This is a genomic window from Kushneria phyllosphaerae (genome assembly GCF_900312995.1).
GTDB classification, from domain to species: domain Bacteria; phylum Pseudomonadota; class Gammaproteobacteria; order Pseudomonadales; family Halomonadaceae; genus Kushneria; species Kushneria phyllosphaerae.
This window is the reverse complement of sequence record NZ_ONZI01000001.1, coordinates 283,498-514,183: the sequence shown is the minus strand read 5'-3', so window position 1 is coordinate 514,183 and position 230,686 is coordinate 283,498. Positions and strand designations below refer to the sequence as shown.

At 61.1% G+C, this 230,686-nt stretch carries 198 protein-coding genes (2 of these 198 running past the window's edge); 86 read left to right on the top strand and 112 right to left on the bottom strand.

The features are described 5' to 3' along the window. A protein-coding gene (locus KSP9073_RS02225; RefSeq protein ID WP_133240969.1) for a polysaccharide biosynthesis/export family protein crosses the window boundary here: on the bottom strand, positions 1-955 show its 5' portion. 254 nt of this gene lie to the left of the window's left edge; the window shows 955 of its 1,209 coding nt (coding positions 1-955); it begins with the start codon at positions 953-955; its stop codon lies beyond the left edge, outside the window. Positions 956-1,330: 375 nt separating this feature from the next. On the opposite strand from KSP9073_RS02225, the gene KSP9073_RS02220 reads away from it, so the two are divergent. From KSP9073_RS02220 to KSP9073_RS02200, 5 genes are all read left to right on the top strand, one after another. Next, positions 1,331-1,882, top strand: a complete 552-nt coding sequence (locus KSP9073_RS02220) for a heme NO-binding domain-containing protein (RefSeq protein WP_165814124.1) — start codon at positions 1,331-1,333, stop codon at positions 1,880-1,882. Then, positions 1,879-3,321 (top strand): sigma-54-dependent transcriptional regulator, encoded by a 1,443-nt coding sequence (locus tag KSP9073_RS02215; protein ID WP_108841318.1) that lies wholly within the window; start codon positions 1,879-1,881, stop codon positions 3,319-3,321. Before KSP9073_RS02220 ends, KSP9073_RS02215 begins: the two co-directional genes overlap by 4 nt. A gap of 159 nt (positions 3,322-3,480) precedes the next feature. After that, complete coding sequence (locus KSP9073_RS02210; protein ID WP_108841317.1) at positions 3,481-4,620, top strand: ornithine cyclodeaminase family protein; 1,140 nt, start codon at positions 3,481-3,483, stop codon at positions 4,618-4,620. 83 nt (positions 4,621-4,703) lie between these two features. Then, complete coding sequence (locus KSP9073_RS02205; protein ID WP_108841316.1) at positions 4,704-5,129, top strand: Rid family hydrolase; 426 nt, start codon at positions 4,704-4,706, stop codon at positions 5,127-5,129. Between the two features lie 92 nt (positions 5,130-5,221). After that, entirely contained in the window at positions 5,222-6,511 is a 1,290-nt protein-coding gene (locus tag KSP9073_RS02200; RefSeq protein ID WP_108841315.1) for an NAD(P)/FAD-dependent oxidoreductase, read from the top strand. 16 nt (positions 6,512-6,527) lie between these two features. Here KSP9073_RS02200 and KSP9073_RS02195 read toward each other — a convergent pair whose 3' ends face one another. After that, positions 6,528-7,457, bottom strand: a complete 930-nt coding sequence (locus KSP9073_RS02195; RefSeq protein ID WP_108841314.1) for a helix-turn-helix domain-containing protein — start codon at positions 7,455-7,457, stop codon at positions 6,528-6,530. A gap of 168 nt (positions 7,458-7,625) precedes the next feature. Between KSP9073_RS02195 and feaR the strand changes: the two genes are divergently transcribed. Beyond that, positions 7,626-8,564 (top strand): transcriptional regulator FeaR, encoded by a 939-nt coding sequence (gene feaR / locus KSP9073_RS02190; protein ID WP_108841313.1) that lies wholly within the window; start codon positions 7,626-7,628, stop codon positions 8,562-8,564. A gap of 72 nt (positions 8,565-8,636) precedes the next feature. Here the strand turns inward: feaR and KSP9073_RS02185 are convergent, their stop codons facing one another. The 4 genes from KSP9073_RS02185 to KSP9073_RS02170 form a co-directional block, all read right to left on the bottom strand. Beyond that, the gene (locus KSP9073_RS02185; protein ID WP_108841312.1) at positions 8,637-10,121 is read right to left on the bottom strand and encodes an aldehyde dehydrogenase family protein; all 1,485 of its coding nucleotides are present in this window, start codon (positions 10,119-10,121) and stop codon (positions 8,637-8,639) included. Between the two features lie 139 nt (positions 10,122-10,260). Next, complete coding sequence (locus KSP9073_RS02180; protein ID WP_108841311.1) at positions 10,261-11,604, bottom strand: alginate export family protein; 1,344 nt, start codon at positions 11,602-11,604, stop codon at positions 10,261-10,263. Positions 11,605-11,852: 248 nt separating this feature from the next. Then, positions 11,853-14,885, bottom strand: a complete 3,033-nt coding sequence (locus KSP9073_RS02175; RefSeq protein WP_108841994.1) for a cytochrome P450 — start codon at positions 14,883-14,885, stop codon at positions 11,853-11,855. A 288-nt stretch (positions 14,886-15,173) separates the two neighbouring features. After that, positions 15,174-17,051, bottom strand: a complete 1,878-nt coding sequence (locus KSP9073_RS02170; protein WP_108841310.1) for an FAD-binding monooxygenase — start codon at positions 17,049-17,051, stop codon at positions 15,174-15,176. Between the two features lie 418 nt (positions 17,052-17,469). On the opposite strand from KSP9073_RS02170, the gene KSP9073_RS02165 reads away from it, so the two are divergent. The 5 genes from KSP9073_RS02165 to KSP9073_RS02145 are packed head-to-tail and all read left to right on the top strand — an operon-like array spanning position 17,470 to position 22,168. Beyond that, positions 17,470-17,856, top strand: a complete 387-nt coding sequence (locus tag KSP9073_RS02165) for a 5-carboxymethyl-2-hydroxymuconate Delta-isomerase (RefSeq protein ID WP_108841309.1) — start codon at positions 17,470-17,472, stop codon at positions 17,854-17,856. Positions 17,857-17,883: 27 nt separating this feature from the next. Next, positions 17,884-19,392 carry a 5-carboxymethyl-2-hydroxymuconate semialdehyde dehydrogenase gene (gene hpaE, locus KSP9073_RS02160; RefSeq protein WP_108841308.1) on the top strand — a complete coding sequence of 503 codons (1,509 nt, stop codon included), beginning with the start codon at positions 17,884-17,886 and terminating at the stop codon, positions 19,390-19,392. A gap of 60 nt (positions 19,393-19,452) precedes the next feature. Then, positions 19,453-20,433, top strand: a complete 981-nt coding sequence (gene hpaD / locus KSP9073_RS02155; RefSeq protein ID WP_108841307.1) for a 3,4-dihydroxyphenylacetate 2,3-dioxygenase — start codon at positions 19,453-19,455, stop codon at positions 20,431-20,433. A 57-nt stretch (positions 20,434-20,490) separates the two neighbouring features. Next, entirely contained in the window at positions 20,491-21,381 is an 891-nt protein-coding gene (locus tag KSP9073_RS02150; RefSeq protein ID WP_108841306.1) for a fumarylacetoacetate hydrolase family protein, read from the top strand. Beyond that, positions 21,368-22,168 (top strand): FAA hydrolase family protein, encoded by an 801-nt coding sequence (locus KSP9073_RS02145; protein WP_108841305.1) that lies wholly within the window; start codon positions 21,368-21,370, stop codon positions 22,166-22,168. Before KSP9073_RS02150 ends, KSP9073_RS02145 begins: the two co-directional genes overlap by 14 nt. Positions 22,169-22,212: 44 nt before the next feature. On the opposite strand, the gene hpaA is transcribed toward KSP9073_RS02145, so the two are convergent. Next, positions 22,213-23,109 (bottom strand): 4-hydroxyphenylacetate catabolism regulatory protein HpaA, encoded by an 897-nt coding sequence (gene hpaA / locus KSP9073_RS02140; RefSeq protein ID WP_108841993.1) that lies wholly within the window; start codon positions 23,107-23,109, stop codon positions 22,213-22,215. A 145-nt stretch (positions 23,110-23,254) separates the two neighbouring features. Here hpaA and hpaI point away from each other — a divergent pair, with 145 nt between their 5' ends. Both hpaI and gabD read left to right on the top strand, forming a co-directional pair. Further along, positions 23,255-24,058 carry a 4-hydroxy-2-oxoheptanedioate aldolase gene (hpaI, locus tag KSP9073_RS02135; RefSeq protein WP_108841304.1) on the top strand — a complete coding sequence of 268 codons (804 nt, stop codon included), beginning with the start codon at positions 23,255-23,257 and terminating at the stop codon, positions 24,056-24,058. 64 nt (positions 24,059-24,122) lie between these two features. Then, positions 24,123-25,574, top strand: coding sequence for an NADP-dependent succinate-semialdehyde dehydrogenase (gene gabD, locus KSP9073_RS02130; protein WP_108841303.1), 1,452 nt, complete (start codon positions 24,123-24,125; stop codon positions 25,572-25,574). Between the two features lie 86 nt (positions 25,575-25,660). Here gabD and KSP9073_RS02125 read toward each other — a convergent pair whose 3' ends face one another. The 5 genes from KSP9073_RS02125 to KSP9073_RS02105 form a co-directional block, all read right to left on the bottom strand. Further along, positions 25,661-27,352, bottom strand: a complete 1,692-nt coding sequence (locus KSP9073_RS02125; RefSeq protein ID WP_165814123.1) for an amidohydrolase — start codon at positions 27,350-27,352, stop codon at positions 25,661-25,663. 316 nt (positions 27,353-27,668) lie between these two features. Further along, the gene (locus KSP9073_RS02120; protein WP_108841301.1) at positions 27,669-29,114 is read right to left on the bottom strand and encodes an amidase; all 1,446 of its coding nucleotides are present in this window, start codon (positions 29,112-29,114) and stop codon (positions 27,669-27,671) included. A 16-nt stretch (positions 29,115-29,130) separates the two neighbouring features. Next, a complete protein-coding gene (locus tag KSP9073_RS02115) occupies positions 29,131-30,357 on the bottom strand; it encodes an MFS transporter (protein ID WP_108841300.1) in 1,227 nt (408 codons plus the stop codon). Positions 30,358-30,365: 8 nt separating this feature from the next. After that, positions 30,366-31,289 (bottom strand): SphA family protein, encoded by a 924-nt coding sequence (locus tag KSP9073_RS02110; protein WP_108841299.1) that lies wholly within the window; start codon positions 31,287-31,289, stop codon positions 30,366-30,368. A gap of 58 nt (positions 31,290-31,347) precedes the next feature. Continuing rightward, entirely contained in the window at positions 31,348-32,328 is a 981-nt protein-coding gene (locus tag KSP9073_RS02105; RefSeq protein ID WP_108841298.1) for a helix-turn-helix domain-containing protein, read from the bottom strand. Positions 32,329-32,677: 349 nt separating this feature from the next. Between KSP9073_RS02105 and hpaR the strand changes: the two genes are divergently transcribed. Together hpaR and KSP9073_RS02095 are read left to right on the top strand one after the other, a co-directional pair. Beyond that, positions 32,678-33,118: a homoprotocatechuate degradation operon regulator HpaR gene (gene hpaR / locus KSP9073_RS02100; RefSeq protein ID WP_108841297.1), complete on the top strand. Its 441-nt coding sequence runs from the start codon at positions 32,678-32,680 to the stop codon at positions 33,116-33,118. A 200-nt stretch (positions 33,119-33,318) separates the two neighbouring features. Beyond that, positions 33,319-34,941 (top strand): GMC family oxidoreductase, encoded by a 1,623-nt coding sequence (locus KSP9073_RS02095; protein WP_108841296.1) that lies wholly within the window; start codon positions 33,319-33,321, stop codon positions 34,939-34,941. A gap of 125 nt (positions 34,942-35,066) precedes the next feature. Here the strand turns inward: KSP9073_RS02095 and KSP9073_RS02090 are convergent, their stop codons facing one another. Together KSP9073_RS02090 and KSP9073_RS02085 are read right to left on the bottom strand one after the other, a co-directional pair. After that, positions 35,067-36,434, bottom strand: a complete 1,368-nt coding sequence (locus KSP9073_RS02090) for an APC family permease (protein WP_243409077.1) — start codon at positions 36,432-36,434, stop codon at positions 35,067-35,069. A 246-nt stretch (positions 36,435-36,680) separates the two neighbouring features. Then, the gene (locus KSP9073_RS02085; RefSeq protein ID WP_108841294.1) at positions 36,681-38,075 is read right to left on the bottom strand and encodes an APC family permease; all 1,395 of its coding nucleotides are present in this window, start codon (positions 38,073-38,075) and stop codon (positions 36,681-36,683) included. Between the two features lie 261 nt (positions 38,076-38,336). On the opposite strand from KSP9073_RS02085, the gene KSP9073_RS02080 reads away from it, so the two are divergent. The 5 genes from KSP9073_RS02080 to KSP9073_RS02060 all read left to right on the top strand — a co-directional run bounded on the left by KSP9073_RS02080 (position 38,337) and on the right by KSP9073_RS02060 (position 44,291). Continuing rightward, positions 38,337-39,155 (top strand): MoaF C-terminal domain-containing protein, encoded by an 819-nt coding sequence (locus KSP9073_RS02080; protein WP_108841293.1) that lies wholly within the window; start codon positions 38,337-38,339, stop codon positions 39,153-39,155. Next, on the top strand, positions 39,145-39,936 hold the full coding sequence (locus KSP9073_RS02075) for an SDR family NAD(P)-dependent oxidoreductase (protein WP_108841292.1): 792 nt from the start codon (positions 39,145-39,147) through the stop codon (positions 39,934-39,936). Before KSP9073_RS02080 ends, KSP9073_RS02075 begins: the two co-directional genes overlap by 11 nt. A gap of 67 nt (positions 39,937-40,003) precedes the next feature. After that, the gene (locus KSP9073_RS02070) at positions 40,004-40,774 is read left to right on the top strand and encodes an SDR family oxidoreductase (RefSeq protein WP_108841291.1); all 771 of its coding nucleotides are present in this window, start codon (positions 40,004-40,006) and stop codon (positions 40,772-40,774) included. Between the two features lie 93 nt (positions 40,775-40,867). Then, positions 40,868-41,542 (top strand): helix-turn-helix transcriptional regulator, encoded by a 675-nt coding sequence (locus KSP9073_RS02065; protein ID WP_108841290.1) that lies wholly within the window; start codon positions 40,868-40,870, stop codon positions 41,540-41,542. Between the two features lie 226 nt (positions 41,543-41,768). Further along, positions 41,769-44,291 carry a membrane-bound PQQ-dependent dehydrogenase, glucose/quinate/shikimate family gene (locus tag KSP9073_RS02060; RefSeq protein WP_108841289.1) on the top strand — a complete coding sequence of 841 codons (2,523 nt, stop codon included), beginning with the start codon at positions 41,769-41,771 and terminating at the stop codon, positions 44,289-44,291. Between the two features lie 187 nt (positions 44,292-44,478). Here the strand turns inward: KSP9073_RS02060 and KSP9073_RS02055 are convergent, their stop codons facing one another. The 12 genes from KSP9073_RS02055 to KSP9073_RS02000 all read right to left on the bottom strand — a co-directional run bounded on the left by KSP9073_RS02055 (position 44,479) and on the right by KSP9073_RS02000 (position 61,537). After that, on the bottom strand, positions 44,479-45,213 hold the full coding sequence (locus KSP9073_RS02055) for an anti-sigma factor (protein ID WP_108841288.1): 735 nt from the start codon (positions 45,211-45,213) through the stop codon (positions 44,479-44,481). Continuing rightward, positions 45,210-45,767, bottom strand: coding sequence for a sigma-70 family RNA polymerase sigma factor (locus KSP9073_RS02050; RefSeq protein ID WP_243409076.1), 558 nt, complete (start codon positions 45,765-45,767; stop codon positions 45,210-45,212). The genes KSP9073_RS02055 and KSP9073_RS02050 overlap by 4 nt, the downstream gene beginning before the upstream one ends. 107 nt (positions 45,768-45,874) lie before the next feature. Further along, positions 45,875-46,396 (bottom strand): DUF3455 domain-containing protein, encoded by a 522-nt coding sequence (locus tag KSP9073_RS02045; protein WP_108841286.1) that lies wholly within the window; start codon positions 46,394-46,396, stop codon positions 45,875-45,877. 394 nt (positions 46,397-46,790) lie between these two features. Next, entirely contained in the window at positions 46,791-50,021 is a 3,231-nt protein-coding gene (locus KSP9073_RS02040) for an AAA domain-containing protein (protein WP_108841285.1), read from the bottom strand. Continuing rightward, complete coding sequence (locus KSP9073_RS02035; protein WP_108841284.1) at positions 50,018-51,358, bottom strand: restriction endonuclease subunit S; 1,341 nt, start codon at positions 51,356-51,358, stop codon at positions 50,018-50,020. The genes KSP9073_RS02040 and KSP9073_RS02035 overlap by 4 nt, the downstream gene beginning before the upstream one ends. Beyond that, positions 51,358-52,986 (bottom strand): class I SAM-dependent DNA methyltransferase, encoded by a 1,629-nt coding sequence (locus KSP9073_RS02030; protein ID WP_108841283.1) that lies wholly within the window; start codon positions 52,984-52,986, stop codon positions 51,358-51,360. The genes KSP9073_RS02035 and KSP9073_RS02030 overlap by 1 nt, the downstream gene beginning before the upstream one ends. 39 nt (positions 52,987-53,025) lie before the next feature. Then, positions 53,026-53,562, bottom strand: a complete 537-nt coding sequence (locus KSP9073_RS02025) for an RloB domain-containing protein (protein ID WP_108841282.1) — start codon at positions 53,560-53,562, stop codon at positions 53,026-53,028. 5 nt (positions 53,563-53,567) lie between these two features. Beyond that, positions 53,568-54,752: an AAA family ATPase gene (locus KSP9073_RS02020; protein WP_108841281.1), complete on the bottom strand. Its 1,185-nt coding sequence runs from the start codon at positions 54,750-54,752 to the stop codon at positions 53,568-53,570. 310 nt (positions 54,753-55,062) lie between these two features. Continuing rightward, positions 55,063-58,581: a type I restriction-modification system endonuclease gene (gene hsdR / locus KSP9073_RS02015; RefSeq protein WP_108841280.1), complete on the bottom strand. Its 3,519-nt coding sequence runs from the start codon at positions 58,579-58,581 to the stop codon at positions 55,063-55,065. A gap of 202 nt (positions 58,582-58,783) precedes the next feature. Further along, positions 58,784-60,220 carry a DNA (cytosine-5-)-methyltransferase gene (gene dcm, locus KSP9073_RS02010; RefSeq protein ID WP_108841279.1) on the bottom strand — a complete coding sequence of 479 codons (1,437 nt, stop codon included), beginning with the start codon at positions 60,218-60,220 and terminating at the stop codon, positions 58,784-58,786. A 100-nt stretch (positions 60,221-60,320) separates the two neighbouring features. Next, complete coding sequence (locus KSP9073_RS02005) at positions 60,321-61,061, bottom strand: siderophore-interacting protein (RefSeq protein WP_108841278.1); 741 nt, start codon at positions 61,059-61,061, stop codon at positions 60,321-60,323. Then, the gene (locus KSP9073_RS02000) at positions 61,058-61,537 is read right to left on the bottom strand and encodes a MarR family winged helix-turn-helix transcriptional regulator (protein WP_165814122.1); all 480 of its coding nucleotides are present in this window, start codon (positions 61,535-61,537) and stop codon (positions 61,058-61,060) included. The genes KSP9073_RS02005 and KSP9073_RS02000 overlap by 4 nt, the downstream gene beginning before the upstream one ends. A gap of 383 nt (positions 61,538-61,920) precedes the next feature. Here KSP9073_RS02000 and KSP9073_RS01995 point away from each other — a divergent pair, with 383 nt between their 5' ends. Then, complete coding sequence (locus tag KSP9073_RS01995) at positions 61,921-62,226, top strand: helix-turn-helix transcriptional regulator (RefSeq protein ID WP_108841276.1); 306 nt, start codon at positions 61,921-61,923, stop codon at positions 62,224-62,226. 30 nt (positions 62,227-62,256) lie between these two features. Here the strand turns inward: KSP9073_RS01995 and KSP9073_RS01990 are convergent, their stop codons facing one another. Both KSP9073_RS01990 and KSP9073_RS01985 read right to left on the bottom strand, forming a co-directional pair. Then, on the bottom strand, positions 62,257-62,577 hold the full coding sequence (locus KSP9073_RS01990) for an ArsR/SmtB family transcription factor (protein WP_243409075.1): 321 nt from the start codon (positions 62,575-62,577) through the stop codon (positions 62,257-62,259). A 66-nt stretch (positions 62,578-62,643) separates the two neighbouring features. Continuing rightward, positions 62,644-63,777: an NADH:flavin oxidoreductase gene (locus tag KSP9073_RS01985; RefSeq protein ID WP_108841275.1), complete on the bottom strand. Its 1,134-nt coding sequence runs from the start codon at positions 63,775-63,777 to the stop codon at positions 62,644-62,646. A gap of 245 nt (positions 63,778-64,022) precedes the next feature. Here KSP9073_RS01985 and KSP9073_RS01980 point away from each other — a divergent pair, with 245 nt between their 5' ends. From KSP9073_RS01980 to KSP9073_RS01970, 3 genes are all read left to right on the top strand, one after another. Beyond that, positions 64,023-64,856, top strand: a complete 834-nt coding sequence (locus tag KSP9073_RS01980; RefSeq protein ID WP_108841274.1) for an inositol monophosphatase family protein — start codon at positions 64,023-64,025, stop codon at positions 64,854-64,856. Between the two features lie 205 nt (positions 64,857-65,061). Continuing rightward, complete coding sequence (locus KSP9073_RS01975) at positions 65,062-65,523, top strand: MarR family winged helix-turn-helix transcriptional regulator (RefSeq protein ID WP_108841991.1); 462 nt, start codon at positions 65,062-65,064, stop codon at positions 65,521-65,523. Positions 65,524-65,587: 64 nt separating this feature from the next. After that, positions 65,588-66,016, top strand: coding sequence for an organic hydroperoxide resistance protein (locus tag KSP9073_RS01970; RefSeq protein ID WP_108841990.1), 429 nt, complete (start codon positions 65,588-65,590; stop codon positions 66,014-66,016). A gap of 65 nt (positions 66,017-66,081) precedes the next feature. On the opposite strand, the gene KSP9073_RS01965 is transcribed toward KSP9073_RS01970, so the two are convergent. Beyond that, positions 66,082-66,927: an SDR family NAD(P)-dependent oxidoreductase gene (locus tag KSP9073_RS01965; protein ID WP_243409074.1), complete on the bottom strand. Its 846-nt coding sequence runs from the start codon at positions 66,925-66,927 to the stop codon at positions 66,082-66,084. A 157-nt stretch (positions 66,928-67,084) separates the two neighbouring features. Here KSP9073_RS01965 and KSP9073_RS01960 point away from each other — a divergent pair, with 157 nt between their 5' ends. Beyond that, a complete protein-coding gene (locus KSP9073_RS01960) occupies positions 67,085-67,978 on the top strand; it encodes a LysR family transcriptional regulator (protein WP_207771386.1) in 894 nt (297 codons plus the stop codon). Between the two features lie 93 nt (positions 67,979-68,071). Here the strand turns inward: KSP9073_RS01960 and norR are convergent, their stop codons facing one another. Beyond that, positions 68,072-69,634 carry a nitric oxide reductase transcriptional regulator NorR gene (gene norR, locus KSP9073_RS01955; protein WP_108841271.1) on the bottom strand — a complete coding sequence of 521 codons (1,563 nt, stop codon included), beginning with the start codon at positions 69,632-69,634 and terminating at the stop codon, positions 68,072-68,074. Positions 69,635-69,878: 244 nt separating this feature from the next. On the opposite strand from norR, the gene hmpA reads away from it, so the two are divergent. Further along, entirely contained in the window at positions 69,879-71,057 is a 1,179-nt protein-coding gene (hmpA, locus tag KSP9073_RS01950) for an NO-inducible flavohemoprotein (RefSeq protein WP_108841270.1), read from the top strand. A 36-nt stretch (positions 71,058-71,093) separates the two neighbouring features. On the opposite strand, the gene KSP9073_RS01945 is transcribed toward hmpA, so the two are convergent. The 4 genes from KSP9073_RS01945 to KSP9073_RS01930 form a co-directional block, all read right to left on the bottom strand. Continuing rightward, positions 71,094-71,861 carry an SDR family oxidoreductase gene (locus KSP9073_RS01945; RefSeq protein ID WP_108841269.1) on the bottom strand — a complete coding sequence of 256 codons (768 nt, stop codon included), beginning with the start codon at positions 71,859-71,861 and terminating at the stop codon, positions 71,094-71,096. 133 nt (positions 71,862-71,994) lie between these two features. Then, positions 71,995-72,561: a peptidylprolyl isomerase gene (locus tag KSP9073_RS01940; protein WP_108841268.1), complete on the bottom strand. Its 567-nt coding sequence runs from the start codon at positions 72,559-72,561 to the stop codon at positions 71,995-71,997. A 72-nt stretch (positions 72,562-72,633) separates the two neighbouring features. Continuing rightward, positions 72,634-73,302, bottom strand: coding sequence for a two-component system response regulator NarL (narL, locus tag KSP9073_RS01935; protein ID WP_243409073.1), 669 nt, complete (start codon positions 73,300-73,302; stop codon positions 72,634-72,636). Then, complete coding sequence (locus tag KSP9073_RS01930; RefSeq protein WP_108841266.1) at positions 73,299-74,918, bottom strand: histidine kinase; 1,620 nt, start codon at positions 74,916-74,918, stop codon at positions 73,299-73,301. The genes narL and KSP9073_RS01930 overlap by 4 nt, the downstream gene beginning before the upstream one ends. 319 nt (positions 74,919-75,237) lie before the next feature. Here KSP9073_RS01930 and KSP9073_RS01925 point away from each other — a divergent pair, with 319 nt between their 5' ends. Both KSP9073_RS01925 and KSP9073_RS01920 read left to right on the top strand, forming a co-directional pair. Continuing rightward, positions 75,238-77,913: a nitrate/nitrite transporter gene (locus tag KSP9073_RS01925; protein ID WP_108841265.1), complete on the top strand. Its 2,676-nt coding sequence runs from the start codon at positions 75,238-75,240 to the stop codon at positions 77,911-77,913. Positions 77,914-77,935: 22 nt separating this feature from the next. Then, positions 77,936-81,718, top strand: coding sequence for a nitrate reductase subunit alpha (locus KSP9073_RS01920; RefSeq protein WP_108841264.1), 3,783 nt, complete (start codon positions 77,936-77,938; stop codon positions 81,716-81,718). Between the two features lie 99 nt (positions 81,719-81,817). Here the strand turns inward: KSP9073_RS01920 and KSP9073_RS01915 are convergent, their stop codons facing one another. The 6 genes from KSP9073_RS01915 to KSP9073_RS01890 form a co-directional block, all read right to left on the bottom strand. Beyond that, complete coding sequence (locus KSP9073_RS01915) at positions 81,818-83,578, bottom strand: ABC transporter permease subunit (RefSeq protein WP_108841263.1); 1,761 nt, start codon at positions 83,576-83,578, stop codon at positions 81,818-81,820. A gap of 10 nt (positions 83,579-83,588) precedes the next feature. Next, entirely contained in the window at positions 83,589-85,103 is a 1,515-nt protein-coding gene (locus KSP9073_RS01910) for an ABC transporter substrate-binding protein (RefSeq protein ID WP_108841262.1), read from the bottom strand. Positions 85,104-85,127: 24 nt separating this feature from the next. After that, entirely contained in the window at positions 85,128-85,985 is an 858-nt protein-coding gene (locus KSP9073_RS01905) for an ABC transporter ATP-binding protein (protein ID WP_108841261.1), read from the bottom strand. Beyond that, on the bottom strand, positions 85,973-86,809 hold the full coding sequence (locus KSP9073_RS01900; protein WP_108841260.1) for an ATP-binding cassette domain-containing protein: 837 nt from the start codon (positions 86,807-86,809) through the stop codon (positions 85,973-85,975). Before KSP9073_RS01900 ends, KSP9073_RS01905 begins: the two co-directional genes overlap by 13 nt. A 145-nt stretch (positions 86,810-86,954) precedes the next feature. Continuing rightward, entirely contained in the window at positions 86,955-88,091 is a 1,137-nt protein-coding gene (locus KSP9073_RS01895; protein ID WP_108841259.1) for an MFS transporter, read from the bottom strand. Next, on the bottom strand, positions 88,088-88,591 hold the full coding sequence (locus KSP9073_RS01890; RefSeq protein ID WP_243409072.1) for a TetR/AcrR family transcriptional regulator: 504 nt from the start codon (positions 88,589-88,591) through the stop codon (positions 88,088-88,090). The genes KSP9073_RS01895 and KSP9073_RS01890 overlap by 4 nt, the downstream gene beginning before the upstream one ends. 274 nt (positions 88,592-88,865) lie before the next feature. Here KSP9073_RS01890 and KSP9073_RS01885 point away from each other — a divergent pair, with 274 nt between their 5' ends. From KSP9073_RS01885 to KSP9073_RS01865, 5 genes are all read left to right on the top strand, one after another. Then, on the top strand, positions 88,866-90,935 hold the full coding sequence (locus tag KSP9073_RS01885) for a TonB-dependent receptor family protein (protein ID WP_439330925.1): 2,070 nt from the start codon (positions 88,866-88,868) through the stop codon (positions 90,933-90,935). 92 nt (positions 90,936-91,027) lie between these two features. Then, the gene (locus KSP9073_RS01880) at positions 91,028-91,861 is read left to right on the top strand and encodes an alpha/beta hydrolase (protein ID WP_243409071.1); all 834 of its coding nucleotides are present in this window, start codon (positions 91,028-91,030) and stop codon (positions 91,859-91,861) included. Between the two features lie 99 nt (positions 91,862-91,960). Beyond that, positions 91,961-92,350, top strand: coding sequence for a hypothetical protein (locus KSP9073_RS01875; RefSeq protein ID WP_133240968.1), 390 nt, complete (start codon positions 91,961-91,963; stop codon positions 92,348-92,350). Between the two features lie 110 nt (positions 92,351-92,460). Beyond that, a complete protein-coding gene (locus KSP9073_RS01870; RefSeq protein WP_108841988.1) occupies positions 92,461-92,862 on the top strand; it encodes an MbcA/ParS/Xre antitoxin family protein in 402 nt (133 codons plus the stop codon). Next, the gene (locus tag KSP9073_RS01865; protein WP_108841255.1) at positions 92,859-93,536 is read left to right on the top strand and encodes an RES family NAD+ phosphorylase; all 678 of its coding nucleotides are present in this window, start codon (positions 92,859-92,861) and stop codon (positions 93,534-93,536) included. The genes KSP9073_RS01870 and KSP9073_RS01865 overlap by 4 nt, the downstream gene beginning before the upstream one ends. Before the next feature lie 60 nt (positions 93,537-93,596). On the opposite strand, the gene KSP9073_RS17455 is transcribed toward KSP9073_RS01865, so the two are convergent. Then, on the bottom strand, positions 93,597-94,496 hold the full coding sequence (locus KSP9073_RS17455) for a hypothetical protein (protein WP_133240967.1): 900 nt from the start codon (positions 94,494-94,496) through the stop codon (positions 93,597-93,599). Between the two features lie 367 nt (positions 94,497-94,863). On the opposite strand from KSP9073_RS17455, the gene narH reads away from it, so the two are divergent. From narH to KSP9073_RS01840, 4 genes are read left to right on the top strand one after another with little or no spacing between them, the layout of a single operon-like run. Then, positions 94,864-96,441, top strand: a complete 1,578-nt coding sequence (narH, locus tag KSP9073_RS01855) for a nitrate reductase subunit beta (RefSeq protein ID WP_108841987.1) — start codon at positions 94,864-94,866, stop codon at positions 96,439-96,441. Further along, on the top strand, positions 96,434-97,168 hold the full coding sequence (gene narJ, locus KSP9073_RS01850) for a nitrate reductase molybdenum cofactor assembly chaperone (RefSeq protein WP_108841253.1): 735 nt from the start codon (positions 96,434-96,436) through the stop codon (positions 97,166-97,168). Before narH ends, narJ begins: the two co-directional genes overlap by 8 nt. After that, positions 97,168-97,845: a respiratory nitrate reductase subunit gamma gene (gene narI, locus KSP9073_RS01845; RefSeq protein WP_108841986.1), complete on the top strand. Its 678-nt coding sequence runs from the start codon at positions 97,168-97,170 to the stop codon at positions 97,843-97,845. The genes narJ and narI overlap by 1 nt, the downstream gene beginning before the upstream one ends. Positions 97,846-97,857: 12 nt before the next feature. Next, positions 97,858-98,673, top strand: a complete 816-nt coding sequence (locus KSP9073_RS01840; RefSeq protein ID WP_108841252.1) for a peptidylprolyl isomerase — start codon at positions 97,858-97,860, stop codon at positions 98,671-98,673. A 99-nt stretch (positions 98,674-98,772) separates the two neighbouring features. Here KSP9073_RS01840 and KSP9073_RS01835 read toward each other — a convergent pair whose 3' ends face one another. Both KSP9073_RS01835 and KSP9073_RS01830 read right to left on the bottom strand, forming a co-directional pair. Beyond that, a complete protein-coding gene (locus tag KSP9073_RS01835) occupies positions 98,773-99,357 on the bottom strand; it encodes a GNAT family N-acetyltransferase (protein ID WP_108841251.1) in 585 nt (194 codons plus the stop codon). Positions 99,358-99,393: 36 nt separating this feature from the next. After that, positions 99,394-99,993 (bottom strand): LysE family translocator, encoded by a 600-nt coding sequence (locus KSP9073_RS01830; RefSeq protein ID WP_439330939.1) that lies wholly within the window; start codon positions 99,991-99,993, stop codon positions 99,394-99,396. 113 nt (positions 99,994-100,106) lie between these two features. On the opposite strand from KSP9073_RS01830, the gene KSP9073_RS01825 reads away from it, so the two are divergent. From KSP9073_RS01825 to KSP9073_RS01795, 7 genes are all read left to right on the top strand, one after another. After that, complete coding sequence (locus KSP9073_RS01825) at positions 100,107-101,498, top strand: aminotransferase-like domain-containing protein (RefSeq protein WP_108841249.1); 1,392 nt, start codon at positions 100,107-100,109, stop codon at positions 101,496-101,498. Positions 101,499-101,620: 122 nt separating this feature from the next. Then, positions 101,621-102,346 carry a glutathione S-transferase gene (locus KSP9073_RS01820; RefSeq protein WP_108841248.1) on the top strand — a complete coding sequence of 242 codons (726 nt, stop codon included), beginning with the start codon at positions 101,621-101,623 and terminating at the stop codon, positions 102,344-102,346. An 81-nt stretch (positions 102,347-102,427) separates the two neighbouring features. Continuing rightward, positions 102,428-103,084 (top strand): glutaredoxin 2, encoded by a 657-nt coding sequence (gene grxB, locus KSP9073_RS01815; protein ID WP_108841247.1) that lies wholly within the window; start codon positions 102,428-102,430, stop codon positions 103,082-103,084. A 94-nt stretch (positions 103,085-103,178) separates the two neighbouring features. Then, positions 103,179-103,811, top strand: a complete 633-nt coding sequence (gene gmk, locus KSP9073_RS01810) for a guanylate kinase (RefSeq protein WP_108841246.1) — start codon at positions 103,179-103,181, stop codon at positions 103,809-103,811. A gap of 91 nt (positions 103,812-103,902) precedes the next feature. Next, positions 103,903-104,154: a DNA-directed RNA polymerase subunit omega gene (gene rpoZ / locus KSP9073_RS01805; protein ID WP_108841245.1), complete on the top strand. Its 252-nt coding sequence runs from the start codon at positions 103,903-103,905 to the stop codon at positions 104,152-104,154. Between the two features lie 24 nt (positions 104,155-104,178). Then, entirely contained in the window at positions 104,179-106,305 is a 2,127-nt protein-coding gene (locus tag KSP9073_RS01800) for a RelA/SpoT family protein (protein WP_108841244.1), read from the top strand. A gap of 82 nt (positions 106,306-106,387) precedes the next feature. After that, positions 106,388-106,777 (top strand): RidA family protein, encoded by a 390-nt coding sequence (locus KSP9073_RS01795; RefSeq protein ID WP_108841243.1) that lies wholly within the window; start codon positions 106,388-106,390, stop codon positions 106,775-106,777. Between the two features lie 116 nt (positions 106,778-106,893). Here the strand turns inward: KSP9073_RS01795 and KSP9073_RS01790 are convergent, their stop codons facing one another. Then, positions 106,894-107,769 carry an SDR family oxidoreductase gene (locus tag KSP9073_RS01790; protein ID WP_108841242.1) on the bottom strand — a complete coding sequence of 292 codons (876 nt, stop codon included), beginning with the start codon at positions 107,767-107,769 and terminating at the stop codon, positions 106,894-106,896. Between the two features lie 111 nt (positions 107,770-107,880). On the opposite strand from KSP9073_RS01790, the gene KSP9073_RS01785 reads away from it, so the two are divergent. Both KSP9073_RS01785 and recG read left to right on the top strand, forming a co-directional pair. Further along, positions 107,881-108,798: a hydrogen peroxide-inducible genes activator gene (locus KSP9073_RS01785; RefSeq protein WP_108841241.1), complete on the top strand. Its 918-nt coding sequence runs from the start codon at positions 107,881-107,883 to the stop codon at positions 108,796-108,798. Further along, positions 108,795-110,921, top strand: coding sequence for an ATP-dependent DNA helicase RecG (gene recG, locus KSP9073_RS01780; protein WP_108841240.1), 2,127 nt, complete (start codon positions 108,795-108,797; stop codon positions 110,919-110,921). Before KSP9073_RS01785 ends, recG begins: the two co-directional genes overlap by 4 nt. A 32-nt stretch (positions 110,922-110,953) precedes the next feature. On the opposite strand, the gene KSP9073_RS01775 is transcribed toward recG, so the two are convergent. Next, a complete protein-coding gene (locus KSP9073_RS01775) occupies positions 110,954-112,558 on the bottom strand; it encodes an inorganic phosphate transporter (RefSeq protein WP_108841239.1) in 1,605 nt (534 codons plus the stop codon). A gap of 210 nt (positions 112,559-112,768) precedes the next feature. Between KSP9073_RS01775 and KSP9073_RS01770 the strand changes: the two genes are divergently transcribed. Continuing rightward, the gene (locus KSP9073_RS01770) at positions 112,769-113,611 is read left to right on the top strand and encodes an oxygenase MpaB family protein (protein ID WP_108841238.1); all 843 of its coding nucleotides are present in this window, start codon (positions 112,769-112,771) and stop codon (positions 113,609-113,611) included. 145 nt (positions 113,612-113,756) lie between these two features. On the opposite strand, the gene KSP9073_RS01765 is transcribed toward KSP9073_RS01770, so the two are convergent. The 5 genes from KSP9073_RS01765 to KSP9073_RS01745 all read right to left on the bottom strand — a co-directional run bounded on the left by KSP9073_RS01765 (position 113,757) and on the right by KSP9073_RS01745 (position 118,841). After that, on the bottom strand, positions 113,757-114,629 hold the full coding sequence (locus tag KSP9073_RS01765; RefSeq protein ID WP_108841237.1) for a phosphogluconate dehydrogenase C-terminal domain-containing protein: 873 nt from the start codon (positions 114,627-114,629) through the stop codon (positions 113,757-113,759). Beyond that, a complete protein-coding gene (locus tag KSP9073_RS01760; RefSeq protein WP_108841985.1) occupies positions 114,622-115,422 on the bottom strand; it encodes a sugar phosphate isomerase/epimerase family protein in 801 nt (266 codons plus the stop codon). The genes KSP9073_RS01765 and KSP9073_RS01760 overlap by 8 nt, the downstream gene beginning before the upstream one ends. 16 nt (positions 115,423-115,438) lie before the next feature. Continuing rightward, complete coding sequence (locus KSP9073_RS01755) at positions 115,439-116,794, bottom strand: MFS transporter (protein ID WP_108841236.1); 1,356 nt, start codon at positions 116,792-116,794, stop codon at positions 115,439-115,441. 171 nt (positions 116,795-116,965) lie between these two features. Further along, positions 116,966-118,141 (bottom strand): D-apionate lactonase family protein, encoded by a 1,176-nt coding sequence (locus KSP9073_RS01750; protein ID WP_108841235.1) that lies wholly within the window; start codon positions 118,139-118,141, stop codon positions 116,966-116,968. Next, positions 118,128-118,841, bottom strand: coding sequence for a D-apionate lactonase family protein (locus KSP9073_RS01745; RefSeq protein ID WP_108841234.1), 714 nt, complete (start codon positions 118,839-118,841; stop codon positions 118,128-118,130). Before KSP9073_RS01745 ends, KSP9073_RS01750 begins: the two co-directional genes overlap by 14 nt. A gap of 177 nt (positions 118,842-119,018) precedes the next feature. On the opposite strand from KSP9073_RS01745, the gene KSP9073_RS01740 reads away from it, so the two are divergent. Beyond that, a complete protein-coding gene (locus KSP9073_RS01740; RefSeq protein ID WP_108841233.1) occupies positions 119,019-120,041 on the top strand; it encodes a Gfo/Idh/MocA family protein in 1,023 nt (340 codons plus the stop codon). A 30-nt stretch (positions 120,042-120,071) separates the two neighbouring features. Then, positions 120,072-120,785 carry a transcriptional regulator NanR gene (gene nanR, locus KSP9073_RS01735; RefSeq protein WP_108841232.1) on the top strand — a complete coding sequence of 238 codons (714 nt, stop codon included), beginning with the start codon at positions 120,072-120,074 and terminating at the stop codon, positions 120,783-120,785. Positions 120,786-120,810: 25 nt separating this feature from the next. Here nanR and KSP9073_RS01730 read toward each other — a convergent pair whose 3' ends face one another. From KSP9073_RS01730 to KSP9073_RS01720, 3 genes are all read right to left on the bottom strand, one after another. After that, complete coding sequence (locus KSP9073_RS01730; RefSeq protein WP_108841231.1) at positions 120,811-121,431, bottom strand: LysE family translocator; 621 nt, start codon at positions 121,429-121,431, stop codon at positions 120,811-120,813. A 16-nt stretch (positions 121,432-121,447) separates the two neighbouring features. After that, positions 121,448-122,281 carry an AraC family transcriptional regulator gene (locus tag KSP9073_RS01725; protein ID WP_108841230.1) on the bottom strand — a complete coding sequence of 278 codons (834 nt, stop codon included), beginning with the start codon at positions 122,279-122,281 and terminating at the stop codon, positions 121,448-121,450. Positions 122,282-122,410: 129 nt separating this feature from the next. Then, positions 122,411-123,310 (bottom strand): LysR family transcriptional regulator, encoded by a 900-nt coding sequence (locus KSP9073_RS01720; protein WP_108841229.1) that lies wholly within the window; start codon positions 123,308-123,310, stop codon positions 122,411-122,413. Positions 123,311-123,467: 157 nt separating this feature from the next. On the opposite strand from KSP9073_RS01720, the gene trpB reads away from it, so the two are divergent. Together trpB and trpA are read left to right on the top strand one after the other, a co-directional pair. Continuing rightward, entirely contained in the window at positions 123,468-124,796 is a 1,329-nt protein-coding gene (gene trpB, locus KSP9073_RS01715; RefSeq protein ID WP_108841228.1) for a tryptophan synthase subunit beta, read from the top strand. Further along, positions 124,796-125,617 (top strand): tryptophan synthase subunit alpha, encoded by an 822-nt coding sequence (gene trpA, locus KSP9073_RS01710; RefSeq protein WP_207771385.1) that lies wholly within the window; start codon positions 124,796-124,798, stop codon positions 125,615-125,617. Before trpB ends, trpA begins: the two co-directional genes overlap by 1 nt. Positions 125,618-125,680: 63 nt before the next feature. Here trpA and KSP9073_RS01705 read toward each other — a convergent pair whose 3' ends face one another. Beyond that, on the bottom strand, positions 125,681-126,007 hold the full coding sequence (locus KSP9073_RS01705; protein ID WP_165814170.1) for an HU family DNA-binding protein: 327 nt from the start codon (positions 126,005-126,007) through the stop codon (positions 125,681-125,683). A gap of 250 nt (positions 126,008-126,257) precedes the next feature. On the opposite strand from KSP9073_RS01705, the gene KSP9073_RS01700 reads away from it, so the two are divergent. The 4 genes from KSP9073_RS01700 to phoR all read left to right on the top strand — a co-directional run bounded on the left by KSP9073_RS01700 (position 126,258) and on the right by phoR (position 129,910). After that, positions 126,258-126,854, top strand: a complete 597-nt coding sequence (locus KSP9073_RS01700) for a chorismate--pyruvate lyase family protein (RefSeq protein WP_165814121.1) — start codon at positions 126,258-126,260, stop codon at positions 126,852-126,854. 52 nt (positions 126,855-126,906) lie between these two features. After that, positions 126,907-127,773 (top strand): 4-hydroxybenzoate octaprenyltransferase, encoded by an 867-nt coding sequence (ubiA, locus tag KSP9073_RS01695; RefSeq protein WP_108841224.1) that lies wholly within the window; start codon positions 126,907-126,909, stop codon positions 127,771-127,773. Between the two features lie 149 nt (positions 127,774-127,922). Then, complete coding sequence (gene phoB / locus KSP9073_RS01690; RefSeq protein ID WP_108841223.1) at positions 127,923-128,606, top strand: phosphate regulon transcriptional regulator PhoB; 684 nt, start codon at positions 127,923-127,925, stop codon at positions 128,604-128,606. A gap of 5 nt (positions 128,607-128,611) precedes the next feature. Further along, a complete protein-coding gene (gene phoR, locus KSP9073_RS01685; protein ID WP_108841222.1) occupies positions 128,612-129,910 on the top strand; it encodes a phosphate regulon sensor histidine kinase PhoR in 1,299 nt (432 codons plus the stop codon). Between the two features lie 41 nt (positions 129,911-129,951). Here phoR and KSP9073_RS01680 read toward each other — a convergent pair whose 3' ends face one another. The 5 genes from KSP9073_RS01680 to KSP9073_RS01660 all read right to left on the bottom strand — a co-directional run bounded on the left by KSP9073_RS01680 (position 129,952) and on the right by KSP9073_RS01660 (position 136,066). Next, positions 129,952-130,923 carry an N-acetylmuramoyl-L-alanine amidase gene (locus KSP9073_RS01680; RefSeq protein WP_108841221.1) on the bottom strand — a complete coding sequence of 324 codons (972 nt, stop codon included), beginning with the start codon at positions 130,921-130,923 and terminating at the stop codon, positions 129,952-129,954. A 175-nt stretch (positions 130,924-131,098) separates the two neighbouring features. Further along, positions 131,099-131,827: a sulfate transporter CysZ gene (gene cysZ / locus KSP9073_RS01675; RefSeq protein WP_108841220.1), complete on the bottom strand. Its 729-nt coding sequence runs from the start codon at positions 131,825-131,827 to the stop codon at positions 131,099-131,101. A gap of 115 nt (positions 131,828-131,942) precedes the next feature. Continuing rightward, complete coding sequence (phoU, locus tag KSP9073_RS01670) at positions 131,943-132,668, bottom strand: phosphate signaling complex protein PhoU (protein ID WP_108841219.1); 726 nt, start codon at positions 132,666-132,668, stop codon at positions 131,943-131,945. 163 nt (positions 132,669-132,831) lie between these two features. Then, complete coding sequence (gene uvrD, locus KSP9073_RS01665; protein WP_108841218.1) at positions 132,832-135,030, bottom strand: DNA helicase II; 2,199 nt, start codon at positions 135,028-135,030, stop codon at positions 132,832-132,834. A 124-nt stretch (positions 135,031-135,154) separates the two neighbouring features. Next, on the bottom strand, positions 135,155-136,066 hold the full coding sequence (locus KSP9073_RS01660) for an SIS domain-containing protein (RefSeq protein WP_108841217.1): 912 nt from the start codon (positions 136,064-136,066) through the stop codon (positions 135,155-135,157). Between the two features lie 176 nt (positions 136,067-136,242). Here KSP9073_RS01660 and KSP9073_RS01655 point away from each other — a divergent pair, with 176 nt between their 5' ends. Next, positions 136,243-136,461, top strand: coding sequence for a PA3496 family putative envelope integrity protein (locus tag KSP9073_RS01655; protein WP_108841216.1), 219 nt, complete (start codon positions 136,243-136,245; stop codon positions 136,459-136,461). A gap of 76 nt (positions 136,462-136,537) precedes the next feature. Here the strand turns inward: KSP9073_RS01655 and KSP9073_RS01650 are convergent, their stop codons facing one another. The 5 genes from KSP9073_RS01650 to pdxY all read right to left on the bottom strand — a co-directional run bounded on the left by KSP9073_RS01650 (position 136,538) and on the right by pdxY (position 141,947). Next, positions 136,538-137,458 (bottom strand): OmpA/MotB family protein, encoded by a 921-nt coding sequence (locus KSP9073_RS01650; RefSeq protein ID WP_108841215.1) that lies wholly within the window; start codon positions 137,456-137,458, stop codon positions 136,538-136,540. Next, entirely contained in the window at positions 137,458-138,225 is a 768-nt protein-coding gene (locus KSP9073_RS01645) for a motility protein A (RefSeq protein ID WP_243409126.1), read from the bottom strand. The genes KSP9073_RS01650 and KSP9073_RS01645 overlap by 1 nt, the downstream gene beginning before the upstream one ends. A 439-nt stretch (positions 138,226-138,664) precedes the next feature. Next, positions 138,665-140,017 carry a sodium-dependent transporter gene (locus tag KSP9073_RS01640; protein ID WP_108841213.1) on the bottom strand — a complete coding sequence of 451 codons (1,353 nt, stop codon included), beginning with the start codon at positions 140,015-140,017 and terminating at the stop codon, positions 138,665-138,667. A 188-nt stretch (positions 140,018-140,205) separates the two neighbouring features. After that, a complete protein-coding gene (locus KSP9073_RS01635; protein ID WP_108841212.1) occupies positions 140,206-141,066 on the bottom strand; it encodes a DUF72 domain-containing protein in 861 nt (286 codons plus the stop codon). 2 nt (positions 141,067-141,068) lie between these two features. Continuing rightward, positions 141,069-141,947 carry a pyridoxal kinase PdxY gene (gene pdxY, locus KSP9073_RS01630; RefSeq protein WP_108841211.1) on the bottom strand — a complete coding sequence of 293 codons (879 nt, stop codon included), beginning with the start codon at positions 141,945-141,947 and terminating at the stop codon, positions 141,069-141,071. Between the two features lie 90 nt (positions 141,948-142,037). Between pdxY and KSP9073_RS01625 the strand changes: the two genes are divergently transcribed. After that, a complete protein-coding gene (locus tag KSP9073_RS01625; RefSeq protein WP_108841210.1) occupies positions 142,038-144,137 on the top strand; it encodes an AsmA family protein in 2,100 nt (699 codons plus the stop codon). Between the two features lie 205 nt (positions 144,138-144,342). On the opposite strand, the gene KSP9073_RS01620 is transcribed toward KSP9073_RS01625, so the two are convergent. The 19 genes from KSP9073_RS01620 to erpA form a co-directional block, all read right to left on the bottom strand. Then, on the bottom strand, positions 144,343-146,388 hold the full coding sequence (locus KSP9073_RS01620; RefSeq protein ID WP_108841209.1) for a pyrroloquinoline quinone-dependent dehydrogenase: 2,046 nt from the start codon (positions 146,386-146,388) through the stop codon (positions 144,343-144,345). Positions 146,389-146,399: 11 nt separating this feature from the next. Beyond that, positions 146,400-146,762: a hypothetical protein gene (locus tag KSP9073_RS01615; RefSeq protein ID WP_243409070.1), complete on the bottom strand. Its 363-nt coding sequence runs from the start codon at positions 146,760-146,762 to the stop codon at positions 146,400-146,402. 391 nt (positions 146,763-147,153) lie between these two features. Beyond that, positions 147,154-148,989 (bottom strand): glutamine--fructose-6-phosphate transaminase (isomerizing), encoded by a 1,836-nt coding sequence (gene glmS, locus KSP9073_RS01610; RefSeq protein ID WP_108841208.1) that lies wholly within the window; start codon positions 148,987-148,989, stop codon positions 147,154-147,156. Positions 148,990-149,061: 72 nt separating this feature from the next. After that, complete coding sequence (locus tag KSP9073_RS01605; RefSeq protein ID WP_108841207.1) at positions 149,062-149,832, bottom strand: DeoR family transcriptional regulator; 771 nt, start codon at positions 149,830-149,832, stop codon at positions 149,062-149,064. A 228-nt stretch (positions 149,833-150,060) separates the two neighbouring features. Then, positions 150,061-151,422, bottom strand: coding sequence for a bifunctional UDP-N-acetylglucosamine diphosphorylase/glucosamine-1-phosphate N-acetyltransferase GlmU (gene glmU / locus KSP9073_RS01600; protein ID WP_108841983.1), 1,362 nt, complete (start codon positions 151,420-151,422; stop codon positions 150,061-150,063). Between the two features lie 226 nt (positions 151,423-151,648). Beyond that, a complete protein-coding gene (locus KSP9073_RS01595; RefSeq protein ID WP_108841206.1) occupies positions 151,649-152,074 on the bottom strand; it encodes a F0F1 ATP synthase subunit epsilon in 426 nt (141 codons plus the stop codon). Between the two features lie 12 nt (positions 152,075-152,086). Beyond that, positions 152,087-153,460, bottom strand: a complete 1,374-nt coding sequence (atpD, locus tag KSP9073_RS01590; protein WP_108841205.1) for a F0F1 ATP synthase subunit beta — start codon at positions 153,458-153,460, stop codon at positions 152,087-152,089. Between the two features lie 44 nt (positions 153,461-153,504). Further along, the gene (gene atpG, locus KSP9073_RS01585) at positions 153,505-154,392 is read right to left on the bottom strand and encodes a F0F1 ATP synthase subunit gamma (protein ID WP_108841204.1); all 888 of its coding nucleotides are present in this window, start codon (positions 154,390-154,392) and stop codon (positions 153,505-153,507) included. A 58-nt stretch (positions 154,393-154,450) separates the two neighbouring features. Continuing rightward, positions 154,451-155,995 carry a F0F1 ATP synthase subunit alpha gene (gene atpA, locus KSP9073_RS01580; RefSeq protein WP_108841203.1) on the bottom strand — a complete coding sequence of 515 codons (1,545 nt, stop codon included), beginning with the start codon at positions 155,993-155,995 and terminating at the stop codon, positions 154,451-154,453. Between the two features lie 16 nt (positions 155,996-156,011). Then, positions 156,012-156,548, bottom strand: a complete 537-nt coding sequence (locus tag KSP9073_RS01575) for a F0F1 ATP synthase subunit delta (RefSeq protein ID WP_108841202.1) — start codon at positions 156,546-156,548, stop codon at positions 156,012-156,014. Between the two features lie 11 nt (positions 156,549-156,559). Beyond that, positions 156,560-157,030, bottom strand: a complete 471-nt coding sequence (locus KSP9073_RS01570) for a F0F1 ATP synthase subunit B (RefSeq protein ID WP_108841201.1) — start codon at positions 157,028-157,030, stop codon at positions 156,560-156,562. Positions 157,031-157,108: 78 nt separating this feature from the next. Continuing rightward, a complete protein-coding gene (gene atpE / locus KSP9073_RS01565) occupies positions 157,109-157,336 on the bottom strand; it encodes a F0F1 ATP synthase subunit C (protein ID WP_108841200.1) in 228 nt (75 codons plus the stop codon). A gap of 71 nt (positions 157,337-157,407) precedes the next feature. Further along, the gene (gene atpB, locus KSP9073_RS01560; protein WP_108841199.1) at positions 157,408-158,232 is read right to left on the bottom strand and encodes a F0F1 ATP synthase subunit A; all 825 of its coding nucleotides are present in this window, start codon (positions 158,230-158,232) and stop codon (positions 157,408-157,410) included. A gap of 20 nt (positions 158,233-158,252) precedes the next feature. Further along, complete coding sequence (locus KSP9073_RS01555; RefSeq protein WP_243409125.1) at positions 158,253-158,597, bottom strand: ATP synthase subunit I; 345 nt, start codon at positions 158,595-158,597, stop codon at positions 158,253-158,255. 267 nt (positions 158,598-158,864) lie between these two features. Beyond that, entirely contained in the window at positions 158,865-159,788 is a 924-nt protein-coding gene (locus KSP9073_RS01550) for a ParB/RepB/Spo0J family partition protein (RefSeq protein ID WP_108841982.1), read from the bottom strand. A 102-nt stretch (positions 159,789-159,890) separates the two neighbouring features. Then, positions 159,891-160,661, bottom strand: coding sequence for a ParA family protein (locus KSP9073_RS01545; protein ID WP_108841197.1), 771 nt, complete (start codon positions 160,659-160,661; stop codon positions 159,891-159,893). A gap of 35 nt (positions 160,662-160,696) precedes the next feature. Next, positions 160,697-161,314, bottom strand: a complete 618-nt coding sequence (gene rsmG / locus KSP9073_RS01540) for a 16S rRNA (guanine(527)-N(7))-methyltransferase RsmG (protein ID WP_108841196.1) — start codon at positions 161,312-161,314, stop codon at positions 160,697-160,699. Continuing rightward, entirely contained in the window at positions 161,311-163,203 is a 1,893-nt protein-coding gene (gene mnmG / locus KSP9073_RS01535; RefSeq protein ID WP_108841195.1) for a tRNA uridine-5-carboxymethylaminomethyl(34) synthesis enzyme MnmG, read from the bottom strand. The genes rsmG and mnmG overlap by 4 nt, the downstream gene beginning before the upstream one ends. 620 nt (positions 163,204-163,823) lie before the next feature. After that, positions 163,824-164,177, bottom strand: coding sequence for an iron-sulfur cluster insertion protein ErpA (gene erpA / locus KSP9073_RS01530; protein WP_108841194.1), 354 nt, complete (start codon positions 164,175-164,177; stop codon positions 163,824-163,826). Positions 164,178-164,313: 136 nt separating this feature from the next. Between erpA and KSP9073_RS01525 the strand changes: the two genes are divergently transcribed. The 6 genes from KSP9073_RS01525 to KSP9073_RS01500 all read left to right on the top strand — a co-directional run bounded on the left by KSP9073_RS01525 (position 164,314) and on the right by KSP9073_RS01500 (position 171,174). Continuing rightward, positions 164,314-166,170: a chloride channel protein gene (locus KSP9073_RS01525; RefSeq protein WP_108841193.1), complete on the top strand. Its 1,857-nt coding sequence runs from the start codon at positions 164,314-164,316 to the stop codon at positions 166,168-166,170. A gap of 53 nt (positions 166,171-166,223) precedes the next feature. After that, positions 166,224-166,658, top strand: coding sequence for a protoporphyrinogen oxidase HemJ (gene hemJ / locus KSP9073_RS01520; protein ID WP_108841981.1), 435 nt, complete (start codon positions 166,224-166,226; stop codon positions 166,656-166,658). Continuing rightward, the gene (thiD, locus tag KSP9073_RS01515) at positions 166,658-167,497 is read left to right on the top strand and encodes a bifunctional hydroxymethylpyrimidine kinase/phosphomethylpyrimidine kinase (RefSeq protein WP_108841192.1); all 840 of its coding nucleotides are present in this window, start codon (positions 166,658-166,660) and stop codon (positions 167,495-167,497) included. Before hemJ ends, thiD begins: the two co-directional genes overlap by 1 nt. Beyond that, a complete protein-coding gene (gene thiE / locus KSP9073_RS01510; RefSeq protein WP_108841191.1) occupies positions 167,494-168,117 on the top strand; it encodes a thiamine phosphate synthase in 624 nt (207 codons plus the stop codon). The genes thiD and thiE overlap by 4 nt, the downstream gene beginning before the upstream one ends. Before the next feature lie 117 nt (positions 168,118-168,234). Continuing rightward, entirely contained in the window at positions 168,235-169,524 is a 1,290-nt protein-coding gene (gene hemL, locus KSP9073_RS01505; RefSeq protein WP_108841190.1) for a glutamate-1-semialdehyde 2,1-aminomutase, read from the top strand. A 72-nt stretch (positions 169,525-169,596) separates the two neighbouring features. After that, a complete protein-coding gene (locus tag KSP9073_RS01500; RefSeq protein ID WP_243409069.1) occupies positions 169,597-171,174 on the top strand; it encodes a bifunctional aminoglycoside phosphotransferase/ATP-binding protein in 1,578 nt (525 codons plus the stop codon). A 21-nt stretch (positions 171,175-171,195) separates the two neighbouring features. Here KSP9073_RS01500 and KSP9073_RS01495 read toward each other — a convergent pair whose 3' ends face one another. Further along, positions 171,196-171,879 (bottom strand): response regulator transcription factor, encoded by a 684-nt coding sequence (locus tag KSP9073_RS01495; RefSeq protein WP_108841188.1) that lies wholly within the window; start codon positions 171,877-171,879, stop codon positions 171,196-171,198. A gap of 294 nt (positions 171,880-172,173) precedes the next feature. Between KSP9073_RS01495 and KSP9073_RS01490 the strand changes: the two genes are divergently transcribed. Then, positions 172,174-172,929, top strand: coding sequence for a carbonic anhydrase (locus tag KSP9073_RS01490; protein WP_133240965.1), 756 nt, complete (start codon positions 172,174-172,176; stop codon positions 172,927-172,929). Positions 172,930-172,970: 41 nt separating this feature from the next. After that, positions 172,971-174,524 (top strand): SulP family inorganic anion transporter, encoded by a 1,554-nt coding sequence (locus tag KSP9073_RS01485; RefSeq protein WP_108841186.1) that lies wholly within the window; start codon positions 172,971-172,973, stop codon positions 174,522-174,524. Positions 174,525-174,627: 103 nt separating this feature from the next. On the opposite strand, the gene KSP9073_RS01480 is transcribed toward KSP9073_RS01485, so the two are convergent. Then, positions 174,628-175,314 carry a LuxR C-terminal-related transcriptional regulator gene (locus KSP9073_RS01480; protein WP_243409068.1) on the bottom strand — a complete coding sequence of 229 codons (687 nt, stop codon included), beginning with the start codon at positions 175,312-175,314 and terminating at the stop codon, positions 174,628-174,630. 267 nt (positions 175,315-175,581) lie between these two features. Here KSP9073_RS01480 and rdgB point away from each other — a divergent pair, with 267 nt between their 5' ends. From rdgB to KSP9073_RS01460, 4 genes are all read left to right on the top strand, one after another. Beyond that, on the top strand, positions 175,582-176,181 hold the full coding sequence (gene rdgB, locus KSP9073_RS01475; RefSeq protein WP_108841184.1) for an RdgB/HAM1 family non-canonical purine NTP pyrophosphatase: 600 nt from the start codon (positions 175,582-175,584) through the stop codon (positions 176,179-176,181). Then, the gene (gene hemW / locus KSP9073_RS01470; protein ID WP_207771418.1) at positions 176,178-177,356 is read left to right on the top strand and encodes a radical SAM family heme chaperone HemW; all 1,179 of its coding nucleotides are present in this window, start codon (positions 176,178-176,180) and stop codon (positions 177,354-177,356) included. Before rdgB ends, hemW begins: the two co-directional genes overlap by 4 nt. 116 nt (positions 177,357-177,472) lie before the next feature. Beyond that, entirely contained in the window at positions 177,473-178,120 is a 648-nt protein-coding gene (locus tag KSP9073_RS01465) for a YiaD family glycine zipper/OmpA-like lipoprotein (RefSeq protein WP_108841980.1), read from the top strand. A gap of 79 nt (positions 178,121-178,199) precedes the next feature. Next, positions 178,200-179,048 (top strand): 23S rRNA (adenine(2030)-N(6))-methyltransferase RlmJ, encoded by an 849-nt coding sequence (locus KSP9073_RS01460; protein WP_108841182.1) that lies wholly within the window; start codon positions 178,200-178,202, stop codon positions 179,046-179,048. Positions 179,049-179,153: 105 nt separating this feature from the next. Here the strand turns inward: KSP9073_RS01460 and KSP9073_RS01455 are convergent, their stop codons facing one another. The 5 genes from KSP9073_RS01455 to KSP9073_RS01435 all read right to left on the bottom strand — a co-directional run bounded on the left by KSP9073_RS01455 (position 179,154) and on the right by KSP9073_RS01435 (position 186,543). Beyond that, positions 179,154-179,822: a PqiC family protein gene (locus KSP9073_RS01455; RefSeq protein WP_108841181.1), complete on the bottom strand. Its 669-nt coding sequence runs from the start codon at positions 179,820-179,822 to the stop codon at positions 179,154-179,156. Continuing rightward, positions 179,819-181,465 carry an intermembrane transport protein PqiB gene (gene pqiB, locus KSP9073_RS01450; protein ID WP_108841180.1) on the bottom strand — a complete coding sequence of 549 codons (1,647 nt, stop codon included), beginning with the start codon at positions 181,463-181,465 and terminating at the stop codon, positions 179,819-179,821. Before pqiB ends, KSP9073_RS01455 begins: the two co-directional genes overlap by 4 nt. After that, the gene (locus tag KSP9073_RS01445) at positions 181,462-182,793 is read right to left on the bottom strand and encodes a PqiA/YebS family transporter subunit (protein WP_279310046.1); all 1,332 of its coding nucleotides are present in this window, start codon (positions 182,791-182,793) and stop codon (positions 181,462-181,464) included. The genes pqiB and KSP9073_RS01445 overlap by 4 nt, the downstream gene beginning before the upstream one ends. 259 nt (positions 182,794-183,052) lie before the next feature. Next, positions 183,053-184,792: an ABC transporter transmembrane domain-containing protein gene (locus KSP9073_RS01440; RefSeq protein ID WP_108841178.1), complete on the bottom strand. Its 1,740-nt coding sequence runs from the start codon at positions 184,790-184,792 to the stop codon at positions 183,053-183,055. Then, positions 184,789-186,543: an ABC transporter ATP-binding protein gene (locus KSP9073_RS01435; protein WP_108841177.1), complete on the bottom strand. Its 1,755-nt coding sequence runs from the start codon at positions 186,541-186,543 to the stop codon at positions 184,789-184,791. The genes KSP9073_RS01440 and KSP9073_RS01435 overlap by 4 nt, the downstream gene beginning before the upstream one ends. Before the next feature lie 160 nt (positions 186,544-186,703). Between KSP9073_RS01435 and KSP9073_RS01430 the strand changes: the two genes are divergently transcribed. Continuing rightward, complete coding sequence (locus KSP9073_RS01430; RefSeq protein WP_108841979.1) at positions 186,704-187,597, top strand: cation diffusion facilitator family transporter; 894 nt, start codon at positions 186,704-186,706, stop codon at positions 187,595-187,597. 64 nt (positions 187,598-187,661) lie between these two features. Here the strand turns inward: KSP9073_RS01430 and lplAB are convergent, their stop codons facing one another. Then, a complete protein-coding gene (gene lplAB, locus KSP9073_RS01425) occupies positions 187,662-188,723 on the bottom strand; it encodes a lipoate-protein ligase LplAB (protein WP_108841176.1) in 1,062 nt (353 codons plus the stop codon). Positions 188,724-188,890: 167 nt separating this feature from the next. On the opposite strand from lplAB, the gene KSP9073_RS01420 reads away from it, so the two are divergent. After that, complete coding sequence (locus tag KSP9073_RS01420; protein WP_108841978.1) at positions 188,891-190,060, top strand: MFS transporter; 1,170 nt, start codon at positions 188,891-188,893, stop codon at positions 190,058-190,060. 25 nt (positions 190,061-190,085) lie between these two features. Here KSP9073_RS01420 and KSP9073_RS01415 read toward each other — a convergent pair whose 3' ends face one another. Further along, positions 190,086-190,982: a PhzF family phenazine biosynthesis protein gene (locus tag KSP9073_RS01415; RefSeq protein WP_108841175.1), complete on the bottom strand. Its 897-nt coding sequence runs from the start codon at positions 190,980-190,982 to the stop codon at positions 190,086-190,088. A 119-nt stretch (positions 190,983-191,101) separates the two neighbouring features. Continuing rightward, positions 191,102-192,463, bottom strand: coding sequence for a tRNA uridine-5-carboxymethylaminomethyl(34) synthesis GTPase MnmE (gene mnmE / locus KSP9073_RS01410; protein ID WP_108841977.1), 1,362 nt, complete (start codon positions 192,461-192,463; stop codon positions 191,102-191,104). 173 nt (positions 192,464-192,636) lie between these two features. On the opposite strand from mnmE, the gene KSP9073_RS01405 reads away from it, so the two are divergent. Next, complete coding sequence (locus tag KSP9073_RS01405; RefSeq protein ID WP_108841174.1) at positions 192,637-193,269, top strand: flavin reductase family protein; 633 nt, start codon at positions 192,637-192,639, stop codon at positions 193,267-193,269. 117 nt (positions 193,270-193,386) lie between these two features. On the opposite strand, the gene pgm is transcribed toward KSP9073_RS01405, so the two are convergent. After that, positions 193,387-195,051, bottom strand: a complete 1,665-nt coding sequence (gene pgm, locus KSP9073_RS01400) for a phosphoglucomutase (alpha-D-glucose-1,6-bisphosphate-dependent) (protein ID WP_108841173.1) — start codon at positions 195,049-195,051, stop codon at positions 193,387-193,389. 287 nt (positions 195,052-195,338) lie between these two features. Here pgm and KSP9073_RS01395 point away from each other — a divergent pair, with 287 nt between their 5' ends. Continuing rightward, positions 195,339-196,226 carry a LysR family transcriptional regulator gene (locus tag KSP9073_RS01395; protein ID WP_165814119.1) on the top strand — a complete coding sequence of 296 codons (888 nt, stop codon included), beginning with the start codon at positions 195,339-195,341 and terminating at the stop codon, positions 196,224-196,226. Between the two features lie 141 nt (positions 196,227-196,367). Further along, positions 196,368-197,525, top strand: coding sequence for an NAD-dependent formate dehydrogenase (locus KSP9073_RS01390; protein WP_108841171.1), 1,158 nt, complete (start codon positions 196,368-196,370; stop codon positions 197,523-197,525). A gap of 70 nt (positions 197,526-197,595) precedes the next feature. Here the strand turns inward: KSP9073_RS01390 and KSP9073_RS01385 are convergent, their stop codons facing one another. From KSP9073_RS01385 to nadA, 4 genes are all read right to left on the bottom strand, one after another. Beyond that, positions 197,596-198,567, bottom strand: coding sequence for a GlxA family transcriptional regulator (locus KSP9073_RS01385; protein ID WP_243409065.1), 972 nt, complete (start codon positions 198,565-198,567; stop codon positions 197,596-197,598). Continuing rightward, positions 198,564-199,127, bottom strand: a complete 564-nt coding sequence (locus tag KSP9073_RS01380; protein WP_108841169.1) for an isochorismatase family protein — start codon at positions 199,125-199,127, stop codon at positions 198,564-198,566. Before KSP9073_RS01380 ends, KSP9073_RS01385 begins: the two co-directional genes overlap by 4 nt. 239 nt (positions 199,128-199,366) lie before the next feature. Further along, positions 199,367-200,233 carry a carboxylating nicotinate-nucleotide diphosphorylase gene (gene nadC, locus KSP9073_RS01375; RefSeq protein WP_108841168.1) on the bottom strand — a complete coding sequence of 289 codons (867 nt, stop codon included), beginning with the start codon at positions 200,231-200,233 and terminating at the stop codon, positions 199,367-199,369. After that, the gene (gene nadA, locus KSP9073_RS01370; RefSeq protein WP_108841167.1) at positions 200,230-201,351 is read right to left on the bottom strand and encodes a quinolinate synthase NadA; all 1,122 of its coding nucleotides are present in this window, start codon (positions 201,349-201,351) and stop codon (positions 200,230-200,232) included. Before nadA ends, nadC begins: the two co-directional genes overlap by 4 nt. Before the next feature lie 199 nt (positions 201,352-201,550). Here nadA and KSP9073_RS01365 point away from each other — a divergent pair, with 199 nt between their 5' ends. Continuing rightward, positions 201,551-202,951 (top strand): M20 family metallopeptidase, encoded by a 1,401-nt coding sequence (locus tag KSP9073_RS01365; protein ID WP_108841166.1) that lies wholly within the window; start codon positions 201,551-201,553, stop codon positions 202,949-202,951. Positions 202,952-202,974: 23 nt separating this feature from the next. Here the strand turns inward: KSP9073_RS01365 and KSP9073_RS01360 are convergent, their stop codons facing one another. From KSP9073_RS01360 to rpmH, 4 genes are all read right to left on the bottom strand, one after another. Further along, the gene (locus tag KSP9073_RS01360) at positions 202,975-203,940 is read right to left on the bottom strand and encodes an NUDIX hydrolase (RefSeq protein WP_108841976.1); all 966 of its coding nucleotides are present in this window, start codon (positions 203,938-203,940) and stop codon (positions 202,975-202,977) included. Positions 203,941-204,076: 136 nt separating this feature from the next. Then, positions 204,077-205,762: a membrane protein insertase YidC gene (gene yidC, locus KSP9073_RS01355; RefSeq protein WP_108841165.1), complete on the bottom strand. Its 1,686-nt coding sequence runs from the start codon at positions 205,760-205,762 to the stop codon at positions 204,077-204,079. Positions 205,763-205,840: 78 nt separating this feature from the next. Further along, complete coding sequence (gene rnpA, locus KSP9073_RS01350) at positions 205,841-206,218, bottom strand: ribonuclease P protein component (RefSeq protein WP_108841164.1); 378 nt, start codon at positions 206,216-206,218, stop codon at positions 205,841-205,843. A gap of 25 nt (positions 206,219-206,243) precedes the next feature. Next, positions 206,244-206,378 carry a 50S ribosomal protein L34 gene (rpmH, locus tag KSP9073_RS01345; RefSeq protein WP_086623304.1) on the bottom strand — a complete coding sequence of 45 codons (135 nt, stop codon included), beginning with the start codon at positions 206,376-206,378 and terminating at the stop codon, positions 206,244-206,246. 332 nt (positions 206,379-206,710) lie between these two features. On the opposite strand from rpmH, the gene dnaA reads away from it, so the two are divergent. The 4 genes from dnaA to gyrB all read left to right on the top strand — a co-directional run bounded on the left by dnaA (position 206,711) and on the right by gyrB (position 213,072). Continuing rightward, complete coding sequence (gene dnaA, locus KSP9073_RS01340) at positions 206,711-208,261, top strand: chromosomal replication initiator protein DnaA (RefSeq protein WP_108841163.1); 1,551 nt, start codon at positions 206,711-206,713, stop codon at positions 208,259-208,261. 97 nt (positions 208,262-208,358) lie between these two features. Continuing rightward, complete coding sequence (gene dnaN / locus KSP9073_RS01335) at positions 208,359-209,462, top strand: DNA polymerase III subunit beta (protein WP_108841162.1); 1,104 nt, start codon at positions 208,359-208,361, stop codon at positions 209,460-209,462. An 81-nt stretch (positions 209,463-209,543) separates the two neighbouring features. Beyond that, positions 209,544-210,641, top strand: a complete 1,098-nt coding sequence (recF, locus tag KSP9073_RS01330) for a DNA replication/repair protein RecF (protein WP_108841161.1) — start codon at positions 209,544-209,546, stop codon at positions 210,639-210,641. Between the two features lie 13 nt (positions 210,642-210,654). After that, positions 210,655-213,072, top strand: coding sequence for a DNA topoisomerase (ATP-hydrolyzing) subunit B (gene gyrB / locus KSP9073_RS01325; protein ID WP_108841160.1), 2,418 nt, complete (start codon positions 210,655-210,657; stop codon positions 213,070-213,072). Between the two features lie 47 nt (positions 213,073-213,119). Here gyrB and KSP9073_RS01320 read toward each other — a convergent pair whose 3' ends face one another. From KSP9073_RS01320 to KSP9073_RS01295, 6 genes are all read right to left on the bottom strand, one after another. Next, complete coding sequence (locus KSP9073_RS01320) at positions 213,120-213,533, bottom strand: hypothetical protein (protein ID WP_108841159.1); 414 nt, start codon at positions 213,531-213,533, stop codon at positions 213,120-213,122. 484 nt (positions 213,534-214,017) lie between these two features. Further along, positions 214,018-214,539: a hypothetical protein gene (locus KSP9073_RS17450; protein WP_133240964.1), complete on the bottom strand. Its 522-nt coding sequence runs from the start codon at positions 214,537-214,539 to the stop codon at positions 214,018-214,020. Further along, complete coding sequence (locus KSP9073_RS17445) at positions 214,539-215,141, bottom strand: hypothetical protein (RefSeq protein WP_133240963.1); 603 nt, start codon at positions 215,139-215,141, stop codon at positions 214,539-214,541. Before KSP9073_RS17445 ends, KSP9073_RS17450 begins: the two co-directional genes overlap by 1 nt. Positions 215,142-215,198: 57 nt before the next feature. Next, positions 215,199-215,888: a hypothetical protein gene (locus KSP9073_RS01305; RefSeq protein ID WP_133240962.1), complete on the bottom strand. Its 690-nt coding sequence runs from the start codon at positions 215,886-215,888 to the stop codon at positions 215,199-215,201. A gap of 149 nt (positions 215,889-216,037) precedes the next feature. After that, entirely contained in the window at positions 216,038-216,793 is a 756-nt protein-coding gene (locus KSP9073_RS01300) for a 3'-5' exonuclease (protein WP_108841155.1), read from the bottom strand. Continuing rightward, the gene (locus KSP9073_RS01295; RefSeq protein ID WP_108841154.1) at positions 216,781-217,644 is read right to left on the bottom strand and encodes an arginase family protein; all 864 of its coding nucleotides are present in this window, start codon (positions 217,642-217,644) and stop codon (positions 216,781-216,783) included. Before KSP9073_RS01295 ends, KSP9073_RS01300 begins: the two co-directional genes overlap by 13 nt. Positions 217,645-217,930: 286 nt before the next feature. On the opposite strand from KSP9073_RS01295, the gene KSP9073_RS01290 reads away from it, so the two are divergent. From KSP9073_RS01290 to KSP9073_RS01275, 4 genes are all read left to right on the top strand, one after another. Further along, positions 217,931-219,211 carry an ABC transporter substrate-binding protein gene (locus KSP9073_RS01290; protein ID WP_207771384.1) on the top strand — a complete coding sequence of 427 codons (1,281 nt, stop codon included), beginning with the start codon at positions 217,931-217,933 and terminating at the stop codon, positions 219,209-219,211. Positions 219,212-219,295: 84 nt separating this feature from the next. Then, positions 219,296-220,195, top strand: coding sequence for a carbohydrate ABC transporter permease (locus KSP9073_RS01285; protein ID WP_108841152.1), 900 nt, complete (start codon positions 219,296-219,298; stop codon positions 220,193-220,195). Beyond that, a complete protein-coding gene (locus KSP9073_RS01280) occupies positions 220,192-221,067 on the top strand; it encodes a carbohydrate ABC transporter permease (RefSeq protein WP_108841151.1) in 876 nt (291 codons plus the stop codon). Before KSP9073_RS01285 ends, KSP9073_RS01280 begins: the two co-directional genes overlap by 4 nt. A gap of 7 nt (positions 221,068-221,074) precedes the next feature. Then, on the top strand, positions 221,075-222,247 hold the full coding sequence (locus tag KSP9073_RS01275; RefSeq protein ID WP_108841150.1) for an ABC transporter ATP-binding protein: 1,173 nt from the start codon (positions 221,075-221,077) through the stop codon (positions 222,245-222,247). A gap of 60 nt (positions 222,248-222,307) precedes the next feature. On the opposite strand, the gene KSP9073_RS01270 is transcribed toward KSP9073_RS01275, so the two are convergent. Continuing rightward, positions 222,308-223,747, bottom strand: coding sequence for an aminotransferase-like domain-containing protein (locus KSP9073_RS01270; RefSeq protein ID WP_108841149.1), 1,440 nt, complete (start codon positions 223,745-223,747; stop codon positions 222,308-222,310). A gap of 198 nt (positions 223,748-223,945) precedes the next feature. Between KSP9073_RS01270 and KSP9073_RS01265 the strand changes: the two genes are divergently transcribed. Genes KSP9073_RS01265 through gabT form a run of 3 tightly spaced genes read left to right on the top strand, consistent with a single transcriptional unit; the run spans position 223,946 to position 228,147 of the window. Then, on the top strand, positions 223,946-225,367 hold the full coding sequence (locus tag KSP9073_RS01265) for an APC family permease (protein WP_108841148.1): 1,422 nt from the start codon (positions 223,946-223,948) through the stop codon (positions 225,365-225,367). Positions 225,368-225,394: 27 nt separating this feature from the next. Then, complete coding sequence (locus tag KSP9073_RS01260) at positions 225,395-226,843, top strand: NAD-dependent succinate-semialdehyde dehydrogenase (protein WP_108841975.1); 1,449 nt, start codon at positions 225,395-225,397, stop codon at positions 226,841-226,843. A 26-nt stretch (positions 226,844-226,869) separates the two neighbouring features. Then, positions 226,870-228,147 carry a 4-aminobutyrate--2-oxoglutarate transaminase gene (gene gabT, locus KSP9073_RS01255; protein ID WP_108841147.1) on the top strand — a complete coding sequence of 426 codons (1,278 nt, stop codon included), beginning with the start codon at positions 226,870-226,872 and terminating at the stop codon, positions 228,145-228,147. 113 nt (positions 228,148-228,260) lie between these two features. Here the strand turns inward: gabT and KSP9073_RS01250 are convergent, their stop codons facing one another. From KSP9073_RS01250 to KSP9073_RS01240, 3 genes are all read right to left on the bottom strand, one after another. Next, entirely contained in the window at positions 228,261-229,211 is a 951-nt protein-coding gene (locus KSP9073_RS01250; protein WP_108841146.1) for a ribokinase, read from the bottom strand. An 81-nt stretch (positions 229,212-229,292) separates the two neighbouring features. Continuing rightward, entirely contained in the window at positions 229,293-229,991 is a 699-nt protein-coding gene (locus KSP9073_RS01245) for a pirin family protein (protein ID WP_108841145.1), read from the bottom strand. Positions 229,992-230,140: 149 nt separating this feature from the next. After that, on the bottom strand, positions 230,141-230,686 hold the 3' portion of the coding sequence (locus tag KSP9073_RS01240) for an acyltransferase family protein (protein ID WP_108841144.1). Its footprint extends 531 nt past the window's final position; only the last 546 of its 1,077 coding nucleotides appear in the window; its start codon lies off the right edge, out of view; the stop codon is at positions 230,141-230,143.

The window sequence follows — 230,686 nt, the reverse complement described above, 5'->3', positions numbered from 1 at the left end:
CCGAGCCACCCACACAGTTGGCAGAGACCAGCCCCTGCAGCAGCCGGGTGCCATAGGGCAGGCTGGTTGCCTCCTTGCCGATGGCAGAGCTTGCATTGCTGGCCGCCGGCCTGGAGAGATTGGACATATAAACCCTGACACCGGGCGGTGTCAGCGGCCCGGGGCGCACCAGCTGCTCGTTGAAACAGCCGGTACTGGGCACCTGAATACGATCGCCGGGAGAGACCTGTAAATCGACAAAGCGACGGCCTTCAATCAGCCCGGTCAGATCAAGCTCCGTCCACTGATCGCCGCGCAGCACTCGAACATGACCGGGATCAGCATCCGGGCGCAGACCACCTGCGTTACGAATGGCCGCGCTGACGCTGCGCTCGGGATTGGCATCTCCGCTGAGGATGCCTTCACCGGCGACAAGACGCTCCTCTGCCGAACGGGCCCCGACCTCGACGGTACCGGGAGAAAATACCGCGCCGCTGACCGGAATCGGCAAACCGGCCTGTTCGACCAGGCTGATCTCGACCACTCGCGCCAGCGGCTGGATCAGGCCCTCGCTCACAAGACGCTCACCCAGTCGGGTCTCGATGTCCTCAAGCGACAGGCCGGCACTTTCCAGCGGTGGCAGGCCCGGCAGGGAGAGTCTTCCCCGGTCGTCGAGTCGATAGAGACCTGACAGCCGATCCTCATCGCCCACCACACGGATACGGACACGATCACCCGCCGCCAGCTTTTGAGAAGCCTTCATCCAGCGCTCGGAGGGCACATGGTCGGCCGCCGCCAACGGCGGCAGGCCTGTCGGCACGCAGGATGATGTCGTAGAAGTGTCTCTTTCCTGATGCGGCATCCAGAAGGCGTCAGGTGCATTGTCAGGTGAGGGCGCCGAGCTGCAGGCACTCAGCAGCCCGGCCCCGATCATCAGGCCCCCCATCATGCGAACCATTTTGCCCATGGCAATCATGCTGCCTACCCCCGGTGAACGCGCCCAGGTCTTATTAGAAAATCCAAAAGACCTCCGAGAGTGCCGGAAAAGAGCCCTTTTCCATCCTCAAAACAGGCTTTTGAACGGCCGATAACGTGTGTTGAAGGGACAGGAACCTAAAGACGTCGCGTTTTGCGACAATCGTTGCAAAACGCGATATTTATCATTGCATTTCGCAATCATTTGTCGTGAACATTACATTATTCTTGATGCATGTGTTTCAGGAAAACGGGCTTAACGGCGCTGATGACAGGGGTCTGTGCAGACCTGGCATTCATGTTGCTTGAACAGGACAACGACCTTCGTTCACTGGTCCATTTGAACCGGTTTTCACTTGCCTCGGGAGAGCGCCTCATGAAAGGCATCATTTTTGTCGAGCTGCTTCATTTCATGGACGAACAACTCGGGGAAGCCGGCACCGAGCAGGTCATTGACCGCGCCGCCCTGTCTCATGACGCCGCGTTTACCGGGGTCGGCAACTACCCCAGTCAGGATGCTGAAGCCCTGGTGACCGCAGGCAGCGAATTGACCGGTATCGAGACCGGCGCGCTATGCGAAGCCTTTGGGCGTTTTCTGTTGCTGCAGTTTGAAAAAAAATATCCCCATCTGCTCAGGCACTACCACTGCGCGCGTGATCTGCTTGATCATGTCGGCAGCCATATCCACGAGGAGGTCAAGGCCATCCATCCAGGCGCGACACCGCCGGATGTCACTACCGAGGAGTGTGAGGATGGCTATCGGGTGGTCTATCGTTCCCATCGCCATTTCGCGCATATTGCCTGTGGACTAATACAGCAATGTCTTGCCTTCTATGGTGAAGACAGTCAGGTTGAATGGGAACCGGGCAGCACGCCGCAGCACGCCAGCTTCGTGATACGCTCATCCATCTTCGAGGAAAATGCATGACCGAAAGCCCCCGCGTTTTGATTGTCGAAGATACCGTCTCGCTGGCACTGACCTATGCCGGCCAGCTGGAGGCCGCCGGCTGTCAGGTGGACATGGCCGCCAGTGGCGCCGAAGCGGGTCAGCAGCTGATCCGCAGCCCGCAGCCCTTTGATGTCATTTTGCTGGATCTGGGGCTTCCGGACGGCGACGGCCTTGAGCTTCTCAAGGCCAGACCCGAGATGGTGCGCGACTCAAGCGTGGTCGTGATCACGGCCGATGGCTCCATCAACCGTGCCATTGAGGCCATGCGCTGCGGCGCCCACGATTTCCTCGTCAAGCCAACCGCGCCGGAACGCCTGACCACCACGGTGGTGCGCGCCGGTCAGCACCGCATGCTGGAACGCGAAGTGCAACAGGTGCGCCGGATCAGCCGACGCGACCGTTTTCAGGGCTTTGTCGGCGCCTCCGACGCCATGCAGGCGGTCTATCGTGCGGTGGAAAACGTGGCCGCCTCAAAGGCCACCGTCTTTATTACCGGCGAAAGCGGCACCGGCAAGGAGGTCACGGCCGAAGCCATTCACGCCCTGAGCCCTCGCAGCTCGGGCAGGCTGGTGGCCATCAACTGCGGTGCCATCCCTGAAAATCTGCTCGAGTCGGAGCTGTTCGGTCATGTGAAGGGCGCCTTTACCGGAGCACTGGAACACCGTGACGGCGCCGCTCGCGAGGCCAACGGCGGCACCCTGTTTCTCGATGAGATTTGTGAAATGGATCTCAAGCTGCAGGTCAAGCTGCTGCGTTTTCTGCAGACCGGCACCATTCAGAAGGTCGGCAGCAGTCGGCCTGAAGCGGTCGATGTTCGTGTTATCTGCGCCACCAATCGCGACCCGGCCCTTGAGGTCAGAGAAGGGCGCTTTCGCGAGGATCTGTTCTATCGCCTCTCGGTTTTGCCCATCGAACTGCCGCCCCTGCGTGAGCGCGGTGACGATGTCGTAGTGCTGGCACAGCATTTTCTGGAACGTTTTGCCGAGGAGGAAGGGAGAACCTTTGACCCCCTGGACGGTGAGGCCAGCGAACAGATCAAGCAGCACCCCTGGCCGGGCAACGTCCGCGAACTGCAAAACGTGATTCGCCGCGCCGTGGTCATGAGCAGTGGGACGACGCTCTCGCTCGGAGCGCTGCTGGCGACTCCCGTGACCACCGCCGACATCTCGCGCGAGCCATCTATCGAGACGCCTTTGATGCTCTTTGGGCCCTCTTCACCGCCTTCTGCCGACAGCCTCGCTGATCCGCTGGCTGCCCTGGATGGCCTGACGCTGGCCGAGATCGAGCGTCGCATCATCGACAGGGCGCTGGCGCGTCACGACCACAGCGTACCGGGCGCCGCACGAGCGCTGGGCCTGAGTCCCTCGACGCTGTATCGCAAGCTGGAGCGCTGGGCACAGGCTTCCACGCAGGTCTGACACCACACCAGCGCGCCATGTGATCCGTTTCATGCATCATCGCACGCTTCTACCTTGGTCCTGGCCCCTCATTGGTTGCCGATCTGAGCTAACGCCCGCGCCTGATCAGACGCACCATGCGAGACATCACATTCGAAAGCACTCGCCGAGGGCCGCACAATGGACAACAACACCAGAATCGATTTCATCTATCTCTCCGAGCAGGACATGATCCGCGCCGGCGTCACCGACATGGCCGCCTGCGTCGACACCATGGAGGAGGTCTTTCATCTGCTTCACATCGGTGACTATCGCATGGCCGGGCCCAACAACGACTCCCACGGCGCGATGATCGTGTTTCCGGAATCGTCGCCTTTTCCCACCATGCCCAAACCGAGCGCCGACCGTCGCATGATGGCGATGCCGGCCTATCTGGGCGGCAGCTTTTGTACCTCGGGTGTGAAGTGGTATGGCTCCAACATCGCCAACCGGGAAAAGGGCCTGCCGCGCTCGATCCTGATGTTCACGCTCACCGACCCGGACACCGCCGCACCGCTGGCCTACATGTCGGCCAACCTGCTGTCGGCCTACCGTACCGGCGCCGTGCCGGGTGTGGGCGCCCGCCATCTGGCGCGCAAGGACTCCCGCGTCATCGGCCTGCTGGGCCCGGGCGTGATGGGGCGCACCAGCGTGGCGGCATTCATGGCCGTCTGTCCGCAGATCGATACCGTCAAGGTGAAAGGCCGCGGCGACAAAAACATCAACGCCTTCGTGGACTGGCTCAAGGAACACTATCCGCAGGTCACCCACATTGAGGTCGTCGATTCCGAGGAAGCCGTGGTGCGCGATTCAGACATCGTGACCTACTGCGCCTCCGGCGAAGTCGGCAACCCCGAGACCTACCCGATGGTCAGGCGCGAGTGGGTCAAGCCCGGCGCCTTTCTGGCGATGCCCGCGCCGTGTGACTTCGATGCCGGCATGGAAGCGCCCGAGATTCGCAAGGTGCTGGATGACACCGGCCTTTATGAGGCCTGGTACGAAGAGGTGCCCAAACCCGCCCATAACGTTATCCCGCTGATCGGCGTGAAGTTCATGGACATGATTCACGCCGGCACCCTCAGGGCCGAAGCGCTCGAGGACCTGGGCGCCATCGTCTCCGGCGACAGCCCGGGGCGTCAGAATGACGACGAGATCATCATGATGTCGGTCGGCGGCATGCCGGTCGAGGACGTCGCCTGGGCCACGGTCGTCTACCGCAGGGCGGTAGAAGAAGGCATCGGCGTCAAGCTCAACCTGTGGGAGCAACCCGCGCTGAAATAATGCCTTGCCTCCTGCACTTTGCGGTGGGCGCCCTGCCTTAGGGTGCGCCCGCCTATCACCGACATCAATGCGAGCGTTCAACCATGAGCACGATTACCAGGGTCAAGACCGGTTCCCGATTCGAGGAACACGCCAGCTACTCCCGCGTGGTAGCTGTTGATAACTGGATCCTTGTCTCCAACACCGCCGGGCGTAACCCGGACACCGGGGAGATCCCGGAAGATGTCAGCGAACAGCTCAAGCAGGTGTTTGCCAACATCGAACGCGGACTGTCCGCCGTCGACAGCGACCTTGCCGACGTGGTGTCTGCAAAAATCTTCATCCAGAACCCGGCCGATACGGAAACCGTCATGACGCTCTTCGGCCAGACAATGCGCGGCATCGACCCGGTCATCACCGTGACCTGCCCGCCGCTGGGCTCGGAGGTCTACAAGGTCGAGCTGGAAGTCACCGCCTACCGTGGCGCCGGCCGCGCCGAGGTTCACCGGATCGACACCTCCGCTCAGTGAGAAAGCCTTCGGCGCCCCACCCGAATGCCCGACATGCGACCGCCAATAACCGGTCGTCCCTGGTTTGCTGATTCACCGATCAGGACACTTTCATGGCACCGACCATCGCATCCGTTAACACCTCCAGAGACTTTCCCGCCGAGACCACTGTCGTCATCATCGGCGGCGGCATTATTGGCCTGACCGCCGCGCTGACGCTTGCCGAACGCGGCGTACCGGTCGTTGTGCTGGACAAGGGCCGGCTGGCCGGTGAGCAGTCCTCCCGCAATCTGGGCTGGATTCGCAAGACCAGCCGCCACGGCGAGGACGTGCCGCTGGCGCTGGCCGCCGACCGGCTCTGGGCCGGCATGGCCAGCCGGACCGGCAGCGATGTCGGCTATCGCCCGTCGGGCATCATGTTTTTATCGCGCACCCCCGAGCAGCTTGCAGTGCACGAAGGCTGGCTCAATTCGGTGTCCAGCCTGTCGCTGGACTCGAAACTGTTAAGCGCCCGCGAGATCGATGCCCAGGTGCCGGGAGGGCGCGGTCAGTGGGCTGGCGGTATCTTTACGCCGTCGGATGGCTACGCCGAACCGACGCTGGCCTCCAGTGCCATCGCCAAAGCGGCCATGGCGCACGGTGCGGTGATCATCGAGCACTGCGCGGTACGCAATCTTGTCCGCACTGGCGGACGGGTCAGCGGGGTCGTGACCGAACGCGGCGAGATCTCCTGCGATCAGGTGCTGCTGGCCGGCGGCATGTGGTCGCGCCGTTTTCTGGGCAATATCGGCATCGCCCTGCCGACGCTGCCGCTGATCCTGTCAGTGCTTCGCACCGGACCCATGAAAGGCCCTACCGACAGCGCCGTCGGTGGACCGGACTTCTCGTTTCGAAAGCACCGGGATGGCGGCTTTATCGTGACCCAGCGCGGCGCGCTTGATGCACCGCTGACGCTAGATCATCTGCTGGTGGGCTCCAAATACCTGAGCGCGCTGCGCTCCCAATGGGGGCTGATGAGAATATCGCTGGGCAAGCACTTCTGGCGCGACCTGGCGTTGTCCCGGCGCTGGAAGCATGGCCGCTCGCCATTCGAGCGCGTGCGTACCATGGACCCGCCGATCAACGAGCAGCTCAACAACGATGCCCTGCGCAACCTGTCCGCGGCCTGGCCGGTATTTGAAAATGCCACCGTCGAACAGTCCTGGGCGGGCATGATCGACATCACCCCGGACTCCAACCCGGTCATTGATGCCGTGCCGGGCGTGCCGGGGCTGACGCTGGCGACCGGCTTCTCCGGCCACGGATTTGGCACCTCACCGGCGGCGGGACAGCTGGCCGCCGATCTGGTCATGAACGAGACGCCGATTATCGACCCGAGCCCCTATCGATTTGGCCGATTCTAGATCAGGTATGGCGAGGCTACGCCATGTCCTGGCATCCGGGATCGAGAATGCGCGCCCGGGTCATTGAGGGCGGTTCATGAAACAGACGACGGTATTCGCGGCAGAAATAGCTCTGATGGAAAAACCCCTGGGCGGCGGCGGCATCGGCCAGCAGCTGGTTCGGATTATGCAACAGGCTGCGTCGTACGGCATTGAGGCGCAGCGCGCGCAGGTAGGTGACTGGCGACTGACCGACCTCACTCTGAAAGCTGTATTGCAGGGTGCGTCGAGAGATTTTGAGCTGATGACACAGCGCCATCAGCGAAGGCGGATCGTCCGGGCAGCTGCGGGTCAACGCGTGGCATCGATCAACGATGTAGCGCCGGGTCCGGTAGTTGCTGGCATCCGGCGCGCCCAACAGCGCACCGCTGCCGAGCAGCAGTTCAATGCTGTCTTCGAGCTGGCGCATCAGGGACTGCTGCAGTACACCGGACATCGGTTCATGGGCAGGGCGCGTTCGCAGGTAATCGGTCATTAGCTGCCACTGCCCGCGCACCTGGTGTAAAAGCGTCGGGGACACCTCAAGACGTCGCAGCCGATGGTCATTGCGGCCCAGCCACTCATGGCGGCTTCGATCGATGGAGACCACCAGCAGGTCATAATTTGAAGGCGCCACGCTCCAGAACTGCTCGCAGCGCGGCAGTACGGTCACGGTGTCGGCCCCGTAGAGGGTGGCGCTGGACCAGCGAATGGGCGTGACCAGATGCCACTGGGACTCGGGAAAGTGCATCCGCTGGGACAGCCCCAGATTGGCACTTTCCCGAAAAAGGCGCACCTCCCGGCTTGAGACATCCACGATCTCGCCGGAGAAAACACCCGCCTCGATCTGGCTGGATTCCTGCTGCCAGCCTTCCAGCCGCTGGGCGTGATCGGCGGCATCAAGACAGTGATGCAGGGTGATGGTCATCAATGACTCCTTCGAGCGCCTCGCTCGCCGTCATGGCATGTTGATTGCATTGTTATCACAGCGACATCGTGCAACCCGTACATACTTGACCAATGGATGGTGGTGACAAAGCGGTTTTTTCTTTAGAGTCCTTCTAACCATTAAAATGTTAATGATTATGGTGACCCAATGCTGACCACGAATGCAACCTCGCTGTCGTTCGATGCCTGGCTTGGCGCCGTAAGGCAAACATGCGGGCCCTTTGACTCGATTCCCCGGGATCGCCGCACCTTTCAGGGCAGCGTTTCAAGACGCGCCAATGGCGGCATCGATATTGCCAATATCGTCACGAACGCCGAAAGGATTAGCAGCAGCCACACCCAGCGCCGCGACGAAGACCGCTTCTGTTTTCTGATCGTTCAGAAGCAGGGCCACGCCACGCTGGTGCAAAACGACATATCCATCACGCTACGTCCCGGAGAGATGGCGCTGATGGATTCCGCCATGGCCTGCGACATCATTCCTCACGGCCTGATCGAGCACGACTCGCTGCATCTATTGCGCTGTGACGTAGCCGGTCGTTTCGGTAATACGGCGATTCCCTTCATGAAGATTACGGCTGACTGCGCCAGCAGCCAGATCCTGCAGCTGATCGTCAGTCGGATGGTGGCCGAGCCACTGGCGGCAGCAGAGGAAAAGGAGCGAGGGGTTCTGGAGTCACTGGTGGCACTGCTGCCTGCCATCTACCAGCATCAGGCGCTGTCACCGGCCTTCATGGAACAGGCCGATGGCACGCTGTTCATCTGCGTTCAGCAGTTCATCGATCAGCACCTGCAGGAAGACGGCATCAGTCCCGAGCGCCTGGCGTCCGCCTTTCACATGTCGGTTCGACAGCTGTATCGCCTGTTTGAACAGCACGGTGAGACGGTGTGTCGCTACGTACAGCGCCGCCGGCTGGCCCGCTGTGCCGAAGAACTGGGCAGCCCGATTCTGAGTCGGCGCTCGATCACCCAGATTGCCTACAAGTGGGGCTTTACCGACTCGGCGCATTTCAGCCGCTCCTTCAAGCGCGAGTTTGCAAGTTCGCCGCGCGAGTATCGCCGTACACGGCTTGAGCACGCCGCATAGGCGCACCCGCCACGCAAACCGATCCCTCTTAACGTACCGGCCTCTCGATGATCGAGAGGCCGGCCGCCTGCCCTAGTAGGCGATACAGACCGACTTGAGTTCGGTGTAGGCGTTGACCGCTTCCGGGCCGAACTCCTTGCCAAGACCGGACATCTTGAAGCCGCCAAACGGCATGGCCGGGTCGAGGGTCACGTGGGTATTGACCCAGACCGTGCCGGCTTCGATGCGTGGCGTCAGGGCCATGGCCTTGGACAGGTTGTTGGTCCAGAGACTTGCTGCCAGCCCCAGCTCGCTGTCGTTGACCATGCGCAGGGCGTCTTCCTCGTCATCAAACGGAATCACCGTCAGCACGGGGCCAAAGACCTCTTCGCGGGCAATCTCCATGTCGTGACTGGCACCGCTGATGATGGCCGGCGAAACATAAAAGCCTTCGGTGGGCACTTCGTTACCGACGTGAATACGGGCACCCTGCTCGCGCGCCCGGTCGAGATAGCCGCGCACGCTCTCCTGCTGACGTCTGGAGACCAGCGGATTGACCTGCGCCTGCGGGTCCATGCCGGGCCCGGCCTGCAGGGTATCGATGGCCTGGGCCAGTCGTTCACAGAAGGTATCGTGAATGCTGCGGTGGACATAGAAACGCGAGGCCGCGGCGCAGACCTGGCCCTGGTTAAACAGCCCGCCCATCAGCGCCCCGTTGACGGCGCGGTCGATGTCGGCATCTTCCAGCACCAGCATCGGGTTCTTGCCGCCCAGCTCCAGCGATGAGTGTGCCATGTGCTCAACGGCCGCGTGGCCGACCTGCTTGCCGACCGCGGTGCTGCCGGTGAAGGTGACCTTTTTGACGTCCGGATGCTCGGCCAGACGTGTCCCGACCACCGAACCCGAACCCAGCACCACATTGAATACGCCGTTTGGCACGCCGGCCTCGATGGCAAGCTCCGCCAGACGCAGCACGCTCAGCGGCGTCTCCGTGGCGGGCTTGAGCACCACCGTGCAGCCGGCCGCCAGCGCCGGGACGACCTTCCACAGCGCAATCATCATCGGAAAATTCCACGGCACGATCGCCGACACCACGCCCAGCGGCTGGCGCAGCGTGTAGGCGTTGAACTTCGCGCCCTCCGGCATGCCGATGGACACGGCCCGCGTGCTGCCCTCGAGCTTGGTGGCCCAGCCCGCCATGTAGCGGATGAAATCGATTGAAAAGCCCACATCGATACCACGGGAGAGATTGATTGACTTGCCCTGGTTGAGCGTCTCGATCTGGGCAAGCTCTTCTGTATGCGCCTCGACCAGGTCGGCAAAGCGCAGCAGTATCCGTTCACGCGCAGCCGGCGTCAGGCCGGACCAGCGACCATCCTCAAAGCTCTCCTTTGCCAGTGCTATCGCCCGGTCGGCCAGGGCGCGGTCGCCTTCACACAGCGTGGTCAGCGCCTGACCGGTCGCGGGGTCGATGACCTCAAAGGATTTGCCCTCATCGAGAAAGGCGCCGTCGATCAACGAGCCGGTGGCCCGCTTGAAGAAGTCCTGCACACCCTGTGCGGTAGTGGTCTGACTCATGACAATCTCCTGCGCATACGCAGCTTCAATGGAGGCGGCCCCTCAGGGGCCGCGCGACATGACATGGGCTCAGACTATGTGTCCTGCAGGTGACGCGCTTGCCCTGCGCTGCCGGACACATGACGCTGGCTGCCGAGTACTAGAAATTGAAGCCGACCATCAGCTGGGTATAGTAATTCGTACCGCTGCCACCAAGCTGCGAACCGCCGCTGTCCACCGACTCATCCGGCTTGTAGCGACCCAGCAGCGGCATCAGCCACCATTGATCGGTGATGTCCCAGTGGGCATAGAGATCAATCTCGTTGCCATCCAGTCTCGGGCCCTGACTGGCATCAATGGTGTCAAAGCGATAGGCCATCACTCCGAGGCTCAATTGTTCAGCGGGCGTGAGCGTCAGCGTGACCTGATGAACGCGCGCGTTGGACGCAAAGGGGCCGGCGTAGTTGGCCGCCACCTCGCCCTGGAACCATGTCCCCAGTGCTCTCCCGTTGCCGTAGAACAGCGGGTCATAGCCCTCGGAGAAGCGACTGAAGCGATAGCTGACGTAGGGCGACCAGGCCAGCTCATCAAACGTCCAGCCGGCCTCCAGATACCAGGCGTTTTCACTGTCGTCGTTGCCCTTGTCCTGAAAGGCGTACTGACCGGCCAGAAACAGGTTTTTAACGCCGGCGTTGCCGTGGCCGTAGACGCTATAGACTTTTGTATCGTCCCGGTCCGGATACAGAAACGCGTAGTCGCTGTCGGTATCCAGAACCTTGATGTACGTCGCCCCAAGCGTATTGTCGCCATCAACATGTTCCAGAGTGCCTACCGCCATCTCCGGTCGGGCCTGTGCCCGGTTGTCGGACTTCAGCCACATCAGATCACCGCGCCAGCCCTGATCGCCGCCCAGTCGTACCACGGCGGTATTGTCAAAGGACTGCCGCGCGGCCAGATAGTAGGCACCACCTCGGTCGAGATCGCCGCCCAGCACCCCATCGCCGAAGTTGAGCGAGTCACCGGAGATCAAAAAGCCGTCGCCGACCTGGATGTACTGACGACCAAAGGAGATATCGATACCGTCATGACCCAGCGCCGGCACCAGATCGCCGGATTTCCAGCCGGCAAACAGATTCTCGATGTGCGTGCGACGCTCATCACCGGTGGTAAAGCCCCCTGCATCGCCCTGCCCCCAGGTCGCGCTGGACGTCCAGGCCACGTTGCCATAGAGCGTCCCCTGCGTTGGTGACAGCGTATGACTTGCTTCCAGTCCGTACTTGATAAACCCTTCCTGCCAGTCCCGCCCGCCGGCCTCGGCCGTCTCCGACTGGGCATAGCCCTTCTGGCTGTGAAACGCCCCACCAATGCCGTTAATGTTCAGGTTGACGGTGGTGTCCGCCGTCTTGTAAAGCTCAAGTGCCGAGACGCTGCCGCACATGGACAGCGTCATGACAGTACCGGCGGCCAGCCGCGGCAGCAGGGGGCTATAGCGTGGAGTGATCATGGGCAGTCGTCCCTTGTTGTTGTGACGCGCCTGGTGGAGACGCGCTTTATGGTGAAAATCAGGGCCGAGGCGCAACGCCTCTGATGACAAACTATCGAGCACGACAGTGCAGCGCTTGTCTGGCGCTGACGAAAACCGGCCCCGCGCTGCCGAGCCAACGCGACGACATCAAAAAACCGGCACGGGGCCGGTTGGTTGTCATGACATGACACTGCTTTTGAGGACAATGCTTTTGAGAACACTGGTTTTCAGGCCGGTGTCCGGGCCTCATCGACCAGAACGCCCAGCACGCCCTCCATCCACTCCAGCGCCACCTCGCCTGCTGCAAGCGCGCCGCTGGCATCGTGACGCCCGAACTCACCGATTCGTGTAGCCCCGCAGGCCATGAGCGCTTCGGTGAGCAGCTCGCCGCCGCGAGAGTAGGTTTTGGCGTAGCTGCTGTCGCCCAGCCCAAGACATGCAAAGCGAATGCCGGCCAGATTCGGAGCGTCATCACGCAGCGTCTGATAAAAATCCATGGCGCCGCCGGGCACCTCGCCGTCACCGTAGGTCGAGCAGACGACAAGATAAAACCGCTCAGGGTCGAGCGACCCGGGCTCGATATCGCCCAGATCGGCCACGGTGACCTCACAGCGCCCGTTGAGCGCCTGCTCGAGCTCCTCGGCCACCAGCTCCGCATTGCCAGACTCGGTACCAAACAAAATGCTGACCGACAGATTGCCCAGGCTGTCGCCGTCGCCGCCCGCCGCCTGAACGTCGCGCGGGATCACCAGTGACGCGTTGCGCGCCGATTCAAGCAGGGCCTCGAGCGTGTCCAGCTTGGTACGCACCCGGCCAGCGGCCGGCCGGGCACATTCGACGTGATCAATCCGACGCCAGCCGTCGATATCGGTGGCATCAATATGCGGCGCAAGTCCACTGCGCGAACAGGTCACCTCTCCCGTGGCGATGTCAGCGCCGATCACACCGGCCAGTGCCCGCGCATCACTGCGCTGATCGGGAATCGTGCCGCGGGCACCACGCCGCAGCCAGCCGGCCAGATACAGCCCCGCCTCGATGCGTCCGCTCTCGGAAGCAGCCGGCTGCTCGGCAAGCACCCCTGACACCGCATTCCCCGAGTCGGGCACAAAGCCGATAGCCGTAATCACCGAGTCTGCTGCCAGCGACACGGTTTCACCCTCAAACCGCATCGTCAGCGCCTCGACCCGCGCCTGCCCCTTGATGCATTCGGGCACTGCCTCGAACCACCATTCGACCGTCATGCGTGGCTCACCTTCAAGCTCGCTGCCACTTGCCCCGGGAAGGGCACGCAGGGCGTCCAGCCGCGCATCCTTGCCCTCCGGCACGCGCTGCAGGTCAACGCCGTGCAGGCGATGGCGAATGCCTGTAAAACGACCCAGCTCGCGAATCATCACCGGATCGAAGCGGGCCTTCTCGGCGATCGAACGCCCGATGACATGAAGCGTGTCGATCTCGCAGGTCAGGGCGTCATGCACGGCCTCATCAATGTCGCTGCCCTCGAGATCGGATGACTGGATCGAGAGCAGGCGCAGCACGTCGATGGCCACATTGCCCTGTCCGACAATCGCCACACGCCGGCCGAGGATTGGCGTGTCGGTTTCATCCGGATGGCCGTTGAGCCGGCGGGTAACACAGCCTGCCCCGAAGACGCCGGTCAGGGCCTCGCCCGGAATGTCCAGACGACGATCCGCGCACGCACCGGAGGCGAGCACCACCACGTCATAGCCGGTGCGCAAGGCTTCGAAGGAAACCTCCCTGCCGATGGTGGTGTTGCCGATAAAGCGCACGTTCGGCGACTCGAACAGGCGATCAAACTGACGCGACACCGCCTTGGTGCCCTGATGATCGCCGGCCACGCCATAGCGCAGCAGCCCATAGGGCACCGGCAGGCGATCGATGAGATCGATATGAACACCGGGCATGCGACGCTGAATTTCCTTCGCCGTAAAACAGCCTGCCGGTCCCGAGCCGACGATGGCGACATGCGGCGTGGCCGCCTGCTCGGCCGCCGCAGCGGCGGCACCGACGGCTACCCGGGTCGCATTACCGAGCGGTTTGACGTCACGCCAGGTCACCGGCAGCGACAGCATGCCGCGAAAGACCCAACCACCGATGGTGGGCGCGTGGTCAGGGTCCAGCGCGAGCCCTTTCAGATGATCAAACAACAGCGGCAGCGCCACCTCGGCGACTTCCGCCCGCGCGGCCCGAGCGCCGAGACACACGTGGGTACCCTTGCTGAAGGCAAGATGCGGTTTCACCTCGCGGTGAATGTCGAATTCGTCCGCGCGCGCCCAGACCGACTCATCGCGATTGGCCGAGAGAATACAGATGCCAAGGCGCGCGCCGGCGGGCAGTTCAACCCCGGCCAGCACGGTCCTTTTGGTAGTCTGGCGTGAATAGAGTCCGATCGGGGCCACCCAGCGAATGGTTTCATCAAACACGGTCGACCAGAGGCCCGGATCACGCTCTACCGCCCGGCGCTGGTCGGGATGAGTCAGCAGCGCCCAGGCCGCCACACCCAGCGCGTCGCGCGGCTCGTTAAGCCCGCCGCCGATGCTCATCTTGAGGTTGGCGCGAATCTTTTCGATTGGCATCTGATCCTCGGGCGAGGAGAGCAGCAATGAGATCAGGGAGTGGTCGCGGTGATGGAGATGCCACTCGAGCATCTCGTCCAGCGCAACATCGACCTCATCAAACGAGCGTTTTCCCGCCACCCAGACCGCCGGGTCCTCGGCGTAGTTGCCGGTGGCATCAATCAGCGTCTGCGACCAGCGCTGCAGATCCTCGGCCGAGGCGTTGTAGAGCCCCAGCATCGATCTAAGGCATTCCGCCGCGAAGGGCGCCGAAAAGTCCCATATCAGATCGGCACCCGGCCCCTTGTCGATGAACCGCGCCAGCTGCTCGCGCCCCTTGTCGTGAAAGGTCTGCGTCCAGACGTTTTTCACCGCATTGGGTTTGAACACATCCTGCCACTGCCGCCGTTCGCGATAGTGCTCCGGATCATCACGGCGCAGCATCGAATGACCCATGGCCCGAATCTGCAGCGAGTCACGTTCGTTGGCAGAAAAGGTCTGCTGGTCATGCTCGGTGGCGATCACCGCATCATAGCTTGTGATCAGGTAGCGATTGACGCTGGGCACCCAGTGCACGCCACCGTCGCGACGAAGGCGCTGATAGATTGGGTACGGGTCTTCATAGAGGGTTTTGATATCGATCCAGTCCGCTATGGGAGCAGGGCGAGCATTCAGTGACGGGTTCATGCAGCCTCCACGAAAAAGGGGTGACTGAAGCGACATCAGACCATGGCCATTGAGGGGTCATGGAGGCTTCAGCACACCAGGTCACGCTGGATCACGGGCGATCGTTGGCGCTGATACATGACCAGGCTACTCAATCATTAACAAGTTAACAATTCGACTTTCTGTATACGTGCGCTTTTGGCATGGCCTCTGCCATTGCATTTTTCATGGCCATTGCCCATAGACATCGCGGCGGTACGCCCCTGGTGTACCGCCGTCGTGTGATGTCGATGATTCAGGCAGGGGAGGTCAGATCAGAAGACGCTGGAAGAACGCGGCCAGCCGCCCGGTATCCTCAAGCGACAGGACATCGGCCACGTATTGATCGGGACGCACCACCACCACCGCCCCGGCTCGATCAATGCCGCGCAGATCGAAGATGTCCTCGTCGGGCGCCACGCCAAACACGTTTTCAAGGTCCATCAGTTCAAAGGGCCCCACCGTCGGCTTGAACACCTGCGGCACCTGCATGATTGCCACGTCTTCATGGCGCTGCTGATAGATCACCCTGATATCGAACCAGTCGATCCACGCCCCGCCTGGGAGGGCCGCATTGAGCGGGGACTGGGGCGACGACTCAAGCCACTCGGCCAGCTGTCGTATCGGCGATGACGCGTCGGCGGGAGCAGCGTCGGCAAACACATAAAGGCGCCACCGACCGTCGGCCCGGGCCTGATGGCCGAGCTGAAGCGGGTTGCCATCACATACCCTTGACACCATCGCCGACTTGAAGCGCTTGCCGACCGGGAAGCCGGTGGCATGCGACTGCTGCTCGGTATCGTTGGTGATCATCGACGGCGCATATTCGGTCATGAAGCCGGCCGGAAACTCGATGGTGCGGGTGTAAAACGCTTCAAGTTCGCCCGGGTCCTCGAACTCTTCCGGGCGTTTGGCCATCATCGTCGACCACTGCCTGTCGAACGCGATCAGATTGGCCGCCACGACCTGACGCTCGGCAGAGTAGGTCGACAGCAGGCTGGCCGGACTGCGGTTTGAGAGCACGTAACCGAGCTTCCAGCCCAGATTGAAACCATCCTGCATCGACACGTTCATGCCCTGACCCGCCTTGGCACTGTGGGTGTGGCAGGCATCACCGGTGATAAACACCCGCGGCAGGCGCCCGGACTCGGGGTCCTCGATATCGTCAAAGCGGTTGGTCAGACGGTGTCCTACTTCGTAGACGCTGTGCCAGGCCACATTTCGAACGTCGAGGGTGTAGGGCGTAAGGATCTCGTTGGCCCTTTTGATGATCTGCTCGATGGGTGTATTGCGCGCCGTACTGCTGCCATCGGCAGGCACTTCGCCCAGGTCGACATACATGCGAAACAGGTGCCCGCCCTCGCGCGGAATCAGCAAAATGCTGCCGCCGGAGCGGGATTGAATGGCACATTTGGTGCGGATGTCGGGGAAATCGGTGACCGCCAGCACGTCCATTACGCCCCAGGCGTGATTGGCCTGATCGCCGGTCAACGTACAGCCAATGGCACTGCGCACCTGACTGCGAGCACCATCGCAGCCCACCACGTAGCGAGCACGCACGACTCGCTCGCGGCCTTCGTCAGGACCGGCCACCGCGTAAAGCGACACGCCAAGCGGGTATGACTGCGTGTCATCCCTTTCAAGGCCCCTGAATTCGTAACCGAAATCGGGCGTGATTCGCCCCGGCGCATTGAGGGCCGCCTCGGCCAGATAGTCGAGCACCCGGGCCTGGTTGACGATCAGGTGGGGAAATTCACTGATGCCTTTCGGGTCATCCGGCGTGCGCGCAGTGCGGATAATGTGATCGGGCTGATTCGGATCCGGTTTCCAGAACGCCATTTCGGTGATGCGGTAGGCCTCGGCGGTGATGCGATCGGCAAAGCCGAAAGCCTGAAAGGTTTCAACGCTGCGCGCCTGAATGCCGTCGGCATGGCCGATCTCAAGCCGGCCCGCGCGGCGCTCGATGATGCGGGTACGGATGTGAGGAAACCGTGACAGCTGGGCGGCCATGATCATGCCGGCAGGGCCGGTGCCGATAATCAGAACATCCACCTCGTCGGGCAGCGCCTCGGGTCGGTCAATACCCTCGCCCAGAGCCGGTAGCCTGCGCGGGTCGCCTGACACATAGCCGTAGTGATGAAACTGCATGATGCTGTCCTCGTAATGGTGGCGGTGCCGACGCGATGGGCGCTCGGTCGCCGCAGGGCCGCGCATCACCTTGATCGGGTTGAAGGCGCGCTACGGCTCGTGTGCCTTTTATGCTGGGCAACGTCCGCCCCCTTGAGGATGTGTTTTACGCCTCCTCGATTGCACTTTTCATGAATTCACCCCCTACCTTGGTCGCCTCTCCCGCCGATCACGATGTCCAATCGTTAATCTATAAACGATACCCATCAATGACGGTTTGATAATGCGCGTTAACGACCAAGATAGGGCTTGACACCCAACGCCCCATCATGTCGTTAATATATTAACGAACGTTAGACGTCAGCGAATCGACGAGAATCGTCCAGGGCAGCTGCCCAGCGTCTCATTACCGTGCTTGGGCCTTTTCAGGGAGAGTGACATGCCTCATCTGCATATCGAATATTCGCCCACCCTTGAGCGGCATGTGGATGTCCGCGAGGTCTGTCGGGCGGCCTGGGAGATCATGGCCACCGATAAGATCTTCCCGCGGGCCGGCATTCGCGTGCGGGCCTTTGCCGCTGACCACTGGATCGTGGCCGATGATCATCCCGACAACGATTTTCTGGCCATGACGCTGAGTGTCGGCAGCGGACGCGCGCAGAGTGATCTCAAGGCCGCCGGTGATCGCCTCTTTGGCGCCGTACAACAGGTGTTGTCCGAGGTACTGGCCACGCCGCACTTCGCCCTGTCGCTGGAAATTCGAGAAATCAATGCCGAGCTGAGCTGGAAGGACACCCCGATCCATGCCCGGCTGTCCCGACAGTAAGCCCATGCCATTTCTGGAGGATGTCTGATGAGCCAGTTGAACGACAACATTGCCCGCGCGCAGGACTACATGAAGCGCTTTCGCGAGCAGGGCGTTTTAAACCACATCAACGGTGAGTCGGTGCCCGCCGACTCCGGCAAGACGTTTGAGACCATCTCGCCGGTGGATCTCTCGACGCTGGCCCACGTCGCCCACGGCGGGGCCAGCGACATCGACCGCGCCGTACAGGCCGCGGAGAAGGCGTTCAAAACCTGGAGCAAAACGCCGGGCAAGGAGCGTCGAGCGATCCTGATCAAGGTGGCCGAGGCGATCGAAGCCCGCGCCGAGGAAATCGCCTTTATCGAATGCATGGACACCGGGCAGTCGCTGCGTTTCATGTCAAAGGCCGCCATTCGTGGTGCGGCCAACTTCCGCTTTTTTGCCGACCGGGCCCCCCAGGCCGAGGACGGTCAGGCGCTGCGCAACGAGACCCAGATGAACGTGACCTCCAAGCGTCCGCTGGGACCGGTCGGCGTCATCACGCCGTGGAACACGCCGTTCATGCTCTCGACCTGGAAGATTGCCCCGGCCCTGGCCTCGGGCTGCACCGTGGTCCACAAGCCGGCCGAATTCTCGCCGATGACCGCCAGGCTGCTGGTCGAAATCGCCGAGGAAGCCGGCCTGCCGGAGGGCGTGTTGAACCTGGTCAACGGCATGGGCGAAGACGCCGGCAAGGCCCTGACCGAACACCCCGGCATCAAGGCCATCGCCTTTGTCGGTGAAAGCCGCACCGGTCAGATGATCATGGCTCAGGCAGCGCCGACGCTGAAGCGCTTTCATTTTGAGCTCGGCGGCAAGAACCCGGTGATCGTGTTCGAGGACGCCGACATCGAGCGCGCCGTCAACGCCGCCAGCTTCATGATCTATTCGCTCAACGGCGAGCGCTGCACCTCGTCCTCACGCCTGCTGGTGCACGAAAGCATCTATGAAGAGGTCACCCGTCGCGTGGCGGACATCGCCAACGGCGTGAAGGTCGGCCATCCGCTCGACCCGGACACCGTGGTGGGCCCGCTGATCCATCCGGAACATGAAGAAAAGGTGCTGTCGTATTTTGACAAGGCGCGTGAAGAGGGTGCCACCATCGCTGCCGGCGGTGAAAAGGTCGGCACCGAGGGCTGCTTCATTCGCCCGACGCTGTTCACCAACGCCCGCAACGACATGACGATCGCCCAGGAAGAGATCTTTGGCCCGGTGCTGACCGCCATCCCCTTCAAGGATGAGGAAGAAGCGCTGCGACTGGCCAACGATACCCAGTACGGCCTGGCCGCTTATCTATGGACCAATGATCTCGACCGCGCCATGCGTCTGACCGATGAACTGGAAGCGGGCATGATCTGGGTCAACTCCGAAAACGTGCGTCACCTGCCCTCGCCGTTTGGCGGCGTCAAGTCGTCCGGCATTGGCCGCGATGGCGGTGACTGGTCGTTCGACTTCTATATGGAGACCGTCAACGTCTCCTTCCCGCGCAAGGCCCATCAGGTGCCAAGGCTCGGCTGATATTGCTACCCGCAAGGGGCCACGCGCGCCCCTTGCTCCGGAATCTCAAGGAGACACGTCATGCCCATTCCAGCTCCCAATCTGTACCCGGCGTTCAACATCATTCGTTTGAGCCACGTGGTGTTCGGCGTCACCGATCTGGCCAAAAGTCGGCATTTTTATGTCGACACGCTCGGTCTGCAGGTCACCGATGAAGACGATAGCCGCATTTATCTGCGCGCCATGGAAGAGCGCGGCCATCACTGCATCGTGCTGGAGAAAAGCGACAGCGCGACCGTGAAATCGCTGTCGCTCAAGGTGTTCGACGAGGGCGAACTCGACAAGGCGCACGACTGGTTCAAGGAACACGGCCATCCGGTCGAGTGGGTCGAGCGTCCCTATCAGGGCCGCACCCTGCGCACCACCGACTGCTTTGACGTGCCCATCGAGCTGTACTTCAAGATGGACCGGCTCTCCCCGATCCATCAGCAGTACGCGCTCTACAAGGGCGTCAAGCCGCTGCGCATCGACCACTTCAACCTGTTCTCGCCCGACGTGGACAAGTCCGTCGACTTTTATAACCAGCTCGGCTTTCGCGTCACCGAATACACCGAAGACGAGGAGAGCGGCAAGCTGTGGGCGGCCTGGACCCACCGCAAGGGCGGTGTGCACGACATGGCCTTCACCAACGGCCAGGGTCCGCGCCTGCACCACACGGCGTTCTGGGTGCCCACGCCGCTGAATATCATCGACCTGTGTGACCTGATGGCCACCACCGGCTATGTCAGCAACATCGAGCGCGGGCCGGGCCGTCACGGCATTTCCAATGCGTTCTTTTTGTACATCCTCGACCCGGACGGTCACCGCATCGAGATCTACTGCTCGGACTACCAGACCGTCGACCCGGATCTGGAAGCGATCAAGTGGGACCTGAAGGATCCGCAGCGCCAGACCCTGTGGGGCGCCCCGGCGCCGCGCTCCTGGTTCGAGCACGGCTCGCTGTTTGAAGGTCTCGAGCCCGTCGAATCCCAGCTCAAGGCCACGCCCATCGTGGCGCCCTGAGCCACACTGTCTGAACATCCGGCCCGGCCGATGCCGGGCCTCTGCAGGAGAGACGTCATGACCACTGCACTGCCTGCCCGACTGGCCGCCTTTCACGCCGATGGCGCTGACCGCTACGGCGTCGTGACCGATGAGGGCATCATCGATCTGAGTCAGGAATTTGGCGAACGCTTCAAGGGGCTCAAGGAAGTGATCGAGCAGGGCGCCATCGATGAGCTGATGCGCGCCGCCGAAGGCCGCCGTCCGGATTACCAGCCAGACGCGGTCACCTTTCTGATTCCGGTGGCCAACCCTGAAAAGCTGATCTGCGTGGGCGTCAACTTCCCCTCGCGCAACGAGGAGTACAAGGACGGCCAGGCCGCACCGGACAAACCGTCACTGTTTATCCGCTTTCCCAGAAGCTTCGTTGGCCACAATGTGAATCTGGTCCGCCCACCGGAGAGCGAGCAGCTCGACTATGAAGGCGAAGTCACCATCGTGATCGGCAAGGGCGGTCGCCGCATTGCGCGCGAGAAGGCCTACGAGCACATCGCCGCGCTCACGCTGTGCAACGAAGGCACGATCCGCGACTGGGTCCGTCACGCCAAGTTCAACGTCACCCAGGGCAAGAACTTTGACGCCACCGGTTCAATCGGTCCCTGGCTGGTGCCGTTTCGTGACGCCGCCCAGCTCGATGACATCGAACTGACCACGCGCGTCAACGGCGAGGTCCGCCAGAATGATCGCACCTCACGCATGATGTTCGATTTCCGCTACATCGTGAATTACGTCTCGACCTTCACCACCCTGGTGCCGGGTGACGTCATCGTGTGTGGCACGCCAACCGGCGCCGGCGCCCGCTTTGATCCGCCGGTCTGGCTCAAGCCCGGCGATGTCATCGAGGTCGAGGCCGACGGTATCGGCACCCTGATCAACGGCGTGGAGGACGAGCACCATGGCACTGACTGACCAGCAGGTCACCGAGGCAGCCGAGGCGCTGCTTGAGGCCGAGAAAAGCCACCAGCAGATCGGCCTGCTCTCGAAGACCTATCCGGACATGACGCTGAACGATGCCTACGCGATCCAGACCGCCCAGATGGCGCGCAAGACGCGCGAGCACGACATCATCGGCTGGAAGATCGGTCTGACCTCGAAAGTGATGCAGGACGCGCTCGGCATCGATACGCCCGACAGCGGCGTGCTCTATGACCACATGCGCTTTGAGACCGGTGCGGTGATCCCGAAAGGACACTTTATTCAGCCACGTATCGAGGCCGAGATCGCGTTCGTGATGAAGGCGCCGCTGGAAGGCGAGGTCACCCGTGAAGACGTGCTGGCGGCGACCGATTTCGTGGCGCCATCGCTTGAGATCCTCGATACCCGCATCGTGCGCAAGGACCCGGAAACCGGTCAGACGCGCGTGATCGTCGATACCGTCTCCGATAACGCCGCCAATGCCGGCATTGTGCTGGGCCGCGAGCGTCACGACCCTCGGGAACTTGATCTGCGCTGGGTCGGCGCGATCGTCAAACGCGACGGTGAGGTGATGGCCACCGGGCTCGGCGCCGGCGTGCTGGATGACCCGATCACCGGACTTGTGTGGCTGGCCCGGCGCATGGCGACCTACGGCCAGCGCATCGAGGCGGGTCAGGTGGTGCTGTCGGGCTCGTTCATCGGCCCGATCGAGTGCCCGTCCGGCAGCCATATCGAGGCCGATTTCGGGGCATTCGGGCAGGTCACACTGACATTTGAATAGCGCGGCGTTTGAATAGAGCGACGTTTGAATAACGCCCGAGCGACTCAGGTCGCCGTGTGCTGATGGCGATAGCGTGATGGGGTGGATCCCACATGACGGGCAAAGAAGCGGCAAAAATAGGCAGGGTCCTGGAAACCGAGCTGGTAGCCGATTTCGTTGACCGACATGCGGGTAAACACCAAAAGGCGCCTGGCCTCCTGCATCAGCCGGTCATGCACCAGCCGCTTGCTGGGCGCACCGGCGATGCGCCGACACACGCTATTGAGCCGGGCCTCGGTCACGTTGAGCGCCCTTGCGTAGTGCGCAAGCGTCCAGTGCTCGCGAAAATGCGCTTCGATCTCCAGATTGAAACGGCGAAAAAGGCTCAGCGCATCGTGGCGCACATGGTTGGCCCGCAGCGAGCTGGCACTCAGTCGAAAGAGACTGACCAGAATCAACCGGGTCAGGGTGACCAGCGCCACATCGCGCCCGGGGCGCTGCGTCGTGAACTCGGCCCCCAGCTCATCGAGCAGGCGCTCCACGCGCCGGACGTCACCGCGGGCCTGTTCGCTGACATGACCGGTGGCCACGCACACCGGTGCCACGCTCGAGGCATCCCCCAGTTCGGGGCTCTCCTCGAGCAGCGCCCAGACCAGCTCCTGGCGCACGGTCAGGACATGGCCATCGCAGTCTTCTTCGGTAATGAAAGCGTGAGGCACCGTCGGCGGTGTCAGAAAAAAGAGCGGCCCGTGCTGGTGAAAAGGCCGTTCGTCCAGATAGACCCGCACCATGCCGCTTTTGACGTAGTGCACCTGAAAGAACCGGTCATGGTGATGGACCGGCATGTTGCGCCCGTAAAAGTTCGCCATGTGGGCCAGCGAGTCATGATGTACCGGCGCATCGGCGTAGCGCTGGTCGTACTCGCGCCCGATGGTGATGTTGGGAATAAAATCCAGTGCCATGGTGTCCTGCCTCCCTTGTGGCGCATGACGCCCGCCGATCATTTCGATATTAACAGGGTGACAGGCACCCCCTCCATGTACGTCATGGCGTCCTGCATGCGTCACGGCGTCCGTGGCCTCTTTCGACCTGTCAGGGAGAATCTTCATGGATATGCCCCGTAATACCTTCAAGCAGGCCCTTGCCCATCATCAGGCACAGATCGGCCTGTGGGTGGGTCTGGCCGATGGCTACTGCGCCGAACTGGCCGCCAATGCCGGGTTTGACTGGCTTTTGATCGACGGCGAGCACGCCCCGAACGATCTGCGCACCATTCTCCAGCAGCTGCAGGCCGTCACGCCCTACGATGCCCAGCCGGTCGTGCGCCCGCCCGTGGGCGATGCCGCGCTGATCAAGCAGTATCTCGATATCGGCGTGCAGACCCTGCTGGTGCCGATGGTCGATACCGCCGAGCAGGCCCGCGAGCTGGTGCGCGCCACCCGCTACCCGCCCGAGGGCATTCGCGGCGTGGGCAGCGCGCTGGCCCGCGCCTCGCGCTGGAACAGCATTCCCGGCTATCTCGATCAGGCCGACGGTGAAATCTGCCTGCTGGTGCAGATCGAGACCCGACAGGGGCTTGAAAACCTCGACGAGATCGCCGCCGTCGAAGGCGTTGACGGTGTTTTCATCGGGCCGGCGGATCTCAGTGCCTCGCTGGGCCACCGCGGTGACCCGGGTCATGACGAGGTCCAGACCGCCATCGAGGACGGCATCGCGCGTATTCAAAAGGCCGGCAAGGCTGCCGGTATTCTCTCGGCCAACAGGACGCTCGCCCGGCGCTATCTCGAGCTGGGCGCCACCTTCGTGGCCGTGGGCGTCGATACCAGTCTTTTGATGAACGCCATGAAAGCGCTGGCCGGCGAGTTCAAGGGCGGCGACGCCCCCGAATCCCCCTCGTCATCGGTGTACTGATGTTGCCTGTTTTCGATCACCCGGGCCCGGCCAGTGCCGTCGACCCCTTATGTGGAAATGGATCATGAACCTCAAAGACACCAGTCTTTTGCGTCAAAAGGCCTATATCAACGGCCAGTGGGTGGATGCCGACAGCGGCGATACGTTTGATGTGACCAACCCGGCCAACGGCGACACCGTCGCGACCGTGGCCCGCGTGGGCAAAGCGGAAACCCGGCGCGCCATTGACGCCGCCGGCGCGGCCCTGCCGGCCTGGCGCGACCTGACCGCGAAGGCCCGGTCGCTGATTCTCAAGCGCTGGTTTGCGCTGATGCAGGAACACCGGGAAGACCTGGCCCGCATCCTGAGCATGGAACAGGGCAAGCCGCTGGCGGAAAGCCGCGGGGAAGTCGATTACGGCGCCAGCTTCATCGAGTGGTTTGCCGAGGAGGGCAAGCGCGTTTACGGCGACGTGATCCCCAACGACAAGCCCGACCGTCGCCTGATCGTGATCAAGCAGCCGGTCGGCGTGGTCGCGGCGATCACCCCGTGGAATTTTCCGATTGCCATGATCACCCGCAAGGCCGGCCCGGCGCTCGCTGCCGGCTGCACCATGGTGTTAAAGCCCGCCTCGGAAACTCCGCTGTCAGCGCTGGCACTGGCGGAACTGGCCGAGCGTGCAGGCGTCCCGGCCGGCGTGTTCAACGTGGTGGCCGGTCGTGCCAGCGAAATCGGCACCGAACTCACCCACAGCGAGACCATTCGCAAGCTCTCCTTTACCGGCTCGACCGAGATCGGTCGCCAGCTGATGGAGGAGTGCGCCGGCACCATCAAGAAGGTCAGCATGGAGCTCGGCGGCAACGCGCCGTTCATCGTGTTCGATGACGCCGATCTGGACGCCGCAGTGGAAGGCGCGATCGCCTCGAAGTTTCGCAACAGCGGTCAGACCTGCGTGTGCACCAACCGTTTTCTGGTCCATGACGCCGTCTATGACGCCTTCAGCGAGAAGCTGATCGCGGCGGTGAAGGCGCTCAAGGTGGCGCCCGCCGAAGAAGAGGGCGCCCAGCAGGGGCCGCTGATCAATCAAAAGGCCGTCGACAAGGTGCGCGCCCACATCGACAACGCCGTCGAACACGGCGCGACCATTCTCTGTGGCGGCAAGACCCACGCACTCGGCGGCAGCTTCTTCGAGCCTACGGTACTTGGCGATGTGATCCAGGCAATGGACGTGGCAGGTGAAGAGACCTTCGGCCCGCTGGCGCCGCTGTTTCGCTTTGGCACCGAGCAGGAGGCCATCGCCATGGCCAACGACACGCCGTTTGGTCTGGCCGCCTACGTCTATACACAGAACCTGGGCCGCAGCTGGCGCATGGGCGAGGCGCTCGAATACGGCATGGTCGGCATCAACGAAGGCATCATCTCGACGGAAGTCGCCCCGTTTGGCGGCATCAAGGCCTCGGGCGTCGGCCGCGAAGGTTCGCACTACGGCATCGAGGACTACCTCGAGGTCAAATATCTTTGCATGGGGATCAAATAACCCACGCCTGACCGACATTGCCCCGTCCCTCTCGCGAGGGGCGGGGCATTTTTCCAGGCGGCCATCGTCATGACAGGACTGGTCGGTCATTCATCTCGTTGATAAACCGTCCTGCCGCGAAACACCGTTGTCAGCACCTGAGTCTTTGCAATGTCCTCGACCGGGATGGCCAGCGGGTCGCGATCAATAACGATCATGTCGGCCGATTTTCCCGGCTCGATCGAGCCGATCTCGGCAGACTGGTTGACCGACCAAGCGCCGCCGCGGGTCATCGTATCGATTGCGTCCTGCAGCGGGATGCTCTGCTCGGGGCCGATATCGCGGTGCACCATTGAGGCCAGAGACGGCCAGGGGTTGATCGAGGCGGCAATGGAGGGCCAGTCGGAGCCATAGGCGATGGTGGCGCCGGCCTTTAGAAGCTCGGCCGTCGGCGGCGTTCGCGCGTAGCGCGCCTTGCCGATCACCTCGGTCATGGTGTCGCTGTAGGGCCCCTCTATCCAGATCGGCGGGGCGATGTCGGCTGTCACATCAAGCGGCTTGAAGCGGGCCAGATCCTGCGGGCTCGCCATGCCGACATGGGCGATGGAGTGGTGCAGATGGCCGTTCGGGTTGGCCTGACGCACGGCCTCCAGGGCATCCAGCGCCTCGCGCACCGCCGCATCGCCTGCGGCATGAAACTTCAGGGTGATGCCCTGTCTATCGAGCTCGATCGCATCCTTTCGCAACGCCTCCGGCGTCATCCGAAGATGGCCGCGAAAATCATCCGGCAGATGGTGCTCGTGCAGCGCCTCTGTCTGATAGGGATTCAACAGGGCGGCGGTAAACGCCGGCGGCACGCCGTCGAGGTAGAACTTGGCGTTGTTGGCGTCCACGTTTTTGGACAGGTAACTCTGGCGTTGAGCGACGGTCTCGCGCTGTGTCTCTCTGGACTCATTGAAGTCGGTGTCGTATTGAAGAAAGGCCACTACCCGCGCGGTCAGACCCGTCTGCTCATCCACGTCGTGATAGGCCTTGATCGTGGGTCGGTCGGTGCGTGCCTCGACAAAAGTGGTAATGCCGTAGCGGTTGGCCATCTCGACGGCGTGTTTGACCACCGCCTGATATTTTTCATCGCTCATCGGCGGAATGATCCGGGTCAGCGCGCCGGCGGCGTCCTCCTGCAGGATGCCGGTAGGCTCGCCCTGATCATCGGTGACGATCGCCGGCATCTCGCGGGCTTTCTCGCGGGTGAAGCCGGCCGCCGCCAGCGCTTTTGAATTGACGTAGCCATTGTGGCCGGTGTCATCGAGCAGATAGACCGGATTATCGGGCGAGACCGCATCCAGCACCGCTTTGTTGACGCCGCCGGTGTTGGCATGGCTCGACGCCCAGGCCCCGCCCACGACCCACTCGCCGGGCTTTGCCCGTTTCACGCAGGCCTCGACTTTCTCGGCAATGGCCGGCGCCGGGGTGCTGCTCGGGAAATCGCAGTTGAACAGCGCACGCTGAAACCCGCGCACATAGTGGCCGTGGGCATCGATGAGCCCGGGCATGACCGTTTTGCCCTGTAAATCCACCACCTCGGTGGAAGGGCCGATGTAGCCGCTGATGGCCTGATCACTGCCGACGGCCAGAAACACGCCATCCTTGATGGCGAGTGCCTCGGCGCGGGTGCGACGGTCATCCTGGGTTTCGATGTTGCCGTGCTGGTAGACCCGGTCGGCCACGTCACTGGCGGCCTGCGCACTGCCCGTTTGACACGCCACGGCGCAAAGCGCCAGCGTCAGCCATGTTTTCATGTTTCCCATCCCCCTTTCGTATACACCGTATGGTTGTGTCAGCGCCTCGACGTCGCAGAATGGGTCAACGGAGCACCGCGCGAGGAGGACATCTTTAAGGGGGATCGATGGGACACATGACAACACGGTGGCCGGGCCCCCTTCAGCATGCTTGATCGAACGGGAAGGGACGTCCTGGACGAGCCTGCCAGGCTTTTGATGCTGCCTGCCTGATGCCGGTCATTGCGAGCCCGGCTTGACGGATAAGAAAGGAAGAATCACCCCCCGAGCGTGGCCCGGGGAGTAATAACGCAGGATTCGGGCAGCAAGGGCGCTGTCAGCTCAGGCAGGCATTGATCCCAGGCACGCGTGCGGCCCAGGGCTGGGCGCGCTCCAGCTGCGCGGCCAGCGAGAACAAAAGATTCTCTTCTCCAAAACGACCCGCGAAATGGCTGCCCAGCGGCAGACCGTCATCGGTCCAGTAAAGCGGTACCGACATGGCGGGCTGACCGGTGGCATTGTAAAGCGCCGTGAACGGGCAGTAGCTGTGAAAGGCGTGGATGATTTCATCCAGCGAGAGTGTGTCATCGAAGGCGTCGAGCGTGCCGATGACCGGCGGCTTGCGTGCCAGCGTTGGCGAGAGCAGCACATCAAATTCCAGCTGGGTGGTCGCGATTTTGCGGCCCAGTGCATGGATATAGTTGATCGCCGAGACGTATTGCGTGGCATCGATATGGCCGCGCTCACGCAGCATGACCCGCGTGCGAGGCTCGATCTCCTCCTCCGTGACCGGCTGGCCACGCATGCGCCCGATCGTATCGAGCAGCTCCTGGGTGCTGGGGCCGATCACATCAAAACAGCGCTGATACAGCTCGTCCCATTCCAGCGGCAGGGTCACCCGCTCGACCCGATGCCCGAGCGACTCGCACAGCGCTGCCGTCTGCCGGGCCACTTTGGCCGCCTCCGGCGACAGCTCGGGCCCCTCAATCACGCCAATGCGCAGCGCGCCGGGATCACGCCGGGTGGCCTCCAGAGCGGAAAAGGTACTGACGGGTGCCGCGTAGGGCGCGCCCAGATCGATGCCGGCGGTAGCGTCCAGCAGGGCGGCACTATCGCGCACCGAGCGCGTAATGGCGTGAGAGGTGCCCATGCCGCCCCAGCCTTCGCCGGCCATCGGCCCCGAGGGCATCAGCCCACGACTCGGCTTGAAGCCAAACACCCCACAGCACGACGCCGGCACCCGCAGCGAGCCCCCGCCGTCGTTGCCATGGGCAAAAGGCACCACCCGCGCCGCCACCAGCGCTGCAGCCCCACCGCTGGACCCGCCCGTACTGCGCTCGAGATCCCAGGGGTTGCGCGTGGCGCCGTGGCGGGTGGATTCGGTGGTGTAGGAAGTGCCAAATTCCGGCGAGGTGCTGGTGCCCATCAACAGACAGCCTGCACGGCGCAACCGCGCCACGGCCTCGGCATCAAATTCGGCCCTGACGTCACCGCCGACGATCGAGCCCTGCGTCATCCGCGCACCCTTGAGCGGCGAGAAGAGATCCTTGACCAGCGTGGGCACGCCGGCAAACAACCGGCCGGAGGGCTGTGGCTGACGACTCTCCTCACGAGCTGACTCATAAAGGCGATCCACTACAGCATTGAGGCTTGGCTCGACCCGCTCCAGCCGCTCGATGGCAGCCTCAAGAAGTGCTTCACGGGAGATGTCGCCGGCATTGACGCGCTCGCCCAGCGCAATGCCGTCATGGGAATCCAGCAGATGATGAAGTTCATGGCTCATGATGATGCTCCTGAAACTACAGGGGAGAAGCGTTCGCCAGGGGCTGGCGCCTGAAAAAGGCGCCCAGTCCCCAGATGGCGGCATAAAGCGCCACCAGCCCGGCAAGGGCGAGAATACCGTTGGTCAGGCCACCGGCCAGCGAGGCGGCAAGGCCGATCACCAGCGGGCTGATGAACTGACCCAGATAGAGAAAGGCGGTAAAAAAGCCCATGCCCCGCCCGCGATGGGTCGGGGTCAATGCGTTCATGACCGGCGCCATGGCGTTGGGCACCAGCATGCCCATGCCAATACCGTGGATCACGATCGACACCAGCACCGTGGCATAGCTCTGTGCCAGCGCCAGACCGATCAGCCCGGCCGACCCCAAAAGCAGCAGCAGTGCATTGCAGCCCCGCACGCCCAGGGTGCGCCGGACCAGCGGCCACATCAGCGCACCGACCAGCGAGGCCAGAAGCCCGGTGCCGGTGGCCAGCCCGATCAGGGTGGTGGAGGTCACGCCCAGCTGGACCAGCAAGACGGGCGCCTGTACCGGCACCACAAAGCTCATCACCATGCCGATGCCGACCAGCAGATAGCCGGCCAGAAGAGCGGTCATGTTCACTCGGTCCGGCAAGGCCGGTGTCGCCTGTGGCGAGGTCTGTACCGGTGGCGTGCGTGATATGGCCGGCTCCCACAGAATGCGCGCCATGAACGGCAGCAGCAGCAGGGGCAGCAGATAGAGATAAAACGGCAGGCGCCAGGAGTGCTCGCCAAGCATGCCGCCAATGACGAAGAAGACAGCGCCGACCACGGCGATGGTCACGACCTGGCGATTAACGTATTTCAGGCGCTGCTCGCCCTGCCAGTAATCGGCAATCATCGTGGCGCACACGGTCATGACCATGGCCTCGGCCAGTCCGAAGAGCAGCCGCACGCCCACGATGGCCGTCAGCCCGTCCAGCAACGCCGGCAGGGCGCCCAGCAGGGCGTAACACAGCGTGGCCACCATCAGCATGCGCTTGCGGCCGAAACGATCGGCCAGCCATCCGGCCAGCGGTGCAAACAGGGCGATCGCCAGCGCCGGGCCGGTAATCGCCAGCGGCACCCACAGCGGGGCCTGCGGGTTTGTCGGCGCAAAGGCCTCGATCATGCGCGGCAGTACCGGCGCCACCATGACCGACCCCACAATGGTCAGACTGCTGCCCAAAAGCAGGATGGCGCCCTCACGCGCGCCGGCCTGACGATGTACAGGTGTCGTTGTCATGATGCCTCCTAGAAGCTGTAGGCGACGCGCACGGCCGCGTTATAGCCTTCGGTGCGGTTCTCGGCGTCAAATTCCTTGTAGACGTGAAACCAGACGGCCGGCAGACCGGGCGACAGGAAGCTGATGGCCGGACCGGCCGCCCAGACACGGGCCTGATTGCCATCCTCCGACACCAGGTTGGGGCTCTTGTCGTCACTGATCTGGTCGTAGTAATACCCGCCCAGCCCGAGCGTCCAGGCATCGACGTGCTGACCGATGGCGAACTCGTTGCGATACTCCACGCCGCTGCGATAGTCAGTGTCGGTATTGCGGGTATTGAAATCGAGCTGGGACAGGGTCGAGAACTCCAGACCGCCGTCGGTGACGTAGGTAAAGCCCACGATGGGCGAGAAGGTCCAGTGGTTGAGCCCCGGGTTGATCAGCCGATCCTGTTCGTACTCCCCGGTGGGGGCCTGTATCTGGAACTGGGCGCTGACCCCCATGTTCGGCGCGGGCTGCCATGCCAGCATGATCGGCATGACCTGAACATCGGCCTGTGCCAGCACGTGGGCGTCGTCCTGAAACACGGTACGGCCGCCGGCCTTGACGTCCAGCGAGGCCCTCATGTCGAAAAAGGGCAACACGCCGCCGAAGCCATAGCGCGCGCCGAACAGCATCTGGTCCGTCATGCGGATATAGGCGACACCGACCGAAAGCACGTCGAGAGAGAAGTCATTGGGCGATTTCCTGCCGCCGCTGGTGCGCAGGTCGTCGGTCGTGTAATAGGCCGTGCGCAGGCCGAACGTTCCGTTCGGGGTCGTGGGTGGTAGAAAGCCGGAACCGAACTCGTAGGTCCCCATCGGCGTGGTGGGGGCACCGCCTTCGGTGGCAGAGGATGAAGCAGCGCAGGCCATACCGGCCAGCGCGAGACAGACAGGGACTATTTTTTTCATTGTGCACCTTGTCATCACAGTGTGGTGCACCAGCTTATGTCGCCCCGGGACGAGGCCGTTATCCGGATTCGGCAGGATTTTGTCGGCCACGCTGCAGGGTCTGCGATGGCCGCTCGCCAAACAGGCGTCGATACTCCAGCGCAAAATGGCCGAGATGGAAAAAGCCCCACCGTACGGCTTCATCCTGCACGTGCAGGGCGTCACCGCGGGCCAGCGTGCGGTGAATGGCGTTGAGCCGGACCAGGCGTACATAGCTGGCCGGGCTGATGCCCAGATACTCCTGAAAGCAGTACTGCAGCTTGCGCCGGCTGACACCGATGCGATGACAGACGGAAGGGATGGCAATGGGCTCACCATCCTGGGCATCGATCACCTCCCGGGCACGGTCCACCACGCGCTTTCGCACCGACGGGGTCATCCGCTCCACCGGACCGCGCTCCACGATATCAAGGACATGGCCCAGAAAGGCATCACGCAATGCCGAACGGCACACCAGCTCGGGGCGCAGCGTCAGCCACTGACAGGCCAGATCAAACAACAGCGTCAGTGCCTGATAGCCCGAGGCCGCCGGTAGATAGCCCGGCCCGGCGCGCAGGCTGTCCATGACCTCCCGGGCCTCGCCGGACAGAATTGCCAGTTTCTGATAGTCCAGGCTCAGGGAGAGCAGATCCAGATTGGCCGCGACGCGCACCTCCGGCAGATTATCGCCCATGACGGCCAGCACGCCGGCATGGGCGTAGCGCCGCCCCTGGCAGATCAGCGGATCATCGGGCCTGGAAAGCGGAAAGCTGAAGCCAACGGTCGTGCTGTCGAGCCCGCCGCGCTTGAGCAGCGCCTGACTGGCGTGATCACGCACCAGGTGCAACCCTTCCAGCTCAAAGTGTGTCACCCGGCCTTCAAAACGCCCCTGTGAGAGCTGCATGAGCTGCAGGTCCCAGCCCTGGTAGTTCTCGACATGCTGCTGGATGCTGCAGGTGTGATGACAGGACAGCCCGGACAGCACTACCGGCGAGAGTCGATCTTTCTTTTGAACGCCCATGAACCCATCCTCGTTCCACGATCGGTATCGATTTCCGTGATAGTCAGGCGCTCCCTCGCCACCGCCAATCTAGCGCGAAACCCCTTGCCTGCCGATGCAACGTTAGGCCATGCCTCCGAATCGGCACACCGCACTGTCTGCCGCCAGAACGCCTCAGCGGCGGGCATATGGCCCGGGCCGGCGAGTATGATATGGTCAACTTCCCACGACAGACCGCTTTTACACGCCTCTCGCGGCAGGTCACCTGGAGGTCGCACTCTTCTGTCCATCCTGTCCTGTCGCACGAGCGGCACATACCCTTGATCACCACAACCGGATCATTTCCGGCGACCCTTTGAAAAGGCAGAACATGGCGCGCCCAACCCCCTCCCTGACTCTGGCACTGCTTCAGGCCCGTGAATCCGCCATGGATTTTTTCCGGCCTCACCTCAATCGCAATAACATCACCGAGCAGCAGTGGCGCGTCATTCGCATTCTTTGCCAGGCCGAGGCGCAAACGCTGGAAAGCTATCAGCTGGCCGAGCGGGCCTGCATCCTGCGCCCCAGCCTGACCGGCGTGCTGGTGCGTCTCGAGCAGAGCGGCCTGGTGCGTCGCTGGAAGCCCGAAACCGACCAGCGGCGCCTGTGCGTGACCCTGACCCCGAAAGGCAACGAGCTTTTTGAAGGCATGAAGGATGAAATGATGCGCCAGTATCAAAACATTCAGCAGCGCCTCGGCCCGGAGAAATACCGCACCCTGATGAGCCTGCTCGAGGAAGTTCAAAAGCTGGACACCGACGATCAGCCCTGACGCCTCGGAGACCCTCTGACGCGCCCCGATGGCGGCGTCTTATACCAAAGAAGCTCCTGTATACCCCGGATAGCGCGGCGCTTTCAGGCTCGTGGCAGTGACGGTCAAATAACTGTCATGGCCGGTCAATTGAGCCACTCGCCCGATTCTTAATCTGATCCTGTCGCGCCACGCGCATCGTCATGTGTCAGGGAGATCACATGCAGGATCACTACGATTACATCATCATCGGTGCCGGCTCGGCCGGCTGCGTGCTTGCCCACCGCCTGATCCAGACCCTTGAGGCCTCGGTCCTTCTGGTCGAGGCCGGCGGGTCGGATGCCGGGCTTCTGATTCGAATGCCCGCTGCGGTCGGCAAGGTCATTCCGACCCGTACCTGGCCCTACATGACCACTCCGCACGCCGCGACCCACCATCGCGCCATGTCGATCGCCCAGGGACGGCTGATCGGCGGCAGCAGCTCGGTCAACGGCATGATCTATATCCGCGGCCATTGCAGCGACTATGACGGCTGGGAAACCGACCACGGCTGCCTTGGCTGGAGCTACAGATCACTTTTGCCGTATTTCATCAAAAGCGAGGGCAATGAATCGCTGGCCGGCCCCCTGCATGGCAATAACGGCCCGCTGAAGGTCAGCGAAAACCGCTACCGCCATCCGCTGACCCAAACGTTCGTGCGCGCCGGTCAGGAGGGTGGGCTGCCCTACGTCAACGATTTCAACGACAACGCCCCCGAAGGGGTCGGCTACTACCAGACCACTACCTTTAACGGCGAACGCTACAGCACCTCGAAGGCCTATCTGAGCGAGGTACGCCAGAATCCGCGTCTGACGATTCTGTCCGATACCGACGTCGAGCGGGTCATCATTGAAGGCGGTCGGGCCAGAGGCATCCAGGCCCGCCATGCCAAAAAAGGGGAGATGACCCTGCATGCCCGCCGCGAGGTCATCGTCAGCGCTGGCGCGATCGGCAGCCCGAAGATTTTGATGAACTCCGGCATCGGCCACCGCGACCACCTTGGTGAACAGGGCATCACGTGCCTGCATGACCTGCCGGTCGGGGACAACCTGCAGGACCACCTGCACCTGTCGATCAATGCCACCCTCAAGGATCCGACCTCCCTGTACGGTGAAGATGCCGGTTTTCGAGCCCTGCGCCACGGCGCCGAGTGGCTCCTGCATCGCCGCGGCCTCATGACCTCCAACGTACTGGAAGGCGGCGCCTTTCTGGATACCGCCAAAGAAGGACGCGCCGACACCCAGATTCACTTCATGCCGGTGCTGGATACCTGGGACGACCCCAACGGTATCGGCCTGGGGCGCACCCACGGCCTGACGCTGAAGGTCGGCCATCTGCGTCCCGTCTCGCGGGGCAACGTTCGCCTCACAGGCCCGAGTGGTTCAAAAACGGCGGCCATCGACGCCCGCTTTCTCGAGGCCCCCGAGGATGTTGAGCATCAGGTGCGCTCGCTGCGCGCGGGGCTTGCGCTGCTTGATACGCCGGCGCTCTCGGGCGCGATCGACGACGTCTTTTCTCCCCCCGAGGCGCGCTATTTGATGTCGCAGAACATGGCTGACAATCAGCAGGCGCTTGAAACCTTCATCCGCCAGTACTGCAAGACCACCTATCACCCGGTGGGCACCTGCCGCATGGGCGCGGATGCCAGACACTCGGTGGTCGATACCGAGCTGAAGGTCCATGGCGTTGACGGGCTGCGCGTCATTGACTGCTCGGTCTTCCCGACCCTGCCCGGCGGCAACACCAACGCCCCGACCATTGCCGTGGCAGAAAAGGCCGCCGACATGGTGATCAGCGCCGCCTGAAACACGTCCTGGAATCCTGCAACCCCTTCAGCACCGTCAACCCCTGCAAAACCTGTAACACCTGCAAAAAGGGGCGCTGTATAACAAGCGCCCCGTTTTCTACTGCAGGCGATACGGCCCTGCACCTATTCGTCCATGTCCGGCTCGAACAGGCCTCTTTTCATTTTGAATTTGACCCACACGAAGGCGATCAGGCTGACCATCCCCAGCACCACGCCCAGCAGCGTATACACCATGGGGGTCATGTCGGGCGAGGGCGAGGCGTTGGCCGCCACATAGGCCATGCCAAGGATGCCCAGCACCTGGGGCACCGGATAAAACGGCGTGCGGTAGGGGCGGCGATGCTCGGGACGTCGCCGGCGCAGCACGATGACATCAATGTGCGCCACGATGTAGGCGAGCAGCCAGCTCGTTGAGGCGCCCACCAGCAGGATGACGATGTGGTCCGGCTTGACCAGCAAAAAGGGGATCGCAACGATCAGGGCCAGAAACAGGATGCCGACCCAGGGGGTATTAAAGCGCGAATGCATCCTGCCCATGATTTTGAAGGCCTGGCCGTTATCGGCCATGCCCGACAGCATGCGCGGCACCGAGGCCAGCACCGTGTTGACCGTGCTGCAGGTCGCGGTCAGTCCCATCACGGTGGCAAGGATCAGCCCGGCCTTGCCGAACACGCCATCGACCAGATCGAGATAGGGCAGGGGCGAGGTGGTCAGCGTCTCGCTGGAGAGATAGCGGCCCGCCCCGAGGCAAAACAGCGTAAACAGGACCAGGATGACACCCAGCGACAGGAACATGGCCCGCGGGATGCGCTTTTCCGGCTGACGGATGTCATTGATCATCGGACAGATGAACTCGCAGCCGACAAACATCCACATGGCCAGCGCCACCAGACCGATAAAACTGCCATCGACGATGCCCCCGACACCCCAATTGATGCCGGCGGCCGTTCGGACCACCTCCGGCGAGGGCGACTGCATCAGCGCCGTGGCACCGACCAGCAAAATCGCGGCAATCATGGCAAAGGTGAATACGTTCTGAAGCCGTGCAAACACATCCGTGCCCAGCATATTGAGCATGGCCAGTGCTGCCAGCAACAGCAGCGGCACCAGATGTGGCGGCAACATTGAAGGAAACAGCGTCTGCAACAGGGCATCCACCAGCAAAAGCTCGGCGGACAATCCGAACATCGCCACCACGACATAGCCTGAAAAGACCGAGACGATCGCCGGGAAATGACCGATCGCCTTCTGGGTATAAGTGGCCAGCGTCCCGGCCTGTGGATACATCAACGAGAGTTCCGAAAAACTCATGGCGTTGCACAGGGCAAAAAAGGCCGCCACCAGCATGGCCGCCAGAAAGCTCACGCCCCCGAGACCAAAGCCCATCAGCGCCGACGCCATGGCCCCCTGAACGACCACGCAGCCCACACAGATCGCGATCATGGTTTTAAAGCCAATGGCCTGTCGAACCGGGGCGACGGCCACTGACATTGATCTTGCCTTCATGATGTCGAGCATAATCAGAGGACCTCTGCGAAATACATCCGGCACGGTTGTTGGCGGATACCAACGGCTGGCGGATACCCACGCGGGCATCCCCTCCTGATACGCCAATCTGCGCCCGATGAGCACGCCGTTCTTGTTTGCTCTTGCCAGAAATTTTTCTTTCCCTGCCCCGGCCTGCTTCGGCACAGCCGGGTACCAAAAGGGAGGGCACCCGGTGGATCCAGGTGGTCCCTAGTGGCTTGAATCCGGCTCAAACAGGCCCTTTTTCATTTTGAATTTGACCCAGACGATGGCGATCAGGCTGACGATGCCCAGCACCACGCCCAGAAGCGTATAGATCGTGGTTGTCATTTCAGGTGAGGGGGCGGCATTGGCGGCCACGTAGGCCATGCCGGCAATGCCCACGACCTGAGGTACCGGGTAGAAGGGAGTGCGGTACGGGCGACGATGCTCGGGACGCCGCCGGCGCAACACGATCACGTCGATATGCGCAACGATATAGGCCAGCAGCCAGCTGGTGGCCGCAGCGATCACCAGCGAGATGATCTGATCGGGCCTGATCAGCAAAAAGGGAATGATGACCCCCACTGCCAGAAAGATAATGCCGACCCAGGGCGTGTTATAGCGCGGATGCATTTTGCCCATGATTTTGAAGGCCTGGCCGTTATCGGCCATGCCCGACAGCATGCGCGGTACGGCGGCCAGCACCGTGTTGACCGTACTGCAGGTCGCGGTAATCCCCATCACGGTGGCGATGATCAGCCCGACCTTGCCGAAGACGCCATTGACCAGATCGAGATACGGCAGCGGCGAGGTGGTCAGGGTCTCGGTCGAGAGATAATGGCCCGCACCGAGACAGAAGACCGTGAACAGTACAAACACGATACCCAGCGACAGAAACATGGCGCGGGGAATGCGCTTTTCGGGCTGGCGGACATCATTGATCATTGGGCAGACAAACTCGCAGCCCACAAACATCCACATGGCCAGCGCCACCAGACCGATAAAGCTGCCATCGGCAATGCCTCCCAGCCCCCAGACCATACCGGCGGCGGTCTGCGACACCTCCGGCGACGGCGACTGAATCAGCGCCGTGGCGCCCACCAGCAAAATGGCGGCAATCATGGCAAAGGTGAACACGTTCTGGAGTTTTGCAAAAACATCCGTGCCCAGGATGTTGAGGACCGTAAGGATCACCAGCAGCAGAATCGGCACCAGATGCGAGGGCAGCATTGCGGGAAACAGTGTCTGCAGCAGGGCATCCACCAGCAGGAATTCGGCAGGAATCGCGAAGATGGCCACCACCACGTAGCCGGCAAACACCGACACGATGGCCGGGAAATGGCCGATGGCCTTCTGGGTATAGGTGGCCAGCGTCCCGGCCTGCGGATACATCAGTGAGAGTTCCGAGAAGGTCATGGCGTTACACAGCGCCAGCAGGGCCGCCACCAGCATCGCGGCCAGAAAGCTCAGGCCCCCGAGCCCGAACCCCACCAGTGCCGACACCATGGCACCCTGCACCACCACGGTCCCTACACAGATCGCAATCATGGTCTTGAAGCCAATGCCCTGCCGGAGCGACTTGCCGGCAGACGGCATGGTCACCGTTTTCGTGGTCTCGAGCATGATTCATCACCTCCGCGGCGCGCATTCGACATTATTGTTGGCTGACCCTGAGGCCTGACATTCGCGATGGCATTCAGGCCCCATCATCCAATCTGCGCCTGCCGGGCACGGCATTCTTGTTTTCTCCTGCCAGAAATTTTCCTTTCCCTGCCTTGCCCACCAACGTTGCGCCGACCTCCCCCATTCGGTGGATGGCGCCGATAGTCACCGACGAGCAAGGATGAAAGCGTTCCCCCTTTCACGATGATCAGGAGTTGTTCCATGACAACCGCCAATTCCCCCACGGACTGGATCTCGGTGACCGGCCTTGAAAAGGGCTTCGAGACCGATTCCTATGCACTGGACCACTCGGTCGATCTCGGCGGCAGAACGCTCGAGCTGCACGACGCCAGCGGCAATGTCCGCCGCCTCGACATCGAGCATGACCGGCTGCGCGTCGACGACGGCGAAGCGGTCAAGGCGCGCGTCACCTCACTGCGCCAAGGGGTCTATCTGCTCGACTGGCTGGACGAACGCACCCGGCCGACCACGTCCTGCACCGTGGTACTGGATACGCTGAGCGACAGCTATACCCAGGTCACCGGCACCCTGCCCACCTTCGATGTCATCAAAACGGGTCTCTACGAGCGCGCCCTTGGCGGTCGAGCGCTGACCGACGTCAAAGCCGAAATCAGCCACGGCACCCTGAACCGGCCCTTTAGCGACGGCGCCTGCCCGCATGCGCTGACCGATGAACTGATCGGCGTGCGCAATCTCTATCGCTACAGCCCGACCGAGATGTATGAGCACGTCTATCTCAACGAGCATTTCTACACCTGGCACTGCCTCAAGGGAGTGGAAAAAAACCTCTGTGACACCGACGCGTGTCACTACTACAAGATCACCGACGATCTTTATCTGTTCATCTGGCGTGAAAAGATTGTGCCTACCCTTGGCATCGTCATGATCGATGAGCAGAACCACCGCAGCGACGGCAAGATCTTCGGCGTGGGCGATACCGAAGAGGCGCCACTGGCCAATTTCCCGGTCGCCTCCTTTTGCAACCGCCTGAACAAAACGGAGTATCCCGATGAGCGCTGAGACCAGAACCATCGTCATTACCGGTGCTGGCACCGGCGTGGGGGAAGCCTGTGCGCGCCAGCAGGCCGCTCTGGGTCACAACGTGGTCCTGATCGGCCGTCGACGTGAACCGCTTGAGGCACTGGCCGAGGAGATCGGCGGGCTGGTGCTGGCCGGCGATGCCGCCAGCGCCAGCGAGTGGGCAGGATTTTGCGCGCGCATCATCGAGACCTTCGGGCGTATCGACAGTTTGATCTGCAGCGCCGGCGGTCACGATCTGGGCGCGGCCACCGACATGTCCGAGCAGGACTGGCAGCAGGCGATGCGGCTGAATCTGGACACGGCCTTTTACAGCGCCCGCGCCTGCCTGCCGCATCTGATCGAACAACGGGGCACTCTGGTACTGCTGGGGTCTCTGGCCTCGTTTCAGGCCGGTGGTGACATCTGCGGCTACACCACGGCCAAGCATGCGCTGGTCGGTCTGACCCGCTCGCTGGCCCGCGATTACGGCCCACACGGGGTTCGGGTCAACTGCGTCTGCCCGGGCTGGATTCGAACGCCGATGGCCGATGAAGAGATGCAGCCGCTGATGGCGCACTATCAGGAGTCACTTGATGATGCCTACGCCCGCGTAACGCGTCACGTGCCGCTGCGCCGGGCGGCCAGTGCCCACGAGATCGCCGAGGTCTGCGCCTTTTTGATCGGCCCGGCTTCCGCCATCATTACCGGCGCCATGATCATGGCAGACGGCGGCTCGCATATCGTCGACATGCCCACGCTGGCCTTCGAGGCGCTGTCGTAACCCCCTTGTCCCCTCGGCCGGGCGGCGGATGGCCCGACCGTTTCTCCTTTATGACAGGAGCTCACTCATGAGTATCAGCATCGATTACAGCGGTCAGCACGTGCTGGTCACCGGCGGCGCCCAGGGCATCGGGGAAGCCATCGTGACTCGCTTTGCCCAGGCCGGTGCCCGCGTGACGCTGGCCGATATCAACGAAGACCAGGCCCGCGCCGTGGCCGAGAAGCTCACGGCCGCCGGGCATCAGGTTCAGGCCCACGCCGTGGATCTGTCCGACGCGGCCGCCACCCGTGCCATGATAGAGGGCAGCGACCCGATCGACGTTTTAGTGCACAACGCCGGCTACTTCCCGCTGACACCGTTCGAGGAACTCACCCGCGAACGGGTCGAGCGCACCTTTGCCGTCAACGTGCAGTCGCTGTTCTGGATGACCCAGGCGCTGCTGCCGTATTTCAAGCAAAAGGGCAGCGGTGTGATCCTGTGTACCTCCTCGGTCACCGGTAACCGGGTCGCCTATCCGGGTCTGACCCACTACGCCGCCTCCAAGGCCGCCGTGAATGGTTTTATCCGTAATACGGCGCTTGAAATGGGCGGATCCAACATCCGCATCAACGGCGTCGAGCCGGGCATGATCCGCACACCGGCGATGGACAATCTCGGTGATGACGAGCACAGCCAGAGTCTGGAACGCGGCATCCCGCTGGGGCGTCTGGGCGCGCCGGAAGACATTGCCAACGCCATGCTGTTTCTGGGCTCCGATCTGGCGCGATACATCACCGGCCAGACCATCATTGTCGATGGCGGCGCACTGCTGCCGGAGAGCGTGACCGCCCTCGGCTAGGCCGCATTGGACCATTGGTCCACAGATTCTCGTTGCCCGCCCATGGCCGGCTCGTTATGTTGTCGACATTGCTCGACACGGAGTCGGCCCCTCATGTCTCACGTCCAGACCCTTGGCACACCCTGTCTGCGCGCCTTTACCCGCGCCGTTCCGGCATCGCTGGCCGCGTTCTATACCATCGACGACACCCTGAGCGCCCGCGACTTTCAGCTCGCCGGGGATGCCCGCTCGACCCATGATCTCTATCTTGAGCGCTATCGCCATCTTGACCCCCTGCAACCCGGACACTGTCTGCAGACCGGCCGTCAGGTGCTGTTGCTCGATGAGGGGCTGGCCTTTCAATCGGAAGCCCGCAATCGGCGATATCAGGGCTTTTTACGCCAGCATGACGTGGTCGATATCGCCGAGGTGCTCTTTCACGCCCGCGGTCGCCCCGTGCTCGGTCTCTCCCTGCTGCGCCGCTCCGAACACGGGCGTTTCACCCGCGCCGAGATGGCAACGCTTCAGTCCCTGCAGGAGATGATGCAGCTGGCCGTCGATCAGCGCCCGCCCGCCCTGCAGCACGCCGAGGAGACGCTATCGCCGTCGCCGGCCCTGACCGCCAGAGAAGCCCAGCTGGCCGAGTTGATCCGTCACGGCCTGAGCAACAAGGCCATGGCCCGCGAGCTCGGCATTGCGCCCTCCACGGTCAAGACCCACCTGGATCACCTCTACCGCAAACTGGGCGTCGCCAATCGCACCGAACTGGTCAGCCGGCTCTATCTGTAAGACGACATCCTCTGTACGACGCTCCCCTGACGGCTCTCGATGGCACGCCCTCATTCGCTGCAAGGATATGAGCGAGGCAGTGAACGCTTTGACGATCGCCATGCCGAAGCTCTCCACCTTGATCCAGTTTCTTTTTATTAGAAACAGGGCCAGGCTGACATGACGGGTGAGCCGTTAAGCCATAAACAAGCACGCCCGAATAATGACAAGTGCAAGGGAGAGCGACATGGGAACATCTTCAGGGAACGAACGACGGCGCGATATCGCGCTGTTACTGGTCGGGGCGCTGGTGGCGCTGGTGGGCCTTGCCATGACGGTGGGGGGTGCCTGGCTGGCACTTGTCGGCGGCTCCTGGTACTACCTGCTGGCCGGCATCGGCATGCTTCTGGCCGGTGGGCTGCTGGCCACAAGGCGCCGCGCCGGGGTGCTGGTCTATATCGCGGTTTTTATCGGCTCACTGGCCTGGGCGGCCTGGGAGTCGGGGCTCAACTACTGGCGCTGGATCCCGCGCATGGACGTGGTGCTGATCCTCGCCATTCTGGTCGCACTGGTGGCGTACCGGACCACTGACTTCGCCTCGCGACGCGCCTCCTTTTTGACCGCCGGCGTGCTGACGCTGGCCCTGGCCGGTGCCGGGGCGCTGGCCTTTCTACCCCACGATTTTTCCCACTCCGGCGAGGTGCCCGGCCCGCAGTCGGCGTCGCTGGCCACGGATACCGGCAATACCCAGCCGGCAGATCAGCCCGCACGCGGCGACTGGGCCGCCTATGGTGGTGACAACGCCGCCACCCGCTATACCTCGCTGAACCAGATCACACCCGACAACGTCGGCCAGCTCGAGCCTGCCTGGACCTATCGCACCGGGGATCTGCTCGATCATCGCTGGGGCGCCGAAACCACGCCACTGAAGATCGGCAACAGCGTCTATCTGTGCACCTCGCGCAATATCCTGATCTCGCTGAACGCCGCCACCGGTGAAGAGCGCTGGCGCCATGATCCTCAGGTCTCGGAAGATGCCATCCCCTATACCGCGGCCTGCCGCGGCGTCACCTACTATCAGGTGCCGGAAAACGCCCCGGCACAGGATAACAGCGCAGACACGAACCGCACGGCGGCCCTGAGCGATGACAGCGCCGCAACCCCTGATGACGGTGCCGAAAGCGTCGCTGCCGCATCATCCAATAGCGGTGCGCAGCAGTGCCGCACGCGCATTTTCTCGGGCACGCTGGATGGTCGCATCATTGCCGTGGATGCCGAAACCGGCAAGCCCTGTACCGATTTCGGTGACAACGGCCAGGTCGATATCAAGCAGAACATGGGCGAGACCCCGCCGGGCTATGTCTCCATCAACTCGGCGCCGGTGATTGTCGATGGCGTGCTGGTCACCGGCCATCAGGTGCTGGATGGCCAGCGTCGCTATCCGCCCTCCGGCGTGATCAAGGGCTATAACGCCGTGACCGGTGAACTCGAGTGGGCCTGGGATGCCGGCCGGCCGGACCAAAGCGAGCCGCTCAGCGGTGATGACACCTACGTGCGCGGCTCCCCCAACATGTGGACCACGGCGGTGGGCGACAACAAGCTGGGGCTGGTCTATCTGCCGATGGCCAACTCGGCGGCGGACTACTGGAGCGGCTCGCGCACGCCCGCCGAGAATGAATGGGCAAGCTCAATGGTGGCGCTGGATGTGACCACCGGACTGCCGAAGTGGAAATTCCAGACCGCACACAAGGATGTCTGGGATTACGACCCCGGCTCCCAGCCCACGCTGATCGACTTTCCTACCGACAACGGCCGCGTGCCGGCCGTGGTCATGCCCACCAAACAGGGCGGCATCTACGTGTTTGATCGGCGAAGCGGTGAACTGCTCGGCGGTGGCGCAGAAGAACGTCAGGTGCCGCAGGGCGGCGTCGAGCCCGAGCAGCGCTCGAAAACCCAGCCGTACTCGCTCTATCACACCCTGGAGCAGCCCGAGCTGACCGAGCGCGACATGTGGGGCATGTCACCCTTTGATCAGATGTTCTGTCGCATCCAGTTCCAGAACGCCAGCTACGAGGGCATGTACACCCCGCCGACCGCCGATCGCCACTGGGTCGAATACACCGGCTACAACGGCGGATCGGACTGGGGCAGCATCGCCATCGACCCCAACCGCGGCGTGCTGATTGCCAACTACAACGACATGCCCAACTACAACATCCTGGTGCCGCGCGAGAAGGCCAACGAGTACGGCTGGAAGCCGCGTGAGGAAATGCAAAAGGACGACGGCGGCGCCGAAGGGGCAGGGGACCCGCAGGCCAATACGCCCTACGCCGTCAACGTCAACGCCGGCTGGCGCGTGCCCTACACCGGCCTGCTCTGCAAGCAGCCGCCCTACGGTCATATTCGCGCCGTCGATGTGGCCTCCGGCAACACGCTGTGGGACCGCCCGCTGGGCACTGCCCGTGCCAACGGCCCCTGGGGCATCCGCTCCGGACTGCCGATCAACATCGGCACGCCCAACAACGGGGGCTCGGCCGTCACCGCCGGCGGCCTGATCTTCATTGCCGCGGCGACCGATGACCTGATTCGGGCCATCGACATTGAAAGCGGTGAAACGCTGTGGAGCGCGCCGCTGCCGGCAGGCGGCCAGGCCAATCCGCTGGTGTATGAGGCCAACGGTCGTGAGTATCTGATGATCGTGGCCACCGGCCACCACTTCATGGAAACGCCGTCAGGGGACTACGTGCTGACGTACGCGCTGCCGGAGTAAATCGTCGAAGGGACAGCGCCCTTCGGGGCGCTGGTTTTCCTTTTATCCACCGATGGACCAGGCGATGTCATCGCAATCAAAAAGCTCGGCAGATGCCGAGCTTTTTTTATCTCACCCGTTTTTGTCAGAAGACCCTGTGGTCGACATAGCCTCGATTTGAAATGACCGTGCAGGTGATTCAGCCCGCCTAAAGCGAGACGGCGCGTCCAATGAACTGGATGGGGCCGGTCGGGCGGTTCAGCGGCGAGCCCCCGCTCTCTTCAAGGGTAAGTTCGAAAAGCTGATTCTTCTCAAGCGGCGGGAGGTTTTTAAGCCTGAGACGACGAGGCCCGTTGGCGTCCACCAGCCCGAGTGACACCGGGCCGCTCCAGTCATCGGCTTTGGTCCAGAACTCCAGCGTCTTTCCGGCGGGTACCCTGAACTCTTCGAGGGGAATCAGCTCAATGTCACGCTGTGAGGCCGCCTGGATCACCCACCCGGCCTGAGTGTGCTGCGGGGTCGCCAGCACGACCAGATAGCGCGTGTCGGCCACCCCGGAGAAAAGCCATAGTGCCAGCCCCAGCACGACGGCAAGGCTTGCCATGCTGACGCCACGCCACAGGGCAAGGCTCTGCCAGAGCCCCTGCCACAGCCCGGACCCTCGGGAAGGGCACGGCGCGGCCTCTGCACTCATCGGATGCTCGGAAACGGTGTGCTCGATACGTGCCCAGAGCTCCGGGGGCGGGGGAAGCGGCTCGACCATGCTGGCATACGGCGTCAGCCGCGATTCCCATCGCGTGATGGCCTCCTGCAGGGCAGGCTCGTGGGGCAGGCGCCGCTCGAGTGAACGGCGTGCCTCATCATCGAGCGTGCCGAGCACGTACTCACCGGCAAGATCGTCAAGGGCTTCAGCAGTATGGGGGTTTAGCGAATCATCGCTCATGAAAGACACTCGCGCAGCGTGTGAAGGCTGCGTTTTATCCAGGCCTTGACGGTGCCCAGCGGCCGATCCAGCCGCTCGGCGATCTCCGAGTGGCTGTAGCCGTCAACGTAGGCGTGAAACAGACAGTTGCGTCGTTCGGGTTCAAGCGCGCTCAGGCAGCGGTCGAGATCGCCACGGCCCTGCCAGTCGAAGGTATCTTCCATCGCCGTGCCGGCGTCCAGCGAGCGCTCTGCCTCGAGCCGTTCAGCGTGATCGTCGTTTACCGTCACTTCCCGACCCTGCCGACGAACGTGATTCAACGCCAGATGGCGGGCGACGCTGAACATCCAGGTCCTGCCGGAGCCTCGCCCGGCATCAAAGGTATGCGACCGGGTCCAGATATTGACGAAGGCATCGTGGATGATGTCTTCAGCGACGGCGCGGTCGTGAACAATACGCTGCACCACGCCCAGCAGGCAGGCGCCTTCCAGCTGATAAAGCGTCTGCAGGGCGCCTTGATCCCCCTCGGCGCAGGCGACAAGCAGTCGGCCGTGATCGTGATGATGGTCAGTCACTCGAGCGTTCCTTGCATCGAGCCCACTCACGGGGCCCTCGAGCGACAGTCTACGAAAAGCGGGCCCGCCGTGGCGAGCCCGCATTAAGACGACCCTTTCTCAAGCGATCAGCTTGCCTTAAAGAAGTTGTAGTCCGCCTGATATTCGACGATTTCGGTATCGCCCTGATTGTCAGCGCTGCAGGCCATATCGGGCGCCACGCCGCCCTGGGTATTCAGGCGCTGCACGTAGGTCACGTCGGTCATGTGGCCTTCACCTTCGGCTGGGTTGGCCTTGACCAGCTGCAGCGGAATATTGCCGTCACCGCCGGAGGCCTTGCCGACTTCGGACCCGGTGATTTTTGAGCCATCACTGGATTCCCAGGTGGCCGGTGGGCCGTAGTAGGTGCCCACCTGCTTGCCGTCGGCATCATTGAGCACCGCGTCCGGGCCCTTGAACACCCACGCCAGGGCGCCGTCCTTCATTTCACAGGCATAGGTGATATTACCGACGCCGACCGTTTCCATGGCGATCCTGTTGCCTTCCGGAACCTGAACTTCCTCGGGTGCCTTGTCGGCAAGCGCGCTCAGACTCAGTCCGCCAAACAGGGCGGCGGTGAACGTGATGCTGACCAATTTCCGGGTTGTCATGGGTACTCTCCTGGCATGTCATCATTGACTGCAATAGGGCAAGGCAAGTCGCCTTGCCCATGGATTACCATCAACAACCGCTAATGGATGCAGAGAAGAGCAACTTTTTTTCAGGGTCGGGCGGTGGGCCACTGGGCGGGGTTTTGATATCGGCGGGCGTAAAATATCGAGACAGATTTCAGGGGTAGGGCGTAAAAATGGGGGGTGGGAGGAGTGTGGTGGCGTTCAGGATGGTGCGACCAGAAGCTGGTTGAGCAAAAGCGTCTATTCAGGAAATCTGGCCACAGATCAGGGCGTTTCTGACGCAGGATCTTTTGGATAGTGCCTGTTAAAAATTCGGGAACATGGATCGATCATTCTATCGATCCATGTTCCCAGGCGGCTATCAGAGATTTCAACCGTGGTCAGCAACCGCCTGAATCGGCAGCTTCTCACAGGCTTCTGAGAAGTACTGTTTACTGCCCCATATCTCCGTACTGCCCACCACATAGACGCGCTTTTTGGCGCGCGTAAGGGCCACATTAAGCAGGTTCGGTTTACCGGAGGCCCATTCGGCAGCACCCGGCGACTCGCTGGAAAGCCCCAGCACCAGAATGACGCTGTCCTCCTCCTTGCCCTGGAAGGTATGTACTGTCCCGACGCGCGCCTTGAGCCATTTGCGAAGTTCACTCGCGCCGCCAAAGGCGTTGGCATCCAGCAGTTTTGCCAGATCGGTCTGAAGGCCCTGGGCCACCGCCTTGAAGGGGGAAATGATGTAGACGTTGGGTATCTCGCTTTTATTTCTGATATGCGGATTGAGCATATCGGCAACCTTTAACGCCTGGTCCGGTACATAGTGCTTGCCCCGGGTCTGGCCTTCTACATCAAACCAGCGACTGTCCCCCGGCCCGGCTGCCAAATCGTCGTTACCGTGAAGCATCTTGTCGTTGTAGGCGATGCGATTGGCGATACTGAACATCGGCTCATCGCAGCGACGATGCACCCGTAGCGGACTACCGACCCAGAACTCATCGGATATTTCCTTCGTGCCGTAGGGATTGGCGCGGTCGGCCACAACCTGCACCGATGACACTGTCGGCGACCACTTGTACCAATCGCGATCGAACGCATCCTTGGCCATCGCCTCGACCAGACCGGCGGGCACGGTAAATACCGGCTCAATCTGCAGCGGGTCGCCCACCACCACGGCCCGCCTGGCTCGCCAGAGCGCTCCTACGGCCTGCTGCGGTGAGGCCTGCCCGGCCTCGTCCACGAACAGCCAGCCGATCTCGCCCTCAGTAAGCGCCCGAAACTGACTGGCCACCGAGGCAAACGTCGATGACACCACCGGGACAATCATGAACAGCATCTGCCAGAGCGCCCGCGCTGCCTCGCGATCCCTGACGCCGCCATTGATCATGGTCATCAGCAGATTCAGCGTCTCCATTAGCCTGTTGTTGCCGGCATACGCCGCTACCAGCCAAGCCTGATGCAATTCAAAGGCTCGCGCCGTCAGCTGGCCCCGTGCCTGATTGAGTGCTTCGCAGTGCCCAAATGAGGTGCGCTGTATCTCGGCCGCTTCCAGATCCAGCGTGTCATCCGGCAACAGGGCGTCGGCATAGGTCTCCAACAAGGAAGCGCATTCATCGCGCTCGGCGTTCCTCCGACGCTGAAGGTCATCCAGTCGCTGCTGACCGAGTTCGACGCTCTGCTCGGCATGCCGGAGCTTTTGTCTGACGCGCTTAAGTGTTGCCCGGTGCCTGAAAAACGGCCCCGGCGGCCAGAGTCGAACGCTTCTGGTCTCGATCCCGCTTTCCCATAGCGCCAGCCGTGACGTCATGCGGCGCTGATAATCCAGGCGACGCCTGCTCGTATTGATATTCCGCTCAAGCTGCTGCAGGCCCTGCAGCCGTTTCAGATCCTGCTGTATTTGCGCCACATTCTCGCTGGCAGTATTGAACGCCTGCTGCGCAATGTGAAAATCACGCTCGGCGTCTCGGCCCTCTGCCAGCTGCTTGAGCGCAGGAATCAGCGTTGAATAGCCTTCGGCGCCCTCGTGCACCTCACACTTGTTGATAGGCTTGAAAAAGACCCGTTCCCCGAAGCAGTCCCGATTGGCCTTTTTGCCCAGCGAGGTCGCAATTAGCCCCCAGCACACCTGTTGAGGCGCCAGCGGTTTTACATGCAGTCCATCGCTTTGCTTGTCATGCGCAGCCGCCAGCTTCTGTGCCACCGGTTTGAGATACATCAGGTCCTGGTAGGCGCTCCCCAGCGCCTTTGACTGCGGCAGTTCGCGGGTGACGTTTTCGACCGCGGCGTTGTTGCTGGACACCACCACCATCTCGAAGCCGGCAAGCTCCGGCACCAGAGTTCTGATGCTCTTGAGCTGATCATTAATGTTGACCTTGACGTCCTCTCCGAACGCAGCACCGGAAGCGGAGAGCGAGACCAGTACCTCGGCACGCTTGACCACGTTACGGGCCACCAGATCACGCAGCATGGTGGTCTTGCCGGTACCGGGCGGGCCGTTGACGGAGTAAAGACCGGTCTCTTCCAGCTCCTGGTCGATGGTATTGATGGCAAACTGCTGCATCAGGCTCATCGAGTGCTTGTCTTCACCAGGCCAGCGGCCGGCCGGCATGCACGCTGGCGCCAGATGCTCCATCAGCACTTTCTTGCCTTCCGGACGCAAAAGATCAGGGTACTGATCACAACCACCCTGGAGATAGCGTGTCAGGGGCGAGCCCGGCGCCAGCGTCCCGTACTTCAGCTGTCGAAGGATTCTCTCCAGATCGCGAATAAAGAAGCTGTTGAGAATGGCGATCTCATTGATGATATCGGCCGGCTCGTCGGTTGCCGCCGGCTCGGAGGGCGTGTTTGAGACGTCATCCGAGGGCGCCTCAAGGCGCTCGGCCAATTGATCCATCGCGACCCACGCCAGAGCCTCCTTCACATCGCTGGCAGTGCTGTTTTTCCAGCTGCCCGGTAGAAGCTGCACCACCAGCGCCGGGGCATCGCTCTCGGGCGCGAAGGCCGTCCAGCCCTGCATCGCCTTGAGCATCTCGATAATCTCGAAGGTGCTCAGCACCGGAGGCAAATCATGCTCGCGCTTGAGGTTGTCTGCGACGTTCAAAATAGTGGTCAGGCGCTCGCGGAACATCCCGGTGGCTGTCTCGAACGCCGCCATGGTGATGTCATCAAGCGTGCCTTGCTGCAGCGCGCCCAACACCCAGGGCGCGGTGGAGATTTCAAAACTGTCCCGATCCAGAGTGCCGTCTTCTCGCACCATGACCGTCAGCGAACAGGTTTTCCCACTCTCTCGACTGCGCTCCTCCCAGTCCTCGTTGTCATCCGAATACGCCTCGCGCGCCACGCGAAAAATTTCACTGCGCTCGAACACGCCCAGATAAAGCTTGAAGCGATAGGCATTCTTCACGCGGTATTTGTCGCCGGCACGACGTATGACCTGTCGATCAAGCCACGGCAGGCAGCCCGGGGCGTTCAACAGCCCATCGCTGCGATAGTGGATCGCACCCTTGCCGTGCTCGACGTCCTTCAACTCGGCGGATTCGAAAAACTCGACCTTGTGCCAGAACGACAGGATGCGCTCGGCGTATTCGGATGAGGACGGGGAGGAAGTAGTCATGCCGAGGCCTTCTTCCGGGTACGTTTGGTCGGCGCCTGCGCGGCGCGCTCCGCCTTGATTCTTTCCAGCAGCGCCTCGGCGCTGTTGTCGCCGCTGATCAGCTCGGGATTATCCGCCCGCCACTGGGCGGTTAGCTCGCCGCGAAAGGCCTTGGCGAGGATCGACTGGGTGAGCTGGTTGACGCGTTCCAGGGCGCTGTTGACCTGACGCTCGACGGTATCGGCGTAGGCGAAGAGCTGATCGACCCGGCGGACGATTTCGGTCTGTTCTTCGAGATTAAAAATAGGAACTTTAATCGCTGATACCTTGGAAATACTTAATGTATAAAGTCCTGCACCTGATGTTGCTTTTTCAACGATTCTCTCTTTTCCTACTGGAGACATCAAAAAGAACAAGGCGAATCGAGGATGAAGAATTTGCTTATTTAATCGCACCTTTATTAAATGATTTTGGTGCATGCATTCTTTAATTTCTCCTTGCCATAAAGCAACTCGCCCTATTTGATCGATGCTGCCATTTCCTTCAACAATTAAAAGATCGCCAGTTTGGAGAAGCCCTTTTGAAAGTTCGCTCTCTTTAATACCTATTTTTTGAATGTCATCTAACCGTAATTCGTTCTCATAAACGTTTGCTACACGAAGGTATGGCTTTTTAATCGAAAGTTCTGCTCTTTTTGCATTCTTGGTTAATCCCCCAATAACGGTAGATAAATCGTTTATTGGTTTTTCTGACATAGCAACACTTTTCGTCAATCGCCCACTCACCGCCGCCGCCAGCACGGATTGGTGAAAGCGTTTGAGTATCTCGGGAATGCGTTCGAGGCGGGCTTTGGTGTTGTCCACCTGCGCCAGCAGGGTGTCGAGCTTTTCGGCGATGACCTTTTGTTCGGCGAGGGGGGGAAGAAAAAAATCGAACTCTTCTAGATCGCCTTTATTGAATCCATTTTGAGCGGACCTTGAAAGAAGCCGTAACCCATTTTGGAAAAAACCAGACTCCAAATAACTTTTCAAAAAAAACTTGTTGATCGACAGTGGAACAACAACCTTGGCGAGGGCTACGTTATAGGCCCCATCCATTCCTGTACAGATTCGACCTAATGACGCCCCATATCTTCCAATCAAAAGATCGTCTTTATTACACTTTTTAAGCTTCGACGTATCTGGAACGTAAGTTGGAACCGGCTTTTTTCCAAAGTCGCGAATTTGGAGCAAGCGCACATACCCATTTTTGGAATCTGAAATAAATTCAGCTTTAGGCGGTTGTGTACCTCCTTGAATATCGAGGACGTCAGTAAACTTTACACGTAGCCATCCGACTGGCATTTCATAATGGGCCATTAATTGTTCTCTCCACCCATCATTTCCTTCAATAACACCCTCTGCCCGTCAGCCTCTTCCTCGGCCCCCAACTCACGCATCAGCCCATCCAGCTCGCCCAGCGCCTGCACCAGCTCGCTCATCGCTTCTCCGGCCAGCACCTCGGGCGCGGGCAGCTCACTAGCGTCGACGCTGTCCTTATCCTTGAGCCAGCTGATATCCAGCGAATCCCCCTTGGTGTCGCGAATCCACTCGCGAGAGAAGCAGCGCCAGCGGGATTTGGCGAGGCGGTCATCGCTCACGCCTTGGTTTTCGTCAGTGGCCTCGGTGTCGACAGCGATCTCTTCAGCGTTGAACGACCATTCGCCTTCCTGGCGGGGGCTTCGGCCGTTGGAGTCCTCGCCATACACCGCCTCGAACGGCGTCAGGTGTTGTTTGCCAAAGGGCGTTCGCTTGCCGAAGCTCGGCATGTTGGTGCGCAGGTCATACACCCAGACGTTGTCGGTGCAACCGGTGTCCTGGTGCTTGTCCGCCGCGCTGCCTTTGGTAAAGAACAGCACATTGGTCTTCACGCCCTGGGCGTAGAAGATGCCGGTGGGCAGGCGAAGGATGGTGTGCAGGTGGCACTTGTCCATCAGGTCGCGGCGCACGTCCGCGCCGACGCCGGCTTCAAACAGCACGTTATCCGGCAGCACCACCGCAGCGCGGCCGCCGGGTTTCAGGTTGCGGTAGATGTGCTGCAAAAAGGCGAGCTGCTTGTTGCTGGTTTTAAACGTCAGGTCGTCGCGGGTGATGCTGGCATCACCGCCCTTGCTGGTGCCAAAGGGCGGGTTGGCGAGGATCACGTCGGCCTTGGAAAGGCTCGCACCGGCCTGGCCCAGGGCGTTGCCCAGGTGCACCACGCCCTCGTTATCGCCTTCCATGCCGTGCAGCAGGCAGTTCATCAGCGCCAGCCGTCGGGTACCGGGTACCAGCTCGATGCCGATAAACGCCTTGTTTTTCTGAAACGCCTGCTCACGGGCTTCCAGTTCGAACAAATCGTCAGTCTGATCCTTGATGTAGCGATCCGCTGCGATCAGAAAGCCGGCGGTGCCCGCGGCCGGGTCCTGAATCCTTTCGCCGGCCTGTGGCCGAATACAGCGCACCATCGAGTCGATCAACGCACGCGGGGTGAAGTACTGTCCGGCGCCGGATTTGGTCTCGTTGGCGTTTTTCTCCAGCAGGCCTTCATAGAGATCACCCAAGCCATCTTCCTGGGCGCTGAACCAGTCGATGCCGTCGAGTGCCTTGATCATCTGCGCCAGGTGGCGCGGCTCGCGCAAGCGGGTCTGGGCGTCGGCGTAGATGGCGCTGATCAACGGGTCGTCATGCACGGCGTTGCCGTGTGCGTCCTTGCCGCTGGAGAGGCTCAGCAGAATGCGCTTGTAGTCGTCCAGCAGGTTAAGACCGGATTTGCCGTTCAGATCCGTCCAGCGACAGCCTTCGGGCAGCGGGTGGCGCTGCAACGTGCCGGCCTCGGTGTTTTCGTGAACCATCTTGATGAACAGGAGCAGCACCAGCTCAGTGACGTAGTCCGAGTAGTTGATGCCGTCGTCGCGCAGCACGTCGCAGAGGTTCCAGAGCTTCTGAACGATGTCGTTATGGGTCATGATTCAGCCTTGCGGCCCTTGCCTGACTGGCAAGGGGGATTAAGTGAGTTGCCCGGCGAGTGCACTGCGCACCTCGACAACAGATGGCTGGGTGGTTTCTTCCAGTACCGGGCGAGGAAATAGGCCGGCATAGGCGGTTTTCTCGGTGTGCTGACCCGCCAGCCGCGGATGCAGTCGAGCTTTCAACTGCTGAGCCGTTTCATGGTCGTTGACCCGCTCCCCCAGCACCTCGAGCAGCGCGCCTTCGAGGCAGGTCGGTGACCAGAAGATGAGGTGAAAACCGTGCTTTTGCGCTTTATCACGCTGTTGCTGAGAAGGCAGCACATCGGTATCCAGAACGATAAAGCGCTGGTCAAAGTCCTGGTGCGCGTACTTTCGAGCGGCGTTGTCGATGATATTTCCCGGCGACCCCCCGGACTGCTTTTCGATCTTCGGTTTGATACTGCTCTGTGGCGAGCGAAGCTGCTTCTGCATGTGTTTGATAAATGCCTGATCGTCGGCGCCTTCACCCACGATCAGAAGCGTGGTTTGGCTCGCCTGATATTGGCGTTGTCGGGCAGGGCGTTTTCTGGCCATGAGGGTTACAGCTCCGGGGTGGCGCCAAGGCCTCCGGCCATGTATTTGGCATATAGATTATCGTCGGCACGTAGCCCCGCCATATCGTCCAGCCGCCAGGCATCGCTTTGCTGGTTGCGCTTCTCGACCAGGTAGATCTGATGCTTTTGCAGCAGATTCAGCACTTCCGGCGTGTGGCAGGTAAAGATCAGCTGCGCCTGATGGGGGTTGGTGTGCTCGAACTCGAACCACTCCAGCAGATGGGGTACCAGGTGTGGGTGCAGGTCGTTGTCGATCTCGTCGATTACGGCAAGGCCACCGTTTTGAAGCGTGTTCAGGATCGGATCGAGCAGCACGAACGCGGACTGGGTGCCACTGGATTCCTCGAAGAAGGGCAGTTCAAACGACACGCCATCATCAGTGGTATGCAAGCCGAAAGGAACAAACACAGGCTCTTCCTTTCCGGTCTTGTCGCGTGCGGTAAGTTCGCGTATCTCGACACTTTTTAACCCGAGATCAAATTCACACATGGCTACCGACATGCGTTTGAGCAGGTCAGGTGCCTTGTGAAACTTCTCTGCAGCGCCCAGAAGATTGCCGTGTTGAAAATGCTGACGGCCGGTACTCACCACATTGGTTTCAATACGATCAAAGAACTCGATGAAGGGCTTCGCCGCCTCAATGTCGTAACTATGGGCAGCGCTGATCAATGAGGTGTTGCCGCGCAGCTTTTCTGCCTGCGCTTTCGGAAAAGGAAAGCCCTTCTGTTTGAAACTGTACGCCTGCCCAGTCTTTTCTCTCTTGAAGAGATAGCTGTATTGGGTGCTGGTCTTCTCAAAGAGGGCTTCAAACATTACTTCCTGTGGCGTCAGTTCAAGCTGATAGCGGTAGTCGATGCCCGCGACGATAAATTCAAGCTCAAAGCGACTGGGCGTATCCGTATGGAGCAGGTGAGAGGCGAAGGGAATATCCTGCTCGGGATCGCTTCCTAAAAAAGAGTCAGAGACAAACCAGCGTAGAAAGGCCAGCGGTTTCAGGAGTTGGGTTTTACCCGAGCCGTTGGCACCGACTACCGCGATAGCCTTGTTGTAGCGCTCACCCTCGATGTCGATGTCGTACCCCGAAGGCGTCGGCTTCTTGCCCAGCGCGAAGTCGATAACGGTGTCATCGGCAAAGCTATAAAAGTTTTTGAAGCTCAGGTTTTTGATCATATTATCCAATAACCAACGAAATTTTGTTGATTCTGGCCTTGCGTCAACAAATCAGCAAGACTAAAACGCATCGTTTTTCTGTTTGTAGCGCTTTGACATTGACGTAAATCCGGAGGTTATGTCGCTCGACTCTACTTCACACCGGCCAATGCCTTTAGGCAGCGCTCCATGAATACATGTATAGAAAATCCAAAAATCTATACATATCGCTTGGATATACCAAAAAATGACCCTTTTCTTGGTATGTCGTGCAACGATAAAGACAGCACGAGAAACGCCCTGCGACGCCGAAACGAAACTCCCTGTTCGGTCACGCCTGCCGCTCGGACCACACCGCCTCATTCATCGCCTCCAGCACCGTATCCAGCTGGTCCTGCAGGATTTTATCCAGCTGCCTGGCGCCGCCATTGAAGGCCGGCATTCGATTGATGGTGTCGCGATCGAGGATGACTTCATGGGTCAGCTGTTTGGCCAGGCGCTCCAGCCACTTTCTTTGCACGGGGGTCCATGCCTGCTGAGCATAAATGTGCGCCATGGCACTGTTGACGCGCTGCTCGAACGGCACCAGCGCCTCGCCCAGTGCGGCGCGGCGGATGTGCCCAATGATGCTGGCAGCGATGTCCTGATTGGTCTGATCACGCACGGCAGTACGCAGATTCACTTCGGAATAGCCGTGCTGATCCAGCAGCAGTCGCACCTCCTTGAGCTGCTCTCGGGTAAGATCACGCGGCCGATTGACCACGACCGCCAGTGCCGCTGATTCGTTGAGCTGATCACGAATGAAGGCCTCGAAGCTTTCCAGATAGTCTTCCGGGCGCGGGTGAACGCCATAGCTCTGGGTGCGCTCGCGAATCTCGTCGTCATGCTCGGAAATCACGGGCATTCGCTCGCTGCCCATCAGTGACTTCACGTCTGCCAGCTGCTGGATCAGGCCCGAATGCTGCTGGACGAATGTGGCCGCCTGGGTAGGGCCAAGCTCAAGCAGATGCTTGTGAAGTGTTTTGGGCGGGACCTCCCACAGCGCTTCCAGCTCGTCGAGCTTCTGGCGCACCGCGGGTTTATGCTCGGCGGCACTCTCCGCCTTGCGCAGCACCCGCATTACCTTCTGGCTGAGCTGGCTGAGCACCACATGGGCCTGACTCTCGTCCGGTGTATCCCCCGGCGTATTTAACGCATGCTCACGCTGATCCGGGTCTGTCAGCTCATGGGCCAACTGCTCAAGCGTCACGCTGGGGTCCTTGACCAATGGCTTCATGGTGCTGACTTCCGCCAGCGCGGCATAAATGTCGACGGGATCAAAAATGCGAAAGACCGTCTTGCCGATCTCGTCACAGCGTCGCGTGGCGCGGCCGATCATCTGCTCATAGAGAATGCGGGACTTCACCCGGCGCATGAACACCAGATGACAGATCGCGGGCACGTCGATGCCGGTGGTCAGCAGATCAACGGTAATCGCGATATTGGGGTAGCGCTCGTTCTTGTATTGGCGGATCAGCTGACCGACCCGGTCGCTCTGGCCAGTAATCTTGGCCACGGCAGCCTGGTTGTAATCTTCGTCATAAAGATCCTTGAAGGCATCATCCAGAAGGCGTTTGACCATATCGGCGTGGTGGTCGGTGGCACAAAAGATCAGGGTCTTTTCATCGCCGGCAGGATCAAGCTCCTGCACCAGTTGCTCACAGATAACCCGGTTGAAGTTCTCGTTAATGACCTGGCGGTTAAAGGCATCGACGTCAAAGTTCAGCTCATCGTCCAGTTCGGCGCTTTCTACTTCACCAGTGGCCGTGTTGATGGCGTGAACGGTGTCGCCCTTGTCGAATTTGATGCCCTGTTGCGTGAGCAGGGTCTGATAGCGCACCGGCGGCTCATGATCGATCAGCCAGTCCTCGGCCACCGCTTCCCGGTAGGAGTAGGTGTAGACAGGCCTGCCAAAGATTTCACTGGTATGGCGGGCCGGTGTGGCCGTCAGGGCAATCTTCACGGCATCGAAATATTCAAGTACCCGTCGATAGCTGGAGAGATACTGGCGTACGTCACGTGTGGCGAGCTCACCTTCGGTCATTTCCTGATCCAGCGTGTAGCCGCGGTGGGCTTCATCAATGATGATGCAGTCAAACTGATCGACCGTCGGCGGTGTGTCGCTGGCAAAAATGCGTTTGACCATTGCCTGAACAGTGGCCACCTGTACGCGCGTTTCGGCCTCAGCGGTCATGTCGCCCAGCTCGGCGACGTTATAGATTTTTGACAGCGTATGGTTTTGCTCAAGCGTTGCCTCATTAAAGGCATCCTGCGCCTGTTCACCCAGCGCGGTACGATCCACCAGAAACAGGATGCGCCTGAAGCGCTCGGCTTTTAGAAAGCGATACATCAGGCCAATGATGGTGCGCGTTTTACCCGTTCCGGTCGCCATCGCCAGCAGGGCGGTTCTTTGCCCTTCGGCCAGCACCTGCTCTGTCGCGATGATGGCCTTTTCCTGATAGTTGCGAAGTTTGAGGTAGCCAAAAGGCTCCTGTTGCAGCTGCTGCTCGGCTTCCGCCTTGCTGCGCTTGAGCAGATCGATCAACCCCTCGGGCGTATGAAATGCCTGAAGGGCACGCTTGAGATGGCTGGGATCACGGACATCCCGAAACCAGGTACCGGACTGCTCGAGCTGCTGAGGAATGTAAGGACGCCCGTTGCAGGAATAGACGAAGGGCACCTTGTAATGGCCGTCATGGGCATCCGGCCAGGCGATGGTGCGCCCGGCCATTTCCCAGGCGCCTACCAGTGGCGAGACGACCTGAAGCCCCCGACTATAGCGTTCGGCCTGACCGATCTTGCCGGCAACGTTGACGTTTTCCTTCTTGGCTTCCACCACCGCCAGCGGGGTCAGTCCATCGAACAGCACGTAGTCTGCCCGTTCCTGCCCGCGGGTAGGCCACTCGGCAATGGCACGCTGCTTGCCCTTTTCCGGTCTGGCGCCCTTTTGATAGGTCAGCGCTTCGGAATCGGCTTCCCAGCCGGCCTCGACGAGCTGTTGATCAATCAGGATGCGTGTCAGCGACTCATCCAATACGATTTGCTGGCTGGCCGCCCGGGTCTTTTTCGTCACGTCCTGACGCTGTGAAGACACCATCTGCTCATTTTGCGTGGCCAGCTGCGCCTGGAGCGCCCGGATCTTCTGCTCGTACTCTTTTTGCTGCTGTGCCAGCGCCTGCTCATGCGACTGTGCTTCCTGCATCATGGTCCGTGACTCTTCATCCATCGCCACGGCCAGGGCTTCGTATTCTTCCTTCTCGCGTGCAATCAGCGCATTGAGCTGCTGGCTGGATTCAAGCTGTACGTTGGCCTGCTGCAATTCATGTCTGAGCTGCTCAATATCCGTCTGCAGATTTTGAAGCTGACCACTGGGATCGACCGGCGCGATGAAGGGGCCAGGCTTGAAGGCCATGCCGGTTGTGCCAAACGAACGGTGAAACCAGATGGCCAGCTCGCGGGCGAGCTTTAGTCCATCCATGGCTTGCCGGTGCCGGGTCTGAAACTGGTGTGCTGCCTTGTTGCCTTCGACGCGCAGGGTATGGAAAAGCTCACGCGTGACAGCTTCAAACTGCAGCGTCTTGTTGAGACGATACAGAAGGTCTGACTGGGAGGTCTGATCGTCGAACTCGATGCCGGAGAGTGCCGCGATGTGCTGAGCGATCGCCTCACCCAGCTGGCGCAGCTTGATCAGAGTGGTATTGGGGTCGCTGGAAAAGGCGCGTTCAGCGGCAGCGGCAAGCTGTACAAACAGCGGGTCATGCTCTGCAAGAAAACCAAAATTGGGCGATTCAGGGGAACTGGCCGTCTGCACTGTCTGCTCTCCGATCCTGTGGCTCGTTGCCGCCCGCTGGGCCGCGTTTCTGCTTTTGCTTATTGAAACACAGCGAAAGCAGCGATCGGATGGTTTTTCTAATACATGACGTCTGTTCTCTGGCGCTCCTATTAAGGCTTACCGCGCGGCCGGCTCACCCTCTGATTCAAATACTGCCTCACCTTTTCCTGGGCTCATCCTTTTATGGGCTCATCTTCTTCGCTGCCATCACCCTGGGCTTCATCATCTCCGCCACGGCCTGAAACACCGGCACAACCACCGAGTTGCCGAACTGGCGATAGGCCTGTGTATCCGACACCGGGATCACGAAGCGCCGCTCGCCCGGAGCGTCAAAGCCCATCAGCCGCGCGCATTCATGCGGCGTCAGGCGCCGCGGGCGGTTTTGCAGGTTTTCAGAGGCGTCAAAGGGCAAAGCGTCATTAAAGCCGCGGTCGACGAGAATCTCCGAGCCGTCCTTGTGATAGCGCGCCGACAGCGTACGGGCGACGTCTTCGGCGCGAGTCAGGCCAAAGCCGAAGCCGTTGCCTTTCTCCCGGTGCTTGCGGGCATACTGGTAAAGATAGTTCCAGAGCTTGGGAGTAAGTACGTACTTCGCATCGACCTCCCTATCCAGCAGCTCGCCGAAGGTGGGTTTGTGCGCGGGAAAGTGTTCACTGATATCGCGCAGGGTGAAGCCGTCATGCACGTTTAAATCGCGGCGAAAGCCGACCAGCACGATGCGCTCGCGGTGCTGGGGCACGAAGTGGCGGGCATCAATCACCTTGGGGTCGCGGCCTTTTGGCGCGTCCACATCGGCGACGTCATAACCGAGTTCATCGAGCGCCTCGCAGATCACGCGAAAGGTCTTGCCCTTGTCGTGGCTCTTGAGATTCTTGACGTTCTCCAGCACGAACGCCTTTGGCTGGCGTGCGGCGATGATGCGGGCGACGTCAAAAAAGAGCGTGCCCTGGGCGTCGCACTCAAAGCCGTGCTTGCGCCCCAGCGCGTTTTTCTTGGACACGCCGGCGAGTGAGAAGGGCTGACAGGGAAAGCCCGCCAGCAGCACATCGTGCCCGGGGATCTGCTCGCGAATGTGGGCGTAGGCGCTTGCTTCATCGACATCGTCGCGGGCGGAGAGGGTCACATCGCGGATGTCTTCGTTGAAGCGGTGGGTCTGCGGGTCGCAGTAGTGGTTCGCCTTGTAGGTGCGCACCGCGTACTTGTTCCACTCGGACGTGAACACACACTCACCGCCCACGGCCTCAAACCCCTGACGAATGCCGCCGATGCCGGCGAACAGATCGATAAAGGTGAACTCGGCCTCACCATGACGATGAGGCGGCGCGGGCAGCAGGGTGATCAGCACTCGCCGCTCGGCATCGCTCAACGGCGACGGATCAGACGCCTTGAGATAACGGGCCAGGGCGTCACGACTCCAGTGAGCGCTCACTTCAGAGAGCTTTCCGGCGACAGCGCCGCGATCAAAGATTTCCATCACCCGCGCCAGCAGTGCCTCGTCGTCCAGCGCGTCATAGGGACAGGCCCCGGACGACAGGGCGCGCTCGGTCTCAAGTTCCGGGGACAGCAGTTCCGGTGAAAACGGTTCTGATGAAGACAGTTCCGATGAAGACAGAGTCATGGGCGCTCGCGAATAGGCAGGATACGGGTACGGCGGCCATTGTAGGGTGAAGGGCCCCCTGCCCACCAGGGCGGCCGCCCCGGGTTTTGCGCTTGGCCGCTTAACCGCTCTGTGCGGCGTCTTCCTGCTTGGCGCTTTTGTGGCGCTCCTCGTTCATGCCCAGCTTCCAGTAGCTCGACACATAGAGATCACTTTTGGCCACCTCGCGCTCGGCCTTGAAGTAGTGGCGCAGCTTGCGCATGGAAGAGAACTCACACGCCGCCCACACCGCCGGACGACCGTCTTCCCAGTCAATCGCGCGGACGGCCTCAGGCAGTGCGTCGCTCTCCTCGCCCGGATGCTCGTTGACCACCCAGTGCAGTGTGATGCCGTCAGGCTTATCAAGCGGCTGAATCTCGGCCTCGCTGATCACCTCGATGACCGCATGACCGCGGGCACTGGCGGGCAGGTTTTCCAGGTTGTCGCTGATCGCCGGCAGGGCGGTCATGTCACCGGCCAGCAGAAACCAGTCGGCTGTCGCATCGACGCGCTTGCGCGGACCGGGGCCACCAATCTCGATGGTATCCCCGGGGGCGGCGCGGTCGGCCCACTGCGCCGCCGGGCCGCCGTCCTCGTGCAGTACAAAGTCTACATCGATGGCGTCCTCTCGCTGGGCGCGCACGGTATAGGTGCGCAGGAAGGACGTGCCGTCATCGCGGGTGAACACCAGCTTGATGTAGGTGCCGGCCTGGTCCTCGGGAAAGGTCACCATGCCTTCACCGCCGAGGGTCACGCGCAGCATGTGCGGGGTAATCAGGGTCTTGTCGAGTACGGTAAAACGGCGGGGGGCGGGGCGGCTCATGGACTCTCCTGTTCGCGATCGAGCTGATCGGTCATGGCGTTGACGGTGTCGATGAAGGCATCAGCCTGCTGCGGGTCCAGCCCGGCCACCATCTGCGCGTCACACGCCTGCTCGATGGCACTGATGTGCGCATGCAGGGCGCGGCCGTCGGTGCTGAGACGCAGATGCGCGGCGCGGCTGTCGGTGGGGTGCGGATGACGCTCGACGAGCCCTTCACGCTCCAGCTCGCGGGTCACCCGGGTGATCAGGCCCTTGTCCTGCAACAGTGCTTCGGCCAGTTCGCGGGCCATCACGCCCTGATGGCGGCCGATCTCGCGCAGAACGCGCAGGTGTGACAGCGGCAGGCTGATCCCGTCCTCGATATAGCGCTCGCGCAGGGCGCGCTTGTAGACGTGCAAAAGCCCGAAAAGGGCGTTGCCGGCAGAAGGCATAACGTCAGGACCGAAATGAAAGTGATTCTCGATAAGATCAGGCAAATGATTGACATTGTCAACCATTTAGGCAAAGCGATGCATAACGCCCCACTCTCAATGAAGACGAACGCTTTTGCGCAAAATAATGCTCATTTTCAGACCTTAGATGATTTTTTGAGCGCAATATTGCTCATAAGCTGGCCGAGCTTCCAAAAATGAGCGATATTTTGCTCATTAATGACGTTGACACCCTGCTTGCACCCGTACCGATCAAGGCCTGCCATGACGCTTACCCTGCAGATCTTTCATCACCAGCAGTGGCACGATGCTGCCACCCTGAGCCTGCCTGAACCTGACAAGGGACGCGGTGGCCCTTCCGTGCTGGGGTATAAACAGCGCTAGGCCGTGGAATGGATGGACGAGCGACTGAGGCAGTGGGGGCTGACATGAGCACATCCTTATCGCCGGCACAGCGCGAAGCGCTGCTGCTGGAGATGGTCGAGCAGCTCTTTGCCGAGAAAACCACTCCGGGTGCGGTGCTCAAGATCCTGCGGCGTCAGGTACTGGCCATGAACCAGACCGAGTACGCAAGCCTTGCCGGCATCAGCCGACGCACGCTCTCGGATATCGAGACCGGCAAGGGCAGTCCATCAATGGCCGTACTCAATCGCGCCTTTCGCCCCTTCGGGCTGACCGTGGGGCTGATGCCCCGAAGTCCGGCGCTGCGTGAGCGCCTGTTGAATCGCCCATGAAGCCGGGGCGCCTTTCGTGCGCACACTGACTCAGCGGCGTGACAGCCGCTCACCGAGACCGCTCAAAAACGCCTCGGCGACGTCATGCTCGTAGCGATAATAGGTCCACTGACCCACGCGTTGTGACGAGACAAGCCCCGCGCGAGACAGCGTTGACAGATACAGCGAGATGGTCGGCTGGGAAAGCCCGGTTTTCTCGCGAATATGGCTGACGCAGATGCCCCCGGGCGGGGCCATCTCTTTCTGAGGCTGAAAATGGCGCTCCGGCTCCTTGAGCCAGCACACAATGTCCAGACGCACCGGATTGGCCAGTGCGCTTAAAACCGTATTGATATCCATGATCAGGGCCATGCGTTGGAGGCCGGTTCAGTATACGCACTCACGGCCGGGCTGCCGAGACAGCCCGGCCGATGCGCTCTAACGAACCAGTTCGTCCAGGGCGCTGGTATCGAAGTCACTCAGCTCGTCAAGGCGACCATCACGCACCTTGCGGGCCCACTGAGGATCGGAGAGCAGGGCACGGCCGATGGCGATCAGATCGAAATCACCGCGGGCGCGCCACATGGCCAGCTCCTCGACATTGACCCGACTTTTGGAGCTCGGGTCTTCGGTGCGGGTGAAGTGGCCGGTGCGAAAGGTCTTGTCCAGACCCACGCTGCCCACGGCAATCACCGGGCAGCCGGTCAGCTCGCGCGTCCAGGTGGCCAGTGACTTGCTGCTGCCTTCAAAGCCCGGCTCCCATACGCGGCGCGTGCTGGCATGAAAGATGTCCACACCGTCCTCGGCCAACGGATTGAGCAACTCGCCCAGGGCTTCAGGCGTCTCGGCGATAATCGCCTCATAGTCGGAGAGCTTCCACTGCGAAAAGCGGAAGATGATCGGGAAGTCCGGGCCGACCGCTTCACGCACTGCCTGCACGATCAGGCGCGGAAAGCGCAGTCGGTTTTCAACACTGCCGCCGTACTCATCGCTGCGCTGGTTGCTCTCGGGCCACAAAAACTGATCGATCAGATAGCCGTGAGCGCCGTGCAGCTCGATGCCGTCAAAACCGATCGCTTTCGCATCGCGCGCGGCGCGGGCAAAGGAGGCCGCCACGTCCTGAATGTCCTGCTCGGTCATCGCCTTGACGACCTCGATGCCATCCTCGACGATCGACATCGGCCCGAAGCCCGGCACGCTCATGTCCGGCTCGACACCCGGGCGACGCTCGCGACCCACGTGCCACAGCTGCGGTACGATCTTGCCACCGGCAGCGTGGACGCCTTCAACGACCTTCTTCCAGCCGGCCAGCGCAGCCTCGCCATGAAAGGCCGGCACGGCCGGATAGCCATTGGCGCCGGGATGGTCAATGTAGGTGCCTTCGGTAATGATCAGCCCCACGCCCCCTTCGGCACGGCTTTTGTAGTAGGCCGCCACGTTATCACCCGGTACGCCGCCCGGTGACTGGTTGCGTGTCATGGGGGCCATGACGATACGGTTGGGAATCGTGACCGGACCCAATGAGAGGGGTTCAAACAGCGGTGCCGCCAGCGTCTGTGCAGAAGTTTTCATGCTACTTACCTACTTATATAGAAATATATCAATATATTTAAACAGAGTGGCCGGGGCGTGACAATCCCTTGTTCGCCTGCAGGGAGCGACACAGGGTCGCGGGGCATGTGATTGGCACGCTGCCCGCCATTGGTGCTGGTGATCGCCCCGGATGAACGCCATGCTATAGGCAAACCCGTGTTACCAACGCGTCTGTCACTGCAGCGGTTGAACACCTCACTGTCCCTTTACCAAGGAGCCCCGTCATGACCCTGGATCAGGCTGCCACCAAGACGCTTATCGACATTGTTCGCCACGCTGCCAGAACCGAAATCCTGCCGCGCTTTCGCATGCTCGATCCCGACACCATCGACACCAAAAGCGGTCCGGATGATCTGGTCACCATTGCCGACAAGGGCGCCGAGAAGGTGATCACCCAGGGGGTCGCCAAAGCCTTTCCCGAGGCCACCATCGTGGGTGAGGAGGCCGTGGCCGAAGACGCCTCGCTTCTGGACACCATCAAGGATGCCGAGATGGCGGTGATCATTGACCCGATCGATGGCACCTGGAATTTTGCTCGCAATCTCAATCAGTTCGGCGTGATTTTAGCCGTGGTCAGCCGCGGCGAGACCGTATTCGGGCTTTTGTATGACCCGCTGGTCGATGACTGGGTCATGGCCCGCAAGGGGGAGGGCGCCTGGTATGGCCGCCCGGACGGCACCGAGCGGCGCCTGCACATGTCCAGCACCTCGAAGCTCTCCAGCATGACCGGCTCCACCTCCATTCGCCGCTTCCCGAAGGAGACCCAGTACGATCTGGCCGGACTTTTCCCTGACTTTGACCGCATGATGTCCTTTGGCTGCGCCTGTCACGAATACCGCACCATGGCCTTCGGCTTTGTGGATTTCATGCTGACCGCCAAGCTGATGCCCTGGGATCACGCCGCCGGCATCATGATCGTTCAGGAAGCCGGCGGTTACGCCGCGCTGCTGGACGGCACGCCGTATAACCCGACGATCCATCAGGGCCGCATGATCGCGGCCAACTCAAGAGACAGCTGGGAAGCCCTGCGCGAAAAGTTCGACTTTCTGATCGACTGACGGTTCCTCTTCTGACCGACGCGGCAGCTGCCGCGTCGGTTCTCTGATACTGGCCCACGTTATTGTTTGCCATGGGCCTTCGCCGTCATGATGACGATCACGAGGACATTTCCCTTGATCGTCATTACCTTTTCAGGATCGGCGCTATGATGCTCATAGGTTTAAATAGCTGGCCATTAAATCGCACGCTATATAGATTATGCTCATGACGGATAATAAAGATAATTTCGAGCAGGACGAGAACATGATGGCGCTGGAATCGCAGCTCTGCTTTGCGCTCTATGCAACGCAGCTTTCCATGAGCAAGCTCTACCGGCGCCTACTCAAGCAGCTGGAACTGACCTATCCCCAGTATCTGGTCATGCAGGTGCTGTGGCAGGAAGACCATCTGACCGTTTCCGGCATCGGCGAGCGGTTGTCACTGGATTCCGCCACGCTCACACCGCTGCTCAAGCGGCTGGAGGTCGCGGAACTGGTCAGGCGCCAGCGCAGCCGCGAAGATGAACGTCAGGTCGAGGTATCGTTGACCGACCACGGTAGCGCACTGCGGGAAAGGGCCCGCACTCTGCCTGCAGAAGTCGAACGCGCATCCGGCTGCTCGACATCGGAAATGAAGGCGCTACGCGATCAGCTCAACGCCCTGAGACACCAGCTGGACAGTATTTAACGTTTTTTATTCATTTATATCGTGCACGACCTAATCGTGCACACTTGAAACAGGAAACATGATCATGTCGATCGAAAAGGTACTTTACCGCGCCAGCGCCCAGGCCACCGGTGGCCGCGAAGGCCGCGCCGTCTCCTCCGACGAAAAGCTCGATGTCGTTTTGAGCACCCCAAAGGAGTTGGGCGGCAACGGCGGCGATGGTACCAATCCGGAACAGCTCTTTGCCGCCGGCTATTCAGCCTGTTTTATGGGCGCGCTCAAGCATGTGGCCACTCAGGAGAAGGTAAAACTGCCCAATAACACCTGGGTGGGCGCAGAAGTGGGCATTGGCCCGATCGCCACCGGCTTTGGCATTGAGGTGGCGCTGAATATCCGCCTGCCGGGCATGGACGAGGCCCAGGCGAATGCACTGGCCGAAAAGGCTCATGTCGTATGCCCATATTCCAACGCTACCCGCGGCAATATAGACGTGACGCTCAACGTCGAAGTCTAAACAGCGCCTGTAAAAAACCTGAATCAAAAAAACGCCCGCCTGTGTCACAGTCGGGCGTTTTCATATCAGGCGCTGCGTGGCTCTACCGCAGGCAGGGCAATTCGCGACCAGTTGGCCGCGATATCATCTATCGACGTTGCGCAGACACCTCTCAAGTCACGCGGATAATCCACCTCTTCGGCTTCTGTTGCCCGGGTGGCATGGAACTGGCCATTCGCTGCTCGCAGGACCCAACCGCCTTCAATACAGGCCTCGGAAACCAGAAAGGCCACACCAGGCGCTACCTCATCCGGTCGCAGCTCTTCAGGCTCATCTTTCACGCCCCACATGCGTGTTTTGGCCACCGGCGACACGGCATTGACCACGATATTATGAGGAGCGCCTTCTCGGGCAAGCACGTTCACGATACCCAGCGCCGCCATTTTGGCTGCGGCATAGGAAGCCAGTCCCTTCTGTACATACTGCGGATAGATCGCACGACAGGACGTCGTCAATACAATTCGACCGCCACCGGCCGCCTTCATGGCCGGCCAAGCCGCCTGGGCCAGCCATAGCGGGGCTTTGGCAGCGATGGTCATCATGGCATCAAACGAGGCCGGTTCGATCCCTTCAATTTCCTGGTGTGCAACCCAGCCGGCATTGTGAATCAAACCATCCAGCCGCCCATGCCTTTCAAGCACCTTTTCGATCAGATGATGACAGTGCTCATGCGAATCCAGTGCGCCTGCCACGGCATGCACTCGAGCTCCTTCATCACGAAGTCGCTCTGCGGCCGTCTCCGCCACGGCAGCATCTTCTCCGTAACCGCTTTGATCAGCGCCCGTATCCTGCAAAACAACTGTGGCCCCCAGAGCCGTCAGGTAGCGCGCATAGGCCAGGCCCAGGCCTCGCCCGGCACCCGTCAACAGCATTACTTGCCCCTTGAATGCCATCATATCGTCTCCCTTCCAATACATGATAAGACGACGATAGGGAGCGCTCGCTGATATCTCCAATACTGTTAAAGTGCTTTTTTGATACAAAGGAAGTATCAAAACACTATCTGTATTCAAAGGTATGGAGAGGTCTGTGACCGACGGTCCTATTCGTCTCAATCTACGCATGCTGGAGCAATATGTTGCCGTGGCCGAGGAGCGCCACTTTCATCGTGCGGCGCGGAGCCTGAACATGTCACAGCCGCCGCTGACACATGCCATTCGAAAGCTTGAGCAAACGCTTGATGTTGTCCTGATTGAACGTGGGCAGCGGGTGCTTGGCCTGACGACAGCAGGGCAGACTTTCCTCGAAGAGGCAAAACGCACGCTCGAGCAGGCAACGCACGCCGTCTCCATTACTCGTGATATGGCCGCCGGGCGTACCGGTACGGTGAGGCTGGGTTATGTTGGCAGTGCGCTTTACGGCCGACTGCCGGATATTCTGAGCAATTTTCGACACTCATTTGCGGATATCCGTCTGGAGCTTCATGAAGCCACAACGGCCGCACAGCTGGCTGCCCTTCGGGAGGAAAGACTGGATGTGGGCATTCTCATTCCGCCTCTGACCGATGCCAACGACCTCGATCTTTCTGATTTTGACCAGGACCGACTTTGCATGGCACTACCAGCCCATCATCCGCTGACCAAAGGTGGCGGACCGGCACTCGAGGCACTGGCTGATGAACCCTTCATTCTATGGCCGATGCGGGAAGGGCGAGGCTTTCATCTTCAGGTCTTTCGACTTTGTGCCCATGCAGGGTTTGTACCGACAGTGGTTCAGGAGGCATACGGCATGCATGCCGTACTGTCGCTGGTTGCAGCAGGTGCAGGCGTCTCTATTGTGCCTGAGAGCATGCAGGGTTTTAGAAGCGATCGTATCCGTTATTATCCAATTCCAGGCCCGCAGAGTGTCTTTGCGCTGATGTTGGCTATACGTAAAACGACACCGGCGATAGCGACCTTCCTCGAGGCTGTCCGATCCGATTAAGGAATCACGAGCCAGCCAACCATGACCTGACATGGCCGTGCTGAACATCATGTTTCACGTGAAACATTGTCGTTTCACATCTTCTAATACCGTCTATTTAAGCCCCAGTCGCCGCCCGAGCCGATGCAGATTGGCGCTGTCCATATCGAGTGCCCGAGCGCTGGCCGCCCAGTTGTGGTCGTGGGCGGCCAGCACCTGTTCAATGTGGTAACGCTGGAAGGTGTCAGTGGCCTCGCGCAGGGACAGCGTGTTATCCACAGTTGGTTGTGTGAAAGCGGTTGTGGATAAGTGATTCGCCTCAGGCTCGACATCGCTTGAGGCCGTCTCGGCCGGCAGATCCAGGTGCTGGATCCCGATACAGACCACGGCCGAGCGACGGGAGACCAAATGCGTCGCGCCCATGGCCCGCAGTGCAGCGCGGCTCAGGGTATGCTCGAGTTCGCGCACATTGCCGGGCCAGTGCCAGGCCAGCAGCGCCTGTTCGGCGCGAATGTCCAGCCGAAGGTTGGCCAGGCCCAGGCGCACCCGATTGTCTTCCAGAAAATGTCCGGCCAGCAGCAAAATGTCCTCACGGCGCTCGCGCAGCGGCGGAATGCGCAGGGGGAAAACGCTCAAACGGTGATAGAGATCTTCGCGAAAGCGACCGGCGGCCACTTCTTCGGCCAGATCGCGATTGGTGACGGCCACCAGTCTCACATCCACCTTCACCGACTGATCGCTGCCCAGCGGCTGAATCTCGCCTTCCTGTAGCACACGCAGCAGTCGCGGCTGCTGGCACAGCGGCAGTTCGCCGATTTCATCGAGCATCAGGGTGCCCCCATCGGCCATGACAAAATGGCCCTGATGGTCACGATTGGCACCGGAAAAGGCCCCGCGTCGATGACCAAAGAGCGCGCTTTCGATCAGCGACTCCGGCAGCGTGGCGCAATTTACCCGAACCAGCGGCCCGTTGCTGCGCCGCGAGCGCTCATGCAGATGGCGCGTCAGGTGCTCCTTGCCCACGCCGGTTTCGCCGTGCAGCAACACGCTCAGATCGGTGGGCGCCACCAATGCCATGCTCTCGAAAAGCCGCGCCATGGCCGGACTGTGCCAGCCCGGCGACCCCAGCGGCGTGCCCCGCTCCGAGGACAGTACCTGATTGAGCCGCGAGCGGGTGTCCTCAAGCTGCCCGGTCAGGCGCAGACAGGTGGCCAGAAGCTCAGCAGCAGCCATCAATTCCTCATCATCAATGCCGGCCATCTGCTCGGGGATCAGAGCGTCCAGCGTCAACATCCCCAACAGCCGATCACCATCGCGCAGGGCTATCCCCATGCAGTCATGGACATGGGTCAGATCAGCATCGAGCAGGCCGTCAAAGGGATCCGGCAGGGCGCAGTCACGCGGAAAACGACAGACATGAGGATGGGCGGCAATGGCGGCAAGCCTTGGGTGGGCCTCCAGCTGGAAGCGCCGGCCACACACTTCGCTGCCCATGCCCAGCACCGCCACAGGCTGCAAGCCGCCTTCGACGCTGACCATCAGCGTGCTGGCATCGGCCGGATAGTTGCCGACCAGCGCCGCCAGCAGCCGCGACCACTGCGGATGCAGGGCATCGAAGGGCTTGCCGTCACTCAGCGCGGCCAGCAGATCCCGCAGCGCCCTTGAGAAAATGGTCATATCGACACGCCGTCTTTTTACACTGTCATTTTGACATCGTTTTTCATGGTCATTATGACCATGAGCCCCACGTAAATACCAGTACCCGGGTCTTTCAAACTTCGAGTGCGCCGCCTCGTACGGGCCTCGTACGGGCCTCGGCGGCGGCTCAGTGTGGCAGGGTGTCGCGGCCTGGGCCACCTGGCACGGCGCTTGCGATATCAGAGGTGTTCCGTTCTGCCCACCTTGCCGCCAGGAGCGCGCCATGCTTAACGAAAAGCAGCTTGATGTCATCAATGCCACAGCCCCGGTCGTCGCCGACAACGCTGAAACCATCGCCAAAACCTTTTATCCGCTGATGTTTGAGCGCTATCCGCACGTGCGCTCGATGTTCAACATGCGCCATCAGGAGACCGGCGAACAGCCCCGCGCTCTGGCCCGCTCGGTGGTCGCCTACGCCCTCAACCGCAACGATCCCAAAGCGCTTGAACGGCTCATGACCCCGATCGTCAACAAGCATGTGGCGATCAATCTGCAGCCCGATCAGTACGCCATCGTCGCCGAGTGTCTGATGGCCGCGATCGGGGAAGTGCTGGGTGATGCCGTCACCCCCGAGGTTGCCAATGCCTGGAGCGGACTCTACTGGGAGTTTGCCGATCGACTGATCGCCGCCGAAGAGGACACCTATCAGGCACTCGAGGAGGCGCCCGGCGGCTGGCGCGGTGAGCGCGACTTCTATCTCGCCGATCGCGTGGCGGAAAGCGAGGAGATCATATCGTTTTACTTCAAGCCGCTGGATGAGCACCCGGTGCGCGCCTTCCAGCCGGGGCAGTATCTGGGCGTGGCGCTCTACATCAACGGTGAGCAGGCCCTGCGCCAGTACAGCCTGACCTCGCGGCCGGGAGACAATTTCTATCGCATTTCGGTCAAGCGTGAAGGTCAGGGACGGGCCAGCCGCCACCTGCATGATCATGTGAAGGTCGGCGATCATGTCCGCCTGCTGGCGCCGGTCGGTGACATGCTGCTCGATGATCGCGACGCGCCGGTGATGCTGATCAGTGCCGGTGTCGGCCAGACCCCGATGCTCTCGCTGATGGCTCAGGCGCTGGATGCCGGGCGTCAGGTGATCTATCTGCATGGCGCGCGCAACGCCCGCGTCCACGCCTTTCACGAGCATCTAAAGGCCATGGCCGAGCAGTACGGCAGCAAGCTCACCTACCGTTACGTCTACAGCAACCCGACCACCCCCGATGAGCTACCCCATCGCGGCACGATTGATCGCGCTCTGCTGGCCGACTATCTGCCGCGCGAGACCACGCCGAGCTGCTATTTCACCGGCCCCACCGGCTTCATGCGCGATGTGGACAACGCCCTGGCGGCACTGGGCATCGACACGCCCTATCGCCATTTCGAATACTTCGGCCCCTCAGGCCAGTTGCACTGATCGTTCCAGGGAGAATCGATTAACGTCAGGCGCGGCCTACAGGTGATAGACCTGACTGCGCCCGCCGTCGATGAGGATGTCGGTGGCATTGATAAAGCGCGCCTCGTCACCAGCCAGAAACAGCGCCGTCGCGGCCACTTCGCTTGCCTCACCAAAGCGTTTACAGGGCAGCAGTTCCATCTGTTGCTGACGCTCTGCCTCGCTCAATCCATCAAGCCAGGCCTGCGCCGATGGCGTTCTGATCAGCCCCGGCGAGATCGAATTGATCCGAATGCCCCGGGCCGCATATTCAATCCCCAGCGAACGGGTCAGCCCGATCAGGCCATGCTTGGCCACCGGGTAGGGAAAGGCGCCCGGAATGATCCGATGCCCATGAACCGAGGCAATATTGACCACATGCCCCCGCGACTGCGAAAGCATCGACGGCAGGAGCGCCTGAATGCAGTGCCAGGCGCCTTCCAGATTGATCGACATGCAGCGCTGCCAGAGCTCGGCATTGACCACTAGTGGGTCGGCAAAGACGTTGACCCCGGCGGCGTTGATCAAAATATCGACCCCACCCAGCGCGTCGAGTACACCGGCCATGGCCGTCCTGACAGCATCATTATCGGCCACATCAACCATCTCGACGTGTACCCTGCCGGGATACGTTCGCGCCAGCCGATCGCCTGTCCGGGTCAGCGCCGCATCGTCCTGATCCAGCAGCGCTACGCTTGCCCCTTCGGTGAGAAAACACTCCGCCGTGGCCAGCCCAATGCCGCTGGCGGCACCGGTCACCACGGCCCGCTGTCCCTGAAGTCTCATATCTCGCCCTCGTGATGGTCCGAAGGATCATCATCGCAGCTTCGGGGCGCACGGCGTACACGCCCTTGTGGCAAGCCACAAAAAAGCCCCGAAGGCCGGTGCAGGCGTTCGGGGCCATCATGTCAGGGAAGAATCAATCCACCCGTTCGACCGACAGGATGGTGATCGGCTTGCTGGGCACATCGGCGTAAGGGCCGCGACGGCCGGTCGGCGCGCCGGCAATGGCGTCGACCACGTCCATGCCGGACACCACGTGACCAAAGACGGTGTAGCCGGGCTCGTAAAGGTTGCGGTAGTCGAGCGCCTGGTTGTCGACCAGATTGATGAAAAACTGGCTGGTGGCCGAATCCGGCTGGCCGGTGCGCGCCATGGCAATGGTGCCGCGGGTATTCTTGAGCCCGCTTTCTTCCAGCGCGATGGGGTCATGGGTCTTTTTGGTCGTCATGTCGGCCGTCATCCCGCCGCCCTGAATCATGAACCCGTCAATGACACGGTGGAACACGGTCCCCTGATAGAAATTTTCCCTGGTATAGCTCAGGAAGTTGTCCACCGTATGGGGCGCCGCCGTGGCGTCGAGTTCCAGCTCGATACTGCCCTGGGTGGTCCGGATTTCGACATGCGGGTGGTCGGCATCGGCCAGTGCCAGAGGCGAGCAAAGCGGTAGCGCCAGCAGGCACCCGCGCAATAACGGTTTCAGCATGAAAAGCGCTCCAGTCATACGATAGGGCCAGAAAGCCTAGCCGGGTGTGCCAAGGCTGACCAGCCCCCCTGCTTATTTCCATCCTTCCCGGGCGGCCCAGACTGCCGCTTCGGTACGGGTGCGCATGCCCATCTTTTTTAAAAGATGCCGTACGTGGACCTTGACCGTCCCTTCGCTGATGTCGAGGCGCCGGCCGACCTCCTTGTTCGACTGACTCTGGGCGATCAGACGCAGAATGTCGCGTTCACGTCGGGTCAGCCGGGCCACCAGCGCCTCGGGACCGGGCGCGGGTTCACGCAGTGCCCGGGTCAAAAGGCCCATGAGGCGCGGATCAAAGGCATCGCCCTGCTCATCGAGTGCCTCAATGGCCGTTAACAGCGCCTCGGGATCGGTGTCCTTGAGCAGATAGCCGCTGGCCCCGGCGCGAATCGCGGCGAGCACGTCGTCCTGCTCTTCAGAGACGGTGAGCATCACAATCGGCACGGCCACGCCTGCTTCACGCAGCCGGGTCAGCGTCTCGATGCCGTCCATGCCCGCCATCTTCATGTCCAGAAGGATCAAATCCGGCGTCAGCCGGGTACAGGCCTCAAGAGCCCGGGCGCCGCTGTCGGCTTCACCTGCCAGCGTCAGCGAGGTGCTCATGGCCAGCAGCTGCTGCACGCCGCGTCGAAAGAGCGGGTGATCATCCACAACCAGTACGCCGCGTGGCGGCGCCTGGTGGTTCATGTCGTGAGGGCTCATGCCGTGATATCTCCCGGAATGTGGGGATCGTTGATGAAGTTCAGCGCGACCCGCGTGCCGCCCGCCTGTCGCCGTACAAGCGTCAGGACCGTACCCAGGCTGCGGGCGCGCTCTTCCATGATGATGGTGCCGTAGTGATGCAGACGCTCAACCTGATCGGGCAGGCCCACGCCGTCATCCTCAACGATCAGTTCAATGCTACCGGCCTGGTCGGTCAGGGTCACCGCGACCCTTTCCGCTCGGGCATGCTGGACCACGTTGGCCAGCGCCTCCCGCAGAATCTGGACCAGATGCAGCTCCTGATCCGGGGAGAGGACGTCATCGGCAAGGGAGAGCCTCATATCGATGTCGAGCCCACCCCGCTCGGCAAACTCGGCCACCGTGGCCTGTACCGCCGCGTTGATGCCGTCCTCGGTCAGGCGCAGACGAAAGGTGACCAGCAGCTCGCGCAGCTGGCGATAGGCGTGATTGATGCCGTCACGCAGCTCGCCGACAACAGTAAAGGCCTCACGGTCGGTCGTCTCCGGCAGCGCACGGGCCAGCCGCAGGGCCTGAATATTGAGATAGCTCAGCGACTGTGCCAGCGAATCATGCAGTTCACGGGCGATCACGGCGCGCTCGTCCATCAGCGCCAGTCGCCGCTTTTGCCGCCCCTGAGCGCGCAGGGCCAGCGCCGCCCCCAGCTGGTCGGCCAGCGTCTCGCAGAGTCGACACTTCCAGACCGGCAACGGCGCCCCGCCAGGCAGGCGAGCCGTCAATATCAGAGGCGTCTGTGCATCGCCCTTGAGGAGAATGCAGTAGGCGTTATCGTCACTGTGATCCCCGGGAGAGACCAGCCTCAGTTCGGCCGGGGCCATCAGCGTCCCGAAGGGGCGCAGCGCCTGTTCGGGGTCGATCGCCTCGGGTGGCGTCGTGGCCAGATAGCGCGCGTTGTCGTATAGAAGCGTCAGCGCCAGATGACTCTGCTCCAGTCGATGACCGCGCTCTTCGACCTGATCGTTGAGATGCTGACAAAACGCGTCGAGCTGACCGGCCATGTCATCGATAGTGGCCGCCAGCAGCCCGATTTCGTCGTTGCGCCAGTAGCCACTGCGCGCCTTGAGTTCACCGGCGCGCAGGGCCTCGATCACGTTCAAAAGCCGCCCCAGCGGGCGACGCACGTGACAATGAAGCTGATATGCGCCCCAGGCGATCAGCGGCAGGGTGAGCAACAGCAATACCACCTGCAGGGTGCGAAGCCGGCTGATGCGCGCCTCGGCCAGTGTCTGAAGTGCCTCGGTCAGGTTATCCAGCGCACGGACATGATCAACGATGCGCCGGGGCTCCACGCTCACCGCCTGCGCAGGGGTACGCATGTCCGGGCGCAGCGCCTCACGCCACTCAAGACGTACGTCCGCCAGCTGCGCCACAACGTCTGGCTCATACTCAAGGGCCACCGCTGTCGCCAGACGTTGCCAGGTGTCATCCACCCCCTTCAGCAACCCCTGCCAACGCTCGGCATCCGCAGTGGGCGCCTGCGCTGCCAGCCGCCAGGTCTGCATGCGCAGCGAGCCGGCCTGATTGATCACCCGGGCATCCAGCCGGGCAGTATCGGCCAGCCAGCCGCTGGCCAACATGCCCCCCCAGCGCCAGCAGGGACACTCCCGAAAGAATCAGGGCAAGCGTCAGGGAGAGCGCGTAGTGCGAGGGCACAAAGCGTTTGACTACCCCCATGGTGTCCTCCTGCGTGGGCCAGCTACCTCCAAGGAGGTAATCAACCCCATAAAGGGCTTTGCTTTCAGCGATCTACGGGCGCGACGCTCGCTATCGCCAATGAGATAACACGCTGATTTAACGCTATTTTTAGCCAGTCTATTTTGACGACGGTCAAAAGCGCTCACGCCATCTCGCGCACAGTAGTCCTGACGCCATCATCCCGGCTACGAGGGCACCATCATGAGCGCAGACACCGCATCCCCACCACAATCACAGCAGCGGCGTGCGCTGGGTCTCTCGACGCTGGCCTTCACGCTGTGCTTTGCGGTCTGGACGATCTTTTCGATCATCGGGGTCCGCCTCAAGCAGGAATTTGGCCTGTCCGATACCCAGCTCGGGCTCTTGATGGCAACGCCCGTACTCACGGGCTCCGTCAGCCGGCTGTTGCTGGGTCTCTGGACCGACCGCTTCGGCGGACGTCGGGTCTTTAGCCTGTTGATGCTGGTCAGCGCGGCCTGCGTTTATCTGCTCACCTTCGCGACAAGCTACGCCATGCTGCTGCTGGCCGCCCTCGGCGTGGGGCTGGCCGGGGGCGGATTCATCGTCGGGGTGGCCTACACCTCGACCTGGTATGGCGCCGGCCAACAGGGCACGGCACTGGGCATTTTTGGTGCCGGCAACGTGGGCGCCGCCATCACCAACTTCGCTGCCCCCTTCCTGCTGCTGGCGATGGGGTGGCAGGGCACGGCGCTGGTCTATGCCACCGTGCTGGCGCTGGCCGGTATCGCGTTCTGGGTGCTGGCGAAAGAGGATCCGGCCCATGCCGAGCGTCGGGCGCCGGTGCCTCTAAAGGTGCAGCTGGCGCCGCTTTCCGAGCTGCGGGTCTGGCGCTTCTCGCTGTATTACTTCTTTGTCTTTGGCGGCTTCGTGGCACTCGCCCTGTGGCTGCCCCACTATCTGATGGAGGTCTACGGGCTGGGCATTGCTGCCGCCGGCATGGTGGCGGCGCTCTATTCGGTGCCGGCCTCGCTGTTTCGCATTCTGGGCGGCGTACTTTCAGACCGCATCGGTGCCCGACGGGTCATGTACTGGACACTGGGCATCTCGGCGCTGTGTCTGCTGGTGCTGAGCTATCCGCCAAGCCGATTCATGATCGAGGGCGTGCGCGGTGAGGTCAGCTTCTCGCTGGTCATCACACTGCCGCTTTTTATCGTGCTGATCTTTGTGCTGGGCTTTTTCATGTCGCTGGGCAAGGCGGCGGTGTTCAAGCACATCCCGGTCTACTACCCCGACCATGTGGGTGCGGTCGGCGGCGTGGTCGGCGGGCTGGGCGGCTTTTTGCTGCCACTGACGTTTGGCATGCTCAACGATGTGGCGGGCATCTGGCAGAGCTGCTTCATGCTGCTGTTTGTGGTGGTGATTGCCGCCCTTGCGTGGATGCATTACGCCATTACCCGCGCCGACAACCAAAGCTGGGGCAAGGCCCCGCGCAGCACGGACCTGCCGGAGCTTGCCGCCCCCCGTTCGCTGGTGCTGACCGAGTGGCACCCCGAAGACGCCACATTCTGGCAGACCACCGGAGCGCGCATTGCCCGGCGCAACCTGTGGATCTCGATTCCCAACCTGCTGCTGGCCTTTGCGGTGTGGTCGATCTGGAGCATCCTGGTGGTGCGCCTGCCACAGCTCGGTTTTGGCTACAGCCCCAATCAGCTCTTCTGGCTGGCCGCGCTGCCGTCCCTGTCCGGTGCCACGCTTCGCATCTTCTACAGCTTCATGGTGCCGATTTTTGGCGGCCGGCGCTGGACGGCGATTTCAACCGCCTCGCTGTTGCTGCCGTGTCTGTGGATCGGCGTGGCGGTACAGCACCCCGACACGCCCTACAGCGTGATGCTGATTCTGGCCCTGCTGTGCGGCTTTGGCGGCGGCAACTTCGCCTCCAGCATGGCCAACATCAGCTTTTTCTATCCACAGGCACAAAAGGGCACCGCCATGGGCCTCAACGCGGGCCTTGGCAATCTGGGCGTCTCGGCGCTGCAGCTGATCGGCCCGCTGGTCATTGCCGGCAGCGTGCTGAGCCCCATGGCCGGTGGCCCGCTGACCGTCACTCAGGGCGTGCATGCCGGCGAGTCGGTCTGGCTGCAAAACCTTGCCTTCATCTGGGTACCACTGATTGTCATTGCCGCCCTGGCCGCCTGGTTTGGCATGAATGACATCGCCTCGGCCAAATCCTCCTTCCGCGATCAGGCGGTGATCTTCAAGCGCCAACACAACTGGCTGATGAGCTGGCTGTATCTGGGCACCTTTGGCAGCTTCATCGGCTTTGCCGCCGGCTTTCCGCTGCTCTCCGGCATGCAGTTCCCCAACGTTGATCCGACCCGCTACGCCTTTCTGGGGCCGCTGGTCGGCGCACTCGCCCGACCGCTGGGCGGCTGGCTGGCCGACCGACTGGGCGGGGCACGAGTCACGCTCTGGAACTTCGCTCTGATGGTGGCAGGTGTTTTGGGGGTACTGCTCTTTCTCCCCAGCGGTTCCCTGTCTCAAGACCCGGGCCAGAGCGGCAGCTTCGTGGGCTTTTTCCTGATGTTTCTGATCCTGTTCATCGCCACTGGCATCGGCAACGGCTCTACCTATCGCATGGTGCCGGTCATCTTCTTCAACCAGCGTCGCCAGGCACTGGGTGATGACCACCTGGAGCAGGTGCGCACCGAGGCCAATCGCGAATCTGCCGCCGTTCTGGGGTTCATCTCGGCGATGGCTGCTTACGGCGGTTTCTTCATTCCCAAATCCTATGGCACCGCGATGGCGCTGTCCGGCAGCGTGGCGCCGGCCCTTTACGGTTTTATTTTCTTCTATCTCAGCTGCATGGCGCTGACCTGGTGGTACTACGCCCGTCGTAACGCCCCGGCCCCCTGCTAGGCACGCCCAAGGAGACTGACCCATGAGCTATTTTCTCGATCGACTGCAGTACATGAAAAAGATCCGCACCTCATTTGCGGGCGGCCACGGCGAAGTGCGCGAAGAGAGCCGCGAGTGGGAGAACGGCTATCGCGCCCGCTGGCAGCATGACAAGGTGGTGCGCTCCACCCATGGGGTGAACTGCACCGGCTCGTGCAGCTGGAAGATCTACGTCAAAAACGGGCTGGTCACCTGGGAGACCCAGCAGACCGACTATCCGCGTACCCGCCCGGACCTGCCCAACCATGAACCCCGGGGCTGCCCGCGCGGGGCGAGCTACTCCTGGTATCTCTACAGCGCCAACCGGCTCAAGTATCCGCTGGTACGCAAGGCGCTGATCCGGCTGTGGCGCGAGGCGCTCGAACAGCACCCGGACCCGGTCGATGCCTGGGCCTCGATCGTGGAGGATCCGCAAAAGACCGCGCAGTACAAGACCCTCCGCGGCATGGGCGGCTTCGTGCGCGCCGACTGGCAGGAGATGGAAACCCTGGTGGCGGCCTCCAACGTCTACACCGCCAAACAGTACGGGCCGGACCGTATCATCGGATTCTCCCCGATCCCGGCCATGTCGATGGTCTCCTACGCCGCCGGCGCCCGGTATCTGTCGCTGATCGGCGGGGTGTGCCTGTCGTTTTACGACTGGTACTGCGACCTGCCGCCGGCCAGCCCCCAGACCTGGGGCGAGCAGACCGACGTGCCGGAATCCGCCGACTGGTACAACTCGAACTACATCATCGCCTGGGGCTCCAACGTGCCGCAGACGCGCACGCCGGATGCGCACTTTTTCACCGAAGTGCGCTACAAGGGCACCAAAACGGTCGCGATCACGCCGGACTACGCCGAAGTCGCCAAGCTCTGCGATGAGTGGATCAGCCCCACCCAGGGCACCGACTCGGCACTGGGCATGGCGATGGGCCACGTCATCCTCAAGGAGTTTTACCTCGACCGGCAAAGCGAGTACTTCACCGACTACGTGCGCCGCTATACAGATATGCCGATGCTGGTCGAACTGGAAACGCGCGAGGATGGCAGCTTCGTGCCCGGCCGCCAGCTGCGCGCCGCCGACTTTGATGCCGCACTCGGTCAGGACAACAATCCCGAATGGAAGACGGTCGCCTGGGACGAGACGCGCGACCAGCTGGTGGTGCCGCGTGGCTCGATCGGCTTTCGCTGGGGTGAGGCAGAGGCGGGCCAGGGCCGCTGGAATCTGGAGCAGCGTGACGCGGACGGCGATGACATTCACCTGCGCCTGTCGCTGGTCCCCGCCCATGATCGCGTCGTGCGGGTCGGCTTCCCCTACTTTGGCCACATCCGCCATGACTACTTCAACCACGTCGATGGCAACGACGTGCTTTACCACCATCTGCCGGCCAAACAGCTGACCCTGGCGGACGGGCGCCAGGTGCTGGCGGTCACGGTATTTGATCTGATGGTGGCCAACTACGGCATTGACCAGGGCCTTAGCCTCAGCGATGGCGAGACCGGCGAAGACGACGGCGCCACTTCACTGGATCAGATGCGCCCCTATACTCCGGTCTGGCAGGAGGCGATCACCGGCGTGCCGGCAGCACAGATCACCCGACTGGCGCGCGAGTTTGCCGACAACGCGGATAAAACCCGCGGTCGCTCAATGATCATCGTCGGTGCCGGGCTCAACCACTGGTACCACATGGACATGCAGTACCGGGGTCTGATCAACATGCTGATCCTGTGCGGCTGTATCGGTCAGACCGGCGGCGGCTGGGCGCACTACGTGGGCCAAGAGAAGCTGCGCCCGCAGACCGGCTGGACACCGCTGGCGTTCGGTCTGGACTGGAACCGCCCGCCGCGCCACATGAACGGCACCTCGTTTTTCTACAACCACTCAAGCCAGTGGCGCTTTGAGAAGGTCGAGATCAGGGACCTGCTCTCGCCGCTGGCCCGGCGCGAGGAGTACTCCGGCAGCCTGATTGATTTCAACGTGCGCGCCGAGCGCATGGGCTGGCTGCCGTCTGCGCCACAGCTGGACACCAATCCGCTGCACCTGGCCGGTGCTGCAGAGGCCGCCGGGCAACCGCTCAACGACTACGTGATCAGCCAGCTCAAAAGCGGCGATCTGCGCTTTGCCGCCGAGGACCCGGACAACCCGCAGAACTTCCCGCGTAATCTGTTCGTGTGGCGCTCGAACCTTCTGGGCAGCTCCGGCAAGGGGCACGAGTACATGCTCAAGTACCTGCTGGGCACCACCCACGGGCTGCAGGGCAAGGACCTCGGCGAGATGGGCGGCGTCCTGCCGGAAGAAGTCGAGTGGCGCGATGAGGCACCCGAGGGCAAGCTCGATCTGCTGGTGACGCTCGATTTTCGCATGTCGACCACCTGTCTCTACTCCGACGTGGTGCTGCCCACCGCCACCTGGTACGAGAAGGACGATCTCAACACCTCGGATATGCACCCCTTCATCCACCCGCTCACCGCGGCCACCGACCCCGCTTGGGAGTCGCGCAGCGACTGGGAGATCTACAAGGGCATTGCGAAGGCCTTCTCGAAGGTTTGCGTGGGACATCTGGGCGAGGAAACCGATCTGGTCACCCAGCCCATGCAACATGACTCCCCTGGCGAGCTGGCCCAGGTCGAGGTGCGCGACTGGAAGCGCGGCGAGTGCGAGCCCATTCCCGGCCACACCATGCCGCATCTGATCGCGGTCAAGCGCGATTATCCGGCCACTTATGAACGTTTTACCTCGGTCGGACCACTGCTGGACACGCTGGGCAACGGCGGCAAGGGCATCAGCTGGCCCACCGGCCCCGAGATCGAGCTTTTGGGTCAGCTCAACCGCTGCAAGGCCGAAGGCCCGGCAAAGGGGCGCCCGATCATCGACAGCGCCATTGATGCCGCCGAAATGATTCTAACCCTGGCCCCGGAAACCAACGGCAAGGTGGCGGTGCGGGCCTGGGAGGCACTGTCGAAAATCACCGGGCGTGAGCACGCCCACCTGGCGCTGCCCAAGCATGAGGAGAAAATCCGCTTTCGTGATGTGGTGGCCCAACCGCGCAAGATCATCTCGAGTCCCACCTGGTCGGGCCTTGAAGATGAGCACGTCTCCTATAACGCCTGCTACACCAACGTCCACGAACTGATCCCGTGGCGCACGTTAAGCGGTCGACAGCAGTTCTATCAGGACCACGCCTGGATGCGTGCCTTTGGCGAGAGCCTTCTGACCTATCGCCCGCCGATCGATACCCGCGCCGCGATGGCCGGTATCAAGCGTCCCGATGGCAACCAGAACCCCGAGCGGGTGCTCAACTGGATCACCCCGCACCAGAAGTGGGGCATCCACTCTACCTACTCGGACAACCTGTTGATGCTCACGCTGTCGCGCGGCGGGCCGATCGTGTGGCTCTCCGAGGACGATGCCAAATCGCTGGGCGTGGCCGACAACGACTGGATCGAGCTCTACAACGCCAACGGCTCGATTGCCGCGCGCGCCGTGGTCAGCCAACGGGTCAAGACCGGCATGGCGATGATGTATCACGCCCAGGAGCGGATCGTGAACGTGCCGGGCTCGGAGATCAGCGGCACCCGCGGCGGCATCCACAACTCGGTCACCCGCGTGTGCCCCAAGCCCACGCACATGATCGGCGGCTACGCGCAGCTCTCCTATAGCTTCAACTACTACGGCACCGTTGGCTCCAACCGCGACGAGTTCGTGGTGGTGCGGCGCATGCACCACATCAACTGGCTGGATGGAGAGGGCACCGACAGCGTGCAGGCACCGGTAAAGGGGTAGTCGGGCAGGGTCATAAACCGACAGCTTCCATTCCCCCAGAAAAAAGGCGCCCCTCGCAGGAGGGGCGCCTTTCTTTTCGGCCTGTCTCAACCCGGGCGCTCAGCCGCGTCGCCACAGACTCGACAGCGACACCGCCAGAATCGACATCAATACCAGTGCCAGCGCCGGGACCAGCACCGCCCAGGGGGCGCGCTCCAGATAGGGAATGCCTTCGGCGAGTAGCAACCCCCACTCTGGTGCCGGCGGACGGGGGCCGAGGCCCAGAAACCCCAGCGCGGCCAGCGCCAGCGCGATGCCAGGCAGGCGCAGCATGGCGTGACGAAAGACCGGGCCGATCACCGCGGGCAGCACATAGCGGGTGAGCAGCCGCAGACGCCCCACCCCCAGCATGGGCGTGATGCGCACGTGCGCCTGGCCCTGCACTTCGCTGACCAGCGCTGCCGTATGCGCCGCCAGCGGCGCCCAGCTCACCAGCGTGACCGCAATGATGGCGCCGCTGGTGCTGGGACCCATCACACCGGCCACAATCAGACCGGCAATCACCGGCGGGGCGGCGTTGGTCACCTCGATGGGTCCGGCCGCCAGCCGCGGCGCCAGCCCGATCAACAGGCCCAGCACAAAGGTGATGGTGACCACGACCAGCGCCATGCCCATGGTCGACAGCGCCCCGTGGCTGACGCGGGCAAGAATATCGCGCCCGGTGCCATCGGCGCCCAGGGGCAGGGCCAGACTCGGCGTCTGCAGACGCAGGTAGCTGGAGGTGAGCGGGTCGCGCCCCATGCCAGCGACAATAATGATCACCAGCGCGAGCGCCACCACCGCCGGCACCAACCACTGCCAGCGCCCGCGGTGAGACTCATGGCGGGTCACGGGTATGGCACCGGCGCGCAGGGTCCGCCCAAGCATCAGCGTGCGGACAAGCCCCGCCGCGCCGCCGAGCACCACGGCAATCGCCAGCAGCAGCAAAATGCCGGTCTGCAGTGCCGGCAGGTCCTGCGCCGAGGCCGCGCCCAGGGTGGCGCGCCCCAGCCCGGGAATCGAGAACACCTGCTCGACGGCAATGGCGCCGCCGGTCAGCCCGACGACCACCAGCCCCACCTGCGGCATGAGACTGGGCATAGTGCGCTTGAGCACGGCCAGCGCAATGCGCCGCCGGCCAAAACCCGCCACATGCCAGGTCGCGACCCAGCGCTCGGAAAAACTCGCCGTCAGACCGTCACTGAACAGTCGCCCCAAAAGCCCGCCGGCCGGCAGCCCGAGCGCCAGCGAAGGCAGCACCATATGGCGCCACTCGCCCCAGCCATAGGGCGGCAGCCAGTTGAGCCCGGCGGCAAAGACCACCAACAGGACCGCGGCGAGCAGAAACTCCGGCAGCGCGGTGAGCGTAGCGCCCACGGCACCGGAGGTGGGCACCGGCTCGCCGATCAGCCCGCGGCGAACGACGCTCACGCACAGCGCCACGGTGGTCAGCAGCGCCACCAGCAGAGCACCGAGCATCAGCATCAGCGAGACCCCTGTGGCCGACAGCATGCCGGGCAGCACCGGCCCGCCCGAAATCCACGAGATCCCGGCGTCACCGTGCACAAGGCCCCAGAGCCAGTGGCCGAGCTTCTCCCACGGCCCCATGTCGAGCCCAAGCTGGGTGCGGATGGCGGCCAGCGCCTCGGGAGTCGGGTTCTGATCCCCGGCGCGGGCACGCAGGATGCTCAACGCCGGATCACGCCCGGAAAGCCAGGGCAGCAGCCCCACCAGTACCACCACGGCAGACAGCGTCACCAGCCGGGACAGCGTGGGCACCAGAAGGCGCAGGCGCGCGGCCAGCACGGGCGGACGGGCGATAACGACCCCGGAAGTGTGCATCACCGGCGCCTTACTGTGCCGCGCCGTCAAGGCGCGTGTGCTCGGTGATCAGTTCGCGCTCGCGTGGGTCGCGCACGGTATTTGCCACTCGCGCGGCTTCGCCCTGAATCACGCGCTCATGCAGCATCGGCACGGCGGCGTCCGTTTTCAAAATGGCGGCCTCGGCGTTGATGATCGCCTGGCGACGCTCGGGGCCGGTGGGCAGGTCAGCAGCGCGGGCAAGCGCTTCATCCACCGCCGGGTCGCAAAGCTGGGCGATGTTGAAGGAGCCCTCACAGGCAAAGTCGCTGTACATGTAGGCGACCGGATCACCGGAATCGAGCATGGTGGCGCGCGACAGGATAAAGGCGTCGAACTGACCGGAGAGCATGTCGGATTCGATATGAGCGTACTGGCGCACCTCCTGATGCACGTCAAAACCGGCGGCTTCGAGCTGCTGCTCCAGCAACACCGCCACTTCCGGCAGCTCCGCCCGGTCGGTGAAGGTACCCAGCGTGATACTGGCGCCGTTCGGGTCAGCGGCATCCGGTCGCCCCTCGACCGGCGAGCGCAGACCATCAGCCCAGGCCAGTGCCGGCCCCAGCAGGCCCTTTGCTTCATCGGCACGCCCTTCATAGACCGTTCTGACAATCGCCTCACGATCGAGCGCTTCACGGGCAGCGGCGCGCATCGCCGGGTCGTTGAACACGCCGCGCTCGGTATTGAGATAGAGCGTGTTGGTGCGCGGCATCGGCACTTCATGGACCAGCTCCGGATCGATCAGCGCCACCTGGGAGACCGGCACGGCCTCGACCACCTCGGCGGTGCCGGTACGCAGGGCCGCGGCGCGGGCAGTGCCATCGGGCACGTAGTCGGCGTCGATGCCGGCCAGTTCGGCACGTTCGCCCCAGTAGTCGTCATAACGATCGAGCCGGGCACTCTGGGTGCCGTTGATTTCCTTGAGTACGAATGGCCCGGTACCGGCCTCGATCGGGTTGACCCGGCCATCCTCGCCGTAGGCCTTCGCCGCCATGATCGCCAGCTGCGGGCTGGAGAGGCGATTAGGCACCAACGGGTCAGGCGTTTCGGTACGTACCTGCACTGCATGGTCACCGTCGGCCTCGATGGTCATTTTCACGCCATCGAGAATGCGCGGTCGGGGCGTGGCGTGGGTGGCAGCCGTCAGTGCCGTCACCACCTGCTCGACGGTCAACGGCGTGCCGTCATGAAAGGTGACGTTGTCGCGAATCTCGAAGCGCCAGGTGCGCTCATCCACCTGCGCCCAGTCGGTGGCGAGAAACGGCTGCGGATCATTGTCGTCATCCAGCCGCACCAGCGTCTCGGCGGTGCGCCAGCGCGAGAGCTTGAAGGCGTCATCGGTGAGCGGGTTCAACCCCGAGCGCGGCGGCTGCAGCATGGCAACCCGCAGGCGCTTGCTGTCGGCGCTGGCCGAATCTTCCCGGGTGGGTTCTTCCTGCTGGCAGCCGGCCAGCAGGGCCAGTGACAGGGCGCCGAAGGATAGATAAAACGCGCGACGAAGGGTCAAAACGGATCTCCTGGACAATCGGTATCAGAGCACGGGGTAAAGGGACGGGGCAGCCGGCGCGGGTACCATCGCGGTGATGGCGTGATCCTGATATGCCGCCCGCACCAGCGCCCGGGTATGGTCATGCTTGGGGGTTTCAAACAGGGCTGTCGTGGGCCGGTCCTCGATGATGGCGCCGTCATGCAGGATGAGGGTGCGCTCGCAGAGCCGCGGCATGACCGAGAGATCATGAGAGATGATCAAAAAGGCCGTGCCATCCAGGCAGCTCATGTCGTCAAACAGCTGCATGACCCGGGCGCGCACCGGCAGGTCCAGCCCGCTGAGCGGCTCATCGGCGAGCAACAGCCGCGGGCGCAGGGCCACGGCGCGGGCAATGGCCACGCGCTGCGCCTGCCCGCCGGAGAGCGCAGCAGGGCGGGCGCGCAGCAACGTCTGATCCAGCCCCACCCGGTCCAGCGCCTCATCAATGCGCCGGGTGTGGTTATCGACCACGTTCAGGCGGACCAGCGGCTCGCGGATCAGGTCACGCACGCTCATGCGCGGATCGAGTGAAGAGGCCGGGTCCTGGGGAATGTACTGCACCTGCCGGCGATACCAGCGCAGCGCGCGCACGGAAGCCGGGCGCACCGCTCGACCCTGGCAGGTGATGGTGCCGGCATCGGCGCCCTTGAGCGCCAGCAGCAGGTTCAAAAGCGTCGTTTTGCCCGCGCCTGACACGCCGGCAAGCCCGATGCGCTCGCCGGGCTGAATCGAGAGATTGATATCTCGCAAAATCGTACGGGCAGTCCGCGCCCGCCAGAACGCCAGGCTCGGCGAATGCAGGTGCTTGTAGAGACCGGTGGCACACAGCAGTGGGGCCTCACCTGACGCTAAGCCGTGCACAGCAGCCCCTCGCGAGCATCAAAGTCGGCGGCATAAGGCGGCATGCCGGGGGCGCTTTCCCGCAGCGCCCGCACCAGCTGGCGCGAGAAGTGATGCTGCGGATTGGCGATGATGTGGGTCAGCGTGTTGCTTTCGACCAGGCGGCCGTCATCGATGATGACGGCACGCTCACACAGGCGGCAGGCCGCGCCGATATCGTGGGAGATGAACAGCAGCGCCGGGGTATCGTGCGTGCCGGTACACTCGCGCAGAAGCTTTAACACCTCCTGCTGAGTAAGCACATCCAGTGCCGTGGTGGGCTCATCGGCCACGATCAGCGCCGGCTTGCAGGCCAGCGCCAGTGCCATACAGATACGCTGGCGCTGACCGCCGGAAAGCTCGGCCGGCGAGCGCTGCATGACCTCATCGGCCCTTTCGATGTTCATGCCGCGCAGCATCGCCATGGCCGCTTCCATGGCGCTTTTGCGCGAGAGACCGTGAAAGCGCATGAAGGGTTCACGCAGCTGCGCCCCGACGCTGACCAGCGGGTTGAGCGCCGAATGGGTGTCCTGAAAGACCATGCCCGAGCGTGACTGCATCGGGCGACGGGTGGCGCGAATGTCGGCCACCTCCACGCCGTTGATGCACACGCTGCCATCGACCTGCACCGAGCGCGGCGACAGCCCAAGAATGGCGCCGGCAGTCAGCGACTTGCCCGACCCCGACGGCCCGAGCAGACAGACCCGCTCACCGGCGGCCACATGAAAGCAGAGATCACTCACGACCGGCTGGCCATCCACATGGATACACAGCTCATCGACTCTTAATACCGCATTCGCCGTCATGATGACCGCACGCCCCCGACTGTTCTGATGGCCCTTTATCGCAAAGTTATATCATAACAATAAGAAACCTGTATTGTGTTTTCCTCAAGTGTTTGGAAGGGCTTGCGGGGCAATGAAAGGTGCCGAAGATACCGACTTGCCAGGCTCAGGCGGTAGCGGATAGCCTGCCCGCCCGGGCAAGCCCGGCCGTGAGCGCCAGCGCTGCAAAGATGAGCACGGCGTAATGAGGGGAGAGGGCGTCCATCAGCGTCCCAAAGATCGGTGCCCCCACAGTCTGGCCGATGGCAATGGTCAGAAAACCGATCATCAGCCCGGTGGCGGGTCGCTCGGGAAGGGCCGAGACACCCCAGACCAGATAGACCCCGGTGATCATGATGTAGGCCAGGCCGAACAACAGGCCGCCGCCCAGCGTCAGGGCCGGCGTGGTGCCCTCCATACCCACCATCACGATGCCTCCGGCGAGGGCGATGAGAAAGACCCGATGGACGCGATCAATCCCAAGCCGGGTGACCAGCGTGCCGGCGGCGGCGCCCACTATCCCGGCCGCGCCGATGGTGATCCAGAGCAGGGCGGCCCCGGTGCTTCCCCAGTCAAGGCGCAGCGACACCAGCTGCCCGCCGAAGGACCACAGTGCGGTGCTGGCCGCGCCCATCAAAAAGGCCGCCACCATCAGCCGGCGAAGCGGGCCGTTGAGAACGGGCAGACCACCGGAGATATTGCGGTCACGGCCGGCCTCTGCCGGCACGCAAAAGGCCGCAGCAACGGCCAGCACGATGGCAACGACGGTAAAGGCGGCAAACGCCAGGCGCCACTGATCGCCCAGCATCAGTGCCACGGGGCCGGACATCACCACGCCGGCGCCAGTGCCGGCATTGATGACCGTGTTGATGGCGCCCTGTCGCTCGGGACGTACCGCCGCGGCGACAGCCGCCGCCATGGGTGGAGAGGCCAGCCCCGTACTGGAACCGGCCAGCATGACCGCCGCGGCCAGCCAGGGTGCCGATGGCGCCATCGCCATGCCGGCCATGCCCACCGCTGCCACCAACGCCGCGCCGACGGCCACAATGCGAGCGCTGAGCCGCTCGGTCAGCCAGGCCGACAGGATAATCGCGACACAGTAGCCCAGAAAGGCACCGCCGGAGATCAGCCCGCTCAGGCTTGAAGACAGCGAGAGCTCGGCATCGATCTGCGGTAGAAAGAGCCCGAAGGCGAATCGGGCAAAGCCGTAGCATACGGCGATCAACCCGAACCCGACGCCTCCCAGATAGATGGCCGGACTCATGAGTGCGCTCCGGCCAACAGCGTGGCCGCCGCCTGCCGGGCAGCAGCGACCGCCTGCTCGCCACGATAGATTGCGGCTGCGGTGGCCCCCTCAAAGAGTACGATGATCTGCTCGACCAGCATCGCATCGTCGCGGCCGGTTTCATGCTCGACCAGCGCGGCGATACGCTCTGCGACCCGCACCTTGTGCGCCAGCACCGCGTCCACGATCTCTGGCGTATCGCCGCCGGTCTCGCCCAGCGCCCGCAAAAAGAGGCAGCCGCGCGCGCCCTCCACACGCACCCAGTCCTCCAGCGCCTTGAACAGCGCATCGATGCTCTCCACCTCAAGGCGCCGAGCAAAGCGCTTGTCGCGTTCGTTGAGTACCCGGGCGATCAGGGCGTTCTTGCTGCCGGCATGTTTGTAGAGCGTGCGACTCGAGATGCCCGCACCCTGAGTGAGCTTGTCCATGCCGGTTGCGGTGAAGCCGTGGCGGTCGAAGAGGGCTTCCGAGGCTGTCACGAGCTTGTCCATGATGGTCATGATGACGTCTCCCTGGAGTGAAACCACACTATTGTGTAAAACGATCTGTTTACACAACCAATGTAAAACGTTCATTTTACATCGTCAACTTAATTGTCCGGTTTATTGAAATACCTTGCTCTATCACAGGGAGCCCCGGCAGTGGCGAATGCTAGACTCGGTGCCATAGCCAATAACATAACGACAACACCACCATTCTCGGTTTCGAGACTGCTCTCGGTTTCAAGACCACCATCGGTTTCAAGGGAACAACATGACATCACGCAGAACGCTGCTGCTCACGCTGGCGGGCGCCATGGCGGCAGGGACCGCCCATGGCGAGGAGCCCCGGGCCGCGGAGACAGCGCCCAATGAGGCCGTAGAGACCATGGTGATCAGCGCCCCGCGTCTGGCCCGCGAGCTCTACGACACCCCGGCGGCCGTCTCGACCGTCGAGCGCGAGAGCATTCAGCGCGGCCAGCAGCGGGTGCGACTGGATGAGTCGCTCGGTCAGGTGCCGGGCGTGTTCATTCAGAACCGCGACAACTTCGCCCAGGGTCAGCGCATCGCGATCCGCGGCTTTGGCGCCCGTGCGCCCTTTGGCGTGCGCGGCATTACCATTTTGATGGATGGCATCCCCTATACGCTGCCCGACGGCCAGGCCCAGATCGATGCCATTGATCTCGACAGCGCCGAGAACATCGAGGTGATTCGTGGGCCGTCGTCGGTGCTCTACGGCAACGCCGCAGGCGGGGTGATCTCGGTGACCACCGCCGACGGCCGCGATGACCCGGGCACCCGCCTGCGTGTGGAAGGCGGCAGCGACGGCTACAAAAAGGCTTCCATACAGACCGGCGGCAGCAACGGCGACTGGTCGCACCATGTCAGCCTTTCGGCACTGAATCAGGACGGCTATCGCGACCACAGCTCGGTCGAAAAGTACCTGCTTAATGCCAAACTGCGTCGCGAGCTGAGTGAGGACCGCGCGCTGACTGCCATCGTCAATCTGCTCGACAACCCGCGCTCGGAGGACCCGGGTGGGCTGACCCGTGAGCAGGTCTCCCAAAAGCGTCATCAGGCCGGACGTTTCACCCGTGAATATGACACTGGTCAGAGCGTCGATCAGCAGGTGGTCGGGCTGCAGTACGAGGACCTCTCCGCCGGCCCCGGCGAGCTTTACGTAAAGGGATTCTACACCTGGCGCAATTTCGAGCAGCAGCTGCCCTATCCGGGCGACAGCCTGCTGGGCTATGACCGTGACGTCTTTGGCGGCAGCGCCGAGTACCATCAGACGCTGAGCCTGAATGATATGCCGCTGCGCTACGTGGTGGGTATCGATGCGGCGCACCAGAAGGATGACCGCTGGCGACGCAATGTGGCTTTCAGTGGCGAAGTCACCGATACGGCTGCCAACGAGACCCAGACCGCCACCTCAACCGGCGTTTTTGTGCAGGGGGATCTCGATTTAACCGATCAGTGGACCGCCTCGCTGGGCGCGCGCTACGACCGCGTCAGGCTCAAGGTGGATGACGATTTCACCACAAACGGCGATGACAGCGGCGACCGCGAGTTCAACGAGTGGAGCGGCTCGGCGGGTCTGAGCTATCGCTATCTGCCCGATCATCAGGCCTATGTGAACACCGGCACCTCGTTCGAGACGCCGAGCTTCTCCGAATTTGCCAACCCCACCGGAGGCGGCGGCTTCAACGCCAGCGTTGAACCGCAAAAGGCTTGGAACCGTGAGATCGGTCTGCGCGGCCACTTCAATAACGGCCTGAACTACGACGTGGCGCTGTTCTCGGTACGCGTGCGCGACGAGCTGGTGCCGTACTACCTGGACGGTGACAACGACCGGACCTTCTACCAGAACGCCGGCGACACCGACCGGGACGGTCTGGAAGTCGCACTCGGCTGGCAGTTCGACGAGACCTGGCGGCTCGACAGCGCGTTGACGCTGGCCCACTACCGTTTCGACAGCTTCGAAGCCGAAGGCGAGCGCTATGACAGCAACCGCATTCCCGGCCTGCCGGAGCAGACCTGGGTCAACTGGCTCACGTGGGAAGGCACTGATCAGCGCTTTGCCACGCTGGAAACCCAGTACATCGGCGACATGGTGGCCGACAATGCCAACGATGTGGACGTCGACAGCTACTGGCTGATCAACCTGCGCGCGGGTGAAGGCTGGCAGCTTGGCAATGATACAAGCCTCAATCTCTACGCCGGCATTCGCAACCTGTTCGACCGCGAGCATTTTGCCAACACCCGCATCAACGCCAGCAACGACCGCTATTTTGAGCCGGCGCCCGGGCGGACCTTCTATGCCGGGGTCGAGGTCGGGTTTTAGAAAGGGGCGATGGAGGAGAAAAGAGACTCATGCATATTGTCCCTGCATTTCGAGAACGAATGCGGATCGCTTTAACGAGCACGATTCTGATCATGCTTTGGCTGATGACGCCTGTCCCGGGCCACGTGGCCCGAGCAGATACCGCAACCGGCGACGCTGGACCGATGACGCTGGACCATACCCAACAGTGGGAGATGCATAACGCGCAAGGCCAGGCGTATCGCATCATGATCAGCCTGCCCGACGGCGAACCTCCGCAAGGAGGTTACCCGGTGCTCTATGTGCTCGATGGCAACGCCTACTTTCCAGCCTTTCATGCGGCTCGCGACACCGTCGCGCGCTATCACGACACGATCATTGTCGGGGTCGGCTATCCGCAGGCGCAGGCGCTCAATTTCCAGCGGCGTTCCTACGACTTTACGCCGCCGGCGCCCGCCGGACACAACGAGCCCCCTCAGGGTGGGCAGGATGAACTGCTGGCCTTTCTCGAGCAGCGCCTGCTGCCGCGCGTCACTTCTGAACTACCGGTCGATTCGCGGCGGCAGAGCCTGTTCGGTCACTCGTTTGGCGGCATGTTCGCGATCTACACCATGTTCAGGCGGCCCGCTCTTTTTACTCACATCGTCGCGGCAAGTCCGTCGCTGTGGTGGCGTGATCAGTACCTGCTGCCGCTGGAACCCGAGTTTCGAAAGGCAATGCAAAAGACACCAGAACATCCGCCCAGCCTGGTGCTGATTCTGGCCGAGGGCGACATGCCCCAGCAGATTCGTGACGCGCGCAGCCTTGACGAGCGATTGCAGCCGCTATCGGCCCATGGCATGCGATCAAGTTTTACCCTTGTTGCCGGGGTCGATCACGTCACCGTACCTTTCAAAATTGTTTCTCGCGTCATGAAAGAGGTTTTTGAGTCGCCCTACATGCCGTAGGCCTCCGGGTATTGATGATCCCGTCACTCCTGTCGATGCTTTTCAAGGCTACAGTGTGAAGTACAACCCTCGTTTCACCTGCCAAAAGAGTGCCTCCACATGAAAGCCGGTTTTTGTATGTTCGCCATGGTCATTGCGCTGTCAGGCTGTACCAGCGAAGCGCCCGACCGCTCCGATGACGGGCTGGTTCTCAAATCCGGCAGCTATACGCTCCCCATCCAAAAGGAATGTGTGAGCAACCTCACTCTGGATCATGACGATGCGTCAAAGCCCATGGTCATGGTGGAGCTGGTTCAGTCTTCCGAGTGTAGCGGTGCCCTCAAGGAATTTACCGACACTCACGTCGGTGATCCGATGTCGATTCAATTTGGCGATGAAGATCAGGGCATGACGCTGGATAGCAATATGCTCGGTGCCACCGATGCCCCCTTTATTGTGCAGGTGGAAAGCGACGATCAGGGCCAGACGATCGTTGATTATTATCGGTAACGGTTGAAGCGGGAGCGACATGCCGGTTTTGGTCGAGCCCTGTTAAAAGTGACAAGGCGATCAAATGGCGTAAAATGAATAAAAACCGCCATATGAACGAAGGAGGCCGCATGGCCATCACCACGATGTCCCAAGAGGAGCGCCAGAACATGAGCGCCGCGGCCATGCGCACCTATCCCAATATTGTCAGGGATTGGGCACTCAAGGAGCAGGAAGCCGCACTGCTGCTGGGCGTACCTGATGGCACCTATCGCCGCTGGAAACAGTCGCCTGAAAAGGCACGGCTGGATCAGAGCCAGATGGAGCGGATGTCGCTGATTCTGGGCATCTACAAGGCCCTGCAGATTCTGTTGCCGCGCACCGATGCCGCCGACAGCTGGCTGCGGCGCGCCAACCGCAACCCGCTGTTCTCCGGTCAGGCCCCGCTGGATCGATTGCGCAGTGGTCTGGTCTCCGATCTTTACGTTGTTCGACAGCACTTGGACGGCGCGCGCGGTGGCGGTCACGCATGAGTTTTCCCTGTACCGCAGTGCACTGGCAACCCAGCTACCGGGTAGTGCCCTCGAGATTTCCGCCCATTAATCTGTTTGAACGCGTGGCCGAGCCCGATGACTGGGCGCTGCTCAATCAGCTTGAAGGCGAAACGTCCGCGCGCCTGAGAGAAGAAGCCGGCGCCATTCATATGGTGCAGGAAGCAGATCGACGTTATGGTCCGGGCTGGACACCCGTGATGGCGGCCTTTTGTCACTTCAACGGTCAGGGTTCCCGCTTCAGCGATGGCAGCTTCGGCGTCTATTATTGCGCGCTCTCCGAGGCCACGGCGATTGCCGAGACGCGCTATCACATGGAGCGATTTCTGAGGGAGTCCGATGAGCCGCCAATGCAACTCCAGCAGCGCGTGTATCTGTCTGATCTACAGGGCGAGCTTGACGATCTGCGCAACGACCCAAACGCAGCGCCGCTGTTGAGCCCCGAAAGCTGGCAGGCGGGGCAGGTCTTGGGTCTGCGCCTTCGAGAAGAAGGGGCCGATAGCATCATCTACCCCAGCGTGAGAGACCCGCAAGGCGAGTGCGCGGCCGTACTACGCCCACCCGTCATGTCCGCGACCCGGCAGGGGAGGCATCTTGGCTACGACTGGGACGGCGAGCGGATTCGTCATGTTTTGGAGTTGAGTTGGGTGGGGTAAAGAGGCCAGACCTTTCCGACCTCTTTTGACAAAAAAGCGTTTATCAGCATCTAAATCAATTCAAATAATTTTTTGAATTGATCCTGTTGCCAAAAAAAACCAATTTTTTCCAGCTTCACTCTCAAGACAAAATTCTTTAAAAACAATTCCCAAGGGGAAAACTATATGGCCATTCTCCACTTGCATAGCATCACACTGACAAAAATAAATTGTCTTATTGCCCTGTAAAGCATATGGATCAAGCTTTTTAAACTTACTATCGCTCGAATAAAAGTTTTTATATGTTACTTGTGCTGATATTATCTCCCCAGAGTCGGCAGCCCCTAAAATATCTATATCCTTCATTGTTCTTCCAACCGGCATTAATGTATTCACCAGGTTGGGTAGACCATGCTGTCGTGCCTTTGGTGTTCTTAAATACTCCATACACATAACTTCCTGAAGATCGGGCGTCAAAGCACCCATTTCCATGGAAGACATACCTTCTGTCATGGCGACTACACGACTACCAACCTTTCTCCACTGGCAAAAAGTACCTTGCCTAGGCTGTACAGACGTCAATGATATGGCCTCTTCAGCTACCAAATTACGAACTTTTTTTAAAGTCAAAGATTTGAGAACTGCTTTCCTGCCAGATAAGTTATTTTTGTTCCCCCATGTACCCTGAAAGATATCAACCTCTGAGCCGGGTGGCACATAACCGATTTTACCCCCATTTTTCCCTCTATAGGTAGCAAACACATATCCACCAGTCTTTGCCAGCGAATGTAAGCGTCGTAAGGCATATTTGCCATGCGCTTCATAGTCATCAGGATCAAGGCTACTCGAATCCTCTTTTTCGAAGGTGTTACTCAAATCGTGTGGATAATGGATGGCAATCTTATCGCTGTTCCAAAGATCTTCAAGAGTCTGAACATCAACATCCAAATTTGAGCTATGACGAATAAAATAAGTATCCAAGACCAAAACCCTTTAGGAGTCAGCTCGTGCCTTCAAAAAATGCGACAAGCATGTTATTTAAATGCGCTATATCGACTCACCATCTCATATCTTTAATAACTTATATATTTGTGCTTTACCTCCAAAGAATCTCTACACCTCAAGCGCCTTTCAAAGCAGTTCTCACAACACTCCCAAGTAACTGAATTTTCTGATTTTATAGCCATATTAACCAGCTACCTCTAAAGAGGTAGCCACCTCTTCTTACCCCGCCCACCTTGACCTGCATCAAAACCACCACCGCCTGCCACGCGCACGCTTGGCCCCATAACTGCGCATCCTGCCGGTGGCGGGCAGTCCATGCGCGATCGTCGTGGAGGCCGTGATTATGAGAATTCGCTCACAGGTGGGCATGGTGTTGAATCTCGATAAATGTATCGGGTGCCACACCTGTTCGGTGACCTGCAAAAACGTCTGGACCAGTCGCGAAGGCATGGAATATGCCTGGTTCAACAACGTCGAAACCAAGCCCGGCATCGGGTATCCGAAGGAGTGGGAAAACCAGGACAAGTGGAAGGGCGGCTGGCTGCGCCGCCAGGATGGTGCCATTGAACCCCGCATCGGCGGGCGCTTTCGCGTGCTGGCCAAGCTCTTTGCCAACCCGGAGCTGCCGGAAATCGATGACTACTACGAGCCGTTCGATTTTGACTACCAGCACCTGCACCGCGCGGGAGAAGGCAAGCATCAGCCGGTGGCGCGGCCGCGCTCGCTGATCAGCGGCAAGCGCATGCAAAAGATCGAGTGGGGCCCGAACTGGGAGGAGATTCTGGGCACCGAGTTTGAAAAGCGCCGCCGCGACAAGAACTTCGATCGCATTCAGGCCGACATCTACGGCGAGTTTGAAAACACCTTCATGATGTATCTGCCCAGGCTCTGCGAGCACTGCCTGAACCCGGCGTGCGTGGCGTCCTGCCCGAGTGGGGCGATCTACAAGCGCGAGGAAGACGGCATCGTGCTGATCGATCAGGACAAATGCCGCGGCTGGCGCATGTGCGTGTCCGGCTGCCCCTACAAGAAGATCTACTACAACTGGAAAAGCGGTAAATCCGAGAAGTGCATCTTCTGCTATCCGCGCATTGAGTCCGGTCAGCCGACCATCTGCTCGGAGACCTGCGTGGGCCGCATCCGCTCACTCGGCGTGCTGCTTTATGATGCCGATCGTATCGAGGAAGTGGCCGCCAGCGCCGATGAGCAGGATCTCTACCATCGCCAGTGCGAGATCTTTCTCGATCCGCACGACCCCGAGGTGATCGCCCAGGCCCGACGTGATGGCATCGAGGAAAACGTTATCAAGGCCGCTCAGGCCTCGCCCGTCTACAAGCTCGCCATCGACTGGCAGCTGGCCCTGCCGCTGCATCCGGAGTACCGCACCCTGCCGATGGTCTGGTATGTGCCGCCGCTGTCCCCCATTCAGTCTGCCTTTGATCAGGGCAATGTGCCCGCCAGCGGCGTGCTGCCGGACATCGAATCGCTGCGCATCCCGGTGCGCTATCTGGCCAATCTGCTGACCGCCGGTGAAGAGGCGCCCGTGGTGCGTGCCCTCAAGCGGCTGATGGCGATGCGCCTTTACAAGCGTGCCCAGCAGGTGGACGGGCGTGAAGCCACCGAGGTGCTGGAGGCCGTGGGCCTGACCGCCGCCCAGATCGAGGAGATGTATCGCTATCTGGCGCTGGCCGATTTCGACGACCGCTTCGTGATCCCTTCCACCCATCGCGAACAGGCCCGCGAGGCCTTCCCCGAGCGCGGCGGCTGTGGCTTTACCTTCGGTCAGGGCTGCAACGGCGGCGACAGCGCCGGCAGCCTGTTTGGCGGTCGCAAACAGACCTCCACGCTGGTCAAGCCGGTGGTGTCGCACTACGAGCCCGAAGTGGCCCCCTATGACGGTGAGGAGAATCGCCATGCGTAGTCTGATCGTGCTGGCACGGCTGCTGGATTACCCCACAAAGGCCCTGCAACAGGCCGCCCCCGAGATGGCAGAGGTGATCAAGGCCGAGACGCGGCTCACGCCCCTGCGGCGGGAAACACTCGTGGCATGGATTCGCCGCATCGCCCAGGGCGATCTGCTCGATCTGCAGGCCGACTATGTGGCGCTTTTTGACAAGGGTCGGGCGACCTCGCTGCTGCTGTTTGAACACGTCCACGGTGAGTCGCGCGATCGCGGTCAGGCGATGGTCGATCTTTTGGCCCAGTACCGCGAGGCGGGCTTTGAGCTCGATGCCCGCGAACTGCCCGACTACCTGCCGCTGTTTCTGGAGTATCTCTCGACCCGGGATGAGGCCGGCATCGCCGGTCACCTCGGCGAGATCGCCCATATCCTGGCGCGACTGACCGCACGACTCGAGGAGCGCGAGGCCGATCAGGCCCTGGCCACGGCCACGCTGCTGGCGCTGATCGGGGCCGAGGACGAGATCACCGAGCATCAGGACAAGGTGCGCGCGGAAACACGCGACGACACGCCGGCAGCACTCGATGCGGTGTGGGAAGAGGAGGCGGTGCGCTTTTCCGCAAGCTCCGATCAGGACTGCGCGGTGCAGTCCGCCGCCGGCCAGCGCCGCGCGCAGCAGCGCCAGAACGCACGCGACGAGGCCCGGCCCGTGCGTGTCATCGATCCTGTCTCGGGAGATCTCTCATGATGGATTACACCCATACGCTGCTCTTTGGCTTCTATCCGTATCTTGCCGGCACGGTCTTTCTGCTGGGCAGCCTTTTGCGCTTTGATCACGGTCAGTACACCTGGAAGACCGGCTCGAGCCAGATGCTCAGCAAGGCCCGCATGCGCGTGGGCAGCAACCTGTTCCACATTGGCATCATCGTGATCTTCTTCGGTCATCTGGTCGGGCTTTTGACCCCGCACTGGGCCTATGAATGGGCGATCACGCCCGGCAACAAGCAGATCATGGCGATTATTGTCGGCGGCATTGCCGGCGTGCTGTGTCTGATCGGCGGGATGATCCTGCTCCATCGACGCCTGTTTGATCCACGCGTGAGGGCCAGTTCGAGCACTGCCGACATCGTGATTCTGGCGCTTCTGATGGTGCAGGTGACGCTGGGGCTTTTGACCATCGTGGCGGCGCGTCATCACCTGGATGGCAGCGTGATGCTGCCGCTGGCCGAGTGGGCACAGTCGATCGTGTTCTTTCGCGCCGATGCCGCCAGCCATCTGATGGAGGTGGGGCTGATCTACAAGCTGCATATCGTGGTGGGCCTGACCATCGTGCTGATTTTCCCCTTCACCCGTCTGGTCCACGCCTGGAGCGCGCCGTTTGGCTATATCGGCCGTCGCTATCAGCTGGTCCGCCGACGCGCCTGAGGAGATACCGCCATGCAGATGATCGACACGCAAACGCTGCCGGAGGCGCCAACCTTGGCCCTGCCACCCATCGTTGTTGGTGACACGCCGATCGACCCGGCAGAAATTGCCGGCGAGATGCAGTATCACGGCGCCGACTCGCCGGAAAGCGCGCAGCTGGCGGCGGCGCGGGCGCTGGTCATTCGCGAGCTGCTGCGCCAGGAAGCCGCCATGACGCTGGGACGCGATGTGGCCATGGATGAGCAGGATGCTATTACCACGCTGCTGGATCAGGCTCTGAGCACGCCCGAACCCGATGACGCGACCTGCAAACGCTACTTTCAGGCCCACCGTGACCGCTTTTGCACGCCGCCGCGCTACCGCGTGCGTCATGTGCTGCTGCCGGCAGCACCGGATGACCAGGCCGCGCGTGACGAAATGAAAACGCTGGGAGAATCCCTGCTCACCGAGCTTTTTGAGCACCCGGAGCGCTTTGATGAGTTCGCCCAGCGCTATTCAGCCTGCCCGTCAAGGGAGGCCGGCGGCGCACTGGGGGAACTGGCACCCGGGCAGACCGTGAAGGAGCTGGATGATGCCCTCAAACACCTGCCCGAGGGACTGCATGACCGGCCGCTGGCCTCGCGCTACGGCTGGCATCTGGTGCAGATCGATCAGAAGATCGAGGGCGAGGCACTGCCGCTGGAGGCCGTGATCAATCGGGTGCGCCATACCCTGCGCGAGCAGGCCACCCGTCGCGCCCTGCGCCACTATCTGCTGGCACTGGCCGAGACGATCGGCGTCACCGGCGTCACACTCGATGACGAGGCCGGCGGGGCGCTGATGCAGTAGCTGGCTCGCTACCTCTATCCATCAACAACGTCATCAAACAACAACGCCATCGACCTGAAGCGTCGATGGCGTTGTCATGTCCGGCTCGGCAAGGCGCCTTTAGCCCGGTGTTTGCGGCGGACCGGTTTCCGGCAGCGTCGTGTCACCCTCGTTGAGCGGGCGCTGCATGATGACAGCATCGACCCAGCGGCCGAACTTGAAGCCGCAGGCCTCAATCACGCCCTGATGGGTAAAGCCAAAGCGCTTGTGCAGGGCGACGGAGCCGGCATTGCCGCTGTCACCGATCAGCGCAATCATCTGGCGCCAGGGGCCGGCCTCGCAGCGCGTCAGCAGCGCTTCCATCAGGGCAGTGCCCACACCGCGGCCGTGGGCCTCATGGCTGACGTACACCGAGTCTTCCAGACAGAAGCGATAGGCGCTGCGCGGGTGAAAAAAGCCGGCGTAGGCGTAGCCCACCACGGCCTCATCGATCACAGCCACCAGATACGGCAGCCCCGCCTCGCGCGTGGCCGTGCAGCGGCGGGTCATCTCTTCAAGCGTCGGCGGCACTTCCTCGAACGAGCCCAGTCCGTGGCGCACGTGGTGGCCATAGATGGCGTGAATGGCTTCAAGATCCTGATCCATCACCTCTCGTACTGTCACACCCCGTACGGTCACATCGGGCTTTCCAGGCCTGTCACTCATGCGAATACTGCCCCTGCTGATCGTTGAAGGTGCGCCCTACTTTACAATGAACACCACGCAGGCGGCAGTCATCAGCCCCATGGTGACATTAAAAATGCGCCACGCCCGCGCGGTCTTGAGAAAGCGTGCGATCACCATGCCAAAGCCCGCCCACAGCGAGATGCAGGGCAGGGCGACAATCTCCATAAATACGGCAAGCCCCAGCGCATTGGCCCAGAGCGTGCCTTGGGCGGGCAGAAAACTGGCCATCAGGGTCAGTCCCATCACCCAGACCTTGGGATTGACGAACTGAAAGGTGGCCGCCTGCCACAGTGTCAGGGGGCGGGCGTCACCTGTGGCATCAAACTGCGGCGGCGGCGCACTGGCGATGCGCCAGGCCAGATACAGCAGATAGAGCGCCCCCACGATCTGTAGCCCCTGCTGGATCAGCGGATAGCGCTGAAAAAGCGCGCCCAGTCCCAGTGCGATCAGCGTAAAGAGCGTCAGCCCGCCGAGCAGAATGCCCATTATGTGGGGCAGAGTGCGGCGAAAGCCGTACATGGCGCCCGAGGCCGTCAGCATGACGTTATTGGGGCCGGGCGTACCGGTCATGGTAATAGCGAACAGGGTCACGGAGACCCACCAGCTGACGGACATCATGATGGCCCCTCAATCATTGTATGAATACAATTGTGGAAGTGTTACCCGCTTATGGGTGACAATTCGAGCATACGTTTTCCAATGTCACCGTCAACGGATTTATTGTCACCATGACAATATGGATACCCGAGCTTTCAGAGGATGGACCGCGCTATCGCGCCCTGGCCCACGCCATCGAGCGTGCCATCGATAACGGCGAACTGCCGCCAGGAGAAAAGCTGCCCCCCCAGCGCCGACTGGCAGACACGCTCAAGGTGACGGTCGGCACCGTCACCCGCGCCTATGCGCTGGTAGAGCAGAGCGGGCGGGTGAGCGCCCAGGTGGGCAGCGGTACCTACGTCAAGGCTGAACAGAACGCCGAAGGATTTTCACGGGTCATCGGTGCCCCGCATGATGGGCTGGTGGATCTGGGCATGTCGCTGCCGCCGCCGCATCCGGAGCGTCAGGCTACCCTGGGGCGCTTCCTGAGCGAGATCAGCGCGGACCCCGCCGCACTTGAGCAGGCCACCCACTATCCGCTTGATGACACCATGGCCACGCATCGCCAGCGCTACGCCGACTGGCTGAGCCATCAGGGGCTGGCTGTCGACCCGGATGAGCTTCTGGTGACTCAGGGCGGCACGAACGGCATTGCGCTGGCGCTGTCGGCGCTGCTGTCGCCCAATGACCGCCTGGCGGCCGAGGCACTGAGCTATCCGGGCGTGATCAGCACGGCGCGTCAGCAATCGCTGAAAATGGTGGCCGTGCCCTTTGATGACGAGGGCATCGATGTGACGGCGCTGGCCGCCCGCCATGAGCGTACCCCCTTCAGGGCGCTCTATCTCATGCCTGAACATCACAACCCCACCACGGTGCAACTTTCCGAGAAGCGCCGCGAGGCGCTGGTGGCGCTGGCGCGCGAACGCGATTTCTGGCTGATCGAGGATGGCGTCATGCACCTGCCTCAAAAGGCCCGCGGTACGCCGCTGTATCAGCTGGCCCCGGAGCGCACGATATTTGTGTTCTCGGTGGCCAAGATTCTGGGGGGTGGCATGCGCTCAGGCGTCATGCGTGCGCCTGTGGCGCTGATGGAGCGCCTTCGCACCAGCCTGCGCAATCAGTGCTGGGCGCCGCCGGCGCTGATGACCGACATTGCCGGGCGCTGGCTGGCCAGTGGTGAAGCCGACCGGCTGCTATCGTGGCAGTTCGAGGAGCTTGAGGCCCGTCAGGTAATGGTGCGCGAGGCGCTAAAGGATCTTGACATGCATATGCGCTGCGGCGGCTTCTACGCTTGGCTGGTGCTGCCCGGAGAGCACCGCGCCGCGCGGCTGGTCGAGACGCTGGAACAAAAGGGCGTGCGCGTGGCCCCGGCAGAGGCCTTTTGTGTCGGCAGCACCGCTGCACCGCAGGCGATCCGGATCTGTCTGAGCGCGGCGCCGGATCGGGCGGCACTGGCCCAGGCGCTGAATATCATTGTGGAGACCCTGTCACAGAACACGCCGCCGCGCTGGCAGACCGTCTGATAAAAGGGGCATTGATACCGGCCACTATGCCGTTTGATGCCCGGCGGCAGAGGGGTATTCATCCCGGCGGCCCTGAACTGCCAATATAAGACACACCACGACGTCGGTACGGAGAGAACATCATGCGTTACGAGCTCTATTACTGGCCGGAGATTCCCGGCCGGGGCGAATTCATTCGTCTGGCACTGGAAGCCGGTGGGGCCGACTATATCGATGTGGGCAACAGCACAGAGCCCGGCTACGGCATCGAGGCCGTCACTCACTGGATTGATGGCACCATGACCGACTATCCGCCCCTGGCGCCGCCCTTTCTAAAGGCGGGCAAGGAGGTAATCTCGCATGTGGCCGGTATCCTGTTGTACCTGGCGCCACGGCTCAAGCTGATCAACGACGACAAGGTCTATCAGTACTGGGCCCATAGCCTGCAGCTGACCATCACCGACTTTGTTGCCGAAGCCCACGATGTCCACCACCCGCTCGGCCCGGAGCTTTATTTCGAGGACCAGCAGGACGTGGCCGTTCGACGGGCGCGCAATTTCATCGACAACCGCCTGCCGAAGTTCTTCCACTACTTCGAGTGCATCATCGACAAAAACCCCGACAGCTCGATGTATCTGGTCGGCAAACGCCTCTCCTATGTCGATCTGTCGCTCTTTCACATGGTGCAGGGGCTACGCTACGCCTTCCCGAACGCCATGGCGGCGCTGGAAAGCGAGATTCCAAAGGTCATTGCCCTGCACGATCACGTGCTGGACATGCCGCTGATCAGTGAGTATCTCGCCTCCGAACGTCGCCTGCCGTTCTCCGAAAAGGGGCTTTTTCGCCATTACCCCATCCTTGATCAATAAAAGACTTAATACTCCGGTGGCGGGACATGCATTCCTCGCCCAGGCTTGAGAGACGACAGGGAGACGTTGGAGAACACGGAAATGGACCTTTATATCTATGATCACTGCCCGTTTTGCGTCAAGGCACGCATGATCTTTGGCCTGCGCGAGGTGCCAGTGACCCTGAAGACGTTACTCAACGATGACGCCGAGACCCCCACGCGACTGGTCGGGGAGAAGAAGGTGCCGATTCTTGAATTCGAGGATGGCTACCCCCTGGATGAGAGTCTGGCCATCGTGAAGTGCATCGACAGCGAAGCCGAAGGCGTCAAGGTCATGGACGGTCCGCGCAACCCGGAGATCGAACGCTGGGTAAAGGCAAGCAGCGACACGGTCGGCAAGCTGTTTATTCCGCGCGTGCCGCGTGCCCCGCTGGGTGAATTTGCCACCATCGATGCCGCCGAGCACTTTATGCGCAACAAGGAGGCGATGTTTGGCCCCTTCGACACGCTGCTGGCACAAACCCCCGAGCTGCTGGTGGAGATGACGCGCTGGCTCAACGAGCTCGACGCGATGATCCAGTCGCCTGAAGCCGTCAATGGGGTGCTGTCGATGGATGACATCGAGCTTTTCCCGGTCCTGCGTCAGCTGTCGCTGGTGGCAGGAGTGCAATACCCCGAGCGGGTCGAGGCCTACCGTCAGGCGATGGCAAGGCTTGCCGATGTGCCCCTGCATGACGAGATCGCCGTCGCGGCCTGAGCGCGATGGCGCCGGCACAACATATAGGGTCACCGAAGTCTGCAGGGCTGTGCCATAATGGGGCGCCTTGCAGCCATTCATTCGGACCGCTTTCATGTCTCAGGGCACGCTCTATATCGTTTCCGCCCCGTCGGGCGCCGGCAAGACCAGCCTGGTGCGCGAGCTTATCGCCGCAACCGATCACATCGGCGTTTCGGTCTCCCACACGACCCGCCAGAAGCGCGCCGGTGAAACCGATGGCATCAACTATCACTTCGTGGACGAGCCCGCCTTCGAAGCGATGATTCAGCGCAATGAGTTCTTTGAACACGCCTGGGTCTTTGATCGTCACTACGGCACGTCACGCCTTGAGGTGGAAAAACGCCTGTCACACGGCGAAGATGTCATTCTTGAAATCGACTGGCAGGGCGCGCGCCAGGTCCGCGCCCAGATGCCGCAGGCGGTTTCGATCTTCATTCTGCCGCCTTCACGCGAAGCGCTGCGCGAGCGCCTGTCCAACCGCGGTCAGGATGACGCCGCCACCATTGATCGGCGCATGCGTGACGCCGTCAGCGAGATGTCCCATTTCGACGAATACGATTACCTGATCATCAATGATGATTTCGCCACGGCCGTGGACGAACTCAAGGGACTGATCAGTGCCGAACGTCTTCGAATGGCGCGGGTACAGGCGGTAAACCAGGAGCTGATCGGCGCGCTCTTGTCAGAAGTGGAAGGGCTCCGGTAGACTCGGTTCCCCCTTCCGAACACGATTAACGTCTGGCATGTGACACGCCGGGCGCCTTCACTCAGATCACACGCATTCAGGAGCCAGCATCATGGCACGAGTAACGGTTGAAGATTGTCTCCAATTCATGGATAACCGCTTTCAGCTGGTCATGGTCGCGACCCACCGCGCCCGTCAGCTGGCCCGCGGCTCGCGCAACGCCGAACTCCCCTGGGAAAATGACAAGTGCACCGTCATGGCCCTGCGCGAAATCGCGGCGCAAAAGGTCGATCGCACTGTCCTTAACGAGCCTCTGGAAGCCATGGTGCCCCAGCGTCCCCGCTACGAACCTGAAAGCGAATAAGCCTACTGCCCATACTGACCTGCCATGTTCACGATCGATGATCTCTCCGACCGCCTGGACGGCTACCTGACCGTCGATGAGATCGCGCAGGTCAGACGCGCCTTCTATTACGCCGAACAGGCCCACGATGGCCAGCATCGCCGCTCCGGCGAGCCTTATGTGACCCACCCGCTGGCCGTGGCCAATATTCTGGCCAACATGCACATGGACTATCAAAGCCTGATGGCGGCGATGCTCCATGACGTGATCGAGGATACTGGTATCACCAAGGAGGCGCTGTCGCGCCAGTTCGGCGAGGAAGTCGCAGAGCTGGTCGATGGGGTGTCGAAGCTGACCCAGATCACCTTCGAGGACAAGGCCGTCGCCCAGGCGGAGAACTTCCAGAAGATGGTGCTGGCGATGTCGCGCGACATTCGCGTCATCATCGTCAAACTGGCCGACCGACTGCACAATATGCGAACGCTGGGCGCCCTGCGCCCGGACAAGAAGCGTCGTATTGCCCGCGAAACGCTGGAAATCTATTCGCGCATTGCCGGGCGACTGGGGATCAACACCATTCGGGTGGAGCTGGAGGATCTCTCCTTTCAGGCCATTCACCCGATGCGCGCCGAGCGCATTCAGCGTGCAGTGGTCAAGGCACGCGGCAATCGCCGCTCGATGGTACGCCATGTTCAGAGCACCCTGCAGACCACGCTGGAGGGCGACGAGCTGCCCGGTGCGGTGATGGGGCGCCAGAAGCATCTGCTGTCGATCTATCGCAAGATGCGCGATCAGCGAAAGCCCTTCAACGAGCTGATGGACGTGTTCGGCTTTCGCATCGTCACCGACCGGGTCGATACCTGCTATCGCATCCTGGGCGCGGTGCACAACCTCTACAAGCCGGTGCCGGGGCGCTTCAAGGACTACATCGCCATCCCCAAGGCCAACGGCTATCAGAGCCTGCACACCACGCTCTTTGGCCCCAATGGCATCCCCATCGAGGTGCAGATTCGCACCCGCGAGATGGAGGCGATGGCCAATAACGGTATTGCCGCGCACTGGCTCTACAAGGCCGGCCAGACCGACCGCCCGATTGCCATGGGCAGCCATGCCCGTGCCCGCGAATGGGTGCGTGGTCTGCTGGAAATGCAGCGCCACGCCGGCAATTCGCTCGAGTTCATCGAACACGTCAAAAATGACCTTTTCCCCGATGATGCCTACGTGTTTACCCCCAAGGGCGACATCATGGAGCTGCCGCGCGGAGCCACGGCGATCGATTTTGCCTACGCGGTGCACACCGACATCGGCAACAGCTGCATCGCCTGTCGCATCGACCGTCATCTGGCCCCGCTGTCATCGCGCCTTGAAAGTGGCCAGACCGTCGAGATCATCACCGCCCCTGGCGCTCAGCCCAACCTGGCGTGGCTGTCGTTCACGATCACGGCCAAGGCCCGCTCGGCAGTGCGTCACGCCCTCAAGCATCAGCAGCGCAACGACTCGGTAGCACTGGGCCGGCGCCTGCTCAATCAAGCGCTCAGCTCGTTTGGCCTGACGCTGGAGACGCTGGCGCAGAGCCATATCGATGCGCTGCTGGCGGCGCTGTCGCTGAACGCACTGGATGATCTGCTCGAAGAGATTGGCCTTGGCAGCCGCGTGGCCTATAGCGTGGCGCGACGTCTGGCCGACAGTGAGCCCGAAAAGCTTCAGGCGCACAGTGATGACCAGCAGGGCGCTATGGCCATCAGCGGCGCCCGCAACATGGTGCTCAGTTTTGCCCGCTGCTGTTATCCGCTGCCGGGCGATACCATCGTGGGAAATCTCAGTGCCGGTCGCGGCATTGTGGTGCACCGCAGCGAGTGCGGTAACCTGGAAGACTGCCGCGAGGATCCGGAGAAGTGCTTTCCGCTGCAGTGGTCGGACACCGTGGAGGATGACTTCCCGGTGGGTCTGCGCCTTGAGATTGAAACGCGCCGAGGTCTGGTGGCCGAGCTCGCCAGCCTGATCAACGACGCCGAAGCCAATATCGAGCGGATCAATATCGAAGAACGCGATGAGCGTCTGTCGATCGTTCACCTGACCCTGTCGGTGCGCAATCGCGTTCATCTGGCGCGAATCATCAAGCGTATTCGCAATCTGGCTTATGTGGGTCGCGTCTCGCGTACCGGCAGCTGACAATTCCACGCATCATCGTTTTTTAAAGCGTGCTTTCGATAATTTTGACAGAGTGTTTTCAACAACAACGCAGGGAGTGTTCATGAGCAATCGTGCCGCCATCCATACCGACCAGGCTCCGAAGGCCATCGGGCCGTATTCGCAGGCCATCAAGGCGGGCAACACCATTTATCTGTCCGGTCAGATTCCGCTCGACCCGGTCAGCATGGAGATTGTCAGCGACGATATCGAGCAGCAGGCGCATCAGGTCTTCAAGAATATGAAGGCCGTGTGTGAAGAAGCTGCCGGCACGCTGGCTGATGTCGTCAAGCTCAACCTCTACCTGACGGATCTGTCGCACTTTGCAAAGGTCAACGCCGTCATGGAACAGTATTTCCAGCCGCCCTATCCGGCCCGTGCCGCGGTGGGCGTGAAGGAACTGCCCAAGGGCAGCCAGTTTGAAGCCGAAGGCGTCATGGTACTGGGCGACTAAAGCCCAACTGCTGCGCCCCGAACGAACCGTTCGGGGCATCATGAAAGGGGGCGATGGCTGATGCCATCGCCCCCTTTCATGTGATCCGACGGTCAGGAACATACGTTACAAAAGCGTCAGGCCTGCTCGCTGACCTTGATGCCCGCCGCCTTGAGCACCTGGGCATAGCCCTCGCGAAAGGTCGGATACTGGAATTGATAACCGGCCTCGACCAGCCGACGGCTGTCGCAGCGCTTGCTGGCGCGCCGGCGCAGCGGTGACTGGATGGTACTGCTGGGTTCGACGTTGAGCCGTGCGGCCAGCCACATCATCACATCATGCAGGGGTGTGGACTCGGTATCGCTGCCCAGATAAACCGGCTCGAGCGGTTCATTGTTCATGGCGCGCTCGATAAGAAAGTCCAGCACGCCGGCACAGTCATCGCGGTGAATGCGGTTGGAGTACATCGGCGGGCTTTTGGGGGCAATGCGGCCTTCCTGCACCTGAGCGATCAGTCGCTCGCGCCCCGGACCATAGATGCCCGAAAAGCGCACGGACGTGCCCGGCAGGGCGCTGGCGGCCAGGCGCTGCTCGGCTTCAACCAGAAGACGTCCGGAGAAGCTTTTGGGATCGAGTTCGCTGTCTTCGTCAACCGTCTCGCCTTCCTGCTGACCGTAGACCGAGGTCGAGGACACAAAGATGACATGCTTTGGAGGCTGAGCCCGCTGCTCAAAGTCATTAAGGACTCGATCAAGCCCATCCACATAGGCGGCCTGATAGGCACTCTCTTCGAAGCGGTCAGCGCTGAGCGCATAGACTACAATGTCGGCATCAGGCAGCGCTTCGAGCGCGGATTCATCGTTGATGTCCATCGACAATGGGTCAATGCCATACGACTGGAGCCCTGCTGCATGACGACGTACACCGACCACGCGGTATCCCTGCGCGAGCTTGCGCTGCCCCAGTGCGGTACCGACATCACCGCATCCAAGGATAAGAATTGTTTTATTCACCCGCTAAGCTCCTTGCTTGATAGGGCCGATAAGGTTTGACTATAAGGCCCTGAGTTGAACGGTCGCTTCATGCGACAACTCCCTGTTCCACGTGCTGGCTCGGTCTGCTACATGACTCTAACAGAACTTCGTTACATCGTAACCTTGGCCCAGGAGCGTCATTTTGGACGCGCCGCCGAGCGTTGCTTCGTCTCTCAGCCGACCCTTTCGGTGGCGGTCAAGAAACTGGAGGAAGAACTGGGCGTGGCGCTGTTTGAGCGCAGCAAGTCCACCGTCCAGGTCACCCCGCTGGGCGAAAGGATCGTCGAGCAGGCCAGTCGCGTGCTCGAACAGGCCAGCGCCATCAAGGAGCTGGCCAATGAAGGCAAGGACCAGCTCTCCAGTCCGCTACGGGTCGGGGCCATTCATACCATCGGGCCCTATCTCTTCCCGCATCTGATCCCCACACTCTCCGAGGAAGCGCCGCAGATGCCGCTTTACATCGAAGAGAATCTGACCGGGGAACTGCGGCGCAAGCTGCGCTCCGGCGAACTGGACGTGATTATCGTGGCGCTGCCCTTTGCCGAGCCCGACGTACTGACCAAATCGCTCTATGAAGAGCCCTTTGAGGTACTGCTGCCGGCCGGCCATGCCTGGCTCTCCCGCAAGGAGATCGACCGGGACGTATTGTACGACGAAAAGATGCTGATGCTGGGCGAGGGCCACTGCTTTCGTGACCAGGTGCTGGAAGCCTGCCCGACCATCAAGGATCACGTGCACCAGCCCGGCAATACCCTGATCGCCGAAGGCGGTTCACTGGAAACCATTCGTCACATGGTGGCCTCGGGGCTCGGCATTACCGTGGTGCCACAGTCCGCTACCGGCAGCGTCCATTATGCCAGTGGACTTCTGGAAACGCGTCCGTTCAAGGACCCGGCGCCGTATCGCACCGTGGCGCTGGCCTGGCGGGCCAGCTTTCCGCGGCCCAAGGCAATTGACGCCATTACGCGCGCCATCAAGGCCTGCCACCGAACCATTAATCCGCAATGAGCGCCGCACCCTCGCACGCCCCGGTCAGCGGCACGACGGATCTCGATACGCTCAAGGGCGTGGGGCCGGCGATGCGGGAGCGTCTGGAGCGCCTTGGGCTGCAGGTGGTCGAAGATCTGCTCTTTCATCTGCCGCTGCGCTATCAGGACCGTACCCGGGTCACCCCGATTGCGGGCCTGCGTGCCGGAAGTGAAGCAGTGGTGGAGGGTGAGGTGACCGCTTCTGACGTGATCCAGGGCCGCAAGCGCAGCCTGCTGGTCCGTCTGCGCGACGGCTCGGGCATCATGTCGCTGCGCTTTTTCCATTTCTCCCAGGCTCAGGTCGGGCAGTTCGCCCGTGGCACCCGGATACGCCTGTTTGGCGAGGCGCGCTCCGGCAGTACCGGCCTCGAGATGTATCACCCCGAATATCGTCTTTTAAAGGACGACACCGGTGAGGAGGTCGAAGAGACCCTCACGCCGATCTATCCCACTACCGAAGGGCTGGCCCAGCCGCGCCTGCGCGCCCTGATCCGCCAGGCCTTTGAGCACCTCGATCAGGGCAGCCTCACGCTTGAGGAGCTGATTCCCGACACCATCCGGGCCCGCTTTCGATTGCCGGCGCTGCGCGAATCTCTGGACTACCTGCACTTCCCGCCGCCGGAGGCACCGCTGGAGACCCTGGCCGATGGCCATCATCCTACCCAGCGCCGGCTGGCGCTCGAGGAACTGCTGGCCCACCAGCTGAGCCTTTATCGCATCCGACTGCGTATTCAGGACGATGCGGCGCCGGCCCTGCCTGCCAGCGGCGGGCTGGCCACCCGGTTTCTGACCCAGCTGCCGTTTTCGCTGACCGGCGCCCAGCGCCGGGTCTTGAGCGAGATCAGCGCCGATATCCGTCAGACCACGCCCATGCTGCGGCTGGTACAGGGCGATGTCGGATCCGGCAAGACGGTGGTGGCCGCCATGGCGATGCTGCAGGCCGTGGCCGGTGGCTATCAGGCCGCGCTCATGGCGCCGACCGAACTGCTTGCCGAGCAGCACTACAAGAGCCTCAAGGGCTGGTTCGAGCCGCTGGGCATCGAAGTGGCCTGGCTCTCCGGCAAGCTCAAGGGCAAGGCCAGACTTGAAGCCAAGGCGATGATCAGCGAAGGGCGCGCCCGGGTCGTGGCCGGCACCCATGCGCTCTTTCAGGACGACGTCCACTTTCAGCGGCTGGGCCTGGCCGTCATCGATGAGCAGCACCGTTTTGGTGTCCATCAGCGTCTGGCCCTGCGCCGGAAGGGCGAGGTCGGTACGGACGGTGGCAGCAGCACCACCACGCCGCATCAGCTGATCATGACCGCCACGCCCATCCCGAGAACACTGGCCATGAGCGCCTACGCCGATCTGGATGTGTCGGTGATCGATGAGCTGCCGCCCGGGCGTACGCCGGTCAAGACCGTGGCAGTGTCTGATGAGCGTCGCGGCGAGGTCACCGAGCGCATTCGCAACGCCTGCCTGGCCGGCCGTCAGGCCTACTGGGTCTGCACCCTGATCGAGGAGTCCGAAGTGCTGACCTGTCAGGCCGCCGAAGTCACCCGCGACACCCTGACCGAGGCGCTGCCGGAATTCCAGGTGGGGCTGGTGCACGGGCGCATGAAGGCCGCCGAGAAAGCCGAGGTAATGAACGCCTTTCGTGACGGTGAGCTGGACCTGCTGGTGGCCACCACGGTCATTGAGGTCGGTGTGGATGTGCCCAATGCCAGTCTCATGATCATCGAAAACCCCGAACGTCTGGGCCTGGCCCAGCTCCACCAGCTCAGAGGCCGGGTCGGGCGCGGCAAGGTGGAGAGCTTTTGCGTGCTGCTCTATCACCCGCCGCTGTCGGACACTTCCCGCGAACGCCTGGCGGTGCTGCGCGAATCCAACGACGGCTTTCGCATTGCCGAACGGGATCTGGAACTGCGCGGCCCCGGCGAAGTGCTCGGAACGCGCCAGACGGGGCTTGTCGGCATGAAAATTGCCGATCTCACCCGGGATCGTGACCTGCTCGACCCGGTCCGCCAGTTGACCCGCGCCATGCTTGACCAGGCCCCGGCATCGGTCGAACCGTTGATTCGCCGCTGGCTGGGCGAGGCCGCCGGCCAGTACGGTCAGGTATAGCCGTTCAATACAGGGCACTCAATACAGGCCACTCAATACAAATTCATGGCCCGGAAACCGAGAAAGGCCACCGCCGCAATCAGCGCCGCCGCCGGCAGGGTAATCACCCAGGCCAGCGCGATGGGGCGCATCAGCTTCCAGTTGGCGCGGCGATTGACCAGGCCGATGCCCAGCACCGAGCCGATCAGGATGTGGGTACTGGAGACCGGGATGCCGGTCAGCGTGGCCATCATGATCACCGCAGTGGCCGCAAGCTCTGCCGAAAATCCCGACGCCGGATGCATGGTGGTCAGGTCATGACCGACGGTCTTGATCACCCGACGACCGATAAACCAGAGCCCGGCCACCAGCGCAATGCCGAAGGTCAGCATCGCCAGCGGCGGAATGGACGCTTCAGCGGTGATACGCCCGGTGCGCAGCACATCGACGATGGCCACAAACGGCCCGATGGCATTGGCGATATCGTTGGAGCCGTGGCTGAAGGCAAAGCCCGAGGCAGTAAAGACCTGCATCCAGCTGAACATCAAAAACGAGGCACGCCCGAGTGATTCGGCCTTGAGCGTCTTGGCAAAGATGAAAGTCGACATCCACACCACCGCGCCGATCATCCCCATGATCAGCCAGATGCCCAGAGTGCTCAGGTTCAGGCTGATATTGCCCAGACCCTTGAACAGCAGCATGGACGACAACAGCATCGCACCCAGCGCCGCCACCAGCGGCACCCAGGTCTCCAGCGCATGGTGGGCATCGATATGGCGGCGTTTTTCATCGATGGTGTGCAGGTCCCGGTAAAGATCCGATTCCAGCTCATCAGCCTTGAAATCCTCATCCTGCACGACCAGCAGATCACGCGCCATCGCCTGGGTATAGGCGACCTGCTGAAGCTCCGAGAGCCGCTCGAAGGCGGCCTTGTGTTGCTGACGCCGATCGCGCTTTTCCTGCTTGATGGCGTTGAGCTGCGATTCGGCCTGTTCGTTGTAATTGAGGATGTATTTCTTGATCTGCGAATAGAGCCCATAGGCCATGGCACCGCCCAGCAGCGGCGAGAGCACCCAGGACAGCGCGATCATGCCGACATCTTTCCAGCGCACCAGCGCCAGCGCGGCCCCCGGGCCACTGGTCAGCAGCGCCAGCATGACCGAGCTGCCGACAATCGCGCCGACGATGGCATGCGTGGTCGATACCGGCAGTCCTCGCCAGGAGGCAAACAGCAGCCAGAGCGCCGCCGCCACCAGTGCCGACATCATGATGTAGACAAAATCCGGCGGGGTGACCCCGATGCTGTCGAGTTCCACGATGCCGCTGCGCACCGTGGAGATGACCTCACCACCGGCGATCACTGCACCACTGACCTCAAAGATCGAGGCCACCAGCAGCGCCTGCGGCACGCTCAACGTCCCGGCGCCAACGCTGGTCCCAAAGGAGTTGGCGACATCATTGCCGCCGATGTTGAACGCCATGAACAGCCCGATCACCGTGGCCATGACAAACAGCAGCGTATGATCGTCACTGATGTCGGCGCTGCCGATATAGAGGAAATAACCGGCTATCAACGCCAGTGCCAGCGCCGCGGCAAGACCGATACGCCGCCCGCTATCGTGTTGATTGTTGGTATTTGAGACGTGCGAGGTGGTCATGAGAGAGGGCTTCCCTGAGGGTCCGTGGCATGCTGCCAGGCGACAGGGGTCATGCCGCCCGTGATCAGACTAGCGCCCGGACCATGACAGGGGCGTGACGCGTCACGCCCCGTTGTTCTTCCCGTACTGTCCTACACTGACAGCAGGGGCAGGACTGCCCTGACGCTTTCTCCCACTGCCGTTTTTGCCGCGCACGCGAGCCACACGCCCATGACCTCAACCTTTCTGCGTGATGCCATGGTTCAACGCCTGGGGCAGGCACGCACCGATCAAAACCCTGGCCCCTTTCCCCGCGACGGCCTGGTCAGAAACCTGCACGGCGATTTCACGCCCATGATGTGCGGTGGCATCAGCGCGCTGCTGCTGCAGATGCTGCATCCGCTGGCGCTGGCCGGTATCTGGGACCACTCGCGTTTTCGAGAGGACATGATCGGGCGGCTCAGGCGCACCAGCGACTTCATTGCCACCACCAGCTTCGGCACGTTCGAGCAGGCCGAGGCTGCCATCGCGCGCGTGCGCCGGGTGCATGAATACGTGAAGGGTCACGCCGCTGACGGCCGCCCCTACGCCGCCGATGATCCCGACCTGCTGGTGTGGGTGCACGTCGCCGAAATGAGCCGCTTTCTGGCGGCGCATCTGCGCTATCGCAACCCGCATCTGAGCCATACCCAACAGGACCGCTACTTTTTCGAGACCGCCTGCATTGCCGAGGCACTCGGCGCACGTAATGTGCCGGACAGCCGCGCTGCAGTAGAGGACTATCTTGCTCGGACACGTCCTGAGCTGATCTGTGATGCGCGCACCAAAGAGGTCATTGAGGTGCTGCTGGATGCGCCGCCGCGCAATCTCGTGCTGCGTCCGGCCGGGGCGCTCTTTATGCAGGCGGGGATCGATCTGCTTCCGGACTGGGCCAATGAGATGCTTGAACTGCGAATGTCGCGCCTTAAGCGACAGGCGGTGCGTACCGGAATCAAGAGCGCGATGCCGATGATCAGCCGGGCGGTGAGAAGCGGTGCCTACCGTCGCGCGCTGGAACGTTTACAGCAGAAGTAGCGTTGCCTAAAGGGACGTCCTGCCAATCAGGCAGCAACAAAAGGGCTCATAAAAACAGGCAGGGCCGGACAACAGCTGTCCGGCCCCAGGGTGATTTCATGGCTGGCGCAGGGCGATGCCTGACCGGCCAGGATCCGGCGAGCGCTTAAGAGATCTGCGGGTCGCGACGCACCTGATCGATCTTGAGCATCCGTGCGATGACCTTGTCGAGCTCTTCCTGCTCAAAAATCTTTTTCCAGTCATCCTTCAGGATATTTTCACGCCCGTAGTCGATGGCGATCATGCAGGCATCCGAGAACGGATTGGTGCTGCGAAACGCCACGGCGAGCGCAATCTGGATATGGCCGTAAAGCATCGCCTCGGCCGCCTCACGGGCTACGCCGGTGCGCTCCACCGTCTCATCCAGCGCTTCCTTCATGAAGGTGCCCACCATGCAGGCTACGGTCTCCACCAGCGTCGGTTCCAGATAGGCCAGCTGCGTCACGGTCATCCAGTGCACCTTGTCGACCGGGCCATACATCTGACAGATCACCGTCTCAAGCGAGGCCCGCTCTGCGTCGCTGCCCTGCTCGAAGGCAGCCGCCACCGACTGTGTGGCGGCACTGCCGCCAAAGGCATCGGCCCATTCTTCGTCGCTGCGACGCTCCAGAAAGACCGACGGGTGGCAGGGGTGGGCGACCGCGTAGTGAATCTCGTCGCGCTGATGCAGCAGATTGGCATAGGCAGCGGCCGGGTCGAGTGTGAGCACCGTGGCGCCGGCCTTCATGCGCGGGACCAGCTGCTCGGAAACCTTGCCCAAAACGATATCGGGCACCGCCAGAATCACCAGGTCGCACTGCTCGATGACCTGTTCGATATCGCTGACCTCACGGCCAGCCTCACGCATTTTTTCCTGCGCGGCGGGGGCATTTTCACAGTAGTAAATCCGGCTGCTACTGCCTTCGAGGTTGGCAGAGATGCGCATGCCCATCTTGCCGCCGGCGCCGACCATCGCGATGTGCTGATAAATGTTATCCATGATGACTCCTTAAAAAATCCATGTTGTGCCGGGTCCACTGTGCTTCCATCGCACAGGTACTCGCTTCGTCCTGCTGCCAGGGCAGCCAGTGTTCGAAAATTTCGTTGATGCCTCGCGCCTCGGGATTGACCGCCTCGCGCATCGCCTTCAGCGGTAAAAGCCCTTCGCCGAGCGGGCAGCCGGTCAATTGAAAGCCGACCCAGCCGGGGGCACGCGAGAAGGCAAAGTCCTTGATGTGCAGATTGACCACCCGACCCGCCGTGCGGGCGATGACCGCTTCTGGCAGCTCAAGTGCCGCAACGCAGTTGCCCGGGTCCAGACAAACGCCGATGTGGTCATCATCGACCGTCTCGATGACCGTCATTAACGTCTCGACGCTGACCTGCTCGTAGGTCTCCAGCGCCAGCGTGACCTGCTGCTGTCTGAGTGCTGGCAGGATCTGCTCGAGCCGCTGTATGGCTTGCTCCAGCGTCGGACGATCCTCACCGGCATACAGCATGCTGCGAATCAAACGCACGCCCAGCACATGGGCAAGAGCCAGATAGCGCTCAAGATGCTCGGGGGCGATGCCGCGGGTGCCCAGCTCAAGGGTGATACCAAGCGTTCTTGCCCGGTCGCGCAGCGCCGTCAGGCGCGCCTCGTCAAAGGTCTCGATGGCCGGGTAATCACAGATCTGAAAGACCTTCCCGCCCAGCTCGGCCGTCTCTTCCAGCATCGCCTCCAGCGTCATGGGCGTCTGGACCTGCTCCGATCCACGCCAGAAAAAGGCGTAGGTACTCAAACCAATGGCCATGGTGTCTCCGAATGAATCAGTGGGTCTGGGCGCCGACATGAGAGGGCCGCATGCCTGCATCGGGCCGGGGAACGCGACTGATGGCCAGCATTAAAATGCCCGACATCAGCATGAAACCGCCGACCACGAACATCGGCACGGTATAGCCGCCGGTCAGGTCATGCAGGGCGCCGGTGAGATAGCTCGACGAGAAACCGGCCATGTTGCCGACCGTGTTGATCAGGGCCACACCTGCAGCGGCGGCCGCGCCATCCAGAAAGCGGGTCGGCAGCGTCCAGAAATTGGGCAGGGCAGCAAAGATCGAGCAGGCAGTGATGGTAATGACGGCCACAGTCGCGGCCGGGGAATCCATGAAAAGCGCCAGCGGCACGCTGATGGCCCCCGTAAAGGCGGGCAGGGCCACATGCCAGCTGCGCACGCCGCGTCGAGTCGCATCGCGCGACCAGAGATAGAGCACGATCGCGGCCGGCAGGTAGGGAATCGCGGTGATCAGCCCCTTTTGCATTAAATCGAATTGGGTCCCGAACTGCGCTTCAAAACCGCCGATGATGGTGGGCAGGAAGAAGGCCAGCGCATAAAGCCCATAGATGAAGCCGAAATAGATCAGCGCCAGCGTCCAGACCCGTGCGTTGGTAAAGGCAATTTTCAGGCCGTGACGACCATGATCACCACCGCTTTTCTCACGCGACTCGCGAGCCAGCTCCTCGGTCAGCCAGCGCTTTTCTTCAACGCTCAACCAGCGGGCATCGGCGGGGCGGTCTGCCAGATAGAACCAGGCAACGACCCCCATGATGATCGCCGGGATAGCCACCCCAAAAAACATGAAGCGCCAGCCCGCCAGGCCGAAAAAGACCCCGTCATGCTGAATCAGTGAGGCCGCCAGCGGCGCGCCGATCACGGTGGTCAGCGGCTGAGCCAGATAGAAAAGCGCCAGAATGCGGCTGCGATAGCGCGACGGCACCCAGAGACTCAGAAACAGGATCGCGCCCGGGAAAAAGCCGGCCTCGGCCACGCCCAGGGCAAAACGCAGGGCATAAAGCCCCCTGGCACTGTCCACCCAGGTAAAGAGCAGCGCCACCAGACCCCAACTCACCATGATGCGAGCCAGCCACTTGCGCGCGCCAAAGCGGTGAAGTGCCATGTTGCTGGGCACTTCCAGCAGGATATATCCCAGAAAGAAGATGCCGGAGGCAAAACCGAACTGTGCCGCGCTCAGGGCCAGGTCACTGTTCATGCCGTTGGGGGCGGCAAACGAGATCGCGGTACGGTCGAGGTAGTTGATGAAAAACATGAGTGCCACGAAGGGCACCAGGCGAAGGGCGACCTTTCGAATGGCAGACGCCGCCACGGCATCATTGGACGCGTGAGACATGATCACTTCACTCCCGCTGCCGTTTCAACGGCAGTGAACCGGTATGAATGGGCAAAAGTCGGTCGTCCTTGTCGCGACTGACTTTATGTGAGCCTGGCCAGGCAGGGTGTGATCATCATCTCATCATACCACTGATGCAATACGACTCAGGTCGCACATGCACGTCGAAGCTCATTCAAGCAACAGCCGCAGGACCCCGAAGGCCGGCAGCATGATCGGCGAGGATACCGGCTGTAGACGGTCCATCCACTGTACGTCTTCAAGCGGGGCATGCGTGTCCAGCAGGGCCGCAGCACGTACGTCGACGCCCTGAAGGGCCAGAGTGACCGGTTCAGTCGAAAGATTGGCCAGCCACAGCTCATCACAGGTGCCTTCAGCGGATTGCCAGCCCACGGCGGCCACTTCAGAGGGCATGTCAGGGCAGATCAGCAATGGCCGACCGCTTCCGCGTATCAGCCCGCGCAGCACGTGAAAGAGCGGATACGGCACGGAACCAGCGATATCAAAGGGTGGGCCCAGCGAGGAGAGCGTCAGCGCTTCTACTCCCCCTTGCGCGGCACGAGCGACCACCCCTGCCTGCCAGGCCGCGCCAAAAAGCCCTCGCTGGCGAGGGTCGCGATCACCGAGCGTGACGCGCTCATGACCATCGCTGGACGTGAGCTGTTTGCCATAAGGGTTGGTCCAGGCCCCGATGGCCGTGGTGGTCACTCGATAGGGGCAGTTCGGCGCCAGCGCCCGAGCGCTTTTGAAGATATGCGGCAGGCTTTCCAGCGTTTCCATGACCGAGACATCATCGGCGGCATGAACAATCGGTGAGAGGGCGTGGGTAATGAAATCGATGCCCTCCGGGTCAGGGCGGCAGCGGTTGAGCTCGGTAAAGTAGGTCGGAAAGCCGCCGCCCAGTGGGATACCGGGCCAGTACCGCCGCGCCAGTGTTCGGACCATTTCAGGATCGGCCCCTTCAGGCCAGGGGCCTTCAGGTTGATGGCTGTTGAGATAGGCCCGAGGCGTCACCAGCATGCCGGCCGGTGACACGCCGGCTTCCTCAAGCCAGTGGGCCAGCCGTGCCAGGTCGGCCTCGGGCGCGTCATCATCACAGATCACATATAGCCAGGGCGCTACGCCGTGTGCACTGCACAGCATCATGACGGCGCCCAGCCGCGCGCAGGTCTCCGGCAGGGCCACATCCAGTACGATATCAAGATGATGCGGTTGCAGGGCGCTCAGGTAGCGCTCCAGACGAGAGACATTCAGCTCACGATCCAGCCAAAGCCCGCAGCCGATCAGCGGCAAACATCGATCCGCCAGCAGGTCAGGCGTGCACCGGTGAACATCAGTGGACGTCATGGTTTTTCTCCTGGATCTTTATCGACACTTCCTGCACCACTGTCTGACCGACTTCAATTGTATAGGGCGTGGGCCAGGCCAGCGGGCGGCTATAGATCTTGAAGGAGGCATCCGACCAGTTGCGCTGATCCTCCATCTCGAACACCTCGCCTTCAAATGACAGTCGAACGGTGGGGCCATGCTGCACCGTGTAGTTCAGTTCCTTGATATCGAAAAAGGGCTGGCCGGGGCTGACAAGTTCGGGAAAGCGTGACGCTTTTTGGGTGCCATCGCCGTGTGTGATCTGCACGGGATAACCGACCACACCGGCAAGGGGCAGCAGTACGATCAATCCACTGCGACAGGTGGTCAGAGTACGGGCCACCGTCAGAGTCAGGGCGACCTCGACGCCGCAGGCGCTGACGTGTGCTTCAAATCGGCCAGACAGCGCACGCCCGGCCGTCTCAAACTCATGGACCAGCTGCAGGCTCGCTGGATCAGAGGTTACACGCTCGGTCAAGGTTGTGAGGTGATGCGTGCCCCACTGGTCATCACGAATGACCGGGCGAATGCCGCGCACACACTCGATATTGCGGCAGCAGAGCGCGCGCAGGGCACCGGCCTGATGCCCAAGCGACAGCGCGCCCACCTCGTGATGCGTGACCTGTGGCTCGACCAGCGCCGTGCCGTAATGCCGTTCCCGCCGACCGCTATCGTCCATTTTTTTCTCCCGGACAGGATTATTGATATCGAGCATAGTAACGGGAGGAGCCAACCGATATTCGACCATTGGTATGATGACATCATCACCATCACCGGCCTTAATTGATCAGGGGAGCGTGCCATACCGGCCGCCGGGAATAGCCCGAGAGAGAGCCAACATGAAGGGAGAAACAGCATGAAAGGTGCCCTGATCGGCTGCGGCTTTTTTGCCGAAAATCAGATGCGGGCCTGGCAGTCGCTGGCAGAAGTGGACATCGTGGCGGTATGCGACCCGGACCCGGTACGGCGTGAGCACTTTCAGACAGTCTTTGGCGTCGCCCATGCCTTTGCCGAGGCCAAAACCCTTTTAGAGCAGTGCCGGCTCGATTTTGTTGATATTGCCGCGCCCACGCCGGCTCATGCGGCCCTGGTCAGACTGGCTGCCGATCATGGCGTGGCCATCATCTGCCAGAAACCCTTTGCCGGATCTCCCGATCGGGCAAAAGCGCTGATTCAATACTGCGAGCAAAAGGGCGTGAGCCTGAGCATTCACGAGAATTTTCGCTGGCAGTACGCCGTGCGCGAGGTGATCCGCCGGGTGCATGACAATGAGATCGGCACGCCCTTTTTCGGGCGTATCAGCTATCGCAACGGTTTTGATGTCTATCAAAACCAGCCCTATCTGGCCCGTGTCGAGCGCTTTATCATCGAGGATCTGGGTATTCACGTGCTCGATATCGCCCGCGCACTCTTTGGCGATGTCAGCCGACTGAGCTGCGAGACGAATCGCGTCAATCCCGATATTGCCGGTGAGGACGTCGCTACCATAATGCTGCGTCATGACGGCGGCGCCACCTCGATCGTCGACTGCAGCTACGCCACCCATCTCACGCCCGACCCCTTCCCGCAGACGCTGATTGAAGTCGATGGTCCCCATGGCTCGCTGCGCCTGACGGCAGACGAAAGGATTTATATTCATACCCGCGACGGCTGCCAGTGCCATGAGGTGACCTCGCACGGCCCGGACTGGAGCACACCGCCCTGGACCATCATTCAGGAAAGTGTGGTGGCCTTTCAGACCCACTGGCTTGAATGTCATCGCGCAGGCATTGAAGCCGATACCTCGGGCAGGGACAATTACAATACGCTGGCACTGGTCGACGCCGCCTACGAGGCGGCTGCCCATCATACGGTCATGACGCCAAGGCGCTGGTCATGACGACGTGTTCGATACAAGGAAATCGCTTCGATGTTCCCAACCTCCAATGAGCCGATTCGACGGCGCAAGCTTTCCGACGAAGTGCTGGATCGACTGCTGGAAGATATTCGCGGCGGGGCGCTGCGCCCGGGGGATCAGCTGCCGCCCGAACGCGAGCTGATGACCCGCTTCGGCGTGGGTCGCCCGGCCGTGCGTGAGGCGATGCAGAGCCTGGCTTCACGGGGATTGATCACCATTTCACACGGTGAGCGTGCCCGCGTCAGCGAATTCAGCGTCACCTCGATGATTGATCAGTTCGACACCACCGCGCGACTTCTGCTGTCGGGCTCCGAGGAGAACATCAGCCACCTCATACAGGCGCGCCTTTTTTTTGAAACCGGCATGGTGCGCATGGCCGCGGCCCGGGCCACGCCCGAGGACATTGCCCACCTTGAGTCACTGGTCGATGAGATGGAGCAACAGCAGACCGGGGCGGCCTTTATCGATTGCGACATGGCCTTTCATCATGCGATTGCCGACATGACCGGCAATCCCATCTTCGCAGCAACCGCCCGCGGCATGCTGCACTGGCTCAAGGACTATCACGCCGCGATCATCAGTTTTCAGGGCGCCGAGGACGTCACGCTCAGAGAGCATCGGGAGATCGTTCACTATCTCTCGGGACATGACGTCGAGGGCGCCGCGCGTGCGATGGGCAATCACCTGACGCGCGCCAGTGAACTTTACCGACAGCGCCTCGATTAGCGCAGGCCAGATACCCCCTGACGACTCACGCCTGACCGGACGATGCCATCAGCGGCACCCAGACATGCTCCCATCCCATGGAGAGTGCCACCCCGACCAACAGCGCCGCCATCATCAGATTGATGCCCTGGAGCAGTCGTGTACTCTCCAGTCGGCGGCCCAGCAGCGCCCCCAGGGCGGCATAGCTGCTCGGCGCCCCCACGGCCAGTGCAGCAAGTCCAAGCGACCAGACGACCAGCCCTACGCCGTGAATGCCGACGGCCGGAAACTGAAGGGTGGCGATCGGCAGCGTGGCCACCACGCCCTTGGGATTGCCCAGCTGCATGAGCAGGCCATCGCGGAAGGTCATCGCGCGCGGCGCGCCACCAAGTGCGTTGGGGTCGATGCTGGAACGCGCGATTTTAAAGGCAAGATAGAGGATATAGACGCAGCCCAGCGCCCCGAACACGGCCAGCACACCGGGTTTGATCCAGGCCGCGCCGGCGACTCCAAACAGCAGAAAAAGCAGCAACATGGCCAGCCCCACGCCCAGGTAATAACCAATGGCGCGTCGGGCCTGACCATGCAGACCCATATTGAGGCAGAGCAGGTTCACGGGCCCGGGCGAATACATGATGCCCAGGGCATAAACGATGATCGCAAGCATGAGAGGAGATTCCGAATCAGTGGGCGAGGCTTTGCTGGTATTGAAAGGGCGTGACGCCGTGGATGCGCTTGAAGCGCCGATTGAAGTGACTGTGATCGGCAAATCCGTAGCGCAGGGCTACCTCGCCGGGCGTGGCGCCCGCTTCCAGCGCGCCGCGCGCGGCATCGATGCGATAGCTGATCACATACTGATGAGGGGTCATGCCGAACTGGGCGTGGAAAAGGCGTAGAAAGTGATATCGGGATAGGTTCGCGGCCGCGCTGATGCGCTCCAGCGATAGCTCCTGATCAAGATGGTCACGAATGTAGTCACAGGCGCGCATCAACAGGCGATCGGGCCGCCTGTTCACAGGCAACGACGGCTGATAGCGCCCGGCACGCTGCACCATTCGTACGGCAATCTGCTGGAGCAGATCCTCCTGATCGATCCGACTGCCAATGCCTTCCCGGACCAATCGCGCCAGCGCCAGAATGGCATCGCGCAACACCGGGTCCGTGATCAGGGTATGAGGGCTTAAAAGCCTGCCGGCGTGCTCGTTGCCGGCGGCCTCGGCAAACAGCGTCGCCAGTGCCTCGGGGGCCATATAGGCCATGACGTAATCCAGGCGTTGGGCACCACCGGACTCGCCGTCATGGGGCTGTTCGGGGTTGAAAAAGATGACGCTGCCCGGCGGGTTACGGTGATAGGCGCCGGCGCTGAAAAAATCCTGTCGCCCAGCCAGCGTGACGCCGAAGGCATACTCCGTATGCGCATGGCGGTCGTAGCGAAAATCCTCGATCGAGGCACGCAGTACCTTGAGCGTCGGTACATGTCGACTACTGGAAAACTGAAACTCGAACGCGCGGCTCATGATGGCTCTCCCGGGGCGTCACTCTCAAAACGTCAGTCCCAAAACGTCAGTCCCAAAGCGTCAGACTCGAAGCTTAAAGGGTATCGACCTCACAAGGCTTGAACGTTATTGCTCAATGACACCGCCAGCTCATGCCGGCGCCGTCAGTTCATGGCGCAGCCACGCTGCCAGCTGCTCACCGCTTTGCAGTGACGTACCGCGCCCCAGCAGCAGACAGAGCCGTGCATCGGTGTCGACAAACCCCCAGGGCGCCACCAGCCGACCGCTTTGCAGATCGCCCTCGATCACCAGCCGCGGCGCGATGGCCACCCCCAGGCCCGCCAGCGCCGCCTCCAGCAGATAGTAGAGATGCTCAAAGCGCTGGCCGGTCTGGCGTGCCCCGGCCAGCGCCGCCTCATCGAGCCCGCAGGCCTGAGCCCACTGTGGCCAGGCCTGGAGACGCGAGGTGGTCTCCAGAATGGTTTCCTCAAACAGCGCCTCGAACGGACGTCCTGACAGTCGAGCGGCGATGTTGGGGGCGGCGACGGCGCCGATCGTCTCGGCGGCAATCTCGATGACCTGCATGTCGGACGGCCAGGGCGGCGCAATAAAGGCCAGCGCCGCGCTGATATCGCCGCGCCTGGGGTCGGGCTCGCCGTCACTGGCCAGCACATTGAGCCTGAGTGCGGGCAGCTCGCGATGCAGCCGATCCAGCCGCGGAATCAACCAGCGTGCCAGCAGACTCCCCGGGCAGGCCAGCGTAAAGGGCGCTCCTTCGATCTCGCGGCTCAGGGCGCGGCAGCTTGAACGCAGCGTGGCAAAGGCCTCGCTGACACCGGCGTGGAGCTGGCGGCCGTGGCGGGTCAACACCAGCCCGCGGCCGGCCCGCTCAAAAAGGGCGGTCTCAAGGTGTGCCTCCAGCGCACGAATCTGGCGGCTGACGGCGCCGTGGGTGACACTCAGCTCCTGAGCGGCGGCCGTGATACTGCCCAGCCGGGCAGCGGCTTCAAAAGCCTTCAGGGCGTTAAGCGGGGGCAGTGAATCCAGCATGTCGATGTGAGATTTTCTCAATGGTTGTGGCAAATTTATCGATGTTATACCGCGCCCGGAGCTGTCACGATAGGGGCATCATCGATGTTCGCATCGATACCCATTTTACGAGCTCGGGCTTTCATGACCGACCTTTGTGACAGACAGGGAGATCACCATGTCGTCTGCTACTGATGCCATCACACGCTTTTCAAGGGGCCCGGACGCCAACGGCTTCTACGGCGATTTCGGCGGCCGCTTCGTCGCTGAAACCCTGATGCCCCTGATTCTCGAACTCGAGGAGGCCTGGGAGTGGTCACGCACCGACGAGGCCTTCCGCCGCGAGCTTGAAGGCTATCAGCGCGACTACATCGGCCGTGCCACGCCGCTGTATTACGCGCAGCGCCTGACCGAACATCTGGGCGGGGCGAAGATCTACTTCAAGCGCGAGGACCTGAACCACACCGGCGCGCACAAGATCAACAACTGCATCGGTCAGATCCTGCTGGCGCGCAAGATGGGCAAAAAGCGCATCATCGCCGAGACCGGCGCCGGCATGCACGGCGTCGCCACCGCCACGGTAGCGGCACGCTTTGGCATGGAGTGCGTGGTCTACATGGGCGCCACCGACATCGAGCGCCAGCAGCCCAACGTCTTTCGCATGAAGCTGCTGGGCGCCGAGGTCATCCCGGTTGAATCCGGCACCGGCACGCTCAAGGACGCCATGAACGAGGCGCTGCGTGACTGGGTCACCAATGTGGACTCCACCTTCTACCTGATCGGTACGGTGGCCGGTCCGCATCCCTATCCGGCGATGGTACGTGATTTCCAGTCCGTGATTGGACGGGAAACCCGCGAGCAGATTCTGGAAAAGGAAGGGCGCCTGCCGGACACGCTGATGGCCTGCATCGGCGGCGGTTCCAACGCCATGGGCCTTTTCCATCCGATGCTCGATGACGAAAGCGTGCGCATGATCGGGGTGGAAGCGGCCGGTCATGGCATCGAGACCGGCGAGCATGCGGCAAGTCTCAACGGCGGCGAGCCGGGCGTATTACACGGCAATCGCACCTTTTTGCTGCAAAGCATCGACGGTCAGATCACCGATGCCCACTCGGTCTCGGCGGGTCTGGACTATCCGGGCATCGGCCCCGAGCACGCCTGGCTGCATACCCAAAAGCGCGTCGAGTACGTCTCGATCACCGATTATGAGGCGATTCAGGCCTTCAAGCTCTGCTGCGAGCTGGAGGGCATTATTCCGGCGCTGGAATCAGCGCACTCGCTGGCGCATTTAAGAAAGATCGCCCCCGAGCTGCCCGAGGATCATCTGATCGTGCTCAACATGAGCGGGCGTGGCGACAAGGACATGGCAAGCGTTGCCAACTGGCTCGAGCAGCACGGCGACACTGAAAAACTGCCGAACACCACGGTTGAGGCCGCCGAACCCGGCCGGATCGATGACATGCAGCCGCCGCATGACGTGGCGAAAAAAACCGGGGAGACCGAATAATGGCCACACGTATTACTCGCCGCCTCGAGGCCTTGAAGGCAGAAGACCGTGCCGCACTGGTCACCTTTACCATGGCCGGCGATCCGAACTATCAGGCCTCGCTCGACACGCTCAAGGGCCTGCCCGGGGCCGGTGCCGACATCATCGAACTGGGCATGCCGTTCACCGACCCGATGGCCGATGGCCCGTCGATTCAGAAGGCCGCCCTGCGCGCGCTGAAGGGTCAGCACACCCAGCAGAAAACGCTTGAGATGGTACGCGAGTTTCGCCGCGAGGATCAGGACACGCCAATCGTGTTGATGGGCTATTACAACCCCATCTACCGTTACGGCGTCGAGGCCTTCTTGAAGGATGCCGGTGAGGCCGGCATCGACGGGCTGATCGTGGTGGATCTGCCGCCGGAGCACGACGGGGAACTGTGCCTGCCGGCCGCGCGGGCCGGCATCGACTTCATCCGTCTGGCCACGCCCACCACCGATGACAAGCGTCTGCCACGGGTGCTGGAAAACACCTCCGGCTTTATCTATTACGTCTCGGTGGCCGGCGTTACCGGCGCCGCGGCCCCCACGCCGGAAAGCGTCGAGCGCTCGATTACCCGCATTCGCGCCCATACCGACCTGCCGATTGCCGTGGGCTTTGGCATTCGAAGCGCCGAGCAGGCCGCCGCCATCGGTCGTTTTGCCGATGCCGTGGTGGTGGGTTCGGCGCTGATCAGTTGCATCGAGCAGGCTGACAGCGTGGAAGCCGGCACCCGGGACGTGCATGCGCTGGTGCGTGAACTGTCCCGCGGTGTCAGGGCCGCACGTCTGGCCACGGCCTGATAAAACAACACCGGCTGCCCTGGGGCAGCCGGTGATATCAACGCCGTAACCCTTTTGAAGGGATTACTTCTTGGAAACGGCGTCCTTGAGACCCTTGCCGGCCTTGAACGCAACGTTCTTGCTGGCAGGAATCTGGATTTCCTTGCCGGTCTGCGGGTTCTTGCCGGTACGCGCGGCGCGCTCACGTACGGTGAAGGTACCAAACCCGATCAGGGTGACATCTTCACCCTTGGCAACACTGCGGGTAATCTCGTCGAGGACGACGTTGAGTACCTGACCTGCCTTGTCCTTTGAAAGATCCGCCTGCTCGGCAATGGCCGCGGCGAGTTCTGGTTTGCGCATAACGCCTCCTGGTTGGGCAATAACATGGCGATTTTTGGTGCCGCCCATTGTTATATCGAATTCGCACACTGCAAGAGGGTGCGCGAAGGGTCGCTCACTGCCCTGCACCAGCGCCATGAGGCCGGCCTTGCAGGGCGAACACTGTTCGACCGGCCTAGACTAGCAACGCCGCCCTGCTTCACGCCAGCCAAAACTGCACAAAATGGCACTTTGTGGCGTTTATCGGGCCTAATGGATGATATTTTTACCCTCCGGGTACAAAAAGATACCCGATGGCCCCCTTTCGGATGTTTCACCCATGCCCGAATCTTCCCGGTTTTCTCCCTCTTTTACACACTGGCAGCCGGTGGCACTGTCCGGCGTTTATCTTGAAGACCCGCTCAGAACCCTGATGGACTCGCGTGACTCGCTTACGGCCCGACTGGCCCATTGGGCTGGAGCGCCCATCACGGTGCGTCTACATGCGCAGGGGCCGGGGCGCGGCCGTCGTGACGAATTGGCGGCGCTGGGCCAGAAGGCCGGGCAGCGGGTCTGGCGACGGGAAGTTACACTGGAAGCCGAAGGCGAGGTGCTGGTGGCCGCACGTTCGGTCATGGCGCTCAAGGCCTGTCCGCCCTGGATGACCGGGCTTGGGACACAGGCGCTGGGGCATCAGCTTTTTGCCAGAAGCGCCCGCGCACCGCGCAAGGCCATCGTACAGCGTTCCAGTCTCGAGATGATCCGGGCCGCTCCCGGATTTCTGGCCCTGCCCGTAACGTGGGGGCGGCGCTCGCTGTTTGCCCTGGGCGTCGGGCGAGCGCCGCTGCTGGTACAGGAGTATTTCGTGCACGAGCGCTTTACCCGGTGCCAGCGGCCATCACACGTGAAGGGCTCGACGCCGCGTCATTTCGGGTAGACTCCTGTGCTCACGCTGACCTTCTCGTTTTACGCTGACTGGAGCCCCGACGATGCCGTCGCCCCTCGCTCGACTCCCCGACTTCATGCGCCTGACCCGACTCGACCGCCCCATCGGCACCTGGCTTTTGATGTGGCCGACGCTGGCCGCGCTGTGGCTGGCCGGTGATGGCCTGCCCACGCGTCATAACCTGATCATCTTCATTGCCGGGGTCTACGTCATGCGCGCGGCGGGGTGTGTGATCAATGACTATGCCGATCGTAACTTCGATGCCCACGTCAAGCGCACCCATGACCGCCCACTGGCGACCGGGCGCATCAGTGCGCGTGAGGCACTGATACTGTTCTTTGCGCTGCTGGCCATTGCCTTCGTACTGGTGTGCTTCACCAATGCCTTTACCATCATGCTGTCCTTTGGCGCAGCCGCGCTGGCCGCCAGCTATCCGTTCATGAAGCGCTATACCCACCTGCCGCAGGTGGTGCTGGGAGCAGCCTTTGGCTGGAGCATTCCGATGGCCTTTGGCGCCGAGCAGGGCCATGTCCCGGCCGTGGCGTGGTGGCTCTTTTTCGCCAACATCGTCTGGACGCTGGTCTATGACACCTGGTATGCAATGGTCGATCGTGACGATGACCTGAAAATCGGTATCAAGTCGACCGCCGTGTTGTTCGGTCGCATGGACCTGGTCATTCAGGGCGCGCTGCAGGTGTTGATGCTGATGCTGCTGGCTGTGGTGGGCAGTCTTGCAGGGCTTGATGGCTTTTACTGGGCAGCACTGGTGGCCATTGCCGCCGTGTTTGTCCATCAGCAGCGCCTTTGTCGCACGCGCACCCGTGAGGGCTGCTTTCAGGCCTTTTTGAACAATCACTGGGTGGGCGTGCTGCTGTTTGCCGGTATCGCGCTGGCGACCTGGCAGGCTTAGTTCCTGGGAAGCAACAGTGTTATACCCGGTGGTGCTGTCATAAAGTTGTCATATGAAGACGTTTGAATGACGATCATATGACCGGGACGATCAACAGTGCCATAGAGCGCCTATCGTCCCGGCCCGTTATCCGGCAGGGGAAGCCATTCATGTCCAGAACCGTTTTAATCGTCGACGACGAAGCGCCGATTCGCGAAATGATTGCCATGGCGCTCGAGATGGCGGACTTTCGCATTCTCGAGGCTGAGGATGCCATCACCGCCCATGAACTGGTCGTCGATGAACGTCCCGACCTGATTTTACTGGACTGGATGCTGCCCGGCGTCAGCGGGATCGATCTGGCCCGACGGCTCAAGCGCGACCCCATCACCCGCGATATCCCGATCGTGCTGCTGACGGCGCGCAGTGAAGAAGACAATAAGGTGCAGGGCCTTGAAAGCGGCGCCGATGACTACATCACCAAGCCCTTTTCCCCGCGCGAGCTGATTGCCCGCCTCAAGGCCGTGCTGCGTCGTACCACGCCGGCCGGCGTCGAGGAGACCGTCGAGGTGGGCGGGCTGCTGCTCGACCCCGTCAGCCATCGCGTCAGCGTCGACGGCAGGGCACTGGAGATCGGGCCGACCGAATACCGTCTGCTGCAGTTTTTCATGACCCATCAGGAACGTGCCTACACCCGCACCCAGCTGCTTGATCAGGTCTGGGGCGGCAATGTCTATGTCGAGGAGCGTACGGTGGATGTGCACATTCGCCGTCTGCGCAAGGTGCTGGGTGATGCCCATCAGCATCTGGTGCAGACCGTGCGCGGTACCGGCTACCGCTTTTCGTCGCGGTAGCCGGCATGCATTACTGGCTCAATGAACTCTGGCGGCTGTCCTATCTGGTCGTCTGCTTCGCCATTCTGGGCACCCTGCTGGGCTATCCCGGGTGGGGCATCGCCCTGGGTCTGGGGATCCATCTCGCCTTTACCCTTCGACACCTCAAACGCCTCTACCGCTGGCTGGAAGCGCCGGTGGATCAGCGCCCGCCCGATGGAGAAGGGGTGTGGGGCGATCTTTTTGACCGCCTCTATCGCTATCAAAAGGGTCAGCAGCATCTGCAAAATCGCCTGCGCTCGGTGTTAAAGCGCGTTCAGGAATCGGCCGAGTCGATGAGCGAAGGGGTGATCATGCTCGATTCACGCGGCTGTCTGGACTGGTGGAACAGCGCCGCCGAGCGTCTAGTCGGACTGGACAATCGCCATGATCGCGGCCATCACCTGACCAACTACCTGCGCGACCCTGCCTTTATCCGCTACTTTCGCAAAATGGATTACAGCGAGCCGATCACGATCGATGCGCCCACCAATGAGGCGCGCACCCTGTCGTGCCAGATTACCCGCTTCGGCGATGACGAACGCCTTCTGATCATTCACGATGTCACCCGGCTGCAGCGCCTGGAACAGACGCGGCGGGATTTCGTGGCCAACGTCTCGCACGAGCTTCGCACGCCGCTCACGGTGCTGACCGGCTACGTTGAAACCTGGCAAGACAACGATGGCGCGCTCCCTGCCTCCTACAAGCGCGGCCTGGGCCGCATGGAAGAACAGACCGTGCGCATGCAGCATCTGGTCGAGGATCTTTTGACCCTGTCGCGACTGGAAACCAGCGAGCGCCAACACAACGAGCGCTCGATCGACATGGCCGCACTGTGCGAGCAGATTGCCGAGGACGGACAGGAGCTGTCTGCCGGCAGCCACGAGATCACCTGCCGGATCGAGGAGAGCCGCCGGGTGTTCGGCGATGTCGAGGAGCTGCGAAGCGCCCTGTCCAATCTGATCTACAACGCCGTGCGCTATACGTCACCGGGCTGTCACATCACCATCGTGTATCGTCGATGGGACAAGGACGGTGCCGCCATAGAAGTCATTGATGACGGCGACGGCATTTCTCCGGAGCATCTGCCGCGGCTGACCGAGCGCTTCTACCGGGTCGACAAGAGCCGTTCGGTGGCCAGCGGCGGCACCGGCCTGGGACTTGCCATCGTCAAGCACGTGCTGCTGCGCCACGACGCCTGGCTCGATATCGAAAGCCGGCCCGGCGAGGGCGCCTGCTTTCGCTGTATCTTCCCTGCCACCCGTATGGAAAAGGCGCCTGACTGATCATCGGGCGCGGTCTCATGCCTTCACGGCCTGATCGTACGCTACTGATGCACGGCACGAACATCGGCCAGCCCGTGGTAGCGTTCCAGCAATGCCAGCAAAATGGCCTGACTTTCCACATCGACATTGCCGTGCGTATCGGCCGGTCGAAAGTGCATCTGAAAGGCGCCCAGCGCCTTGCGGGTCGGCTCGTCATACGTGCCGGTCACGCTCACCGGATACCCCCAGAGACCAAGGGCGCGCTGCAACTGTGCCATGGACAAGGGGGAGGCACTCAGCTCGCGCTGATAGCGCGTCACGACATGACGCTCGGGCCAGGCGCCAACACCGGCCTCATAAAGGCGCTGCCAGGGAAAGAACGGGCCCGGATCCACCTTGCGGCCCGGGGCAATGTCACTGTGTCCCAGCACGTTTTCCGGGGCGATGTGGTAGCGATCAACGATGTCGCGTGCCAGCGCCGTGACCAGCTCGATCTGGGCTCGACTGTAGGGGTCCCACACCATGCCATCGGGCGAGGGGTAGTGGCCGCGATTGACGATCTCGATGCCAATGGAGGTGTCGTTGAGATTGATGCGATCTCCCCAGCTGCTCACGCCGGCATGCCAAGCCCGCCTGTTCTCATCGACCAGCTGCATCACCACGGGTTGATTCTGATACTCGCCAGGGGCGGCCGTGACCAGATAATGGGCGCTGACATTGTTCCCGGTCAGCGCCCTGAAGGCAGCGGTGTCATCGCCGCCGGTATAGTGGAGCACCAGAAAGCGAATGCGCTGGTTCTGTCCCGGTGAGGATACCGAGTGATCCACCCGATAGCCGCTGCGCCGCTCGAGGGCAGCACCCTGCGCCGGGCTATAACGTCGGGCTGGAGCAGGGTCATCGATGACCGGGACATTACTGAAGATGCGGTCGATGGCGTCGGTATCGACCATGGGCGTCGGGGCGGGTGCGGGCGTACTGGCACAGCCGGCCAGCATCATGGCCAGCGCCAGCCCCGCAAGCAGTGATTTTGACATGTTGTGTTCCGTCAGGACGGTGAATCCGGGGCTTCAAAACGCCATACGACACGAGTCACTGTGCAGGCCCTGACGGGCATTTCATGCGACATGTCACATCATGTTACGACGACAGGATCGCATCATAGCAGTGTTGTTCACGCTTGCCTGCATGACGTCTGCATCGAGACAGGGTCTATTGCGGCGCCGGCAGGGCCATGTAATGACGCCGCCACATCATGACGCCCGCGGCCACCGCGGCCGGCATGACCAGCAGATTGACGATAGGAATCCAGATCAGGGCAGAGACCACGCCGCCAAAGGTCAGCGTCGGCCACCAGCGCGCGCTCAGGCGCTTTTTCATGTCGGGAAAGCTCACCCCGTTGTTGTCCATGGGGTAGTCCAGATACTGAATCGACATGCTCCAGATTGAAAACAGCGCCCAGCACAGCGGCGCTGCCAGGTGCAGCACGGGCACAAACCCGATCAACAGCAGCAGCAGTACGCGGGGGGCCATCCAGGCCAGCTTTTGCAGTTCGCGCTTTAAGCTGTCGATGGCCTGGCGCCAGAGGGAGCGGTCATCGATGCTCTCCTGCTGGCCGGACAGACGCTTTTCGACGTTCTCGGCCAGAAACCCGTAAAAGGGCGAGGCGATCAGGTTGGCCACGACCGTAAAGGTAAAGGCCAGCACGATGATCAGACACAGCACGACCAGCGGCCAGATCAGCCATTCAAGCCACTCGAGCCAGCCCGGAACGCTGGCCATCCAGTAGTTGACCCAGCCGGAAAACCGCTGGATCACAACCGTGAACAGCGCTGCATAAATGGCCAGATTGGCCAGCAGCGGGATCACGACATAACGTCGAAGCCCGGGCGAGAGCACCATGGAAAACCCGCGCCCCAGCGCAGAGACGGCATAGACCATTGAAGGATTATCCAGTCATCAAAGGGGGTGGGCAGGCAGATTATCATACCCGCCGACCCTCGCGGAGAGGGTCGGCAAGCGTCATGAAAGAGACGTGCTCAGGAAAGGGCCGTACTCAGGGCGTTGGCGTGCTGCCCGGCGACGGCGAGGCATTGCCTGAGTGACGAATATCATCGCCCTCGACCAGATACACCACCGATTCCGCCAGATTGTCGGCATGATCGCCGATGCGTTCCAGTGAACGCAGGATCCACATGACGTTGAGCACCGAGCTGATCGAGCGCGGATCCTCCATCATGAAGGTGACCAGAGAGCGCATGGCAGTCTGGTAGTCCTGATCAACGATCTCGTCCTCGCCCAGCACTTCGCGCGCCATGGGCACATCCATGCGGGCAAAGGCAGTCAGCGCATTGCGCACCATGTCGCGCACGCGGGTACTGATATGGCGAATTTCAGTAAAGCCGCGGCTGGTCAGACCTTCCTCGATCAGACTCAGGGCATGACGAGCGATCTTGTTGGCCTCATCCCCCATGCGCTCCAGATCGGAGGTAGCACGGGTGACGGCCAGCACCAGCCGCAGGTCGGAGGCCGTGGGCTGGCGCCGGGCCAGAATATGGGCGCACTCGTCATCGATGTCGAGCTGGAAGTTATTGACCTCACGGTCGTTGTCACGCACGCGCTCGGCCGCTTCGAAATCGCCCTCGAGCAGGGCCGCGATGACCTCATTGATCTGGCGCTCTACCAGCCCCCCCATCGCCAGCAGCTGAGTCTTCAACGACTCAAGCTCCTGATTGAACTGACGCGAAATGTGCTGGCTGTGAGGGTCGTTGGCAATGTCCATGTAGACTCCGTTCACGGATCAAAGGCGCTGCCTGGCAACGCCATGTTGCCACCAGCATCGCGCATGGTAATGACAATTTGATGACATCGTGGCGGCAATTCTTACCGCCACGATGCAGGCCCTGCATGGCCCGGCGGCCACTGATTAGCCCAGCGGCCACTGATTAGCCCAGCGGCACCAGCTTGGCAAAGCCCAGTACCAGCCACTTGTCGCCGTCTTCCTCGAAACTGACGTGCACGCGCGCGCGTTGGCCCTGGCCTTCGGCATTGATCACGACCCCTTCACCGAAGACCGGATGACTGACGCGCTGGCCCAGCGACAGGCTGGGCAGCTCGTCACCACCGTCGACCTGCTCCTGGCGCACGCTGGATTCACGTGAAGTGACCGGACGGGAAATCTGCCCGCGCAGGCGCACCTCCTCGACCAGGTTTTCCGGCAGCTCGCGCAGAAAGCGCGATGGACGCTGGAAGGTCTCCTTGCCGTGCAGGCGCCGCGATTCGGCATGGGTGAGATAGAGCTTCTCCATCGCCCGCGTGATCCCGACGTAGCAGAGCCTGCGCTCCTCCTCGAGGCGGCCGGGCTCTTCCAGCGACATCTTGTGCGGAAAGAGGCCCTCTTCCATACCGGTCACAAACACCACCGGAAATTCCAGCCCCTTGGCCGAGTGCAAAGTCATCATCTGCACCGCATCCTCGAACTCATCGGCCTCGTGCTCGCCGGAGTTGAGTGCCGCCTCGGCCAAAAAGGTACCCAGCATGTCGCCTTCACGATCGCTCATCGGATCAAAGGGATTGCTCTGGGTAGCGGCCTTCGCCGCGCTGACCAGCTCTTCCAGGTTTTCGACCCGCGCCTGGCCTTTCTCGCCCTTCTCGGCGCGGTGGTGCTCGATCAGTCCGGTCTGGCTGATCACGTGATCGATCATCTCGTGCAGGGCCAGGCCCGCGGTGTCGTTATCAAGCTGATCGATCAGATTGCTGAAGGTGGTCACACTCGAGGCCGCGCGGCCTTTCAAAAGGCCTTTTGACGGCGCGTCATTGAGCGCCTGCCACAGCGATACCCCCTCGTCGCGGGCATAGGCGCGCAGCAGCTCGACGCTGCGGGTCCCGATGCCACGCGCCGGCACGTTGATCACGCGCTCAAGCGAGGCATCATCGTCACGCGACACCATCAGGCGCAGGTAAGCCAGCGCGTTCTTGATCTCGAGACGCTCGTAAAAGCGCTGACCGCCGTAAATGCGATAGGGCACCTTCTGGCGAATCAGCGCCTCCTCCAGCACCCGCGACTGGGCGTTGGAGCGATACAGGATGGCGATGTCACGCCGGGCACGGTTTTTCTCGCGCACCTGAGCAGCAATGGTATCGACAATAAAACGCGCTTCGTCCAGGTCGTTGAAACCGCCATACAGCGAGATGCGCTCGCCTTCGGCGACATCGGTCCAGAGCTCCTTGCCCATGCGCCCGGCGTTGTGACGAATCAGCGCGTTGGCCGCCTCCAGAATGGCACTGGTCGAGCGGTAGTTGCGCTCAAGGCGCACCAGACGGGTGTCGTGAAACTCGTCACGAAAGCGTGCCAGGTTCTCGACCTTCGCGCCGCGCCAGCCGTAGATCGACTGGTCATCATCACCCACGGCGGTCAGGCAGGCGCGATCGCCGGCCAGAAGCTTGAGCCAGGCATACTGCAGCGTGTTGGTGTCCTGAAACTCGTCGACCAGCAGGTGCTGAAAGCGCTCACGGTAGTGCTGTAAAAGGCGTGGATTGTCGCGCAGAAGCTCAAGCGACCGCAGCAGCAGCTCGCCGAAATCGACCAGACCACCGCGCTCACAGGCCAGGTGATAGAGCTCGTAGAGATCCACCATCTGCTGCATGTAGGCATCACCATGGGCATCAATGTCGCCCGGGCGCATGCCTTCTTCCTTGCAACCGCCGATGAAGTACTGCACCTGCTTGGGTGGGTAGCGCTCATCGTCGATGTTGTGATCGCGCAGCAGCCGCTTGACCAGCCGCAGCTGATCATCGCTGTCGATGATCTGGAAATGTTCAGGCAGCCCGGCATCCTGCCAGTGGGTGCGCAGCAGACGATGGGCGATGGAGTGAAAGGTGCCGACCCACATGCCGCGCGGCGAGACCTTCAACAGCGTCTCCAGTCGCGAGCGCATCTCGCGGGCGGCCTTGTTGGTGAAGGTCACAGCCAGAATCGACCAGGGCGACAGGCCATCGACCTCCATCAGCCAGGCAATGCGATGCACCAGCACCCGGGTCTTGCCGGAGCCGGCACCCGCCAGCACCAGCATGTTGCCCTGCGGGGCGCCGACCGCGTCGCGCTGATCGGAGTTGAGCGAATCGAGTAGCGCAGAGGCGTCCATGAAATCAGATACCCAGGAAATCGGCCGGGAAGGGCCTGAGAAAGAGATCAAAAAGAAGCCTCTACCCTAGCATATCCGGCACCAATGGTCCCTCTCACTGCGCCTGCCCTGCACCGCCAGAAGCTTATTGATCGTCGGATTTGCCGCGGTGGCGAGCACTGTCCTGACGGGCACGATCAAAGGGGTCGGGCCGGGGCGTGCGCAGCGGGTCCAGGCTGCGCTTGACCGCCACCAGATGCTCGGCCAGCTGTGGACCGCGCGTCTTGGCCACGCCCACGGCGAGAATATCGATCACCACCAGATGCGCGATGCGCGAGCTCATGGGCCGATAGACCTCGCTGTCCTCGAACACGTCGATATAAAGCCCAAGGGTGCACTTCTCGGCCAGCGGCGAATCCGCCGGGCACAGACCGATGACCGTGGCCCCATGGGACAGGGCAATATCGACACTCGAGAGCAGCGAGCTGGAACGCCCGGTCTGGGAAATGGCCACCACCACATCATGCTCGCCCAGCGTGACCGCCGACATGTGCTGCATGTGCGGATCGGAGTAGGCGGCCGTCGAAATGCGCAGGCGAAAGAACTTGTGCTGGGCATCGATGGCAACTGCCCCGGAGGCGCCGTAGCCGTAGAACTCGACCCGGCTGGCATCCGACAGGGCATTGATGGCGCGGGTCATGCTGGTGGCATCGATGCGGTCGCGCACCCCCAGCAGCGTGCCCACGGTGGAATCAAAGATCCCGCGGGAGAACTCCGCCACGCTGTCGGTTTCGTTCATCGAAAATTCGGAAAACTGCTCGCCGGTCGCCAGTGTCTGCGCCAGCTTGAGCTTGAAATCCTGATAGCCGGTGCAGTCCGTGGCGCGACAAAAGCGGATCACCGTGGGCTCGCTGACCCCGACCCGGGCCGCCAGCGCTGCCAGCGGCAAATGAATGACTTCATCGGCGTTGCGCAGCACGAAACGGGCCACCTTCTGTTCGGAACGGCGAAAGGCCGGCAGCCGTGCGCGCAGGTCATCAAAAAGCGTGACGCTCAAGGTGGATCCTCTGTGCTGGTTGACGCACGCCCTTTGTTGCGGTACGTCATGAAATTGTCAACAGCACTATCATACGCTGAGTGCGAGCACTGATCGACGCTGACTATTACGTTCATGGTCACGTCGACACAGTGTCATGTCCCCGATCCATTTCAATGTCGAAGGGTGCATCGTTCATGCAAAAACAGACTGCTGATCAATCCCGACTCAATGCCGTTCGCAACGAAATTCTCGATATCGCCCTGCATCTTGATGCCAGAGAAAGCGAGAAACGCCGCCAGCGCGCCGCCGAGCGGGCCCTGAGAGCCCGCCGCGGTATCGAGGATCATTTCGAATTTCGAAGGCTTGCCGCCCAGTTCAGTGAGGAAGAGGACCGCCGACGCCACTTTGGCTAGCCAGGGCCGCTTCACGAGGGCGTAAAACGATCGTGGCCGGCAGGGCCGGCCACGGTCACAGGCGGCAAAAAGGCAGTTACCGACTGGCCGAACGCGGCCTTCCAGGGCTCAGGACCAGCTCGACCCGACGGTTCTGGGCACGTCCTGTCTCGGTGTCGTTGCCGGCCAGCGGCCGGGTCGGCCCATAGCCGATCGCCCGCAGCTGCGAGGCCTTGACGCCGCCGCGGCTCAGGTAGCGCAGCACGGCCGTGGCCCGCCCAACGGAAAGCTCCCAGTTCGACGGGAACCGGTCGTTCGAAATGGTTCGACTGTCGGTATGTCCCTCGACTGAAATTTCGCCGTCAAAATCCTTGAGCGCCGGCAGCAGGCGATCGAGCAGTACGCTGCCCTGTCCGCTGATGTCGATATCGGCGCTGGGAAAGAGCAACCGGTCCTCGATGCGCAAAATGGTGCGCTCACGCTCGCGCGTCACCTGAACGCCCTCGATACCGGCCAGACGATGGTCCATGGCCATGACCTCATCCGAGGGCGTCTCTTCTTCTGTTGGCAAGACGATGTTTTGCAAAGGAATCATCACCGCCAGTGCCGCCTGGACATCGACCCGGGCCGGCGTCCGACTGTCGCTGGCCGCCGTAGTGGACAGCATCTGCCAGGGTGGGGGTGGCGTCGGCGAAGCGGCAAGCCATGGCAATACACCGGTGGTGCTGACCGGCACGGCCTGCACCGGCGAGAGTCGGTCCATGGCCGCAAGCGTCAGCGGCGATACCATCACCGCGGTGGCAGCCGACGACGTCGGCAATGTCGACGCACTGGCGTTTTCCTGAGGCACGACGCCGCGCATGGCCAGCAGCAGCACGAACAGCACCAGCAGCAGGGTCAAAAGATCCAGATAGCTGAGCATCCAGCCATCGCTTTCCTCGCTGCGATCCACATTCAGGACCAGCTCGCGGGCGGCCTGGCGAGCCTGTCCCGAGGATCCCGATGATCGGTGTTCCATCACGACGCGCTGCCTCCGCCACCTTCCGACTCGCGTGACAGGGGGCGTTCGCCCAGCTCATCGTGGGCCTCACTGATAAAGGAGTTGAGCGTGGCCTCGATAAAGGAGGGCAGGCGGCGGCGCGAAATCATGGACACGCCTTCCAGCACCATGTTCATCGAGATCAGTCGATCCTCGGTGCGCCGCTCCAGCTTGACCGCAATCGGTCTGAACAACAGATTGGCCAGCAAAATGCCGTAGAAGGTCGACAGCAGGGCGACCCCCATGCGCGGGCCGATCACGGCCAGATCGCCGTTCTGGATCACTTCCAGCATGTTGATCAACCCGACCAAGGTGCCCAGCATGCCGAAGGCCGGCGCGTAGGTGGCCATGGTGCGAAAGATCTGCGCCTCGGCCAGCTCCCGGGCGCGCAGGCGCGTGATGCGCCAGCGCAGAAGATCCAGAATCTCCTCTTCGCGCACGTTATCGATCACCAGGCTGATGCCGGTACGCAAAAACGGGTTGCGGGTATTTTCAAGCGCGCGCTCTACCGCACGGGCATCGCCATGCATCCATTCCCGCGCCAGGGCCACCAGCTCGTCGATATCCTCGCGGATAAAATCGGGCTCGCGACGAAAGACACTGCCAACCAGCGCCACTACGCGGCGAATCTCGCGCATCGGGTAGCTGATCATGGTGGCGGCCAGCGTCCCGGTCAGCACGATCAAAAGGCCGGCCAGATTGAAAAAGCTCAGGGGCGACTGTGCGGTAAACAGCACCACGACCATGAGCAACAGTATGCTGACCACGATGCCGATCAGGGTCGAGGGATTACCGGGAACGCCGGCCGGGCGGCCGGAAGAAGCCTGGGAAGCACGGTCAGTACTGCCGGATTGACTGCTGGTCATGAAAGGACATCCATGTGCATGCAGCGTCGTGATATCGAAGGCCGATAAGTTTCCCTTCAGCCAGCGTCACTGCTGCCGATATTGACCGGTCCATTCTGACAGAGCACTTTCGCGTCAAACGCCACGAATAGCGCCATTTTTGGCGCGCATTCATTCGCTTGAACAAGAGTTGTGCACCTTTCCCACAGAGTTATCCACATTTTTTATTGACAGTGGATATCCCTGTGATCAAGTGAGGACATCACACCTCACTCCCTTCTTTCTTCCAGACGTAAAAAAGCGGACACCAGAGGTGTCCGCCAGGTGTCCTGATCCTGTGTTAATGGATCAGGTTATAAACGAACACAATGGCGACTCCGATAGGCGCGATAAAGCGCGCCGAGAAACGCCACCAGGCAAAGGCCATACCGCTCATGTTGAGCTGAGCGCGCACTTCGTCGCGTCCCATGAACCAGCCTACGAACACGATGGTGGCAAGGCCCGTCAGCGGCAGCATGATCTTGCTGGTCACATAGTCGAGCAGGTCGAACACCGTCATGCCAAAGGGGGTAAAGGCCGACCAGTCGTTGAACGACAGCACCGTGGCGATACCCAGCAGCCAGGTCGCCGCACCGGCCACCAGTGCCGACTGCAGACGGGTGAGCGGTGTTTTCTCCTCGAGCCATTCAACGATCGGCTCCAGCAGTGAAATGGCCGAGGTCCACGCGGCAAAGACCAGCAGTACGAAAAACAGCGTGCCGAAAATGACACCGCCGGACATGCTGCCAAAGGCCAGCGGCAGGGTCTGGAAAATCAGTCCAGGGCCGGCTGCCGGGTCCAGTCCGTTGGCGAACACGATCGGGAAAATGGCCATGCCGGCCGCCAGCGCGATGATCGTATCGAGAATGACCACCGTCAGCGCAGTGCGGCCGATATTAACGTCATCACTGAGATAGGAGCCATAAGCCATCATGATGCCCATGCCCAGACTCAGAGTGAAAAAGGCGTGTCCCATCGCGGCCAGAATCACATCACCAGTGAGCCTTGAGAAGTCGGGATTGAACAGATAATCCAGCCCGGCTTCAAAGCTGCCCGTGGTGGCGGCATAGCCCACCATGACCAGCAGCAGTACGGCCAGCGCCGGCATGAGAATCTTGGCGGCACGCTCAAGCCCGCCGGCGACGCCGCCGGCCACAATGGCAATGGTCAATACCATGAACAGGCTATGCCAGAGCAGCAGCAGCTCCGGGCTGCCCAACAGATTGGAAAACAGCGCGCCAACGCCTTCGCCGTCAAGCCCGGTAAAGGTCGCGGTCGCACTGTAGCGGATGTAGGCCAGCGCCCAGCCACCGATGACGCTGTAAAATGACAAAATCAGCCAGGCAGCCAGAATGCCACCCACCCCAATCAGTACCCAGGCCTTCGAGCGCTTGAGACGCCCGGCAATGCGGTTCATGGTCGAAATGGGGTTTTTCTGCCCCAGCCGGCCCAGCAGCCACTCACTCATCAGAATGGGCAGGCCGATCAGCAGGATGCAGACCAGATAGACGAGAACGAAGGCACCGCCGCCGCTCTCACCGGTCATGTAAGGAAATTTCCAGATATTGCCCAGCCCGACGGAAGAGCCGACCGCGGCGAGCAGGAAAGCGATGCGCGAGGACCATTGCGCATGAGAATGGGGCTTGTTGGTCATGAGGCTACCCTGTGGTTCCCTGTAAGTCGGCGGGCGCGGGCGGCTTCAGGACTGCAAACCGCCTCGGCACCAACGCCCGTGCTTCGTTGTTGGTATTTTCCTGAACCATTGTGCCTCAATGGCCCCTGTCGAAAACGCCTGATGACGTGCATTGTACAGGCGCATTTTTGAACATCACCCTGTGCGCGCTAAAACAGTGATTCCTGCCGCTCACCGGCAAAGGCGGCCAGCGGTGGCAGGGCAATACGCTCGGATAGCCGGCCGTGGAACTCACGGGCCAGCAGCGGCGCGGCCCGGTTATCCGGAGTATGCACAAACAATACAGGACTTTTCCCCTGTTCCATCCACAGCGCCAGCTGCTCGACCCAGGGCGTGAAGCGCGCGTGATTGATCTCGTGATCAAAGTGCCCGATAAAGCGCACCACCGGCTGAGCCGCCGTGCTCAGGACATGCAGCGGTCGACGTGGCTTTTCGCGCTGGGCCTGCTGTAGCCGGATATCGTCACCGGCCGGGGTGGCAAACAGCGCGCGCGTGTCCAGCATGACCCGATCGGCCTTGTGAGTTATCAACAGCCGGTTGAGGGACTGCTCGGCCATCCCCTTGTGGAAAAATTCACTATGGCGCACTTCCACGGCACGGGGCAGCGCCTTAGGCCAGCGTTGCAAAACGGCTTCGAGCATGGGCAACTCATCTGCGCCGAAATCCCGGGGCAGCTGAATCATGGTCGGACCCAGCCGATCATGCAGCGGCGCCAGCCGCTCGAGAAAGTGATCCATCTCGGCCTCAATGCCCACCAGCCGTTTGTCATGCGTCAGCGCCGAGGGCAGCTTGAAGCAGAAGCGAAAGTGCTCGGGCGCCTGGCGTGCCCAGGTGGCCACCACGTCCTCGCGCGGTGCCCCGCTGTAGAAGGTGGTATTGCCCTCAACGCTGGAAAAGACGTCGGCATAGTCCGGCAGCGAGTCGCTCGGCTCGGCGTAGCGCCCGTAGAGTGTGCCACGCCATTCGGCATTGGCCCACATTGCCAGCCCCAGATGCAGTGTCCCCGCCATGGTCAGCGCACCCGTTCGGCATCAAAGCGCTGCCGGGGGGCGACGATCTCGTTCTGGGCCTGAATCAGGGCAAGCTCGCGGGTGCCGGCCTCAAAGGTATGGGTGAAAAGGGCATGCACGGCCTCGGCGGTCCTTTCCAGCGCCCGCGCCGGTCCTTCACCGTTAATCCCGTCCTGATCACGCAGGCAGCAGGCCAGAAACACGGCGGCAGTAAAATCACCGGCGCCGTTGGGGGCCACCGGAAAATCAAAGCGGGGCGTGGCGATCCGCCAGCTGCCCACTGCGGTATCCACCAGCATTTCGATGGTGTCAGGGGTACTGTCATCGATATCCAGTGAGGTCACCAGCACCACGCTCGGGCCCTGCTCGCGCAGGCGTGCTGCCGCCGTCAGCACGTCACCAAGCGAGGCAATGGACTGGTCGCTTAAAAAGGCCAGCTCGAACTGATTGGGCGTGATGATATCGGCCGCCGGTACGGCGCAGTCGCGCATCCACTCCGGAATCCCTTCGCGCACAAAAAAGCCCCGGCCAATGTCGCCCATTACCGGATCACAGCAGTACAGCGCCCCGGGACTGGCCGAGCGCACGCGGGTCACGCTTTCAAGCACTGCCCGGCCGATGCCTTCATCGCCCATGTAGCCCGACAGCACGGCCTGCACGTCACAAAGTCCGGTCAGCGCCTCGACGCCGTCAAGTACCTCCTTGAGATGCGCCGACGTAAACACCTCACCGGTAAAGGCGCCATAGCCCGTGTGGTTGGAAAACTGCACCGTATTGATGGCGGTGACCTCGCAGCCCAGACGCTGCAGCGGCAGAACGGCGGCGCGATTGCCAACATAGCCATAGGCCACGTGGCTTTGAATGGAAATGATATGGGTCATGAAAACGCTCGATAATACGCATGGAATACCCACGAACGCGCGGGCCTGTCTATGCTTGGAAAGATAACATTCTGTTGAGGTGGACCGCTCATGTCGCGTGCAATGCGCATCATCGGCTGGACGCTGGGGGGCCTGGTGGCCCTGCTGGTGCTGCTGGCTCTTGTGATGACCCTGATGAGCTGGAACTGGCTCAGACCCACGATCAATGACCGGGTCTCCGAGACGCTGGGCCGTCCCTTCGCCATTGAAGGCGATCTCGGACTGTCCTGGCAATGGGACAGCTGGCACCTTTCGCCGCGCGTCAGCGCCGAGGATATCGTGCTGGGCGACCCGCCTGAGCTGAATCAGGCCCGCAGCGTAGAGGCCGGCAGCGAAGAGGCGCGCACGGCCCGCATTGGCCAGGTAGCAGTCAGCCTGCGACCGTTCGCCCTGCTGCAAAAGCGTATCGCGCTGCATGATCTGGTCGTGCGTGATGCCAGCGCTAACCTGCGCCGTGTCGATGAGACCCACAACAACTGGCAGCTCACCAGTGCATCTGACAGCGACAAGGGCAAAAGCGATCAAAACGAGGACAGCGGCTGGCAGTTTGCCATCGACCAGCTTGATGTAAATCGGGTGCAGGTCGCCCTTGTTGATCAGGTGCTTGATGTGAACGCCACCGCCACGCTTGAAACGCTGGGCGAGCCGGTGCGCTGGGAAGAGGTGGTCGGCAGTGATCAAAAAACGAACAGCAACGATCAAAAGGTAGCCGATAACCCACCCGCATCAGGCGATAGCACGACCGGCGGCGAACGTGACTTCCGTTTTGCCTGGCAGCTCAAGGGCACCTACCGCGGCAGCACCCTCAACGGCGATGGCCGCCTGGGCGGGCCGGCAGCGCTGCGTGAAGGTGGACGCTTCCCTCTGGAGGTGCACCTGGCCTCGGGCAATTCCCGCCTTGATGTGGTCGGCACGCTCAACGATCCGATGAAGCTTGCCGGTCTGGACCTGCAGGTCGGCGTGGCCGGGGACAATCTGGGCGATCTCTACGCCCTGACCGGTGTGGTACTGCCACAGACCCCGCCCTATGCCACGAAGGGCCGCCTGACGGCCGAGCTGGATCACCCCGAAGGCGGCGTCTACGAGTACCGCGATTTTGATGGCACGATCGGCGACAGCGATATTCATGGCAGCCTGCACTACGCCGACGGCACACCGCGCCCGAAACTGACCGGTGAGCTGGTATCAAAACAGCTCCGATTTGCCGATCTGGCCCCGCTGGTGGGCGCCGACAACAAGGAGACCGGCAATTCGGTCAATCCCGATCAGCCCAAAGACAGGGTGCTGCCGGTATCACGGTTCAACACCGATCGATGGAACACCATGGATGCCGACGTGCGCTTTCGCGCCCGTGACATCGTGCACGGTGAATCACTTCCGCTGAGCAATCTTTCCACCCACCTGGTCATGGACAATGGCGAGATCCTGATGGACCCGCTGAGCTTTGGCCTCGCCGGCGGTCACCTCAATACCACCCTGCGTCTGAGCGGACAGGCATCGCCACTGCGGGCGCGCATCGACATGCATGCTCGAGGCCTTCAACTGGGTCAAATCCTGCCCAACGACAGCGATCTGACCGAAGGGCTGGGCGAGATCAACGGAGATGCGACGCTCTCGGGGCGAGGCAACTCGGTCGCCGCGCTGCTGGGATCCAGCGATGGTGAACTACAGCTTCTGATCGAACAGGGCCGCATCAGCCGCAATCTGATGGAGCTGGCAGGGCTCAACGTGGGCAACTACCTGATCGGCAAGCTTTTTGGGGATGAGGAAGTCGCCATTCACTGTGCCGCGGCCGATCTGCAGTTCAACGACGGCATGGTGCGCCCCCGCGTGTTCACCATTGATACCGATAATGCCATCGTCAACGTGGAAGGCGCGGTGAACCTGGCCAGCGAACAGATGGATCTGACCATCAAACCGGACAGCAAGGGCTTTCGCATATTCACCCTGCGCACGCCGCTTTATGTCAGCGGCACCCTCAAAAACCCCTCTCCAGGTGTGGAAGCCGCCCCCTTGATTGCCCGGGGCGCGGCTGCCGTGGCACTGGGCACGCTGGCGGCGCCGGCGGCCGCCCTTGGCGCGCTGATCTCGACCAGCGCCGGTGAGAAAAGCCAGTGCGGTGCCCTGATTCAGCGCATGAAAACTGACTGATCAGGGCTGACTGCGATACGCCCTGTCCGCCAGACCCGTCGAGCCCCGAAGGCATGACTGTTTAACCCGGGGCATGGCTTTTTAAAACATGCCTTTGAAAAAACGCCGGCACTCGTGACGGCGTTTCTTCAAGGCTCATGAAGCCATAAAAAACGGGGCGCCCTTTAAGGGACGCCCCGTGATCAACGGCTCAGGTAGTGCTCGCTTACTGCTTGTCTTCCGGCAGCGCGTAAACCGCGATCTGATCGCCGACCTGATCCTTGAGGATGGTGTTCCCCCCCGCCACAAAGGCCACGTACTGGCGACCCTTGTATTCATAGACGGCCGGATTGGCGACCACCGGTGCCTGGGTCTGATCTTCCCAGAGCTTTTCACCGGTCTTGAGCGAGTAGGCACGGGCCTTGGCATCCATCGAAGCACCGATGAACACCACGCCACCCGCCGTGACGGCCGGACCACCAATGGTCGGTGAGCCCCAGCGTTCCGGCATGAAGAAGCCGAACTGCTGCGAGGCGCCGACCGGCTTGCGCCACTTGACGTCACCGGTGTGCATGTCGATTGCCACAATCTCGCCAAACGGCGGCTCCCAGCAGGGCATGCCCAGCCAGTTGCTCGCCACATTCAGGCGCATGCCGTACGGCGCGCCTTCCTGCGGCGCGAAACCGCTTTCGTTGCCGGAACCGTTGTCGGCCTTGTCATAGTCTTCACGGTTATAGAGCTTGACGGTCTGGACAATGTGCGAGGTATTGACGATTGCGGTCTGGCTGACGGGATCAAACGCCACGCCCCCCCACTGAACGCCACCGGCGCTGTCAGGATAGGCCAGCGCCCCTTCACCACGAGTGGTGGGCGGCGTGTACATGCCTTCATAGGTCAGCTTATCCCACAGGCGCGAGCACTGACCAAAGCCGACAGCATCCGCCAATCCCCAGATTTCGGGCTTTTTGGACTGATCCAGCAGCGGCGCCGGTTTGGTCGGGAAGGGCTGGGTCGGTGAATAGACTTCGCCCTCGACGCTACCGTCTCCCTGGGGGACCGGGCGTTCCTCGATCGGCCAGACATCTTCACCGGTCAGGCGATTGACCACGAACAAAAAGCCCATCTTGGTGGCCTGCACCAGTGCCGGGATTTCCTTGCCGTCGACGGTAATGTCCATCAGGGTCGGCGCAGCGTTGATGTCGTAGTCCCAGATATCGTGATGGACCCACTGACGCGACCAGACCACTTCGCCGGTTTCCACGTCAAGCGCCGTCGTCGAGGTCGCCAGTGGCGCCTTTTCAGTGCGATTGCCGCCCCAGAAGTTGGGGGAGGGCGAAGAGACCGGCAGATAGATCAATCCGTTTTGCTCATCAGCCGACATCTGCGTCCAGACGTTAGCGGTGCCGCTTTTGCGGCGCATCTCGTCTGAAAGCGCTTCAAATTCCCACTCACGCTCGCCGGTGCGGGCATTGATCGAGAACACGGTACCCGGAGGCGCTTCCTGATAGGCCCAGTCCTTGCCGGCCCAGCCGAAGATGACGTGATCACCCACGATGGTCGGCGGCTGCAAAAGCGACAGCGGGAACTTGGCATTGACGGTGTTCCACTGATCGACATTAAGCACACCATTGTCGGCAAAGCCCTGACATGGCTTGCCGGTGTCAGCATCAAGGGCAAACAGCTGAGCGTCCATAGTGCCCATATAGACGATCTTCTGGCACGACTCGCCCTCGACCGGGTTGTCAGCTTCCCAGTAGGCCACGCCGCGGTTCTTGAGCACGGGCTGGGTCAGCGCTTCCTTCGAAGACTGGGTATCAAAGCGCCACTTTTCCTCGCCGGTGGCGGGATCATAGGCGATCAGCTTGTAAAACGGCGTACCGATGTAGAGCGTGTCATTGGCAAACACCGGTGTGGCCGACCAGACCGTGGCCGGCGTATCGCCCTTGCCGTCGGAAATATCGCCGGTGTGGACTTCCCAGACCTTTTCGAGCTGACCGACGTTATCGGTGTTGATCTGATCCAGCGGGCTGTATTTCTGCGCGTTGAGCTGACCATGGAAGCTGCTCCAGGTCGGCGAGTCCGGCACCAGCGGTATGTTGGCGCGCGCGCCCGGCTGCGCGCCAGACGTTGACGGTTGCTCAGTAGAGACTGCCGGCTGTTCGGCAGGCTCGGACGGCTGCTGGTCGGCGGCCAGAAGCAGGGTGGGGAAGGCCGCCAGAGAAAACGCGGTCAGCGTACTCAGGCGCCTGAATCCTGTGCGAAGACGCATCATATCGGGGCTCCTCATGAAGTCGTGCGGTGAGCGGGCGAGGGGCGGAAAATATCGATCATTAATCCGACCAGGGCGACGGCCATGGCAATGGCCAGCCACCACAGATGCAGCAGCAGAGCAGCAAAGGCAGTACCGACAATGAAGGCGATGGCCACGACCCGAAGCAGGTTGTGTAAACCGCGCCCATGGCACAGGGCAAGCCCGAGCCCGAGGGCGACAAGAATGGCGCAGGTCACGATGACCACCAGAGCGCCAAGCGTACCGTTCACGCCGGTCAGCGGAGTGAGATAGGCATAAAGCGCAATGGCGATACCGACCGCTGAAGCGATGAGCACGACCATGGCGCCTGGATTTGAGGATCGCATGGAAGACATGACGAGTTCCCTTCCCTTGGACAGATTTTTATGTGCCATCTCCCGGCATGACGGGTTCGGATACTGCCATTGCAGTACCGGGGATCATGAACGGGAATGGACAGATGCTGAGCGATGGCTTTTCAAAAGGCGCATCAGCCAGCATAAATGATAGCGGTTATAACAAGAAAATATACAAACTTAACCATAATTGAATCAAAAAAGAGCCTTGCGCCTGACAAAGGACTGTCATTACGAGCAAAACACGTCAAAAAAGCGCTTCAAGAAAGCGCCCATTCAAAAATGGCGCCTGAAAAACGATCCTTGAAAAAAGGCCGTTAAAAAAACGGGCATCGATCACGTGATCGATGCCCGCAGCAGCAGAACGCCAGGCGCCCTGCAGGGACAGCCTTTATTCCACTGTCACACTCTTGGCCAGATTGCGCGGCTGATCCACATCGGTGCCCTTGAGTACGGCCACATGATAGGACAGCAGCTGCAGCGGCAGGGTGTAGAGGATCGGGGCAATCACGTCATCGACGGCCGGCATGCGCAGCACGTGAACGCCTTCGCTTTCGTTGATCGCCACATGCTCATCGGCAAAAACAAACAGCTCACCACCGCGGGCACGGACTTCCTGCAGGTTGGACTTGAGCTTCTCCAGCAGTTCATCGTTGGGTGCTACCGCGATGACCGGCATGTCGCTGTCGACCAGCGCCAGCGGGCCGTGCTTGAGCTCACCCGCCGGATAGGCCTCGGCGTGGATATAGGAAATTTCCTTAAGCTTGAGCGCCCCTTCCAAAGCGATCGGGAACATGGTGCCGCGACCCAGAAACAGGGCGTGATGCTTCTCGGCAAAGGCGGCCGACATCGTCTCGATGGCACTGTCGAGTGCCAGACCACGGGTGATCAGACGCGGCAGCTCACGCAGGGCATTGACCAGACGAGCCTGCACGTCATCGTCGCCCTGACGAACATGGCGCAGGGCCAGCGTGAGCAGCAGCAGGGCGACCAGCTGGGTAGTGAAGGCCTTGGTGGAGGCCACACCGATCTCGGGGCCGGCCTGGGTCATCAGCGTCAGGTCGGATTCACGCACCAGCGAGCTGCCCGGCACGTTACAGATCGCAAGGCTTGCCAGATAGCCGCCCTTTTGCGAGGCGTAGCGCAGAGCCGCCAGCGTATCGGCCGTTTCACCGGACTGGGACAGCGTCACGAACAGCGTGCCTTCCGGTACGACCACTTCGCGATAGCGGTATTCCGAGGCGACTTCCACTTGAGTGGGGATGCCTGCCAGCTTCTCCAGCCAGTAACGCGCTACCATGCCGGCATGATAGCTGGTGCCACAGGCCACGATCTGGATGTTTTTAACATGCGCCAGCAGGTCATCGGCTTCAGCGCCCAGAATGCGGGTGAATACGTGGCGGTCGCCCAGACGGCCTTCCAGCGTATTGGCGATGACCTGAGACTGCTCGTGAATTTCCTTGAGCATGAAGTGGCGATAGTCGCCGCGCGAGACGGCACCATCACCATGTTCAAAGATGGCGCTGGGACGCTCGACGCTCTGACCGGCGTTGAAGATTTCGATATTGCCGCCCACCGTCAGGCGTGCCACATCACCTTCCTGCAGATAGATGAAGCGGTCGGTGACCTGCAAAAGGGCCAGCGGATCAGACGCCAGAAAGGCTTCGTCAATCCCCACGCCTACCACCAGCGGGCTGCCCTTGCGTGCGCCCACGATCTGATCGGGGTAGTCGGCATGGGTCACGGCCAGCGCGTAGGCACCGTTGAGCATATCGACCACGTGCTGAAAGGCAGACAGCAGATCATCATGACGCGAGACTTCACGCGACATCAGATGCGCAATCACCTCGGTGTCAGTCTCGGACAAAAAGACGTAGCCCTGACCTTCAAGATCGGCCTTGAGGATTTCGTAGTTCTCGATGATGCCGTTGTGTACCACCGCCAGGCTGTCGCCGGACTGATGGGGATGGGCATTGTTTTCAGTAGGACGACCGTGGGTGGCCCAGCGGGTATGGGCAATGCCGACATGACCGCGCAGACCGCTGGCCTGCAGCTTTTCTTCAAGTGCGGCCACCTTGCCGACCGCCCGCTGGCGTGACAGTCGAGCATCGGCGGACAGCACGGCCATGCCGGCACTGTCATAGCCGCGATACTCAAGACGCTTGAGTCCCTCAAGCAAAATGTTCTGCACCTGACGGTCAGCGACCGCACCCACAATGCCACACATAGGTTGTCTCTCCTGAAATGCCAAAAATTGCGATATCACCCCGACGCCGGGTTCATCCGACATTCGGTGGTGTCACGGCGCCTGCGTGCTGACACAGATCAGCACGACGCCCTGGTCACGGATCTGTTGACGGCTGGTGTCATCCAGCCCGTCGTCGGTAATCAATACATCAATGTGCGCCCAGCCCAGTTCAAGGTTGGGAATGCGCCGACCAAACTTGTCGGACTCCGCCATCACCACTACCTCGCGCGCCACCTCGGCCATCACCTGTGACAGGCCGGTCAGTTCGTTGAAGGTGGTGGTACCCCGCGCCAGGTCGATGCCATCGGCACCGATAAAAAGCTGATCGAAGTCGTAGGCCCGTAGCACGGTCTCGGCCACCTGCCCCTGAAAGGAGGCCGAATGGGGATCCCATGTGCCGCCGGTCATCAGCAGGGCAGGGGGATTGTCCAGCGCCTGAAGTGCGCCCGCCACCCCCAGTGAATTGGTCATGACGACCATGCCGGTACGGTGTGCCAGCGTCGGAATCAACGCACTGGTGGTACTGCCACTGTCGATGATCAGCCGCGCATGATCTGCAATGTGCTCGCTTGCTGCCCGCGCCAGCGCCTGCTTGACGGGGGAGACGCGGTGACGTCCCTGATCCCCTTCACGCGGCACGAGGGTGGCGCCCCCATGGCGACGAATCAGATGGCCGGCGCCTTCAAGCGTTGCCAGATCCTTGCGGATGGTGACACTCGAGGTCTCGAAATGTCGCGCCAGTGTCTCGACGGCCACCTCACCGCGCGCTGCCAGCAGATCAAGAATGGCTTCCCGGCGCTGAGGGGTCTGACGTCGACTCATGGAAGCGGGGTATCCGTGGATTGAAATCTATAGCTTTCGATACGAAAGATTTTGTGTTTCGAATGGAAACCCATAACGATAGCGGGGTCAAGTCAGTGCAGCGCTTTTGGCACAAAAATATGCGTCTAAAGTCGAATACGTACAAAAGAGCACATCGTGGCAACAAAAAAAGGGCGCCACACAACGGTGCGGCGCCCGACAGGATGTTCACCCGTCACCTCATGACTATTACCGGCGATGCGGCGGTGTCCAGCCCTGCTTGTTGATCTGACGAGCGCGGGCAATGGCAAGCGCCTGATCCTCAACCGTATCGGTCACGGTGGAACCGGCAGCCACCGTGGCGCCATCACCAATCGTGACCGGTGCCACCAGCGCCGAATTGGAGCCGATGAACACGTCGCGACCGATCTCGGTGCGGTGCTTGTTCACGCCATCATAGTTACAGGTGATGGTACCGGCACCGATGTTGACGCCCTGACCCAGCGTCGCGTCACCGATATAGCTCAGATGGTTGATCTTGCTGCCTTCGCCAACATGCGCCTTTTTGGTTTCGACAAAATTGCCGATGCGCGCCTTTCTTTCAAGGCGCGTGCCCGGACGCAGGCGCGCGAAGGGGCCAATGGCGTTATCGCCCGCCGTTTCGCTGCCCTCGATCATGCTGTGGGCCTCGATACGTGTTGCATCGCCGATACGGGCATCACGGATGATGCTGTAAGGGCCGACATGGACGCCATCGCCCAGATGCACCTGTCCTTCAAAAATACAGCCGACGTCGATGAAGACGTCCTGACCCACGCTCAGCTCGCCGCGCACGTCCAGCCGCTTCGGGTCGGCAAGGCTTGCGCCTTCGCGCATGAGCCGCTCTGCCTCGCGGGACTGATGAATGCGCTCCAGTGCCGACAGCTGAACCCGGTCATTGACGCCCTGGACTTCACTGACCTGCGCCGGCTCGGCCGTGGCCACTTCAACCCCTTCACCGGCCGCCATGGCGATGATGTCGGTCAGGTAGTATTCCCCCTGGGCATTGTCGCTGGACAGTGCCGGCAGCCAGCGACGCAGCTGATCGCCAGTGGCGGCCAGAATGCCGGTATTGCACTCGCCGATCTCGAGCTGCTCGGAGGTGGCATCCTTTTGTTCGACGATGGCCACGGCCTGGCCCTGGTCGTTGCGCACGATGCGCCCGTAGCCGTGCGGATTGGCCATGGTCACGGTCAACAGCGCCATGTGCTGCTCGTCCACCCGCTCCACCAGAGCACTCAGGGTTTGCGCCTGAATCATCGGCACATCGCCATAAAGCACGACCACCGGGCCATCACCCAGTGCCTCGAGAGTCTGTGCCACGGCGTGGCCTGTACCGCGCTGCTCATGCTGATGGGCAAAGCTGATGGGCAGGTCGGACAGGGCATCCTGTACCTGCTCGGCACCGTGTCCCACCACGACATGCAGCCGAGGTGACGAGAAAGCCTTCATGGCTGACTCGATGACATGACGCACCATGGGTTTGCCGGCCAGTTCGTGCAGTACCTTGGGCTTTTGCGAACGCATGCGGCTGCCTTGACCGGCAGCCAGAATCACGACATCAATGGACATGAAAGAAGACGCTCCCTCGCGCTGAATGAAAAACGATAACCGATCATGCACCCAACAGATGACATGCTCTGTCATGCCTGATCATTCCTGTGGCTGACAGTGTATCAGGGGATGCCTTCATCGGATTGCTCCAGATGCGCATGGCAGTTACAAAAAAGGCGGCCCGAAGGCCGCCAACAAAACGCATCCATGGCTTGTGGCCATGATGCGACAATCCTGCTTGAGGCTACTGGTGGCCGCGACGATTGCGCAACTGGGACAGGGTCCGCAGTCGGGCGGTCGCCGCTTCAATCTCGGCCAGCGCCTGCTGATAGTCCATGTCACCCGTTTTGCCCTGCAGGGCACGACGTGCTTCATCGCGCGCCTTCTCGGCTTCGGCAGCGTCCAGGTCACGGGCACGATCGGCACTGTCGGCCAGCACGATGACCATGTTCGGCTGCACTTCCAGAAAGCCACTGGAGACGTAGAAGACTTCTTCTTCGCCGCCTTCATGAACGATCCGGACCGGGCCAGGCTTCAGGGCCGTCAGCGTCGGCTCATGTCCGCGCAGAATTCCCATCTCGCCAAGCACGCTGATCGCCACAACGCGTTCTACTTCGCCTGCGAAGATGTTGCGCTCCGCGCTGACGATACTGCATTGCATGGTCGCCATGAGCGCCCCTCCTTACATGCTTTCGGCTTTCTCGATCGCTTCATCGATGGTACCGACCATGTAAAACGCCTGTTCAGGCATATGGTCGTAGTCGCCGTTGAGAATGCCCTGGAAGGCGCGGATGGTTTCCTTGAGCGACACGTACTTGCCGGGTGCGCCGGTGAAGATTTCCGCCACGAAGAAAGGCTGTGACAAAAAGCGCTGAATCTTGCGCGCTCGTGACACGGTCTGCTTGTCTTCGTCGGAAAGCTCATCCATGCCCAGAATGGCAATGATGTCCTTGAGTTCCTTGTAGCGCTGCAGCACGTTCTGAACGCCGCGAGCCACGTTGTAGTGCTCTTCACCCACGACCAGCGGATCCAGCTGACGCGAAGTGGAGTCCAGCGGATCGATGGCCGGGTAAATCCCCAGCTCGGCGATGGAACGCGCCAGTACCACGGTGGCATCCAGGTGCGCGAAGGTTGTGGCCGGCGACGGGTCGGTCAGGTCATCCGCGGGGACGTAGACGGCCTGTACGGACGTGATCGAGCCGGTCTTGGTCGAAGTGATGCGCTCCTGCAGCATGCCCATCTCTTCGGCCAGCGTCGGCTGATAGCCTACGGCTGACGGCATACGACCCAGCAGTGCCGACACCTCGGTCCCTGCCAGCGTGTAGCGGTAGATGTTGTCGACAAACAGCAGAACGTCACGACCTTCGTCACGGAACTGCTCGGCAATCGTCAGACCGGTCAGGGCTACACGCAGACGGTTCCCCGGCGGCTCGTTCATCTGACCGTACACCAGCGATACCTTGTCGAGAACGTTGGACTCCTTCATTTCATAGTAGAAGTCGTTACCTTCACGCGTACGCTCGCCGACACCGGTAAAGACAGAATAACCGGAGTGCTCGGTGGCGATGTTACGGATCAGTTCCATCATGTTGACGGTCTTGCCGACACCGGCGCCGCCGAAGAGCCCCACCTTGCCGCCCTTGGCAAACGGGCAGATCAGGTCGATGACCTTGATGCCGGTTTCCAGCAGTTCGCTGGAGGCAGCCTGGTCTGCAAAGCTCGGCGCAGCACGGTGAATCGGGCTGCGCTTGTCTTCACCGATGTCGCCGGCCTCGTCGATCGGTTCCCCCAGCACGTTCATGATACGGCCCAGGGTCTTTTCACCCACCGGGACCGAAATGGGCGCACCAGTGCCGGCGACGGTCATGCCGCGCTTGAGCCCTTCGGTAGAGCCCATGGCGATGGCACGCACGATGCCATCCCCCAGCTGCTGCTGAACTTCGAGTACGGTGCCGGTCTCTTCCACATTGATGGCTTCATAAATGTGTGGGACCTCGCTGCGGTCAAACTCGACGTCAATCACCGCACCGATGATTTGTACGATACGTCCGCTCATCCTGATTCCTCTTGAACCTGTAAATAACTGTCCGACGGGCCGACCTAGACCGCAGCGGCACCACCCACAATCTCGGAAATTTCCTGGGTGATGGCTGCCTGACGCGCCTTGTTGTACTGAAGCTGCAGGTCATCAATGATGTCACCGGCGTTATCAGTGGCGTTTTTCATCGCAATCATTCGAGCGGCCTGCTCGCTGGCAATGTTTTCCACCACCGCCTGGTAGACCTGCGACTCGACGTAGCGCACCAGCAGCCTGTCGAGCAGGCTTTGAGCGTCCGGCTCGTAGGTATAGCCCCAGCCCCCTTTCGAGGTGGCACTTTCCGCACCTGAAGAAACTTCCTGCTCTATCTCTTCAGGCAGCGGCAACAGCTGACGCACGATCGGCTTCTGGCTCATGGTGTTAACGAACTCGTTGTACACCAGGTCCAGTCGATCGATCTCGCCATTGTCGAAGGCTTCCAGCATGACATTGATGCTGCCGATCAGCTCGTTCGCTTCAGGTGCATCCCCCAGATTGCGGGTCGCTGCCAGCAGATCACCGCCATATTTGCGAAAGAAGACACTGCCCTTGGTCCCCAGTGCGCAAAAGGCCACGCTGACGCCCTTTTCACGCCATTGCCGCACATCGCGCAGTACACGCCGGAACAGGTTACTGTTCAGGCCACCACACAGTCCGCGATCCGAAGTCACCACGATATAGCCGATGCGCTTGACCTCACGCTCGATCTGATAATCGTGGCGATATTCCGGATTGGCCTGACTGATATGGCTGACTACCCGACGGATCTGGCTGGCATAGGGCTGACTGGCCGCCATGCGCTCCTGAGCGCGGCGCATCTTGGATGCTGCCACCATCTCCATGGCGCTGGTGATCTTCTGGGTATTCTTGATGCTCCCGATCTGGGACTTGATCTCTTTTCCGGCTGCCATAGCGATATTCTCCTAAACAATCAGCGCAGGGCGCCCGGACCCCGAAGGGTCCGGATCATCAATAGCTCTGCGTTGACTTGAACGATTCAACGCCGCTTTTCAGCCCCTGCTGAATATCGTTGTCGTAACCGCCGGTGCTGTTGATCTTCTCCATCAGCTCACCCTTTTCGGTGCGCATGTAATCGAGCAGATCACGTTCGAAATTCAGCACCTTGTCGACCGGTACGTCGGAGAGATATCCCTCGTTGGCAGCGTAAAGCGAGACAGCCATTTCAGCGATCGACATCGGTGAATACTGCTTTTGCTTCATGAGTTCGGTCACACGCTGACCGTGCTCAAGCTGCTTGCGCGTGGCTTCATCCAGATCGGAGGCAAACTGCGAGAAGGCTGCCAGCTCACGATACTGCGCCAGCGCCAGACGCACACCGCCGCCCAGTTTCTTGATGATCTTGGTCTGTGCCGCACCGCCAACACGCGAGACCGAAAGGCCTGCGTTGATGGCCGGACGAACGCCAGAGTTGAAAAGCCCGGTTTCCAGAAAGATCTGACCGTCAGTGATCGAAATCACGTTGGTCGGAACAAACGCGGAGACGTCACCGCCCTGAGTCTCGATGATCGGCAGGGCCGTCAGCGAACCGGTCTTGCCCTTCACCTCACCGTTGGTGAGCTTTTCCACGTATTCGGCGTTCACGCGCGAGGCACGCTCAAGCAGACGGGAGTGGAGATAGAAGACGTCACCCGGATAGGCTTCACGACCCGGCGGACGACGCAGCAGCAGGGAGATCTGGCGATAGGCCACGGCCTGCTTGGACAGATCGTCGTACACGATCAGGGCGTCTTCACCGCGGTCGCGGAAATATTCACCCATGGTGCAGCCGGAGTAGGGCGCCAGAAACTGCATGGCAGCGGGATCGGCAGCGCCGGCCGCAACGATGATGGTGTGTTCCATCGCGCCATGCTCTTCAAGCTTTCTCACCACGTTGGCAATGGTCGACTGCTTCTGACCGACGGCCACATAGACGCAGGTGATGCCCTTGCCTTTCTGGTTGATGATCGCATCGATGGCAATGGCCGACTTGCCGATCTGACGGTCACCGATGATCAGCTCACGCTGACCACGACCGATCGGCACCATGGCATCGATCGACTTGAGACCGGTCTGGACCGGCTGGTCAACGCCCTGACGAGAGATAACACCCGGCGCCACCTTTTCAACGGCGTCCGTTTCGGTGGTGTTGATGTCGCCCTTGCCATCAATGGCGTTACCCAGCGCATCAACCACGCGACCAATCAGTTCGCGACCGACTGGTACTTCCAGGATGCGGCCGGTGCACTTGCCCGTCATGCCTTCCTGAAGGTGCTGATAGTCGCCCAGTACCACAACGCCGACGCTGTCGCGCTCGAGGTTGAGTACCATGCCGAAGATGTCATTGGGGAATTCAATCATTTCCCCGAACATGGCATCGGCCAGTCCGTGGATGCGCACGATGCCGTCAGCGACGCCGACGATGGTGCCTTCATTGCGCGCCTGTGCATCAAGGTCAAGATTCTCGATCCGGCCCTTGATGATGTCGCTGATTTCGGAAGGATTCAGTTGCTGCATGCCATGTCCCTCGACTTCAATGGTTCAAGACGCTGGAAAGCTGCGCCAGTCGTCCACGCGCCGATCCATCGATAACGGTATCGCCGGCACGAATGACAACGCCGCCCAGCAGCGTCTCATCCACAGAAGTGGTGATCGTGATTTCGCGATTCAGACGCCGCTTGAGCGCCTGTGCGAGCTTGTCTTTTTGTGCCTCGTCCAGCGCAAAGGCCGAGGTGATCTCGACGCTGACACGCTTTTCAAATTCAGCGCGCTCAGCCTCGAACAGATCACTCAGCGATGCCAGAGCCGGCAAACGCTGCTGTCGTGCCAGCACCATCAGGAAATTGGCGCCACGTTCAGGGAGCAGTTCGTCTAGCAGTTCGACAAATACCTGCCCCTTGTCGCTCGGCGTACGCTGCGGGTCAACGAGCAGTCTTTCAATGCGCTCGTCACCGGTCAGACGCGCTGCCTCGGCCAGCATCGCTGACCAGGCGTCCAGCGCGCTGTCTTCTCTGGCCAGCTCAAAAGCGGCCCTTGCATAGGGACGTGCCTGCGTGATGTGGTCGGACATGTGGCGTTTCCTCAGAGCTCTTCAGCGAGTCGATCAACCATCTCACGATGTTTCTTTTCGTCGATGGAGGACTCGAGAATGCGTTCTGCGCCCTGAATGGCCAGTGCTGCTACCTGAGCACGCAGTTCGCTTTTGGCCTGCTGAATCTCGCTGTCAATCTCGCTGCGGGCATTGGCAATCATTCGCTCGCCTTCAGCGCGGGCATCAGTGCGAGCTTCCTCGATCATCTGATTGGCACGAGAACGTGTCTTGTCGAGAATACGGGCAGCTTCTTCACGGCTTTCACGTAGCGTTTCCTCGGCCTGTTCATTGGCCTTGTGCAGCTCGGCGCGTGCCCGGTCGGCCTCTTCAAGACCTTCCTGAATGCGCTGCTGACGCTCGGTGAGTGCCTGCGTGATCGGAGGCCACACATATTTCATGCAGAACCAGACGAAGATCGCAAAGGCGATCATCTGTCCGATAAGCGTCATATTGATATTCACGCGGATCTACCTCCTGCGGGTTCGTGGTGGCCGGAAACGGCGACACCGAGCACAAGGGGCCCGGCGTACAGCGTTTACTTAACCGGCAACAACGAAGATCAGGTACATCGCGATACCCACACCGATCATGGGAACGGCATCAAGCAGACCGGCCATGATGAAGGTTTTGGTCTGCAGCTGGTCGCCCAGTTCCGGCTGACGTGCAGTAGAGTCGAGCAGCTTGCCACCAAGCAGACCAAAGCCGATACCGGTAGCGAGGGCGGCACCGCTGATCATGATGGCGGCAGCAATGTAGATGAGTTCCATGGAATGGCTCCTGTTTCAGGTTTTTTCAGACAAGGGGTAAAAGGGTTTTGAGACTAATCTTGTTATTGGATTCAGTGCTCTTCAAAGCAGGCGCTCAGATACACCACACTTAGCACGGCAAAGATGAATGCCTGCAGGGTGATGACCAGAATGTGAAAGATCGCCCACGGGACATCAAGTACCCAGATGGCCCAGAAGGGCAGCAGGGAAATCATGATGAAGATGACCTCACCGGCAAACATGTTGCCGAAGAGACGAAGTCCCAGACTGATGGGCTTGACGATCAGGACGACCAGTTCAAGGATCAGGTTGAAGGGAATCAGCGCCCAGTGATTGAAGGGACGAAAGGAAAGTTCCTTTGCGAAGCCACTGAACCCCTTGTTGCGGATGCTGTAATAGATCACCAACAGGAAGATGGCAAAGCCCATGCCCAGTGTCGCGTTGGGATCACTGGTCGGAACGATGCGCATGTACTCGATGCCCAGCTTGTGAGCAATCTGCGGGATCAGATCGATGGGCAGCCACTTGAGGCTGTTCATGAAAAAGATCCAGCAGAACAGCGTCAGTGCCAGCGGGCCTGCCAGCTTGCTCTGACCGCTGAAGCTGGTGCGGACAATGCCGTTGGCAAACTCGAAGACCATCTCAAGCGCATTCTGCAGACCGGTCGGGACACCGCTGGTGGCCGTACGGGCGAGAAAGCGAAACAGCCACAGAAACAGCAGACCGGTCGCAATCGACCACCCCATGGTGTCCAGATTGATGGCCCAGAATCCCATGGCCCTGGCTTCCTCGGCATTATGGGCAATGGCCCAGCCGTGATCGGGATGGAGGCCAAAGGTCAGATTCTGCAGGTGGTGAGTAATATACTCGGTTGAGGTCGGTGCGTTGCCTGCCATAGCGTTGCCTTGAATCGATTTTAATGGGAACCGGGTCTGCCGAGCAGCCAGGGCGTCAGCCAGTACACACACTGGACCAGCGCAAATGTCACGAAAAACCACTCCGGAGACTGCGGTGGCGATATGACAAAGATGCCTGCAAACAGCAGGATCGCCAGAAAATGCTTGCCTACCTGGGCTCGATAGAAACTGCGAACCATCTGACGTTGAAAACGAGCCCCACGGTATAAAAACGCACGCCAGGCAAAATATATGTTGGGCACCAGTCCCGCAATACCACCCTTGAGGGCCGACAGCGCAAGAATATTGTTCGCTTCAATGGCCAGTAGTGCTGCCGTCACCGCAGTGACCACCAGCTGAACCACCAGCAATCTGTAAATTCTCGGACGTCTTGATGGTGCCGGAGTCGCGGGCTTGCCTTGTTGCATTGATTTTATGCATTCCCGAAATATTCGACTCATTGCGCCAGGCAGGCGGGATTATAAGGAACCCCCCCCGCTGCTTCAATGTCACCGGCATCGAAAATCGCAGTCTTTAAGCTGATCTGCACCAAAACCGGCTCGATCCTGTGTCAAAGCGTCGCAGTTTACAACACGAAATTAAGTCGTGTTTAAGCGCCATGGCCTCATGCCTCAGCGAATGTGCGAGAGAATACCATCAAGCTCGTCAAGGCTTGTGTAACGAATCGTCAGGCTGCCCTTGCCGGTTCTGCCGTGACTGATCTGTACGCGAGCGCCCAGCAGTTCCGCCAGCTGGTTTTCAAGACTGCCGACATCCCCCGAGGGTTTGTCCGCTGCCTTTTTGCTGTCCGGGGTCGTCTGGGCATATTTTTTGACCAGCGCTTCGGTCTGGCGCACGGTCAGGCCACGCTCGACCACCTCGCGCGCCGCCTGGCGCTGCTTGTTGCCCTTGAGCCCCAGCAGGGCACGGGCGTGGCCAACATCCATGTCACCGCGTTCCAGCAGTGTCTGCACGTCTTCTTCCAGCGCCAGCAGCCTCAGCATGTTGGCGATCTGCCCCCGGGAGCGGCCCACGGCATCGGCCGTTTGCTGCTGGGTCAGGGAAAATTCATCCATCAGGCGCTTGAGGGCGATGGTTTCCTCGATGGGATTGAGGTCCTCGCGCTGAATGTTTTCGATCAGCGCCAGTGCCAGAGCGGTTTCATCATCAAGCTCGCGCACGACGGCCGGAATCACATCCAGCTCGGCCATTTGCGCCGCGCGCCAGCGGCGCTCACCGGCAATGATTTCATAGCGGGCGGCACTGCCTTCGGGCAGTGGACGGACCACGATGGGCTGCATGACGCCGCGGGTTCTGATCGAGGCCGCCAGCTCTTCAAGCCGTTCGGGCTGCATCTCGCGCCGGGGCTGATAGCGTCCACGCGTCAGTTCCGCCAGCGGCAGACGCTCCAGCCGCTCACGGCTGTCGATCAGCGGTGATGCGGTCACTGCCGCCTCGGCAGACCCACCGTTGGGGTCCTGGGTCTGTGAACGCTGCCGGGCACCGGCGCCAATCAGTGCGTCCAGTCCTCTTCCGAGTGCGCGTTTACGCGTCATGAACAGTTCCTCGTTCAGGCCATGCAGAAGTAACAACACGCGCTGAGGTCATGGACATCAGCGCTCGGGGGATCAAATGATCGACAGTGTGTCCGGGACGGGTTACAGCGCCAGCTTGCGAATCAATTCCTTGGCCAGCACCCGATAGGCATGGGCACCGCGGGACATGCGCGCGTAGCGATTGACCGGCAGGCCATGGCTGGGCGCTTCGGCCAGGCGAATGTTGCGGGGGATCGCCGTTTTGAGCAGATCATCACCGAAGTAGTCCGACAGCTGCTTGCTGACATCCCGGGTCAGACTGTTGCGATTATCAAACATGGTTCTGACGATGCCGTCGAGGGCCAGCGCTGGATTGACGCTGTCGCGGATCTGCTCAACGGTATCCAGCAGCGCTGACAGACCTTCCAGGGCATAGAACTCGCACTGCAGCGGAATCAGCACGCCGTGCGCGGCGGTCAGGGCATTGACGGTCAGCATGTTGAGCGACGGCGGGCAGTCGATCAGCACCACATCGAACCGGTCGGCTACGGTTTCGATGGCGCGATCCAGACAGCGCTCGCGCCCTTCCCTGTCGAGCAGGTCGACTTCGGCAGCAGTGAGATCGCCATTGGCCGGCAGCAGCTGGTAACCGGCATTGGGGCAGTCCACCAGCGCATCACTCGCCGACAGTTCGCCGAGCAGCACGTCCAGCGAGCCACCGTTGGCCAGCGCATGCTTGTCAATGCCGCTGCCCATGGTGGCGTGGCCCTGCGGGTCCATGTCCACCAGCAGCACCCGCTTTTTCAGCGACGCCAAGGCTGCGGCCAGGTTGACGGCGGTCGTGGTCTTGCCGACGCCACCCTTCTGGTTGGTCAGCGCAATGATCCGGGTCAAGAGAGAGTTCCTTGTATATTGATCGCTTGGCCTTGTCAGGCGATGTCCATTTTCAACAGATGACGCTGGCCCTGCTCACCGGGGATGTGCAGCGGCCAGGTTTGCGCCAGCCGAATGTCCTCGGGCAGGACAATGTCATCGACGCGCCCTGCCATGGCCAGCCAGTGACCGCCATCAGCGAGCAGCGAACGGGTCAGGGCCACAAAGTCTGCCGGTGCGGCAAAGGCCCGGCTGGTGATCTGCTCAAACGTGACGCCCTCGAGTGCCTCGACCCGATCATGCACGGGGGTGACATTCTCAAGACCCAGCTCGAAAGCCACCTGGCGTTGAAAGCGGATTTTTTTGCCGTTGCTGTCAATCGAGGTCAGGGCAATATCGGGACGCACGATGGCCACCACGATACCGGGCAGCCCGGCACCGCTGCCGACATCCAGAAGTCCCGGACCCTCGATCCACGGCAGAATCGCCAGACTATCGAGCAGATGGCGCGTTACCATCAGCTCGATATCGCGTACCGCGGTGAGGTTATAGGCCCGATTCCACTTGTGCAACAGCGTCACAAAGGCCAGCAGGCGGTCACGAACCTCGGCTGAAACGCTCAGGTTAAACGCCGTCATGCCGTCATCGAGACGACGTTCAATACCGCTGCTCATGACGTACCGGCCCTGACCTTGTGGGCACTGCCACGCTTTTTGAGATGAATCAGCAGCATCGAAATGGCCGCCGGCGTTACGCCCGGAATGCGCCCGGCCTCGGCCAGCGTTTCAGGACGAGCGGCATTGAGCTTCTGGCGAATCTCGTTGGACAAACCGTCAATACGATCATATTCCAGCGATTGTGGCAGAGGAGTGGCTTCATGGCGCTTGAGCTTGTCGATCTCTTCACTCTGGCGATCGATGTAACCCTGATACTTGGCCTGAATCTGTACCTGCTCACGCACCAGCGGATCTTCCGGCGCCCCCTCGGCCAGCGGTGCAATATCGTCATAGACCAGCTCGGGTCGACGCAGCAGATCGCTCAGACGATGTTCGCGGGACAGGGTGCCCACCCGATCGGCAAGCCCTTTGGCGGCATCACTTCCGGGCTGGATCCAGACCCGATCCAGACGCTCGCGCTCGGCGTTGATGGCTGTGCGCTTGCGCTCAAAGGCGTCAAAGCGGGCGTCATCCACCAGCCCCAGCTGACGGCCTGTTTCGGTCAGGCGCAGATCGGCGTTGTCTTCACGCAGCAGCAGGCGATATTCCGCTCGCGAGGTAAACATCCGATAGGGTTCCTGGGTGCCCATGCGGATCAGGTCATCCACCATCACACCGATATAGGCCTCATCACGGCGCGGCCACCATGCCTCCAGTCCCTGCACGCGGCGGGCGGCATTGAGTCCTGCCAGCAGCCCCTGGGCGGCGGCTTCCTCATAGCCGGTCGTGCCGTTGATCTGGCCGGCAAACCACAGGTTATGGATGACCTTCGTTTCCAGTGAATGCTTCAGATCGCGCGGATCGAAGAAGTCGTACTCGATGGCATAGCCCGGACGCACGATGTGAGTGCGCTCCAGCCCCTCGATCGAGCGCACGACATCGAGCTGCACATCAAAGGGCAGCGATGTTGAAATGCCGTTGGGGTAGAGCTCATGGGTGTCGAGCCCTTCCGGCTCGATAAAGATCTGGTGGCTCTGCTTGTCGGCAAAGCGATGAATCTTGTCCTCGATCGACGGGCAGTAGCGGGGACCGATGCCCTCGATGACGCCGGAGTACATCGGCGAGCGATGCAGATTGGCCCGAATGATGTCGTGAGTGCGCTCGTTGGTGTGCGCAATGAAGCAGCTCACCTGGGCGGGGTGCATGTCACGCCGGCCCATGTAGGACATCACCGGACGCGGCGTATCGCCGGGCTGTTCGGCCAGTTTCGAGAAATCGACCGTTTTGGCATCAAGTCGCGGTGGTGTGCCGGTCTTGAGACGTGCTACCCGCAGGGGCTGCTCGCGAAGACGTGCCGCCAGCGCATTGGACGCCGGATCACCCGAACGGCCGCCGCTATGATGTTCCATGCCGATATGAATCACGCCGCCCAGAAAGGTCCCGGTGCACAGCACCACGGTTTCGGCCATGAAACGTACGCCGCCCTGACTCAGGACACCGCGCACTGTATCGCCTTCCACGATCAGATCATCAGCTGCCTGGGCAAAGATCGACAGATTGGGCTGGTTTTCAAGGATATGGCGAATGGCTGCCTTGTAGCGAACGCGGTCGGCCTGAACACGGGTGGCGCGTACGGCCGGTCCCTTGCGGGAGTTCAGCGTTCGAAACTGGATGCCGCCCTGATCTGCAGCCAGTGCCATGGCACCGCCCAGCGCATCAATTTCCTTGACCAGATGGCTCTTGCCGATGCCACCGATGGCCGGATTACAGGACATTTGTCCCAGCGTTTCGATGTTGTGACTGAGCAGCAGGGTCTGACAGCCCATGCGAGCGGCGGCCAGTGCGGCTTCGGTACCCGCATGACCACCACCGATGACAATGACGTCAAAGCGGTCCGGATAATCCACGTGAAAAACCTCGAGGGGTTGAAAATGAACGTGACACCCGACTGATCAGCGCGTGTCGATACCCACATGCCCGTGCAGGGCGTTGGGGATAAGCCGTATTGAATGGCGCGCATTATAACGTGGCTGTGAGTAAGCGTCAGGGTTTTCCACACATGGATTTTCCCGTACCCCCAAGCCTTTAATTAATTAAATAGTCTTTTAAATAAGAAGTTCTATTGTGGTTGTGATTACTGTGGGCGGCATTTTCTGTGGAAAAGCGGCTTTTACACTTATAAAACAAAATGCTGCGGTGTGACTGGAAACCCAGGCAAGCTGCTTGCATCCCTGGGGTAGGCACTGTACGGGGTGTGTATAAAACGGCAAGTTACCCACAGCTCGATTTATCCCCGTTTCGTTAACCGGGCTCAGTGGGGGTTCTCCCCATACTCGTCAAGAAAGTGAATGCGGCAGGAAAATGAGAGGAGACTCGCGTGTGTGGCGGGCTGTAGAGGCGGTGGTAGAAAAGGGCGCTTTTTTTATCCACAGGGGGCCGGCGTCAAAAAAAGCCGATTGTGGTGATAATGGACATAAAAAAGGCGCCTGTCAGAAGCTGACAGGCGCCTGAATATCGGCAGGCGACCTCAAACCGTAAAGGATGCACCGCAGCCACAGGTCGTGGTGGCGTTGGGATTTTTGATCAAAAACCGGGCGCCTGCCAAGCCGGCTTCGAAATCGACCGTGGAACCGACCAGATATTGATAGCTCAGCGGGTCGATCACCATGGCCACATCGCCATTTTCGATAACGGTGTCGTCCTCACTGATGGTCTCTGCGACATCGAAACCGTATTGAAAGCCCGAACAACCGCCTCCCGTTACGTAGACGCGCAGTTTCAGGGCCGGGTTACGCTCTTCTTCTATCAGCGCCCTGACTCTGCCTGCCGCGGCATCGGTAAAGACAAGCGGTGTCGGAACAAAGGATTCTGCTCCGCTCATCGCGGCCTCCTTTTGAGATGACACGTCTGATGCGTGTCAGGAATGGATCAGCACGATGGCTGTCATGGCACCCATTATCGGCACCCCTTCAGCCGGTGGTCAACCGGCACCCGCCGGGCAGCAATCATGAAAGGCGATGACCCTAAACAATGATAGGCTGAAGGACGTGTGGTCCCATGACCGCATTACCGTGCCGCTGGGGAGAAAAAGCTTGCCGCGCCGTCTGCTGGATATGTCACGCCTGAACCTTGAAAACTTTCGACGCGAGCTGGCAAGTGTCGATGCCCTGCCGCAGCTGTGTTTGCTGGCGGTCATTTCGGGTGCCTTGACCGGCCTCATCATGATTGTCTTTCGAGAGCTGATCGGGCTCGGGGCGCTCATGCTGATGCCAAACGGTCAGGCCGAGGCCTTTGAAAGCCTGCCGATGATGGTGCGCGTGGCCCTGCCGGTGATCGCGGTCATCCTGATCGGGCTGGGACTTGGCTGGCAGAAAAAAAGCGCCCGGCGCCTGGGCATTACACATGTCATCGAGCGCTTCTCCTTTCATCAGGGCGTCATGGCGCGCGACAACTGGCTTAACCAGTGGTGGGTCGGTGTTGTGTCGCTGCTGGGCGGGTTGTCCGCCGGTCGTGAGGGGCCGGCCATTCATCTGGGCGCCGGGGCGTCGGGCTGGATCGGTCAGCTGCTCAAATTGCCGCACAACAGTCTGCGCGTGCTGGTCGGCTGCGGCGTGGCGGCCGGCATTTCGGCCTCGTTCAACACGCCCATTGCCGGGGTGATTTTCGCCATGGAAGTGGTGATGATGGAGTACACCCTGACCGGTTTCATGCCCGTGATGCTGGCCTCGGCCACCGGTGCCGTCATTACGCAGCTGCATTTCGGCTCGGCGCCGGCCTTCATGATGCCGGGGATCATCGAGCCACGTTTACTGGATATTCCGTGGCTGCTGCTGATGGCGCTGGCCATCGGTATCATGGCCGGCGGCTTTATTCGGCTCACTCGTCTGGGCGACCGGCTGGCCAATGTGCCCTGGGCCGTTCGACTGTTGATGGCCGGTGTGCTGACCGGGGCCGTGGCCTGTTTTTATCCGCAGGTGCAGGGCATCGGGTATGACAGCGTCGAAACGATTCTGAGCGGTCAGGCAAGCCTTGATGTGCTGCTGGCACTGGCGCTGGGCAAGCTCTTGTTGACTGCCATAACCCTGGCGTGCGGGATACCGGTGGGCATTGTCGGCCCGACGCTGGTGATGGGGGCCGCCGCCGGGGCGCTTTTCGGGCTTGGCGCCTCGGCGGTGTTGCCTTCGATGGTAGGGGAGCCCAACCTGTATGTCATGATGGGCATGGCCGCCATGATGGGCGCTGTGCTGCAGGCACCGCTGGCAGCGATCATGGCGCTGGTGGAGCTGACGCACAGTCCTGATATCATTTTATACGGCATGCTGAGCGTTTTAAGTGCGGCGCTGACCGCTCGCGTGGCCTGGCGTACGCAGGGGTTTTTCGTCATGACCCGTCAGGGGCATGCGCAGCATCCACTGCAGCAGCCTCTGATGCAGGCGCTCTCAAGGGTCGGGGTGGGCGCAGTCATGGACCGAAGCGTGACCGTGACGGCGGCGGTCATCACCCGGGAACGGGCGAGGGTCATTCTGGATGCGCGGCCCACGTGGCTTTTGATCCATCGTCAGAGCGATCAGCACAAGGCTGACCGCGAGCCCGGCAAGGCGCCGCTGGCGCTGCTGGCGGCGGACATGGCACGAGCACTGGAAGAGGACGATCAGGCCGGCGTGGATCAAAAAGACAGCATCAATCTGCTGGAAATTCCGGGCAAGCGACTGGAGCTGGCCCCGATCGCGCTTCAGGCCACGCTGTCGGAAGCCTTTGCATGCCTTGACGATCAGCGGGTGGATGCCCTCTACGTCAGACACATTACCGCGCCGATGATGCACCGGGTTTCAGGTATCATCACGCGGGAAGCCATAGAAAACTATTATCACTGATGGGCCATGCCCCCATCAGCCACGACCTGACGACCGTTATTGAGGATGCGCATATGTACCCCTGGGTTCTGGCCTTTCATATCATTTCATTTACATGCTGGTTTGCCGCACTGTTTTATCTGCCGCGGCTTTTTATCTATCACGCCCATGCCATGCGCCAGAATGACGGACAGGGATCGACTCGCTTTCAGATCATGGAGCGAAAGCTTTATGGCGCCATCATGACGCCGGCCATGATCCTGACGGTGGTGTTCGGGCTGTGGCTCGTGGCGCTCAATTTTCAGGTCTACCTCACCGCGGGCTGGTTTTACGTCAAGGCCGTGCTGGTCGTGCTTCTGATCGGGTTTCACCATATCTGCAAGGCCCACATGAAGCGCTTTGCGTCCGGCACCAACCGTCGCGGCGGCGGCTACTATCGTGTCTTTGGGGTCATTCCGGCCGTTGTGCTGATCGCCATTGTGATTCTTTCCGTGGTCAAGCCGTTCTGATGTCCCTGCCCTGCGTTCTGGTACTGGCCGGTCACGACCCGACCGGCGGCGCCGGGCTGATGGCCGACGCCGAGGCCATTCGCGCCATGGGCGGCTGGGCGCTGACAGTACCCACGGCGCTGACGTGCCAGACGACCGTTGATGTTCGAAGTGTCATGTCGCGCCCGGGCGAAGAGATTCTGGCCACGGCCCGGGCGGTGCTGGAAGACTGTGACATTCACGCCATCAAGGTCGGGTTGATTGCCGATCTCTCTGCGCTGGAAGCGGTCATTACGCTGTGTGCGGCGTACCCGCATCTGCCAATCGTCATCGACCCGGTGCTCAAGGCTGGTGGGGGGCGCGAGCTGTCCGGCCAGGCATTGATGGCCGCCTTCGTCGAGCAGCTGCTGCCGCTGGCCACTCTGATCACGCCCAACCTTGAGGAGCTTGCCCGTCTGACCGGCAGCGTCTTCGAGGAGGCACGAATCACCGATCAGGCCGAGCAGATGCTGGACGCCGGGGCGGGCGCCGTGCTGGCCACCGGCACTGACGTTGCAGACACGCCGCCTCAGCCCCATGTTACCCATCGACTCTATACGCCCGGAAACCTTCAGGCGTGGTCATGGCCGCGCCTGCTGGGCCACTACCACGGTTCGGGATGCACGCTGGCCAGTGCCATCGCTGCCCTGATGGCCCGGGGTGAAGCGCTGGCGCAGGCCTGTCAAACGGCGCAGCAGTTTACCTGGCACAGCCTTGAGCGGGCGCTGACGCCCGGACGCGGCCAGCAGATTCCCGACCGCCTGACCGGGCCATTTCATTTACCGACTCAGGGTTTACCGAAACAGGGGAGCGCGACATGACCCAGTGGACGCGAGGGCTTTATGCCCTGACCGATGCGCAGCTGATGCCAGATGACGCCACGCTTATCGATCGGTGCGAGTCGGCGCTGAGCGCCGGCATTGCGCTTTTGCAGTATCGTGACAAGTCCGGCGATGAAGGACAGCGTGAGCGACAGGGGCGCGCTCTCAAGGCGCTGTGTGATCACTATGATACGCCCCTGATCATCAACGATGACGCCGCACTTGCCTGGCGGCTTGGAGTCGGGCTGCATCTGGGACGCAGCGATGGCTCGATTGCCCGGGCCCGCAAGGCGCTGGGCCCCGAGGCCATCATTGGCGCCACCTGCCAGGGCAGTCTCGAGTTCGCCGAACAGGCCGCCCGCGAGGGGGCCAGCTACCTGGCCTTTGGTCGTTTCTATCCCTCACGCACCAAGCCCGATGCGCCGCCGGCGGATCTGTCGGTGCTGGCACAGGCGGCTCGTTTTGAACTGCCGCTTGTGGCGATCGGCGGTATCGATGGCGACAACATCGAGGCGACGATCGACGCCGGTGCCGATCTGATTGCGCTGGTGCATGGCATTTTCGGTCATGATGATCCGGGCGCCGTGGTACGCCGGCTCAATCAGGCCTTTGATCGATAAGTTTTCACGTTATCCACACCCCGATTCAAGCCGTACCTGCTGACGGGATGTGGATAACCCTGAACCTGCAAACGGTCCCTTTCGGACCGGCACTTTTTCCCGCACAGGAGCGCGAAGATGGATCTCATCACCTCCGAGACGCTTTTTACCCGCGCCGGACACCGCATCCCCGGTGGCGTCAATTCTCCGGTTCGTGCCTTCAAGGGCATGGGCCGTGCCCCCATGTTCGTGTCACGTGCCCGCGGCCCCTATCTCTTTGATGTCGAAGGCAAGCGTTACATCGACTATGTCGGCTCCTGGGGGCCGATGATTACCGGTCATGCCGACCCGGACGTGCTGGGTGCCGTGCGCGATCGACTGGAAGACGGCCTTTCGTTTGGCACGCCGACCGCGGTCGAGACCGACATGGCGGAGCTGATCTGCGAGATCATGCCGTCGATTGACATGGTGCGCATGGTCAACTCGGGGACCGAGGCCACCATGTCCGCGGTACGCCTGGCGCGCGGCTATACCGGTCGCGACAAGGTGGTCAAGTTCGAGGGCAACTATCACGGTCATGTGGATTCGCTGCTGGTCAAGGCCGGCTCCGGTGCGCTGACCCATGGCGAGCCCAGCTCACCCGGGGTGCCGGCATCGCTTGCCGAGCACACCGTGACGCTCTCCTACAACGATATCGAGGGTGTGCGCGAGTGCTTTCGCGAGATCGGCGATCAGGTGGCCTGCGTGATCGTGGAGCCGGTGGCCGGCAACATGAACTGCATTCCGCCAGTGCCGGGATTTTTGAAGTGTCTGCGCGAGGTGTGTGACGAGTCCGGCGCCGTGTTGATCTTTGATGAGGTCATGACCGGGTTTCGTGTGGCGCTGGGCGGGGCTCAGGCCCATTACAGCATCACCCCCGATCTGACCTGTCTGGGCAAGATTGTCGGGGGCGGCATGCCGGTGGGCGCCTTCGGCGGCAAGCGCCATATCATGGAATATCTCTCGCCGCTGGGGCCGGTCTATCAGGCCGGAACGCTTTCCGGCAATCCGCTGGCCATGGCCGCGGGAATCGCGCTGTTGAAAAAGATTCGTCAGCCCGACTTTCACAAGCGTCTGAGCGAGCGCGTCAACACCCTGTGTGACGGTCTCGAGCAGCGCGCAAGGGCGGCCGGTGTGTCGCTTCTGACCCATCGCGTCGGTGGCATGTTTGGCATCTTCTTTACCGACCAGACCGAGGTCAACGACTTCGCGGCGGCGACCGGCTGTGACGTTGAGCGCTTCAGACGCTTCTTTACGGCCATGCTGGACCGCGGCGTCTATATGGCACCGTCTCCGTTCGAGGCCGGCTTCATGTCCAGCGTCCATGAGGATGAAGACATCAATGCCACCCTGGATGCCGCCGAGGCAGTGTTTGCGACCCTGACCTGATCGTCGACGCCTTTCGGGGCGTCCTTCCCCGTTCGTCGATGTTCGGCGGACGAATTTCATCACTGATCCGGAGTGAGCCCCTTGAGTCAGTCACTGATCAGCGCGCTGAGAAGCGGCCGGTTTTTCAAACATGAGGTGTCCAGCCTGCAGGTGTACGAGACCCATATTTCCTGGGTCATCCTGACCGGTGAGTACGCCTACAAGATCAAGAAGCCGCTGGATTTCGGCTTTCTGAATTTCTCGACGCTGGAACGTCGCAAGCGCTTTTGTGAAGACGAGGTGCGGCTCAATCGTCGGCTGGCAGGCGATCTTTATGAGCGGGTCGTCCCCATCAGCGGCACGTCCGAATCCCCCGTGCTGGACGGGGAAGGCGAGCCCTTCGAGTATGCCGTGTGCATGCGCCAGTTCGATAACGCCGGGCTTTTCTCGACGCTGCAGGCCAACAACGAGCTGACCCGCACGATGATGGATGACATGGTGGATCAGCTGGTCGCCTTTCATCAGCGTAGTGAGCGCGTATTGCCGGACAGTGCCTTTGGCGCGCCCGAGGCCGTCCATGCGCCGGTGGTCCAGAATTTCGATCAGATTCGACCGCTGCTGGAAGATGAAACGGATCGTCGTCGTCTGGAAGAGCTGGCTACGCGCGCCGAAGAGCTCTATCACCGGCTTGAACCTTTACTGGCAAGGCGCCAACGCGAGGGGTTCGTGCGCGAAACGCATGGCGATGTGCATCTGGCCAATGTGGTGCAGCATCAGGGGCGGGCGCTGATCTTTGACTGTATCGAGTTCAACGATGACCTGCGCTACAACGATGTCTGCTGTGAGCTGGCCTTTTTGCTGATGGATCTGGAAGCGCGCGGTGAGCATGCGCTGTCCAGTCACGTGCTCAATCGCTACCTGGAAAGCAGCGGGGATCACGAACTGGTTCGCCTTTTGCCCTGGTACAAGGCCTATCGAGCCATGGTACGGGCCAAGGTGGCCCTGTTTCGTCTTCAGCAGCCGGATCTACATCCGGCGGACCGCGAAGCGGCACTGTCGGACTATCGCAGCTATATCGCGCTGGCCGAGCGCTACAGTGAGACCGATATCCCCTGGCTTTTGATCAGCGTGGGCGTCTCGGGCAGCGGCAAGAGCCGGTTTACCGAGCAGGTCGTACGCACGCTGGGCGCGATACGTCTTCGTTCCGATGTCGAGCGCAAGCGCCTTTGTGAGCTGGCACCCGATGCCGATTCAGGCTCGGGCGTGGCACAGGGCCTTTATAGCGATGAGATGACCCGCCAGACCTACGAGCGACTGGCCCACTTGAGTGGCACGCTGATGGAAGCCGGTTATCCGGTCTGCATTGATGCCACATCGCTTAAGCGCCTGCAGCGTGACCGGCTGCGCCACGAAGCCGAAAAGCGCGGGCTGGCGGCACTTCTGATCAGTTTCGAGGCCGATGATGCGACTCTGCGGGATCGGCTCGGACGACGTCAAAGCCGGCGGGGTCAAGTCTCGGAGGCAGGGATCGAAGTGCTGGATCACCAGCTCGCCTTGCGTGAAGACTTCGGCGAGGATGAGCTGGCCTATCTGATTCATCTGGACACGACGGCCGAGGATGCCAATCTGACGCTGGTCTCCCTGATCAGGGAGCGACTGCGCCTGAACTGACCCTACCCGGCCGATGGCCTGTCAGGCCGTTTCCCGACGCGTGCGGGGCGCGGCCACCACGGCCGTGGGCTGCTGGCGCAGCAGATTCAGCGCCTGGGCCCGGTTTCTTACCTTGAGCTTTCGAAACACGTGATACAGGTGCGACTTGACCGTGTGCTCGCTGATGGACAGGCGATCCGCGATGTCCAGGTTGCTGGCACCGCTGTCCAGCAGCCCCAGAATTTCCTGCTCCCGCGGGGTCAGACTTGCCAGCGGCAGCTGCTCGCCGTGCTGACGATGCCAGTAGGCGCACAAGAGACGCTCCATCAGCGGGCGTGACAGCCACATCTCCCCTTCAAACAGCTTGCGAATGCCTTTGCTGATCAGCTCAAGGGAATCCCCCCGATAAAAGATACCGTGCAGCGGCATGCGCATCATCAGCGCGACGGCGCGGTCCTCATTGCTCATGTTGAAAGCCGTGAAGATGGCATCGTCATACTGGCCCAGCTGCTGGGTCCACTCACGCAGCACGGACTCTTCCAGATGATCGTCGTCCAGCAGTGCCACAACGCGGCAATGCTTTAGATTCTCGGGTAATTCGGGTGGCTCATCGGTCGGCAGCTGCTGCACATGGCAGTCCAGTTGCTGACGGAGATAGTCCAGAAACAGCTCATTCTGGGGGCTGCTTTTGGTCACCATGATCAGTGCAATATTCGTCACATCCATGAAAGTGGCCCTGGTAAAGAGTATGAAGGCCTTCAGACACCCGACAGCGATCAAAACAGGGGGATGTGCCAGGGTCCGGCGCACCGGACAGGGCACCCTTCACGCTAAGTAAGATTAAGTAAAAAAATAAACAAAACAACTACTTAAAAGCACTTAAGGTTCAGAGCTGATTAAGCTCTTGCGACTAACGTTCTAGGTCGATCAGCAGAAACGCCGTAGTGGTTCCGGTGATCGTACCGATAGCCGACGCGACCGGGGTACTGAAGATGCTCTCGATTATAAGGCGATCGATTTTTGAATGAGAGCGGTCAAAACGTGCATCTACATCAAATGGCGCATTGTGCACAGGAAATTGCGTTATGGGATGGATTTGAAACGTATCGGTTACCGTTTCGTAACAAAATAGAGGAGCGCCAGATGCGTTTTGTCGAGAGATTGTTGCTGGAAAATCAGGCCTGGGCCAGTGAAATCAAACATCGCGATCCAAACATGTTTGATCGCTTGAGCGCCGGGCAATCTCCGGAAGTGCTCTGGATCGGCTGTTCTGACAGCCGTGTTCCTGCCGAGCAGCTTTGTAATACCTCGCCGGGCGAAATGTTTATTCATCGTAATGTGGCCAATCGGGTCTGCCCCAATGAAACAGGCTTTATGAGCGTACTTGAATACGCAGTTGCTGTATTAAAGGTCCGTCATATCATCGTCTGCGGTCATCATCGATGTGGGGGCATCAAGGCGGCAATGACAGATGAAAATACCGGCCTTTCTCATCTTGATCATCACCTGGATGGCATCCGTAACGTCAGAAGAAGGCATGCCGATGAGCTGGCAGAAATTACCGACGATGCCGAACGTCTGGATCGGCTGGTGGCCTTCAATGTGGCCGATCAAATCAGAACACTCAGTGAATTGCCGCTGATTCAGGCGCACTGGTCACGCCACCAGCTACCGACGATTCACGGCATGGTGTATGCCCTGGAAACGGGAAGACTGCGCGAAATTCAGCGCTGGAATGGTGAAGGTTGCGAGCGTGTTCAGGCCTGCGCCGTCTGACCATTCAATCGTTTCATTATTCATGAAAAGAGACAGTTAACATGAGCAAAGCGCTTTCATTAAAGACGCTGCCACAGGATTTACCTGCTGGCGTCGTGGTCTTTCTGGTCGCCATTCCCTTGTGTCTGGGCATTTCACTGGCCTCGGGGGCACCGCCGCTCTCCGGACTGATTGCCGGTATCATTGGCGGTCTTGTCGTCTCGATGTTCAGCGGCTCTTCCTTGAGCGTGTCCGGCCCGGCTGCCGGCCTGACCGTGATCGTATTGAGTGCCGTCGAACAGCTCGGTCTGAGCGGACTTTTCATGGCCACGGTGCTGGCCGGCGCCCTGCAGCTGATATTCGGCTTTCTTCGTCTGGGCAAGATCGGTGCCTTTGTACCTTCGGCCGTCATCAAGGGCATGCTGGCGGCCATCGGGTTGATTCTGATCCTGAATCAGATACCGCTGGCGCTGGGACTCTCGCAGGACAGCGAGGTGTCGCTTTTGAATGTCGGCGCGCTGCTGGCCAACCTGTCACCGGTGGCGCTGGCCATTGCCGTGGTAACGCTGGGCATACTGGTCAGCTGGGAGAAGCCCTTCATGCCGGCAGTGATCAAGCGCTTCCCGGCGGCGCTGGTGGCCGTGCTGGTGGCCATCGGCATGGACCGTCTGGCGCTGGCCATGGGCCTGCCCGGAGCGCTGGAGGCCGGTCAGCGTATCTCCCTGCCCGGGCTTGGTGGCCCGGTCGATTTTATCGGTCAGCTGCAGCTGCCGGTGGTGGCGGATCTGCTCAAGCCGCAGGTCTACATGACGGCCGTGACGCTGGCACTGGTGGCCAGCCTTGAAACCCTTTTGAGTCTGGAGGCGGTCGACAAGATCGACCCGCTCAAGCGCCATTCACCGCCGCATCGCGAGCTCAAGGCGCAGGGTATCGGCAATATGGTCAGTGGCATGGTCGGCGGGTTGCCGATTACGGCCGTGATCGTGCGCAGTTCGGCCAACGTGCAGGCCGGCGGACGCACGCGTCTGGCCAGTTTCGTGCACGGCCTGCTGCTGCTGTGCAGCGTGGCGTTCGTGGCCGGGGCACTGGAGTTCATTCCGCTGGCGTGTCTGGCGGCGGTGCTGGTGCATACCGGTTACAAGCTGGCCCGGCCGGCCACGATCCTTGCGCACTATCATCAGGGCTGGCAGCGCTTTGTGCCCTTTGCCGTGACGGTGGTGGCGATCATGGTCACCAATCTGCTGGAGGGAGTCATCATCGGCTTTTTGTGCGGGCTCTACTTTCTGGTGCGCGCCAACTATCACTCCTCGGTGTCGTTTACCCATCATGACCGCTATGCCCTGCTGCGGTTTCATACCGATGTGTCCTTTCTCAACCGTGACAAGGTGCGCTACTACCTTGATGAAATCACCGACGGCAGTCATCTGATCATTGATGCCCGCGAGGCGGGGTTCATTGACCCCGATATTCAGGAGGATATCGACAACTTCGTCTACTCCTCGCACGAGCGTGACATCGTGGTCGAGCTCAAGCAGGTCAACGGCCTGACGGCCAGCTATCCCGCCCTGCGCTCCTCAAGGTCGTCGTCAGACAGTGATATGGCGCCCGCTGCCTGAAGTCTGGGCATACGAACCATGAACTGGCCATATGAACCATGAAAAGGGCGCCCCTGACCATTACGGTCAGGAGCGCCCTGTCGTGACCCGGCAGCAGACGTGCTCAGGCGTCGGACGACGTACTGCGGGAGGAGGGTGGCAACGGTGCCCCGCCCAGGTTCTGGCGCACCCAGTTCATGGCCTGAATGCGATTGCGCACCTTGAGCTTGCGAAAGATGTTGTAAAGGTGCGACTTGACCGTATGTTCGCTGACAAAGAGCTGGCCGGCGATTTCGGTGTTGGACGCGCCCGTACCCAGCAGTCGCAGAATCTCGAGTTCGCGATGCGTCAGGCCGTTGGCCGGTCTGAAGGCGTTGATCTGCTGGCGACGATAGAAACGGATCAGTCGCGTCATCAGATTGCGCGACATCCACAGTTCTTCGTTGATCAGCTTGGCAATGCCCTTGCAGATCAGGGCCAGCGAATCACGGCGATAAAAAACGCCCTGGAGACGAAAGGTGGTCGCCAGATTGACGGCCTGATTTTCATCGGCAAGGTTAAAGGCTGCCAGCGTTAGTGTGGCACTGTCACTGGCCGCACTTTCTTCCCAGTGGTACATGTCCTTTTCATTGACGTGATCGGCATCGAGCAGCACCACACGCTGTATATCATCTTCTGCCGGAACCGCGTCCCGCGGTGCCAGCGTCTCTACTTCGCAGCCGATCCTGTCCCGCACGTACTGCATGAACAGCTCGCTTTGCGGATTGATCTCTGTCACCAGTAGTACGACTACCTTCTTATCACTTTCCACGTCACTATCCACGGTGCCCCCTTGATGCCCGTTCATCAGCTCATGTTGTGACAGCCAACGACGAGGCTTTGCTCAAGCTTACTCCGAAACGGCGTCTGGAGCATCGCTCGGGCAGGCGCTGTTTTGATGGCCAATTCGTTGGTTAATATCACGCTATTTGTATCACGCCAGGTATGCTTCGGTCGGCCAATCCGCAACAATATGTTCCAGTGTGATGACATGGCGCTTTAAAATGGGCGCGTCAATCACACTAGGGGATCATGCCTTATGTCTGCTACACGCTCTCTCGTTGTCGCCAGCAACAATGCCGGCAAGCTGCGGGAGTTCCGCGAGCTGCTGGAACCGCTGGCATGGGAGCTTACCGCTCAGGCCGATCATGGTATATCGGCCGCTGAAGAGACCGGCTTGACCTTTGTTGAAAATGCCCTGCTCAAGGCGCGTGCGGCCTGTCTTGGCAGCGGTCTGCCGGCGCTGGCCGATGACTCGGGCCTTGCCGTCACGGCACTGGGCGGTGCCCCGGGCATCTATTCGGCGCGCTATAGCGGCGCTCAGGGTGATGACCGTGCCAACAACGAAAAGCTGATCGAGGCGCTGGCCGATATCCCCGAGGGACAGCGTGGCGCGCAATACCACTGCGTGCTTGTCTATATGCGCCATGCCGAGGACCCGGTGCCCATTATTGTTCAGGGCAGCTGGCCCGGGGAAATCCTTTCCCTGCCGCGCGGCGAGGGCGGGTTTGGCTATGACCCCCTGTTCTGGGTGCCCGAGCAGGGCTCAAGCGTGGCTGAACTTTCCCCCGAGCTCAAAAACCGGATCAGCCACCGCGGCCGTGCGCTGAGCGCGCTGCTCGAGCAGCTGGAGCGCTGATGTCCTCCCTGCCGCCCCTGGCGCTATATATCCATGTTCCATGGTGCGTGCGCAAGTGCCCCTACTGCGACTTCAATTCTCATACGCTTTCGCAGGCCCTGCCTGAAACCGCCTATATCGATGCCCTGCTGGCCGACCTCGACGCCGAGCTGGTCGATGTTCAGGGTCGGGTACTGACGTCAATTTTCATTGGCGGCGGTACGCCCAGCCTGGTCAGTGGTGCCGGCTATCAAAGGCTGCTGGCCGGGATTCGCGAGCGCATGACGCTGGCACCGGACATCGAAATTACCCTGGAGGCCAATCCGGGCACCTTTGAGCGCGAGCGCTTTGCCGATTTTCGCCGCGCCGGCATCAACCGGCTGTCGGTCGGGGTGCAGAGTTTTGACAACGACGCGCTGGCCCGGCTGGGCCGTATCCATAACGCTGATGAGGCCGTCAAGGCCATCACCGCCGCGCGCGAGGTCGGCTTTGACGAGATCAATATCGATCTGATGCATGGCCTGCCCGAACAGACGATGGCCACGGCACTGGCGGATATCGACCAGGCGCTGTCGCTTTCGCCCTCGCATCTGTCCTGGTATCAGCTCACGCTTGAGCCCAATACGGCCTTTTATTCGCGCCCGCCGACGCTGCCCGAAGAGGACGTGCTGGCCGATATTCAGGATGCAGGCCAAGCCCGTCTGGAGGGCGCCGGCTTTCAGCGCTACGAGATTTCGGCGTGGTCACGCCCCGGACACGAGGCGCGCCACAATCTGAACTACTGGTGCTTCGGGGATTATCTGGGCATCGGGGCCGGTGCCCACGGCAAGATTTCCCGCCTGTTGGATAAGGGGCTTGAAATCGAGCGGCGCTGGAAAACGCGCCAGCCCGAGACCTATCTGGCCCGTCATGGGGATCCCAGCGGTTTCGTGGCCGGTCAACGCAAGCTTTCGCGCGATGAGCGCGGGCTCGAGTTTCTGATGAACGCCCTGCGCCTGGGCGACGGGGTGCCGCGCGCGCTCTGGGAGCGTCATACCGGGCTCGACGATGCGCGCCTGGACGCTCACACTAGGGCGGCCATCGCCCGCGAGCTGATGTTTGAGACACACTCACGCATTCAGGCCACCCCGCTGGGGCTTTTGTTTCTCAACGATTTGCTGGCGCTGTGCGATGATTCGGTTCTGGCCCGCTCATGACGGGCCACATGCCAGGGCAGTGATTGCCCTGCAGATTCAGCAAGGTCGGGCATGTGTGTTGATGGATGTCCCGAACGGTATTCACAGGAGAGCAGGACGTGAAGAAAAGCATCTGGATGGCGGCACCGCTGGCGGTCGTCATGGCCGCCACAGGCTGTACCACTACCAATCCCTATTCCAATGAACAGCAGACCTCGAGTCTGGCCAAGGGCGCCGGCATCGGCGCACTGGTCGGCGGCCTGGCCGGGGCCACCAAAAGTGGCAACCACCGCCTCGACAAGACCCTGATCGGCGCCGCCGTGGGCGTGGCGGCCGGCGGTGGTATCGGCTACTACATGGACGCTCAGGAAGCCAAGCTGCGTCAGGAAATGCAGGGCACGGGCGTAAGCGTCAATCGCGTGGGCGATCAGATTCAGCTCAACATGCCCAGCGCCATCACCTTCGGCAGCGATTCCAGCGAGCTTTCCTCGCAGATTTACCGCCCGCTGGATGGTGTTATCAAGGTGCTCGGCGAGTACCCCGACACGCTGGTCAATATCGCCGGCTACACCGATTCGACCGGTGCGGCGGCCTACAACCAGCGTCTGTCCGAGCTGCGTGCCCAAGCGGTAGGCAACTATCTGGCCCGCGGCGGTGTCGACTTCAACCGTCTGATCATGCAGGGCTACGGCGCCAGCAACTATGTCGCCAGCAACGATACGCCGGATGGTCGGGCACAGAACCGTCGCGTTACGGTCACGCTGGTGCCCAAGGGCAACAGCTGATCACCGGATCGGCAGCCCTGCCGGCCGTATCGTCGCCGCAGTCTCATGACTGCGGCGACGTTTTTTTCAAGGAGGGAGCGTGCTTTCCTATCAACATGCATGGCATGCCGGCAACTTTGCCGACGTGCACAAGCATCTGGCTCAGTTCGCGCTGATCGAGCGCCTGATGGAAAAGGGTTCGGCCCTGAGTCTGATCGACACCCATGCCGGGCGTGGTCACTATCCGCTGGCGGCTGCCGAGACTGCAAGGCTTGGTGAATACCGTGACGGTGTCCTGCCGCTGTGGCGCTCGCGTGCTCGGCAAGCCGGGCTTGTGGCGCGCTGGTGTGACGCTTTGGCCACCCTTCAGGACGATACAGACACGCTGTCGCGCTATCCGGGCTCGCCCTGGTGGTTTGCCCGCGCCATGCGTGACAATGATCGCCTGACCCTTTATGAGCTGCATCCCGGCGAGCATCGCCATCTGGAAGATGCCCGGCTTGAAACGCCCCATGTCCGACGGCTCAAGCGCGACGGTCTCGGCGGTCTGGTCCACCAGCTGCCGGTTCGAACGCCCAGGCTCTGCGTACTGATCGACCCGTCCTATGAAGTGAAAAACGAGTATGAAGCGGTCGCCTCAACGCTTTCGCAGGTCGTGCATCAGGTGCGACACGCGGTCGTACTGATCTGGTATCCACTGTTGGGTGACGCGCGACATCAGCGCCTGCTGGACGCTGTCAAAAGCCACAACATCGCCAAGGTGTGGCGTAGCGAATTGACCCGACATGCCCCGGCCGGCGAACTCGGCCTGTATGGTTCAGGGCTTTTGCTGCTCAACCCGCCATGGCAGCTGGAGACTCAGCTTGATGAGGCGTTTGCCTCGCTGGCTGCGCTGTATGGCGACCAGGCGTCCCATGCCAGTGACTGGTGGATGCCCGAACGGCCCTGATGCGCGCTTCAATGACGCCAGCAAAAGGCCCGCCATGTCGGCGGGCCTTTTGTCGTTTCAGAGCCCCGGTTTTAGAGCCCCACTGGTTCACGAGTCGTCAGTGGCTCAGGGCGTCGTGGCCGGTGTCGAACGCGCCGGCAAGCCGGTGCTCGAGGCCATCTGTTCCTGACGGGTAATCTCGTCGGCAATCTGCTCACCCACGTTTTCCCAGCCCTGTGACAGGGTGCGCACCAGCGCCGGATAGCCGTCATCCTCAAGCGGACGTTCGATCTCGAAAGGCTGCTGAGCCAGCAGATCGCCGCCGGCATTGCGCAGCTGGTACTGTCCGGCCAGCACGGCCATGCCGTCATAGCGACCCTGAAAACGTGACAGCGTGATCCGTACCCCGGTATCGGCGCGATCGCCGGACAGGGTTTCGCCCAGCACGCGATGATCCTTTAACCGCTCACTCAACGTGCGCTGCAGGCTTCGGGTGAGCTGGGCGCTCAGACTGTCGGCCCACAGATTGGCCTGTGCCTCGTTCACCTCGATATCGCTGGTCTGATAGACCACGCCCTGGCCGTCGAGATAGTCCGCCAGCCGTACCGATGACACCGCCACCGTGGGCGCGCTGTCGGGCAGTGACACCCCGGGTTCGGCGGCGGCAGTGCGCTGATCGGCCAGCGGCAGCGTATAGCGATGAAACTCGGTGGACTGACCGGCGCAGCCGGCCAGCAGCGCCAGTGTCACCAGCGCTGCGCCGCGACCGGACGCGTTGAGAAGTGGCATCATCATGGACGGGCCCTCGGTTGCGGATCCTGAATCTCGCCGCGATTAAAGATCAGCGAATTGGGTTTCTCGCTGATGGTGCGCGCTGCCGGCTGCAGCGAGCGCATCAGCTGCTCAAGGCTTTTCAGTGTCGAGGTCAGCTCGCCATAGGCCGGTGCCTCGCTCGAGTAGCTCGACAGTGTCTGCTCGATGCTGCGCAGCGTGTGCTGGACATCACCGGGCAGGGCGCGGGTACTCTCGTCATTGAGCACTTCGTTGAGGCTGCCGGCGGTTTCGTTGAGCTCGTTGAGCAGGGACTCGGAGCTGGCAAGCGTGGCATCCAGCCGGTCCAGTGACGACTCCACCGGCAGGTTATTGAGCTTATCGAGCAGGCCGGTCACCTTCTGCTCGATCTGGGCAAAGCTGCCGGGTTCACTGGGGAACACGGCCACGCCGTTGTAGTCCTTGAGCGTCTGCTTTGACGGATCCTCCACAAAATTGGTGTCCACAAAAAGTGCCCCGGTGAACAGATTGCCGGTCTTGAGCGATGCCCGCAGTCCGTTTTTGAACATGTTATCGATGCGGGCCCGCCAGTCCTTGAGCGACTCTTCGTCCACCTTCGCCTGCAGGCGCTGGGGTTCGATGCGAATCAGCACCGGAATGCGGAAACCCTCGACCTGATTTTCCTGCAACAGATCGATGCGATAGGGCACGGTATCCACGGTGCCGATGCGCACGCCGCGATACTCGACCGGCGCCCCGCGGGACAGCCCGCGCACGGTGTCATCGATCATCACGACATAGCGCAGATAGTGGCTGAAGCTGCCCTGAAGGGCGTTTTCTTCATCGCTGTACAGCGAAAAGACCATGTTGCTGTTGGCCCCGATCGGCTCACCCGGCGGAATATCCTCCGGCACGCCAAAGGTCACGCCGCCGCTGACCAGCGACTCCAGCGAGCCCAGTCCCAGCGAAAAGCCTTCCGAATTCAGGTCGAAATTGATGCCCGAGGCCAGCCAGAAGCGGGTATTGCTGGTGACCAGATCCTCATAGGGTTCCTGAATGAAAAGCTGATAGTGCACCACCCGGTCTTCGGTATCGAACTCGAGATTCTCGACCCGGCCGACAGTGAAGCCCTGAAACAGCACCGGATCACCGACATTGAGCGAGCCGGCGGCGGCGCTGGTCAGATGCAGCCGCAGCCCCTTGGCATCCGGCGGGGCGACCGGGGGCTGTTCGAGCATTTCAAAGCTGTCCTGCGCCTTTTCGGAGTGCCCCGGCTGCAGCTGGATATAGGCGCCCGACAGCACGGTGTTCAGGCCGCTGATGCCTTCCCGACCGATACGCGGCTTGACCACCCACAGGCGGGTGTCCTCGTTGAGCAGTCGATCAGTGCCCGGATTCATGCGGGCCTTGATCACGGCGTGCGAGGTGTCTTCTGACAGGGACACCGAGGTGACCTCGCCCACATCCACGTTGCGCGCCTTGATCATGGTATTGCCGGCATCAATACCCTCGGCATTGTTCATGATCAGCGTGATTTCCGGCCCGCGCGAGGAGAGGGTGTGATAGAGCATCCATCCGCCGATCAAAAGCGCGATCAGGGGAATCAGCCAGACCGGAGAGATGTGGCGATGCTTCTTTCGTTGCGCGGTGGTCTCGGTCTCGCTCATGGCCCCGTGTCCTGTGCTTTCCCTGCAACCACCGGCTGAGGGGATAATGTGGAAATATCGTTGTTTTCAAGGTCCGGATGATCGGCGGCGTCCCAGATCAGGCGCGGATCAAAGCTCATCGCGGCGATCATGGTCAAAATCACCACGCTGCCAAAGGCGATAATGCCGGGCTCGGCAGAGACATGCATCAACACACCCAGCTGGACCAGCGCGGCCAGCAGCGCCACCACGAAGACATCGATCATCGACCAGCGTCCGATGAATTCGGTGATCCGGTACAGGGTCATGCGCACTTCGGGTCGCCAGGGCTGTGGCCGGCCCACCTTGAGGCACAGCCAGAAAAGCGCCATCAGCTTGGCGACCGGAATGACCACACTGGCCAGAAAGATGATGGCGGCGATCGGATAGTCGCCATGGTTGATCAGCAGCAGTACGCCGCCGATAACCGTCTGGGTCGTCGTGTCGTTGAGACTCGAGACGGTCATGATCGGCAGAGTCATGGCCGGAATGTAGAGCATGACCGACACCAGCAGCAGCGCCAGGGTCTTTTGCACGCTGTGACGACGGCGCATGTGCAGTTTTTCGCCGCAGCGCCGGCAGTAACACGCCTTGTGATGGTAATAGTCGTTGACCGTACTGCAGACCGGGCAACCCACCAGCTTCTGCGACTGCGCGGTACGCCCGGTGCGCGCATGCGCCGGCGGGGCCGGCTCCGGGGCCATGACGTTCCAGAGCCAGTCACGATCCACGCTGCGCGAGATCAAAAGCATCAGCACCACAAACAGACAAAAGGCCCAGAAGGAGACACCGAAGCCGATGCTGGCCAGCGATAAAATCTTGACCAGACTCACCAGCACGCCAATCAGGAACACGTCGGCCATCATCCAGTGTTCGATATGTCGCAGGGTGCGCAGCATCAGCATGCCGTGAGGCGGACGACGGCCCAGCAAAAAGGCGGTATGGATCACGATCACCATGCCCAGATAAAGCATCGGCAGCAGCAACAGCACCATCCACAGCACTACGGCCAGCATGATGTAGTTGCCGGTCGAGAGGGTCGACATGGCATCGGTCAGACTGATGGCACGCTCAAGGCCGCGGGCCGAAAAGGAGATAAACGGAAAGGCCAGCGAGGTGACCAGCGCCACGACGGCGGCGATGGCCAGTGCCAGCGCCTGCTGGGCAGGCGCACGCTTTCGCACCATCAGCTCATGCTGACAGCGCGGGCAGCGAGCACTTTCCGAACACGCCAGCGGCGGCACGGTACTGACCAGATCGCATTCATGACAGACCCGCAGGGGCTGTGAAGGCTCAGATAGCGTGGTGATGGTTCTCTCCGAAGTCAGCCCGGGTCGATTGTGTTTGAAACGACCAGGGGATACTGATCAGAGCAGGCCCTGTCAGTATTAATACCTGCAGACTATAGCCTGGCATGGCGATCAGGCACTGTCGCGATGTCCCAGGCGTGCCGGGCTCTTAAGGTAGGCCAGAGCCGGTAAACATTCAGCGTGGTACGTAAATAGCATCGACAGCCATTAACGGCAAGCCGCCATGGGGTTTGAACCCCTGAATTCATCATTGAGCGGGTCAATCATCGAGCGTGCCGGGTTGATGCCAGAGCCGGTAATAGGCGCCGCTCTGGTGTTCAAGCAAACGTTCGGGCGCGCCGCGCTCGATCACCCGCCCGGCCTGCATCACCACGACCTCATCGGCCCCGGCAATGGTTGAGAGCCGGTGGGCGACCACCACCATGGTGACGCGACCCTTGAGGGCGGCCAGCGCCTGGTTGAGGCGCGACTCGGTCAGGCTGTCCACGCTGGCGGTAGCTTCATCCAGCAGCAGAATGCGCGGCTGTCGCAGCAGTGCCCGTGCCAGCGCCAGCAGCTGGCGCTCACCGGTGGACAGCGTCAGGCCCCGCTCGCCCAGCGGTGTCTCGAGCCCGTCGGGGAGGCGGTCAATCAGCTCGCGCAGTTGGGCTTCATCAATGGCGCGCGCCATGGCGGCCTCATCGGCCTCGATTCCCATCAACAAATTGTCCCTGAGGGTGGTCGAGCGAATGAAGGGTTCCTGGGGGACGCTGGCCATCACCGTATTGATCACCGACGGCGCCAGGGTATCGATACGTCGGCCGTCCAGCAGCAGATGACCGCCAAAGGCCGGCTGCAGCCCGCCCAGCAGGTCCAGCAGCGTGGACTTGCCGCTGCCGGTATGGCCGACCAGGCCGATGAATCGCCCTTCGGGAATCTCAAGCGTCACGTCATCAAGCGTATTGGCCTGGGCACCATGATGGCGAAAGCTCACGCGCTTGAGCCGGTAGTCGGCCGACTGGATCGCCCGTGTATCGTCACCGGCGCCCGCCTGCGGGCGGTCCAGCAGAGAGAGTAGCCGCGTGCCGGCCACGCCCGCCTGTTGAAAGATGTTAAAGCGCTGGGTGATCTCGATCAGGGGTTCGGATACGCGCCCAAGCCAGGTCACGAAGGCATACAGCACGCCGATTTCGGCGCCGCCCACCAGGCTGTCGGCGCCATAGCCGATCAAAAGCGCGGCCAGAACGATCACACCCACCAGATCCAGCGCCGAGCGCAATAACAGTGCCGAAATACGAATGGTGTGCAGCCGAGCGTGATACTGCGCCACGTTCAGGTCGTGATAGCGGGTTCGAAAGCGCTCGGTCTGATTGAAGGCCTGCAGCACGCTCATGCCACCGATCGCCTCGTTGATCCGGGCATTCTGGCCGGCACGCAGGCGGCGTACCTCCATCGCGGCCGGGCCGCTGGCGCGTTGATATCCCCAGATGATCACGGCCGCCACCGGAATCAGGGTCGCGGCAATCAGCATCAGCTTCACATCCATCAGCGCCATGGCGACAAGAATGCCGATCAACAGCATCAGATTCTGCAAAACGGTGGCCAGAAACTCGACGTAGAGCTCGCGCAGGTCATCGGTATCGTTGGTCACTCGCGCCACCATTTCCCCGGTGGGCGTGGCGTCATGAACGTGCTGGGGCAGATGCATCACATGGCGAAAAACGCGCTTGCGCAGGGCATGCACCGCGTCAAGCGCAATGCGAGCAAAATAGAGCGTCTGCAGATAGCGGCCAAGGGCGGCCAGACTCTGGCTGCCGACATACAGCATCAGCAGGATGACCAGCGGCTCGGGGCGCAGATCCCGCGGCACCAGATAGCTGTCGATGTAGTGCTTGGTCAGCCAGGGGCCCAGCACGTCCATACCGGTGGCGGTCAACAGCAGCATCAGCGCCAGCACCAGACGGCGACGGTCCTTAAGCAGCGGACGCAGCATCAGGGCCAGCAGGCGACGGTTGATCATGACGGGAATTCCTCACCGTGAGTCTGCTCACCGCGGATCTGCTGCTCCTGCCACAGCCGGGCGTAGTGGCCGCCCCGGGCCAGCAGGGTCTCATGGCGACCTTGCTCGACGGCACGGCCCTGATCCAGTACCACGATGTGGTCGGCATGGCGCACCGCCGACAGCCGGTGGCTCACGATCAGACAGGTACGCTCACGTTCGCCTTCCAGAGTTTTCAAAAGCTGCTGCTCGGTGGTCTGATCGACCGCCGAAAGCGTGTCATCGAGCAGCAGAATCGGTGCGGGAGAGAGCAGGGCGCGGGCCAGTGCCACTCGCTGACGCTGACCGCCGGACAGCGTCACGCCGCGCTCGCCAATGCGGGTATCGAGCCCCTCGGGCAGGCGGGCCAGATCCGGGCCGAAGGCTGCTGCCTCCAGAGCCGTCCGAATCTCGCTGTCACTGGCGTCAGGAACGCCCAATGCCACGTTTTCGCCCAGCGTGGCAGCAAACAGATACGGGTCCTGCGGGACATAGGCATACATCGAGCGCAGCGTGCCCAGCTGATAGTCGCCCAGCGGATGCTCACCCAGGATGAGCGTGCCGTGGGTCAGCGGATACTGGCGCAGCAGCAGGCGAATCAGGGTCGACTTGCCGCTGCCGGTGGCGCCCACGATCCCCACGGTCCGGCCGGGCGGGATCTCCAGTTCAATATCGGCGAGTGCCGGCGTGGTCGCCAGTGGATAGGTAAAGGCCTCGATGGCGATGTGAAGGGCCGGGGAGGGCGCCGTGGTCCGCTCGCCCGCATCATCAATGGTTTCGCGCTCTTGAAAGAACTCGGTCAGCCGTCGTGCGGCCGCCTCGCCGCGCTGAAGAATGTTGAGACACCAGCCTAGGGCGAACATCGGCCAGATCAGCTGCACCAGATACAGGGTAAAACTGGTCAGCTCGCCCAGCGTGATTGCGTCACTCAGATAGCGCCAGCTGCCGGCGGCAATGGTGGCCAGGGTCGCACTGCCCAGTGCCAGGAAAACGACCGGGTCGTAGCGCGCCTCCATGCGCTGTACCTGGTAGTTGGCCCGGGCGTGGGCCTCGGCCCGCTGGTCGAAATCGGCAATCTCGGCCTCGATCAGCGAGTGCTGGCGCAACAGTCGCAGCCCGGCGATGGCCTCCTGGGTGCGATCATTGAGATCGGAAAAGCGTGCCAGCGACTGACCGAAATAGCCCTGCACCCGGCTGGCCACCCGATAAAAGCCCCAGGCCATGAACGGGAAGGGGATCAGCGCGATCAGCGCCAGCGGCGCATCGATCACGATGATCATCATGGAGAGCACCAGAAGCAGGGTCAGCGCCCCGTCGACGCTTGAGAGCACGCCTTCCCCGGCAGCCACTTCCACCGCATCGATGTCCTGGGTCGAGCGTGCCAGCAGATCGCCGCTGCGCCTTTGCTGGAAAAACCCCGGGTCCAGCCGGGTCAGCTTTTCATAGAAACGATCGCGCAGGGCCACGCCCAGCTGGTAGGAGGCGCCAAACAGCAGAATACGCCATACATAGCGCAGTCCATACATCGCCAGTGCCACGGCCACCAGCACCGCGCCACTGCGCCAGAGCCCGGGCATGTCGATGCGCCCCTCATTAAGGGCATCGATCATGCGACCGGCCCACCAGGGCAGGGCCATGTTGAGAAGCCCCACCGCCAGCAGTGCCATAATGGCCAGCAGATAGGCACGGCGATGAGTCGCCAGAAAATCGAGCAGCAGTCGGCGTAGCGCCATGGGCGTTGATTCGATTGAAAGGATGGATGGACATCAGGGCAGAGCCCCCGGCAGTGTAACAAAGGGTCACGCACTGCGGGGTGGTTTGATTCCGGATTCACGTTGTTGTTGTCGGCGGTGACGATTACGCTAGGGCGCTTCAACGCGTGAGGAAATGATCGTGTCCACCACGATGAAAATAGCCTGGACCAGCCTGCTGGTAGGCTTTGCCGTGCTTGGCCTCAAGACGCTGGCCTATGCCCTGACAGGCTCGGTGGCCCTGCTCTCGGATGCGCTGGAGAGCATGGTCAACGTGGTCACTGCCGTGGCAGCGCTGATTGCCATTCGGGTGGCCGCCATGCCGGCCGATGACAATCATCCCTACGGCCATCACAAGGCGGAGTTTTTCAGCGCCGTGCTGGAAGGCGTGATGATCATCATCGCGGCGCTTTTGATCCTGCGCGAGGCCGTGACCGGGATCATGGACCCGCAGCCGCTCCAGCTGCCGCTGATGGGGATTGTCTTCAGTCTGACGGCCACCCTGATCAATGCGGTCTGGTCGCGCGTGCTGATTCGCATCGGTCGTCGCGAGCGCTCGCCGGCGCTGGTCGCCGATGGTCGTCATCTCTTTACCGACGTGGTCACCTCGGCCGGTGTCATCATTGGTGTCGGGCTGGCCATGACGACCCACTGGTGGCTGCTGGACCCGCTGGTGGCGATTATCGTGGCCATCAATATTCTCTGGTCGGGCGCGCAGGTGATCCGGGAATCGCTGAGTGGGCTGATGGATGAAGCCGTGCCGCCCGATACCCTGGAACTGATCCATCATGTCATCGTCGTGACCGGCGAAGGTGCCGTCGAGGCCCACGATGTGCGTACCCGTCATGCCGGCCGCGCCACCTTTGTCGATTTTCATCTTGTGGTCCCCGGCGAAACCACGGTGTTTCACGCCCATGAAATCTGCGATCGCATCGAAGCCGGGCTGCGTCAGGCACTGGGCGAGGTGCGCATCACCATTCACGTCGAGCCCGAGCACAAGGCCGAGCACAAGGCTGCCGACATTGTTTTTGACTAACGGTTTTTGACTAACGGTTTTCGACCAGCGGTCCCTGGCTGACGCGGCCCGTCACCCGGTCGGGCTAGGGCACGCGGGTCAGCCACGCCTCGTCCTGAAACTTCGATACCGCCAAGGCCTGCGCTGCGGTCAGTTCCTCGGGGCGAACATCGTCAGGGGTGAGGGTGTAGCGCGCGCCAAAGGAGGCCGCCATGCGCTCGATAATGACCTCGCGTGCCAGACCGGTCTGGCTTCTCAGCGGGTCGACGCGCTTGCCGGCGCTGGTGATGCCCTTGTCGGAGAGCTTCTCGCGGCCGATGCGCAACACGTTCGTCATGCGCTCGGCATCGATGTCGTAGGCCATGGTGACGTGATGCAGCACGGCTCCGCCCAGGCGCTTTTGCGCGGCGCCGGCCAGCTTGCCGCCCTCGGAGGTGATGTCATTGATGGGGACATACCAGGCGCGGATGCCCATGTCGCCCAGTGCCTGAATCACCCACTCGTCGAGAAAGGCGTAGCTTTCGACAAACGACAGGCCCTCGACCAGGGTCTCCGGCACGATCAGCGACCAGGTGATGGTGTTGCCAGGCTCAACGAACATTGCGCCGCCACCACTGATGCGGCGCACGACCTCGATATCGAACGCGCGGGCGGCGTCCATGTCGACCTCGTTGGACAGCGATTGAAAGCTGCCGATGATCACGGCCGGGCGGTCCCACTCCCAGACTCGCAGCGTCGGCCCGCGCCGGCCTTCGGCGACTTCCCGGGTGAGCACTTCATCAAGGGCCATGTGCAGTGCCGGCGATTCCGGTGGGCGATGGATCAGGCCAAAGGTATGCTCGCGCCAGTCGGAGGCGCCCGCCAGCGCCCGGCGGATGACCGTGGCCACTGCCGGCGCCGACAGGCCCACCATGACGGTGCCTTCCGGCAGCGCCTGGCGCACGCGTTCGGCCAGCGCCTCGGCACCGGTAGCCACGCTTGCGCCCACCAGTGCCTGATTGATGGCATCGAGTGCGTCGTCGGGCTCAAGGAAAAAGTCCCCCGACAGTCGCACCGCGGCCAGCCGGCCATCGTCGATGGTGATGTCGGCGACCAGCAGCTTGCCGCCGGGCACCTTGTATTCGCCGTGGCGTGATGCTTCGACCATAGTCTAAAATCCGGGTCCGGTTTGATGTCATGACAGTATAACCGGGTGCCGAGCGTAAACCGCTACCGGCGCCTTCGACGTTTTGACCCCTATACTGATCCCTCGTCTCCCGCGCCCTGCCCGGCGTGGTGGTGAGGATCGCCTTTTTCATTCCTCTGCGAGGCTTCATGGTTCGTCATACCCATCCCCTGCTTGTTCTTCTGGCGCTGGCTACCGGTGGCTTTGCCATCGGTACGACCGAATTTGCCACCATGAGTCTGCTGCCCTTTATTCAGCATGACATGCAGATCGACCCGTCCACGGCCAGTCACATCATCAGCGCCTATGCACTGGGCGTGGTCATCGGCGCGCCCGTCATTACCGTACTGGCGGCGCGTATCGATCGAAAGTGGCTGCTTTTGATTCTCATGACCCTGTTTGCGCTTGGCAACGCCATGAGCGCGCTGGCCTCAAGCTACAGCTCGCTGGTGCTGTTTCGCTTTTTGAGCGGCCTGCCGCACGGCGCCTACTTCGGGCTGGCGGCTCTGATGGCGGCCTCGGTCGTGACCAGCGGCAAGCGCACGCGTGCAGTGGGCATGGTCATGCTGGGCCTGACGGTGGCCACCATCGTCGGCGTGCCGCTGGCGACCTGGCTGGGTAATGCCATCGGCTGGCGCTCGGGGTACTGGCTGGTGACCACCCTGGCCCTGTTGACCGTGGTCATGATCGCCCTGTTTGCGCCCAAAACGGGCGTGGCCAGCGAGCGCAGTGCCAAGGGGGAACTGCGGGCGCTGAAAAACGGCGCCGTGCTGCTGACGCTGGCCATCGGCGCGGTAGGCTTTGGCGGCATGTTTTCGGTGTATACCTATCTGACCTCGACGCTGGACAGCGTGACGCAGATGTCGTCTGCCACCATTCCGCTGGTGCTGGCCATCTTTGGTCTGGGCATGACGATCGGCAATATTGTCGTGCCGCGTTTTGCCGACCGCGCCCTGATGCCCACCGCCGGTGCCCTTCTGATCTGGAGCGCGGTGGCGCTGGGTGTTTTCCCGCTGGTGGCGGGCAACCCGTGGCTGATCAGCCTTGATGTCTTCTGCATCGGCATTGGCGGGGCGCTGGGCACCATTTTGCAGACCCGCCTGATGGATGTGGCCGGCGAGGCGCAGAACATGGCAGCGGCGCTTAACCACGTGGCCTTCAACATGGCCAATGCCCTCGGCCCCTGGCTTGCGGGCATGACGCTGGCGCTGGGCTTTGGCTTTCGCTCGACCGGCGTGGTGGGCTGTCTTTTGGCGCTGGGCGGGCTTGCCATCTGGATGCTGGCACGGCGTCATGAGCGCCAGTCCCGGGCCGCCTGAGCCGGTCGCCCTGTCTGGAGACGGTCTAGAGACGAAGGCGGCCTTCACCGATGACCACGGCCGTTCCGCCCACGTGAATGGCCGTGATGTCCTGGCCGGTCTTGTCGACCAGTACGCCGATGCGGCTGGGCCGGCCCATCTCGAGGCCCTGCATGATGGTGTATTCCAGCGTGCCGGTCTGAGGTGACTGTTGGGCCAGATAACCGGCCAGCGGCGCGGCGGCACTGCCGGTGGCCGGGTCTTCCACGACCTGATCACTGATGCGCAGCTTGCGCGTTTGAATGCAGCGCTCCCCTTCCTCGACGTACAGATAGACATTGGCGCCGTGCTCGGTGTTAAGCACCTCCGGCAGCAGGGCCGGGTTGGCGCGAACCTCACCCAGTGCTTCCACACAGGACAGCCTGATCAGATGAAAGGGCGAGCCGCAGGTAGAGCCGACCACCGGCTCATCGATCAGTATCTCCACCGAGAGTCCCAGCAGGGCCGCGGCGTTTGAACGCGACAGAGGACTCGGCTCGAGGCTCAAGGGGCTGGGCGTACTGAGCCAGGCCTGCTCGCCATCAAAGCGAATGGGGACATCACCGGCCCGTTCACGCAGGATCAGCGGGGTCTGATCGTCATGCCAGCCGATTTCGCGCAACAGCCAGGCCGCGCCGATGGTGGGATGCCCTGCAAAGGGCAGCTCCTGATGCGGCGTAAAGATGCGCACATCAAACACGCCTGGCATGGCGGTGGCGGTCATGAACACCGACTCCGACAGATTGAGCTCGCGCGCCATTTGCTGCATGACGCGGGCGCTCAGGGCGCCTGCATCAGGGAACACGGCCAGCGGGTTGCCCTGAAAGGGGGTGGCGGTAAAGACATCGAGCAGCAGGTAGTCGATGGAAGACGCCCGTGGATCGATCACGTCATGAAGGGGCATGGCAACTTTCCTTGAGCGCGGGGCAGCCGCCCCGGGCACGATATCGTTTGACTGGCAAAACGGCGGCCGGCGAACGCGTCGGACTGCCTTTTCTGCAGCACCTGTTGGCCGATATGAATTTATTTACCGATGCAGAAACTGCCAAAAATCTCGCCCAGCAATTCATCGGCGGTGAATTCGCCGGTGATCTCACCGAGCGAGTCCTGGGCGGCGCGCAGGTCTTCGGCCAGCAGCTCGCCGGCACTGGCGCTGGCCAGCTGATCCGCGCCGTGGGTCAGCGCCTGTCCGGCCCGGTCGAGGGCATCCAGGTGACGACGGCGGGCGGAGAAGCGGCCTTCGCTGGTCGACTGGAATCCCATCACGCCCTTGAGGTGCGCTTTCAGATGCTCCACGCCGGCGCCCGTGGTGGCGGACAAACGAATCACCGGCGGGGTAGTGGCAAGGTCAGGCTCGCTGGTTTCGCCACTTTCATCGATCTTGTTGCGCACCAGAGTGAGCTTTGACGGGTCGGGCAGGCGCTCGACGAACTCGGGCCAGATTGCCATCGGATCAAGCTCACCGCTTTCGCGACTGTCGACCATCAAAAGCACCCGATCCGCCTTTTCGATCTCTGCCCAGGCACGCTGGACGCCGATTTTTTCCACCGCATCCGGCGTGTCACGAAGGCCGGCGGTGTCGATGATGTGCAGCGGCATGCCATCCAGATGAATGTGCTCGCGCAGCACGTCCCGGGTGGTGCCGGCAATGTCGGTGACGATCGCGGTTTCGCGCTCGGTCAGGGCGTTGAGAAGGCTTGATTTGCCCGCGTTGGGGCGCCCGGCGATCACCACGCTCATGCCTTCACGCATCAGCGCGCCCTGGGCAGCGCTGGCGCGCACCTCGGAAAGGCTTGCCCGCACATTCGAGAGCATTTCGGCGACACGACCATCGCCGAGAAAGTCGATCTCTTCTTCGGGGAAGTCGATGGCGGCCTCAACAAAGATGCGCAGCTCAATGAGGCGTTGCACCAGCGCCTGTACCCGGGTCGAGAACTCGCCCTGCAGCGAGTGCAGGGCGTTTTCGGCCGCCGCGCGCGAGCTGGCCTCGATCAGATCGGCAATCGCCTCGGCCTGCGCCAGATCGAGCTTGTCGTTTAAAAAGGCCCGCTCCGAGAACTCTCCGGGGCGTGCCAGGCGCGCGCCCAGCGCCACGGTGCGCTCCAGAAGCCAGTCCATGATGACCGGGCCGCCGTGGCCCTGAAGCTCCAGCACGTCTTCACCGGTAAACGAGTTGGGGCCTGGAAACCACAGCGCGATGCCTTCATCGAGTACCTGACCCTCGGCGCCCAGAAAGGGGCCGTAATGGGCGCGACGGGGTTCGGGGTCAAACCCCAGCATGACGCGGGCGATGTCGGCGGTTCTGGCGCCGGACAGGCGAATGATGCCGACGCCGCCGCGCCCGGGCGGGGTGGCCAGCGCACTGATGGTGTCCTGGTCGAGCATGAGCGTTCCGAAATGGTGATAAAGCCGGCAGAGGCGGCCATGAATGATATGGCGCCGATTGTCAGCGCTGGGACCAAACGCTGCAAGCGCCGGTCGATGACACCGGTCAAGCGGGCTGGTCATTGCTATAGTGGTTCGCAGACTAATCGATACCGCAACACCGGAGAGCATTCATGACCGAGTCGTTTCACTTTTATGAGCCGCGCAAGGGCCACGGCCTGCCGCACGATCCCTTCAAGGCGATCATTGCCCCGCGCCCGATCGGCTGGGTCTCCTCGCAAAATGCCGAGGGCGGACTCAATCTGGCGCCCTACAGCTTTTTTAATGCCTTTTGTGCCGCGCCGCCGATCATCGGCTTTGCCAGCGCCGGCTGGAAGGACAGCGTGGCCAACATCGAGGCCACCGGCGAGTTCTGCTGGCATCTGGCCACGCAGCCGCTGGCCGAGAAGATGAACACCTCGAGCGCCAGCGTCGGCGCCGATGTGGATGAGTTTGCGCTGGCCGGGCTGACGCCGGCCGCCTCAAACGTGGTGAAGGTACCGCGCGTACTGGAAGCGCCAGTCTCGTTCGAGTGCCGACTGACTCAGCTGATCCAGCTGCAGTCCGCCGACGGCGAAAAGCTCGATACCTGGCTGGTCATGGGCGAAGTGGTGGGCGTCCACATCGATCAGCATCTGCTGGAAGACGGCATCTATCAGACCGCTGCCGCCGAGCCGATCCTGCGCTCTGGCGGGCCAACCACCTATTACACCATCAACGAGAGCGTGCGCTTTGATATGGAGCGCCCGGACAACTCGGGCCAGTAGTTCAGGGCGCCATCGATTAATGGACCGTCATGTGGACTCATGTCGCCACCTGATGGTTCTGACACAAAAAAGGCCGGCAATCGCCGGCCTTTCTCATGAGGCTGTCCTTGGGGACGATCAGCCCTTGAGCACGCCGTCCACCAGCGCTTTGGCTTCTTCCTGAATGCGCTTCAAGTGATCTTCGCCTTCAAAGCTTTCGGCATAGATCTTGTAGACATCTTCGGTACCCGACGGGCGCGCGGCGAACCAGCCGGCCTCGGTTTCCACCTTGAGCCCGCCGATGGCCGCACCGTTGCCGGGCGCTTCGGTGAGCTTGCGGGTGATGGCATGACCGGCCAGTTCGGAGGCCGTGACCTGCTCGGGAGAGAGCTTGCCCAGGCGGGCCTTCTGGTCGCGATCGGCCGGGGCATCGACGCGGGCATAGACCGGTGCACCGAAGCGCTCGGTCAGCGCCTGATAGCGCTCGCCCGGGTCCTTGCCGGTGACAGCGGTCATTTCGGCGGCCAGCAGGCCGAGAATGATGCCGTCCTTGTCGGTCGACCAGGGTTTGCCGTCAAAGGTCAAAAATGAGGCCCCGGCGGATTCTTCACCGCCAAAGCCGAGGCTGCCGTCCATCAGACCGTCCACGAACCACTTGAAGCCTACCGGGACTTCGACCACGGGCTTGCCGATGCCCGCGGCCACACGGTCGATCATCGACGAGGAGACTAGCGTCTTGCCGATCGCGGCCTGATCGCCCCACTGTGGGCGATGGGTGAAGAGGTACTCGATCGCCACGGCCAGATAGTGGTTGGGGTTCAAAAGGCCGGTGGAGCGCGCCACGATGCCGTGACGGTCATGGTCGGTGTCGCAGGCAAAGGAGACGTCAAAGCGGTCCTTGTTCTCGATCAGACCGGCCATGGCGTAGGGCGAGGAGCAGTCCATGCGGATCTTGCCGTCCCAGTCCAGACGCATGAAGCGAAAGGTGGCGTCCACAGTGGTGGAGATCACTTCCAGCGGCAGCTGATAACGCTCGGCAATACGGGTCCAGTAGTGCACGCCGGCCCCACCCAGCGGATGAACGCCGAAGGTCAGTCCCGAGTCACGGATCGCGGCCATGTCGATGACCTTTTCAAGGCCCGAGACGTAGCTGTCGATGAAGTCAAAGCGCTGTGTGGTGGGCGCCTTGAGGGCCTCGGCATAGCTGACGCGCTTGACGCCTTCAAGATCGTTGGCCAGCAGTTCGTTGGCCCGCTCCTGAATCCATTTGGTGATGTTGGTATCGGCGGGGCCACCGTTGGTGGGGTTGTACTTGAAACCGCCATCCACCGGCGGGTTGTGCGACGGCGTGATCACGATGCCATCGGCCAGATCGCGGTCACGATCACGATTGTGGTTGAGAATCGCATTCGACAGCGCCGGCGTGGGCGTATAGCCCGGCTCGCCGCCCGTTTCCTCACAGCCGGCGTCAATGCAGGTCTCAACATGGTTGGCGGCCAGCACTTCAAGTGCCGACACAAACGCGGGCTCGGACAGCGCATGCGTGTCCATGCCGATAAACAGCGGCCCGGTGATGCCCTGCTCGCGACGGTAGTCACAGATCGCCTGAGTGGTGGCCAAGATGTGCCACTCGTTGAAGCTGGTCTTCAGCGATGAGCCGCGATGACCGGACGTACCGAAGGCCACCTGCTGGGCGGGATCCGACACGTCGGGGCGTTCGCTGTAGTAGCGCGACACCAGACGCGGCAGATTGGCGAGGCGGTGCTCGTCGGGCAACTGCCCTGCATTGGAATCGATGCTCATCTCTTCATCCTTTGAGAAGCGTGACAACAGAATTTACGCGTCATTCTAGCAGGCGAGGTGCGCGGGCCTCTGTGCCTTTTTGTCATGCCTGGCGCCTCATACAGTGAAACGTCACGCTTCGCACACTCCTGTCCTTCATGTTGCGGGCGGTTCTGGATAGGTCGCGACCGGCGCCTGTGATCGGCGCTTTTATCATCATGACATGGTGTTTTGCCCGGTACCCTTTGTCCGATGGCTTTCACGGGAGAGGGCCGGGGTATCCACAGGATCGTATCCATGAGGGAATCATGTTTCTCAGGCAACTGCACTATCTTGTCGCCGTGGCAGAACACCGCCATTTCGCACGTGCGGCCGAGTCATGTCGGGTCTCGCAGCCGGCGCTATCCGCGGGCATACGCCAGCTGGAGGAGGAACTCAAGGTCACCATCATTCAGCGCGATCGGCGTTTTCAGGGACTGACCGAAGAAGGGTGGCGTGTGTTGAAGTGGGCGCGTCAAACGCTTGATTCCCTCGATGGGTTGCGTCAGGAGGCTGCGCTGGCCCAGCGCATCTCCGGCGGTCATCTCGCCATCGGTGCCGTGCCCTCTGCACTGCGTGCGATCTCGACGCTGGCTGATGAATATCGTCGCGTGATTCCGGACCTGACGCTGGAAATCGTGTCGCTCAGTACCCAGGAGATTGCGCGGCGCTTAAAGGAACGGGAACTTCATCTGGCGATTGCCTATACCGAGCATGGGGTTCAGCAGGGGTTCGAGACGCTCGATCTTTACAGGGAAACGTTCGTACTACTTTCTGCAGAAAGCAGCAACATCGCCCCCGAGCGCTGTTTTCAGTGGCACGAGCTGGGACTTCTGCCCCTCTGCCTTTTCGACAGGGGCATGCACAATCGCCATATTCTTGACCGCTGCTTTCAGGCGGCCGGCGTTACACCGCGCGTGGTGGTAGAGACCAATGCTCCCAGCATCATTCATGAAGAGGTTCGGCGAGGGCAGATATATGCCATCGCACCGGTCAGTGCGCTACCCGACTATTTCATGGATGGCGGGGTTCGCCTCAACCCGATTGCCGATCAGCCCTGTGCCACCATCAGTCTCATTCGTTTGAGTCAGGACAATCTGCCGGCGGTAGCCAGCGCCATCTGGGACCATACCCAAACGCTGAATCTTTCATATTAGTCTTTTATTTCAAAGGTCTGAGGCGCAGATAAGAAGGACTTATCAAGACATCCGAACAAACGATTTGAACCCATGTCAGGCGGACGGAGATGCTCGGGGTGTGCCTCGACACTTTTTTTTCGACCGATATGGAGCCCCGACATGGCCAAAATTCTTTGCGTTCTCTATCCCGACCCGGTGACCGGTTACCCGCCGCAGTATGCGCGCGAGGACATTCCCGAGATCAGCGCCTATCCCAATGGACAGACGGCCCCTACGCCCGAGGGTGAACCCGGCTTCTCGCCGGGGGAATTGATTGGCTGCGTCTCTGGCGAACTCGGTCTGCGCTCATGGGCACAGGCCAACGGCCATGAACTGATCGTGACCAGCGACAAGGAAGGGATCGATTCCGTCTTCGAGCGTCATCTGGCCGATGCCGAGGTCGTGATTTCACAGCCGTTCTGGCCGGCCTATCTCAGCCAGGAGCGCATTGCCCGGGCACCGAAGCTCAAGCTGGCGCTGACGGCCGGCATCGGCTCGGACCATGTTGATCTCAAGGCGGCGGCCGAGCGCGGTATCACGGTGGCCGAGGTGACCTTCTCCAATTCGATCAGTGTGGCCGAGCACGTCATCATGACGGCACTGACGCTGGTTCGAAATTTCGCCCCGTCGCATCAGATTGCCCTCAACGGCGGCTGGAATATCGCCGATTGCGTCTCGCGAAGCTACGACATCGAAGGGATGCCGTTCGGCACGCTTGGCGCCGGGCGCATCGGCCTTGCCGTGCTGCGGCGCATGAAGCCCTTTGATACGCCGCTGCACTATTTTGATCCGCACCGCCTGCCTGAAGAGGTCGAGCGCGAGCTCGATCTGACCTACCACGACTCGCCGGAATCCCTGGTGGGCGCCTGCGATATCGTCAATGTTCAAACGCCGCTTTATCCTTCCACCGAAGGTTTCATCAATGATGCGCTGCTGTCGAAGTTCAAGCGCGGTGCCTACCTGGTCAACACAGCACGGGGCGGGCTGTGCGACCGGGAGGCCGTGGTCAGGGCGCTGGAGTCGGGGCAACTGGCAGGCTACGGGGGCGATGTCTGGTTTCCGCAGCCCGCGCCGGTGGATCATCCCTGGCGGCGTATGCCCAACCATGCGATGACCCCACATATCTCCGGCACCTCTTTATCGGCTCAGACCCGCTACGCTGCCGGAACGCTGGAAATTTTGCAGAATTTCTTCGCCGGCAGGCCGCTGCGTCAGGAATATCTTATTGTCGATGCCGGTCATCTGGCCGGCGCCGGGGCCAATGCCTACCAGCTTTGATCCATGATGTTTGGGCGGATGTTGTATGCCATGGGCTACTGGCCCATGGCATATGATTGGGTCCAGCGTTTCAGCGTTCCCGTAAACGCCGCCACATTGCAGGCGATTCGGTTTCAAAGCGCTGCCATACACGTCGCAATTGGCGGTCATCACCAAAACCACTGACTTCGGCAATACGCGCCAGACGCCAGTCGGTCTCGCACATCAGCTGGCGGGCGAGCTGCAATCGCAGTCTCATCAAATAATCCATGAGCGACAGACCGGTCAGCGCACTGAAGCGGCGCCTCAACTGACGCTCGCTCATGGCTGACCGGGTTGCCATCTCCCCCAGCGTCCATGGATGGGCCAGATCAGCAGCAAGCGCGTCCTGTAGCCGATGAATACGGTGGTCAACGTGATTGCGCCCCTCCAGCCAGATACTCAACTGGGGTTCCTGGCCGCTGCGTCGCCAGTAAAGCACCAGGTCGCGAGCGACCTGCTGGGCAATGTGTTGTCCAAGGGTACGGCCCAGCCAGTGCAGCATGGTATCGATCCCTGTAGAGATGCCGGCACTGGTCAGGCAGTTTGCATCTTCTGTAAAGATACAGTCGCTGCGTACCCGGGCGCGTGGTGCAAGCTTTTGTAGCTCGTCAACCAGGGCGTGATGTGTCGTACAACGAAGGCCATCGAGCAGTCCGGCGCGTCCCAGCAGCAGCGCCCCGGAACAGACCGCCATCAGGGTCCGGCTTGCTGATGCCTGATACTTCAACCAGTCGATGGCCAGCTGTTGATCCCGTTCATCGGCTTGCAGGCGGTACTGTCCAGTTATGAGCAGCAGATCAAGGGGAATGGCCTCCCTGGGCAGTGGCTTTATGCCGGAGAGCTGCATCGCTCCCAGCCAGGGTAATGAAGGCTGCGGGCCAAAAAAGTGCAAGTGAATGGGCGCGCCAAGCTGCTCGGCACTGAGCAATACCTGTAGCGGACCGGCCACATCCAGCGGTACCTGGCCGGGCAGCATCAATACGCCGATCTCTATCGGCGTACTTTCAAAATGATGGTTCAAGCAGCACTCCGTTCTCGCCATTCTGATACCAGGGTATCGACAGTGACGATGCGTGCAAAGCGATCTTCCAATACCAGCTCGGTATGGGCGCGTATATCGCTGGCACTCCAGAGGCGACCTGCCCGCTGCATGTCGAAGGTCAGGGTCGCTTCACTGACAAAGTCGATGTCAAAGCCAAGATCCGACCCGACACGCGCAGTGGTTTCGCAGCATTGTTCGGTACGAATACCGCTGATGATCAGTCGCTCGATATGGTTCAGGCGTAACCAGCGCGCGAGCCCCGTATCCGTAAAGGCGTTATGAGCTGTCTTGTGGAAAGTCACGGCCACATCATCCTCGAACCCTTCCAGAGGACGTATCAAGCCATTGGAAGGGTCAAAGGCACCTTCGCTCGATGGGGCTTCATGGAAAATGCGCACGACTGGCGTACCGGCCTCGTGGGCCAGATCGAGCAGGCGGCGCTGATAGGGTCGCCATGCATTCGCCAGCATTTCATCCCAGTAGTGACGAGTCGGAAAAGAGGCCTGAACGTCGATCAGCAGCAGGGCAGTAGCGGACATGGCAGGTTCCGTAAGCAGGAAAGAAGAGATCTCAGCTTACGGGCTGGCATGAAGCGCCACGAGGGCATGGCCGGCAAAAAGCGGACAATTTCGGACATGGTGATTTCAAAAATTTCATCGCCCTGCTCATCAGCCTGACGGCAGTGTCACGCGTTTCTGGCAATGCCATCAAACCCGCCTCGTGGGCAAGACTACTCTGATTCTCCGCTGTCATCGCGTGACGTGTAACAGGCAATGTTTCACTCCATCGCATCCAGTCCGATATCGAGCTGCGGCGCCGAGTGAGTCAGGGCGCCCACGGCAATCAGGTCCACGCCAGTGTCGGCGATCTCGCGAAGGCGCTGGGCGTCAATACCGCCGGAAGCGGTCAGCAGGCAGCGGCCGCCGGTCATGGCCACGGCCCGGCGCAGGTCGTTGAGGTCCATGTTGTCGAGCAGGATGGCGTGAGGCGGTGTGACCAGGGCCTCCTCGAGCTGTTCCAGGGTGTCGACTTCCAGCTCGATCATGCGCAGATGCCCCAGCTGTGCGCGGGCGCGTGCCAGGGCATGGGTAATGCTGCCGACGGCGGCGATGTGGTTGTCCTTGATCAGCATGGCGTCATCCAGCCCCAGGCGATGATTGACCCCACCGCCCAGACGCACGGCGCGCTTTTCCAGCGCCCGCAGACCGGGCGTGGTCTTGCGGGTACAGGCCAGTCGCGCGGTGCAGCCTTCGAGCTGATCGACCATGGTGCGGGTGAGGGTGGCAATGCCGGAGAGTCGGGTCAGGAAGTTGAGTGCGGTTCGCTCGGCGGTCAGAAGTGACCGGGTCGGCCCTTCAAGAGTAGCGATGGGGTCAAGGGCCTGCAGGCGCTCGCCGTCATGGCGATGAGCCTCGAGGTGAATACGGGTATCGACGTGATAAAGCACCCGGGCCAGTACGTCCATGCCGGCCAGCACGCCGGGTCGACGCGGCCGCAGCTGCAGGCGACTGATGTGATCGGCATCGATCAGCGCGTCACTGGTGATATCGCCGCCGCGCCCGAGATCTTCCGCCAGTGCGGCGGTCACGATGGGGTCGAGAAGGATATTGGGCAGCGGGGCAATATCGCGGTTGAGGAGGCTCATGACACCACCTCGACATGCGCCGTGCGAGCCGGTCGGGTGAAATCGGCCGGCGTTACGGGATCAGGGAGCGCCAGCATTGCGTCGATGGCGCGTCGGGCGCGCACGGCAATGGCGTCATCCAGCACTATTTCATGCTGGCCCCAGGCCAGCGCGCCCAGAATGCCGTCCAGGGTGATGCGCTGCATGTGGGGGCAAAGGTTACAGCTGCGGACAAACGCGATCTGCGGGTGGCGGCTGATCAGATTGTCACTCATCGAGCACTCGGTGAGCAGCAGCACCTGTTCGGGGCGGTGATCATCGACCCAGCGCTCCAGGGCCGCAGTCGAGCCGGAAAAGTCGGCGGCGTCCAGCACCTCTGTCGGGCACTCGGGGTGAGCCAGCACCCGGACGCCGGGATGACGGCGGCGGATGGCACCCACCTGGGCGGAGGTGAACTGCTCGTGGACCTCGCAGCTGCCCTGCCAGACCAGAACCGACAGGTGCGTGCGCGCCGCCACGTTACGCGCCAGATGTTCGTCGGGCAGCATGATGACCTGATCGACGCCCCACTCGGCGGCAATCGCTTCCACCACAGTGAGGGCGTTGGACGAGGTGCAGCAGATATCGCATTCAGCCTTTACCTCGGCGCTGGTGTTGACGTAGGTCACGACCGGCACGTTCGGATAGCGTGATTTCAGCTCGCGCACCTGCGCGCCGGTGATCGAGGCGGCCAGCGAGCAGCCGGCGTTGGTATCGGGCAGCAGCACGCGCTTGTCGGGGCAGAGAATCTTCGAGGTTTCGGCCATGAAGTGCACGCCGGCCTGCACGATGGTGGATGCGCTGCTTTTGGCGGCCTCGCGCGCCAGGGCCAGCGAGTCACCGCAGATATCACCGACCAGCGCGTAGATTTCCGGCGGCATGTAGTTATGCGCCAGAATCACGGCGTCCTGCTCGCGCTGAAGCCTTCGGATGGCATGCACCCGACGGGCGATGGCCGGCCAGTCGCTGGCGCTGATATGGTCTTCCACCCGGACATACAGGGCATCGGTCTGGTGGGCCACGTCAGCGTCACAAGAGGGCAGCAGCGACTCGATATCCCGGGCTGGTGAGACTTCCGGGCAGGCAGGCGTCACGGTCATGGCAGGCTCCTGAATAATTATACTCAAAATGAGTATTTTAGAGCCTATCGTTTTCGCACCCTTCAAACAATGCGATCAAGGGCTCTGGAAAGTCCTGCGGCATGTGGCGCCCTGTTGCAGCCCTGTGGAAAGTGACACACGCTGTCACCCTGTCGGGCGCTGGTGTCCGATGGCCGCTAATGCGCTGTCTGGAGTCAACATGTCACTGTCTTCGTATTCTCGTGAACACGCCCTGTCCCTTGCGCTGGAAACATGGCATTCGGGGCGCCTGGCAGAGGATCTCGCCCGCCGCATCGCCTGTCGCACGGTGAGTCAGGCCCCGAACTGTCGTGGCGCGCTGGATCACTATCTCACTGATGAAATCGCCCCCCTGCTGGCCCGACTGGGCTTTACCTGTCAGCCACTTGAGAACCCGCAGCCGGATGGCCCGCCGCTTTTGATGGGTCAGCGGCTGGAGTCTCCGGAACTGCCGACGCTTTTGATGTACGGCCACGGGGATGTGACGCCGGGGCAGGACGACCAGTGGCAGGCCGGACTCACGCCCTGGCAGATGACACTGCAGGCGGGCCGGCTCTACGGGCGCGGTGCGGCCGATAACAAGGGTCAGCACAGTATCAACCTGGCGGCGCTGGAGGCGGTCATCACGGCGCGGGAAGGCCGTCTGGGATTTAATCTCAAGATCCTGTTCGAGATGGGCGAAGAGATCGGCTCGCCGGGCCTTGAAGACGCCTGTCGCCGTCATGCCGAGGCTCTGTCGGCGGATCTTTTCGTGGCCTCCGATGGCCCCCGCATTCGCCATGACATGCCGACCCTGTTTCTCGGTTCCCGCGGCATGTATCGATTTCGCCTGACGCTGGATCCGGGCAACGGCGCCCGCCATTCTGGCAACTGGGGCGGGGTCATCACCAATCCGGCGTGGGTAATGGTTCATGCGCTGAGCACGCTGGTGTCAGAGCAGGGCACCCTGCGGGCAGACTTTCTGCGTGCCCCGGCCATGCCGGATTCGGTCCGCGCGCTTGTGCGTGATCTGCCGGTGGGGGGAGAGCAGGGCGACCCTGCCCTCAATGCCGACTGGGGCGAGCCGGGAATGACCTTTGGTGAAAGGCTTTATGGTGCCAACACCTTTGAGGTGCTGGGGCTGTCGGCGGGCGCAACGGATCAGCCGGTAGCGGCCATTCCGGCCCGGGCGGAGGCCATCTGTCAGCTGCGATTTGTGGAAGGCACGGCCTGGCAGACGCTGGGGGAGCAGCTGCGAGCGCATCTGGACGCGCACGGATTTGAAGCAGTGACGCTCACATCAGAGGGCGGCTACGCCGCAACGCGCCTTGATCCCGATCATCCCTGGGTGGGCTTTGTGCAGGCGTCGATGCAGCAGAGCCTGGGAGAGACGGTCCATCTGCTGCCCAATCTGGGCGGCACGATTCCCAATCACTGCTTCGCCGATGTACTCGGGCTGCCAACGGTATGGGTCCCGCACTCCTACCCCTCGTGTCAGCAGCATGCGCCCAACGAGCATTTGCCTGAACACATCGTGACGCAGGGGCTTGCCGGCATGGCAGGACTGTTCTGGGATCTGGGAGAGCCAGGCCGGCCGTTTTGATGGCCAGCCCCGGGCGTGCGAGTCTACTGATACTCGCTGTGCGCCAGCGGAGTCTGCACGCCCGGTGCCATCTGCTGGCGCCACTGCTCGCGACAAAAGCGAAAGCGCTCGGCCGGACGCCCTCCGGTGGTGGTATCCACCGCGCCGGTAGGCACCACCAGCCCGGTGCGATCCAGCGCACGGCGAAAGTTCTGCTTGTGCAGGCGACAGCCAATGATGGCCTCGATGGTCAGCTGCAGCTGGGACAGGGTGAAATGCTCGGGCAGTAAATCAAAGATCACCGGGCGATAGCGCAGCTTGCCGCGCAGGCGGTCCATCGCGGTGGCGAGAATGCGACGGTGATCGGACATCAGGGGTTCACCCGGCAGGGTCGTGATGACCTCGGCCTGGTCGTGATGCTGTGCCTCGGGGGCGAGCCCTGCCTCATATAACAGTTCGAAGCGTTCCAGCACCCGGGTATCGACCCAGCGCGCGCCGTTCAGGCCAAAGGCCAGCTGCGCGCGCTGGCGTCTCGCCTCGCGGGTGGCCTCGTCCGGGGCTTCATTTGTCCAGCGGGACAGCGCCGGGGCGATGATCATGTCGATGATCGCCGGGCGACCGTGACGATAATCCTCCCACGGAAAATGGTCATACCAGCTGGCCCAGAGCGTCTGCTCATCACGTGGCGTCTGCTGCTGTGAGACCAGCCCCAGATGGCCGATGGAAATATGGCGCGTGATTTCACCGGGCGCGTCCGGCTGAAGACGATCCTGGTCGCCGAAGGTGTAGAGCTGCTCGACGTAGTCCAGCGCCAGACCGGTCTGGTGAGCGACCCGGTCACGCAGGCCCAGCTCGAAGGTACGGTGATGACGCGGATCGAAGTCACCAGCCGGCAGCATGGGCGCGCGACAGCGATCAATCGAGCGAGTGAGCAGGACCGTGGGCGTGGCCGACTCCATGGCGATGACGACGGCGGAGAGTTCGATGGCAATGACAGTGCTGTCTGGCATGGTGACGGCCCGGGGCATTCCGTGATCGGCAGGGGTTACGGCGACACTATTGTGTCACAACCGTCTCCTGCATGGCGGATAAAGAAAAACCCCTGCCGTGGCAGGGGTTTTCGGTGTGGCGAATGCCACGTACGGTCTAGACCGTCTTTTCCTTGTCGACATCACTGTTTTCGATACGCTTGGTGATGAAGTACTGCTGCGTGATCGAGAGCAGGTTGTTGGTAATCCAGTAGACCACCAGACCGGCCGGGAACCACAAAAAGAAGAAGGTGAAGACAATCGGCAGCATCTTCATGATCTTCGCCTGCGTGGGATCCGGCGGTGTCGGGTTGAGCTGCTGCTGCAGGAACATGGTCAGACCCATGATGATCGGCAGGATGAAGTAGGGATCCTGCGCCGACAGATCATGAATCCACAGCATGAACGGCGCGTGGCGCAGCTCGATGGACTCCATCAGCATCCAGTACAGCGCGATAAATACCGGCATCTGGATCACGATCGGCAGACAGCCGCCCAGAGGATTGATCTTCTCCTTCTGGTAGAACTTCATCATCTCCTGCGACATCTTCTGACGATCGTCGCCGTGCAGTTCCTTGATGCGCTTCATCTCGGGGCCCATCTTGCGCATCTTGGCCATCGACTTGTAGGCGGTGGCAGAGAGCGGGAAGAGGACGGCCTTGACCAGCACGGTCAGCAGGATGATGGAGAAGCCCCAATTGCCGATCAGCGCATGAATGTGCGTCAGCAGCCAGAACAGCGGGTTGGCGAGGAACCACAGCCAGCCGAAATCAACCGTCAGCTGCAGGTTCGGTGCCACGGCTTCAAGGCGCTCGTGCTCCTTGGGACCCATATAAAGGGTGGCCGAGAGATCACCGTTCTGACCCGGCGCCACGGTCTCGCTGGCGCTGGCAAAGGCGGCCACGTTGCGTCCGCGCTGGTCGACATCGGCGTAATACAGGTTCTGCTGGTCCTGATTGGGCGCCCAGGCGGTGGTAAAGTAGTGCTGAATGATGGCCACCCAGCCACCGCGGACATCGGCGTTGTTGAACTTGCCGTTTTTGATGTCCTCGAAGCTGACCTTCTGATAGTGATCATCCGGCGATGAGAAGGCCGCACCCAGGTAGGCATGCATGCCCATGCGGGCGCCGCTGGTCGGATCAGCACTGTTGTCACGGGTCAGCTGGCCGATAAAGCGCGCGCTGACCGGCGTCTGCGAGGTGTTGTCGATCAGGTAGTCGACCTTGACCGCATAGCTGTCGCGCTCGAAGGTGAAGCGCTTGATGATGTTGACGCCGTTGACGGTCGCGGTCATGTCGACCTGAAGCGACTTCTGATCATCCCCCAGCTGGTAACGGGTCTGCTCGGGGCGGAAGGTGATCCGGCCCTTGTGGCCTTCCATCTGCAGTCCGGAGCGCGCGATATAGCTGCGGCGCTGATCATCGGAGAGCAGAACGAAGGGCGCATCGCTATCGAGGCGCTGCAGATGCTTGGGCAGGGCGGCATAGACGATATCGCCACCGCGCGGATCAATGCGAAGGTCAAGGGCATCGGTACGAACACTGATCAGGCTGGTGTTTTGAGCATCAGCGCTATCGGGACTGTCAGTGGTGTTGCCGGGCTGTGGCGTGCTGGCACGGTCACTGCCGGTATCGGGTGCATCGAGCGACTGCTCACCGGGTTCAACGTCACTGCTTTGCTGGGATAGGGCGGGAGGCGCTTCATCGGGCCGGTCGTTTTGCCCGTGATCATTGCTCCATTGAATGATCATCAGGTAGGCAAGTACGGCCAGCGGGATGACAAAAAGAAGTCGTTTCAGATCCATTGGGATTGCCCGGTGGGAAAATGTCGACGCGGCGCAAGAAAACGACGGGTCGCACTCGGCGATTCGTCGCGCCTCGTATTATTGCTGATGCTCCGGCTGGCGTTTGACGTCCTTTTCAAGGCGTCGCCACATGCCGTGAAGCTGTCTGGCCAGTGTTTCCGAGTCGATCTCGTGCACGCCCTTGCGTGACAGCACGACAATATCCACACCCGGCAACCACTGCTGGCGCAGTCGCACCGATTCTCGAGTCAAACGCTTGAGACGGTTGCGATCCACGGCTCGGCGTACGTTCTTCTTGCTGAACACCAGCCCTACACGAACGTGACCGAGATCGTTCGGAGTCGCGAGTGCGAGAAGACCCTTGCCGTGAATCCTGAAACTGGCATGTTCGAAAACATGACGGTATTCCCCGGCGGTCAGGATTCGAAGACCGCGGGGAAATCCGTGATTGGTCATGAGCTCGACTGATCCTTTAAAAGGATCAGGCGCTCAGGCGCTTGCGGCCCTTGGCGCGGCGACGCGAGATCACCTGACGGCCGTTTTTGGTGGCCATGCGAGCGCGAAAACCGTGGTTACGCTTGCGCTTGAGGACGCTGGGCTGGAAAGTACGTTTCATGGTTGCGATTCCCGAATTGAGACTTGAGTGATCGGTGACACCGATGCCCTCAAAATCGAGGCGCACGGGGGTCAAGAGCCGGGATTCTAGAGAATTCAACGAAGACGTGCAATTTTTATCCACGCACGAATATGACCGCTCTGTGTATAACTTTGTGCACAAGCTGCGCACATCGTTTTTCCACACGCATCTGCACGCCTTGGAGAGGCCCTGGTAGCGGGGATAAGGTTATCCACAGCGGGTTTCGACCACTAACCCGGTGTGGATAACCCGTAGCACGAGCGTTACACTACCGCCCCATTTGCACGACTCACCATTGATAGAGGTCGCGTGTGTCCATCGCTCTCTGGCAGCAATGTCTTGACTATTTACAGGATGAACTGAGTTCTCAGCAGTTCAACACCTGGATCCGTCCCCTGCAGGCCGAAAGCGGTTCCAGTGACCACGAACTCTCCCTGCTGGCCCCCAATCGCTTTGTGCGTGACTGGGTCAACGACAAGTATCTAAAGCGCATCAACGAGCTGATGCGCGAGCTGGCTCAGGGCCGCCCGCCCAAGGTGTCGCTGGACATTGGCAGTCGTCGCACGGTATCCAATCCCGTGTCACGTCCGGCCGCTCAAACAGAGCCCAGTGCAGCGCCTCGCCATGATGACACTGGCGATCATTCGCAGGCTGCCTGGTCTTCAAGCGTGACCCGGGCCTCGGCACGCGCGCCCATGCCGCCCTCGCCGCCGACATCGCCGCGGGGTAACTATCATGACGAGCGCGAAATTCCTTCCGCGCCGCCTTCCGGCAATACCACCGGCGGGCGCCGCAGTGACAACGGCGAGCGCCAGGTACAGGTCGAGGGCAGCATCCGCCATCAAAGCGGGCTGAACCCGGGATTTACCTTTGAAACCTTTGTCGAGGGTAAATCCAACCAGCTGGCGCGTGCCGCGTCGCGACAGGTCGCCGAAAACCCGGGTGGTGCCTACAACCCGCTGTTCCTTTATGGCGGTGTGGGTCTGGGTAAAACGCACCTGATGCACGCCGTCGGAAACCATCTGGCCGGTCTTCGAGACAACGCCCGGGTGGTCTATCTGCACTCCGAGCGTTTCGTGGCCGACATGGTCAAGGCGCTGCAGCTCAACGCCATTAACGACTTCAAGCGCTTTTATCGCAGCGTCGATGCGCTGTTGATCGATGATATCCAGTTCTTTGCCGGCAAGGAGCGTTCTCAGGAAGAGTTTTTCCATACCTTCAATGCGCTCCTTGAAGGCGGTCAGCAGATGATTCTGACCTCTGACCGCTACCCCAAGGAGATCAGTGGGGTCGAGGAGCGTCTGAAATCACGCTTTGGCTGGGGGCTGACGGTGGCCATCGAGCCGCCGGAGCTGGAGACACGCGTGGCGATTTTGATGAAAAAGGCCGAGCAGGCGAAGGCTGATCTGCCGCACGACGCCGCCTTTTTCATCGCCCAGAAGATCCGCTCCAACGTGCGCGAGCTGGAAGGGGCGCTCAAAAAGGTGATCGCGGACTCTCATTTCATGGGCCAGCCCATCAATCAGGAGTTCATCCGCGAATCGCTCAAGGATCTGCTGGCGCTGCAGGACAAGCAGGTCGGTGTGGATAATATCCAGCGCACTGTCGCTGAATATTACAAGATCAAGGTGAGCGATCTGCACTCCAAGCGCCGGTCGCGATCGGTGGCCCGCCCGCGTCAGGTGGCCATGGCGCTGGCCAAGGAGTTGACCAATCACAGTCTGCCCGAGATCGGCGATGCCTTTGGCGGCCGTGATCACACCACGGTGCTGCACGCTTGTCGCAAGGTGGTGGAACTGCGTGAAGAGAATTCCGATATTCGCGAAGACTACAAGAACCTGCTGCGTCTTTTAACCAGCTGATGATCGAGCGCACGATGGATATCGCACGCTTCTCAAACGCCGTGATCGACATGACAACACTGTGGCCGGAACAAGAGCCTGAAAAGAGTGGAGCCCCATGAAATTTTCCATTTCGCGTGAAGCCCTGCTGCGCCCGCTGTCGCTGGTGGCGGGGGTGGTCGAGCGCCGTCAGACCCTGCCGGTGCTTTCCAACGTATTACTGACGGTCAGCGATGGTGAGCTGTCACTGACCGGCACCGATCTCGAAGTCGAACTGATCGGTCGCGTTGCGCCTTCCAGCATTGAGGAGAGTGGTGCGGTGACTGTCCCGGCGCGCAAGCTGATGGACATCTGCAAGTCGCTGCCCGATCAGTCCGAGATCACCCTGGCCATCGAGGACGGCCGGGCGCTGCTGCGTGCGGGTCGCTCGCGCTTTACGCTGTCGACTTTGCCGGCGGCCGAGTTCCCGAGCATCGATGAAAATCAGGGCAGCACCGAGCTGACCCTGCCGCGGCGTACGCTCAAGCAGCTTATTGATGCCACCGGGTTTGCGATGGCGCAGCAGGACGTGCGCTATTACCTCAATGGCATGCTGATTGAGCTGCGTGATCATCTGGTGCGCACCGTGGCCACCGACGGTCACCGACTGGCGGTCTGCTCGCGCAGTGCCGATATCTCGCTTGAAGAACCTCAGCGCCTGATTCTGCCGCGCAAGGGCGTGGTCGAGCTTTCGCGCCTGCTGGATGACAGCGACGAGCCGATCACGCTGATGCTGGGGGCCAGCCACCTGCGTGTGCGCACCGGCGCCTACACCTTCACTTCGCGACTGGTCGATGGCAAGTTCCCCGACTACGAGCGAGTCATCCCCAAGGGGGGCGACAAGCAGATTCTGGCCGAACGTGGCGAGCTGCGTAAGGTGCTCTCGCGTACCGCGATTCTTTCCAACGAGAAGTATCGCGGCGTACGTCTCAATCTGGAAGCGGGCAACCTGCGGGTGTTGGCCAACAACCCCGAGCAGGAAGAAGCCGAAGAGAACGTGGCGATCGACTACAGCGGCAGTGCGCTGGAGATCGGCTTTAACGTGGGTTACCTGATCGATGTGCTAAGCGTACTGGACACCGATCAGGTGCAGCTGACGCTGTCCGATCCCAACAGCAGTGCGCTGCTGGAAGCGCCCGGCGGCGGCGACGCCATGTACGTTGTCATGCCGATGCGGCTCTGACGTTCTTGCGGCATTGCCTGCCAGTCTCTCTGCCACACCAGCGCCCGGCATCAGCCGGGCGCGCGTCCCTTTCGGATCGCCATGCCGCTTGATCATCTTCATTTTCAGGGGCTGCGCAACCTGCCGGCCGTTACCTGGCAGCCGGGTGCGCACGTTAATCTGATTTTCGGCGACAACGGCAGCGGCAAGACCAGCCTGTTGGAAGGCCTGCATATTCTGGGCATGGGACGCTCTTTTCGCACCCGTCAGCTCAAGCATGCCATCACCCACGATCAGGATGCCCTGACGCTGTTTGGCCGGCTGACCGGAGACCCGGCCCTGCCGCTGGGCGTGGAGCGTCGTCGCGATAGTGACGGGCTCAGCGTGCGGGTGGCCGGCGAGAAAATTGATCGCATTGCCGAGCTGGCCCGTCATCTGCCCATGCAGCTGATCAACCCGGATGCCTTTCGCCTGATCGAAGGCGCGCCTGCCGCGCGGCGCGAGTTTCTCGACTGGGGAGTGTTTTACGTTTATCCCGATTTTTTCGATGTCTGGCGCCGGGTAAGACGCTCGCTCAAACATCGGAATGCACTGCTCAGACATGATAGAATTGATGAACAGTCGCTGGCCCTCTGGAGCCGCGAACTGGCGCGCTGGAGCGATCGGCTGGACGCCATGCGCAATGACTGGATGGCGCACTTTTCAGGCGTGTTCAGTGCAACGCTTGCCGAGCTGATCGATCTGCCGGACCTGTCGCTGCGCTACTACCGTGGCTGGGACAGGAATCGCCCGCTTGAGGAGATTCTTCTGGAGGGGGTGGCCACCGACCGGCAGATGAAGTTTACCCAGCAGGGGCCTCAGCGTGCGGATATACGGTTGCGCATGGGCCGCTATCCGGCCGCTGAAGTGCTCTCCAGAGGACAGCAGAAGCTGGTGGTCAGCGCCATGAAACTGGCGCAGGGACGGCTTCTGGAGCAAAAGGACCGCCACCGCTGCCTTTATCTGATCGATGATCTGGCAGCCGAACTTGACGAGCAGCACCGCCGCGCCTTTTGTCGGCTGCTGGAACAGATGAATTGTCAGACCTTTCTGACCGGTATCGAACCCGCCTCGCTTGAAGGGCACTGGCATGTCGATACCGATGTAAAAAGGTTTCACGTGAAACAGGGTCGTCTGGCAAACATGCCGACGGCACGATGACCCGGGAGCATCAATGAGCGAACCACAGGCTTACGACTCATCGAGTATCAAGGTTCTTAAGGGACTGGACGCGGTACGCAAGCGCCCGGGCATGTACATTGGCGATACCGATGATGGCACCGGCCTGCATCACATGGTGTTTGAAATCGTCGACAACTCGATCGACGAGGCCCTGGCCGGCCACTGCAGCGAAATCCGGGTGGTCATCCATCCCGACGAATCCGTGACCGTTTCCGATGACGGTCGTGGCATTCCGACCGATATTCACTCCGAAGGCGTGTCGGCCGCGGAAGTGATCATGACCGTGCTCCACGCTGGCGGCAAGTTCGACGACAACTCCTACAAGGTGTCCGGCGGACTGCACGGCGTGGGCGTCTCGGTGGTCAATGCGCTCTCCGAGCAGTTAAAGCTCACCATCTGGCGCAAGAATCAGGTCCACGAGCAGATCTACAAGCACGGCGTGCCGCAATCGCCGCTCGCAGTGGTGGGCGATACCGAACGCTCCGGTACCCAGATTCATTTCAAGCCGTCGGCGGACACGTTTGCCAATATCGAGTTTCACTACGATATTCTGGCCAAGCGCCTGCGCGAACTGTCGTTTCTGAACTCCGGCGTGGCGATTCGTCTGCTCGACGAGCGCGACGGTCGCGAGGAGCTGTTCCACTATGAAGGCGGTCTGCGTGCCTTCGTGAATCATCTCAACGTCAATCGCACCACCATCAACCCGGTGTTTCACTTCAATGCCGAGCGTGAGGATGGCATTGCGGTAGAAGTGGCGATGCAGTGGAACGACAGCTACAGCGAAAACATCTTCTGCTATACCAACAACATTCCGCAGCGCGACGGCGGCACGCACATGGCGGGCTTTCGCGGTGCACTGACTCGAAGCCTCAACAGCTACATCGAGGCTGAAGAGCTGCAGAAAAAATCCAAGGTCGCGACCTCGGGCGATGATGCCCGTGAAGGTCTGACCGCGATCATCTCGGTCAAGGTGCCCGACCCGAAATTTTCCTCGCAGACCAAGGACAAGCTGGTCTCCTCCGAGGTGAAAACGGCCGTCGAGCAGGAGATGAGCCGCCAGCTCTCCGATTACCTGCTGGAAAACCCCGCGGATGCCAAGGCGATCGTCAACAAGATGATTGACGCGGCCCGTGCCCGTGACGCCGCCCGCAAGGCGCGCGAGATGACACGACGCAAGGGCGCGCTCGACATTGCCGGGTTGCCCGGCAAGCTGGCCGACTGTCAGGAGAAGGACCCGACCCGTTCGGAGATCTACCTGGTCGAGGGTGACTCTGCCGGCGGCAGCGCCAAGCAGGGCCGTGATCGTCGCACCCAGGCGATCCTGCCGCTCAAGGGCAAGATCCTCAACGTCGAGAAGGCCCGCTTTGACAAGATGCTGTCCTCGGTCGAGGTCGGCACATTGATCACCGCGCTGGGCTGCGGCATCGGTCGTGAAGAGTTCAACGCCGACAAGCTGCGCTATCACTCGATCATCATCATGACCGACGCCGATGTCGATGGCTCGCACATCCGCACGCTGCTTTTGACCTTCTTCTTCCGTCAAATGCCGGAGCTGATCGAGCGCGGCCACATCTTTATTGCCCAGCCGCCTCTGTACAAGATCAAGCGTGGCAAGAACGAGATGTATCTCAAGGACGAGGCGGCGCTGATCCAGCATCTGACCACCACCGCCCTTGATGGCGCGCAGCTGCACGTCAACTCTGACGCCCCGGGCATCGGCGGTGAGCATCTCGAAAAGCTGGTGCATCAGTATCGTGACGTGATGGACCGTCTGGACCGTCTGGCGCGCGTCTATCCCGCCGACGTCCTCAAGCGTCTGATCTATGCCGCGCCGGTCAGTGAAGAGATGCTGACAGACAAGAGCGCGATGACAGGCTGGGTCGAGGCCCTGCAGGCCGATATGGACCAGCTTATCGCCTATGAAGGTGGTCCGCGCTATACCTTCCGTCTGATCCATAGCGAGGAGCGCGGTCTGTACCTGCCGGCGGCCATGCTGAGCGCCCACGGGGTGGAAACCGATTATCCGCTGGGTCTGGGCTTTTTCCAGTCGGTCGACTATGCCGCCATGGTCGCGCTCAACAAGGCGCTTGATGGTCTGCTCGAAGAGGGCGCCTACATTGCCCGCGGTGAGCGTTCAAAGCCGGTCGAGAACTTCCACGACATCCTCACCTGGCTGATGGCCGAGGCCAGCCGTGGCTTCAGCATCCAGCGCTACAAGGGGCTGGGTGAGATGAATCCGGACCAGCTGTGGGAAACCACCATGGACCCGGACGTTCGCCGCATGCTCAGGGTCACGATCGAGGATGCCATTGGCGCCGACATGATGTTCAACACCCTGATGGGTGATGAGGTCGAGCCCCGCCGTGACTTCATCGAGAAGAACGCACTGGTCGCGAATCTGGATATCTGATTCGCGCCTGCTGTTCGACCCAACCGGAGCTCTGTGCTCCGGTTTTTTTATGCCGGGCCGATTTCGATCCACCACTTCGGCTTCATGCGGCCAAAGTCACGGCGCACGTTGTTCTTGAGTGCCGCCTTGGAGTCCAGCACCACACTCTCTCCCGCCTCGCGCACGAACACGACCCAGTGCCAGAAGGGCACCCCGTCGATGAGGCGCCACTTGATCGCCAGCAGCGCGCGATCCGGTATGTCCTGCCAGCCGGTAAAGGGACGCTCGTTTGGATCCGTATCAATCTCCAGCGCGCGCAGCAGTCTTCTTACATGGGGCGTGTCCGACCAGAGCGTGCGATCACTGGCGTGAATGCCCAGCGCTGCGGCCCGGGTTCGCACGGTTTCATAATCCAGCCCTGCCAGCGCCGCGCAGGCGGCGATACCGCAGCCGGTGGGTTCCTTCTGAACAACGGGGGGCATGCGTGCTCCTGTCGGCGGGTTCTGTCACGGCCTTGTTGGCGAGCTTGTTGTAGCTGTAGGAGGTGCCGACCACATCGTGATAAGAGATCTACGCTCTTGGATGATCCATATAAAGCATTAGGCTTTAAAAATATAAATGAAAACTAATTTTGAAAGAATCGCCATAAAACTGGAAAAACATTGCATTCTCAAAATCTTTATTGAGAATTCTGTTAGTATCGATGCGATGTTTAGCACATAGCATGCATTCGAGTCGCATTTAGATTTTATTAAACATAATATGCTGATAGTGAACTCGAGTATCTGATTCGCTCGTATTCTTAGTATGAAATTGGGCTTTTTAAATCAATTTTTATTTTAGTTAACTCACTTGCTATGGGTAAGTAGTCTTTAAATGAAACAGTTTTGCTAGTGCCACTCTGTATGTGGCCGTATAAAATAAGTGCATTAAATAAGAAATAAACCTTGGATGAAGTATATGTTTTTACGTCTTGTACTTATCAAGCGCTTCTATCCATTTATCAGAGAACAAGTCGATATCTATTCTTTGTTTTTGATAGACCCATTCTGCAACGATCTGTATTAATTTTGTTTTAGAAAATCGTTTTGAAAAATGATCAATTTTTAATCTGTCGACTATATGAGCGCCAACGATTCCCAATGCTTTATGATCGAGGTTGTATAAGTCGCGATGTAAGTGATTCATAGCATTGTATCTTGAGTTGCCGGCAGTTTCTTGTATTTGAATATGATTATTTTCTAGCCAAGTTTGTTCTAACCATACTAAGTCTATAGTATCTGGTTTTTCCATTGTAGATGCCATGGCAACAATAAGACTTTTAGCTTCATCTGAATCAAAGTCGCAAGTTTCTGACTTCCAGACAGATAAAGTATTTTTACTGGTTCTAGTGCACCCGGTTATGGCGTCGGCAGTAAAGTGGTCGACAGTTCTTTCCTTATTAGGCTCCCATTTTACAAATGAAATTTTACGAAGTAAGACGCTCATTAGATATCTCTCAGATGCTCGATAACTTGCTGTTTGTATTCTTCTAGCCAATTTATATCACATGGCTTCAATTCTTCAAGAATAGTTATATGCTCTTTTTGTTCCCAAGACTCTACAGCTCTTATAATGGCATCGTTAACTTTAGTGCTTTGATGCGCGTAAGCACCAAAAATTAAAGCATCTGCTTTATCTTGAAGTTTTTCGTAAGATATTCCTGAGCTTATGTTTACAAAGGTACTCATTAATTCTGAGTCTTTCAGTTTGTATATTTCAATCCAAGCCTTTTGAAAACCATCTCTAAAAGCGTCTTTATTTGATTTATAAAACATATCCATAAGCATTTCAGTTTTACTACGTTCTCCTTCAATGTATTCGTCAAGCTTTGCTGATCTAATAATTTGGTCTGCATAACTCCTCGACAATACAGAAATATCAGTGTCTGCAGTGTCATTTTTAGTTGAAGATGAAATTTCAAATTTTCTGCTCAAGTTTGAAGATTTATAAATCTCCTTTAAGAAATAAGAATTTAGTGCCTCAAACTTATTTTTTAGAGTACTTGGTGTGGTCACATTTGATGACTGCGCCTTATATATGCCTTCCATACCTTTTGCGCACCTCTTAATTTAATACTTTTTGAAAATAGTTGAAGACAGTTAAGTCTAAAAATATCTGTTTAGTTTGGACATAGATGATCCACTTTTCTCAAAAAGTTTTTCATATGTTTGAATGCTATTGTTCAGGTCAAACCTTTCTTCAGTTTTTGTTGGCAATGTATTGATATCAATCTCATTGACTATAGCATCTGTAATATCCCCATTATTCATAAAAGCTGCAGAGATTTGGCATCTTCGGATCGTGCTAATGCAATTGAATACCTCTTCAGACCCCTCAATATTTTCTCTTTCTGCGATTTGGTTTTCCCATTCAAATGGGTCGGCTTGGTGATAAGTAAAAAGTTTTTTATAAAGATCAGAGTACTCTTGTAAGTCGCCTTCGTAAATGCGAGTGTTTAATATCGAAATTCTATTTCCTTTTTTACTAGGATAAATTTCATACAGCTTTTTTAATATTGAAATTGCATCTCCTTTAAATTCTTGTTGGCTAGATGCTTCTGACACAATGACAATCCTTCTTAATTGAAATTCAACACGGATTTTTTCATCAGGAGACATCATTATTATAAATTGTCTTTTTTCTCCTGAGTTAGGGTTAAACTCTTGGCCGTAAGTAGGCATTAAATCAAACTGCGCAAGCTTGGGTAAAAGATTTGTTATGACATGAGGCTTTGGTAAGATATCTGAGTTATTAGTAAAAAAATGGAGTTGATTGGATTCGTGGCTATTTTCCATAGAGAACCTTATAAGTGGTGAGAACGTTTTTAAATGCTATGTTTTAACGGTTTGAGTTAAAAAATTTTGAATGTTGTTTGATGTAATTTATATTATTAATTACAAGCTAAGCTTGGTTGAATGTAGAGGTCAATTCTATCTTAATGTGATTAAAACAGATATCTCTGCTCAGGTATCAAGGAAAGTCCTCTCCGAGTGTACTCATTTTTCAATGAAGCATATACGTCGATATTGCCGCCGCGCCATCCGCTTATTGCTTCGGTCAGGGTCTCGTCATCGAGTGACTCGATCATTTGCCCTCGCCCCGGGCCAAAGCGCAGGCGCAGGCCGGGCACTGGCTGGCCGGTGGTGGCCCAGTCAAGAAACGCCGGGAAGTCGTCAAGACCAAAGCGCGCCATCAGCGGGGGGATTAACGCAGCGGTCATGCGTGTATCCGCCAGCGCGTCATGGGCGTTGACGGGGTCGCCGCCGGTCAGTTCGCGGTACATGTTACCCAGTGATGCGCTTTCCAGACCGTCACGCTTTTTGAGCCGATAGGCGGGAATGAACAGGTCCAGACTGCGCCGGGGACGCAGCCCCAGCCGGCGCGCGATCACGTTGTCGAACCCGGTATTGCTGTAGCCGATCACCAGCGTATCAAAGCCCTGACGCGCCGCTTCCCGGTAGACCGCGGGCACGGCCTGGCGATAGTCGGGGCAGTGCGCGACGTCTTCATCATGAACGCCGTGTACCCGGGTGGTGGCCGGGTCAATCGGTCCGCCCGGGTGATAGCGCTCGCTGGACTGCCACTGTTGATCGAAGGCGCCATCCTCTCCCAGCGACCCGCCCAGCACGGCCAGCTGAACCACGCCACACTCACGTGCGCTGCCGCCGGCGGTTTCAAAATCGTGAATCAGGGCGCGCATGGGGCATCTTCGGTCAGCAGGCGTTTTACGACTGGCGACAGGGCGTCGACCAGCACGGTCAGATCCGCCGGTTCTGATTGCTCGGGCCAGTGTGATTCCAGCTCGGCCACTTCCATGCCGATGACATTTTCCCGGGAAAGGGCAGCCATCAGCTCGGAGAGTGCGTCGGGCGCAAGCCCATCGTCGATCTGATAATCGCTGGGCACCACGCCGGCGCGAAGGACATCACAGTCAAGGTGGATATACACCGGGCGGCCGTTGATGGCGCGCTGCAGGGTCTCGACGCTCAGCTCGGACGGGGGGAGATGACACACCCGCCCCTCATCGATCAGCGCCTGCTCACCGGGGTCGAGCTGGTGGGCACCGGCCAGAATCACCTGATCCAGCGTGAGGTCACTGCCCAGACCGCTGTCCCAGAGTCCGGCGGCCCCGGCAATCACCATGCCGCCGAGATAACCCGACCCGGTGGTCTCCGGGGTATTGAGATCACCGTGGGCGTCAAGCCAGACAATGCAGGCCTGCGGATGATAGCGGGCCACCACCGGCAGCGTGGCCAGTCCACCGGCGCAGCGGCTCATGGTCAGCACCGGACGCTTGCCCGCGCTCAGGATCTTTTCCAGATATCGACCCATCGAGACAAAATCGGGCCGGATGGTTTCCAGCACCTCTTGCCAGCTGCCCTGCAGTGCCTGCCCTGGCGCCCCCAGCGTCTGAAGCGGAATGTCCAGATGCCGGGCAAGGTGCTGAGCGAGGGCGAGTGCACCGGTCATGCCAAGTGCATTGCGCCCGGCGCAGTTGCCCTGAAAGCAGATCAGGGGCGCCGGCGCGGTGATGGTAGGCTGCTGCACCATGATGTCTCCATGTCAGGGAAAGGGGTTGATCATGCCACGATGGCCGAATGATCACATCCGCAGGCGCTCATAAAGACGCCACTGGCCTGCCAGAGTTGTCGATGAGTGGATGTCCGGACGTCCGGCATCGATTTGCGACGTTCCCGACGCCTGCGTCGATGGTTGTATTGTGACCTGCTAATGCCTGAGTAATAGTTCTTTACTGCTCACGTTCGCGCCCGCCCTCGTGGGTTCCCCTGATCACGATATCGACTCGCCTTAACAACAACACAAAGGGACGCATGCCATGACAACAACGTTCAACAAGTGCCTGATGGCCGGTGCACTACCGCTGGCCATCCTGCTGTCGTCGTCGGCTTTCGCTCAGGAAAGCAAGGGCCAGGGGGAAGTTGAAGTTCTCAACTGGTGGACCTCCGGTGGCGAGGCGAAGGCGCTTGGTGCGCTCAAGGACAAGCTGGCAGACGACGGTATCGGCTGGCAGAACATGCCGGTAGCCGGCGGTGCCGGCACCAACGCGATGGCTGTGCTTCGTTCGCGGATCACCTCCAACAACCCGCCGACGGCAGCACAGGTGCTGGGCTACGACGCTCAGGACTGGGCCGACCGTGATGCGCTGAGCTCGCTGGACGACGTGGCAAAGGCCGGCAACTGGGACAAGGTTTTCCCGCAGCCGATCCAGCGTTTTGCCAAAAGCGGCGGCCACTGGATTGCCGCACCGTTCGAGATTCACTCCACCAACTGGGTGTGGGCCAACACGTCGATGATGGACGAGCTCGGCATCGAGCAGCCCAACACCTGGGAAGAGTTCATTGCCTCGATGAAAAAGGCGCAGGACGCCGGCCACACCGGTCTGGCCTATGGCGGGCAGCCGTGGCAGGACGCGACCGTGTTTGAAAACGTGGTGCTGGCCACCGGCGGTGCCGATTTCTACCGCCAGGCCATGATCGACCTTGATCCCAAAGCGCTGGATTCCGACACCATGATCAAGTCGTTTGATCGCTTCCGTGAACTTTTGCAGTACAAGGATGACAACTCCCCGGGACGCGACTGGAATCTGGCCACCGCGATGGTCATCAAGGGCGATGCCCTTTATCAGATCATGGGCGACTGGGCCAAGGGTGAGTTCCTCAATGCCGGGCTCACGCCGGAGCAGGATTTCATGTGCTTCCGAACCCCCGGCACGCAGGACGCGGTGACCTTTAACAGCGACCTGATGATCATGTTCAAAAATGACGATGATCAGCAGCAGTCGATGCAGCGCACCATGGCCGAAATCATCGGCTCGCCGGAATTCCAGATCACCTTCAGCCAGCTCAAGGGTTCGGTGCCGGCCCGTACTGACCTGTCGTCTGATGGCCTCGACGCCTGTGCAAAGCGTGGCTATGAGCAGGCCAAAACGGCCGCCGAGAGCAACACGCTGATGGGCAGCATGGCACACGGCTACGCGGCGCCTGCCGGGGTGAAAAACGCGGTCTTCGATATCGTCTCCTCCTTCGTCAACGGCAATATGCCCAGTGACGTCGCCGCCGAGCAGCTGGCGATGGCGGTGCAGGGTGCGCGCTCCTGATCGAGTCGTTCTGATCAAGCAATGATTCGACGCAACCGGCCCCGTCACCACAGGCGGGGCCATGATCCTGACCCGAGGTAATCGATGTCGAAACCACCCTCTTCGCGGGGTTTTGGCGAGCGCCTGCAGCACTGGCTGCCCAGGCTCGTCCTGTCGCCCTCGTTCGTGCTGGTGCTCTTTTTCGTTTACGGCTTCATTCTCTGGACCACCTATATCTCCTTTAGCAACTCCGGGATGCTGCCGGACTATACCTGGGCGGGCACCCGGCAGTGGTCGCGTCTGTGGTCTTCCTGGACCTGGGGGATCGCACTGCACAACATCTGGGTGTTCGGGCTGCTCTATATTGTGACCTGCACGGCACTGGGTCTTTTGCTGGCGATCCTGCTGGACCAGCGCATCCGCGCCGAGGGCACGCTTCGAACCATCTATCTCTATCCGATGGCGCTGTCGTTTATCGTTACCGGCACGGCGTGGCAGTGGTTTCTCAATCCTGGGCTGGGCCTTGAGCGCACCATGCACTCGCTGGGCTGGGAGAGTTTCAGCTTCAACTGGCTGATCGATGCCAACATGGCGATCTATACCGTGGTGATCGCAGCCGTTTGGCAGGCGACCGGCTTTATCATGGCGATGTTTCTGGCCGGACTTCGAGGCATCGACGGCGAGATGATCAAGGCCGCCCAGATCGACGGCGCGCCGGCCTGGAAGATCTATCTGCGCATCATCATTCCCCAGCTGCGTCCGGTCTTTTTGAGCGCGATCGTGGTGCTGGCGCATCTGGCCATCAAGAGTTTCGATCTGATCGTGGCCATGACCGGGGGCGGGCCGGGCAATGCCACCGCGGTGCCGGCAACCTTCATGTACTCCTACGCCTTCTCGCGCAACGAAATGGGCATTGCCTCGGCCAGCGCCGTGTTCATGCTGGCGGTGATTGCCGCACTGATCATTCCCTATCTCTACTCTGAACTGCGGGAGTCCCGCTCATGAGTGCCGGATCCATCGTGGCGCGCCGCAATACCTTCACTCGCGCGCTGCTGTACGCCGTGCTCGCAGTGTTTGCGATTCTCTACCTGATGCCGCTCTACGTGATGCTGGTGACGTCGTTCAAGCCGCTTGAAGAGATCCATCAGGGCAACATGCTGGCGCTGCCCAGTGACTGGACGTTTGCCCCATGGCGCGAGGCGTGGGGGAGTGCGTGCATCGGGCTCGAATGCAGCGGCGTGCATGGCTACTTCTTCAACAGCATCAAGATCGTGGTGCCGGCGGTGCTGATTTCGGGACTTCTGGGAGCATTCAACGGCTACGTGCTGACCAAGTGGCGCTTTCGCGGCCACAAGATCGTCTTCGGGCTGATTCTGTTCAGCTGCTTCATTCCGTTTCAGATCGTTTTGCTGCCGATGGCGCGGGTGCTGGGCATCCTGCATATCGCTAACAGCACCACCGGGCTGGTGCTGGTACACATCGTTTACGGCATCGGTTTTACGACGCTGTTCTTTCGCAACTTCTACGAAAGCTTCCCCGATGAGCTGGTGCGGGCGGCCAAGCTCGATGGGGCCGGCTTTTTCACCATATTTTTTCGCATTCTGCTGCCGGCCTCGATTCCGATCATCGTGGTGACGATCATCTGGCAGTTCACCAACGTCTGGAATGACTTCCTGTTCGGCGTCTCCTTTACCTCCGGCGACAGTGCACCGATCACGGTGGCACTCAATAACCTGGTCAACAGCTCCACGGGCGTGAAGGCGTACAACGTCAACATGGCAGCGGCGATGGTGGCGGCCGTGCCGACGCTGATCGTCTATATCCTGGCGGGCAAATACTTTCTGCGCGGTCTGATGTCGGGATCGGTCAAGGGCTGAGACATTCATGAGCTTTCTACATATTCACAACGTCCACAAACGCTTCGGCGACACCCACGTGCTCAAGGGCATCGATATTGCCATCGAAAAGGGGGACTTCCTGGTACTGGTCGGGCCGTCCGGCTGTGGCAAGTCGACCCTTTTGAACATGATCGCAGGGCTTGATGCCATCAGTGAGGGTGAGCTTTTGCTCAACGGCGAGCGGATCAATGACCTGCACCCGTCGCGTCGCGACATCGCCATGGTGTTCCAGTCCTACGCGCTTTACCCGAGCATGACGGTAGCCGGCAATATCGGCTTCGGGCTCGAGATGCGCAAGGTCCCGAAGGCCAAACGCCGTGAAGCGATTCAGCGCGCCGCCGAGCTTTTACAGATCGAGAACCTTTTGAACCGCAAGCCGGCCCAGCTCTCCGGCGGACAGCGCCAGCGGGTGGCGATGGGGCGTGCACTGGTACGCGAGCCACAGCTCTTTTTGTTCGATGAGCCCTTGTCGAATCTGGATGCCAAGCTGCGTGTCGACATGCGTACCGAGATCAAGCAGCTCCATCAGCGCCTTGGCACCACCATCGTTTACGTCACTCACGATCAGATCGAGGCGATGACGCTGGCCACCCGCATCGCCGTGATGCGTGGCGGTGAACTTCAGCAGCTGGGGACGCCACAGTCGGTCTACGATGATCCCAACAACCTCTTCGTGGCGGGTTTTATGGGCTCGCCGTCGATGAACCTGGTCACCGCCCGCATCACACGCCAGGATGGCGCTCTGGTGGCCCGCATCGCCTCCGCCAACAATGAGGTGACGCTGCCGATCGTGCGCGACCGCGCTGCGCTTGAGGCGTGGTGTGACCGGGACGTGATGCTCGGGCTGCGCCCGGAGGCGATCACTGATCCTGCCAGTGCCAATCGTGAAGACGGCGAGATCCATGAGGCAGAACTCGAAGTCGCGCTGGTTGAGCCCACCGGGGCCGACCTCTACGTCGTCACCCGGCTGGGTGGGCGCAGCATCAATGCGCGCATGCGCCCCGGCGCGCCGCTGAGCCCGGGCCAGTCGACCCGCTTTGCCTTCGATGTCTCACGCATGGTGGCGTTCGATCCCGAGACCGAGGCGCGTATTCGCGATGAGACTGATGCCACGACGCAGGTGACCGCTCGACCGGCAGCGCTCGGTCAGAACGTCTGACGCCAGCGGGGGTGGTGTTTGGCCGGCCCTGTTGATCAGTGTCGTGATACAAGAGGCTGATCAGCTGCGCTCAACAAACCGGCGAATGCCTTCGGCGAGCTGGCGCCCCAGGCGTTCCAGCGTGTCCCCCTCGACCATACCGATGCCCAGCACCAGACCGCGCCGCGGATCATTGGCAGCGCAGACCGGGCTGAGCGGCTTGACCAGCAGGCGGTACTGATTGAGCAGATAACGCGTCAGGCGCACGTCATCAATGTCGGTGGCCAGCGTCACGCACAGGGTGATGGTGCCAGCCGGGGGCGAGATATCGATTACCCCCGGCAGATCAATCAGCAGGTCATGCAGGGTCTGCTGGCGCCGCAGATATTCGCGGTTGATGCGCCGACACCAGCGGTCGAGATCCCCATCGGCCATGAACCTTGCCAGCACCGCCTGATCCAGCATGCGCCCTTCACGAAAGACTTCACTTCTGACCCTGTTGATGGCGCCGCTCAGGGCGCGCGGAACGACCAGATACCCAAGCCGCAGCCCCGGAAACATCAGCTTGGAAAACGATCCGGCCAGAATGGAGCGGCCGTCATCAGGAGAAAAAAGTAGTCCCCGATGGTGGGCCTCAAAGAACTCGTAGTCGTCCTCGATGAGAAGCTCCGGTGACAACTGCTCAACTAGGGCGCGCTTGTCCTCGATCGGCATGGGCACGCTCAAGGGGTAGTGGCGGGCCCCGGTCAAATACAGCATGCGCGGCGAGTGCAGCGCCGATGACAGATCCCGATAGCCGGTTCCGGGCTGCCAGCGACACTGATGGATCCCCAGCCCTGTCGCCTGAAAGACATTGCGTGCCCCCCAGTAGCAGGGGGAATCCATGACCACTCGGTCGCCGTGATCGGCCAGCGCGAGGGCGCAAAGCTCCAGACCGTGATGCGTGCCATCGGTGATAATGATCTGTTCAAGGGCGCATTCAATACCGCGGCCGCGGCGCAGAAAATCGGCGATCTCGCGCTTTAACGGCCCATACCCGCCGCTTGAATAAGACAGCAATAGAGCATTTTGCGGCACGGTCAGGGTGGCGTAGAGCGTGCGCCAGCGTCGCATCGGAAAACGGGCAATATCGGGAATGCCGGGTACGAAGGCCCCACTCTGGATCGGGCTGGCCCCGCTGGTGGCGAGAATCCGCTGCGCCCGCTGTGACAGGGCGACCGGCGAGGCCGCACCCATGGGCGGTGACACGGCGGGCCGAAGACTCCAGCTGCCCCGGCCATGCTGAGTGGTCAAAAGATGGCGGGACTGCAAAAGCTCGATGACGCCGGCCAAGGTATTGCGTGCCACGCCAATGCGCTGGCAGATCTGGCGATGGGGCGGCAGACGCTGGCCGTCGACCCATTGCTGTTCGATCAGCGTGGTCAGGGCCTGCTCCAGACGAACCTGCTTGTTCAGCCGGTCGGGCTGACGCTGCCAGGCCGTTTCAATATCGCTCAGGGCCTCCTCTAAAGATCGCTGCATGACAGGGGTCCGGGCAGGGGCGGAAGAGAAGGTCATTATGACGGTGGCGCCAGACAGTGGTCTACCTGAACACACAAGTGGTTCACGTACCGGACCCTGGACAGTGGTAGCGTGTGAGCAGGGAGACACAACATGCCGCGTGACATGCCATAACACCCTCCCGGCCCTGAAAGATCACAATAATGACGGATAAATCCTATGCAGAGCACAACCAAACCACGCGAACTGGTGCGTGTCCTGGCACGCACCGACGTATTGGCACTCGCCTTCGGCGCCATGATCGGCTGGGGCTGGATCGTGTTGACCGGCGGGGCGATTCTCGATGCCGGCAGTGTGGGGGCGATCATTGCCTTCATCATCGGCGGTATCGCGGTCCTGCTGGTGGGACTGACCTACGCTGAACTGGCCTCGGCCATGCCCAAGGTGGGCGGTGAGCACGTCTACAGCTATCGCGCGCTCGGTCATTTTGCCTCCTTCATCTGCACCTGGAGCATCGTGCTGGGCTATGTGAGCGTCGTGTCGTTTGAAGCCGTCGCGCTGCCCACCGTGGTCGAGCAGCTTGTCCCCGGCTATGACGTGGGGCATCTCTGGACCGTGGCCGGCTGGGACGTCAAGGCCAGCTGGGTGGCCGTCGGGGTCATTGGTTCGCTGGTCATGATGGCGATCAACTATGTCGGCATCACCACGGCGGCGCTGATCCAGAAGCTGGTGACGGGCCTGATTCTGGTCGTGGGCGTGATGTTCATTACCGGCGCGCTGTTTACCGGTGAAGTGGCCAACATGACGCCGCTGTTTAACCATGAATCCAGCGGCGGATTTGTCGGCGGGATCATGGCGGTACTGGTCATGGTGCCCTTTCTGTTCGTGGGTTTTGACGTGATCCCTCAGGCGGCCGAAGAGATCGACCTGCCGTTTCGCGATATTGGCAAGGTGCTGATTGCCTCGGTGCTGATGGCGGTGGCCTGGTATGCGCTGATTGTGCTGGGCACCAGCCTGATGCTGGATCAGCCGGCGCTTGAGGCCAGCTCGCTGTCCGTACCGGATGCCATGGCATCGGTGGTTGGCAGCGTCTGGGGCAGCAAGCTGATGGTTCTGGCCGGCATCGCGGGCATCATCACCAGCTGGAATGCGTTTTATATCGGCGGGTCGCGCGCCATCTATGCGCTGGCACACTCCGGCATGCTGCCGGCCTTTCTGGGCAAGCTGCATCCGAAGTACAAGACACCGACCAACGCCATCATCATGATCGGCCTGCTGTCGACGATTGCGCCTTTCATGGGTCGTCCGGCCATGGTGTGGCTGGTGGATGCCGGCGGTCTTGGCATCGTGATCGCCTACCTGTTCGTGGCGCTGTCGTTCATGGTGCTTCGAAAGCGCGAACCCGATATGGACCGCCCCTTCAGGGTCGGCAATGGTCAGGTGGTCGGCGCGCTGGCGGTGCTGCTGTCACTGGCCATGGCCTGTCTTTATCTGCCGGGGAGCCCGTCAGCGCTGACCGGTATCGAGTGGGGGGTGTTCGGGGGCTGGATGCTGCTCGGTCTAGCGATGTATCTCTTTGCGCTCAATCGCTACGGGCGAGCGTTCAGTGACCGGGTCATGCAGGACGTTTATCACCGCTGACATCTTCGACACACGGGATTGATTGATATGCAGGATATTGAATTCAAAAGCCAGCGCGCCGCTGCCCTGATCGGCGGATACTGGGTTGAGGGCGACCGGCAGTTTGCGGTCAATAATCCGGCCACCGGGGAACTGGTCGCCAACGTGGCCGACCTTGGCGCCGAAGAGACGCGTGACGCCATCGCTGCTGCCGAGACGGCACTGGCTGATTGGCGAAAGGTGCCGGCCAAGGAGCGCTCGCGGCTGCTGCGCCGCTGGTTTGATCTGGTGGTTGAAAACACCGACAAGCTGGCACGTCTGATGACGCTGGAACAGGGCAAGCCGCTGGCGGAATCACGCGGGGAGGTCGGCTACGGCGCCTCGTTCATCGAGTTTTACGCCGAAGAAGCCAAGCGCATCGCTGGTGAAACCCTGCCGGGACACGGTGCGGACAAGCGTATTCTGGTCATGCGCGAGCCGATCGGTGTGGTGGCGGCCATCACGCCCTGGAACTTCCCGCTGGCGATGATCACCCGCAAGTGTGCCCCGGCGCTGGCCGCCGGCTGCACGGTCGTGATCAAGCCGGCCGAAGCCACGCCGCTGACCGCGCTGGCGCTGGCCGCGCTGGCGCTGGAGGCCGGCATTCCGCAAGGGGCCATCAACGTGGTCACGGCCAAAAGCCCTGTGGCCGTCGGCGAAGTGCTGACCACCGACCCGCGCGTGCGCAAGGTGTCGTTTACAGGTTCCACACCTGTGGGCAAGAAGCTGCTGGCGCAGTGTGCCTCGACAGTCAAGAAAACGGCGATGGAACTGGGCGGCAATGCCCCCTTTATCGTCTTTGATGACGCTGATCTCGACGCCGCCGTTGAAGGGGCGATTGCTTCCAAATACCGCAACGCCGGCCAGACCTGCGTATGTACCAACCGCTTTCTGGTGCAGTCCGGTATTTACGACGCCTTCGTTGAGAAGCTCGCCGCTCGCGTGCGGGAGCTCAAGGTTGGCAACGGCATGGAAGAGGGCACGATCATTGGACCGCTGATCAATCAGGCGGCGGTCGACAAGGTCAGTGCCCATGTCAGCGATGCGCTCGACAAGGGTGCTCGACTGGTGGAAGGTGGAGAAGCACACGCGCTGGGACATTCGTTTTACACACCGACCGTGCTGGCCGACGTGACCCCTGACATGGCCGTGGCCCGTGAAGAGACCTTCGGTCCATTGGCGGCGGTATTTCGTTTCGACCAGGATGATCAGGCCATTGCGATGGCCAACGATACGCCCTTTGGCCTGGCGGCCTATTTCTATGCCCGCGACTACAAGCGCATCTGGCACGTCATGGAGGCGCTGGAGTACGGCATGGTAGCCGTCAATGAAGGGTTGTTGTCGACCGAGCTGGCGCCCTTTGGCGGGATCAAGGAGTCAGGACTGGGTCGAGAGGGTTCGCACCACGGACTGGAGGAGTTTACCGAGCTCAAGTATGTCTGTCTTGGCGGGCTGTAATTGCTGCACATCAAAGGAGATTGCGGATGAACAATAACGAACTGAACGAGCTGAAAAAGCGCTATGTGGCCAATGGCGCGGCAAGCGCGGACGGGCATTTTGCCGAGCGTGCCGAAAATGCCGAGCTGTGGGACGCTGATGGCAAGCGCTTTATCGATTTTGCCGGTGGTATCGGCGTGCTCAATATCGGTCACCGCCATCCGAAGGTGGTTGAGGCGGTCAAGGCGCAGCTCGACAAGGTCATGCACACCTGCCAGACCGTCATGCCCTATGAAGGCTATGTGAAGGTGGCTGAAAAGCTCAGTCACATTACACCGGTGCGCGGGCATGCCAAGGTGATGCTGGCCAACTCCGGGGCAGAAGCGCTGGAGAACGCCGTCAAGATAGCACGTGCCGCCACCGGTCGCTCCGGGGTGGTCTGCTTCGCTGGCGGCTATCACGGCCGTACCTTCATGACCATGGCCATGAACGGCAAGGTCGCGCCGTATCGCACCGACTTCGGCCCCATGCCGGGCCAGGTCTATCGCGCGCCCTATCCGGTCGAATCGATCGGCGTGAGCGAAGAAGACGCCCTGCGCGGGCTGAAGATGACCTTCAAGACCGACGCCAACCCGAAGGATACCGCCGCGATTGTCATCGAGCCGGTGCTGGGCGAAGGGGGCTTTCACGCCGCCTCACCGAGCTTCATGAAGGCGCTGCGCGAGATCTGTGACGAGCACGGCATTTTGCTGATCGTCGACGAGGTTCAGTCCGGCTTCGGTCGTACCGGCAAGATGTTTGCCATCGAGCATACCGGCGTTGAACCCGACATCATGACCATGGCCAAGAGCATGGCCGACGGCATGCCGATCTCTGCCGTGGTCGGTACCGACAGCGTCATGGATGCCTCGGGTGGCAACTCGCTGGGCGGCACCTATACCGGCAGCCCGGTCTCCTGTGCGGCAGTACTGGCGGTACTTGAAGTGTTCGAGGAAGAAAACATTCTCGAGAAGAGCCAGGCGCTGGGCGAGAAGCTGGGCGAACGCTTCCAGCAGCTGGAGCGCTCGTTTGACTGCGTGCGCAACTCGCGTCATCTGGGGGCCATGGCCGCGTTTGATCTGGTCGACGGCCAGGGCGAGCCGAATACCGAACTGGCCGGCAAGCTCTGCAAAACGGCGCGCGAGCGCGGCCTGATCCTGCTTTCCTGCGGTATCTATGGCAACACGATCCGCTTTTTGATGCCGGTCACCATCAGCGATGACGTGCTCAACGAGGGAATGGACCTGATCGAGTCCATGCTCAGGGAAATGAGCGGTCAGTCATAAGCAGCTTATGCGCCTGTGACCCTCGCGTCTGAAACAAAAGGCCCCGCCAATGGCGGGGCCTTTTTTGATGCATTGACAGTCCTGATGCCTCAAAAGCAGCGGTGACGCCTGCGCTACTCCGGCCGGCCTGCAATCTGCAAAAAGGTTTCGACCTCGTCCACGGTCGGGATTCCGGTGGCAGCGCCTGGGCGCTGTACGGCCAGTGCGGCGGCAGCGGTGGCCCGTTCCAGACAGGTGGAGGCGTCACAGCCCGCCTGCAGGGCGGCCATGTAGTAACCAATAAACGTATCCCCGGCACCGGTGGTGTCGACGGCCTGGACCGGGCGTGCCGGTTGATAGAGGGGCTCATTGCGCTCGCCATTGATCCGCCAGGCGCCTTCGGACCCAAGGGTCAGCACGATATTGACGCCCGGTAGTGCCGTTTGCAGCGCCTCGATCAGGGCGTCGGCATCGCTTTGCTCGTCGATGTCCACCAGCGCAGCGGCTTCACCTCGGTTGACGAACAGCAGCGAGAGATCCTTCAAAGGCAGTTCGCGAATGGCCGGCGTCATCGGTGCCGGATTGAAGGCGACCTTCAATCCCTGATCCAGCGCCTGGCGGATAACGTCTGCAATGTCATTGCATTCGTTTTGAAGCAGCAGCCAGCCCTCGCTGTCGGCGCCGGCCAGCAGCTCATCGATGCGCTCGGGCGTGAAGCTCTGGTTGGTGCCCCCAAACAGCACGATGGCGTTTTCACCTTCGTCATCGACCTGAATCACCGTATGGCCGCTTGAGCCCTCAAGCACTGCCACGTCATTGATGTCGGCGCCGGCGTCTTTTAATGTCTTCAGCGCCCACTCATCGGCACGGCCGAGCTGCCCCCAGTGGCTTACCTGCCCGCCGGCGCGTGCCAGCGCAATGGTCTGGTTGGCGCCCTTGCCGCCCAGCACGACCTGATAGTCGGTGCTGGAGAGGGTCTCGCCCGGGCGTACCAGATGCGGTACGCGGTAGACATGGTCGATGTTGATCGAGCCATAGTTATAGACGGTGGCCGACCCGGAGGACGGCTGGTTCGGTAAGGACATGGTGGCCTCGCTGTGGACAGTGATCTGGTGTGATCATCGAACACAACGAGGCCCTTTGTCGATTCAAGTTGGACGGACGGTTCAGGGCAGATCAAAGACCAGTGCTTCGGCGTCACGGCCATCGGCCAGCTCAATCTGCGCTTCTTCTTCCAGCATCAGGGCATCACCGCCTTCAAGCGACTTGCCGTTGACCTTGAGCGTGCCGCGAATGAGGTGCACGTAGGCGCGTCGGCCCGGCGCCAGCGCGTGGGTGAGGGCGGTGTCCCCGTTCAAAAGCGTGGCGTAAATGAAGGTGTCCTGTTCAAGACGTAGTGATCCGTTGCGGCCATCCGGGGAGATGATCAGACGCAGCTGGTCACGCTTTGACTCAGGTGGAAAATCTGCCTCGCTGTAGCGCGGCGCCAATCCCGTTTCGCGCGGGAAAAGCCAGATCTGCAGAAAGTGCACCGGCGCCTGGCCGGAGTGATTGAACTCGCTGTGCTCGACACCGGTACCGGTGCTCATCAATTGCACACGCCCCGGGCCAATACTGGAGCCGTTGCCCAGCGTGTCGCGGTGCGCCAGCTCGCCTGAAAGCACGTAGGAGAAGATCTCCATGTCGCGATGGCCATGCTGACCGAAGCCGCCACCGGGGGCGACACGGTCCTCATTGATCACTCGCAGGGGGCCGAACTGGACATGATTCGGGTCGACATAGCCGGCAAAGGAGAAGGAGTGATAGCTCTCGAGCCAGCCATGGTTGGCATGGCCGCGCTCACTGCCAGGACGAAGGGTCAGCATGGGAGATTCTCCGAAAGTCAGGAATGCTCACAGCATCTGCTTCGAATTCCTGCATGGCAACCGCAGAAAATGAGCGTTGAGCGTCTATAAAATCGAATGCGCCCGCCGGAGGTACCCGGGGGCTCATCAGACGGCATGGCTTGTGACGATCAGGCGCCCTGTGCCACCGGGCGGTTTCGCAGCGCAGGGAAATCAAACAGCGCGCGGCCCGGGCCATGGTCCAGCAGGTAGCGCACCAGCAGACAGCCGGCACAGACGACCGTGGCAATGACGATGGGCAGGGCGACGGCGATCATTTGACCTACCGAGCCGCTGAGTTCGACATCGACCATCAAGAGCGTCAGAGGGTGCACCAGCAGCATATGAATGACGTACACCGGCAGGGTCCTTTTGCCCAGTGCCTGCAAGGCCCTCATCTGCCAGAAACGAAGAATCAACGCGAGGGTATCGATGGCAAAGGAGACCATCAGACAGGAGAGAACAAGTTGAGTGACCGGCAGGTAAAAAATATCCAGCTGGCGTGCTACAGCCATCGAAGCGAGCAGCCCTGCGCCCACCAGTACCCAGCGTTTGGCACTGAATTCGGCATAGACGTGTGCAATCCGGTCCCGGCCAAAGCAGCCCATGGCGTAGAAGATGCCGTAGTCCAGCAGCTTCTTGAAGTTCCAGACATCAGTAATGTGCTCGGAAAAGAT

Excerpts from the sequence above, each read along its gene's own strand:
- KSP9073_RS02220 (WP_165814124.1), top strand. The coding sequence starts at position 1,331 with ATGAAAGGCATCATTTTTGTCGAGCTGCTTCATTTCATGGACGAACAA.
- KSP9073_RS02215 (WP_108841318.1), top strand. The coding sequence starts at position 1,879 with ATGACCGAAAGCCCCCGCGTTTTGATTGTCGAAGATACCGTCTCGCTG.
- KSP9073_RS02210 (WP_108841317.1), top strand. The coding sequence starts at position 3,481 with ATGGACAACAACACCAGAATCGATTTCATCTATCTCTCCGAGCAGGAC.
- KSP9073_RS02205 (WP_108841316.1), top strand. The coding sequence starts at position 4,704 with ATGAGCACGATTACCAGGGTCAAGACCGGTTCCCGATTCGAGGAACAC.
- KSP9073_RS02200 (WP_108841315.1), top strand. The coding sequence starts at position 5,222 with ATGGCACCGACCATCGCATCCGTTAACACCTCCAGAGACTTTCCCGCC.
- KSP9073_RS02195 (WP_108841314.1), bottom strand. The coding sequence starts at position 7,457 with ATGACCATCACCCTGCATCACTGTCTTGATGCCGCCGATCACGCCCAG.
- feaR (WP_108841313.1), top strand. The coding sequence starts at position 7,626 with ATGCTGACCACGAATGCAACCTCGCTGTCGTTCGATGCCTGGCTTGGC.
- KSP9073_RS02185 (WP_108841312.1), bottom strand. The coding sequence starts at position 10,121 with ATGAGTCAGACCACTACCGCACAGGGTGTGCAGGACTTCTTCAAGCGG.
- KSP9073_RS02180 (WP_108841311.1), bottom strand. The coding sequence starts at position 11,604 with ATGATCACTCCACGCTATAGCCCCCTGCTGCCGCGGCTGGCCGCCGGT.
- KSP9073_RS02175 (WP_108841994.1), bottom strand. The coding sequence starts at position 14,885 with ATGAACCCGTCACTGAATGCTCGCCCTGCTCCCATAGCGGACTGGATC.
- KSP9073_RS02170 (WP_108841310.1), bottom strand. The coding sequence starts at position 17,051 with ATGCAGTTTCATCACTACGGCTATGTGTCAGGCGACCCGCGCAGGCTA.
- KSP9073_RS02165 (WP_108841309.1), top strand. The coding sequence starts at position 17,470 with ATGCCTCATCTGCATATCGAATATTCGCCCACCCTTGAGCGGCATGTG.
- hpaE (WP_108841308.1), top strand. The coding sequence starts at position 17,884 with ATGAGCCAGTTGAACGACAACATTGCCCGCGCGCAGGACTACATGAAG.
- hpaD (WP_108841307.1), top strand. The coding sequence starts at position 19,453 with ATGCCCATTCCAGCTCCCAATCTGTACCCGGCGTTCAACATCATTCGT.
- KSP9073_RS02150 (WP_108841306.1), top strand. The coding sequence starts at position 20,491 with ATGACCACTGCACTGCCTGCCCGACTGGCCGCCTTTCACGCCGATGGC.
- KSP9073_RS02145 (WP_108841305.1), top strand. The coding sequence starts at position 21,368 with ATGGCACTGACTGACCAGCAGGTCACCGAGGCAGCCGAGGCGCTGCTT.
- hpaA (WP_108841993.1), bottom strand. The coding sequence starts at position 23,109 with ATGGCACTGGATTTTATTCCCAACATCACCATCGGGCGCGAGTACGAC.
- hpaI (WP_108841304.1), top strand. The coding sequence starts at position 23,255 with ATGGATATGCCCCGTAATACCTTCAAGCAGGCCCTTGCCCATCATCAG.
- gabD (WP_108841303.1), top strand. The coding sequence starts at position 24,123 with ATGAACCTCAAAGACACCAGTCTTTTGCGTCAAAAGGCCTATATCAAC.
- KSP9073_RS02125 (WP_165814123.1), bottom strand. The coding sequence starts at position 27,352 with ATGAAAACATGGCTGACGCTGGCGCTTTGCGCCGTGGCGTGTCAAACG.
- KSP9073_RS02120 (WP_108841301.1), bottom strand. The coding sequence starts at position 29,114 with ATGAGCCATGAACTTCATCATCTGCTGGATTCCCATGACGGCATTGCG.
- KSP9073_RS02115 (WP_108841300.1), bottom strand. The coding sequence starts at position 30,357 with ATGACAACGACACCTGTACATCGTCAGGCCGGCGCGCGTGAGGGCGCC.
- KSP9073_RS02110 (WP_108841299.1), bottom strand. The coding sequence starts at position 31,289 with ATGAAAAAAATAGTCCCTGTCTGTCTCGCGCTGGCCGGTATGGCCTGC.
- KSP9073_RS02105 (WP_108841298.1), bottom strand. The coding sequence starts at position 32,328 with ATGGGCGTTCAAAAGAAAGATCGACTCTCGCCGGTAGTGCTGTCCGGG.
- hpaR (WP_108841297.1), top strand. The coding sequence starts at position 32,678 with ATGGCGCGCCCAACCCCCTCCCTGACTCTGGCACTGCTTCAGGCCCGT.
- KSP9073_RS02095 (WP_108841296.1), top strand. The coding sequence starts at position 33,319 with ATGCAGGATCACTACGATTACATCATCATCGGTGCCGGCTCGGCCGGC.
- KSP9073_RS02090 (WP_243409077.1), bottom strand. The coding sequence starts at position 36,434 with ATGTCAGTGGCCGTCGCCCCGGTTCGACAGGCCATTGGCTTTAAAACC.
- KSP9073_RS02085 (WP_108841294.1), bottom strand. The coding sequence starts at position 38,075 with ATGCTCGAGACCACGAAAACGGTGACCATGCCGTCTGCCGGCAAGTCG.
- KSP9073_RS02080 (WP_108841293.1), top strand. The coding sequence starts at position 38,337 with ATGACAACCGCCAATTCCCCCACGGACTGGATCTCGGTGACCGGCCTT.
- KSP9073_RS02075 (WP_108841292.1), top strand. The coding sequence starts at position 39,145 with ATGAGCGCTGAGACCAGAACCATCGTCATTACCGGTGCTGGCACCGGC.
- KSP9073_RS02070 (WP_108841291.1), top strand. The coding sequence starts at position 40,004 with ATGAGTATCAGCATCGATTACAGCGGTCAGCACGTGCTGGTCACCGGC.
- KSP9073_RS02065 (WP_108841290.1), top strand. The coding sequence starts at position 40,868 with ATGTCTCACGTCCAGACCCTTGGCACACCCTGTCTGCGCGCCTTTACC.
- KSP9073_RS02060 (WP_108841289.1), top strand. The coding sequence starts at position 41,769 with ATGGGAACATCTTCAGGGAACGAACGACGGCGCGATATCGCGCTGTTA.
- KSP9073_RS02055 (WP_108841288.1), bottom strand. The coding sequence starts at position 45,213 with ATGAGCGATGATTCGCTAAACCCCCATACTGCTGAAGCCCTTGACGAT.
- KSP9073_RS02045 (WP_108841286.1), bottom strand. The coding sequence starts at position 46,396 with ATGACAACCCGGAAATTGGTCAGCATCACGTTCACCGCCGCCCTGTTT.
- KSP9073_RS02040 (WP_108841285.1), bottom strand. The coding sequence starts at position 50,021 with ATGACTACTTCCTCCCCGTCCTCATCCGAATACGCCGAGCGCATCCTG.
- KSP9073_RS02035 (WP_108841284.1), bottom strand. The coding sequence starts at position 51,358 with ATGGCCCATTATGAAATGCCAGTCGGATGGCTACGTGTAAAGTTTACT.
- KSP9073_RS02030 (WP_108841283.1), bottom strand. The coding sequence starts at position 52,986 with ATGACCCATAACGACATCGTTCAGAAGCTCTGGAACCTCTGCGACGTG.
- KSP9073_RS02025 (WP_108841282.1), bottom strand. The coding sequence starts at position 53,562 with ATGGCCAGAAAACGCCCTGCCCGACAACGCCAATATCAGGCGAGCCAA.
- KSP9073_RS02020 (WP_108841281.1), bottom strand. The coding sequence starts at position 54,752 with ATGATCAAAAACCTGAGCTTCAAAAACTTTTATAGCTTTGCCGATGAC.
- dcm (WP_108841279.1), bottom strand. The coding sequence starts at position 60,220 with ATGACTCTGTCTTCATCGGAACTGTCTTCATCAGAACCGTTTTCACCG.
- KSP9073_RS02005 (WP_108841278.1), bottom strand. The coding sequence starts at position 61,061 with ATGAGCCGCCCCGCCCCCCGCCGTTTTACCGTACTCGACAAGACCCTG.
- KSP9073_RS01995 (WP_108841276.1), top strand. The coding sequence starts at position 61,921 with ATGAGCACATCCTTATCGCCGGCACAGCGCGAAGCGCTGCTGCTGGAG.
- KSP9073_RS01990 (WP_243409075.1), bottom strand. The coding sequence starts at position 62,577 with ATGGCCCTGATCATGGATATCAATACGGTTTTAAGCGCACTGGCCAAT.
- KSP9073_RS01985 (WP_108841275.1), bottom strand. The coding sequence starts at position 63,777 with ATGAAAACTTCTGCACAGACGCTGGCGGCACCGCTGTTTGAACCCCTC.
- KSP9073_RS01980 (WP_108841274.1), top strand. The coding sequence starts at position 64,023 with ATGACCCTGGATCAGGCTGCCACCAAGACGCTTATCGACATTGTTCGC.
- KSP9073_RS01975 (WP_108841991.1), top strand. The coding sequence starts at position 65,062 with ATGACGGATAATAAAGATAATTTCGAGCAGGACGAGAACATGATGGCG.
- KSP9073_RS01970 (WP_108841990.1), top strand. The coding sequence starts at position 65,588 with ATGTCGATCGAAAAGGTACTTTACCGCGCCAGCGCCCAGGCCACCGGT.
- KSP9073_RS01965 (WP_243409074.1), bottom strand. The coding sequence starts at position 66,927 with ATGCTGTTGACGGGTGCCGGGCGAGGCCTGGGCCTGGCCTATGCGCGC.
- norR (WP_108841271.1), bottom strand. The coding sequence starts at position 69,634 with ATGACCATTTTCTCAAGGGCGCTGCGGGATCTGCTGGCCGCGCTGAGT.
- hmpA (WP_108841270.1), top strand. The coding sequence starts at position 69,879 with ATGCTTAACGAAAAGCAGCTTGATGTCATCAATGCCACAGCCCCGGTC.
- KSP9073_RS01945 (WP_108841269.1), bottom strand. The coding sequence starts at position 71,861 with ATGAGACTTCAGGGACAGCGGGCCGTGGTGACCGGTGCCGCCAGCGGC.
- KSP9073_RS01940 (WP_108841268.1), bottom strand. The coding sequence starts at position 72,561 with ATGCTGAAACCGTTATTGCGCGGGTGCCTGCTGGCGCTACCGCTTTGC.
- narL (WP_243409073.1), bottom strand. The coding sequence starts at position 73,302 with ATGAGCCCTCACGACATGAACCACCAGGCGCCGCCACGCGGCGTACTG.
- KSP9073_RS01930 (WP_108841266.1), bottom strand. The coding sequence starts at position 74,918 with ATGTTGGCCAGCGGCTGGCTGGCCGATACTGCCCGGCTGGATGCCCGG.
- KSP9073_RS01925 (WP_108841265.1), top strand. The coding sequence starts at position 75,238 with ATGAGCGCAGACACCGCATCCCCACCACAATCACAGCAGCGGCGTGCG.
- KSP9073_RS01920 (WP_108841264.1), top strand. The coding sequence starts at position 77,936 with ATGAGCTATTTTCTCGATCGACTGCAGTACATGAAAAAGATCCGCACC.
- KSP9073_RS01915 (WP_108841263.1), bottom strand. The coding sequence starts at position 83,578 with ATGCACACTTCCGGGGTCGTTATCGCCCGTCCGCCCGTGCTGGCCGCG.
- KSP9073_RS01900 (WP_108841260.1), bottom strand. The coding sequence starts at position 86,809 with ATGACGGCGAATGCGGTATTAAGAGTCGATGAGCTGTGTATCCATGTG.
- KSP9073_RS01895 (WP_108841259.1), bottom strand. The coding sequence starts at position 88,091 with ATGAGTCCGGCCATCTATCTGGGAGGCGTCGGGTTCGGGTTGATCGCC.
- KSP9073_RS01885 (WP_439330925.1), top strand. The coding sequence starts at position 88,866 with ATGACATCACGCAGAACGCTGCTGCTCACGCTGGCGGGCGCCATGGCG.
- KSP9073_RS01880 (WP_243409071.1), top strand. The coding sequence starts at position 91,028 with ATGCTTTGGCTGATGACGCCTGTCCCGGGCCACGTGGCCCGAGCAGAT.
- KSP9073_RS01875 (WP_133240968.1), top strand. The coding sequence starts at position 91,961 with ATGAAAGCCGGTTTTTGTATGTTCGCCATGGTCATTGCGCTGTCAGGC.
- KSP9073_RS01870 (WP_108841988.1), top strand. The coding sequence starts at position 92,461 with ATGGCCATCACCACGATGTCCCAAGAGGAGCGCCAGAACATGAGCGCC.
- KSP9073_RS01865 (WP_108841255.1), top strand. The coding sequence starts at position 92,859 with ATGAGTTTTCCCTGTACCGCAGTGCACTGGCAACCCAGCTACCGGGTA.
- narH (WP_108841987.1), top strand. The coding sequence starts at position 94,864 with ATGAGAATTCGCTCACAGGTGGGCATGGTGTTGAATCTCGATAAATGT.
- narJ (WP_108841253.1), top strand. The coding sequence starts at position 96,434 with ATGCGTAGTCTGATCGTGCTGGCACGGCTGCTGGATTACCCCACAAAG.
- narI (WP_108841986.1), top strand. The coding sequence starts at position 97,168 with ATGGATTACACCCATACGCTGCTCTTTGGCTTCTATCCGTATCTTGCC.
- KSP9073_RS01840 (WP_108841252.1), top strand. The coding sequence starts at position 97,858 with ATGCAGATGATCGACACGCAAACGCTGCCGGAGGCGCCAACCTTGGCC.
- KSP9073_RS01835 (WP_108841251.1), bottom strand. The coding sequence starts at position 99,357 with ATGAGTGACAGGCCTGGAAAGCCCGATGTGACCGTACGGGGTGTGACA.
- KSP9073_RS01830 (WP_439330939.1), bottom strand. The coding sequence starts at position 99,993 with ATGTCCGTCAGCTGGTGGGTCTCCGTGACCCTGTTCGCTATTACCATG.
- KSP9073_RS01825 (WP_108841249.1), top strand. The coding sequence starts at position 100,107 with ATGACAATATGGATACCCGAGCTTTCAGAGGATGGACCGCGCTATCGC.
- KSP9073_RS01820 (WP_108841248.1), top strand. The coding sequence starts at position 101,621 with ATGCGTTACGAGCTCTATTACTGGCCGGAGATTCCCGGCCGGGGCGAA.
- grxB (WP_108841247.1), top strand. The coding sequence starts at position 102,428 with ATGGACCTTTATATCTATGATCACTGCCCGTTTTGCGTCAAGGCACGC.
- gmk (WP_108841246.1), top strand. The coding sequence starts at position 103,179 with ATGTCTCAGGGCACGCTCTATATCGTTTCCGCCCCGTCGGGCGCCGGC.
- rpoZ (WP_108841245.1), top strand. The coding sequence starts at position 103,903 with ATGGCACGAGTAACGGTTGAAGATTGTCTCCAATTCATGGATAACCGC.
- KSP9073_RS01800 (WP_108841244.1), top strand. The coding sequence starts at position 104,179 with ATGTTCACGATCGATGATCTCTCCGACCGCCTGGACGGCTACCTGACC.
- KSP9073_RS01795 (WP_108841243.1), top strand. The coding sequence starts at position 106,388 with ATGAGCAATCGTGCCGCCATCCATACCGACCAGGCTCCGAAGGCCATC.
- KSP9073_RS01785 (WP_108841241.1), top strand. The coding sequence starts at position 107,881 with ATGACTCTAACAGAACTTCGTTACATCGTAACCTTGGCCCAGGAGCGT.
- recG (WP_108841240.1), top strand. The coding sequence starts at position 108,795 with ATGAGCGCCGCACCCTCGCACGCCCCGGTCAGCGGCACGACGGATCTC.
- KSP9073_RS01775 (WP_108841239.1), bottom strand. The coding sequence starts at position 112,558 with ATGACCACCTCGCACGTCTCAAATACCAACAATCAACACGATAGCGGG.
- KSP9073_RS01770 (WP_108841238.1), top strand. The coding sequence starts at position 112,769 with ATGACCTCAACCTTTCTGCGTGATGCCATGGTTCAACGCCTGGGGCAG.
- KSP9073_RS01765 (WP_108841237.1), bottom strand. The coding sequence starts at position 114,629 with ATGGATAACATTTATCAGCACATCGCGATGGTCGGCGCCGGCGGCAAG.
- KSP9073_RS01760 (WP_108841985.1), bottom strand. The coding sequence starts at position 115,422 with ATGGCCATTGGTTTGAGTACCTACGCCTTTTTCTGGCGTGGATCGGAG.
- KSP9073_RS01755 (WP_108841236.1), bottom strand. The coding sequence starts at position 116,794 with ATGTCTCACGCGTCCAATGATGCCGTGGCGGCGTCTGCCATTCGAAAG.
- KSP9073_RS01750 (WP_108841235.1), bottom strand. The coding sequence starts at position 118,141 with ATGACGTCCACTGATGTTCACCGGTGCACGCCTGACCTGCTGGCGGAT.
- KSP9073_RS01745 (WP_108841234.1), bottom strand. The coding sequence starts at position 118,841 with ATGGACGATAGCGGTCGGCGGGAACGGCATTACGGCACGGCGCTGGTC.
- KSP9073_RS01740 (WP_108841233.1), top strand. The coding sequence starts at position 119,019 with ATGAAAGGTGCCCTGATCGGCTGCGGCTTTTTTGCCGAAAATCAGATG.
- nanR (WP_108841232.1), top strand. The coding sequence starts at position 120,072 with ATGTTCCCAACCTCCAATGAGCCGATTCGACGGCGCAAGCTTTCCGAC.
- KSP9073_RS01730 (WP_108841231.1), bottom strand. The coding sequence starts at position 121,431 with ATGCTTGCGATCATCGTTTATGCCCTGGGCATCATGTATTCGCCCGGG.
- KSP9073_RS01725 (WP_108841230.1), bottom strand. The coding sequence starts at position 122,281 with ATGAGCCGCGCGTTCGAGTTTCAGTTTTCCAGTAGTCGACATGTACCG.
- KSP9073_RS01720 (WP_108841229.1), bottom strand. The coding sequence starts at position 123,310 with ATGCTGGATTCACTGCCCCCGCTTAACGCCCTGAAGGCTTTTGAAGCC.
- trpB (WP_108841228.1), top strand. The coding sequence starts at position 123,468 with ATGTCGTCTGCTACTGATGCCATCACACGCTTTTCAAGGGGCCCGGAC.
- trpA (WP_207771385.1), top strand. The coding sequence starts at position 124,796 with ATGGCCACACGTATTACTCGCCGCCTCGAGGCCTTGAAGGCAGAAGAC.
- KSP9073_RS01705 (WP_165814170.1), bottom strand. The coding sequence starts at position 126,007 with ATGGGCGGCACCAAAAATCGCCATGTTATTGCCCAACCAGGAGGCGTT.
- KSP9073_RS01700 (WP_165814121.1), top strand. The coding sequence starts at position 126,258 with ATGCCCGAATCTTCCCGGTTTTCTCCCTCTTTTACACACTGGCAGCCG.
- ubiA (WP_108841224.1), top strand. The coding sequence starts at position 126,907 with ATGCCGTCGCCCCTCGCTCGACTCCCCGACTTCATGCGCCTGACCCGA.
- phoB (WP_108841223.1), top strand. The coding sequence starts at position 127,923 with ATGTCCAGAACCGTTTTAATCGTCGACGACGAAGCGCCGATTCGCGAA.
- phoR (WP_108841222.1), top strand. The coding sequence starts at position 128,612 with ATGCATTACTGGCTCAATGAACTCTGGCGGCTGTCCTATCTGGTCGTC.
- KSP9073_RS01680 (WP_108841221.1), bottom strand. The coding sequence starts at position 130,923 with ATGTCAAAATCACTGCTTGCGGGGCTGGCGCTGGCCATGATGCTGGCC.
- cysZ (WP_108841220.1), bottom strand. The coding sequence starts at position 131,827 with ATGGTCTATGCCGTCTCTGCGCTGGGGCGCGGGTTTTCCATGGTGCTC.
- phoU (WP_108841219.1), bottom strand. The coding sequence starts at position 132,668 with ATGGACATTGCCAACGACCCTCACAGCCAGCACATTTCGCGTCAGTTC.
- uvrD (WP_108841218.1), bottom strand. The coding sequence starts at position 135,030 with ATGGACGCCTCTGCGCTACTCGATTCGCTCAACTCCGATCAGCGCGAC.
- KSP9073_RS01655 (WP_108841216.1), top strand. The coding sequence starts at position 136,243 with ATGCAAAAACAGACTGCTGATCAATCCCGACTCAATGCCGTTCGCAAC.
- KSP9073_RS01650 (WP_108841215.1), bottom strand. The coding sequence starts at position 137,458 with ATGGAACACCGATCATCGGGATCCTCGGGACAGGCTCGCCAGGCCGCC.
- KSP9073_RS01645 (WP_243409126.1), bottom strand. The coding sequence starts at position 138,225 with ATGGTCGTGGTGCTGTTTACCGCACAGTCGCCCCTGAGCTTTTTCAAT.
- KSP9073_RS01640 (WP_108841213.1), bottom strand. The coding sequence starts at position 140,017 with ATGACCAACAAGCCCCATTCTCATGCGCAATGGTCCTCGCGCATCGCT.
- KSP9073_RS01635 (WP_108841212.1), bottom strand. The coding sequence starts at position 141,066 with ATGGCGGGGACACTGCATCTGGGGCTGGCAATGTGGGCCAATGCCGAA.
- pdxY (WP_108841211.1), bottom strand. The coding sequence starts at position 141,947 with ATGACCCATATCATTTCCATTCAAAGCCACGTGGCCTATGGCTATGTT.
- KSP9073_RS01625 (WP_108841210.1), top strand. The coding sequence starts at position 142,038 with ATGTCGCGTGCAATGCGCATCATCGGCTGGACGCTGGGGGGCCTGGTG.
- KSP9073_RS01620 (WP_108841209.1), bottom strand. The coding sequence starts at position 146,388 with ATGATGCGTCTTCGCACAGGATTCAGGCGCCTGAGTACGCTGACCGCG.
- KSP9073_RS01615 (WP_243409070.1), bottom strand. The coding sequence starts at position 146,762 with ATGTCTTCCATGCGATCCTCAAATCCAGGCGCCATGGTCGTGCTCATC.
- glmS (WP_108841208.1), bottom strand. The coding sequence starts at position 148,989 with ATGTGTGGCATTGTGGGTGCGGTCGCTGACCGTCAGGTGCAGAACATT.
- KSP9073_RS01605 (WP_108841207.1), bottom strand. The coding sequence starts at position 149,832 with ATGAGTCGACGTCAGACCCCTCAGCGCCGGGAAGCCATTCTTGATCTG.
- glmU (WP_108841983.1), bottom strand. The coding sequence starts at position 151,422 with ATGTCCATTGATGTCGTGATTCTGGCTGCCGGTCAAGGCAGCCGCATG.
- KSP9073_RS01595 (WP_108841206.1), bottom strand. The coding sequence starts at position 152,074 with ATGGCGACCATGCAATGCAGTATCGTCAGCGCGGAGCGCAACATCTTC.
- atpD (WP_108841205.1), bottom strand. The coding sequence starts at position 153,460 with ATGAGCGGACGTATCGTACAAATCATCGGTGCGGTGATTGACGTCGAG.
- atpG (WP_108841204.1), bottom strand. The coding sequence starts at position 154,392 with ATGGCAGCCGGAAAAGAGATCAAGTCCCAGATCGGGAGCATCAAGAAT.
- atpA (WP_108841203.1), bottom strand. The coding sequence starts at position 155,995 with ATGCAGCAACTGAATCCTTCCGAAATCAGCGACATCATCAAGGGCCGG.
- KSP9073_RS01575 (WP_108841202.1), bottom strand. The coding sequence starts at position 156,548 with ATGTCCGACCACATCACGCAGGCACGTCCCTATGCAAGGGCCGCTTTT.
- atpE (WP_108841200.1), bottom strand. The coding sequence starts at position 157,336 with ATGGAACTCATCTACATTGCTGCCGCCATCATGATCAGCGGTGCCGCC.
- atpB (WP_108841199.1), bottom strand. The coding sequence starts at position 158,232 with ATGGCAGGCAACGCACCGACCTCAACCGAGTATATTACTCACCACCTG.
- KSP9073_RS01550 (WP_108841982.1), bottom strand. The coding sequence starts at position 159,788 with ATGACGCGTAAACGCGCACTCGGAAGAGGACTGGACGCACTGATTGGC.
- rsmG (WP_108841196.1), bottom strand. The coding sequence starts at position 161,314 with ATGAGCAGCGGTATTGAACGTCGTCTCGATGACGGCATGACGGCGTTT.
- erpA (WP_108841194.1), bottom strand. The coding sequence starts at position 164,177 with ATGAGCGGAGCAGAATCCTTTGTTCCGACACCGCTTGTCTTTACCGAT.
- KSP9073_RS01525 (WP_108841193.1), top strand. The coding sequence starts at position 164,314 with ATGACCCTAAACAATGATAGGCTGAAGGACGTGTGGTCCCATGACCGC.
- hemJ (WP_108841981.1), top strand. The coding sequence starts at position 166,224 with ATGTACCCCTGGGTTCTGGCCTTTCATATCATTTCATTTACATGCTGG.
- thiD (WP_108841192.1), top strand. The coding sequence starts at position 166,658 with ATGTCCCTGCCCTGCGTTCTGGTACTGGCCGGTCACGACCCGACCGGC.
- thiE (WP_108841191.1), top strand. The coding sequence starts at position 167,494 with ATGACCCAGTGGACGCGAGGGCTTTATGCCCTGACCGATGCGCAGCTG.
- hemL (WP_108841190.1), top strand. The coding sequence starts at position 168,235 with ATGGATCTCATCACCTCCGAGACGCTTTTTACCCGCGCCGGACACCGC.
- KSP9073_RS01495 (WP_108841188.1), bottom strand. The coding sequence starts at position 171,879 with ATGGATGTGACGAATATTGCACTGATCATGGTGACCAAAAGCAGCCCC.
- KSP9073_RS01485 (WP_108841186.1), top strand. The coding sequence starts at position 172,971 with ATGAGCAAAGCGCTTTCATTAAAGACGCTGCCACAGGATTTACCTGCT.
- rdgB (WP_108841184.1), top strand. The coding sequence starts at position 175,582 with ATGTCTGCTACACGCTCTCTCGTTGTCGCCAGCAACAATGCCGGCAAG.
- KSP9073_RS01465 (WP_108841980.1), top strand. The coding sequence starts at position 177,473 with ATGGCGGCACCGCTGGCGGTCGTCATGGCCGCCACAGGCTGTACCACT.
- KSP9073_RS01455 (WP_108841181.1), bottom strand. The coding sequence starts at position 179,822 with ATGATGATGCCACTTCTCAACGCGTCCGGTCGCGGCGCAGCGCTGGTG.
- pqiB (WP_108841180.1), bottom strand. The coding sequence starts at position 181,465 with ATGAGCGAGACCGAGACCACCGCGCAACGAAAGAAGCATCGCCACATC.
- KSP9073_RS01440 (WP_108841178.1), bottom strand. The coding sequence starts at position 184,792 with ATGATCAACCGTCGCCTGCTGGCCCTGATGCTGCGTCCGCTGCTTAAG.
- KSP9073_RS01435 (WP_108841177.1), bottom strand. The coding sequence starts at position 186,543 with ATGGCGCTACGCCGACTGCTGCTCGATTTTCTGGCGACTCATCGCCGT.
- lplAB (WP_108841176.1), bottom strand. The coding sequence starts at position 188,723 with ATGGTCGAAGCATCACGCCACGGCGAATACAAGGTGCCCGGCGGCAAG.
- KSP9073_RS01420 (WP_108841978.1), top strand. The coding sequence starts at position 188,891 with ATGGTTCGTCATACCCATCCCCTGCTTGTTCTTCTGGCGCTGGCTACC.
- KSP9073_RS01415 (WP_108841175.1), bottom strand. The coding sequence starts at position 190,982 with ATGCCCCTTCATGACGTGATCGATCCACGGGCGTCTTCCATCGACTAC.
- mnmE (WP_108841977.1), bottom strand. The coding sequence starts at position 192,463 with ATGCTCGACCAGGACACCATCAGTGCGCTGGCCACCCCGCCCGGGCGC.
- KSP9073_RS01405 (WP_108841174.1), top strand. The coding sequence starts at position 192,637 with ATGACCGAGTCGTTTCACTTTTATGAGCCGCGCAAGGGCCACGGCCTG.
- pgm (WP_108841173.1), bottom strand. The coding sequence starts at position 195,051 with ATGAGCATCGATTCCAATGCAGGGCAGTTGCCCGACGAGCACCGCCTC.
- KSP9073_RS01395 (WP_165814119.1), top strand. The coding sequence starts at position 195,339 with ATGTTTCTCAGGCAACTGCACTATCTTGTCGCCGTGGCAGAACACCGC.
- KSP9073_RS01390 (WP_108841171.1), top strand. The coding sequence starts at position 196,368 with ATGGCCAAAATTCTTTGCGTTCTCTATCCCGACCCGGTGACCGGTTAC.
- KSP9073_RS01380 (WP_108841169.1), bottom strand. The coding sequence starts at position 199,127 with ATGTCCGCTACTGCCCTGCTGCTGATCGACGTTCAGGCCTCTTTTCCG.
- nadC (WP_108841168.1), bottom strand. The coding sequence starts at position 200,233 with ATGAGCCTCCTCAACCGCGATATTGCCCCGCTGCCCAATATCCTTCTC.
- nadA (WP_108841167.1), bottom strand. The coding sequence starts at position 201,351 with ATGACCGTGACGCCTGCCTGCCCGGAAGTCTCACCAGCCCGGGATATC.
- KSP9073_RS01365 (WP_108841166.1), top strand. The coding sequence starts at position 201,551 with ATGTCACTGTCTTCGTATTCTCGTGAACACGCCCTGTCCCTTGCGCTG.
- KSP9073_RS01360 (WP_108841976.1), bottom strand. The coding sequence starts at position 203,940 with ATGCCAGACAGCACTGTCATTGCCATCGAACTCTCCGCCGTCGTCATC.
- yidC (WP_108841165.1), bottom strand. The coding sequence starts at position 205,762 with ATGGATCTGAAACGACTTCTTTTTGTCATCCCGCTGGCCGTACTTGCC.
- rnpA (WP_108841164.1), bottom strand. The coding sequence starts at position 206,218 with ATGACCAATCACGGATTTCCCCGCGGTCTTCGAATCCTGACCGCCGGG.
- rpmH (WP_086623304.1), bottom strand. The coding sequence starts at position 206,378 with ATGAAACGTACTTTCCAGCCCAGCGTCCTCAAGCGCAAGCGTAACCAC.
- dnaN (WP_108841162.1), top strand. The coding sequence starts at position 208,359 with ATGAAATTTTCCATTTCGCGTGAAGCCCTGCTGCGCCCGCTGTCGCTG.
- recF (WP_108841161.1), top strand. The coding sequence starts at position 209,544 with ATGCCGCTTGATCATCTTCATTTTCAGGGGCTGCGCAACCTGCCGGCC.
- gyrB (WP_108841160.1), top strand. The coding sequence starts at position 210,655 with ATGAGCGAACCACAGGCTTACGACTCATCGAGTATCAAGGTTCTTAAG.
- KSP9073_RS01320 (WP_108841159.1), bottom strand. The coding sequence starts at position 213,533 with ATGCCCCCCGTTGTTCAGAAGGAACCCACCGGCTGCGGTATCGCCGCC.
- KSP9073_RS17450 (WP_133240964.1), bottom strand. The coding sequence starts at position 214,539 with ATGAGCGTCTTACTTCGTAAAATTTCATTTGTAAAATGGGAGCCTAAT.
- KSP9073_RS17445 (WP_133240963.1), bottom strand. The coding sequence starts at position 215,141 with ATGGAAGGCATATATAAGGCGCAGTCATCAAATGTGACCACACCAAGT.
- KSP9073_RS01305 (WP_133240962.1), bottom strand. The coding sequence starts at position 215,888 with ATGGAAAATAGCCACGAATCCAATCAACTCCATTTTTTTACTAATAAC.
- KSP9073_RS01300 (WP_108841155.1), bottom strand. The coding sequence starts at position 216,793 with ATGCGCGCCCTGATTCACGATTTTGAAACCGCCGGCGGCAGCGCACGT.
- KSP9073_RS01295 (WP_108841154.1), bottom strand. The coding sequence starts at position 217,644 with ATGGTGCAGCAGCCTACCATCACCGCGCCGGCGCCCCTGATCTGCTTT.
- KSP9073_RS01290 (WP_207771384.1), top strand. The coding sequence starts at position 217,931 with ATGACAACAACGTTCAACAAGTGCCTGATGGCCGGTGCACTACCGCTG.
- KSP9073_RS01285 (WP_108841152.1), top strand. The coding sequence starts at position 219,296 with ATGTCGAAACCACCCTCTTCGCGGGGTTTTGGCGAGCGCCTGCAGCAC.
- KSP9073_RS01280 (WP_108841151.1), top strand. The coding sequence starts at position 220,192 with ATGAGTGCCGGATCCATCGTGGCGCGCCGCAATACCTTCACTCGCGCG.
- KSP9073_RS01275 (WP_108841150.1), top strand. The coding sequence starts at position 221,075 with ATGAGCTTTCTACATATTCACAACGTCCACAAACGCTTCGGCGACACC.
- KSP9073_RS01270 (WP_108841149.1), bottom strand. The coding sequence starts at position 223,747 with ATGCAGCGATCTTTAGAGGAGGCCCTGAGCGATATTGAAACGGCCTGG.
- KSP9073_RS01265 (WP_108841148.1), top strand. The coding sequence starts at position 223,946 with ATGCAGAGCACAACCAAACCACGCGAACTGGTGCGTGTCCTGGCACGC.
- KSP9073_RS01260 (WP_108841975.1), top strand. The coding sequence starts at position 225,395 with ATGCAGGATATTGAATTCAAAAGCCAGCGCGCCGCTGCCCTGATCGGC.
- gabT (WP_108841147.1), top strand. The coding sequence starts at position 226,870 with ATGAACAATAACGAACTGAACGAGCTGAAAAAGCGCTATGTGGCCAAT.
- KSP9073_RS01250 (WP_108841146.1), bottom strand. The coding sequence starts at position 229,211 with ATGTCCTTACCGAACCAGCCGTCCTCCGGGTCGGCCACCGTCTATAAC.
- KSP9073_RS01245 (WP_108841145.1), bottom strand. The coding sequence starts at position 229,991 with ATGCTGACCCTTCGTCCTGGCAGTGAGCGCGGCCATGCCAACCATGGC.